Origin of the sequence: Panacibacter ginsenosidivorans (assembly GCF_007971225.1) — a bacterium.
Taxonomy (GTDB): domain Bacteria; phylum Bacteroidota; class Bacteroidia; order Chitinophagales; family Chitinophagaceae; genus Panacibacter; species Panacibacter ginsenosidivorans.
In genome coordinates this window covers 4099704-4330389 of record NZ_CP042435.1, presented here as the reverse complement: position 1 = coordinate 4330389, position 230686 = coordinate 4099704, and the positions used below count along the sequence as shown (strand labels likewise).

The 230686-nt window shown below is 38.4% G+C and carries 216 protein-coding genes (2 of these 216 only partly in view); 79 read left to right on the top strand and 137 right to left on the bottom strand.

Annotated features, from left to right (window positions below):
• Positions 1 to 1233, top strand: partial view of a hypothetical protein gene (locus FRZ67_RS18215; protein WP_147191918.1) — the 3' portion only. 525 nt of this gene lie to the left of the window's left edge; 1233 of the gene's 1758 nt are visible here — the last part of the coding sequence; the start codon falls outside the window, past its left edge; the stop codon is at positions 1231 to 1233.
• A 514-nt stretch (positions 1234 to 1747) separates the two neighbouring features.
• Here the strand turns inward: FRZ67_RS18215 and FRZ67_RS18210 are convergent.
• From FRZ67_RS18210 to FRZ67_RS23810, 3 genes are all read right to left on the bottom strand, one after another.
• Positions 1748 to 2233, bottom strand: a complete 486-nt coding sequence (locus tag FRZ67_RS18210; RefSeq protein WP_147191916.1) for a YcxB family protein — start codon at positions 2231 to 2233, stop codon at positions 1748 to 1750.
• Positions 2234 to 2391: 158 nt separating this feature from the next.
• Positions 2392 to 2544, bottom strand: a complete 153-nt coding sequence (locus FRZ67_RS23455) for a hypothetical protein (RefSeq protein ID WP_158638404.1) — start codon at positions 2542 to 2544, stop codon at positions 2392 to 2394.
• A 27-nt stretch (positions 2545 to 2571) separates the two neighbouring features.
• Positions 2572 to 2694: a helix-turn-helix domain-containing protein gene (locus FRZ67_RS23810; protein WP_147191914.1), complete on the bottom strand. Its 123-nt coding sequence runs from the start codon at positions 2692 to 2694 to the stop codon at positions 2572 to 2574.
• Between the two features lie 329 nt (positions 2695 to 3023).
• On the opposite strand from FRZ67_RS23810, the gene tkt reads away from it, so the two are divergent.
• The gene (tkt, locus tag FRZ67_RS18200) at positions 3024 to 5021 is read left to right on the top strand and encodes a transketolase (RefSeq protein ID WP_147191912.1); all 1998 of its coding nucleotides are present in this window, start codon (positions 3024 to 3026) and stop codon (positions 5019 to 5021) included.
• A 693-nt stretch (positions 5022 to 5714) separates the two neighbouring features.
• Here tkt and FRZ67_RS18195 read toward each other — a convergent pair.
• The 4 genes from FRZ67_RS18195 to FRZ67_RS18180 are packed head-to-tail and all read right to left on the bottom strand — an operon-like array spanning position 5715 to position 8736.
• A complete protein-coding gene (locus tag FRZ67_RS18195; RefSeq protein WP_147191910.1) occupies positions 5715 to 6251 on the bottom strand; it encodes a DUF488 domain-containing protein in 537 nt (178 codons plus the stop codon).
• Positions 6248 to 6652 (bottom strand): cupin domain-containing protein, encoded by a 405-nt coding sequence (locus tag FRZ67_RS18190; RefSeq protein ID WP_147191908.1) that lies wholly within the window; start codon positions 6650 to 6652, stop codon positions 6248 to 6250. The genes FRZ67_RS18195 and FRZ67_RS18190 overlap by 4 nt, the downstream gene beginning before the upstream one ends.
• Before the next feature lie 60 nt (positions 6653 to 6712).
• On the bottom strand, positions 6713 to 8383 hold the full coding sequence (locus tag FRZ67_RS18185; RefSeq protein ID WP_147191906.1) for a molybdopterin-dependent oxidoreductase: 1671 nt from the start codon (positions 8381 to 8383) through the stop codon (positions 6713 to 6715).
• A gap of 56 nt (positions 8384 to 8439) precedes the next feature.
• A complete protein-coding gene (locus FRZ67_RS18180) occupies positions 8440 to 8736 on the bottom strand; it encodes a hypothetical protein (RefSeq protein ID WP_192903882.1) in 297 nt (98 codons plus the stop codon).
• A 211-nt stretch (positions 8737 to 8947) separates the two neighbouring features.
• Here FRZ67_RS18180 and FRZ67_RS18175 point away from each other — a divergent pair, with 211 nt between their 5' ends.
• Genes FRZ67_RS18175 through FRZ67_RS23945 form a run of 3 tightly spaced genes read left to right on the top strand, consistent with a single transcriptional unit; the run spans position 8948 to position 10205 of the window.
• On the top strand, positions 8948 to 9136 hold the full coding sequence (locus tag FRZ67_RS18175) for a hypothetical protein (RefSeq protein ID WP_147191904.1): 189 nt from the start codon (positions 8948 to 8950) through the stop codon (positions 9134 to 9136).
• Between the two features lie 8 nt (positions 9137 to 9144).
• A complete protein-coding gene (locus FRZ67_RS18170; RefSeq protein WP_262713648.1) occupies positions 9145 to 9783 on the top strand; it encodes a transposase in 639 nt (212 codons plus the stop codon).
• Complete coding sequence (locus FRZ67_RS23945) at positions 9732 to 10205, top strand: transposase (protein WP_147193263.1); 474 nt, start codon at positions 9732 to 9734, stop codon at positions 10203 to 10205. Before FRZ67_RS18170 ends, FRZ67_RS23945 begins: the two co-directional genes overlap by 52 nt.
• Before the next feature lie 274 nt (positions 10206 to 10479).
• Here FRZ67_RS23945 and FRZ67_RS18160 read toward each other — a convergent pair whose 3' ends face one another.
• The 5 genes from FRZ67_RS18160 to ppsA all read right to left on the bottom strand — a co-directional run bounded on the left by FRZ67_RS18160 (position 10480) and on the right by ppsA (position 16726).
• Positions 10480 to 10836: a bleomycin resistance protein gene (locus FRZ67_RS18160; protein ID WP_147191901.1), complete on the bottom strand. Its 357-nt coding sequence runs from the start codon at positions 10834 to 10836 to the stop codon at positions 10480 to 10482.
• A 64-nt stretch (positions 10837 to 10900) separates the two neighbouring features.
• A complete protein-coding gene (locus FRZ67_RS18155) occupies positions 10901 to 11449 on the bottom strand; it encodes a Crp/Fnr family transcriptional regulator (protein WP_147191899.1) in 549 nt (182 codons plus the stop codon).
• A gap of 257 nt (positions 11450 to 11706) precedes the next feature.
• Entirely contained in the window at positions 11707 to 12114 is a 408-nt protein-coding gene (locus FRZ67_RS18150; RefSeq protein ID WP_147191897.1) for a hypothetical protein, read from the bottom strand.
• A gap of 487 nt (positions 12115 to 12601) precedes the next feature.
• Positions 12602 to 13381, bottom strand: a complete 780-nt coding sequence (locus FRZ67_RS18145) for a hypothetical protein (RefSeq protein ID WP_147191895.1) — start codon at positions 13379 to 13381, stop codon at positions 12602 to 12604.
• Positions 13382 to 14119: 738 nt separating this feature from the next.
• Positions 14120 to 16726 (bottom strand): phosphoenolpyruvate synthase, encoded by a 2607-nt coding sequence (gene ppsA, locus FRZ67_RS18140; protein WP_147191893.1) that lies wholly within the window; start codon positions 16724 to 16726, stop codon positions 14120 to 14122.
• Between the two features lie 366 nt (positions 16727 to 17092).
• Between ppsA and FRZ67_RS18135 the strand changes: the two genes are divergently transcribed.
• Together FRZ67_RS18135 and FRZ67_RS18130 are read left to right on the top strand one after the other, a co-directional pair.
• Positions 17093 to 17374 carry a PH domain-containing protein gene (locus FRZ67_RS18135; RefSeq protein ID WP_158638403.1) on the top strand — a complete coding sequence of 94 codons (282 nt, stop codon included), beginning with the start codon at positions 17093 to 17095 and terminating at the stop codon, positions 17372 to 17374.
• Between the two features lie 134 nt (positions 17375 to 17508).
• Complete coding sequence (locus tag FRZ67_RS18130) at positions 17509 to 19059, top strand: serine hydrolase domain-containing protein (protein WP_147191889.1); 1551 nt, start codon at positions 17509 to 17511, stop codon at positions 19057 to 19059.
• A 362-nt stretch (positions 19060 to 19421) separates the two neighbouring features.
• Here the strand turns inward: FRZ67_RS18130 and FRZ67_RS18125 are convergent, their stop codons facing one another.
• The 4 genes from FRZ67_RS18125 to FRZ67_RS18110 all read right to left on the bottom strand — a co-directional run bounded on the left by FRZ67_RS18125 (position 19422) and on the right by FRZ67_RS18110 (position 23911).
• Positions 19422 to 20030, bottom strand: coding sequence for a pseudouridine synthase (locus tag FRZ67_RS18125; protein ID WP_147191887.1), 609 nt, complete (start codon positions 20028 to 20030; stop codon positions 19422 to 19424).
• A gap of 124 nt (positions 20031 to 20154) precedes the next feature.
• On the bottom strand, positions 20155 to 22050 hold the full coding sequence (locus FRZ67_RS18120; RefSeq protein WP_158638402.1) for a prolipoprotein diacylglyceryl transferase family protein: 1896 nt from the start codon (positions 22048 to 22050) through the stop codon (positions 20155 to 20157).
• Positions 22051 to 22224: 174 nt separating this feature from the next.
• The gene (locus FRZ67_RS18115) at positions 22225 to 23049 is read right to left on the bottom strand and encodes a hypothetical protein (protein ID WP_147191883.1); all 825 of its coding nucleotides are present in this window, start codon (positions 23047 to 23049) and stop codon (positions 22225 to 22227) included.
• A complete protein-coding gene (locus FRZ67_RS18110) occupies positions 23033 to 23911 on the bottom strand; it encodes a hypothetical protein (protein ID WP_147191881.1) in 879 nt (292 codons plus the stop codon). The genes FRZ67_RS18115 and FRZ67_RS18110 overlap by 17 nt, the downstream gene beginning before the upstream one ends.
• Before the next feature lie 209 nt (positions 23912 to 24120).
• Here FRZ67_RS18110 and FRZ67_RS18105 point away from each other — a divergent pair, with 209 nt between their 5' ends.
• Positions 24121 to 25533, top strand: coding sequence for a C45 family autoproteolytic acyltransferase/hydrolase (locus FRZ67_RS18105; protein WP_147191879.1), 1413 nt, complete (start codon positions 24121 to 24123; stop codon positions 25531 to 25533).
• Positions 25534 to 25668: 135 nt separating this feature from the next.
• Here the strand turns inward: FRZ67_RS18105 and FRZ67_RS18100 are convergent, their stop codons facing one another.
• The 3 genes from FRZ67_RS18100 to FRZ67_RS18090 form a co-directional block, all read right to left on the bottom strand.
• On the bottom strand, positions 25669 to 26295 hold the full coding sequence (locus tag FRZ67_RS18100) for a hypothetical protein (RefSeq protein ID WP_147191877.1): 627 nt from the start codon (positions 26293 to 26295) through the stop codon (positions 25669 to 25671).
• 171 nt (positions 26296 to 26466) lie between these two features.
• Positions 26467 to 27123: an NAD-dependent epimerase/dehydratase family protein gene (locus FRZ67_RS18095; RefSeq protein ID WP_147191875.1), complete on the bottom strand. Its 657-nt coding sequence runs from the start codon at positions 27121 to 27123 to the stop codon at positions 26467 to 26469.
• Positions 27124 to 27256: 133 nt separating this feature from the next.
• A complete protein-coding gene (locus FRZ67_RS18090) occupies positions 27257 to 27703 on the bottom strand; it encodes a DUF1569 domain-containing protein (RefSeq protein ID WP_147191873.1) in 447 nt (148 codons plus the stop codon).
• 116 nt (positions 27704 to 27819) lie between these two features.
• Here FRZ67_RS18090 and FRZ67_RS18085 point away from each other — a divergent pair, with 116 nt between their 5' ends.
• Positions 27820 to 28818, top strand: a complete 999-nt coding sequence (locus FRZ67_RS18085) for a YncE family protein (protein ID WP_225975388.1) — start codon at positions 27820 to 27822, stop codon at positions 28816 to 28818.
• A 116-nt stretch (positions 28819 to 28934) separates the two neighbouring features.
• Here FRZ67_RS18085 and FRZ67_RS18080 read toward each other — a convergent pair whose 3' ends face one another.
• Both FRZ67_RS18080 and FRZ67_RS18075 read right to left on the bottom strand, forming a co-directional pair.
• Positions 28935 to 29600, bottom strand: coding sequence for a DedA family protein (locus tag FRZ67_RS18080; protein WP_147191871.1), 666 nt, complete (start codon positions 29598 to 29600; stop codon positions 28935 to 28937).
• 158 nt (positions 29601 to 29758) lie between these two features.
• Positions 29759 to 30277, bottom strand: a complete 519-nt coding sequence (locus FRZ67_RS18075) for a DinB family protein (RefSeq protein ID WP_147191869.1) — start codon at positions 30275 to 30277, stop codon at positions 29759 to 29761.
• A 196-nt stretch (positions 30278 to 30473) separates the two neighbouring features.
• Between FRZ67_RS18075 and FRZ67_RS18070 the strand changes: the two genes are divergently transcribed.
• Positions 30474 to 31214, top strand: a complete 741-nt coding sequence (locus FRZ67_RS18070; protein ID WP_147191867.1) for a sulfotransferase family protein — start codon at positions 30474 to 30476, stop codon at positions 31212 to 31214.
• A gap of 117 nt (positions 31215 to 31331) precedes the next feature.
• On the opposite strand, the gene FRZ67_RS18065 is transcribed toward FRZ67_RS18070, so the two are convergent.
• Both FRZ67_RS18065 and FRZ67_RS18060 read right to left on the bottom strand, forming a co-directional pair.
• A complete protein-coding gene (locus FRZ67_RS18065) occupies positions 31332 to 32204 on the bottom strand; it encodes a glycoside hydrolase family 16 protein (RefSeq protein ID WP_147191865.1) in 873 nt (290 codons plus the stop codon).
• 146 nt (positions 32205 to 32350) lie between these two features.
• A complete protein-coding gene (locus FRZ67_RS18060; protein WP_147191863.1) occupies positions 32351 to 33583 on the bottom strand; it encodes a PQQ-dependent sugar dehydrogenase in 1233 nt (410 codons plus the stop codon).
• 241 nt (positions 33584 to 33824) lie between these two features.
• On the opposite strand from FRZ67_RS18060, the gene FRZ67_RS18055 reads away from it, so the two are divergent.
• Positions 33825 to 34367, top strand: a complete 543-nt coding sequence (locus tag FRZ67_RS18055) for a nuclear transport factor 2 family protein (protein ID WP_147191861.1) — start codon at positions 33825 to 33827, stop codon at positions 34365 to 34367.
• Positions 34368 to 34644: 277 nt separating this feature from the next.
• On the opposite strand, the gene FRZ67_RS18050 is transcribed toward FRZ67_RS18055, so the two are convergent.
• Complete coding sequence (locus FRZ67_RS18050; RefSeq protein WP_147191859.1) at positions 34645 to 35898, bottom strand: LVIVD repeat-containing protein; 1254 nt, start codon at positions 35896 to 35898, stop codon at positions 34645 to 34647.
• A gap of 157 nt (positions 35899 to 36055) precedes the next feature.
• On the bottom strand, positions 36056 to 37780 hold the full coding sequence (locus FRZ67_RS18045; RefSeq protein ID WP_147191857.1) for a GMC oxidoreductase: 1725 nt from the start codon (positions 37778 to 37780) through the stop codon (positions 36056 to 36058).
• 63 nt (positions 37781 to 37843) lie between these two features.
• On the opposite strand from FRZ67_RS18045, the gene FRZ67_RS23800 reads away from it, so the two are divergent.
• The 5 genes from FRZ67_RS23800 (at position 37844) to FRZ67_RS18025 (ending at position 43186) form a co-directional block, all read left to right on the top strand.
• Positions 37844 to 37978: a hypothetical protein gene (locus FRZ67_RS23800; protein ID WP_262713646.1), complete on the top strand. Its 135-nt coding sequence runs from the start codon at positions 37844 to 37846 to the stop codon at positions 37976 to 37978.
• A 97-nt stretch (positions 37979 to 38075) separates the two neighbouring features.
• Positions 38076 to 38864, top strand: coding sequence for a PIG-L deacetylase family protein (locus tag FRZ67_RS18040; RefSeq protein WP_147191855.1), 789 nt, complete (start codon positions 38076 to 38078; stop codon positions 38862 to 38864).
• Positions 38865 to 38975: 111 nt separating this feature from the next.
• Entirely contained in the window at positions 38976 to 39905 is a 930-nt protein-coding gene (locus tag FRZ67_RS18035) for a sugar phosphate isomerase family (RefSeq protein WP_147191853.1), read from the top strand.
• 42 nt (positions 39906 to 39947) lie between these two features.
• On the top strand, positions 39948 to 41861 hold the full coding sequence (locus FRZ67_RS18030; RefSeq protein WP_147191851.1) for a beta-N-acetylhexosaminidase: 1914 nt from the start codon (positions 39948 to 39950) through the stop codon (positions 41859 to 41861).
• 29 nt (positions 41862 to 41890) lie between these two features.
• Complete coding sequence (locus FRZ67_RS18025) at positions 41891 to 43186, top strand: sugar MFS transporter (protein WP_147191849.1); 1296 nt, start codon at positions 41891 to 41893, stop codon at positions 43184 to 43186.
• Between the two features lie 177 nt (positions 43187 to 43363).
• Here FRZ67_RS18025 and FRZ67_RS18020 read toward each other — a convergent pair whose 3' ends face one another.
• Positions 43364 to 45226: an ABC transporter ATP-binding protein gene (locus FRZ67_RS18020; RefSeq protein ID WP_147191847.1), complete on the bottom strand. Its 1863-nt coding sequence runs from the start codon at positions 45224 to 45226 to the stop codon at positions 43364 to 43366.
• 280 nt (positions 45227 to 45506) lie between these two features.
• On the opposite strand from FRZ67_RS18020, the gene FRZ67_RS18015 reads away from it, so the two are divergent.
• Positions 45507 to 46115, top strand: coding sequence for a DinB family protein (locus tag FRZ67_RS18015; protein WP_147191845.1), 609 nt, complete (start codon positions 45507 to 45509; stop codon positions 46113 to 46115).
• Positions 46116 to 46185: 70 nt separating this feature from the next.
• Here the strand turns inward: FRZ67_RS18015 and FRZ67_RS18010 are convergent, their stop codons facing one another.
• The 3 genes from FRZ67_RS18010 to FRZ67_RS18000 all read right to left on the bottom strand — a co-directional run bounded on the left by FRZ67_RS18010 (position 46186) and on the right by FRZ67_RS18000 (position 49215).
• A complete protein-coding gene (locus FRZ67_RS18010; RefSeq protein WP_147191843.1) occupies positions 46186 to 47175 on the bottom strand; it encodes a type I glyceraldehyde-3-phosphate dehydrogenase in 990 nt (329 codons plus the stop codon).
• A gap of 196 nt (positions 47176 to 47371) precedes the next feature.
• Positions 47372 to 48457, bottom strand: coding sequence for a redoxin family protein (locus FRZ67_RS18005; protein WP_225975387.1), 1086 nt, complete (start codon positions 48455 to 48457; stop codon positions 47372 to 47374).
• A 167-nt stretch (positions 48458 to 48624) separates the two neighbouring features.
• Positions 48625 to 49215 carry a nucleotidyltransferase family protein gene (locus FRZ67_RS18000; RefSeq protein WP_147191839.1) on the bottom strand — a complete coding sequence of 197 codons (591 nt, stop codon included), beginning with the start codon at positions 49213 to 49215 and terminating at the stop codon, positions 48625 to 48627.
• Between the two features lie 128 nt (positions 49216 to 49343).
• Between FRZ67_RS18000 and moaD the strand changes: the two genes are divergently transcribed.
• Together moaD and FRZ67_RS17990 are read left to right on the top strand one after the other, a co-directional pair.
• On the top strand, positions 49344 to 49583 hold the full coding sequence (gene moaD, locus FRZ67_RS17995) for a molybdopterin converting factor subunit 1 (RefSeq protein ID WP_147193261.1): 240 nt from the start codon (positions 49344 to 49346) through the stop codon (positions 49581 to 49583).
• Between the two features lie 30 nt (positions 49584 to 49613).
• Complete coding sequence (locus FRZ67_RS17990) at positions 49614 to 50033, top strand: molybdenum cofactor biosynthesis protein MoaE (protein ID WP_147191837.1); 420 nt, start codon at positions 49614 to 49616, stop codon at positions 50031 to 50033.
• Between the two features lie 29 nt (positions 50034 to 50062).
• Here FRZ67_RS17990 and FRZ67_RS17985 read toward each other — a convergent pair whose 3' ends face one another.
• On the bottom strand, positions 50063 to 50497 hold the full coding sequence (locus FRZ67_RS17985; RefSeq protein WP_147191835.1) for a type I restriction enzyme HsdR N-terminal domain-containing protein: 435 nt from the start codon (positions 50495 to 50497) through the stop codon (positions 50063 to 50065).
• Between the two features lie 149 nt (positions 50498 to 50646).
• Here FRZ67_RS17985 and FRZ67_RS17980 point away from each other — a divergent pair, with 149 nt between their 5' ends.
• Positions 50647 to 51417, top strand: coding sequence for an AMP nucleosidase (locus FRZ67_RS17980; RefSeq protein WP_147191834.1), 771 nt, complete (start codon positions 50647 to 50649; stop codon positions 51415 to 51417).
• Between the two features lie 119 nt (positions 51418 to 51536).
• Positions 51537 to 53288 carry an ABC transporter ATP-binding protein gene (locus tag FRZ67_RS17975; RefSeq protein ID WP_147191832.1) on the top strand — a complete coding sequence of 584 codons (1752 nt, stop codon included), beginning with the start codon at positions 51537 to 51539 and terminating at the stop codon, positions 53286 to 53288.
• A gap of 35 nt (positions 53289 to 53323) precedes the next feature.
• Here FRZ67_RS17975 and FRZ67_RS17970 read toward each other — a convergent pair whose 3' ends face one another.
• The 50 genes from FRZ67_RS17970 to FRZ67_RS17725 form a co-directional block, all read right to left on the bottom strand.
• Complete coding sequence (locus tag FRZ67_RS17970; protein ID WP_147191830.1) at positions 53324 to 54139, bottom strand: FkbM family methyltransferase; 816 nt, start codon at positions 54137 to 54139, stop codon at positions 53324 to 53326.
• A 38-nt stretch (positions 54140 to 54177) separates the two neighbouring features.
• Positions 54178 to 56085 carry a hypothetical protein gene (locus FRZ67_RS17965; RefSeq protein WP_147191828.1) on the bottom strand — a complete coding sequence of 636 codons (1908 nt, stop codon included), beginning with the start codon at positions 56083 to 56085 and terminating at the stop codon, positions 54178 to 54180.
• Complete coding sequence (locus FRZ67_RS17960) at positions 56075 to 56581, bottom strand: hypothetical protein (protein WP_147191826.1); 507 nt, start codon at positions 56579 to 56581, stop codon at positions 56075 to 56077. The genes FRZ67_RS17965 and FRZ67_RS17960 overlap by 11 nt, the downstream gene beginning before the upstream one ends.
• Positions 56582 to 56595: 14 nt before the next feature.
• Positions 56596 to 57642, bottom strand: a complete 1047-nt coding sequence (locus FRZ67_RS17955; RefSeq protein WP_147191824.1) for a GNAT family N-acetyltransferase — start codon at positions 57640 to 57642, stop codon at positions 56596 to 56598.
• Positions 57643 to 57919: 277 nt separating this feature from the next.
• Complete coding sequence (locus tag FRZ67_RS17950; RefSeq protein ID WP_147191822.1) at positions 57920 to 58663, bottom strand: tyrosine-protein phosphatase; 744 nt, start codon at positions 58661 to 58663, stop codon at positions 57920 to 57922.
• 20 nt (positions 58664 to 58683) lie between these two features.
• The gene (locus tag FRZ67_RS17945) at positions 58684 to 60681 is read right to left on the bottom strand and encodes a polysaccharide biosynthesis protein (RefSeq protein ID WP_147191820.1); all 1998 of its coding nucleotides are present in this window, start codon (positions 60679 to 60681) and stop codon (positions 58684 to 58686) included.
• 41 nt (positions 60682 to 60722) lie between these two features.
• The gene (locus FRZ67_RS17940; RefSeq protein WP_147191818.1) at positions 60723 to 61319 is read right to left on the bottom strand and encodes a sugar transferase; all 597 of its coding nucleotides are present in this window, start codon (positions 61317 to 61319) and stop codon (positions 60723 to 60725) included.
• A gap of 120 nt (positions 61320 to 61439) precedes the next feature.
• Entirely contained in the window at positions 61440 to 62654 is a 1215-nt protein-coding gene (locus FRZ67_RS17935; RefSeq protein ID WP_147191816.1) for a DegT/DnrJ/EryC1/StrS family aminotransferase, read from the bottom strand.
• 167 nt (positions 62655 to 62821) lie between these two features.
• Positions 62822 to 63868 (bottom strand): glycosyltransferase family 4 protein, encoded by a 1047-nt coding sequence (locus FRZ67_RS17930; protein WP_147191814.1) that lies wholly within the window; start codon positions 63866 to 63868, stop codon positions 62822 to 62824.
• Positions 63865 to 64506: a GNAT family N-acetyltransferase gene (locus FRZ67_RS17925; RefSeq protein ID WP_147191813.1), complete on the bottom strand. Its 642-nt coding sequence runs from the start codon at positions 64504 to 64506 to the stop codon at positions 63865 to 63867. The genes FRZ67_RS17930 and FRZ67_RS17925 overlap by 4 nt, the downstream gene beginning before the upstream one ends.
• Complete coding sequence (locus FRZ67_RS17920; protein WP_147191811.1) at positions 64469 to 65794, bottom strand: O-antigen ligase family protein; 1326 nt, start codon at positions 65792 to 65794, stop codon at positions 64469 to 64471. Before FRZ67_RS17920 ends, FRZ67_RS17925 begins: the two co-directional genes overlap by 38 nt.
• 5 nt (positions 65795 to 65799) lie before the next feature.
• Positions 65800 to 66969, bottom strand: a complete 1170-nt coding sequence (locus FRZ67_RS17915; protein WP_147191809.1) for a glycosyltransferase — start codon at positions 66967 to 66969, stop codon at positions 65800 to 65802.
• A 111-nt stretch (positions 66970 to 67080) separates the two neighbouring features.
• Entirely contained in the window at positions 67081 to 68373 is a 1293-nt protein-coding gene (locus FRZ67_RS17910; protein ID WP_147191807.1) for a glycosyltransferase family 2 protein, read from the bottom strand.
• 166 nt (positions 68374 to 68539) lie between these two features.
• Complete coding sequence (locus tag FRZ67_RS17905) at positions 68540 to 70975, bottom strand: glycosyltransferase family 4 protein (RefSeq protein ID WP_147191805.1); 2436 nt, start codon at positions 70973 to 70975, stop codon at positions 68540 to 68542.
• Positions 70972 to 72825 carry an asparagine synthase (glutamine-hydrolyzing) gene (gene asnB, locus FRZ67_RS17900; protein WP_147191803.1) on the bottom strand — a complete coding sequence of 618 codons (1854 nt, stop codon included), beginning with the start codon at positions 72823 to 72825 and terminating at the stop codon, positions 70972 to 70974. Before asnB ends, FRZ67_RS17905 begins: the two co-directional genes overlap by 4 nt.
• Before the next feature lie 231 nt (positions 72826 to 73056).
• On the bottom strand, positions 73057 to 73674 hold the full coding sequence (locus FRZ67_RS17895) for a methyltransferase domain-containing protein (RefSeq protein ID WP_147191801.1): 618 nt from the start codon (positions 73672 to 73674) through the stop codon (positions 73057 to 73059).
• 3 nt (positions 73675 to 73677) lie between these two features.
• Positions 73678 to 74910, bottom strand: a complete 1233-nt coding sequence (locus FRZ67_RS17890) for a glycosyltransferase family 4 protein (protein WP_147191799.1) — start codon at positions 74908 to 74910, stop codon at positions 73678 to 73680.
• A 5-nt stretch (positions 74911 to 74915) separates the two neighbouring features.
• On the bottom strand, positions 74916 to 76184 hold the full coding sequence (locus FRZ67_RS17885) for a glycosyltransferase family 4 protein (RefSeq protein ID WP_147191797.1): 1269 nt from the start codon (positions 76182 to 76184) through the stop codon (positions 74916 to 74918).
• 20 nt (positions 76185 to 76204) lie between these two features.
• The gene (locus FRZ67_RS17880; RefSeq protein ID WP_147191795.1) at positions 76205 to 77293 is read right to left on the bottom strand and encodes an acyltransferase family protein; all 1089 of its coding nucleotides are present in this window, start codon (positions 77291 to 77293) and stop codon (positions 76205 to 76207) included.
• 37 nt (positions 77294 to 77330) lie between these two features.
• Complete coding sequence (locus FRZ67_RS17875) at positions 77331 to 78431, bottom strand: DegT/DnrJ/EryC1/StrS family aminotransferase (protein WP_147191793.1); 1101 nt, start codon at positions 78429 to 78431, stop codon at positions 77331 to 77333.
• A 241-nt stretch (positions 78432 to 78672) separates the two neighbouring features.
• Positions 78673 to 79221: an acyltransferase gene (locus FRZ67_RS23870; RefSeq protein ID WP_147191791.1), complete on the bottom strand. Its 549-nt coding sequence runs from the start codon at positions 79219 to 79221 to the stop codon at positions 78673 to 78675.
• A complete protein-coding gene (locus FRZ67_RS17865) occupies positions 79218 to 79634 on the bottom strand; it encodes a sugar 3,4-ketoisomerase (protein WP_147191789.1) in 417 nt (138 codons plus the stop codon). The genes FRZ67_RS23870 and FRZ67_RS17865 overlap by 4 nt, the downstream gene beginning before the upstream one ends.
• Positions 79635 to 79907: 273 nt before the next feature.
• Positions 79908 to 80300, bottom strand: a complete 393-nt coding sequence (locus FRZ67_RS17860; protein WP_147191787.1) for a sugar 3,4-ketoisomerase — start codon at positions 80298 to 80300, stop codon at positions 79908 to 79910.
• Positions 80301 to 80362: 62 nt separating this feature from the next.
• Positions 80363 to 81373 (bottom strand): acyltransferase family protein, encoded by a 1011-nt coding sequence (locus tag FRZ67_RS17855; RefSeq protein ID WP_158638401.1) that lies wholly within the window; start codon positions 81371 to 81373, stop codon positions 80363 to 80365.
• 61 nt (positions 81374 to 81434) lie between these two features.
• Positions 81435 to 82331 carry a glycosyltransferase family 2 protein gene (locus FRZ67_RS17850; protein ID WP_147191782.1) on the bottom strand — a complete coding sequence of 299 codons (897 nt, stop codon included), beginning with the start codon at positions 82329 to 82331 and terminating at the stop codon, positions 81435 to 81437.
• 36 nt (positions 82332 to 82367) lie between these two features.
• The gene (locus FRZ67_RS17845) at positions 82368 to 83249 is read right to left on the bottom strand and encodes an FkbM family methyltransferase (protein WP_147191780.1); all 882 of its coding nucleotides are present in this window, start codon (positions 83247 to 83249) and stop codon (positions 82368 to 82370) included.
• Positions 83250 to 83255: 6 nt separating this feature from the next.
• Positions 83256 to 84362 (bottom strand): glycosyltransferase, encoded by a 1107-nt coding sequence (locus FRZ67_RS17840; RefSeq protein WP_147191778.1) that lies wholly within the window; start codon positions 84360 to 84362, stop codon positions 83256 to 83258.
• The gene (locus FRZ67_RS17835; protein ID WP_158638400.1) at positions 84352 to 85413 is read right to left on the bottom strand and encodes a glycosyltransferase; all 1062 of its coding nucleotides are present in this window, start codon (positions 85411 to 85413) and stop codon (positions 84352 to 84354) included. Before FRZ67_RS17835 ends, FRZ67_RS17840 begins: the two co-directional genes overlap by 11 nt.
• Before the next feature lie 44 nt (positions 85414 to 85457).
• The gene (locus tag FRZ67_RS17830; protein WP_147191774.1) at positions 85458 to 86180 is read right to left on the bottom strand and encodes a sulfotransferase family 2 domain-containing protein; all 723 of its coding nucleotides are present in this window, start codon (positions 86178 to 86180) and stop codon (positions 85458 to 85460) included.
• Between the two features lie 22 nt (positions 86181 to 86202).
• The gene (locus FRZ67_RS17825; protein WP_147191772.1) at positions 86203 to 86892 is read right to left on the bottom strand and encodes a sulfotransferase family 2 domain-containing protein; all 690 of its coding nucleotides are present in this window, start codon (positions 86890 to 86892) and stop codon (positions 86203 to 86205) included.
• Between the two features lie 6 nt (positions 86893 to 86898).
• The gene (locus tag FRZ67_RS17820; protein ID WP_510184715.1) at positions 86899 to 87837 is read right to left on the bottom strand and encodes a glycosyltransferase family 2 protein; all 939 of its coding nucleotides are present in this window, start codon (positions 87835 to 87837) and stop codon (positions 86899 to 86901) included.
• 139 nt (positions 87838 to 87976) lie between these two features.
• Positions 87977 to 89092: a glycosyltransferase WbsX family protein gene (locus FRZ67_RS17815; RefSeq protein WP_147191768.1), complete on the bottom strand. Its 1116-nt coding sequence runs from the start codon at positions 89090 to 89092 to the stop codon at positions 87977 to 87979.
• 202 nt (positions 89093 to 89294) lie between these two features.
• On the bottom strand, positions 89295 to 90500 hold the full coding sequence (locus FRZ67_RS17810) for a glycosyltransferase WbsX family protein (protein WP_225975386.1): 1206 nt from the start codon (positions 90498 to 90500) through the stop codon (positions 89295 to 89297).
• Positions 90497 to 91393 carry an alpha-1,2-fucosyltransferase gene (locus FRZ67_RS17805; RefSeq protein ID WP_147191766.1) on the bottom strand — a complete coding sequence of 299 codons (897 nt, stop codon included), beginning with the start codon at positions 91391 to 91393 and terminating at the stop codon, positions 90497 to 90499. Before FRZ67_RS17805 ends, FRZ67_RS17810 begins: the two co-directional genes overlap by 4 nt.
• Before the next feature lie 16 nt (positions 91394 to 91409).
• Entirely contained in the window at positions 91410 to 92585 is a 1176-nt protein-coding gene (locus tag FRZ67_RS17800) for a glycosyltransferase family 4 protein (RefSeq protein WP_147191764.1), read from the bottom strand.
• 14 nt (positions 92586 to 92599) lie between these two features.
• Positions 92600 to 93415, bottom strand: a complete 816-nt coding sequence (locus tag FRZ67_RS17795) for a glycosyltransferase family 2 protein (RefSeq protein WP_147191762.1) — start codon at positions 93413 to 93415, stop codon at positions 92600 to 92602.
• Between the two features lie 30 nt (positions 93416 to 93445).
• On the bottom strand, positions 93446 to 94048 hold the full coding sequence (locus FRZ67_RS17790) for a class I SAM-dependent methyltransferase (protein ID WP_147191760.1): 603 nt from the start codon (positions 94046 to 94048) through the stop codon (positions 93446 to 93448).
• 4 nt (positions 94049 to 94052) lie between these two features.
• Positions 94053 to 95327 carry an ABC transporter ATP-binding protein gene (locus FRZ67_RS17785; protein ID WP_147191758.1) on the bottom strand — a complete coding sequence of 425 codons (1275 nt, stop codon included), beginning with the start codon at positions 95325 to 95327 and terminating at the stop codon, positions 94053 to 94055.
• A 138-nt stretch (positions 95328 to 95465) separates the two neighbouring features.
• Complete coding sequence (locus FRZ67_RS17780; protein WP_147191756.1) at positions 95466 to 96458, bottom strand: acyltransferase family protein; 993 nt, start codon at positions 96456 to 96458, stop codon at positions 95466 to 95468.
• 35 nt (positions 96459 to 96493) lie between these two features.
• Positions 96494 to 97378 carry an ABC transporter permease gene (locus FRZ67_RS17775; protein WP_147191754.1) on the bottom strand — a complete coding sequence of 295 codons (885 nt, stop codon included), beginning with the start codon at positions 97376 to 97378 and terminating at the stop codon, positions 96494 to 96496.
• Positions 97379 to 97395: 17 nt separating this feature from the next.
• A complete protein-coding gene (locus FRZ67_RS17770; RefSeq protein WP_147191752.1) occupies positions 97396 to 98358 on the bottom strand; it encodes an alpha-1,2-fucosyltransferase in 963 nt (320 codons plus the stop codon).
• Positions 98355 to 99773 (bottom strand): CDP-glycerol glycerophosphotransferase family protein, encoded by a 1419-nt coding sequence (locus FRZ67_RS17765; protein WP_158638399.1) that lies wholly within the window; start codon positions 99771 to 99773, stop codon positions 98355 to 98357. Before FRZ67_RS17765 ends, FRZ67_RS17770 begins: the two co-directional genes overlap by 4 nt.
• A gap of 310 nt (positions 99774 to 100083) precedes the next feature.
• The gene (locus FRZ67_RS17760; protein ID WP_147191748.1) at positions 100084 to 100581 is read right to left on the bottom strand and encodes a 3-deoxy-D-glycero-D-galacto-nonulopyranosonate 9-phosphatase; all 498 of its coding nucleotides are present in this window, start codon (positions 100579 to 100581) and stop codon (positions 100084 to 100086) included.
• A complete protein-coding gene (locus tag FRZ67_RS17755) occupies positions 100575 to 101399 on the bottom strand; it encodes an SDR family oxidoreductase (protein ID WP_147191746.1) in 825 nt (274 codons plus the stop codon). Before FRZ67_RS17755 ends, FRZ67_RS17760 begins: the two co-directional genes overlap by 7 nt.
• Positions 101389 to 102360 (bottom strand): Gfo/Idh/MocA family protein, encoded by a 972-nt coding sequence (locus FRZ67_RS17750; RefSeq protein WP_147191744.1) that lies wholly within the window; start codon positions 102358 to 102360, stop codon positions 101389 to 101391. The genes FRZ67_RS17755 and FRZ67_RS17750 overlap by 11 nt, the downstream gene beginning before the upstream one ends.
• Positions 102350 to 103078, bottom strand: coding sequence for an acylneuraminate cytidylyltransferase family protein (locus FRZ67_RS17745; RefSeq protein WP_158638398.1), 729 nt, complete (start codon positions 103076 to 103078; stop codon positions 102350 to 102352). Before FRZ67_RS17745 ends, FRZ67_RS17750 begins: the two co-directional genes overlap by 11 nt.
• A gap of 8 nt (positions 103079 to 103086) precedes the next feature.
• Positions 103087 to 103965, bottom strand: coding sequence for an N-acetylneuraminate synthase family protein (locus tag FRZ67_RS17740; protein WP_147191740.1), 879 nt, complete (start codon positions 103963 to 103965; stop codon positions 103087 to 103089).
• Between the two features lie 204 nt (positions 103966 to 104169).
• Positions 104170 to 104688: a UpxY family transcription antiterminator gene (locus FRZ67_RS17735; protein WP_147191738.1), complete on the bottom strand. Its 519-nt coding sequence runs from the start codon at positions 104686 to 104688 to the stop codon at positions 104170 to 104172.
• A gap of 69 nt (positions 104689 to 104757) precedes the next feature.
• On the bottom strand, positions 104758 to 107181 hold the full coding sequence (locus tag FRZ67_RS17730) for a GumC family protein (RefSeq protein ID WP_147191736.1): 2424 nt from the start codon (positions 107179 to 107181) through the stop codon (positions 104758 to 104760).
• A gap of 1 nt (position 107182) precedes the next feature.
• A complete protein-coding gene (locus FRZ67_RS17725) occupies positions 107183 to 107947 on the bottom strand; it encodes a polysaccharide biosynthesis/export family protein (RefSeq protein ID WP_147191734.1) in 765 nt (254 codons plus the stop codon).
• Positions 107948 to 108425: 478 nt separating this feature from the next.
• Here FRZ67_RS17725 and FRZ67_RS17720 point away from each other — a divergent pair, with 478 nt between their 5' ends.
• Positions 108426 to 108668 (top strand): hypothetical protein, encoded by a 243-nt coding sequence (locus FRZ67_RS17720; protein ID WP_147191732.1) that lies wholly within the window; start codon positions 108426 to 108428, stop codon positions 108666 to 108668.
• Between the two features lie 183 nt (positions 108669 to 108851).
• On the opposite strand, the gene metK is transcribed toward FRZ67_RS17720, so the two are convergent.
• A complete protein-coding gene (gene metK / locus FRZ67_RS17715; protein ID WP_147191731.1) occupies positions 108852 to 110105 on the bottom strand; it encodes a methionine adenosyltransferase in 1254 nt (417 codons plus the stop codon).
• Between the two features lie 279 nt (positions 110106 to 110384).
• Here metK and FRZ67_RS17710 point away from each other — a divergent pair, with 279 nt between their 5' ends.
• The 3 genes from FRZ67_RS17710 (at position 110385) to FRZ67_RS17700 (ending at position 115563) form a co-directional block, all read left to right on the top strand.
• A complete protein-coding gene (locus FRZ67_RS17710; protein WP_147191729.1) occupies positions 110385 to 112607 on the top strand; it encodes an FUSC family protein in 2223 nt (740 codons plus the stop codon).
• A gap of 290 nt (positions 112608 to 112897) precedes the next feature.
• A complete protein-coding gene (locus FRZ67_RS17705) occupies positions 112898 to 114286 on the top strand; it encodes a tetratricopeptide repeat-containing protein (protein WP_147191727.1) in 1389 nt (462 codons plus the stop codon).
• 260 nt (positions 114287 to 114546) lie between these two features.
• Positions 114547 to 115563: a hypothetical protein gene (locus tag FRZ67_RS17700; protein WP_147191725.1), complete on the top strand. Its 1017-nt coding sequence runs from the start codon at positions 114547 to 114549 to the stop codon at positions 115561 to 115563.
• Between the two features lie 300 nt (positions 115564 to 115863).
• Here FRZ67_RS17700 and queG read toward each other — a convergent pair whose 3' ends face one another.
• Positions 115864 to 116793 (bottom strand): tRNA epoxyqueuosine(34) reductase QueG, encoded by a 930-nt coding sequence (gene queG / locus FRZ67_RS17695; RefSeq protein ID WP_147191722.1) that lies wholly within the window; start codon positions 116791 to 116793, stop codon positions 115864 to 115866.
• A gap of 80 nt (positions 116794 to 116873) precedes the next feature.
• Here queG and FRZ67_RS17690 point away from each other — a divergent pair, with 80 nt between their 5' ends.
• The 5 genes from FRZ67_RS17690 to rbp all read left to right on the top strand — a co-directional run bounded on the left by FRZ67_RS17690 (position 116874) and on the right by rbp (position 123582).
• The gene (locus tag FRZ67_RS17690) at positions 116874 to 118880 is read left to right on the top strand and encodes a transglutaminase family protein (protein WP_147191720.1); all 2007 of its coding nucleotides are present in this window, start codon (positions 116874 to 116876) and stop codon (positions 118878 to 118880) included.
• Positions 118881 to 118888: 8 nt separating this feature from the next.
• The gene (locus FRZ67_RS17685; protein ID WP_147191718.1) at positions 118889 to 120790 is read left to right on the top strand and encodes a DUF3858 domain-containing protein; all 1902 of its coding nucleotides are present in this window, start codon (positions 118889 to 118891) and stop codon (positions 120788 to 120790) included.
• Between the two features lie 211 nt (positions 120791 to 121001).
• Positions 121002 to 121880, top strand: coding sequence for a carbon-nitrogen hydrolase (locus FRZ67_RS17680; RefSeq protein ID WP_147191716.1), 879 nt, complete (start codon positions 121002 to 121004; stop codon positions 121878 to 121880).
• A 23-nt stretch (positions 121881 to 121903) separates the two neighbouring features.
• The gene (locus FRZ67_RS17675) at positions 121904 to 122944 is read left to right on the top strand and encodes an agmatine deiminase family protein (protein WP_147191714.1); all 1041 of its coding nucleotides are present in this window, start codon (positions 121904 to 121906) and stop codon (positions 122942 to 122944) included.
• Positions 122945 to 123291: 347 nt separating this feature from the next.
• Positions 123292 to 123582, top strand: coding sequence for an RNA-binding regulator (rbp, locus tag FRZ67_RS17670; protein ID WP_147191712.1), 291 nt, complete (start codon positions 123292 to 123294; stop codon positions 123580 to 123582).
• A 139-nt stretch (positions 123583 to 123721) separates the two neighbouring features.
• Here the strand turns inward: rbp and FRZ67_RS17665 are convergent, their stop codons facing one another.
• The gene (locus FRZ67_RS17665) at positions 123722 to 125113 is read right to left on the bottom strand and encodes a serine hydrolase domain-containing protein (protein WP_147191709.1); all 1392 of its coding nucleotides are present in this window, start codon (positions 125111 to 125113) and stop codon (positions 123722 to 123724) included.
• Positions 125114 to 125356: 243 nt separating this feature from the next.
• Between FRZ67_RS17665 and FRZ67_RS17660 the strand changes: the two genes are divergently transcribed.
• Complete coding sequence (locus FRZ67_RS17660) at positions 125357 to 125791, top strand: DoxX family protein (RefSeq protein WP_147191707.1); 435 nt, start codon at positions 125357 to 125359, stop codon at positions 125789 to 125791.
• A 141-nt stretch (positions 125792 to 125932) separates the two neighbouring features.
• On the opposite strand, the gene FRZ67_RS17655 is transcribed toward FRZ67_RS17660, so the two are convergent.
• The 4 genes from FRZ67_RS17655 to FRZ67_RS17640 all read right to left on the bottom strand — a co-directional run bounded on the left by FRZ67_RS17655 (position 125933) and on the right by FRZ67_RS17640 (position 130739).
• On the bottom strand, positions 125933 to 126433 hold the full coding sequence (locus FRZ67_RS17655) for a hypothetical protein (protein ID WP_147191705.1): 501 nt from the start codon (positions 126431 to 126433) through the stop codon (positions 125933 to 125935).
• Between the two features lie 232 nt (positions 126434 to 126665).
• The gene (locus FRZ67_RS17650) at positions 126666 to 127616 is read right to left on the bottom strand and encodes an isoaspartyl peptidase/L-asparaginase family protein (protein ID WP_147191703.1); all 951 of its coding nucleotides are present in this window, start codon (positions 127614 to 127616) and stop codon (positions 126666 to 126668) included.
• Positions 127617 to 127763: 147 nt separating this feature from the next.
• On the bottom strand, positions 127764 to 128237 hold the full coding sequence (locus FRZ67_RS17645; protein WP_147191701.1) for a DUF4920 domain-containing protein: 474 nt from the start codon (positions 128235 to 128237) through the stop codon (positions 127764 to 127766).
• A gap of 108 nt (positions 128238 to 128345) precedes the next feature.
• Entirely contained in the window at positions 128346 to 130739 is a 2394-nt protein-coding gene (locus tag FRZ67_RS17640) for an alpha-ketoacid dehydrogenase subunit alpha/beta (protein WP_147191699.1), read from the bottom strand.
• Positions 130740 to 130932: 193 nt separating this feature from the next.
• Between FRZ67_RS17640 and FRZ67_RS17635 the strand changes: the two genes are divergently transcribed.
• Together FRZ67_RS17635 and FRZ67_RS17630 are read left to right on the top strand one after the other, a co-directional pair.
• On the top strand, positions 130933 to 131385 hold the full coding sequence (locus tag FRZ67_RS17635; protein WP_147191697.1) for a DUF1573 domain-containing protein: 453 nt from the start codon (positions 130933 to 130935) through the stop codon (positions 131383 to 131385).
• A 21-nt stretch (positions 131386 to 131406) separates the two neighbouring features.
• Positions 131407 to 131781: a DUF1573 domain-containing protein gene (locus tag FRZ67_RS17630; protein ID WP_147191695.1), complete on the top strand. Its 375-nt coding sequence runs from the start codon at positions 131407 to 131409 to the stop codon at positions 131779 to 131781.
• Between the two features lie 124 nt (positions 131782 to 131905).
• On the opposite strand, the gene FRZ67_RS17625 is transcribed toward FRZ67_RS17630, so the two are convergent.
• The 5 genes from FRZ67_RS17625 to FRZ67_RS17605 form a co-directional block, all read right to left on the bottom strand.
• Positions 131906 to 132379 carry a nucleoside deaminase gene (locus FRZ67_RS17625; RefSeq protein WP_147191693.1) on the bottom strand — a complete coding sequence of 158 codons (474 nt, stop codon included), beginning with the start codon at positions 132377 to 132379 and terminating at the stop codon, positions 131906 to 131908.
• 174 nt (positions 132380 to 132553) lie between these two features.
• Positions 132554 to 135742 (bottom strand): efflux RND transporter permease subunit, encoded by a 3189-nt coding sequence (locus tag FRZ67_RS17620; protein ID WP_147191691.1) that lies wholly within the window; start codon positions 135740 to 135742, stop codon positions 132554 to 132556.
• Positions 135743 to 136036: 294 nt separating this feature from the next.
• Positions 136037 to 137164 (bottom strand): efflux RND transporter periplasmic adaptor subunit, encoded by a 1128-nt coding sequence (locus tag FRZ67_RS17615; RefSeq protein WP_225975385.1) that lies wholly within the window; start codon positions 137162 to 137164, stop codon positions 136037 to 136039.
• 17 nt (positions 137165 to 137181) lie between these two features.
• Positions 137182 to 138486: a TolC family protein gene (locus FRZ67_RS17610; protein ID WP_147191687.1), complete on the bottom strand. Its 1305-nt coding sequence runs from the start codon at positions 138484 to 138486 to the stop codon at positions 137182 to 137184.
• Between the two features lie 295 nt (positions 138487 to 138781).
• The gene (locus FRZ67_RS17605; RefSeq protein ID WP_147191685.1) at positions 138782 to 139723 is read right to left on the bottom strand and encodes a DUF6263 family protein; all 942 of its coding nucleotides are present in this window, start codon (positions 139721 to 139723) and stop codon (positions 138782 to 138784) included.
• A gap of 228 nt (positions 139724 to 139951) precedes the next feature.
• Between FRZ67_RS17605 and dnaG the strand changes: the two genes are divergently transcribed.
• A complete protein-coding gene (gene dnaG / locus FRZ67_RS17600; protein ID WP_147191683.1) occupies positions 139952 to 141874 on the top strand; it encodes a DNA primase in 1923 nt (640 codons plus the stop codon).
• A gap of 28 nt (positions 141875 to 141902) precedes the next feature.
• On the opposite strand, the gene FRZ67_RS17595 is transcribed toward dnaG, so the two are convergent.
• Complete coding sequence (locus tag FRZ67_RS17595; RefSeq protein ID WP_158638397.1) at positions 141903 to 143084, bottom strand: DUF3810 domain-containing protein; 1182 nt, start codon at positions 143082 to 143084, stop codon at positions 141903 to 141905.
• Between the two features lie 206 nt (positions 143085 to 143290).
• Here FRZ67_RS17595 and FRZ67_RS17590 point away from each other — a divergent pair, with 206 nt between their 5' ends.
• The 5 genes from FRZ67_RS17590 to FRZ67_RS17570 all read left to right on the top strand — a co-directional run bounded on the left by FRZ67_RS17590 (position 143291) and on the right by FRZ67_RS17570 (position 147281).
• Positions 143291 to 143848, top strand: a complete 558-nt coding sequence (locus tag FRZ67_RS17590; RefSeq protein WP_147191679.1) for a YceD family protein — start codon at positions 143291 to 143293, stop codon at positions 143846 to 143848.
• Positions 143849 to 143964: 116 nt separating this feature from the next.
• Positions 143965 to 144159 carry a 50S ribosomal protein L32 gene (rpmF, locus tag FRZ67_RS17585; RefSeq protein ID WP_147191677.1) on the top strand — a complete coding sequence of 65 codons (195 nt, stop codon included), beginning with the start codon at positions 143965 to 143967 and terminating at the stop codon, positions 144157 to 144159.
• Positions 144160 to 144190: 31 nt separating this feature from the next.
• The gene (gene plsX, locus FRZ67_RS17580) at positions 144191 to 145135 is read left to right on the top strand and encodes a phosphate acyltransferase PlsX (protein WP_147191675.1); all 945 of its coding nucleotides are present in this window, start codon (positions 144191 to 144193) and stop codon (positions 145133 to 145135) included.
• Positions 145136 to 145264: 129 nt separating this feature from the next.
• The gene (locus tag FRZ67_RS17575; protein WP_147191673.1) at positions 145265 to 146071 is read left to right on the top strand and encodes a class I SAM-dependent methyltransferase; all 807 of its coding nucleotides are present in this window, start codon (positions 145265 to 145267) and stop codon (positions 146069 to 146071) included.
• 82 nt (positions 146072 to 146153) lie between these two features.
• Positions 146154 to 147281 (top strand): saccharopine dehydrogenase family protein, encoded by a 1128-nt coding sequence (locus tag FRZ67_RS17570; protein WP_147191671.1) that lies wholly within the window; start codon positions 146154 to 146156, stop codon positions 147279 to 147281.
• Between the two features lie 67 nt (positions 147282 to 147348).
• Here FRZ67_RS17570 and rimM read toward each other — a convergent pair whose 3' ends face one another.
• Positions 147349 to 147870 carry a ribosome maturation factor RimM gene (rimM, locus tag FRZ67_RS17565; RefSeq protein ID WP_147191669.1) on the bottom strand — a complete coding sequence of 174 codons (522 nt, stop codon included), beginning with the start codon at positions 147868 to 147870 and terminating at the stop codon, positions 147349 to 147351.
• Positions 147871 to 147998: 128 nt separating this feature from the next.
• On the opposite strand from rimM, the gene FRZ67_RS17560 reads away from it, so the two are divergent.
• Positions 147999 to 148280 carry a DciA family protein gene (locus FRZ67_RS17560; protein ID WP_147191667.1) on the top strand — a complete coding sequence of 94 codons (282 nt, stop codon included), beginning with the start codon at positions 147999 to 148001 and terminating at the stop codon, positions 148278 to 148280.
• Here the strand turns inward: FRZ67_RS17560 and FRZ67_RS17555 are convergent, their stop codons facing one another.
• From FRZ67_RS17555 to FRZ67_RS17540, 4 genes are all read right to left on the bottom strand, one after another.
• Positions 148281 to 148730 (bottom strand): CBS domain-containing protein, encoded by a 450-nt coding sequence (locus tag FRZ67_RS17555; RefSeq protein WP_147191664.1) that lies wholly within the window; start codon positions 148728 to 148730, stop codon positions 148281 to 148283. It lies immediately after the preceding gene.
• A gap of 99 nt (positions 148731 to 148829) precedes the next feature.
• Positions 148830 to 149876 carry an ABC transporter permease gene (locus FRZ67_RS17550; protein WP_147191662.1) on the bottom strand — a complete coding sequence of 349 codons (1047 nt, stop codon included), beginning with the start codon at positions 149874 to 149876 and terminating at the stop codon, positions 148830 to 148832.
• Positions 149877 to 149899: 23 nt separating this feature from the next.
• Positions 149900 to 151030: a BT_3928 family protein gene (locus FRZ67_RS17545; protein ID WP_147191660.1), complete on the bottom strand. Its 1131-nt coding sequence runs from the start codon at positions 151028 to 151030 to the stop codon at positions 149900 to 149902.
• 118 nt (positions 151031 to 151148) lie between these two features.
• Positions 151149 to 151694, bottom strand: coding sequence for a DUF1599 domain-containing protein (locus FRZ67_RS17540; RefSeq protein WP_147191659.1), 546 nt, complete (start codon positions 151692 to 151694; stop codon positions 151149 to 151151).
• Between the two features lie 135 nt (positions 151695 to 151829).
• Between FRZ67_RS17540 and folP the strand changes: the two genes are divergently transcribed.
• Both folP and rocD read left to right on the top strand, forming a co-directional pair.
• On the top strand, positions 151830 to 152657 hold the full coding sequence (gene folP, locus FRZ67_RS17535) for a dihydropteroate synthase (protein WP_147191657.1): 828 nt from the start codon (positions 151830 to 151832) through the stop codon (positions 152655 to 152657).
• Positions 152658 to 152816: 159 nt separating this feature from the next.
• On the top strand, positions 152817 to 154052 hold the full coding sequence (rocD, locus tag FRZ67_RS17530; RefSeq protein ID WP_147191655.1) for an ornithine--oxo-acid transaminase: 1236 nt from the start codon (positions 152817 to 152819) through the stop codon (positions 154050 to 154052).
• A gap of 258 nt (positions 154053 to 154310) precedes the next feature.
• Here rocD and FRZ67_RS17525 read toward each other — a convergent pair whose 3' ends face one another.
• The gene (locus FRZ67_RS17525) at positions 154311 to 156461 is read right to left on the bottom strand and encodes an OmpA family protein (protein ID WP_147191653.1); all 2151 of its coding nucleotides are present in this window, start codon (positions 156459 to 156461) and stop codon (positions 154311 to 154313) included.
• A gap of 28 nt (positions 156462 to 156489) precedes the next feature.
• On the bottom strand, positions 156490 to 157563 hold the full coding sequence (locus FRZ67_RS17520; RefSeq protein ID WP_147191651.1) for a tetratricopeptide repeat protein: 1074 nt from the start codon (positions 157561 to 157563) through the stop codon (positions 156490 to 156492).
• Positions 157564 to 157929: 366 nt separating this feature from the next.
• On the opposite strand from FRZ67_RS17520, the gene FRZ67_RS17515 reads away from it, so the two are divergent.
• Positions 157930 to 158634 (top strand): VIT1/CCC1 transporter family protein, encoded by a 705-nt coding sequence (locus FRZ67_RS17515; RefSeq protein WP_147191649.1) that lies wholly within the window; start codon positions 157930 to 157932, stop codon positions 158632 to 158634.
• A gap of 23 nt (positions 158635 to 158657) precedes the next feature.
• Here the strand turns inward: FRZ67_RS17515 and FRZ67_RS17510 are convergent, their stop codons facing one another.
• Positions 158658 to 160766 (bottom strand): endonuclease MutS2, encoded by a 2109-nt coding sequence (locus FRZ67_RS17510; protein WP_147191647.1) that lies wholly within the window; start codon positions 160764 to 160766, stop codon positions 158658 to 158660.
• Positions 160767 to 161072: 306 nt separating this feature from the next.
• On the opposite strand from FRZ67_RS17510, the gene FRZ67_RS17505 reads away from it, so the two are divergent.
• The 4 genes from FRZ67_RS17505 to FRZ67_RS17490 all read left to right on the top strand — a co-directional run bounded on the left by FRZ67_RS17505 (position 161073) and on the right by FRZ67_RS17490 (position 164293).
• Positions 161073 to 161381: a phosphoribosylpyrophosphate synthetase gene (locus tag FRZ67_RS17505; protein ID WP_147191645.1), complete on the top strand. Its 309-nt coding sequence runs from the start codon at positions 161073 to 161075 to the stop codon at positions 161379 to 161381.
• A 104-nt stretch (positions 161382 to 161485) separates the two neighbouring features.
• Complete coding sequence (locus tag FRZ67_RS17500) at positions 161486 to 162511, top strand: glycosylasparaginase (protein ID WP_147191643.1); 1026 nt, start codon at positions 161486 to 161488, stop codon at positions 162509 to 162511.
• Positions 162512 to 162622: 111 nt separating this feature from the next.
• On the top strand, positions 162623 to 163375 hold the full coding sequence (locus FRZ67_RS17495) for a copper homeostasis protein CutC (protein ID WP_147191641.1): 753 nt from the start codon (positions 162623 to 162625) through the stop codon (positions 163373 to 163375).
• Between the two features lie 339 nt (positions 163376 to 163714).
• Positions 163715 to 164293 carry a septal ring lytic transglycosylase RlpA family protein gene (locus FRZ67_RS17490; protein WP_147191639.1) on the top strand — a complete coding sequence of 193 codons (579 nt, stop codon included), beginning with the start codon at positions 163715 to 163717 and terminating at the stop codon, positions 164291 to 164293.
• Positions 164294 to 164295: 2 nt separating this feature from the next.
• Here FRZ67_RS17490 and FRZ67_RS17485 read toward each other — a convergent pair whose 3' ends face one another.
• The 19 genes from FRZ67_RS17485 to FRZ67_RS17395 all read right to left on the bottom strand — a co-directional run bounded on the left by FRZ67_RS17485 (position 164296) and on the right by FRZ67_RS17395 (position 183682).
• On the bottom strand, positions 164296 to 165564 hold the full coding sequence (locus FRZ67_RS17485) for an ABC transporter permease (RefSeq protein ID WP_147191637.1): 1269 nt from the start codon (positions 165562 to 165564) through the stop codon (positions 164296 to 164298).
• Between the two features lie 284 nt (positions 165565 to 165848).
• Positions 165849 to 167243: an NADH-quinone oxidoreductase subunit N gene (locus FRZ67_RS17480; protein ID WP_147191635.1), complete on the bottom strand. Its 1395-nt coding sequence runs from the start codon at positions 167241 to 167243 to the stop codon at positions 165849 to 165851.
• A gap of 26 nt (positions 167244 to 167269) precedes the next feature.
• Positions 167270 to 168709: a complex I subunit 4 family protein gene (locus FRZ67_RS17475; RefSeq protein ID WP_147191633.1), complete on the bottom strand. Its 1440-nt coding sequence runs from the start codon at positions 168707 to 168709 to the stop codon at positions 167270 to 167272.
• Positions 168710 to 168885: 176 nt separating this feature from the next.
• On the bottom strand, positions 168886 to 170790 hold the full coding sequence (gene nuoL / locus FRZ67_RS17470) for an NADH-quinone oxidoreductase subunit L (RefSeq protein ID WP_147191631.1): 1905 nt from the start codon (positions 170788 to 170790) through the stop codon (positions 168886 to 168888).
• Positions 170791 to 170869: 79 nt separating this feature from the next.
• Complete coding sequence (gene nuoK / locus FRZ67_RS17465; RefSeq protein ID WP_147191629.1) at positions 170870 to 171205, bottom strand: NADH-quinone oxidoreductase subunit NuoK; 336 nt, start codon at positions 171203 to 171205, stop codon at positions 170870 to 170872.
• A 26-nt stretch (positions 171206 to 171231) separates the two neighbouring features.
• Entirely contained in the window at positions 171232 to 171735 is a 504-nt protein-coding gene (locus FRZ67_RS17460) for an NADH-quinone oxidoreductase subunit J family protein (RefSeq protein ID WP_147191627.1), read from the bottom strand.
• Positions 171736 to 171823: 88 nt separating this feature from the next.
• Positions 171824 to 172360 carry an NADH-quinone oxidoreductase subunit NuoI gene (gene nuoI, locus FRZ67_RS17455; protein ID WP_147191625.1) on the bottom strand — a complete coding sequence of 179 codons (537 nt, stop codon included), beginning with the start codon at positions 172358 to 172360 and terminating at the stop codon, positions 171824 to 171826.
• Between the two features lie 310 nt (positions 172361 to 172670).
• A complete protein-coding gene (gene nuoH / locus FRZ67_RS17450; protein WP_192903881.1) occupies positions 172671 to 173714 on the bottom strand; it encodes an NADH-quinone oxidoreductase subunit NuoH in 1044 nt (347 codons plus the stop codon).
• A 6-nt stretch (positions 173715 to 173720) separates the two neighbouring features.
• Entirely contained in the window at positions 173721 to 174836 is a 1116-nt protein-coding gene (locus tag FRZ67_RS17445) for an NADH-quinone oxidoreductase subunit G (RefSeq protein WP_147191623.1), read from the bottom strand.
• A 102-nt stretch (positions 174837 to 174938) separates the two neighbouring features.
• A complete protein-coding gene (gene nuoF / locus FRZ67_RS17440; RefSeq protein WP_147191621.1) occupies positions 174939 to 176285 on the bottom strand; it encodes an NADH-quinone oxidoreductase subunit NuoF in 1347 nt (448 codons plus the stop codon).
• Positions 176286 to 176384: 99 nt separating this feature from the next.
• Positions 176385 to 176789 (bottom strand): VOC family protein, encoded by a 405-nt coding sequence (locus FRZ67_RS17435; RefSeq protein WP_147191619.1) that lies wholly within the window; start codon positions 176787 to 176789, stop codon positions 176385 to 176387.
• Between the two features lie 90 nt (positions 176790 to 176879).
• The gene (locus FRZ67_RS17430) at positions 176880 to 177380 is read right to left on the bottom strand and encodes an NADH-quinone oxidoreductase subunit NuoE family protein (RefSeq protein WP_147191616.1); all 501 of its coding nucleotides are present in this window, start codon (positions 177378 to 177380) and stop codon (positions 176880 to 176882) included.
• A 68-nt stretch (positions 177381 to 177448) separates the two neighbouring features.
• Positions 177449 to 178684, bottom strand: coding sequence for an NADH-quinone oxidoreductase subunit D (locus FRZ67_RS17425; protein ID WP_147191614.1), 1236 nt, complete (start codon positions 178682 to 178684; stop codon positions 177449 to 177451).
• Positions 178685 to 178793: 109 nt separating this feature from the next.
• Positions 178794 to 179387 (bottom strand): NADH-quinone oxidoreductase subunit C, encoded by a 594-nt coding sequence (locus FRZ67_RS17420; RefSeq protein WP_147191612.1) that lies wholly within the window; start codon positions 179385 to 179387, stop codon positions 178794 to 178796.
• Positions 179388 to 179578: 191 nt separating this feature from the next.
• A complete protein-coding gene (locus FRZ67_RS17415) occupies positions 179579 to 180169 on the bottom strand; it encodes an NADH-quinone oxidoreductase subunit B (protein ID WP_147191610.1) in 591 nt (196 codons plus the stop codon).
• A 121-nt stretch (positions 180170 to 180290) separates the two neighbouring features.
• Positions 180291 to 180692: an NADH-quinone oxidoreductase subunit A gene (locus tag FRZ67_RS17410; protein WP_147191608.1), complete on the bottom strand. Its 402-nt coding sequence runs from the start codon at positions 180690 to 180692 to the stop codon at positions 180291 to 180293.
• A gap of 92 nt (positions 180693 to 180784) precedes the next feature.
• A complete protein-coding gene (locus FRZ67_RS17405; protein ID WP_147191605.1) occupies positions 180785 to 182494 on the bottom strand; it encodes a tetratricopeptide repeat protein in 1710 nt (569 codons plus the stop codon).
• 29 nt (positions 182495 to 182523) lie between these two features.
• On the bottom strand, positions 182524 to 183447 hold the full coding sequence (locus FRZ67_RS17400; protein ID WP_147191603.1) for a PstS family phosphate ABC transporter substrate-binding protein: 924 nt from the start codon (positions 183445 to 183447) through the stop codon (positions 182524 to 182526).
• A gap of 1 nt (position 183448) precedes the next feature.
• Positions 183449 to 183682, bottom strand: coding sequence for a hypothetical protein (locus tag FRZ67_RS17395; protein WP_147191601.1), 234 nt, complete (start codon positions 183680 to 183682; stop codon positions 183449 to 183451).
• Positions 183683 to 184245: 563 nt separating this feature from the next.
• Between FRZ67_RS17395 and FRZ67_RS17390 the strand changes: the two genes are divergently transcribed.
• Entirely contained in the window at positions 184246 to 185442 is a 1197-nt protein-coding gene (locus FRZ67_RS17390) for a thiolase family protein (RefSeq protein ID WP_147191599.1), read from the top strand.
• Positions 185443 to 185501: 59 nt separating this feature from the next.
• Here the strand turns inward: FRZ67_RS17390 and hisS are convergent, their stop codons facing one another.
• The 3 genes from hisS to FRZ67_RS17375 all read right to left on the bottom strand — a co-directional run bounded on the left by hisS (position 185502) and on the right by FRZ67_RS17375 (position 190314).
• Entirely contained in the window at positions 185502 to 186866 is a 1365-nt protein-coding gene (gene hisS, locus FRZ67_RS17385; RefSeq protein WP_147191597.1) for a histidine--tRNA ligase, read from the bottom strand.
• 39 nt (positions 186867 to 186905) lie between these two features.
• Positions 186906 to 187391 carry a low molecular weight protein-tyrosine-phosphatase gene (locus FRZ67_RS17380; protein ID WP_225975384.1) on the bottom strand — a complete coding sequence of 162 codons (486 nt, stop codon included), beginning with the start codon at positions 187389 to 187391 and terminating at the stop codon, positions 186906 to 186908.
• Between the two features lie 271 nt (positions 187392 to 187662).
• Positions 187663 to 190314 (bottom strand): putative LPS assembly protein LptD, encoded by a 2652-nt coding sequence (locus FRZ67_RS17375; RefSeq protein WP_147191594.1) that lies wholly within the window; start codon positions 190312 to 190314, stop codon positions 187663 to 187665.
• A gap of 125 nt (positions 190315 to 190439) precedes the next feature.
• Between FRZ67_RS17375 and FRZ67_RS17370 the strand changes: the two genes are divergently transcribed.
• The 3 genes from FRZ67_RS17370 to FRZ67_RS17360 all read left to right on the top strand — a co-directional run bounded on the left by FRZ67_RS17370 (position 190440) and on the right by FRZ67_RS17360 (position 194721).
• On the top strand, positions 190440 to 191360 hold the full coding sequence (locus FRZ67_RS17370) for an N-acetylmuramoyl-L-alanine amidase family protein (RefSeq protein ID WP_147191592.1): 921 nt from the start codon (positions 190440 to 190442) through the stop codon (positions 191358 to 191360).
• 371 nt (positions 191361 to 191731) lie between these two features.
• Entirely contained in the window at positions 191732 to 192745 is a 1014-nt protein-coding gene (locus FRZ67_RS17365; RefSeq protein ID WP_147191590.1) for an MlaD family protein, read from the top strand.
• 62 nt (positions 192746 to 192807) lie between these two features.
• Entirely contained in the window at positions 192808 to 194721 is a 1914-nt protein-coding gene (locus FRZ67_RS17360) for an OstA-like protein (protein WP_158638396.1), read from the top strand.
• Between the two features lie 100 nt (positions 194722 to 194821).
• Here the strand turns inward: FRZ67_RS17360 and FRZ67_RS17355 are convergent, their stop codons facing one another.
• A complete protein-coding gene (locus FRZ67_RS17355) occupies positions 194822 to 195391 on the bottom strand; it encodes an L-threonylcarbamoyladenylate synthase (protein ID WP_147191586.1) in 570 nt (189 codons plus the stop codon).
• A gap of 186 nt (positions 195392 to 195577) precedes the next feature.
• Here FRZ67_RS17355 and FRZ67_RS17350 point away from each other — a divergent pair, with 186 nt between their 5' ends.
• The 7 genes from FRZ67_RS17350 (at position 195578) to FRZ67_RS17320 (ending at position 201290) form a co-directional block, all read left to right on the top strand.
• A complete protein-coding gene (locus tag FRZ67_RS17350) occupies positions 195578 to 196390 on the top strand; it encodes a 2,3,4,5-tetrahydropyridine-2,6-dicarboxylate N-succinyltransferase (RefSeq protein WP_147191584.1) in 813 nt (270 codons plus the stop codon).
• A 55-nt stretch (positions 196391 to 196445) separates the two neighbouring features.
• Positions 196446 to 197384 (top strand): DMT family transporter, encoded by a 939-nt coding sequence (locus FRZ67_RS17345; protein ID WP_225975383.1) that lies wholly within the window; start codon positions 196446 to 196448, stop codon positions 197382 to 197384.
• 123 nt (positions 197385 to 197507) lie between these two features.
• Positions 197508 to 198296 carry a LiaF transmembrane domain-containing protein gene (locus FRZ67_RS17340; RefSeq protein ID WP_158638395.1) on the top strand — a complete coding sequence of 263 codons (789 nt, stop codon included), beginning with the start codon at positions 197508 to 197510 and terminating at the stop codon, positions 198294 to 198296.
• A gap of 124 nt (positions 198297 to 198420) precedes the next feature.
• Complete coding sequence (locus tag FRZ67_RS17335) at positions 198421 to 198912, top strand: SgcJ/EcaC family oxidoreductase (RefSeq protein ID WP_147191580.1); 492 nt, start codon at positions 198421 to 198423, stop codon at positions 198910 to 198912.
• A 225-nt stretch (positions 198913 to 199137) separates the two neighbouring features.
• A complete protein-coding gene (locus tag FRZ67_RS17330; protein ID WP_147191578.1) occupies positions 199138 to 199497 on the top strand; it encodes a DUF4288 domain-containing protein in 360 nt (119 codons plus the stop codon).
• Positions 199479 to 200543, top strand: coding sequence for a sensor histidine kinase (locus FRZ67_RS17325; RefSeq protein ID WP_147191575.1), 1065 nt, complete (start codon positions 199479 to 199481; stop codon positions 200541 to 200543). Before FRZ67_RS17330 ends, FRZ67_RS17325 begins: the two co-directional genes overlap by 19 nt.
• 12 nt (positions 200544 to 200555) lie before the next feature.
• Positions 200556 to 201290: a LytR/AlgR family response regulator transcription factor gene (locus FRZ67_RS17320; RefSeq protein WP_147191573.1), complete on the top strand. Its 735-nt coding sequence runs from the start codon at positions 200556 to 200558 to the stop codon at positions 201288 to 201290.
• 191 nt (positions 201291 to 201481) lie between these two features.
• Here FRZ67_RS17320 and corA read toward each other — a convergent pair whose 3' ends face one another.
• Positions 201482 to 202456, bottom strand: coding sequence for a magnesium/cobalt transporter CorA (gene corA, locus FRZ67_RS17315; protein WP_147191571.1), 975 nt, complete (start codon positions 202454 to 202456; stop codon positions 201482 to 201484).
• A gap of 255 nt (positions 202457 to 202711) precedes the next feature.
• Between corA and FRZ67_RS23660 the strand changes: the two genes are divergently transcribed.
• A complete protein-coding gene (locus FRZ67_RS23660; protein WP_225975382.1) occupies positions 202712 to 202891 on the top strand; it encodes a hypothetical protein in 180 nt (59 codons plus the stop codon).
• A 497-nt stretch (positions 202892 to 203388) separates the two neighbouring features.
• Positions 203389 to 203859 (top strand): hypothetical protein, encoded by a 471-nt coding sequence (locus FRZ67_RS17305; protein WP_147191569.1) that lies wholly within the window; start codon positions 203389 to 203391, stop codon positions 203857 to 203859.
• Positions 203860 to 203904: 45 nt separating this feature from the next.
• On the opposite strand, the gene FRZ67_RS23795 is transcribed toward FRZ67_RS17305, so the two are convergent.
• Genes FRZ67_RS23795 through FRZ67_RS17295 form a run of 3 tightly spaced genes read right to left on the bottom strand, consistent with a single transcriptional unit; the run spans position 203905 to position 204631 of the window.
• Positions 203905 to 204039, bottom strand: a complete 135-nt coding sequence (locus FRZ67_RS23795; RefSeq protein ID WP_262713645.1) for a hypothetical protein — start codon at positions 204037 to 204039, stop codon at positions 203905 to 203907.
• The gene (locus FRZ67_RS17300; RefSeq protein WP_147191567.1) at positions 204033 to 204344 is read right to left on the bottom strand and encodes a hypothetical protein; all 312 of its coding nucleotides are present in this window, start codon (positions 204342 to 204344) and stop codon (positions 204033 to 204035) included. Before FRZ67_RS17300 ends, FRZ67_RS23795 begins: the two co-directional genes overlap by 7 nt.
• Positions 204320 to 204631: a hypothetical protein gene (locus tag FRZ67_RS17295; protein WP_147191565.1), complete on the bottom strand. Its 312-nt coding sequence runs from the start codon at positions 204629 to 204631 to the stop codon at positions 204320 to 204322. The genes FRZ67_RS17300 and FRZ67_RS17295 overlap by 25 nt, the downstream gene beginning before the upstream one ends.
• Before the next feature lie 285 nt (positions 204632 to 204916).
• Between FRZ67_RS17295 and FRZ67_RS23790 the strand changes: the two genes are divergently transcribed.
• The 5 genes from FRZ67_RS23790 (at position 204917) to FRZ67_RS17270 (ending at position 208719) form a co-directional block, all read left to right on the top strand.
• Entirely contained in the window at positions 204917 to 205204 is a 288-nt protein-coding gene (locus FRZ67_RS23790; RefSeq protein WP_317131443.1) for a tyrosine-type recombinase/integrase, read from the top strand.
• A 120-nt stretch (positions 205205 to 205324) separates the two neighbouring features.
• On the top strand, positions 205325 to 206428 hold the full coding sequence (locus FRZ67_RS17285; protein WP_147191561.1) for a TlpA disulfide reductase family protein: 1104 nt from the start codon (positions 205325 to 205327) through the stop codon (positions 206426 to 206428).
• 151 nt (positions 206429 to 206579) lie between these two features.
• Complete coding sequence (locus tag FRZ67_RS17280; RefSeq protein ID WP_147191559.1) at positions 206580 to 207215, top strand: hypothetical protein; 636 nt, start codon at positions 206580 to 206582, stop codon at positions 207213 to 207215.
• A 227-nt stretch (positions 207216 to 207442) separates the two neighbouring features.
• Positions 207443 to 207895, top strand: a complete 453-nt coding sequence (locus tag FRZ67_RS17275; RefSeq protein ID WP_147191557.1) for a hypothetical protein — start codon at positions 207443 to 207445, stop codon at positions 207893 to 207895.
• Positions 207896 to 208263: 368 nt separating this feature from the next.
• Positions 208264 to 208719, top strand: a complete 456-nt coding sequence (locus FRZ67_RS17270; RefSeq protein ID WP_158638394.1) for a DMP19 family protein — start codon at positions 208264 to 208266, stop codon at positions 208717 to 208719.
• Between the two features lie 93 nt (positions 208720 to 208812).
• On the opposite strand, the gene FRZ67_RS17265 is transcribed toward FRZ67_RS17270, so the two are convergent.
• Entirely contained in the window at positions 208813 to 210357 is a 1545-nt protein-coding gene (locus FRZ67_RS17265) for an IS1182 family transposase (RefSeq protein ID WP_225975381.1), read from the bottom strand.
• A gap of 359 nt (positions 210358 to 210716) precedes the next feature.
• Here FRZ67_RS17265 and FRZ67_RS17260 point away from each other — a divergent pair, with 359 nt between their 5' ends.
• The 3 genes from FRZ67_RS17260 to FRZ67_RS17250 all read left to right on the top strand — a co-directional run bounded on the left by FRZ67_RS17260 (position 210717) and on the right by FRZ67_RS17250 (position 213298).
• A complete protein-coding gene (locus FRZ67_RS17260; RefSeq protein WP_147191553.1) occupies positions 210717 to 211283 on the top strand; it encodes a Crp/Fnr family transcriptional regulator in 567 nt (188 codons plus the stop codon).
• Positions 211284 to 211340: 57 nt separating this feature from the next.
• Positions 211341 to 212522, top strand: coding sequence for a glycosyltransferase (locus FRZ67_RS17255; RefSeq protein WP_147191551.1), 1182 nt, complete (start codon positions 211341 to 211343; stop codon positions 212520 to 212522).
• A 248-nt stretch (positions 212523 to 212770) separates the two neighbouring features.
• Positions 212771 to 213298: a GNAT family N-acetyltransferase gene (locus tag FRZ67_RS17250; protein ID WP_147191549.1), complete on the top strand. Its 528-nt coding sequence runs from the start codon at positions 212771 to 212773 to the stop codon at positions 213296 to 213298.
• Between the two features lie 93 nt (positions 213299 to 213391).
• On the opposite strand, the gene FRZ67_RS17245 is transcribed toward FRZ67_RS17250, so the two are convergent.
• Both FRZ67_RS17245 and FRZ67_RS17240 read right to left on the bottom strand, forming a co-directional pair.
• Positions 213392 to 214060 (bottom strand): transposase, encoded by a 669-nt coding sequence (locus FRZ67_RS17245; protein WP_147191547.1) that lies wholly within the window; start codon positions 214058 to 214060, stop codon positions 213392 to 213394.
• Positions 213963 to 214967, bottom strand: coding sequence for a transposase (locus FRZ67_RS17240; protein ID WP_158638393.1), 1005 nt, complete (start codon positions 214965 to 214967; stop codon positions 213963 to 213965). The genes FRZ67_RS17245 and FRZ67_RS17240 overlap by 98 nt, the downstream gene beginning before the upstream one ends.
• Before the next feature lie 433 nt (positions 214968 to 215400).
• Between FRZ67_RS17240 and FRZ67_RS17235 the strand changes: the two genes are divergently transcribed.
• Together FRZ67_RS17235 and FRZ67_RS17230 are read left to right on the top strand one after the other, a co-directional pair.
• Entirely contained in the window at positions 215401 to 216060 is a 660-nt protein-coding gene (locus FRZ67_RS17235; protein WP_147191543.1) for a Crp/Fnr family transcriptional regulator, read from the top strand.
• Positions 216061 to 216157: 97 nt separating this feature from the next.
• On the top strand, positions 216158 to 217423 hold the full coding sequence (locus FRZ67_RS17230; RefSeq protein WP_147191541.1) for an SMP-30/gluconolactonase/LRE family protein: 1266 nt from the start codon (positions 216158 to 216160) through the stop codon (positions 217421 to 217423).
• 499 nt (positions 217424 to 217922) lie between these two features.
• On the opposite strand, the gene FRZ67_RS17225 is transcribed toward FRZ67_RS17230, so the two are convergent.
• The gene (locus FRZ67_RS17225; RefSeq protein ID WP_147191539.1) at positions 217923 to 218411 is read right to left on the bottom strand and encodes a transposase; all 489 of its coding nucleotides are present in this window, start codon (positions 218409 to 218411) and stop codon (positions 217923 to 217925) included.
• Positions 218412 to 218685: 274 nt separating this feature from the next.
• Here FRZ67_RS17225 and FRZ67_RS17220 point away from each other — a divergent pair, with 274 nt between their 5' ends.
• Positions 218686 to 219432: a hypothetical protein gene (locus FRZ67_RS17220; protein ID WP_147191537.1), complete on the top strand. Its 747-nt coding sequence runs from the start codon at positions 218686 to 218688 to the stop codon at positions 219430 to 219432.
• Here FRZ67_RS17220 and FRZ67_RS17215 read toward each other — a convergent pair.
• Positions 219395 to 219634, bottom strand: coding sequence for a hypothetical protein (locus tag FRZ67_RS17215; protein WP_147191535.1), 240 nt, complete (start codon positions 219632 to 219634; stop codon positions 219395 to 219397). The genes FRZ67_RS17220 and FRZ67_RS17215 overlap by 38 nt on opposite strands.
• A gap of 239 nt (positions 219635 to 219873) precedes the next feature.
• On the opposite strand from FRZ67_RS17215, the gene FRZ67_RS17210 reads away from it, so the two are divergent.
• The 4 genes from FRZ67_RS17210 to FRZ67_RS17190 all read left to right on the top strand — a co-directional run bounded on the left by FRZ67_RS17210 (position 219874) and on the right by FRZ67_RS17190 (position 221850).
• Complete coding sequence (locus FRZ67_RS17210; protein WP_147191533.1) at positions 219874 to 220194, top strand: ArsR/SmtB family transcription factor; 321 nt, start codon at positions 219874 to 219876, stop codon at positions 220192 to 220194.
• Positions 220191 to 220691 carry an SRPBCC family protein gene (locus tag FRZ67_RS17205; RefSeq protein ID WP_147191531.1) on the top strand — a complete coding sequence of 167 codons (501 nt, stop codon included), beginning with the start codon at positions 220191 to 220193 and terminating at the stop codon, positions 220689 to 220691. The genes FRZ67_RS17210 and FRZ67_RS17205 overlap by 4 nt, the downstream gene beginning before the upstream one ends.
• A gap of 226 nt (positions 220692 to 220917) precedes the next feature.
• Positions 220918 to 221352, top strand: a complete 435-nt coding sequence (locus FRZ67_RS17195; protein WP_147191527.1) for a DUF1801 domain-containing protein — start codon at positions 220918 to 220920, stop codon at positions 221350 to 221352.
• A gap of 57 nt (positions 221353 to 221409) precedes the next feature.
• Complete coding sequence (locus FRZ67_RS17190; RefSeq protein WP_147191525.1) at positions 221410 to 221850, top strand: VOC family protein; 441 nt, start codon at positions 221410 to 221412, stop codon at positions 221848 to 221850.
• A 334-nt stretch (positions 221851 to 222184) separates the two neighbouring features.
• On the opposite strand, the gene FRZ67_RS17185 is transcribed toward FRZ67_RS17190, so the two are convergent.
• A complete protein-coding gene (locus FRZ67_RS17185; RefSeq protein ID WP_147191523.1) occupies positions 222185 to 222904 on the bottom strand; it encodes a TrmH family RNA methyltransferase in 720 nt (239 codons plus the stop codon).
• On the opposite strand from FRZ67_RS17185, the gene FRZ67_RS17180 reads away from it, so the two are divergent.
• Positions 222882 to 225305 carry a BamA/TamA family outer membrane protein gene (locus FRZ67_RS17180; RefSeq protein WP_147191521.1) on the top strand — a complete coding sequence of 808 codons (2424 nt, stop codon included), beginning with the start codon at positions 222882 to 222884 and terminating at the stop codon, positions 225303 to 225305. The genes FRZ67_RS17185 and FRZ67_RS17180 overlap by 23 nt on opposite strands.
• Here the strand turns inward: FRZ67_RS17180 and truB are convergent.
• Positions 225282 to 226007, bottom strand: a complete 726-nt coding sequence (truB, locus tag FRZ67_RS17175) for a tRNA pseudouridine(55) synthase TruB (protein WP_225975380.1) — start codon at positions 226005 to 226007, stop codon at positions 225282 to 225284. The two genes, FRZ67_RS17180 and truB, sit on opposite strands and share 24 nt — an antisense overlap.
• Before the next feature lie 212 nt (positions 226008 to 226219).
• On the opposite strand from truB, the gene FRZ67_RS17170 reads away from it, so the two are divergent.
• The 3 genes from FRZ67_RS17170 to FRZ67_RS17160 all read left to right on the top strand — a co-directional run bounded on the left by FRZ67_RS17170 (position 226220) and on the right by FRZ67_RS17160 (position 228352).
• On the top strand, positions 226220 to 226612 hold the full coding sequence (locus FRZ67_RS17170; RefSeq protein ID WP_147191518.1) for a DUF7793 family protein: 393 nt from the start codon (positions 226220 to 226222) through the stop codon (positions 226610 to 226612).
• 97 nt (positions 226613 to 226709) lie between these two features.
• The gene (locus FRZ67_RS17165) at positions 226710 to 227063 is read left to right on the top strand and encodes a YciI family protein (RefSeq protein WP_147191516.1); all 354 of its coding nucleotides are present in this window, start codon (positions 226710 to 226712) and stop codon (positions 227061 to 227063) included.
• 53 nt (positions 227064 to 227116) lie between these two features.
• Entirely contained in the window at positions 227117 to 228352 is a 1236-nt protein-coding gene (locus FRZ67_RS17160; RefSeq protein WP_147191513.1) for an RNA polymerase sigma factor, read from the top strand.
• 127 nt (positions 228353 to 228479) lie between these two features.
• Here the strand turns inward: FRZ67_RS17160 and FRZ67_RS17155 are convergent, their stop codons facing one another.
• Together FRZ67_RS17155 and recN are read right to left on the bottom strand one after the other, a co-directional pair.
• The gene (locus tag FRZ67_RS17155) at positions 228480 to 229292 is read right to left on the bottom strand and encodes an enoyl-ACP reductase FabI (protein WP_147191511.1); all 813 of its coding nucleotides are present in this window, start codon (positions 229290 to 229292) and stop codon (positions 228480 to 228482) included.
• A gap of 381 nt (positions 229293 to 229673) precedes the next feature.
• Positions 229674 to 230686, bottom strand: partial view of a DNA repair protein RecN gene (recN, locus tag FRZ67_RS17150; protein ID WP_147191508.1) — the 3' portion only. 643 nt of this gene lie beyond the right edge of the window; the window shows 1013 of its 1656 coding nt (coding positions 644-1656); the start codon falls outside the window, past its right edge; the stop codon is at positions 229674 to 229676.

The window sequence follows — 230686 nt, the reverse complement described above, 5'->3', positions numbered from 1 at the left end:
GGAATAGTTACTACCGCAACATTAGTTGCTGTAATTATTGGAGGAATAATTGGATCATCATCTTCAGGTGGTTATAATGGTGGTAGTGACACCACATCATGCGGTTGCCCGCAAGTATATGTGGAACAAAAAGGCAACTTTGATTATCAGAATGGTATTTTCAGTGGTGCTGTTTATGCAAATCTTGAACGGATGGACTATCTTCCACTTGGTAACATAGAGCCTGAAAATTCAGCCATCCGTTTACGCATATCTGGCCACGAAGACGAGATCCAATATCTCAATTCTGCCCAACTCATCGGCGTTTACCACAAGGAAGGTTCCACGATACTGGCTGACAGGTATGGAAAGTTTTATTCAATAAGCAATCCTTCACTTCCGGAAATAGCAATGGGTTCAGATAAGAAGGATTTAAAAGAAGTATTAAGTAAAGCAGATGGAACTTCATTTTCATTTAATACATATGATTCTCAGGAAACTTACTCAAAAGCATACCTCAATTTCAAAAAGCCATTGGAAAATCGAAAAGCGAAATTAGTTGTTCGTGTAAAAAATAGTAATTGGGCAGCCCTATTAAACCAGGAGTATACTTTATTATTTGGCGAGGACTATTCCCGTTATAGGGATTACTGGGAAAACACAAGTCCAGCTAAAATGGAAGCCTTTATATTAAACCAGGGGCTTCCAATAAAAGTTTACGTAAAGAATGGAGAAAAATGGGAATATGCAGGCTATTTTCCTTTAAGTGGAACAGAAAACTACCGGGATATGGTTATGGAAATCAAACTGCCTGAAAATACGAGTAAAGATTTGCGTATCAAGCTCGAAACAGTTTATCGGTTTTGGGATCTTGATTATGCAGCCATAGATTATGATGAAGGAGACTCATTACAAACTTTTACTATCGATCCTGTTTCAGCCAAAAATATGCTGAAAGAAGACCAAAAAGATCAACTGGTCAAAACAGATAAAATATATTCTCTGCTGAATAAAGATGAAAGTATAGACCTTGAGTTTCATGTTCCGGAGAAAAATAGAACTAATACTGTTTCCTATTTCCTTGCGTCAGGCGGATATTACCATATTCAAAACACTTATCCTGTAAAAGCAAATGTTTCAAGGCTAAAACAGTTTAAAAAACCAGGCGAATTTGACCGGTTTTCAAGAGAAAAATATTTGGAAATGGAACAATTGCAATCATTAGCAAATCAGGTGCGCCATTCTTCAAATTGAAATGGTTTCATCGAATAAATTGTATTTCATTAAATACATGCCTTTGCATACATTTTCTTGTGCAACTAAGAACCTTTTTGTATAGTTGAAAAAGAAAAGTTGATATAGTTCGGGTTAAATATTTTTCATACGGCTAACCAACAATTTAAATTTATTATTACAGATTCTATATAGTAGACCAGGTTGCCATCTTTACATTAATAATCTACCTATGTTATCAGTTTTTATTGAAGGATAAATGCCACTTTTTTCTGTTCCGAAAAAAGTGGCATGCAAAATAAAAATATAACCCAGGAAAAAATATTTTCGTAAATATAACAAGACCGCTTCATTTGATTGAACTGTAGTTTTCGAATAGAGCGAAACATAGAGAAGATGTGTACACACGGCAACTCTTGTACGGCTGGTTACTATAGCAACAATTAAAAGGTACACTGTGCAAAAGAAACTATCACCAATATCCTGCGCCTTGTTGCTGTGCCAGCTATGTTTTATATACTTATGCCCTCGTAGTTCACAGGTTATTTTTTATACCATGCTGCACAAGAATGTTTTTTAAATAGCCCAACTGTTCATCGCTGATATTTCTTCCGGGTACCATGTTTGCAATCTGGCGTGACTGCCATATCAGTATCCAGTTTTTTGTTTTACTTACTTTATACAATTTATCCCATGTAAGTGTTGAAGTAAACGATTCACCTTTTATAGAAAGGCCACTGTTTTCTATGGTATATTCTATCGGTTCACTTATCCTGTTATTGGTAGTGTAATTTTTTCTTGATGTAAAATAAGTAAGCAGGGGAATCCACGCCATTATAAAAAAAGCAACAAGGATAGTAGAACCTGAACCATATTTCAGATCAGCGAAAAGCGTAAGCAACGAACCTAAAAACATAAAAATACCAATACCGGTAATTAGTTTCATATTCCATTTGCTATACAGTAAAACAAGATTGGCTTTAATATAGTCCTGTTGGGAAAGATGGGTTTTGATGGTCATTTTAAAAATTCAGGGAGTAATATAAGATTTGTTTACCGGCCAAATATACATAGATCTGTTTAGCAGGTTAATGTCAAAATAGTGTACCGGTTATTCTTAATCATTTTTTATAGATCTGGAAATAAACAACGAAAAGTATTACGCAAAAAAACTAATTACTACCCGGCTTTATATACTTTATCATCTTCGTTATCCAGCTTCTTCCAGTGGAAGAAGGTCTCACTTGTACGTTCTGTTATTATAGCAACAGTTGTAAACCTGCTTGCGTTTGAAAAGGCGCTGAAAGCGAACATATATTTCCTACGCCTCATTCCTGCCAACACAGTTTTATATACTTGCTATCGGGGAATCAGCACCCATTTGCAGATGGTTGTTCTGCTGATGCCATACTTCGCTGCTAACTTCCTGAAGCCGCAGCCTTGCGTTAAATACTCCGCAATGATCTGTTCTTTTAAGTCCATAAAATAGTTGATTTTTAGTTAACCTATTTCTGTACAACATTTATCTAATTTATTAATAGTGAAGTTCTTTCAAAAAGTTGCAAGATATTCCGGATCGCTATTAATCTTTGTCAAACCCAATGTCTTCAATATTTCTGATTACGTATTGGCTTGATTCCATTAGGTCACCTTTTGAAATAAATGATATTTTTATGCCTATATTATCCGGTTCATGCATTTGTCGCCTGTTTCATTTTCTATGTAATCATTACACTATTCAGACACTACCGGATATGATGTAGCTTTTCATGAACTTTACCGTAGTATAAACAATTTAAAAATAAATTAAAATGAAGCCAATTGAACAGTCCGGAATTAATACAGTTCGCCTGTTGTCGGTCGATGCGGTACAAAAAGCTAACTCGGGTCATCCTGGAACTCCAATGGCTCTTGCGCCAACAGGGCATGTGCTTTGGACAAAATTTATGAATTACAACCCGCGGAATCCTGAATGGCCTAATCGCGACCGCTTCATTTTATCATGCGGTCATGCGTGCATGTTGCAATATAGTTATCTGTATATGTGCGGTTATGATATCAGCATGGATGACATAAAAAACTTCAGGCAATTGCACAGTAAAACCGCCGGGCATCCTGAATATGGTTTATTAGATGGCATTGAAGTAACGACAGGTCCCCTGGGACAGGGTTTTGCAAATGGAGTGGGCATGGGTATCGCACAACAATATCTTGCCTCACGTTATAATAAGCCTGGTTTTAAATTATTTGACTACATAATTTATGCCATCTGCAGTGATGGAGATATTATGGAAGGAGTTGCTGCCGAAGCAGCTTCGCTTGCAGGTCATTTGAAATTGGGGAATCTTGTTTATTTATACGATGATAACCACATTACTATTGAAGGAGAAACTTCACTCGCATTTAGCGAAGATGTAACAGAGCGTTTCCAGGGTTATGGATGGCATATTCAATCTGTAGCGGATGGTAACGATACAGATGCGATTGCGGTTGCTATAGAAAATGCAAAAAAAGAAACCAGGCGACCTTCGCTCATTAAGATCCGCACTCACATTGGATTTGGCAGTCCTAACAAAGCTGATACAGCGGCTGCCCATGGTTCTCCTTTAGGCAAAGATGAAGTAAGATTGGTGAAAGCAAATTTTGGATTTGACCCTGATGAAAGCTTTGTCGTTGCAGATGATGTTTTGAATTACTATCGTGAAAAAGGCAAAGCCGGAATAAAAAAAGAAGAAGAATGGAATGAATTGTATAAAAGATATAAAGAAACATATCCCTATGAAGCAACGGAATATGAACTTTTCAAAACAGGAAGATTACCTGAAGGATGGGAAGATAATTTACCCATATTTAAACCTGATGCAAAAGGTATCGCTACAAGGAAAGCCTCAGGAAAAACGTTGAATGCAATTGCACAGAAATTACCCTTGTTAATTGGCGGCTCTGCCGACCTGGCCCCGTCTACCGATACCAATTTGAATGATTTTGAATCATTCACAGATGAGAATCATAGTGGAAGAAATTTTCATTTTGGCATTCGTGAACACGCTATGGGTGCAATTTTAAATGGAATGGCGCTTACCAAGGGAATTATTCCTTATGGTGCTACATTTCTTATTTTTTCTGATTATATGCGGCCACCCATCCGCCTCGCTGCTATCATGAAAATACGAACAGTGATGGTTTACACGCATGATAGTATTGGGCTGGGCGAAGATGGAACCACTCATCAACCGATAGAACAACTGATTGGTTTAAGGTCTGTTCCCAATTTGATTGTCATTCGTCCCGCGGATGCCAATGAAACAGCACAGGCATGGCGGATAGCGCTTGAACATTCTGGAGGACCCGTTGCATTAATTCTTACACGCCAGGAACTGCCGGTTATTGATCAGGATAAATATGCAAAAGCATCAGGACTTGAGCAAGGAGCTTATATTTTATCTGATTGCAATGGCGTACCACAACTGATTTTGATAGGAACCGGAAGTGAAGTGCACCTGTTACTGGAAGCGCAGGAAAAACTTAAAACAGAATCTATTGAGGCACGTGTAGTAAGCTTTCCATGCTGGGAATTGTTTGACGAGCAAAGCGAAGAATATAAACTAAAAATTTTTCCAAAAAGTATCCGCAAAAGATTAGCGGTTGAAGCAGGTTCACCGATTGGCTGGTGCAAATATGTAACAGACGAAGGAGATGTAATTGGTATTACAAAATTTGGAGAATCAGCTCCAGGCGATCAAGTAATGAAAGAATATGGCTTTTCTGTAAAAAATATAATTGAAAGAGCAAAAGCATTATTGAAATAAAAGCAATTGATTTAAAAAATGAAACGGGTTGCTTTTAGTTTAATTGTTCGCAATGAAAAATCAACCAATAATATACAAATGAAAAAGTATTCATTGCATTAGATTATGATCCCTCTGTTCAAAAAATGCGGAACACAGTTATGCGTAAATTGTCTTTTTTGATCCTATACACTACTTAAAAAAATCTCTCCTAAAGCGATTCTTCAGGATAGTACGGGTCTTTACCATAGCTAGTTGAAACGGGTGTTGGTTCGTGTTTAATATAATGATGCCACACATATTTGATCACACAAAAATGAGTTACCGATGTGATGAAGAGGTATGCCATTAGAGGCGCTGTACAAATAATTAAACGATGATCAATAAAAAACATACATCGGTAATCCTAACGTGATGCCAAACCTGATCATAGCGTTTTTAAAATCCACGTTCAATACAATGTCATTTTCAGGCATTCTTTTTTAGTATGAAGAGAATTATCCTTTATACCTGCCGGATACTCAAGTCCCCGTCTAACCGCCGGAATAGCTGGTTCAATTGCGTTCATGATTTTTAAAAATTAGTTACAGAATAATCACTGTTGAAGGTAAGTTGGCGCTAAACAAGAAATGTTACACAATTCTATAAATTATTTGCAACATTTCATGTATCATCTTTTTCAAAGCGGCAACAAAGCGAATTTTCATTACTGAACTATTCATTATTATAGAAAAGATGATTTCCAACAATTCGTGCAGGCCTTGTGTAGGGATGTTCTTCACTTTTTCCGATACCCATAATATGTATTACTTTCCATTTGTAAACCTTGAGATAATCTGAAACAAGCGACCGATGACAACGCCACCAAACGGCTTCAGAACACATGTAGGCAGTTCGTTCTTTTAAGGCAATGGCTTCAAGTTCTTTTATGGCTATTTTAAAAGCATCAGTCTCCATATAGTCTGCATATCCTCTGAATGCAGCAACACGCCAACCCGTATTAACGGAATCAGGTCGTACTTTCCTTCGTCCTCCGAGTTCTCTTAGATGAATATATTTTATGTTGTTTTCGGGTAATGAAACTTCAAGTGCTTCTTTATTAAAATGGGGATACCGTCTTGAGCCGGGAAAACTTCTTATATCTGCGAGCAATTCAATCTGGAAAGATTTTAGCATAGCAATAAATTCATCAAGGGTACGGGTAGAATGGCCGATTGTCCAAATCGTTTTATTTTGTTTTGACCTTATCATTCCTTTCCTGCTAATGCTGTTGTGAGTGTTAATAAAAACACGGTTTCTTTTATGGCAAGTACACTATGAGGAATACGTTCATGAAGTGCCAGCATTTGCCCTTTACTTAATTCAACAGATCTGACATCGGTAGTAAATTTTAATTGCCCTTCAAGTACCTGTACGCTAATATGACCGTTGGCTGTATGTTTTGCCATTTCAGCACCTGCATGAAGACCGATAAGCACAATACGCATCCCATCTGTTTTAAAAACAGCTATACTGTTCCGATCGCTTTCTTTCCAGGTTGACTCTTGTTTTAATTGCTCTGTAAAAGCCAGAAGGTTTATTGAGACTAATGGTGCATCTAAAAGATGATCCTGTGAACGTTGCGAAGTTGCTTCATTAAATTTTTCTTCCATTTTTAATTTGATTTTATTTTTAATGAAATAGTATTCCGTGGATGTATGATTATTTTATAATTATGTATTGGCCAACAAATCGAAATATTCATCGTCTTCATTTTTTCCTCCAAAACCTTTTCCTATAATTTTATGTGTTTCCAAAAATTCTATAGAACTTATCCATTTCACCATTTTATAACCCAGTTGATTTTCTACCCGAAGCCTTAATGGAGCACCGTGTTCAAGTGGCAATGTTTCATAATTCATTTCCCATGCCAGTATGGACTGAGGCTTCAAGCAGTTATCAAACGTGTTTGTATCATAATAATATCCTCCGTAAAGCCCTTCCCCAAAAGAATAAAAAGCTACGGTTGTTACAGTTGCATGTGGCTTAACTAATTCAATAATTTTACTAATAGGCAGTCCTCCCCATTCGGCGATGCCAGACCAGCCCTGTATGCAATGATGCATAGTAATAGTTTGCTTCATTCCTAAATTTTTAAGCTCCTGCAATGATAATTCTACAGGGTTACCTACCAGCCCTCCTATTTTTAATTTGTAATCTTTAAAATTATTCTCTGCAAGTTTTCGCCATGTTTCCGAAGTAGGCATTTTTCCATTAGCCCAGAAGTAAGGAGATATATCATTTTTGTGATAATAAGCTTTTGGCTTAAAACGATTCAAAGTAACCCGCCATAAATTTTCATTGATAACGGCATTTAGCTGTTGCAGCAACCGTGGTTTGCGCCAGGAAAACCAATGCGCAATAAAACCAAAGCCTACAGTAATAAAAATAATTGCAATACCAATGTACAAGCCTGATAAATTGCCCGTGTCATCAGTTCCCCAAATAATATGATTCATGTTTCTAACCAACCCTGTTGCGGCTATCATAGAAACATGTATCATTATAAAGATGACATAAGCTATCATTATCAAAAAATGAATAGAACGTGCACTCTGGCGATTGCCAAATAATTTTGGATACCAGTGAAACCGGTTTTCAATAGCTGGTGACATAGCCATGCCCGTAAACATTGCCAAAGGTGCAAGGATAAAAACCACAGCAAAATAAGATAGTTGCTGTAATGCATTAAAATGATAATATCCATTAGGCTCAACAGGCAGATTAAATGTTGCATAATGAACAAAAACATTCCATGAATCAGGAATAATTTTCCATGAGGTTGGGATAAGCCGCAGCCATTGATTAGTTGTAAACAGAAGGATAATAAAAACAACTCCGTTCAATATAAAAAAAGGCACTGTAATAAAATGCCAGACTCTTGCTATGCCGATGGTATGCCGGTAGCCGGGCAAACCCAATACGGGACTAATATAACGGGCATCTTCTTTAGCGGTCCACGATTTGTCTTTTGGTTTTTTTAATGGTGTAAAGCGTATCCAGTCTGTTCCCGGTTTGCAACCATTATTCCAGTACAGGCGGGGATGATCCACTAAAATGGAGAGACCGCTTCTGATGATCAGAACTAGAAAAAAGAAGTTGACCCAATGGCTAAGATTTACCCAAATTGGAAACCCATTAGGTTCAGCAGGTGTTATTGAAGTAAAAATAAGCCCGGGATCTGCCGGCAATCCTGCTATCAAATATTGCAGCCATGCAGCTACAACCGGAAGAAGTATAACGATTGCAAATATTACCAGCATATAAGGTTTAACGGCAATAAACGTACGTCTATCTGCGGGATAATGTATTGCTTTTTCCTCTTTTGTAAAACTGGTAAACATTAATGAAATGATATTTTAAGTTATAGCAGTTTTAAATCCACTTACTTTGAAAAGGATTATTTATGGATTTTATCCACCAACTTCATAAAGCTTGTAACCAGCACATCGTTGTACATGCCATAAGCATCAACTATTGTTCCTTTTTCTCCGTCATTAGTTTCAATTGCATAAAGAATTGCATTATCGGAGGGGTTTGATTCGCCTTCAAAACGGTAAAAGTGCAGTATCTCAACTTCGGCAGGCTCAAAAGTTTTTTGTGTTGTCATTGAAACTAAACCTTCTTTAGTCATTTTGAATTGTGTGATAAATTCAGATAAAGTCAGAGAGCTAAGAACGGAAACCAATGATTCCATGTTTACTTTTTCCGTTGATTCTTTATTTTTCGTTTCGGGTTATAACAGTTATCCGTGTAATTATCATTGTACGTTGTGTTATTTCATTAAATTATTGAACGGGGTGCTGCATTGCACACAACGTCAGTTTGTGAAAAATCTTCAGTTGTTACTCAAATATACACACAATGTGAATAGGCTAAAGCATGTATGATTTTTGTAATTATCAGGTATGCAATTCATACAAGGCAGTAGCCGCAATCAAACCTGTTTTGCTACAATGGAAGACCATGTAGCAGCAGATGATCCTGTAAGGCTGATGGATGCTTTTGTAGATAAACTGGATTTACAAAAATTAGATTTTAGCAATACGATACATAAAGTGAAGGTCGTCCGCCCTATGCCCCTGCTGTACTTTTAAAATTGTACTTGTATGGATATCTTAATAAAATACGCAGCAGCCGTAAATTAGAAAGAGAATGTATCCGTAATATAGAATTGCAATGGTTGTTGCAAAATCTGCAGCCTAACTATCATACCATTGCCGACTTCCGTAAACTGCATGGGGTGGCCTTACAATCAATGTTCAGGTTATACATTCAGTTTCTCGGTGATGCAGGTTTGCTGGGTAAAACAACGATAGCAGTAGACGGCAGCAAGTTTAAAGCGGTGAACAGGAAAAAGAATAATTACAATCAAAAAAAGATAGACAAACACCGTCAGTTTATAGAAGACAAGACCACTAAATATTTAGAGGAGCCCGATGAACTGGATAAGCAGGAAGATACCATAGCCAGTGATGAACTTCGAATAAAAAAAGGAAAGATAGCACAGGGCCTTGCCAAACTAAAAGAGCGCAGCATCAGATACGATACACTTCAGGAGCAGTTAAACAATACGGATGATAAACAAATAAGCACTACGGACCCTGAGAGCCGTAGTATTATTATTGTAAAAAATATTGTAGAAGTAGCCTATAATACACAGAATGCAGCAGCGGAGAAAATTATCAGTACCTGGAACAACAAAACATCACAGCGTATATACCATTACTGGATGGAGCATTAAGCGGCAGTGAAGGATTTATATATGATGAAGAGAATGACTGGTATATCTGCGAAAACAATAAGATATTAAAAGGAAGTGGCAGAGTAGTAGACGATGGGAGAGGTCACCTGGTAAAGAAATATTTTTCATTACAAAGTGATTGTAATTGTCCATTAAGAAAGACCTGCATCAGTGATAAAGCCAAAACAAAAAAAGTACAGCACAGTATATACAAAGCAGAACTGGAAAGAGCAAAGGCAAGACAACAGACCGTAAAAGCAAGGGTGATGAAGAGAAAGCGCAGCAGTACGACAGAACCGGTATGGGGCACACTGATCAATTTTACCGGCATGAAGCGTTTAAATGCAAGAGGAATAAAAGCAGCCAACAAAATGCTATTGCTTGCAGCCACGGTATATAATCTGAAGAAGTGGCTGAAATAAACAGCGCCCAAAACAGCAGTCAAAGCGATGGCACTTATAAAAGCAAACAAGGCAGCAGGTTTTGACTTTTTAAAAATCATTGTACAGCAACTTGTTTTAAGCCCAATAGCGGCATTAAAATTTTCTGTCTGTAAAATGTGTTTTACAGGAAAGTAAAAATAGCTTCTCTCTAATAGCTTTTAAATGCCTGTGAAGAGGAGTTATAACTAATCATTTTTTGAAATTATGGTTGTGCAACAGTGACCAATGTTGGCTGTAGCCGTTCTTTGTCGCACTATAAACTTTGCCCAAATGTAAGTAAGTTATTGTCTGGGTCAAGCATTGCAAATTCTTTTTGTCCCCAAGGTTTTGCTTCTAAATGTCCTGCTGGATGAATATTATTATTGTTGTCTAGCATAGATTGATAAAGAGTTTCAATGTCATTACAGCGAATATAAACTTGTCCATAGTTTTCTTTTGGGTCAAGTCCTTTGAACTCAAAAAAATGTATTTCCACATTGTCTTTTTTAGCTAACAAATAGCCATCAAAGTCTGCACTTCCAATGTCAGTAAAGCCTAGTTGTGATAAGTAAAAATCTCTTGTCGCAACTTTGTTACGCATAGGTAGTTTTGGAATAATCGTTGTCAGCATAATAATATTTTTGGCAAAGATTACTGTTAGTCTCCAAAAGTCCACTTGATTGTAATCAGTAAATTCAATAAGAAGCTCTTACTCTGCTTAAAGTTTCAGGTGCAATTTTTAAATAAGATGCAATCATTTTAATTGGGAACACTTTTGTTAATTCAGGTTTAGCTTTGTTGATGTAGCTATATTTTTCGTTTGGTTTAAGTGAATTGTCAAATAGGAAAACTCTTTTTAGTGATTGATTAAGAATTTTTCCAAATTGCAGAAAGGATTGTGATTTTGAACAAAGGCAATGAAAGCTATTTAAACTCAACTCAATGATTTCTGATTTTGAAAATGCTTTGATTGTCGTACTTGAAGGTGTTTGTTCTGTTAGGCTTTGTTGGTTAAACATCCATTCGTTTTGTAAATGCAAATCAATGATTACTTCGTCTATGTCGTGAGTTTGAAATTGTGAAAATGAACCTGATAGAATAAAGTAAAATGATTTGCAAACTTCTCCTTCGTTTAATAGCACTTCGTTCTTGTTAAGTTTTCTCCTTGCAGAATGTTTTTCAAAAAGTTCTGCGTCAAATTTTGAGAATTGTCCTAAACTGTTTAAAATCTCTTGCGTTGCCATTTTATTTTGTCAATAGACTTTGATGTTAAGGGTGCTTCAATACGGTTACAGCCAACGTTCAAGCATTTGTGCTGTTGGGGACTTCATTTATTCGTCGCCCCCAGCGACGGCTGCCGAATGAAGTACTAAAGTACAAAACATATTCTGTTGCTTAATAGTAAAAGTCAAGCTGGGATAAAAAGCTGAGCAGCGAACGGGACGATGAAAGACGCTATTCGTTAGCCCCAATAGCACAAATGCGCCTGTTGTAGGCAGTTTTAGTTAAAGGTTTTGTCTACAACCTTAAATGAAATTGCAGATTCAAGTTTTTGCCCGCTATTATCTATTTGATATAGTAATGTTGTTGCAGTTGCATCATCTTCTGGTGTTCCGAAAAGAGCTTTTAAAATATTCTGCTTTTTTGTTGAGTCAAAACTTGGGTTTTTTGTAATCAATAGTTTGTCACTTGTTATGAGTTCAGAATATCGAGGATTGTCTAAATAAATAATACTGTCCCTGATTGTAAACCGACCACGATAATATTCCGCCGACATAAAATGATGTCTGCCTAATTTATAAGTATTGTTTTCTCTAAAGTCAATTGTTATTTGACCTAATCCAGAAGTGTTCCTTACTCCATATAAAATTGTGTTTGTATGGTCTTGCTTTTTTAAAAGATATGTCATTAATAAAAGTCTAGATAGGCAGATAAAAGTTACGGTAGATGCTGCAAACGATGTTATCCGCTTTCCAGTTTTGTAATTATTCAAGTCCGAATAAAAGACAATTGTCGAAATTATACTTGCAACAACTATAAGGGAAGTATGAATAATGCTGTCAAACAGATATTCTCGGTCGAAGTCAATATAAATCTTGTAAATACAGATTAGCCAAATGGTCAGAGTCAGCAATGTTTTAACGTATGAATTGAATTTAAGTTTCATTATGTGAGGGTCTAAAAGAATTGCCTACAACGGTCAGGGCTTGCTGCTGTGGCGGCATTCATTGCTCGTCCAGCCTGGAACCGCTGCCCGGTTTTATTTTATTGTCGAATGTAAGAACTAAAAGCCTGGCTTTATTCGTCGCGTTTGAACTGTTGCTGATACTTGCAAATAGCTGAAAGTCCCAACTGTCGCTCCGCCATAGCAGCAAACCCCATGTAAGGTGCAGCAGTCATTCGTATGCTATTTGGTATGTTGTCGTATGTGGCGTTTTACTTATTGAACTCTCCCATGTGTCGCTTATCAACAGACCCTTGTCATTGTACTCGTATAATGTTGTGGATGACACACCATTTGAGGATTTCTCAAATAGTTTGGTAAGCTTGCCTGTTTCATTATAGGAATATGTCAAAGTAATAGTCGTGTTGAAATAATAGGCCTTTGTCTTTTTTTCTATTATTTGTCGGTTGACGTTGTATTTATAATTAACTCGTTCCTCTTTGCCAATCGTATTATTTGATTTGTCTTCTTGAACTAGAAAACCTTTGTCGTCATACTTGTACTTTGTCAATGTATTGCCCATTGTTCCTGATGTCTGTATCTCTGAAATTTTATTGCCCTTATCGTCATACTCAAATGTCCATGTGGCAGAGACCTCACCAAACTGGATGTATTCCCGTTTAGAAAGTTGATTTTTGGCGTTGTAGTAATACTTTGAAGTTGCGTTAACGTCGCCGTTGCTTGTGTATGTCCGTTCTTCAATAAGCTGCGAAGAGTCGTTATAAAAAAGCTCTCTGTCAGTCTGAAGTTGCTTACTGTCATTTAGTGAGGTTTGTTTAATGAAGTCTCCCTTGCCGTTATAGAACTCGGTGTACTTAGTTTTTCCGTCACCGTCAATTGTTGTAATTGATTTGACTTTAAATCTTACAATGTCGCTCTTGCTAATTTCCTGTCCAATAGTAGCCTTAACAAGAATGAAGGAAAGCAGAAGCAAAAAGAGTTTCGAGTTCATGGGTTGTCAATTTATTGCACCTTACGTTTGTATTGACGCTATAAATCTATAAAAAATTGTTGATTATCAATACAAACTTATTGCGCAAATACAACTGTTACTTTCATTTTTAAACGTTTATAAACGCTTAAAAACGTTTAAATATATTTTCGCGTTTTTTGATAAGAAAAAAAAATCAGCAGTAATTGGATTTAAGATTATAAGCAATCAGCACATCTCATCAGGTACACAAATCAAACACTTTATTCCGTACCAGCCAATGTGGTTTTTGTAAAGTTTTTACCGGATAAGACACATGTAACTCCATATCCTCTCCTTCGTCTTTCATTCGTCTCTTCTTCGTATCATGTTCGTTTCAGCTTCGCTACGAACACTGCAACGTTTTAAGACCTGTTTTAGCAGTCTTTTACCCATCCGCGGCGGCACCCGAAGATGGTACAAAACAAATACGAAGCAGGTACAGACCAATAAGCGCTGTATTATAAAGCTGCTTTACAAACAGAACGTACAAGAGTGCGACGCAACAAAAGCCTTATAATAATTCTTTTGCCGGGCCCATAAAAAATATATGGGCTGTCTTCCCGGCATTACCTGTAAGCAACTCTGTGATGCATTAACTTTTCACAGCTCTCCGGGAATAACAGTGGAGACAATGTGATGCGGAACATGATTATGATTACTGCATAGTTTTTGGAAAATAGCAGGGTTGTATTTACCGGTTTATATTGCTTCTGCTGTTTATAATATTTCTACATAGCCTTCTGTTCCATGCACACGAATGCGTTGCCCATCTTTGATCAGTTGGGTAGCATGCTCCACTCCTACAACTGCCGGTAAACCATATTCACGTGCTATAACCGCGCCATGGGTCATTAGTCCGCCCACTTCGGTTACCAGGCCTTTGATGGATACAAACAAGGGTGTCCAGCTGGGGTCAGTAAATGCCGTGACCAATATATCTCCATCGCCAAGGTCTGCATCTTCCATGTGTAAGATAACACGTGCCCGCCCTTCTATAACGCCGGAAGAAACAGCCAGGCCTGCAATAGCATTGGCCGGAAGATCTTCCCGTTTGTATGCACCGGTGATGATCTCACCATCTGACGTAATAACACGCGGGGGACTTAATTTTTCAAATAATTTGTATTCTTCTTTTCTTTTGCTGATGAGCTGGTAATCGGCTTTATTGGTACGTACTACTTCCTGCAGTTCTTCAAAACTGAGATAGAATATATCTGCTGTTTCATGAATAATGCTGGCCTGTACAAGTTGAACAGCTTCTTTCAGCAGCGCCTGCTTATAAACGAAGTAGCGGCTAACGATGCCGTATTTTGGATACTCACGATAACCGGCTAAATTCCGAACCAGGCTGATCATTCGTTTAGTCTCGTTGACTTTTTGTTCGCCATCGGGTAGTGGCTTCAACCGGTCCAATAACTCCTGTTCTTTGTTCAATGCTTCCTGTAACCCCTGCTCAAATTTCCGCCTGCTTTCGCCATGCGCAAAGTTTTTGATATGACTAAGGATCATGGGAATAAGTGTGGTTGGTTTTTCACTCCAGCGGGGCCTCGTAATATCTATCTCACCTGCACATCGCATTCCGTATCTGTTGAGAAAAGCATTGATAGCATTCAAGGCTTCCTGTCCGCCGTTCAGCTTCACCAGCTTGTCTAAAAAGTTATCGTCTTTTACCTGTTTTAAATATTCAATTACTTCGGGGTAAGAGCGAATTACATCTGCCACCTCTAATAACGCAAGGCCCATTTCTGAAGTGATATTGTTGGGTACAGATTGCGAAAGCGTGTCTGCTACATTCTTTTCGCCTAACCATTCATTCATTTTTTCATTGATCCATGATGCAGCATTCATTGCAGTCATGATCACACCAAAACTTTGCGGGTCAGACATGGTCTTCTTTAATTGCCGGATATCTTCCATGATAAAATCAAACAGGTGCGACCCTGATTTCGTTTGGATGTTTTGTTTTAACACTGCTATTTCTGTTTCACTATGTTTGATCAACTCATCAACGATTGCCGGATCGTAGTCATATAGTGTTTGATAATTCGCAGGCTGTACACCTTTATCATTTTTGCCGGGATTATCATCCGGTAATGACTGTATAAAATCTCCCCGCTCTATGATGGTTGTAAGGGCGTCTTTTATGAGCGGATCGGATTTTCCGAGGGTGACATTTACCAGAGTTTCTCTGCCTGCTGGTGAGGCCAGCATAGGTGTAATATCAACAAATAATCTTCCACCAGCTTTATGCATAGGTGCACGGGTCGTTAACAGGAAAAAAGACAATCCCAGTGGTTTCATGGCATCGGTCATCATTTGATTATGACCCACAGATACATAGACATGATTCTCCTGGTCAGTCGTTTCGGGAATAGGGTATAAAGTAGTGACTGGCCTGCTTTGAACAATATAAAATGTATCATCAGCCAAACACCATTCTATATCTTGTGGTTTGCCGAAATGTGCTTCTATTTTTCTGCCTATGTGTTCAAGTTGTACAATCTGGTCATCAGTTAGCGCTTGCTTTTGCTGTCTTTCGTGTTCAATATCCTGCTGCATCGTACCGCCGTCTTTTAAAGCATAGACAGCAAGTTTCTTGGCAGATATTTTCTTATCTGTAATCTTACCGTTGCGCACTTTATAGTTATCGGCATTTACCTGGCCGGAGACTATGGCCTCACCCAGTCCGAAGCTGGCATCAATGGATAACACTTTTCGATTGCCGGTAATGGGATCAGCAGTAAACATAATTCCTGCAGTTTTCGGAAAAACCATCTCCTGAATTACTACAGCCAGTTGAACTTTACGATGGTCAAAACCATTTTGAATACGATAGATGATTGCCCGTTCAGTAAACAATGATGCCCAGCACCTGCTGATATGTTTAAGGATTGCTTCTTTTCCAATAATGTTTAAATATGTATCCTGCTGGCCGGCAAAAGAAGCAGCAGGCAGATCCTCTGCAGTTGCGCTGGAACGTATGGCATACGCATTTGTTTCTCCAAACTCTGTAAGATAAACTGCAATCTCTTCAACCAGGTCATGAGGAATGGCTATCCCTTCGATAACCCTGCGGATATCACTGCTCAATTCACTGATCTTATGTCGGTCTTCCAGCTTTAGCAGCGATAACTGTTTCAACATTTCGTTGACCGCAGGCGTTTCACCAATGATCTTTTTAAAAGCTTCCGTAGAAATACAAAAGCCATCCGGTACATGAATCCCTTCAATGCGGGTAAGCTCCCCAAGGTTGGCGCCTTTACCCCCAACAACAGGGAGTTTGGTTTTGTCAATAGCTTTAAAAACAAACACAAATGAACTCATGACCTGATTGATTTTTAAGTTGGACAAACATCTAATGTATCAACTTGCGGCTGCTCAATATCATTTTTATAACTATATTTTTTTTAGGCAATAATTACCATAAGAGGGCTCGTTATTCATGCAACTCTTTAATGCTTTCAATAAAGATTTGCACGTTGGTATCTTCATCAACTACTTTCAAATTTTTCAGGAAGTAAAAAGCCGAATTACCAGGGGTTATTTGTTTTTGGCTACCTGCACTCCATATATTTTTCGTCACCCGATTGCTGCTGATTCAACTGTACAAGTGTGCGACGCAACGGAAGCCTCATAATAATTCTTTTGCCGGGCTCATAAAAAATATGATATTGCTGTTAAACCATGCATATGAAAACATATACGGCCTCACATTTATCGGAAGGAAACAAACTCTTTGCCTGCAAAATTACCATAGACGATAAAGGTGTGACATTGAAAGTGCCGGGCTTCCTGAGCGGCAAAGAATCAACCGTACTGTATAATCATATATCTGCGGTAGATATAGAAAGCCCGATGATCGGCTACTCCACTATTTATATTGAAACAACCGGTGATGGAAAGATTACGGCGCATGGTTTTACGAAAGCGGAAGTAACAGAAATGAAAGAGATGATCCTGTCGCGGATGTGATACCATACTGCTGCCTGCTGTAACACATGCATACTGCACAATTACTTTGCAGGTAGCTGAAAAACGATGTATAGAAATACTATATTTATACATACTTATCACTGCACATTCATTAAACTTATAATTTGCTTAGCATGATGCACAAACTAAAATTTTATGCCACATCATTGTTCTTACTGTTATGCATGGTACAGGTTACTGCACAAAAAAGCAGTGAACTGCCTGTAAGTGTTCCGGAGAAAGAAGGCGTGTCTTCTGCAGGCATCATTAACTTTTTAGATGCTACTGCAAAAAGCAAAACAGAGTTTCACAGTTTCATGATGCTTAGGCATGGAAAGATAATTGCAGAAGGCTGGTGGAACCCTTACCGTGCAGACCTGAAGCACACCATGTATTCCTGCAGTAAAAGTTTTACAGCAACAGCTATTGGTTTTGCAGTGAATGAGAAGTTGCTCACCGTTAATGATAAAGTCATTTCTTTTTTTCCAAATGATCTGCCTGATACGGTAAGCACATACTTGTCTGAGCTTACAGTAAAAGATGTATTAAGCATGAGTGATGGTATGGAACCTGACCCCACCTTTACTGTTGCCAGCAGGGACAGTAATTGGGTAAAAGGATTTTTAGCAACACCTATTTTACATAAACCCGGCACTACGTTTTTATACAATTCACTGGGCACTTATATGCTCTCAGCCATTGTGCAAAAGGTAACGGGACAAAGAGTAATTGATTATTTAAAACCAAGATTATTTGATCCGCTGGGTATAACCGGCATGGATTGGGAAGTGGACCCCAAAGGCATCAATACCGGGGGCTGGGGACTAAGAATAAAAACTGAAGACATGGCAAAATTTGGTCAGTTGTTCCTGCAAAAAGGCATGTGGAACGGCAAACATATCTTACCTGCTGCATGGGTGGAAGAAGCATCCACCGTAAAGATCATACAGCATCCGGATATGCCACAAAGCAAAAGAGATTCCAGTGAATGGGAACAGGGATATTGTTACCAGATGTGGCGCTGCAGGCATAATGCATACAGGGGCGATGGGGCATTTGGACAGTACATTATTGTAATGCCGGACCAGGATGCAGTGATAGCCATTACTGCTGAAACACCCAACATGCAGGAAGAAATAAATCTTGTATGGCAATATCTTTTACCTGCCATGCAGGATAATAAATTACCCGATGATAAAGACAACCAGGCAAAGCTCACCAAAAAATTAGCGTCGCTGGCATTGCCTGTGCCTGCTGCAAATAATGCTGACATGGCAAGAACTATTTCGGGCAACAGTTTTCAAATGGAGCCGAATGCAGCCAACATACAAAGTATGTCTTTCAGTTTTTTCCGCGACAACAGTTGCATACTGCAGGTAGCCACTGATACTGCCGTTTACCGCATACACTTTGCTGCAGGAAAATGGGAGGAAGACGAAACTCTCATGCACGGGCCATCACTGGTGGCAGGTGCCAAAGCAAGTTTTGCAGGCCTGCCCGCTTTAAAAACTGATGGCGCCTGCACCTGGAAAGATGAACATACATTAGAGCTTACACTACGTTATATTGAAAGTCCGCATACAGAAAAAATAACCTGTCATTTCGATGGCGAAACTGTTACGGTTGATATGGAAAACAGTTTTGATTATGGCAGCAAGAAAACAACATTGAAAGGAAGATTATAACAAAGAATTTTTATGTAGTCATCAGTTGTGCTGCTATCATCTTCGTTGCGTCGCACACTTGTACTGTTAAATAAAAGTCAGCAATGACAGAAGGTTGAAAACGCATGTGGCATCAGAAAAAAGACGTTAAGAAATTAACGAAGAATTTCCAGCGAAGCAAGAAATACTAAAAGCGAAAACTATTTAAAGCAATAGATCGATCTTCTACGGTGTTACACCAGCTCATGCGTTAGGCGCCTTCTGCGGTTCGGTCACACCGCAGGTGTGATTGCTGCAATGGCGCAGCCTTATTGCAGCAAAGAAGCGCAGGCAGCGCCGTTGCATGAGCGAAGCCCAGCGGCTTGAGCGCAAAAAATATATCCTCACTGCCAGTTATCAATCTTCAGCAATTCAAAAAAATCTTTCTCTTCAATTTCTTTTACGCAACCCGGTTCAAGATCACCCAATACAAGATCTTCAATAGAAACACGGATCAGTCTTTTGCATTTATGATGTATCGCTTTTACCATTTTCCTTACCTGCCTGAATTTGCCTTCCGTTAATATAATGAGTAGCCAGGTAACAGGAATGTATTCAGGTAATGCATGCGCCTGCTTTGCTAATAATTCAGGGCTTTCAACAATGCTCACTTCGCAGACAGGTGTTATATAATCTTCCCCACCTTTTATGCGTATGGTAACACCTGTTCTTAGTTTGTTCAAACTTTCCTCACTTACTTTATTTACCACCTGTACCAGGTAAACTCTTTTATGTGGCACTGCACCCTGGAATAATAATTTAGTAACTTTTTTATTGGTGGTTAGTATCAGTAACCCTTCAGAGTTACCATCCAGCCTGCCGATTGCATGTATGCCTTCAGGGAAATCAAAATCAAGATCGCCTAATAAACCAACATTGTGCGAACTGATAAACTGCGAGACCATGTTGGCAGGCTTGTTAATTATAAAATACCGGTGACCAGTTTCCTGCATGTAAAAGTTTTATTCAGCAGCTATAAAATAAATATTTAGTATAAAGCAAAATGCAATTAAACCAATATACACGGATAGAAAAAATGAAAAGTATTAAGCTTAGCAATTTCTGCAGCATGATTAATTAAACCAATCTTGAAAATCTTGCATTGGAGCGGGGGAAATCAACACCCATTGCAAAGAAAGTAAAGAATCCTCCCACAAGTGCAACCAGCCATATTTCCCAGCCGTATGCAGGCTGAAGTGTTACTACAGGAATATCGATAGTAGTAAAAATGATGCCTGCAAGTACAGACGCTATGGCCGCCCATTGATATAAACGCAAACCACTCCAAACAGGTGTTTGCACTTCGCCACGGTAGGCCTCTTCCACAAAACGCCCTGTGCTGGTAAGAATAAGATACATCCCAAAAATAAAAGAGTAAGAAAAACTATGCAGCCACAATGCCAGCAATAAAAAACCCGTAAAGAACAACCACAAAATAGAATAAACCTGTGTCGGATGCAGGTACTTTCCTTTCAATCCTGATATATTACAAACACGGGAACGGTAATGATAAAAACGGATACCAAGAATGCTGTTATCAGTAGGTTTGCCATGACAGCAGCCATTAACCAAACAACGCAACCGACCTGCTGCCTGCACCCATGGCATCACCACAGAAATGATCCCGATAAGCACCCATTCATTATAACCCATTATCCAAAGAAGAGTACCGGCAAATAAAATGCCCACCAATGCACCATAATAGCCAAAAGGTCTTTTTAATTTTTCTGATCCTTCAATTATCTGGGCCCACAATGCAGCAAACACGATCACTACAAAAGCAAATAATAAAATGGCCCATGCATAAGCTTTGCCTACTAATAATCCGCAAAAAAGAATACCTCCAAAACTTCCTACACCAACATAAATACCATGATTGATAATTCTTACAGGCCCCCACTCCCATTCTTTCCATGAGTTGGCAATCTTCTCTGCTGTGTTACGTATCAGCATCCATATTGTTTTATAATTAGCTGTAACAAATAAAATAAAAACAGATACGGTTAAGTTAAGCAGAATTGATCTTGTATTGGCTAGTTGAGCTAAACTAATAATGATTGCTAATGGCAAAATGAACAACACTCCTTTTTTAAATTGCTTTACGTATGCAATTGCTGAAAGTCCGCAAAGAAAAACAGGTGCGCCTAATATAGCAGTGAGTTCTTTGTTTTTTATTATATCAGTGCTTATATAAAAATATTGCGCGCCAACTTCAGGCCATAACAAAGCTATATAAGTTGATAATATAATGCCTGCTATAACAGAGATCGTCCACCAATGCAGAATGCTGTTGCTTTTTATGATCAATGGAACAACCAGTATATAGGCAATGGTAAAGAACTGAACACTATTTAGTTCATTAAAAAAAGGAAGGGTCAATGAATCATTCCAAAAGGGCGTTGTATTATGCGTCAAGAACCAAACAATATAATTAGCACATAACAATAACATGATGATCCAAAAAAGTGTAGCAAGTCTCTGCGCTAAAACAGGTACTCCCTCTGTTGCGGAAGGAATGTCAAGCAAAACTGATTGATCAGTGTCTTTAAATCTTTTTTTCAGATCAATTGCTTCGTAGCCCATCACCAAAGCTATCATTGCCAGTATGCTTATTGGTGTTACTATCCAGAGCCCGCTGGCAGAACCGGTAAAAATAAATACACCCACCATCAAAAAACCATAACCCCAGTAAATAGGATGTCGCAAAAAACGGTACGGCCCTTGCTTTACATAAAAATGAGGAGGATAAGCATTCATCGGCAAACCCTTACCAAATTTCTTAAGTGAAAACATCCCCCACGCCATTACCAATATGCCGGCAACTCCGGCAACAGCACCAATATTGCGGGATGCAACAGGTGGAAACCGTACTGTATTCTCAAGCGATAAAGCCCACCACCATTGCACTAATGGAACAATCAAAAGAAATACTATTGCATAAAGAATTTTACCCGCATGTTGTATTGTTTTCATCTTACTAAACATAAAAGTTTATAGTATGTGAAATCGGCTTCTTTCGCAAATAGTTTTTTTGTGTACTAAGCTTTACTGCATGCATTAAACGCCTGTTGCGTCGCACACTGCTACTGCAACAATATCTTCAGCAAAGCGCTAATTTTTGTACAACAACAGAGACTTGATCCAATTTTAAAAATTGATTCTTTCATGAATTGCCCATCCTTCACTTTTCAAAGATTCAGCATTGTATAAAAAACCTTTACTCACCCATTTGTATTCATCTGCCATCAAAAAATTCAATGGTATGGCCCTTTTAAAACCAGGAATAAATCTTAGCAATTTTGTTACTACCTGGTTGATCTTTTTTTCAGATTCTATAATGCTGCTATTATCAAGTTTCAGAATGATGTTCTCTAACGGCAATACAATTTCGTCATCTGTTATTACAGCATTATGCATGAACACTCCATTATACCACACCCATTGTTTTGTGCTATCATTTTTTATTTCAATCCATACCAGGTAATCATTTGCCGAAATAAATCTTCCCCATCTTAATACATCCATCGGAATTTTCCATGGCTCTACTGTCAGTATTAATTGTTCTGCATACCCAAAGCCGCTTACTAATTTATTACCGACCTTTACTTTTACAAAAGAAGAAGGATGATGACAATTCCATTGCAGGCCATCCTCCTCAGAACCGAACAACGTTGCACTCAATTGCCCCGTGTTTGTATGCCAGCTGCCTTCTACTTTAAGGTGCGGGTCTTTCCAAACAATTGTATTACCTTCCTGCACAGGAAACTGTACACTACGAAATCCTGCCATATAACCTTTGCCGGTACCAGGCGAATAACTTAACCTGCTTTTATAGGAAACAATTACACAACGCCATTGCATTTTTGCAGCATAAAAAATAAAAGCTTCTCCTTCATCGCTTACAACATCCATGAACCACTTTTCCAGGTAAAAAGGCTGGCACTTCCCATGCATACTACGCATTGAATTCATACACTATTTTTTGAACTGGCTTTTTATGCCCCGCAAGTATTCTTTCAAATAATCTTTTTGCGGGCAATTCATACACAAGTGGAAATGTACCTCTTGCCAGTAATGAGAATTTACCCTGCGGTAATAAACGATGATGCTCTTCCAGCAACTCCATCCCTTTCTGCGCATGATGTGCAAACCATGCTCTTACAGCATCAGAGTTTTTATTATGCAATTCATCTGCTCCTATACCAAACAGGGAACAGTCTTCAGCTGAAATATTTACGTAGCCTGCTTTTATATCATCTTCAAAATCATCCAGGTCATATTCATAACGGGATGCAGTACCCAGTGGTTCGAGTAACGGATATTTTGCGGGATCTTCTTTAAAAATTTTCAACGTTGCTTTTATAGTGCCACGGATATCGAGTATATGAAAATGCATACTAAGCTCCTTTTCGGGGAAGATCATGAGTTTACCTCTTCGCCTGGCATCAAAAAGAAGAGAGTTAAGAATGTCTGTGGTTTCTTCATGAAAGGTTTCACCAAAACCCTCTGCCACATTAAAACAATACAACATCAGGTAATCCACTTCATCAACAGGGTTCACCGGGTTCCTGGAAAATTTTATTTTATCAACCATGTAATCTGCACCGTTATTGTAACCATCAGGCAATGGTGCATCTCCGTCAACAATATCATCCAGGTAGCGCATTAAGGTGTAATAAGATTCTAAAAAATCTCCCCTGCGCCAGGTAAAAGAAATATATTTAAAGAACCGGAGATAACGCAAAAAAGACCTGTATTTGCTACCTCTTGTTTCAAGCATATGCCTGTATACTTTTAACCGCATTTCCTTTGCGTGTATACCAAGATTCTTCATAAAAACTATGTATAAATATTATTTGTTTATAAACATCGGTAAATTATTGCAGCTTTTTACTGATCTGCGTCATAGCAGCTTTTTGATCTGTAGTAATTGCTGCGTAAAGTTGCAAAGTACAAGTGAGTGACACAACAGGCGATGCCATTAGCATAAATGCCTGAACCAAAAAAAATTCTTCATATATTCATACGCATAAACCAAAACGCATGAGACTGCAACTATTCCTTGCTGCATTACTGGTACTTTTTATTTGCTCCTGCAACAACACAAAGCCTGCGGAAGAAAAAAAAGACCCGCTTGCAAAAGCATCCCGTGAAAATAAAAATGGTTGGGTGTATGTGCATCTCGAAGGCTCGCCAACAGATATAGGTTACCAGCATGGCTATTTATTAGCGAATGAAATTGATACCAACATACAAACCATTGCTTATTACCTGCAGCATGAAACGCATAGGGAATGGCAGTTTTACCGTAATTGTGCAAAGAATTTTTTATGGGATAAACTGGACCGTGAATACAAAGATGAGATCAATGGCATTGCAGCAGGATTGAATGCAAAAAATATAAAGTATGACAGCCTTGATATTACTGCATTGAACGCATTGGAAGAACTTGCATTCTATTATGTGCCCATGCTTGACAACATAGCAAAGCCCGGCAGCGGTGATAACAAAGCACCGGGCAATTGCAGTGCATTCATCGCAACAGGCAGTTATACAAAAGATGGCAAGATCGTTATTGGCCATAACAACTGGACGGAATATATCATCGGCCAGCACTGGAATGTAATTGCAGATATTGTTCCGGAGAAAGGCAATCACATGATGATGGATTGCATGCCTGGCTTTATTCATAGCGGCGATGATTTTGTAATAACAGCAAATGGCATTCTTATAACTGAAACAACTATCACACAATTCAAAGGTTTTGATAGTACAGGCATTCCTGAATTTATGCGTGCACGCAAAGCGGCGCAATACGCCAACAGTATAGATGACGTAATAAATATTTTTCAGCAAGGCAACAATGGTGGTTATGCAAATGACTGGCTGATCGGTGATACCAAAACAAATGAAGTGGCTAAACTGGAACTGGGTTTAAAAGTTAGCCGTGTATGGCGCAGTAAAGACACGGCTATGATCGGTAGCAACTTTGCAAGTGATTCAACGCTCATTGCACAGGAAACAACTTTTAATGTAAATGATAAAACCACTTCGCCCAATGCAAGAAAGAAACGCATGGAACAATTGGTGATCGTTGACATGAAAGGTAAACTGGATGCAGAGTCAGGCAAAACGATTGAAGCCGATCATGAAAATGCATTACAAAATAAAACTGCCAATAACCGTTGTGTAATATGCGGCCATATTGATGAAGACAATAAGGGTTGTGCAGAGTGGGATCTTCCGGCTTATTATCCCATGGGTGCCGTGCAGGGAAAAGTAACGACCGCTGATCTCGCAAAGAACATGCAGTTCTGGGCACACATGGGTCATCCGTGCGGACAGGATTTTATCGGAGAAAAATTTTACAAGGCACATCCTGAATACGCATGGCAATCGAAGTATTTAAACAATATGCTTGCTTATCCATGGACATTGTTTAGTGCTAAGCAATAATTTTTTTGTACTAAACTTTAGTAATGCTATTAAGCTTTACTTGCGTCGCACACTTGTACGGCTTTTATTTGATGGAGCAGAAAGAAAACATACATTCAACTGCATCTATATTTATTTCTTAAAAGCTCTGGAAAATTACTCCCCTATTACCGTTTCTTTAATCATATTGCTTATGATAAGTCTTCCATACTCATGTGCCAGTGATGCTGAATTATCAGGGTTAAATGATTTTGTTTGCACTGAATAGATCAATTGTTTGGATGTAGCATCATAAAGATTACTCTCCCAGAAATACTCTGTACTGGTTGTATAATAACCCGGTGAATATACGCGACTATATATGGTATTATAATAGCCCCAAAAACGGTTGTAATACATTGCATAAGGAGTATAGATAATACGGCCTCTTATATATTCATGCTCCTTTGATTTATTAAGTAATACAATTGTCAGGATTGCATCTACACCTGTATTTTGAATCTTTGCTATTGCTGCCTTTTCATCAAGCTGATCAAATGCTTTGGGTCCATATTGCTGATACGCAGAAATAGCATCTACCCCATGCGACTTAAGATCATCTACAAGATGCCCTTCCATATTTTCTTTCAGGCTGTTATCTGGTTGAGATAATGCAATAACCAAAATTTTTTTGTAGGTAACAGGCGTCAAGTCAACCGCTTTCCATGAAGAAGTGATGCTGGTAGTTTTGCATGACATAGCAGCTATTACAATAAATAAGAAAAGCAGGCAATTCTTTTTCATATACTTTTTTTAATAAAAATTTCCATTACAAAAGAACTGCTTGTTTTATACTGCAGCAATGATAGGTATCATTGGCAATTATGATGTGCCTCATTATAAAGCTTTCGAATAGCTTCGAAAGAGGTGACTGGAATATTATTGAAAACCTGCCACGAAAGAAAATAAGATATACTATGCCTTTGCCAGTTGCTTAATATCTGGTATCTCCAATATATTTTTAGCGTAACCAATAGTTACTGCATTGATCATTGCCTTGCCGACTTCCTCCATGGTCAATACATGCTTAGGAGCGACAGCTTTAAATATTTTGGCGATCACTTTATAAATGCTCTTCCAGTTTTTCTGACCATCAAAAGGCAGCATAACCCCCGGCCTGAAATTATATTCTGCTTTAAAGGGCAACTTCTTCAGATCATTTTCTGTTTTACCTTTTACACGTGCCCACATCAGTCTGCCTTTTTCACTGCTGTCTGTTTGGCTGCCGGACACATAAGTAAAAACCATATTGCTATTCACTTCCAGCAGTGATTTTGCAAACGCCAATGTAGTATCGTAAGTAATGTGCGTGAATTTATCTTCTTTCATACCCACAGAGCTAATACCTGCGCAAAAAAAACAGGCATCATAACCTTTTATGTCTGTTGCAAACTTGCTTAGCTGAAAAAAATCAGGAACGATCAATTCTTTTAACCTGGGATGCTGCAGGTCGTAATGCCTGCGGTTGATAATAAGCACTTCACTTACTGTTGGGTTTTGCAAGCACTCAAACAAAACACCTTCGCCAACCATACCTGTTGCACCTGTGATAATTACTCTAATACTGCTCATTACAATTTGTATTTATTAAACGAAGGTCGGTAGAAAAATAATAAGCAGCTTTGTTGAAAAGTTCGGTATTTGAATAGCAGTTATGTAATAAAGTACGAAACAGTTAATGGCTTATAAATTAGTTTGCTGTTATCTAACTATTAAATTGTCTCAGGTGATGATCGGTATGTTTATACACAAAATAACCAACTTGCTCTTTTGTCATTTTGCCAAAGAACCAGTGTACCAAACCATCGTTTGAATAGCTTGCATATTCCTCCATTAATGACATCCATTTCTCTTTCTCAGCATTTACATCTCCGCTCACTTCCTTTATTTTAAATGCATCCCTGGTAGGTGCATTTCGTTGCAGCGGAGTTTCATCTTTCATTAAATTCCTCAAACCCATTCTACCAAACAAACGGCCAATGAATGCACGTTTATATTTTGTCTTCCCCAGGTACATCTCTTCGCATAATACACAATGTTTCAGCATTTGATAAATATTCATCTTACCCCATTGGGGAGTACTCTTTTCATTAAGTGTACTGATCCTGCTGATCAGTTCATCTCTCGTGGCTTTGTCAAATATTGTTTTCATATCGTATATTATGCATTTATACAAACATATTACCTTGCTTTAATATTCATGTAGTGCGAAAACGACAAAAAAAGGGGCCGGTACGACAAATTCTAACAGTATTAAAAACTATACACATGAAACAGCATATTTTATACCTTATTTTCTTTCCTGGTTGTATAAGCTGCAACGGGCAAAAACCCATGGGTACAGAACTTATGAAATTGGAAAAAGTAATTGAAATGCCGGGATTGGATGGACGAATCGATCACATGGCAATTAATATAAAAGACAACATTATTTATGTGGCGGCTTTGGGCAATAATACTGTCGAGGTCGTCGACCTCAATAAAGGTGTTTTGATACATAGTATTAAAGGAATTGAAGAACCGCAGGGAATTGCTTACATACCAGAACAAAATGAAATTGCTGTTGCAGGCGGTGATAATGGTGATTGTGTTTTTATTAATGCCGCCACATTTAAAACGGTTGCAACAATTCGTCTTAACAGTGATGCTGATAATATAAGGTATGATGCTGATGAAAGGAAAATATATGTTGGTTATGGGAATGGCGGAATAGCATTGCTTGACCCCGCATCTCATAAGCAAACAGGAAATGTAAAGTTGAGTGCCCATCCTGAAAGTTTCCAGCTGGATAAAAAGAATAACAGGATGTATGTAAACCTTCCTGATGCTAATAGTATTGCCATTATAGACTTAAAAAATTTTACACTTGTACATACATGGAATACAAATAAATACAAGGCTAATTTCCCAATGACATTAGACACTTCACATAATCTTGTTTTTATAGGATACAGGCATCCTGCTATGCTGGTAGGTTACAACAGTAATGACGGAAGAGAAATATACACAAATGAACTGGCAGGCGATGCAGATGATATCTTTTATGATGAGGCAAAGCAGGAAATATTTGCAACCGGCGGCGATGGTTCAATCAATATTTTTAAGAAAATAAATGATAGCAGTTACAAAAAGATTGCAGACATACCTACAAGGCAAGGTGCAAGAACTTCATTGCTTATACCTTCGCTACAAACATTTGTGGTGGCAGAAAGAGCTGCAAATGGAAAGAGCGCTGCTTTGGCAGTTTACAGGATAAATGCAGAATGAGTTAATGTTCCATAATGTATAAGACGTACAAGAGTGCGACGCAACAAAAGTTTAATAGCTGCACTTAAGCCCGGCCCATAAAATTCCTGCATTATTTTTTAGCACTACGGGTTCTGTCAGTTAATGCCTGTTTCATTATTGTGCTGGCTATCTTTCGCAGCTTTTCTGAATTCTTTGATGATACGTGTAACTGCGGGTATGGTTACTATAAGAATAATGGCAGCCATAATATAATAGAGATATTCTTTTATAGCCGGGATGCTGCCCATTAAATAACCTGCTATTATAAACACAGGTATCCACAATGCAGAGCCAATAAATACAAATAAAATAAAACGGCTGAAATTCATTCTAACTATTCCCGCGACAATAGGTGCAAAGGTCCTGGTAATAGGAAATAACATACCCAACGTTACTGCAAATTGCCCATATTTTTTATAGAAAGCGTCAGCAGCATTTAGATATTTGCGTCGATAAAACCTTGAGTCTTTTCGCTTATACAATAAAGGCCCTGTTTTATAACCAAACCAATAACCGGCGCAACCTCCGGCAACGGATGCAAGCACTGCGCAAACACAAACAGTAACCACTGCATGATGCAGTTGCCCGGTTGCTACAAACATACCGCCTACAAAAAGAAAAATACCACTCGGCACAAAAAAACAAAAGAACAATCCTGTTTGTGCAAACACGGCAAGGCATATGATCAGCAGCCCTCCGCCTCGCACCATTGTTTCTGCGTCGAAGAAGGAGAAAAGAATTGTGCTGACTATTGGGATCATTGTATCCGCTTATATTTTTTTAGCGTGTGGTTAGATGCTGGAATATCAGAATATAAAATTACACTTGTCTTTCTACTGTAGGGCACGTATAAAAAAAATACCTGCAGGATTTACTATCCCTGCAGGTATTTATAGTCAATAAATAATTAAAAAATTATTTATTGACGTTCCCAAAAATGCGGTGGTTCAATTCCCAGTGTACGTAAATAAACATATCCCTGCGCTCTGTGGTGAATTTCATTATCTATCCAATATAAAATAAAAAAATAAACCGGGCCTTCCCATTGTCCAAATGCAAGATCATGTTCCTGGAAACGATGCGCCGGTATCTGCGGCCACAATGCATTGATCTTTGCAGTTACCTCATCCCACACTTTAAGCAATTCTTTTTTAGTTGATGGTTTTGTTTTACCTGAATGATGCGGAAGCTCATACGCATCTTCCCATTTACCTGTAATAACACCATTTAAACCGGGTACAGCCATGCCTATCATTTCAATTGCCATCTCTGCAAATGGGCGCATACCACCTGCAGAATAAGAAAATAATTTGTCTTCGGGAAAAGCTTCAATTACACGGCGGGTAAGATTGCGGTGATCCTGCCAGTGCGCTAATAGCTCTGCAGGTGTAATTACTAAGTTCGTTTGTTGCAACGGCTCCATGATAATGTTTTCCATATTTGTTTGTTTTGTTACACAAAGAAAATATACACTTGTGACAGCCCTATGTCAGCAGCAAACGATATTGTTGAAATATTTAAGACAGCATAAACTTTTAATTATCATTATATTTGAAAACAGGCTTTTTATCCCTGCCTTATGCTTCCTTCCAGGATAACACCACAAATTTTATTTATAAACTAAAACCAACAGTATGGGCCTTAAAGTAATTGGTGCAGGCTTTGGAAGAACCGGCACTATGTCAACCTACAAAGCTTTACCAGAATTAGGGTTTCCCTGTTATCATATGATGGAGATCATTGGCAACAAAGAAAACAAATCTCATATCGACTTCTGGAATAAGGTAGCTAATGAACCTGAAGGCAAGCAACATAACTGGGAAGAAGTATTCAGCAATTACACTGCAGCGGTAGACAATCCTGCCTGCTGTGTGTGGAAAGAATTAATGGTAGCGTACCCGGATGCAAAAGTGTTGCTAACAGTTCATCCAAAAGGTGCGGAGGCCTGGTATAAAAGCACCATGGAAACGATTTATTTCACAGAGATACTTTGGCAGTTTAAAGTATTGAAAGCCGTCGTTCCTTTTATGCGCAAGTTTGGTGATGTTTCTACAAAGCTTATCTGGCAAAGATCTCACAAAGGAACCATGGAAAATAAAGAAGCCGCCATTGCCCATTACAAACAGCACATTGAAGACGTAAAAGCAACTGTTCCGGCTGATAAATTACTCATTTTTTCAGTTGACCAGGGATGGGGGCCTTTATGCAAATTTCTTGGTGTGGAGGTGCCTGCCACTCCTTTCCCGAATGTAAATGACAAAGCGCAGGTAAAAAAGACGATCGCAGATTTTACCAAAGGCGCTTATATAATTCTGGGTCTTGGTGTAGTTATTCTTATTGCCATACTATTTGCGTTGTTTAAAATTTTTAGCTGATCAAATTTTGATCTCCGGTTATTCTTTATGCCCAAAATTTTAACAGCAAATATTTTGTACCAGGCTGAAACGCTTTGTGCATCGGCTGTTGCGTCGCACACTTGTACGGCATAACCATTATTGCACTTTTTGATACACACGTACATAATCCACTTCATAAGTTATGGGTTGTTGCATGGCAGAAGGATCTCCGCCATTACCGCCCATTGCAAGATTCAATAAAATATATTGGGGCTGAAGAAAAGGGTTACTGCCATCAACATTAATGGTTTTATCTAAACTGGTGATGTTTAATAATTCATCATCAAGAAAAAGTTTTATGGATTCTTTATCCCACTCCATTTTCCATACATGAAATTTTTTTACCCATGCAGCATCTTTTGCAGTAAAATATGTGAGTGGTTTTATTTCTGTATGCCAGTTGGCTACGTAGCGTTTACCAGTGCCCCATGCAGTGTTGGCAAGCATTACAGGCTCTTGTTTGATCCTGTAAAACTCCATGATATCCGTCTCCCCGTTTGCAGGCCATTTACCATTAACACCCAATGTCCATATTGCAGGCCACGCTCCTTTTGCTGTATCAATTCTGGCACGTATTTCAAAACACCCATATTGCCATTGATGCAATCCTCTTGTTTGAATACTGGCCGACGTATATTCTGCGTATGCTCTTTTTAACCGCCAGTCAGCGGATGCTGCATTATAGTTTTTGTTCTTTATTTTTTCTTTTCTTCCTTCTATTAATAAAACACCATTTTTACAATTTGCATTTGCTTCACTATACCATTGCAGTTCTTCATTTCTTACAAACCCATGTTCATATATCCAGTTGGTTGTATCAGGTTTACCGGTATTATTAAACTCGTCATGCCATACCAATGTGAAACCCGCTTTATTTGGAGGTGCACTAAAATCAGGTTGAAACGGGTCGTAAGATTGTGCAATAGCGCTTACTGCAATGAATGTAAAACAGAAAAATGCAAGTTTCATTTTTATGCACATAAACGAAGATCATTAGAGTGTTGAACAAAAATAATCTTCAGCACTTATTAGTGCCGGATTAAGAGCGTAAGTACAAGTGTGCGACGCAACCAAAGCTTAATGCCTGTACTGCAGCCCGGCTTATTATTGTATTATCAGTTTTTGACGAGCTTATATATTACACCCTTAAATCCTTCTTTTGTATTAAGCACACCTGACAGGTACAGCTCATTGTTCTCATCTTCATCGCAACTTATGATAAGCAAAGGATCTGAAGGTTTATTACTGATCTTTACCTGTTGCCTGCTCCATGTACCGGTCTCATTTTTAGTAAGTGCATACAGGGTGCCGTTATAATCTGCAAACACATATTTGTCTTTTAAGAAAGGAATATTTTTTCCATAATAAAATTTACCGCCAATAACACATATACCATCTTTGTGCGTGTAGGTATCAATGGGTGCAACAAAATTTGCTGTATCTGCACTACTATTGTGCACAACTATTGTATCTCCTTCTGCAACAGGCCAGCCATAATTACCACCTTTTACAATGATGTCTGTTTCTTCACGTTCCTTATCTCCTACTTCTCCGCCAATCAACACATGTGTTTGTGGATCGAAAGAAAAACGCCAGAACCTTCTTAAACCATAGGCCCATATTTCTGGTCTTGCATCTTTAACACCTGCAAAGGGATTATCTGCAGGAATACCATAAGGCGTTTTATTTACATCAATACGTAATACTTTGCCAAGTAAAGAGCTGAGTATTTGTCCTTTGCGTTCATTTAAAGGCGTGTGGTTATCACCGATAGAAATATACAGATACCCGTCAGGGCCAAATGCCATATCACACGCATCGTGATCTACACCAGACCCCTGCACTTCTAAAATACGCCGCTCGCTTGAAAGGCTTGCACTGTCAGGATTTGAAGCACTTACGGTAAATTCTGAGATGACCAGCTTGCAACTATTTGAATCTATATTGGTGGGCGCATTATACGCAACGTAAAACTTTCTGTTTCCGGAAAATTGCGGATGAAATGTAAATCCAAACATGCCTTTTACTTCAGGTGTTGAATCTTTTGTTTCCAGCTTGCTGCGCAGATCAAGAAAAGGTTGCGGCAATACATTGCCATTTTTTAGTACCATGATCTCCCCGCCAAGGTCACTAACAAACAGCCGGTGACTATTATCAGGCGCTGCAGCCATTTCAACGGGAAAATTAATGGCATTGGTAACAACTTCTAATTTTACAGATGTGGAAGTATCAGCAGTTATTTTTTCAGTTCCGGTATCTTTTGTACTGTCGGAGTTACAGGAAACCACACAAACGAAAAATAATAAAACAACAAAATTGATAAGGCAAACCTGGGTAAAGCATTTCATTTTAAATAAAAATTTAAGAAAGGCAGGGGAAATAATTTATTGGCCGTTAAATATATTGTTTTATTCCCTGATATTTTCCACTATTCCGGAACTGTATAGCTATAAGCAATCCGGCGCGCCATATTATTTTTGCTATTTATTCATATTATAATTAGATTTATTTATTCTAACGACTGATTACACCTCTTTTGAAGAACCTGCAACTTCGTCACCCGATTTAATAAAACATAAAACTTGCAACATGAAAAAAATCATTCTTGTGGCTATGTGTTCTTCATTGCTGTTTGCCTGCAACGAACAAAAACCTGCAGAAGAAAAAACAGCAACACCTGCTGTGGAAACCACCCAGCAACCTGCTGAATTTGCTGATGCGAAATATACTGATATTGGCAAAAAGGGACTAGCCTCATTATCAGGCGGCGACGTTGATAGCTGGATGGCAGACTTTTCTGACAATGCAAAATATTTCTGGAATGGCGGAGACAGTCTTATTGGAAAAGCCGCTATCGCTGCTTACTGGAAAAAGAGAAGAACAGAAGTTATAGATTCAATCAGTTTCATGAATGATATATGGCTTCCGGTAAAAGTAAATACTCCTCAGCAGCAAGTGCAATCGCCGGGTGTATGGCTATTAAGCTGGTACCAGGTTTCAACAAAATATAAGAATGGAAAACATATGAGGCAATGGATACATACAGACATGCATTTTGATGCCAGCGATAAAATAGACCAGGTAGTTCAATACTTAGACAGAGCACCTATTAATGCTGCTTTAGCAAAATAAACCAACCTGTACTTTAAATAGCAATGCTGTATCAAATTGATACAGCATTTTTTTATGTTACCAACAGCACCTCATTACTCGTCGTTCGTTGTGTCACTCACTTGTACGTTCGGAACATTATTGAACAAGTTTATGCGTTTACATGTTACTTGTGACTTATCGAACTTGTGAACGTATAAACCTGTAAACTGCTGAAACTATTTTTTCAGCACAAGCGTGCGACGCAACGAAGTTCATAGCAGCATTAATGCCTGGCTCAAAAAAATTTTGAGCAATATTATTTTTTAGCAGCAATAAAACTCAATAAACGTACATTGTTCATATTGCTGTAATCGTATTGATAAAGACCATCGGCATCAACTATCAACGCTTTTTTATTTGCTGCGATAATATCATAAGGTTCATTGCTCTTTATTTGATGAACCAGCATTAAATTTAAAGGATTGATTGCATTATAGATCTTTACGCCGGTGCCATCGCACACAAAAAGATAATTCCCATCTTTACAAAGGCCCGTTGGTTTTGTAAGTGCATAAGTTTTTACCAATTTGCTGTTTACAAGATCCTGTATGTTTATTACATCCAGTTCGTTTTGATCGCCTCCACAACCATCTCCTGCATGCAATGTTACGTATGCGTAATTACCATCAGAGATAACAGGATCGCATGCACGGCCATGTTCAAACTGACCAATGGAAACAGGATGCTGCGGATCGCTTACATCATACATGAACATACCAATGGCAGAGCCAAGGAATAATTTATCTTCAAAAGGATAAACGGTTTGCAGGTCGAATCCTGCAAAAAAAGATGAATCAAGTATTGGAGATGAAGGATTGGTAATATCAACAATGCTTAAGCTATGCATTTCGCTGATGCTGTATAAATAATCATTCATGATAACCATGCCCGCCATTGAACCGGCAACGCCAGATGATGATTTTATGGTGCTGCTTGCTAAGTCGAAAAAGCAGCCATTACATTCAGCGGTAGGGTAATTATTTTGCACAAATACCGCAGTGTCTTTTTCAGTCCAGTCAACTGCTATTTTATCATCCATAAAAGATGGTGCACCATTTACATAACCACGGCTAGTAAAAAAATTATTCAATGTGTTTTTTATGGTAACATGATGTGGGTCTGTGATATCAAGTGCAAGCAGGTCTGTAAACATATCTGCATAAAGAATATTTCCTTTGATGGCAATATCAAGATTACCGGGTATCGAAAGAAAAGCAATTTGTGTTGGCTGAGATGGATTGCTGTTATCAATGATGTGGATGCCTTTATTAAGTTCATTAAGATAAATGAAATTATCTTTTATATAGAGTTTACCTGCATGTTCAATGTTAGTCGTCGAAACGCCGTTAATGGAAGCCAGCACTTCACTCTTAGCTTTATACACCGGGGTATAGATCGTATAAGTTTGCATCTTCCCTTTGTTATTATCTTTTGAACAGGCTGAAATAAATAACAACGTACAGGTTATTGCAATTACATGCAGCGGCAAAAGCTGAAGATTCTTTTTCATACATTAAGTTTTGCATGCTGACAATGTATGCAGCAATACCGTTGCGTTGATGATAAGAAAAATTAAAACTATTATTGAGCGGGTGGTTGAATAAGTATTCGGCTTTGGTTGTTTGCTCCTTCTGGTGGAAGAAGGTCTCACTTATACGTTCTCTTGCTTATAAATTCCCTTTCTTCAATTCATCGGCAGCATAATTTGCAGCACGTGCCGTAAGAGCCATAAATGTAAGCGATGGGTTTTGGTTGCCTGAAGAAGTCATACACGAGCCATCTGTTACAAAAACATTCTTACACGCATGTAACTGATTCCATTTATTCAATAATGAAGTCTTAGGATCGTGGCCCATTCTAATGCCGCCCATTTCATGTATATCAAGTCCTGGAGTCTGTTTGCTGTCATTTGGAATAATATTTTTACAACCTGCTATTCGCAATATTTCGGCGCCCTGTATTAAAAAATCTTGTAGCATTTTTTCATCATTATCATCATATTCTACTGCTGTTATAAGTTGCGGAATGCCCCATTCATCTTTTAAATCTTTACTCAACCTTACGTGATTATCAAACTTTGGAATCACTTCTCCCTGCATAGACATATACACACCCCAATTACCTGCTTCACACATTGCATCTTTAAATGATGCGCCAATATTTTCATTATTGTTCGCATTCCCTGTATTTCTATAAGCTCCCCAAAACACGAGATAACCACCCATAAAATCCATTTCCTTCTTATGAACATTTCTGAAACTGGGCATAAGCGGAGATACGGGCCTTCTGCCATAATAATATTCGTCTTCAAAACCATCAATATCTGCGTTAAGAGAACCACGATAATTTTGAAAAGTCATATACCTTCCTAGAAGATCATTATCATTACCTAAACCATTTGGGAAACGATTTGAGATGGAATTCAGCAAAACAAGATTGCTGTTGAGGCAGGCTGCATTTAAAAAAATTATTTTGGCAAAATATTCCGTTGCCTCTTTTGTAATGGCATCAATTACCCTTACACCAATTGCTTTTCCTTTTTGTTCATCATAAATAATGGAGTGCACAACAGACTCTGGCCTAAGTGTGAGGTTGCCTGTATTGGCAGCCCATGGCAATGTTGAAGAATTGGAACTGAAATAACCACCATAAGGGCAACCACGGTGACAAAGATTGCGGGCCTGGCAAGGACCTCTTCCCTGTTTTAACTGAAGCTCACCAGCCTTTGTAAGATTGGTACAACGACCCATCAACATGCGGCGATCTTTGTAATAGGCATTCACTTTTTGTTGCATACTTTTCTCCACGCAATTAAATTCCCATGGCGGCAGAAACTCACCATCGGGTAAATTTTCTATGCCATCCATATTGCCACTGATGCCAACAAATCTTTCTACATGCGTATACCATGGCGCAAGATCATTATAACGTATGGGCCAGTCAACAGCATAACCATCACGTGCAGGTGCTTCAAACTCAAACCGGCTCCAGCGTTGCGTTTCACGTGCCCACATTAACGACTTACCACCTACCTGGTACCCACGGATCCAGTCGAAAGGCTTTTCCTGTATGTAAGGATGCTCTTTATCTTTTACAAAAAAATGTTGTGCACCTTCATCAAATGCATAACACTTACTTACTATAGGGTTTTCTTTTTGCAATGCTGCAGTGATAGCGCCTCTGTGCCGAAACTCCCATGGGTGCTTCGTTGCTGTAGGGTAATCTTTAATGTGTGTTACATTGCGTCCTCTCTCCAGCACCAACGTTTTGATGCCACGGTCACACAACTCTTTTGCAGCCCAGCCGCCACTGATACCAGAACCAATCACAATAGCATCAAAGGTATTTTTCTCAACGGCTTTTGTGTTGACATATAAACTATCTGCAGGCATAACAATCGCTTGATTTCTGCAAAAGATAAAATATTTTATAAGAAAGCAAATAAATGTTTTTTTATGGATGAGCTGAACATTGGTGCTGCTATTAAGCTTTCGTTGTGTCACTCACTTGTACGTTCCGCCGTAAATTCATCTTTTATCATCAAAACAAAGAATGCCGGTCGCGGAAAAATGTTATCAATAAAAACATAGAATTGATTATTCGGATGTCTTTTACCCGGAATACTTAACTTGTACAAATATTTTTATTGTGCATAATCCATCTTAGAACAACCAAAGATTTTTATAAATGAAAACTGCGATTGCTATTGCTGCTCATCCTGATGATATTGAAATGATGATGGCCGGAACTTTACTGTTGTTAAAAAAAGCAGGATATGAAATTCATTACCTGAATCTTTCCCGTGGCGATTGCGGCAGTGTTGAATATGCTGCTGCAGAAATTAAAAAGATTCGTCTTGCAGAAGCTAAAAACGCAGCTCATTTACTTGGCGCACATTTTCATCCGCCATTGTGCGATGATCTCCAAATATTTTATGGTGAGAATTTGCTCCGGAAGGTTGCTGCTGTTATTCGTGAAGTAAAGCCAACTGTTGTGTTAACACATTCCCCCGAAGATTATATGGAAGACCATGTAAATACCGGCAGGCTTGCAGTAACGGCAGCTTTTGCAAGGGGCATGCGCAATTTTACAACAGATCCTCAGCTTCCTTTTGACAATTATGATTGCACGGTTTATCATTCCCTGCCACACACATTAAGAGACAATTTCCGCAGGCGCATTATACCCGGGGCATTTGTAAATACAGGTGCCGTACACGAAACAAAACTGGAAGCATTGAGGGCGCATCAAAGCCAGCAAAGCTGGCTCGATGTAAGTCAAAATATGAACTCATATTTACAGGCGATGGAAGACGTTTCGCTGGAAGTAGGAGAAATGTCAAAAATTTTTACACATGCAGAAGGCTGGCGCAGGCATTCACATGTTGGTTTTTGTGAAGCTGGAGCCGATCCGTTGAAAGAACTGGGTAATGATTATCTCGTGAATGAAGCATATGAGAAGCATCTTGAATTGTGAGCGCTGCAAGTAGTGCAAACGCACAAGAGTGCGACGCAACAGAAGCTCAATGCTTAATCAAAAGCCTGGTACAAAATGATTTTCTTTTTCCTGATTCTAAAATAAAATAATATGGCCCGCAAATTAAGTTCTATTGCTCCCGGCTGGTGGGATTACACAACACTTGACACCGACCTTATTGAAGAAGTTGCACTGCTTACACCCGAAAAAATGCTTCAGCTTTCGAGGCCCGGTTTTAAAGTAGTAATGTACGACACGCTCGAAGATTTTTACCTGGCCGAAGCGCTGGAATATGTGAATGCATGGAAGCAGTCAACCGCCGATAATCCCGTTGGCATCTGCGGACCTATTGGCCCAACAGAGCAATTGCCGCTGGTTGCACGCATCATAAACGAATTAAATATTTCTGTTAAGTCTGCACATTTCTGGGGCATGGATGAATGGGTGATGGGAGATAAAGAAGTATCGCCTGACCATCCCTTATCATTCGAAAAGGCAGACCGTGAACTTTGTTTTAACCGCATAAAAAAAGAACTGGTAATGCCGGATGAAAATCTGCATTTTCCAAAAGCAGATACCGCTGTATACCGCAAGAGTTGGGAAGGTGTTCGTTGCGCCGTGATGCAGGGCGGGCAGGGCGATATCAAGCATTGGGCATTTAATGATCCTCCAAAAAGAGAAGCAGAATACATCGACAATCCGCCACCGCCAGAGGTATATCGTAAACTTACCGCACGTGTTGTTGACCTGCACCCGATAACCATTGCACAAAATGCACGCACATCGGGCGGGGGGAATATTACCCTGGTTCCCACAAAGGCCATTACGGTAGGGCCCGTTGAAACATGGATGGCCGAAAAGGTTTCTATCTGGCATGCGGGCATGCATGATAATCCTTTTGGTCAAAGGCTCACCACTTATATGATCTCAAAAAATATGGTGGACACATCAGTACCCATGTCATTGCTGGCAGATCATCCGAATGTACAGTTCAATTTTTATCGTGGTGGTATTGGCGACTGCTCTGTTGTGATGCATTAATTGACTATTTAACGATTGCTTTTTTATTTTAAAAGATGTGCCATGAAGAAATTATTGATTGCTGCGATTGTTGTGCTGATGTGTATGAACGCATTCAGCCAGGGTAATGGAAGTATTGTTTCCTTAATTCCAATACCCGTGTCGATGCAAATGGGCCAGGGAAATTTTACGCTGAAGAATAATACGTCGATTGAACTTGCAACGACCGACCCTGATGCAAAAAGAGTCGCAGGATTTCTTGCTGAAAAATTATCGGTAACAACTGGATTTAAAATTCCTGTGAAGCCTGTGAATAAAGCCTCGAATGCGAACGGCAATATTGCTCTTGCAATAGTGCAGGATGCAACATTCGGAAATGAAGGATATAAATTAAATGTTACGCCCAATTCAATTTCACTTAGTGCAAACAAAGCTGCGGGTTTGTTTTATGCGATGCAAACCTTACTGCAGTTACTGCCAAAGGAAATTGAAAGTAGTAAAGTAGTAAACAATATTGAATGGAATGTACCCGGTGTAACCATTACTGATTATCCGCGTTTTGGCTGGCGTGCTTTGATGTTTGACGTAAGCCGGCATTTCTTTACAAAGCAGGATGTGAAGACGTTTATAGATAATATGATTCGGTATAAGTATAATCTTTTGCACCTGCATCTTACAGACGACCAAGGCTGGCGAATAGAAATAAAATCTTTGCCTGAACTTACAAAGGTTGGTGCATGGCGACCAGAGCGGAAAGGTGCATGGGCCAATGCTAAACCGGTTACCGCAGATGAGCCAAAAACCTATGGCGGATTTTATACACAGGATGATATCAGAGAAATTGTTCAATATGCGAAAGAGCGCTTTGTAACGATATTACCCGAAGTTGATATACCCGGTCACAGCATGGCAGCAGTGGCAACATATCCGCAGTTATCCTGCACACCCGGTACTTATTTTGTAAATGCCGGAGAGGAAACACAGGTATGGGAAAAGAATGGTAACCGTGCGCTGATCGATAACACGCTATGCCCGGCTAATGAAAACGTGTACGAATTTTTAGATAAGGTTTTTACGGAGGTTGCACAGTTATTCCCTTTTGAATATATACATGTTGGTGGTGATGAAGCCGCGAAAAATTTCTGGGAACAAAGCGAAGCGGTAAAAGCGCTTATGCAAAGAGAAGGCTTGAAGAATATGGAAGAAGTGCAGAGTTATTTTATAAAGCGAGTTGAAAAAATTGTTCAGTCAAAAGGCAAAAAGATGATCGGGTGGGACGAGATATTGCAGGGTGGCCTTGCGCCTGAAGCTACTGTTATGAGTTGGCGTGGAATGAAAGGAGGAATAGAGGCTGCAAAGCAGGGTCACCATGTGGTGATGGCACCGAAAGATTATACTTATGTGGAGTTGATGCAGGGCGATCCGTATGTAGAGCCACCTGAGTTTGATATTTTACTACTCGATCAGTCTTATAAATTTGAGCCGGTACCCGATGGAGTTGATCCAAAACTTATACTCGGTGGCGAAGCCTGTTTGTGGAGCGAACATGTGACCAATATGCGTGCAGCGGGATACGAGTTGTGGCCAAGGGCCTGGGCGGTAGCTGAGTCTGTATGGTCACCAAAAGAAAACAAGAACTGGCCCGATTTTGTAACCCGTACAGAGAACCAGTTTCAAAGGCTTGATATTGCGAAGATCAAATACTCCCGCAGCATGTACGATCCGCTTTTTATTGCATCGTTTGATAACAAGGGGCAATTGAAAGTTGAACTGCACTTACAGGTTCCCGGCCTTGTTGCTTATTATTCTTTCGATGAAACAAATCCCGATGAATTTTATCCCGCATACAAAGAACCGCTCATCGTTCCCGAAGACGCACTGCATGTAAAAGTACTCACTTACAGGGATGGCAAGCCAATCGGTAAGCAGATCAATATGCCGGTTGAGGAGTTGGTGAAAAGAGCTAAAAAAGAGTAAGTAATATTATAAAAACTAAATACAATTGAATGGAAAAAACAATTAAGAATAGCTCTTCAAAAAGTTATGGCCCCATGATCATTATTGGTTCGTTATTCTTTGTTTTTGGCTTTGTAACATGGGTAAATTCTTTATTGATCCCTTATTTTAAATTAACCTGTGCCTTAACTGTAAAGGAAGCCATGCTGGTGGCCTTTGCATTTTACATCAGCTATTTTGTAATGGCTATTCCATCTTCATTTATTCTTAAAAAAACGGGTTATAAAAATGGAATGATGTTAGGGTTATTTGTTATGGCCGCCGGAGCCATGGTTTTTGTTCCCGCTGCCACCACCAGAGCTTATAGTGTTTTCCTGCTTGGCTTATTTATTGAAGCAGCGGGCCTGACGCTTTTGCAAACTGCGGCAAATCCTTATATAACCATACTTGGTCCTATAGAAAGTGCAGCGTCCCGCATAAGTATCATGGGCGTTTGTAATAAAGTGGCCGGTGCAATAGCACCATTAATATTAGTGGGTGCTTTAATTAAAAATCCTGATGAAATCGACCAGGTGAAAGCACAACTATTAACGATAGCACCTGCTCAGCAAACCGTAGTATTAGATGATTTGTCTTCACGTCTTATCATGCCCTATATTGTAATAAGTATTGTATTGGTGGGCCTTGGGCTATTGATCAAACTCTCTCATCTCCCGGATATTAATGATGAAACCTCTGACACCGTTTCATCATCAGCAGCGGAACAACATAATAAAAGCCTGTTTCAACACAAGCATCTGTTATTAGGTGCTGTTGCCATATTTTGCGCGGTAAGTATAGAAGTGCTGGCAATAGATTCTATCATTAATTATGCGCAATACAAAGGCTTATCCTTTAGGGATGCAAAATATTTTGCAACCTATACACTCCTCATAATGGTTATAAGTTATTGCATCGGCATTTTCACCATACCCAAAATAATAAAACAAAGAAAAGCTTTAATGCTATCTGCAATTATTGGGATTTTCTTTACTATCATAGCGTTATTGATAAAAGGACCCTCCTCGGTTTGGTTTATTTCTTTGTTGGGTTTGGGCAATGCTTTACTATGGCCCACTATCTGGCCACTTTCACTGGAAGGGCTTGGTAAATCAACCAGCAAAGGTTCTGCTTTATTAATCATGGGCGTAGTTGGGGGAGGTGTTTCACCCCTTATCTATGGCGCCATCAGCGATGCAGCAAACCCACAAGTTGCTTATAGCATACTTATCCCTTTATATTTATTTATCTTTTACTTCGCTGTATCAGGTTATAAAGCAGGAAAAGTAAATCTGTCCTCACAATGAAGCCTGAGATTACGATCACAGGCTTCATTGTTTAACATACTTAAATTAATTTTTATGTACCCGGCTTTAGTACTGCCATAATCTTCTCTTGCGTCGCACTCTTGTACATTTGTCTAACTTCACAAGTGTGTGACGCAACCGTTGCTCAATAGTACTGCTACAGCTAAGTACAAAAATTTATCTATACCCTTTCGCCTGCAAATGAAATAACTCAGCATATCTCCCACCCAATGCAAGCAGTTCTTCATGGCTGCCTATTTCGAGTTGCTGGCCTTTATCCAACACAAGAATACGGTCTGCCATGCGCACGGTGGAGAACCGATGTGAGATCAACACAGCAGTTTTGCCTTTGGTAAGATCAGCAAAACGCTGAAACACTTCATACTCGGCACGTGCATCAAGCGCACTGGTGGGTTCATCGAGAATGAGCAACTGCGCATCTTTCATATAGGCACGGGCAAGCGCTACCTTTTGCCATTCTCCACCACTTAGTTCAACACCGTTGTTGAAACGGCGGCCCAATGCCTGGTCATATTGATTGGGTAATTTTTTTGCAAGCAGGCTTGCCAAACTTTTTTCTGCACTTTGTTCTATCAATGCACGGTTATTCATTTCATCAATATTGCCCACCGCAATGTTTTGTGCAAAGCTCATTTGATAACGCAGGTAATCCTGGAAGATGATGCCGATGTTATGACGCAGTTGCAACAGATCATAATCACGCAGATCAATACCATCAAGCAATATGCGGCCTTCAACAGGATCATACAAACGTGCGAGCAATTTTACCAGCGTTGTTTTACCTGCACCATTTTCACCAACGAGTGCAAGCTTCTCTCCTGCATGCAACGTAAAACTGAGATGACGGTTTGCCCACTTATCAGAGTTGTGATATTTGAAGCCAACATTCTCAAACGTAAAGCCCTGTTTGATCTGCGCAGGAAAAGGAACAGGCTTAACGGGCATAAATATTTTTGGTTGTATTTCAAAGAACTCAAAGAAGTCACGCAGGTAAATGGCGCCTTGTGATACCGCTGTAAAACGTGTTAATATATTTTCAAGCGTACTTCTTAACTGCCTGAAAGATCCTGCCAAAAATGTAAGTGTACCGATCGTTAATGCACCTTCAATAGTTTTCATGATCATTACAACATAGGCTGTGTAATAACCTGCGCTTCCAAGCAATGCAAAGAATGTTCCCCATGATGCACGTTTGATGGAAAGTTTTTTATTGTCATCATAAAATTTATTGCTGAGTGTTTTAAAACGATCAATTAAAAAACCGGAGAGGTTAAAAAGTTTTACTTCTTTCGCAGTTTCATCACTGGCACCAATGTAACGTATGTAATCCAATTCACGACGCTCAGGTGTTTGTCCGCGTGTTAGGGCATAGCTGCGGTCGTTGAAATATGATTCTCCCAAAAATGCGGGCACTATTGCGATCAGCAATAATAAGATCAGCCATGGATTGAACGCCATTAATCCTGCAGCGAGAAATGCCATAGTAATTAAGTCCTGCACCTGCGTTAATACCTGCGACAATAATATAGTGCGGCCAATGGTCTGTTGTCTTGCACGTTCCAGCTTGTCATAAAATTCAGAGTCTTCAAACTGGTCAAGATCCAGTGTGGCTGCATGTTCCATGATCTTAACAGAAGTGTGGTTACTGAAAAGATCGCCGAGTAAACTATCCACCAATGCAGTTGCTCTTGCCAATGCATCTGATAAAATGGCCAATGCAAATTCTGCAGCAACGAGTTGCCATAACAATTGATGATCTGTTGCATGGCCCTTGCTGAGTGTTACTACTTCGTCGATGATCAGTTTGCCTACGTATAAAATTGCTACAGGTATAGCAGAGCGTAATAATCTTAGCAAGCCATTGAGTAACGTATACCATTTATGTGTTTCCCAAACCAGTTTAAAGAAACGTGGCAGGTTACCAAGTGCTGCAAATTTTTCTTTGAGTGTTGGGTTGGCTATAACATTTTGTCTGTTGGGTCCTCTTTCACGTGCCATTCTTTCTTTACTCTTGCTCATTTTGTAAAATTAGGGAAAGGCAATTTATGTACCCGGCAATTGAATAAGCAGCGGGCTTTTGTTGCGTCGCACTCTTGTACGGCAACAATTATATGCAGCATTTCACGTTCACCCATCAATTCAAAACAAAGGTTTATACAAATCAATCTCTTTAAACCGGCATCAACAGCTAAATTAATTATAGGAGCAAAACAATAATTTTTTTAACTTTCGCATGATTTTTGTCCTTTCTATTTCTTCGAAAACGTCTTATAATATTAAATACTAAAACAAACTTTTTATGAAAAAGTTATCCATGCTTGTCACCGGGTTGCTGTTGTTTGCTTTCAACACAAAACCGGTTTCCCTATCCGACCAGGAAAGAAAAACTGCTGCTGATCTTTTATCTCAGACTGAGCAAGGTGTGATTAATGCCGTTGCAGGATTAAGTGATGCACAACTAAATTTCAAACCCGCTCCTGATAAATGGAGTGTGCTGGACTGTGTAAAACATATTGCTGTTACTGAAGCCAGCCTTTGGCAAATGACCAACGGCGCCATACAGGCGCAGGCCAATCCTGAAAAAAGGGCTGATATAAAAGCCACTGATGAGCAGGTTATACAGATGATCGAAAGCCGTGAACATAAAGTAAAAACTGCCCCACCGATGGAGCCTCAGAATACGTCATATAAATCATTGGAAGAAGCTTTAACTTCATTTAAAAATGATCGTGCAAAATTGATTGACTATGTAAAAACAACTGATGCCGATCTTCGCAATCATGTAGTTACAATGCCTATGGCTTCTTTTGATGCTTACCAGATGATACTGTTTATAGGTGCACACAGTAACCGTCACACGCAACAGATAGAAGAAGTAAAAGCTGATCCTAATTTTCCAAAACAATAAAAATTTTTCAAAATAAAAAATCCCTGTTTATGCAGGGATTTTTTATTTGTATTTCTACAGTAAAGATGTTTTAGCTCATTAATTTCTTCCAGTATAAAAGCCAGTCGATGATACGGCTGGTATAGCCATATTCATTATCGAACCACGCAATAATTTTTACCTGCTTTACTGCTACCGATGTTAATGTGCCATCTATAATACAGGAATGTGTATCACCTTTTATATCTGCTGATACCAAAGGGTCTTCACTGTAAGCAATAATGTTTTTATATTCGTTTTCTGCGGCTTTTTTAAAAAGAAGGTTGATCTCTTCTTTTGCTGCTGGCTCTTTTAGTTGCACCGTAAAATCCGCCATTGCTCCATTTGTTACAGGAACCCTTACAGAAACAGCAGCTATTTTATCCTGTAATGGCAGCAATCTTTCCAGTGATTGCGCTAAATCAATTTCAACAGGAATAATAGATTCGGCAGCGGCTCTTCCTCTTCTGAATTGCTTATGCGCTGTATCCACAAGTTCTTGTCTTGATGTATAAGAGTGCAGTATGTTTATCTGTGCTGATTCAATACCAATTGAATTTAAAATATAAAGGATATGCGTGGAGCAATTGGTCATGCAACCACCGGGAGAAACAATTTCAATAGTATTATCCAGACGGTGGTGATTGAAACCGTAGATCATTAAAGGAATATCCGGTGAGCCTGTTGTTGACAATAATACTTTTTTTGCACCTGCCTTTAAATGTTCAGAGGCCCCGGCTTTGTTGGTGAATTTGCCGGAGCATTCGAGTACAATATCTATATCCAGGTCTTTCCACGAAAGCTGCGATGGATATTCATGCTGCAAAACAATAACCTTCTTATCGCCTGCAACAATTGCATTATCGCTTAATGATATATCTCCCTGGAATTTTCCATACAACGAATCATACTTTAGTAAATAAAGCAGGTTCTCTGTTTCCATAATATCATTTACTGCCACCAATGTAAATGCAGGATCATTGATCAGCCGGCGAAATAATAATCTTCCGATTCGTCCCATTCCATTAATTGCAATCCGCATATCAAATTATATTTTGAAAAATTGAGTGGCAAATATCCGAAAGAATAAGTTATCAATTTGTTTGAAATGAAAAGAACAGCAATGATGCATAATGCTTTTGTTGTTCAGCAGATAACAGAACGTACAAGTGTGCGACGCAACCAAAGCTTCATAGTAGAATGACCGACCGGTTCATAAATATTTGCTGAAAGAATGATCAATAATACCTGCCGATAAATTTATCATCTACGATCATGCGTTTCATTTCTTGCGGGTCTATCTGCCCCTGCTTTGCATACACGATCTTACCACCAGGCTCAACAAGAATGGTATAAGGCAATGCGCCCTGCCAGTTGGGATCAATGGCTTCAATAAGTTTATATTTATCATCGCCGCTAAAAATATAATTGGTGGCAGATGCCTGTTTCTTCTGCAAAAATTTCATCACCTTATCTTTATTCTCGGGCTCATCTGCACTAACACTAATGAATTCGAAATCGCGGTTGCGGTACATCCTGTTCATCGTAATGAATTCAGAAAATTCTGCAACACAGGGGCCGCACCAGGTGGCCCACACATTGATCAGGCGTAGTTTATCAGAATTATTTTTTACAAGATCTTTTATCCCCTGCACATCAATCGTATCAATTGCTACAGGTTCCTTTGCCCAATCTTCATTTGCTTTCTGTAGCCAGCTTTCTTTCTCTGCCCACTTAATGGAACACCCAAAAACTTTAGTTGTTTGCACAGCTAATTCTTTACCTGCAAGCAATGCATCAATAGCATTGCGTGTATCAAAATTGTGCGGCGTTTTGGAAGGTTTCTCTACATCATCTATGCGGCCCTGATAGCGTAGCTTTCTTGTTTTATCAAAAATAAAAACATGCGGTGTTGCAGCAGGTCCATATGCTTGGGCAACAGACTGTGTCTCGCCATCGTACAGGTAAGGAAAATTATATTGTTTTTGTTTGGCACGTAGTTTCATCTCTTCAAATGAATCACTCATATCTGTATAGCCGAGTTCATCAAGCCTTATTGCTTTGGGGTCATTAGGCATAATAGCCACCACAGCTACTTTCTTTGCGGCATAATCTTTTGTAAGTTGTATGAGCCTGTCTTCATAAGCCTGTGCGGTGGGGCAATGATTGCAGGTAAAAACGATCACTAAAATATCTGCTTTACTAAAAGAAGACAGCGTATAAATTTTATCATCAGTGCCTGTTAATTTAAAATCCGGTGCGTTTGAGCCAATGGCCAGTGTTGGATGATCTCCTGCGGCTATAGCTGTATTACAAAAAACCAATAAACAAAAAAAAGTAACAGGCAGGCAATGTTCTTACATTTCATAGCAGAAGATTTTTGAAAAGTTAGCATTTTAAATGAGTATGCAGGTTGATACAAATAAGAAAAATTTTGTACCCAACAGAAGTTCTTTTGGCACCGTTCCTTGCGTCGCACACTTGTGCTTTTTTATTCCATACTGATCTTTTTATAATCATCCGGGTAATCCAGGTCTTCAAGAATATGCGGGGTTTGCATATCGATCCGGTGTATATGTGTTTTGTTTTGTTCTACAATTTTTTTACAACCTTCCATCTCTTTGTGCTGCAAAATATCTGCTCTGTATGCTGCTGAAAATATTACAGGATTTCCCTTTTCATTTTTGTAACGCGGTACACAAATACATTTTTCATCATTCTGCAATTGCGTTTCAAAAGCCGTTATTATTGATATATATTCTAAGGCAGTTATGGAAAACATATCTGCCAGGCAGATCATATAACCGCTGCCGGCAGCCACTTCCACGCCTTTTTGTATTGAAGTAGTCATTCCTTTTTCATACAATGGGTTATAAATAATGATAACGGGTAAATGCCGAATAGTCGTTGATACCAACTGCGCTTCATGACCAGTGACTACAATTATTTCTTCTATACCTGCATCCAGCAAATGCTGTAAGGTGGTTTCTATAATGGTTTTACCATTATAAGGCAGCAGTAGTTTATTTTCATTTCCCATTCTTTTTGATAACCCTGCTGCTAAAACAATTGCACTCACCATAATAAGAGACTTGTGGTATAAGTAGTATATGATTCACTAAATTTAACGGAAATTATTACTGTTTTACTGAACGATCCATATTTTGCTTTATAGTAAGTTCACTTAAGATTTTAATACCTTTGTTAAAGATGATTATACAGGTGCTTGCATTTGGTATTGTAAAAGAAATATTTGGCCAGTCAGTTATAAAAATTGACCTGGCTGGTAATAATGTGGCTGCTTTAAAAGATGTGCTGGAAGAAAAATATCCACGCTTAAAGCAATTGGCTTCTTATATGGTAGCGGTAAATAATCAATATGCACAACCCGATCGCTTAATAGATCATACAGATGAGATTGCTATTATACCACCGGTAAGCGGCGGATAATAACTTATATAGCTAACCCAAAGAAAAAAAATGGAGCTTGATATTCAGATAAAAGAAATTGCATTGGATATACCAGCATGTATTGACTGGGCAATGTCCCCGCAATGCGGTGGTATTGATGTATTCATTGGTACGGTGCGCAACGTTACAAAAGGTAAGCGTGTTATAAAGCTGGAATTTGAAGCCTATGCATCTATGGCATTGAATGAAATGCAAAAGATTGCAGCAGACGCGTTTCAAAAATGGCCCGTGCAAAAAATATTGATCCATCATAGAACAGGAACACTTATAACTGGAGATGTGCCTGTTGTAATTGCTGTAGCTGCTGCACACCGCGCCGCAGCTTTCGACGCATGCAGGTATATTATTGATACACTAAAAGAGACAGTACCAATCTGGAAAAAGGAAGTTTTTGAAGATGGAGAAGTATGGGTAGCGGCGCATCCGTAAATACATAATGTTTTATATTGATCACTTTATCATTCCCATTCAGGCAACATATCCGTTTCTGCCACGCCGTCTTTATTTAAATTAAATGCATAAGAAACTGAACCATTGGTAACAACAATTATTGCTGATTGCAATGTTATATTATATCTAAGTATTTGCTGCAATACAACATCGTTTAAAATAACATCCTGTTCCTTGCACTCAATGATCATCCACGGCAGATGAGATTTATACACAACAATATCGCAGCGCTTTTTAAGATCACCAAGTCTGATTTCTTTTTCAACGGCAATAATCGAAGAAGGATATTTTTTTACCTGCAACAGATATTGAATAAAATTTTGACGCACCCACTCTTCCGGCGTAAGCCTTACCCATTTTTTTCTTATCTCATCAAAAATAAATTCTTTGCCCTGCTCTTCTTTAAACCTGAATGAAAAAGCCGGGTATTCTATCTGAAGCATAAGCAAATGTAATAATCAGCAAAGCTGATTTTGTATATTTACAAAATTTAGTTTGTAACATGCTACTGCTGAAGGAAGAAGAAAAGTTGCAGTGTGCGACGCAACAAAAGTTTAATAGCGGCAGCACTGCCGGGTAAATAAAAAAAGTCATGAAAACAAAAGAAGATATTGTAAGCAACTGGCTGCCGCGATACACAGGAGAGTCGCTGAAAAATTTTGGTAAGTATATTCTGCTTACCAATTTCAGTAACTATGTGGATATGTTTGCAGCATGGCATAAAGTAAAAGTGGCAGGCAAAGACAAACCCTTTCAATGCGCCACTGCAGATAATATTACGATCATCAATTTCGGTATGGGTAGCCCCGGTGCAGCTACAGTGATGGACCTCTTGCATGCCATAGATCCTGAAGCTGCTTTATTCCTGGGTAAATGTGGCGGGTTGAAAAAAAGAAACAAGATAGGAGATCTGATTTTGCCCATTGCTGCAATAAGAGGCGAAGGAACATCGAACGATTACTTTCCGCCTGAAGTGCCCGCCATGCCTGCGTTTGCGCTCCAGAAAGCCATTTCAACAACCATAAGAGATTACAAAGTTGATTACTGGACAGGTACCGTGTACACCACCAACAGGCGAGTATGGGAGCATGATGATGCATTTAAAACTTACCTGCAAAAAATAAGAGCTTATGCAATTGATATGGAAACGGCAACTATTTTCACCGTTGGCTTTTATAATAAAATTCCCACAGGTGCACTGCTCTTGGTAAGTGATCAGCCAATGATACCGGAAGGTGTGAAGACAGAAAAAAGTGATAACAGTGTAACGGCACAATTTGTAGAAAAACATTTAAAGATTGGTATTGATTCTCTTAAACAGCTTATCAATAATGGTTTAACAGTAAGACACCTTAGATTTTAAATATTTTATCAGCAGTATTGCTACTATTGATCTTTCGTTGTCTAGCTTCTTCCAGTGGAAGAAGGTCTCACTTGTACGTTCTCATCATACGCAGCAATAGATGATCTTCCTGATTATTCATGACCACCTTACTTAATATAGAAAACCTTTCGATAGATTTTGTAAGCGGTGATGCGACAACATCAGCGTTACAAAATATTTCACTCACCATCAATAAGGGAGAAATTGTTGCTATCGTTGGTGAATCAGGTTCAGGTAAATCTGTAACAGCTTTGGCTGTTTTACAATTATTATCAACACCCCCCGCTATTTATAAAGCAGGAGTTATCAATTATAGAAATAATGATAAGCAAATTAATTTACTGGAGTGTAGTTCAATAGAAATACAGCAATTGCGTGGCAATAAGATTGCCATGATCTTCCAGGAACCGATGACATCATTGAATCCTGTAAAAAACTGTGGCGTACAGGTAGCAGAAGCAATAGTACTGCACAAAAAAATAAGCAACGTATTAGCAAAGCAGCAAACAATACAACTATTTAAAAAAGTACAACTACCAGATCCTGAAAAAATATTTTATAAATACCCACATGAAATAAGTGGTGGCCAGAAGCAACGGGTAATGATTGCTATGGCGATGAGTTGCGGCCCCGACCTGCTTATTTGTGATGAACCTACTACTGCACTTGATGTAAGTGTCCAGAAAAATATATTATTACTGATAAAGCAATTACAACAGCAAACAAATATGGGCGTGATCTTTATAAGTCATGACCTTGGAGTGGTAAGTGAAATTGCAGATCGTGTAATAGTGATGTATAAAGGAAAAATCGTAGAGGAAGGAAATACAAACGAAGTACTTACCGCGCCAAAACATCCTTATACAAAAGCTTTGCTGGCATGCAGACCGGTATTATATAAAAAGGGAGAAAGATTACCGGTGGTAAGTGATTATTTACAAACAGAAGATAATATTAAGCACCAAGAAGATAAGGCACAGGTAAACGATAGAGTAGAAATCAATTTACCAAATCCAATACTCAATACACAGTATTCAATTATTGACCAGCCTAAGGATTTGGTGTCTGTTGAACATTTAAAAGTTTGGTACCCTGCTGGAAAAAATTTCTTAGGTAAGGTAACGGCTTATAAGAAAGCGGTGGATGATGTAAGTTTTGAGATATACAAAGGTGAGACGCTTGGTTTAGTAGGAGAATCCGGCTGTGGCAAAACAACATTGGGCAGAGCATTGTTGGGTTTACTGCCAGCAACAGAGGGGAAAATTATTTTCAACGGTAAAGCCCTGTCGGATGCAACAGCAAAGGAAATGCGGTTGCTGAGAAAAGAGATGCAGATCATTTTCCAGGATCCATATTCATCGCTCAATCCACGCAAAAAGATCGGCGAAGCCATAGCTGAACCAATGTTGGTGCACCGGCTTTTTAAAAAAGGAAAAGAAACAAAAGAAAAGGTGATGGAGTTGCTGAAGAAAGTAAATCTAAATGCAGCGCATTACGACCGTTACCCGCATGAATTTAGCGGCGGTCAGCGGCAAAGGATTGTAATTGCAAGAGCATTGGCGTTGGAGCCATCTTTCGTAGTATGCGATGAAAGTGTTTCTGCACTTGACGTAAGTGTGCAGGCGCAGGTATTGAATTTATTGAATGATCTTAAAAAAGAGTTCGGCTTTACAGCATTATTCATTTCACATGATCTTTCGGTGATTCGTTATATCAGCGATAGAATAATGGTAATGAAGGAAGGATGCATCGAAGAATGCGGCAACGCTGAAGATATTTATAATAATCCGCAACAAGAGTACACAAGGCAACTGATTGATGCGATACCGGGAAAGAAATTAATATTATAAATCTTTATAGAAAGTAAAATAGGCTTCAGGAAAAGCTATTGCATTCTTTTTAAACCCTCCTGATCTGATACATGAATGCAAAATACATTCCCATAGTTAATACTTTCGAGCTTGTTTTTCTCTACGTCAAAAATCAGGTATTCATAACTTTTAAGGATTGAAAAAATCTCTTTCTGGTCTCTTGATATTTCAAACATAATTCTTGGCTTATGTTCACGAAGTATATTTATCATTCCTTTTAAAGCAAGCAATTCTGCAGATTCAATATCAATTTTTATAAAGCCTGTTTTGTGGATTTCTTCCTTTAAGATAAAATCATCAAGACTTATTGTTTCTATTTCCACAACAACTTTTTTCCGTTCATCCTTTATATTCTTGTGTGAATTTGGTCCTATATGATCATTAACAAGTGAGTTATTTTGTCCAGTAATATTTTCAATATAAAATGTTGCGATGCCTGCTGCATCCGAAACAGCCTTTTCAATAAGAATAATATTTTTAAACTTGCTGATCTCTATATTTTTTCTAAGAAAGACTAAATTATTATCTGCCGGCTCAAAAACATACACCTTACCTCCTTCTCCTGTAAGAGAGGAAAAGTATTGTGTCATAAATCCAATATGCCCGCCAACTTCTATCACTGTTGAACCTGGCTCAATTAAAAGCCTGAACAAGTCCATTGTATCCTTTTCTACATCTTTACCCCTGAACCAATATCCTTTATGCATATAGGCATCCAATACTAATTTTCCGCCTGTAAACGGATGCTTAACCCTGATAGTACCAGGATTAAATACGCGTAATACCCATAAGACTATATGCCGTAAACGCTTATTCTTTGAAAGTTTCATGTTTTGGATGAAAATTAATAAATGACGGTATTTATATATCAGTTAGAGGATAAATACTCAAACTCAGATATCCCGGGCTGCACGTCAAAAACAAAAAAATGATAATTATTATCCGTAGATATGGCTTCAGCAAGGAGACCGTTTAAATAGCCTGAAGGCTTATAAACCGCAGGAATAATGATTGTATAACCTTCGATGGCCTCGCTATTACCATTCTGAATACTTACTTTATTATGGGCAACATAAGTGATACAGACATTTTGTAACTCTTTAATATGAGCCACATACTCTCCCATATTTGGATTCCATAATAATTTATTGTTCACATAATCAGAGAGTAATGCTGTAAATTTTATCCATTTTTCAGAGAGTTTCATTTGATCGCTCTTACCAGAGAAAATATGGTTTAAGTAGGGCAGATCATTAAGAATATAAGTATGCCCAATGTGAGTGCCATATTCTTTAATAAGATTATCAAGTGCTTTTTGGTTATATATATCAAGCAAATGGGTGGTCTCAAAAGTCGAGAACATTAGCATATCACCGGGCTTACTTTCCGGAAAAGGCATTCTGTTTTCGCAATATAGGGGTGGTGCATATTGTAGCAGGTCTTTATTATCATAAGGAACAGGTATGTTATTTCTATATGAATTAAATCTCCCCATCGCAGAAAAGAAGATTTTTAGCGATTTAAAAAGATTCCTGTTACCCTTTTTCCACTCAATAAAAATACCTTTGGTAGAGGCCATCGCATACATAAGAAAATCAGTAACAATATTTTTCTTATACCCCCGGTGAAGTAAGGAGCGCAAATAATGTGCAGCGATAAGCCATTTGCCGGTAAAAAAATTCCTGAATATTTTCATAATTATTTTCCGGGGGCCAAATCTCCTGGCTGAAAAAATATTGAGCGTATCTATAGCATCTGTATTTACATCATGGTATGACCAAAGATTATTAAATCCGCCCTGTTTTAAGCTGTTAACAAGCATGTAATCAGGATTTTCTTTTGCCCCCTGACTATAGCAATACTTCAAATAACTGCCATGATCGATCCATGTTTGGGGCCGGTATAATTTTGTAAGTATGGCAAGAGCTTTATGAAATGATGTTGAACTAAGCTGCCCTTTACTCTTTAAAGCATGCGGCACTATCTCGCTGCCGTCTTTATGGAGTGCCTCAATTAATTTAGCATATGGTTGATCTTCCAAAGAATCATTCTTACGTTCTTCGCCGGGTAACGGTGCAAGCGTAAATACGCCTTTTGTTATCTTCAATCCTCTTCCTGCCCAACCATCATTATTATTACCATAAAGAAATATTTTAAGTTTTTGTGCATTATCAAAATCACAATGGTCAGTAAGTATAAAAGCAGCCTTCAGGGCAAAAGGATAGATCCACTGCTGCACCGGAACAAATGATTGACTGAGTGAAAAATAATAAATAGAATAGTTGAATTGATAAATAGTTCCTGATGGTTGAACTGCTGCTGCTGAAGAGATACGCTGTCCTTTTGAAAGGTCCCAGGATGGATGAAGAAAAGCTGCATCGATAATAGCATTAACAGATAAACTATTGATGTCATTCTGCCTGACTAAAAAAGGATGCGGCCTTTCAGACTGAATAATTATTTTTCTTTGGTTGGTGATAATACAATATAAAGTTGCAGATAATGACTTATGATCAAAATGCTCAAAAGGTTTATAGATTTTCTCTATTTTTTCTGCAGTTTCAAAAAAAATCAGTTCATCATATCGCAGATCAGGTGCATATGCTGCAGTCAACAATATTTCAATTGTGGTTTTTTCACACAACTCATTTTTTTGATTTTTATAATTACATTCAAAATATTCAGATGATTTAAATGCTGCATCAATCACTATCGTTGAAAAAGAAAGATCACTGGTTGCCTTCCAGGAAATAACCGCTTTGCGCTCAATCTTCATATTTCTTAAGGTATATCTTTAAGCCAAACACTCTGATTAATTTGAATTGATACCATTTTTCAAGCCCCGCTTTAATTAACCCCTTAATGGAGACTTCATTTAAAGGATCAACAAAACCCAAAAACCGCTTGTCGGGATGATCCCTCATCATTGAATTGAGAATTACAGAAAAAATACCTCTGCCCCGGTAAGCAGGATCGGTATAAGATCCCATCGTATAATAATTGCGACCATATCCAAGTTGGCGTAGCAAAAGATTATTCTTATACACCCAGCTTATGTGTGCTAAATGATCATTTTCAAAAACGGCATAACAGGTATTATCAGCATTCTTATGACGGTCGATAATATTTATGCCGGTAAGCGCATTATCATCAAATATTTTGAGCGTAAAAGTTTCCGGTAATTTTAATATTGGTAGCTTTTCAAAATCTTTTCCCCCATACACATAATTTTTTATGACCGTAGGCTTTATTTTTTTCAATAGTTTTTTCATTTACACTTTACAAATTATTTATTAAATAATTTTATTATGCTACGCAGTTTTGTTCTTATAGCCGAAATACTTTTCCCCTGCAACGAAAATATACGCTCTGCTATTTTCCTGTTAATAACATAGGTATAGAATCCTGGCTTACAAATCTCTTCAGGCCTGAAAGATGTTTTAAACATGTAAACTCCGGACTCCCGTGGAGAATAACTTAAATTATAAATTTTTCTGTCTTCCTTATAAAAGCAGTCCTGCATTATAAGATAATGCAAATTATTGGCGGGACTGTATTTTGCAGGAATGTTCTGCAATTCAAGTGCACCGGAAAAATAAGTGAACGACTGACTGTCTTTCACTATAAAGGCTGCACATATTATTCTGCCATCAAGCGATGCAGTATATACAGAACATAGTTCATGTTTAATACCTTCCTTAAAAATTTTAGTGTAACTTTTCAATGGCCTGTAACTAAATTTTTTTTTACTGCCTAACCCAACAAACAGATCATACACTTTTTCCAGATCTGTTGAAGTCTTTACTTTCTCGAACAGGTAATTTTTTTCATTTGCAAAGCGGATCTTATTTCGGCAATCTGTTCTGAAGCTTTTGAGTAACTCATCAAATGGCTTATAATAAATGTTCAGGTCTATTCCCTGCGATCCTTTATAAGAAGGAAAATAGTCTTTATGCTCAAACTCACTGTCAGTATTTAATAACTCTTCTATAGCGGGTTCATTTGCATTTACACGCAGGAAAGTATACCGTTCTTTAACAGCAAACTTTTTTAACGCAATAAGAGATGACCTGTGATCAACATTTGTTTTAAAAAAAACGGGACCTCTTATAATAAGCCCGGCTTTGAATGGGAAAGCTCCCACATTTAAAATACAGCTATAGCCTAATTCTTGCTGTTGATCGTTAACTAGTTTTATATAAAGCGGCTTTGAGAATAAGAAAAAAGTATAACCTGAAGCATAATAGGGATACTGAAAAAAGGAAGCATGTGTTGCTTTTAGTTTTTCATTCCATTCATTTATCTCAGCTTTTTTTATTTTTACCCACTTCATATTTCTTCAAAAATATTTTGCGACAGCAGCATTTATTGCATATATCCTTTTACCGGTTTTATAAGATAATGAATATGCAGGTTACTATTTTATGGACCGGGCTTACAATTTAATTTTCAGCTCCTGTTGCGTCGCACAATTGTACTTTAAGTATGAATGCAACAGGAAATTCTGAATTGATACTTTTAAAATTTTGCTCTTGCACAGCAATATTCAAACGATGAAGTGAGTGACACAACAGGCGATGCTGCGAGGATCAGGAGCCGGCAACAAAAAATTACATAAGCAATTTGCGGTTCTGGATTTCCATTCCGTTAAACTGCGCATAAAACTCTTTTTTTGTGGCCAGGTCCTTTAATGCTGCAAGATGTTTTTCATGATGCATGTCTGTTCCAAGTAAGTCAACCATGCCATGCTTTACCAGTCTGTCCGCTATAGCTTTAGTTGGTTTACCATAATAACCAAGCAGTGATAAAAGATTTACCTGTAATAAGCAACCAAGATCCAGGTAATGTGTATATTTTTCAAAATCGTTGTGATAGTATGCATAACGTTCAGGATGCGCTAATACGGGCCGTAAGCCTTTTAACCGTAACTGAAAAATAACCTGCTCAATATTCGCTGATGGTGCCACAAAAGACATCTCAAGAAGTATAAGATCTTTGCCAAAAGTAAGCAGCGGTTTGTTTTCTGTTACAAGCTTTTCCATGTCCATATCTACCATATATTCTGCTGCTGCCTCAATAACAATATCTATACCTTTCTTTTTGATAGCATCTTTTACTAATTCAAGTTTAGGCATAATTGTTTCCGGGCTATTAGGATAAATATCGGCAATGATATGTGGGGTGCATATAAGTTTTCGGTAACCCAGGTTGTATAATTCACCAATAAATGCAACAGATTCTTCAAGTGTCTTAAGGCCATCATCAATACCTGGCAGTAAATGTGAGTGCATATCTGCTCCAAGAAAAGAAAGGTCAGCTTCTGTGCGTACAGATTTTTTAAAGAAAGAAAGCATGTGCAAATATAAACAACTGCCTATACCGAAGATGCAAGATTAGTTTGCGGTGTAAATTTGTTATCGTACAACTGGTAAACAGAATTATTACTGATATATTCAGGCAGAATAAATTTCATTTGCTTTACAACATCATCATCCCTGCACTCATTGGCCAGGTCTATAAGCTTCATAATTTGGTCCATTATTTCCTCTTTGTTGTCATCCTGCACTTTTGCGATCAATATTTTCTTATGATGCGTAGGAATCACTTCTTCTTTATCATTGAGTAACTCTTCATATAATTTTTCGCCTGGCCTTAATCCGGTGAAGTCTATTCTTATATCTTTACCTGGTTCATAACCAGCCAGCTTGATCATTTTGGTTGCGAGATCAAGTATCTTAACAGGCTCACCCATATCAAAAAGGAATATTTCGCCACCATTACCCATTGTTACAGCTTCTAATACAAGTGAACAGGCTTCCGGTATGGTCATAAAATACCTGATGATTTCAGGATCTGTAACAGTAACGGGGCCACCTTTGGCAATTTGTTCTCTAAATCTGGGTATAACTGATCCGTTTGAAGCCAGTACATTTCCGAATCTTGTGGTAATAAATTTTGTTTTACCCAGCACAGCATCCATTCTATAAACAAGCGGGTCAACTGCAGGGATATCTTTACTGCTATGATGCAGGGAATGACAATAAATTTCTGCCAGCCTTTTTGAAGCACCCATTATATTGGTCGGGTTAATGGCTTTATCAGTAGAAATAAACAGGAAACGCTCTACACCATAAAACTCTGAAAGATCTGCCAGTACCTTTGTTCCCAGCACATTATTACGAATAGCCTCAGACGGGTGGCTTTCCATAACAGGAACATGTTTATAGGCAGCTGCGTGAAAAACTATATCTGGCCTGTAAACGCTAAAGAGTTGATCCATGGCTGCAATGTCCTTCACATCACCCAGGTAAAATTTCAACTTGGCACCCAGGCCAAAATGCTGTTGTAATTCATATTCAAGATCATGCAAACCAGTTTCTACCTGGTCGCATAGAATAAGAGAAGCCGGGTGCATGGCAGCCACCTGCCTGGCCAGCTCGCTGCCGATAGAACCAGCAGCGCCTGTAATAAGAATATTCCTGTTCGATATGAAATTGGCCACATTCTCATTACACAATTCAATTGCTGGTCTGCCAAGTAATTCTTCGATCTGCACATCGCTGATCTGCTTAAAATTCAAATGCCCGTGTACCCAACGGTCTGCCGGTGGAATGTTCATCAGCTTGACATTATGCACAAGGCATTCATCCGCAATTTTATTTTTTACACTGGCGTCAATATCTGGTTTTGAAAAGAATAAATACTTTATACGTAATGGTTTTAATAAAGACTGAAGCTGGTCAGGCGAATAAATTCTGATGCTATCAATTGTCTTGCCAGCCAGCATTTCATTGTCATCAATAAAAGCCACAACTTTAAATTGCTTATTAGAAATACTAACAATTGTCTTCTGTAATAAAGAACCTTTTATTTCAGCGCCGTATATGATAACATTAGCCGCATTTATATCCAGCTCATCATCCTGGTACAATGTCTTTACCAGTATACGATAGCCGCATATAACAAACGATGCACAAAAAAAGTAACCAAATAAAACAGAATTCGGAATATATAAAGTAGCATGGCTCAATACAAGTATGCCATTAAACAGCAACATAATAAGGAATGAACAAAAAACAGCACTGAGCGCTCTTATTGTTTCATGTATCTCTGAAAACCTGATGATACCTTCATAAGTTTTAAAGATAAAAAAGCTTACGGAAGAAGCTACACATACGGTCATAACACCTTCGGACAGGGTTTCATAATTAAGCGATAAAATTTTAAAATCCGTAAGCAGGTAATTAGCATAAATAAAAGTCCCTATGCAGATAAGTAAGTCTAGAAGAAAAATGACCCATTTAGGAGTAATTCGGTTTTTCAGTAAAAATTTTCTAAACTCTTTCAATGCAGTGTCAGTTTTTGGTTGCACCTGAACAGTGGTTTTTGACAGGATAACATTCAGGTAATTGGTTATTTAAATACTGATAACAATGTGTTAAAGATAATAACAAAATAGACCCGTAAATCTCTTTTAAACGCGTATTGCTTATTTAATTGTATTTTAAGTGGCAGTATTTCTTTGATATAAAAAGCTTCCGGGTCTTTTTGCGTTGCAAGTAATTCACTTTCATGCCTGAAATGTATAGATGCATAGTCTGTTATACCGGGCTTCAGAAGTAGGATTTCCTTTTGTTCAGCAGTGTATAATGTTACATATTTTCTTAGTTCAGGCCGGGGTCCAACAATACTCATATCATTCTTTAAAACGTTATACAACTGGGGTAACTCATCCATTTTATATTTACGTAAAAAATAGCCTGCACGGGTTACCCTGCTGTCTTTGTTGCCAATAGTAATGGAGCTTTTGTGCCCGGTATCAACATACATCGTTCTGAATTTGTACAAAGTAAAATCAATATCATTTTTACCAACCCTGCGCTGTTGAAAGATCACCGGCCCTTTTGAGGATATTTTAATTACCAACCCAATTATCAAAAATAACGGAGAGAGTAAAACGAGTAGTAAACAGGCGATAAGTATATCAAAAAAACGGGTTGCATCTAACATCTCGAATAGAAAGATTTTTATTTTTATGTCCCGGCAATAATTTTTTAAATCATCGTCCCTTGCGTCGCACGCTTGTACGCTTGTGCATTCTTCAACTTAACAGGATATTACTTTAGCTTTTTATTTTAACGCGACAGCATCAACAGCTTTACAAACAGCATCCGCCACTATTTTACAGGTATCATTGTTAAGCTGAGGATAAACGGGTAAGGAGATTTCATTACAGTACATTTTATAAGCTGCAGGATAATCAGCCATACGATAACCTGCCTCTTTAAAAATAGTAAGCATGGGTAATGGCTTAAAATGCACATTTACTGCAACTCCTTTTGCTGCTATCCTTTCAATAACAGCATTTCTTTTTTCTTCATTGATATCTTTTATGCGCAAAGGATAAAGATGGTAAGAAGAACCGGAGCCCGTCTTTTTAAAAGGTGGAAGTATTGCCCACTCATGTAATGCAAAAGCTTCATTATAAAAATCAAACACACGTTTTCTTTCTGCCAATAAATTTTTTTTGTAAGCCCTGAACTGTGCAAGACCCATTGCGGCAAGCACATCAGGCATATTCATTTTAAAACCGGGGTAAACAATATCATACTCCCACCCTCCTGCTGCTGATTTTGTGAATGCATCTTTGGTTTGGCCATTAAGACTCCACAAACGCATTGTACTGTAAATTGCTTCATTACTAAAGGGTGCCGGCATATTGAAGGCAATAACGCCACCTTCTGCAGATGTAACATTCTTTACAGCATGTAAAGAGAAAATAGTGATATCTGCACATTTACCAACAGGCAGGTTATTGTATACAGCACCAAGTGCATGCGCAGCATCCGACATAATCATGATGCGGCCAAGTTGTTGTTGCTTTTCATTGGACGCAGTGAATTTTGATTTAACATCAGCACTCTTTAGAAGCGCATATATTTTTTCATAGTCGCATGGCCAGCCACCAAAGTCAACCGTAATAATGGCTTTTGTTTTAGCAGTGATAGCTGCTTTTATTTTTTCAGGATCAATATTAAAGTCATCGCCAACATCCACCATTACAGGCTTTGCTCCGATATGCATAGCGGCAAGCGCAGTTGCACAATAAGTATATGCAGGAACGATTACTTCATCGCCGCGTGTTATACCAAACCAATGCAACACCAGCATCATGGCAGAAGTGGCTGAATTTACAGCAAGTGCTTTTTCTACTGTGCAATAGGCAGCTATTTCTTCTTCCAGCAGTTTTGTTTTAGGACCTGTGGTTATCCAGCCACTTTGCAAAGTATCAGCAACTTCTTTTATAATATCATCATCTATATATGGTGGTGAAAAGGGGATCATGTTATTTTATTAAGGTAAAACCCGGAGACGGGAAGACGATAGCGTTTATTTTTAATTACTGATTTATGATAGCTATTGTTTTGCTCAATGAAGTTAGTCGGTACAAGAGTGCGACGCAAGAGAAGCTTAATGCATATTCAAATGCCTGGCTCAAAAAATATTTACAATTATCCGTTACTAAGTTCATTTAAAACCTTGCTCCATTTCTTTACCACATTTGTGTCATTATATTGTTGTGCATTGCGGTAAGCATTTGCAATGATCGTTTGTGCCAATGCCTGATTTTGTATTAGCATATTTATTTTTTCAAACATGCTTTTGTCGTCATCTGCATCTACAAGTAAACCGTTTACGCCATCTTCTATCATGTACGGAATACCACCTGTATTTACAGAAACAATGGGTAATCCAAACTGCATAAACTCTGTTAATGAAACAGGAGTGTTGTCAATCTTATTGGTGCAGATATAAATATCGTATGATGCAGCATAAGCTTGCTTTTGCTGCATATTGATATAACCGGGAAATAATATTTTATCTTTTAATCCAAACCGTTCTGCCATGATTTTTGTTGCATTATATAGCGGACCTTCTTTGCCTGCCATGACCATTTCAAAATCATTGTATTTTTCTGCAAGCCTTTTTGCAACACGCACAGCCATCAGTGGATTATAGATATCAGTAAAAGCACGCATCCATATGATACGTGGCCTTATTTTTTCTTTTGCACAAAATTTATAGTTAGCAAGGTCAACAGGGTTTTCTATTACCTCTACATCAAATCCTTTATCTGTAAACATAGAACTGAAATAAGCAGAGGGTGCAAATAATATGTCCGCCCTTTTCATTGCTGTATAAAATCTTTGAGCCCCTTTATCAATTCTTTCAGGAATAGATCCTCCGTGAATACCCAGTACAATTTTTTTATTGAGCTGTTTCAATATCCTGGTAACTATTTCCTGCCACAAAAAACTTGGCCATGTACCAAACAATGGCACGATTGCTATATCATACTCCTGCCGGCGGGTGATAAGTGTTGAAACTGTATCGATAAAACGTTTTGTTTTTCCGGCTGCAGCAGAACTGGTAATGACAGGTATATTATTGTTGCGAAACATAGCGGCTATCCTGTCTTCAGCCGAACGGATATTTTGTTTTGTTGAAGATGCATCTATAAACAAGCCAAGTATAAGCACCGCTTTTTGATGTTTCATGCGGGAAGCATTTTGTACATCTCTGCAGCCACTTCTGTTTGAATGCCTGTTTGCCAGCCAGTTTTTTTGTAAGCTGCAATGGCCCGTGCATTGGATGTTCTTACACTCAATGTCATTTTAGAGGCGTGCCGTTTGATGCATTCTATCTCAAAATGCTGCATTAATAATTCAAAGCAACCTTTGCCCCTGTAGTCGGGATGCACACCAATCACAACGAGGCCAATATGAGATGGAGTATTATTGGTAGCAACAGGATGTATAACTGGATTTTTTTTTATCCCCGTTATTTTCCTGGAAATATTTTTTAAGATCAACGGATAAAAGCGGATAACATCTTTATGAAAAAAAAGCCACGGTTTTTTCAGCATGCCCATAGCAGCTTCTTTCATAGCATATTGCATCATGCCACTGGTCGAGCCGTCACCAATACCTTTAGACTGAAAGCCCCCGCAATAGCCAATTACTTTATCATGATCAGTTACATGAAAAAGAAACCTGTTCTCACCTGCAAGAAACCATTCCATCGAACGTATGGCAAAAGCATAACCCAGTTTTGTACCAAAAGAACCGGGAAAGCTTATCAGGTGGCAACGTGCCACCTCAGGCAGTTGGTGCAGGGATGTATTGCTTAAATTCAATTTGTTTCTTTTTAGTGCGCCTGATAAGGGTAGGCGTTGCTATGGCGATAGTAAGTATATAAGGTTGGGCCGCGATTTTTAAGCCATTATGTACAATGATAAGTGAAAATAATAACAGGAGATAGAAGGCCATATCCCTTTGCTGTTTTTTCCTTTGCATGAACTCAAATATAAGAATGGCATAAAATCCCCAGTAAAAAATGATACCCAATATACCATGCTCAGCAGCAGCCCGTACAAATTCATTGTGCGCACCGGATTCTACACCATAAAGATTTCTGTTTAAAATCTCACTTCCATAATTACCTGTACCAACACCAGCCAGCGGTTCATCTAAAAATAAGGTAAACCCTGCCTCTACCAACTCTGTTCTTCCTGAATCACCCTTTTCAACATAACGCTGTTCCAGCTTACCATCAGTGGCATTCATAGCATAATAATATATAATATATCCAATAGGTACTAAAAAAAGAAGAATAGCAAAACGTCCAACTTCTTTACGGTTAAATAAAGCATACAATGCTATTACTCCTGCAAGGAAATATATGCCCCCACGTGAAAACGTAAGCACCATTAAGGTGACTATTACAGTAAAAGCAAATAAGTGCACTATAAAAGCCTGCTTATACTTTTCATTCATAATATATAGAAAGATCATACTGCTGCCAATGCCAAGATAACCGCTTATTTGAACAGGCGCCATTCGATTAGTAGACTCGCTGCTCGAAACAAGCATATACGTGATCTCATGTGTAAAATGGGCCACTAATATGTTTCCCGACAAATAAACTGCAGCAAGGGCAAGATGCTTGATAATATGAGCAGTTAATCTGGGACTAAGTGTATTAGCAGATGCCCACATAGCCATAGCAGTTAATACTATGGTATTTGTTACCATACTTCTTGCATAGGTAATATCATGGGCTCTGATCATGTCCAGTATTTCCACGATAGCGTATAAAAATATGGGCAATGCACATCGCGAATGCAATTTAAGTGAGCCGCCTTTGCTAAGGAGCATAATAACAAACACACCTATTAACAGGTATTCAACAAAAAGATAAGGAACATAGGTTACACCTGCTCCATTTCTTATAAATACTTCAGTAAACACCACATAGGGTAAAACAGTAAATAACCTGAAATGATCGTTTCTGAAAGCAAAATAAATACAGGCACCACCCGCTGCCATATAGAATAAACCAAGAGAAGCACCCAGCAAACGAAGGCCTACAAGAAATCCGATACCCGCGGTAATTAAATATTCTGTGGCTGTTATCTGTTTCACTTAATTTACTTAAAGTAACTGTTAATATTATTTATGATACAAGCTGACCAGCTTTGGATAGTCTGGCTCTTAACGTATTCCCTTCCATTAGTTATTATATCATTGAATCTGTCGCGTGCTGTCATAGCTCTTTTAATCACCTGCTCAAGACTATGCTCATCTGATGTATCAAAGATAAAGCCCCTGTTACCATCCCCTGTCATTTCTTCCGCCATAGCTGTTTTACTAAGTAATGGTATTACTCCATGAAACATTCCTTCTATCGGTGCTTTGCCAAATCCTTCTACATATGTAGCCTGAACGAGAAAATTTGCTTTGCGGTATAAATCCCTCAATTCAGTATACGTTTTTTTACCTGCAAGACAAACATGGTGCTGCAATACATTTTCCTCTATAAATGTTGCATAGTTTTCTTTCAGGTAACCGTCACCAACAATATACCAGTAAAAAGAAAAACCATTATCACGTAAGCGTTTACAGGTTTCGAGAATATATTGTTGATTTTTATTGGGTACCAATGCGCCAACCGTAATAAAAACAGGCCGTTCAATTTCTGTATGTTCATATTCTGCTATACGCTTTGCAACCTGCTCAGTTTCTTCCATCCATTCTGCCTCACTATACGAAGGGCTGTAACCTTTTAATAAATGATGATCTGCAGGCTTCTTATTTACATAGATCCATACAGGCCCTTCAAAAAATTTTTTTAGCAACCATTTCTGAAACCGGTAAGTTAGGGGTTCGTTTGTATAATTATCCCAGGTGCCGGTATATACGGCAAATGTTTTGGCACGTTTGAACTTAAAATAAAAAAAACCTGGAATACTCAGGTTATTGGGCATACGTAGAAAAATAATATCAGAAACACGCTTCGCCTTTTTAAAAGCGCTTATCCATGTTGGTATGGTCCTGATCAATTTCCATTTATCACTTATTGTATTACCCCCTGCATTGGGCAATTCAATAAAATCAATGAAGGGTAAAGTATAAACAGATGTTACACTTTCATTTGTAAATGCCACAAAAGGGCAAACAATAACGGTGTGTTCAAAATGTTTTGACAGTTCCTGTATCTGCCTGCAATAAATATGATTCTCCGTAACTGCCATACCATCTTCATTTCGCATATGCACGCAATCCGAAATAATGGCCAGTCTTTTAAATTTATTCTCCATGCATAAATACTGTTACAATTTTTTTGTACCAGGCATTTGTATCGCCAGTTAGCTTTCGTTGCGTCGCACACTTCAGCGTATTATTCAATATTGAACAGGTAAGGCAAGTCATTATTCATTCAGTAATTCAGGTTGGTAATTGTTATGCAGCATTTGTTTCGCAATATGCAAAGAGCGCCTGTATTGCATATAAAGCAAAGGTGATTTTATAACAGTAAGCACCACACTAAGCATTAACATGTTACTGCTTCTCTTTTGCTTATAAGAAACATTCGATAACATGATGCCCAATAACACAGCATTCTTATAAAAAGACTGGCTGAAATATTTTTTTAACAGGTACAACACACTTGGTACAGGCTTGGGTGCAAACCATTTGGTTGGTCTGAATCCATCCCAGCTGCCCATTTCACGCAAACCACCTTCTTTTACTTTCAGGTGCACACGTGGTGCTTTATGATTAGAGATACTGTTGAAACCATGATTATAAGCACGGTAGCCAAACTCCGCGTCGCCCATACGCATACCATTGAACTGTTCATCAAATAAGCCTGTCGTTGCAAATACAGAACGTTTTACCATTGCATTTCCTGAATCAAATTGTGTGGCCCAGCGGAAATAATTATAACTGTCAGAGATCTTTTGCCCTGTTACAGCCAGCGACACTCCGGCAGAAATTTCTGCGTTAAAAAAATCGATGCATTTTACATGTTCGGTTATCCAGTCAGGCTCCACTCTTGAATCGTCATCAAAAAATAAAAGCAGTGCTGCCTTTGTGTGTTTAATCGCATTATTCCGCGCTGTCCATAATTTTTTTTCCTGTTGCCGAATTAATTGTATGCGCAATGAAAATTGCTGGTAAAATTTTTCATCAAAATTGTCTGACTGGTCAACAACAATCACTTCAAAATTTTTGTAGTGCTGCTTTTCCAGGTCGTGCAATACATCTTTCAGGTATTGATACCGGTTAAGCGTTGGTATAATGACTGCTATCAGTGGCTGTTCTGTTATAAGTTTTGAGTCGAAGCTTTCATATAAAGGATAATTAACAGGATCAGCAAATAGATTCACTTTCTTTATATGTTTTGTAGCAAAGAATGCGCTGCTTTCTTTGAACCAGTTATGAAAAGATAAAATGCGCAATAAAAAAGCATACATGGCCCATGCTGTTCCCCAATATTTTCTGATGAAAACATACTCATCTTTCAAACTGATCGGCGGTAAAGACAATACTTTTGCTACATCCTCTTTTGTTGAACTGATCAGTGTCCCTCTGTTACAAAGCCTGAAGCCTGCATCTGTAAGCTTTGCCTGTAATGTTTCATAAGCTTTATCTTCCAGTTCGGGTGTTAGCTCTTCCGGCGCTATATAACAGGCTGCAAAACCTGTTGCATGTTTTGGCAACAGGTTAAACAGTAAAGTGGGCTGTGTGTATTTTATAAAACTAAACAGGAAGTAATATTTTTTGCTATGGTCAGGGTTAACAAAATGCTCAGTAATGTGCTAAACGTACAAGTGAGTGACACAACCAAAGCTTAATAGTGTTGCTGCACCCGGGTTCAAAAAAATATTAATGCAGCAATTTATAATATTCATCTTCGAATACATCAATATAACGGCTGATGTCAAATTTTTCTTCAGCCGTTTTTCTGGCAGCTTCGCCAAGTTTTTTTCTAAGTACGTCATCCTTACACAATTCAAGCAATTGCGCCGCCATCGCTGCATGGTCATAATTGCTGACAAGTTTGCCATCTGCATTGTGTGTGATCGCTTCCTGCATACCCCCCACATCAGACGATACAACTGCCAGGCTCATAGACATTGCTTCGAGTACCGCATTGGCGAGCCCCTCGCTTACACTGGGCAAAAAATAGATGTCGGCTTCTTCATACAATTCTTTTATTTCATTCCTGTCTTTTTTGCCTAGCAATACAATATTTTCCATCAGGCCGAGTGAGTGAATATGCGTCATCAGTTCCTCCATTTTGGGTCCGTCTCCCGCAATTTTCCATACAAAATTTCCAAACTGCTCTTTTAGTTTTTGTATGGCCAGTAAACCGATCATAAAGCCCTTTTGAAAAACCAGTCTTCCTACAGATAGAATAATAATTTTATCATTGTGGTGCACCTGGTTTTGTCTGGAGAAAAAAGTGGTATCTATTGCCGGGCGGTTAATGAATATCTTATCAACAGGCGCCCCATAGCTTTGTACAGTATTGGACATGCTTGCAGACACACAGTGGATCTTATCCACTTTTTCAAATAATATTTTCAGTTTTTTTATGCGCTCTTTTTCTGATATAAGTTTTACATTTTCTGCGGTTCCCCTGCAACTGATCACTGTTTTGCCTTTAAGTGAATCAAACAGCGATAAATAAAAAATTGCAATACCGGAATAACCAAAATGATAAATGTCACAATTATATTTGTTGGTATAAGCCTTACATAAATTAACATAAAGCTTTCTGCGAAACACCTGCAGATCTGTATGAAAACTTTTAAAGAAGGCAGATGGAAATAGAAAGAATATTTTACCAAGGTGAAGTAAAGAGCTTTTGAAATCAAGATCGGCGATCACAAGGTTCTTATAATTATCAAGGCGATACAATCTGGCTACAGAATTATCTATAGGTTTCCTTCCCCCGAAAACTGTAACCCTGTGTCCGCGGTTGCAGAGGCCAATTACTTTATTAATAAAAAAAGTTTCGCTTACAGTTGGAAATTCAGGAAGGATGATGCCTATATGTAACTGCTTTTTATAAGGAGTTGACGGGATGGCCGAAACAGTTACTTTATCTGCAGGTGCATTAAGTTGCTCAATTGTATCCTGTGCAGGTTGTATGCAGGTAATGCCCGCAAGCTTTGAATAAACGGCAATATATTTTTCTGTTTGTATATCCAGCGTGAATCTTTGTTCTATTGTTTTCCTTGCGTTGCTGCCAAGCTGTTTACGCAGGCCCGCATCTTTTAATAACAACAATAAATGATCTGCTAATCCAATGTGGTCATAAACATCTGCGAGCAAGCCATTCTCTGCAGGCACAATTACTTCTTCCATACCACCGCTTCTGGTGGCCACTACGGGCAGTTCCATACTCATGGCTTCCAGGGCTACATTGGCAATACCTTCATATACACTGGGCAAAAAATAAATATCGGCCTGCACCATCAGGTCCTTTACTTCGGCAGAAGATCTGGCGCCTAATAATTGCACATGATCCTGTAACTTAAAATGATGTACCTGGTATAAGATCTGTTCATATTCCGGCCCGCTGCCCACGATCATCCACTTAAAATCAACGCCGGATTCCTTTAGTAAATGAATGGCCTGCAATCCTGTTCCAAAGCCTTTTTGGAAAGTAAACCTGCCCACACTTAGTATAGTTACAATGTCAGTTTTCTTTTGAGACAGATGTTGTTTACTGAAAAATGCAGTGTTGATACTTGGATAATTGATAAATATCTTCTCCGGTTTATTGCAGTAAGGAAGTATGGTCCTGCGCATATCCTCAGACACACAATGCACTGCATCTACTTCATCAAGCAATGCACGAAAATTTTCTTTACGGTCTTTATGTATCAGCAATTTTACTTTCTCTGCAGATCCGCGGCAGCTGACAACTTTTTTACAGGTAACCTTTCTTATTTCATAGAGATAGTCAACACCAATTCCGGAAAATTCAAAGTGTATTATATCGGGTTTATACTGATTGATCTTAGCCAACCTGAACCGCCTGAATAAACGCTGCCTTAAAGATGTTGGTTTAAACAAAAAGCGTGTTACCAAAAATGGATGCGACAACAGGAAAGGCACCATCGTGCTTTTCCGCAACAATACCACTTCAACATTTTTATTATTGCCAAATAATTCATGCAGCAGATCATTATTCCTTTTAACGCAAAAAACAAAAACATTGCATCCTTTCTCAGCAAGATATCTCACCTTGTTGGAAATAAACGTTTCACTCAGGGAGGGAAAAGTATCTACAAATAAAATGATCCTCATGCGGCAATTTTATTTTTGTGCATTGCATCCCATTGTACCAGGCAATATAACGCCCACACCAGCCAGCCGGCAGCTGTCTGTCCATGCATATACTGTTGCAGCAATTGCTGTAATTGTTTCCTGTTAAATAGGGGGGCAATATGTGCAGGCATGTCCATTATCTTCTCTGTCACCTCTTTATTCAAAACATTCCGCAACCAGTCGTCCAGCGGAATAGTAAAACCCTTTTTGGGCGCAAACGCAAGTTCATTACCCGCTTTGGCGGCAAGTAATTTTTTCAGGTTCATTTTACCTTGTGCATCTGCAATACAATCTTTATAATTGTAAGATTCACTAAGATCAAGCATACTATTGCTTAATAAAGGCACCCGTACTTCAAGACTGTGAAACATGCTTGCCCTGTCTACTTTCAGTAATATGCGTTGCAGGTGAATATCTACTTCCATTTTACGAACAAGCTCCATTACAGAAGTAACATTGCTTAGGTCCTGTTGTTCGCCCTTCTTTAGCATAGTATAATGATAAGCAGGTAAGGGTTCAGTTTCCAGTATTTTGGGTAACCAGTATTCAGCGCCTGTTATATGCAATGCACTATAATAGTAACCCGCAAAATCAGTTTTGTTCCAGTGCTTTGAAATATCGGTATGTGCAGGCTTTTTGGCTTTTGACCATAATAGCTTCATGCGCCTTGTCCATATATTTTTTTCATAGAAAGGAACCAGTGCCGGCACTTTCCTGTTTCGGGGATAACCCCAGAATAATTCATCGCCACCATCACCACTTAATGCAACGGTTACCTTTTCTTTTGCAAAAGCACTCAGCAATAAAGTGGGTATGGAAGAATAATCCGCAAATGGCTCACTGAATGCTTTGAAATGATCCTGTATCAATGGAAGGAAAACCTGCTCATCAATATAACGGCAATCATGTTTGGTATTGAAGATAGCTGCAAATTGCGCTGCTGCATCAGCTTCGTTCATATCCTTGTTATTTACACCGATTGTAAACGATTGTATTGCTTGTTTTTTGTTGGCGCAGTAAGTAACCAATGTACTGTCTACACCGCCAGACATAAATGTGCCCACAGGTACATCTGACACCAGCTGGCTCTGCGTGGCGCCGCAAATAATTTCTTCCAGCTTATGTTTATCTGCGTGTTTTGTGGCACTTCCATAGTTGTAATAACAATGTGTTGTAACCTTACCTTCCTCAACTATATAATAGTGGCCATGTAATAATAGTTTTGTTTTTTCAATGATACCTGCATCTTCAGGAATATAACCCAGTTGCAGGTAACTGCCCATAGATCCTCCGTTAAGATTATTATCCCTGCAATAAGGATGATTGATGATATGATCATACTGCGAACTATACACAACGCCATTTTCATGCATACCTATATACAATGGCTTTACCCCTACCCTGTCTCTTGCAAGTATAAGCCGGTTGCGTTGCAGGTCATAAAATGCAATAGCAAAAATACCATCTGTAATATGCATTGCTTTTTCAATGCCAAGGTGCATGATTGCATACAGTAACACTTCCGTATCTGCGGAAGAATGATAAGTGATACCAAAAGATTGCAGTAGATTTTTCAACGTATCTGTGTTGTATATCTCACCATTAAAAGTGATACAGTAGTTGCCACAGGATGAAAACATCGGCTGTCTTCCGTTAATGCTAAGATCACGTATAGAAAGTCTTACAAATCCCGCAATATAATTTTCATTATTGTGCCAGAGTTGCTGATCATCGGGGCCGCGGCGATGCATGCCCGTAAGACATTTTGAAAAATAATTTTCGTATAAATTACCTCTCTTAAAATTATACATCCCCGCTATTCCGCACATTCAGTGTTATCTTTTATTTTTTTATGAACCAATCTTTCTGTTCATATGGCATCAACTGTTGCGTCGCACACTTGTACTGAAGAATAGCTATGAGCTTTTAGCTGCGGGCCTTGAGCTATTACGTTATATGTATTTGCTCGAAGCTCATAGCTCGTAGCTTGCAGCTTCTTGTTCCAAACGCACAAGTGTGCGACGCAAGGAACGATGCTACACGCACTACTGCCGGGCTCATTATTTTTTTACCTGTAACAATACACCCGAAACTTTAAAACGGATACCCAAATAATATCCTGCAATTTCCCTGTAACCCCACAACGGATAATGCGATCTTTTCTTTTTATAATAACTACGCTCTGTAATAGTAATGATCTGCGCTGCTATCTGTTGTACCTGGCCGGGTTTGAATAAGGCGGTGATCTCTTCCGGTGTTGGCCTGAACATATTATCGATCGGGTCAAGATGTTTTTTATATTTATAAGGAACCGTGATAAGCAGGTAACCATTGTTGCGGCATGCTGTATATAAATTCTGCACAACAGCATTGATATCTTCCACGTGCTCCAGCATATTGGTGCAGATAACAATATCAAAAGCATTGGTATGTTGCGTTGCAAATGTTGGTTGTGTAATATCAGCAACCATATCAACGCCATTATCTTCTTTTACATCCACATGATAAATAGGATAACCTTTTTGTTGCAAAGGCTTAAAGATGTGTTCGTGTATATGCGGCTGCAGCGCCTCCCTGAACAAAGCAGTGGATGAACCAATGTTCGCTATCACCGGTTTGCGAATAGTATCAATATTCTTCAGCAAATCGCCCACCCATTTTGCTTCCTGCCTGAACATGCTTTAATTTTTCTGTTGATGAAATGTTTCGATCGCCTGGATATACGCGGCCCTGAATGTTGCAGTGATCTTGTCCCATGTATAATGTTGCTGCACTTTTTCAAAACCGGCAGCACCCATTTGTTGAGCCTTGTTGTTGTCTGAGATCATGCGTTTTATCTGCATGGCAAGTTCTGAAACGTTGCCCGGTTCAAAAAGATAGCCATCTTTATTTTCTTCTATCAAAGAAGCAATAGCACCGATGCGTGTTCCTATAACAGGTTTTTTAAAACTCCACGCTTCAAGAAATACCACACCAAAAGATTCTTCTTTGGAAGGCAGCACGACTATCGCTGCGGCTTGCAGAAGCATACATTTTGTGTGCTGGGGAATATCAGTAAGCACAAACAGGTTTTGGATATTTTTTGCAGCTTCCTGTAATGCGCTGCTGTAAGTACCTTTTGCACCTGCTATAACCAGGCAACTATTTTTTTCTTCCTGCTGCAGCTGACTAAAGGCATCTATTAAAACCGGCAGCCCTTTGAAAGCTTCCTGCCGGCTGATACAGAGGATGATCTTTTTATCAGCATTTATACCTGATGCTTTTCGCACATCTTCATCGTAGTGTATTTCTTGTTCCAGTATATCTGTAGCAGCACCCGCAACAGTTATTTTTGCAGCTTGCATTCCCTGCTTTATTAAAAACTCTTTTTCATACAATGTATTGGCGATATAATGATCTGCAGCTTTGATCCTTTGTATATACTTTGCAGGCACCTGCCCGGTTTCAAGGTGCAAAGCACCGTACAAAACAAATGGTTTAGGGTTAGGTATATTTTTACGGTATAACCCATAATCGGCAAAACGATAATGCACCGAAGAAGCGCAGATAATATCTGCATCGGTGGTTTCAATTGCTTTTTTCATAGATGCAGAAAAAGGCCCCATCGATAATGTGGCAACTGATTCAGGCAATCCTTTGCCACTCATTTTTACAGATGCTTTTGAAACCAGTTTAAGTAAAGGTTTATGTGCCCTGAAAAATCCAAAACGTTTTACATGCACACCATTGATGAATGTTTCTTTCTCTTCTATTTTTTTAAAAGTTGCATTATTGGGGCCATAAAGAGAATTCGTAGTGATCACCGTTACTTTGTCATTATACTGCGCATGTAAACATTCTGATATTTTTTTCATAGTGTGCTGCGTGCCACCAAGCGAAGGATAATAATTCTGTGTTACATGCAGCACTTTCATAAATATCAGCTGTTTGAAAATGCAGTTTTATTTTGCTGCAGCTTTTTAAAATTTTCAATACCCAGCAAATAAGCATCCCTGTATTTTTTAGTGATGACCGGCCAGGTAAATTGCTGTATGATTTTCGCGTAGCCATTATTACCAAATCGTTTGCGTTTTGCTTCATCCTGCATTAATGCGATGATAGCCGATGATAATTCCTGTATATTATCTGCTGCAAACAAAAGACCATCCCTGCCATCACGCACCAGTGAAGCTACAGCGCCCATAGCTACACCGATAACTGGCTTTTTACAGGCCCAAGCTTCCAGGAAAACAACGCCAAACGATTCGCCTTTTGAAGCAAGCACGAAAACATCTATGGCATTAAATAATAAAGGCTTCAATGCACTGTCAAAATCTTCCAAAAGAATTACAGGTAAATCATGTGCCTGTATCTTTTGCTTTAGTGCTGTAGTAAAATCTGTAGCAGTACCTGCCAGCAACAGCTTTACGTGTTTGTGTTGTTTATATACTTCTGCAAATGCATCCAATAAAATACCTGCTCCTTTACCGGCAGACAATCTGCCGATATGGCCAACCAGTACCTCATTTTCCTGTATACCATATTTTTCACGAAAGGCTTTTACTTCATTTTCATTACATACATAATCTGCTGCTGTTATACCTGTTCCTGTGGTAACTATTTTATCAGCTTCCACACCATATTCTATCATTTTATTTTTTTCAAAATCTGTATTGGCAATATAACAATCGCATACCCTTGCTCTTTTTATTACCGGCGCATCAGAGGGCCAGTTGATATGCAAATGCAATGCACCATACAATACAAATGGCTTGGGGCTCTTTGTGCGAAAGCGCCAAAAGGGATAATCGCAAAACATATAGTTACTGGTGGTGGCCATGATCACATCTGCATCTGCATCTTCCATCATCCTGTCAATACCTTTGCAATCCAGTTCCCAGCGGTATTTATATAACCGGTGCGGCAATGTTTGCTTGAATATTTTTTTGTAACCACGACCTGCATAAGTAAGCAATGGATAATGCCACCTGTTGAAGGCAAACCTGTGCACATCCACACCATTTATATTTTCATTCGCCGGCTCTATAGTTTTGAACAAAGGCATTTCAGGACCATATAAAGAATTGGAAGTGGCAACAGCTACTTCATCATGATAATACTCCACAAAGTTTTCCGACAAATGCTTCATGGTATATTGCGGGCCGCCATGCGCAGGATAATAATTAGAACAAACGTGCAGGATCTTCATTAATTTGTAATATTATACTTTCAATCTGCAGCTACCGAAACTCTGACGGGTAAACGATACCTTAAATCCATCATTGGTTTTTCAACCAGCCTGAATAATATATATGCACCACCAATGGTCCATATTATAAAAGCTATAAATTCAAAAATATTATAGGGAACAATCCCAAAGTAAAATACATGCAGCTTTGAGCGTATTATTTTATCAAAGGGTGTAAAATTCAACAAATACATAGAGTATGAAATTCTACTTATAAAAGTAAAACTCTTGTATAGTACACCCTTACCGGCTTTTATATTACTCAATTTCGGAAGCAATAATAATGAACCTATTGATTGGGCAGTTAATGAAATATACATCACATACCAACCAAAGCTTGATAGTAAACTGATCAACTTCGTGCCTATACAAATAAGCAGGCCGATAATGAATAAGCCATTTTTATTCTTCCAAATACGATACTTATAAAAATTTAAGTACGCACCAAGTATGCCAAACATTATACTATCGATACGGACGCTTACCGGCTCCCTTACAAATTCCATCCAGCCATCGTGCGTAGGGTGTTGTGCAGCCACAATTGATCTAAATATTATTTCTATAACAATAATAAATACGATCCAGAAGAATACCAGCTTCTTAATTTCAATTTTGAAGAACCTGAAAGAAAGGTATAATAAAAGCGGAACTAAAAGGTAGAACCATTCTTCAATACATAAACTCCATGATTCATGGAACAAATCTGCTCCTCCCCTAAAAATTGATTGAATAAAAATGTAATACTGTGCGTAGTCGAAGAAATATTGGTTTTCCCTTGTAGCTACCTGGTATATTATTAAGGTGGTTAGTACAACAAAATAAGCGGGCAATGTCCGTAACCAGCGTCTCATCCAGAATTGACGAATATCTGCAAAACTTACAGAAGGCTTGTTCAAAGTTTTCAAAAGAATTGTTCCGATCAAATAACCACTTAGTACAAAAAATATTTCCACCCCATCACAATGAGGAATAAGGTTACCCAAAAACTGGAAGCTGTGCCCATAAATAACCAGCAATATGGCTATTGCTCTTAAAATATCTAATCCGTAAATTCTACTTTCCTGTTTCATGTACAAATATTTTCCTACAATTACGAATGATATACTCTTAAATAAACTCTTTTATAGAATCACAAACAAATGCAATCTCTTCTTCTTCAATGCCCGGATAGATTGGCAGGCTCAAACAACTTTCTGCAATTGCTTCAGCTATTGGAAAAGCTCCTTTCGAATATCCAAGATGCTTATAGGCATTCTGCAAATGTGGTGGCACAGGATAATGGATCATCGTACCGATACCTTTACTATTCAGGTATTGCTGCAATGCGTCCCGTTGTTTTGTCCGGATGACATACAGGTGAAATACATGCGTGCAATGTTTGGCGGTGACCGGCAATTTTATCTCATCTGCATTTTGTAACAAGGCATGATACCTGTCTGCTGCCTGGCAACGCAATGCAGTGAATGATTCCAGGTGTTTCAACTTTACACTAAGAAATGCTGCCTGCAGTTCATCAAGCCGCATATTATATCCTTCCACTTCATTATAATACTTTTTTGCGGAGCCATAATTGCGCAGCATATTTATTTGTGCTGCAATCGCCGCATCATTGGTCGTTACAGCACCTGCATCGCCCAATGCACCAAGATTTTTTCCGGGATAAAAACTGCTGGCATTGGCATGTCCCCATGATCCTGTTGGCTGGTTATGACAGAGTGCCCCATGTGCCTGCGCATTATCTTCTATAACTTTCAAATTATATTTTGCTGCCAGTTGCATGATCGTTTGCATATCACAGGACTGACCATATAAATGCACCGGCATAATTGCTTTTGTTGCGGTTGTAATGTGCGGTTCAATTCCTTCGGCGGTAATATTGTAAGTGCTTTCATCTGGTTCTGCAAATATGGGTGTGGCGCCTGCATGTGTAATGGCTAATACAGTTGCTATATAGGTATTCGAAGGAACGATCACTTCATCTCCTTTGCCAACACCACATGCTTTCAACGAAAGTATCAATGCATCTAATCCATTACTTACACCGACACAATATTGTGTATTGCAAAAAGTAGCATAATCTTTTTCAAATACTGCTACTTCTTTACCCAGCACATACCATTTGCTGTTAAATACAGTTGTAAATGCCTGCTGCATTTCATCAGCTATTATTTTATTGGTATAATCGAAGGAGAGAAAGGGAATGTTCATGATTTTATTTCTTTTACTTTTTGGCTTGATCCAAAAAGTAACAAAAAGATCAAGGACAACACGAAGGCTCCGCCCGTTTGTCCTTGCCAGTACCACACATTTGGAACGTTTGAATAATCAAACTTAAAATTTTATTGATGGGTATTAATAATGATTGCAATGACTGTACTCTGCCGAATTTATTTCTAAACGTACAAGAGTGCGACGCAACGAAAGTCTAATGCATGCACTGTACCATGGCTCATAATTTTTCCATGCCGTTTTCTGTAAGCCTATATTTATTTCCATTAGCAGAATACCATGCATCATCTTCCTGTTTTATTAATGCATTGCCCTGTTCATCAACCCAACCCATAATGCGTGCAGGGTTGCCATACACCAATGCATGCGCAGGAATATTTTTTGTAACAACTGCCCCCATGCCGATCATGGCATAAGCGCCAATCTCAATGCCACCGCCAATTACAGCGGCTGCACCAAGCGATGCACCGCGATGAATAATGGTATCCGGCGTTTGCACATGTTGTTTGCTGCGTGGCCTTTTATTGTTTACAAACGTAACGTTGGGGCCAATAAAAACATCATCTGCTATGCGTGTGCCGTTCCACAAATACACACCACATTTAAGCGTAACGTTATTGCCTACTACCACATCATTTTCAATAAAACAATGTGCATTGATATTGCAGTTGCTGCCAATGACCGCATCTTTCAGCACCACACAATACTGCCATATCGATGTATTGTCACCGATATTTTTTGTCTGCACATCTGATAACGGATGTATCATGTTGTTTTGCGTAACTGTAAAAATTCGTTGTAGTCGCGTATATAGTCTGATGCATCATACAGGCCCGATGCAAGCACCAGCACAATGGCGCCTGAAGAAAAATTACTCATATAGTCCCATATCAACGGCTTTATATGCAGGCCCATATATGGCCTGTTTAGCTGAATGGTTTTTTTGCTATGGCCATCATCGATCGTAATATCAAAACTGCCGCTCGCTGCAATAATAAATTGCTGCAGGCTGCGGTGTGCATGTGCACCGCGTGTTTCACCACCGGGAATATCATAGAGATAAAATACACGTTGTATATCGAAAGGAATTTCAATACTATTCTGCACAGGCGTTATACTTCCTGCTTCATTATAAATTTTTGGAAGGTGTATAATATTGCAATCAAAAACAGTGGCTGGCATGAGTTGTGTCTTTTTTATTTTATGAACCCGGCTATTGAACCGCTATTAAACATTTGTTGCGTCGCACACTTGTACGAAACCAACGCTACCCGTCATTGCGAAGCTTTACTCAAAAGTTTGTGGTTGGCAAAGCTGCGGCAATCTTATAATACTTTACCTTAATTCAACAGATTGCCACATCCCGATAGCTTACACACAAGGCCTGTACATCGTGATTCGCAATGACAGTGAATACCCGGTCAGACGGCTTTGAGCCGTCAGACCGATAACTCCTTAAATTCCTTTCATTGCTTTAAACGCATCAAAATCCCTGATGTATTCATCTTCTTTATAAAGATCATCCGTTAATATCAATGCAAGTGAATTGGTGGAAAAATTTTCAATATGCCGCCACATCATCTTTGGCACATACAAACCATAATAGGAACGGTTGAGATGATAGCGGTATTCTTTTTCTCCGTCATGCAGCACCACATCATAACTGCCGCTTAGTGCAATGATGACCTCATTTAAATTTTTATAGGCATGACCGCCACGCATTTCACCACCGGGCACATCGTAGATCCAGTACACCCGTTTTATCTCAAAAGGCACTTCTTTATTGCTTTGCAAGAAAGAAAGGTTGCCGCGCTGATCCAGTATTTTAGGAAAATGAAGTAATTCCATACAATTTGTCTTCATAATGTGGTCATTATTATTTTAAAAATTATCTACACTAAATGGTTTTCCTATTTAGCAATAACTTTTAAATTGAATTTATTAGAATATAAGTTTCTAAAAAATCTAATAGATGGTTGTTCAATAAATTTATGAACAAGAAAGGCGATAAATATCATTGTCATAGCGGTTGTTCCAATAAATATGAATGGATAATTGCCTAAATAAGGTTTAGTATTATTCATAATAACATATCCAATATTTTGATGAAGAAGATATAAAGGATATGATATTTTTCCTAGAAATAATAAAGGTTTTGCATGCAGGTTTATTAAACCATAACTGAATAAATAAAATAAAACAAAAAAGCAAGAAGCAATTGCTTTTGCCGGCCATGGCCCAATGACAATAAGCGATGTAATTAAGCAGCTAGCAATAAGTAGATGAATTTTCCAATCAATCCTGTCTTGCGAAAACTTGATTTTATAAAAAAGAATACCAGCAAAAAAGAAACAATTATATTTTACATTTAGTATGATTGATAATTTATCAGGTATGGTATAAAAGAATGCATTGACCCATGTCATTGCTAAAAAGAATACTCCCCAGAAAAGAATATTTTTTATCTGTTTACAAAATAGCAACAGTGCCATAAATAAATAAAAAAAAATCTCAATTTCCAGTGTCCAGTAAACACCATCAACGGGCTTGAATCCAAAAATATTGGTAGCAATTAAAACATTTCCTGCCGCCTGATATAAGCTTCGTTCTCTCATCGGTAATCCAAAAAGAAAAACAATCGTAAACGTAGTTACAAGACAAAAAAGAAAGGTCGGGTAAATCCTGCTAAAACGCTTATACAAAAAGTCAATGCTATTTTTTGAGTGAATTAAAGTGAGAAATATAACAAATCCGCTTATCATAAAGAAAAGTTCAACTCCGAGATAGCCATATACAAAGTCATAATCTTGGTTGAAACTATGCTTATAATGAGCTCTATACCCAGATGTATAATGAAGGAGCAAAACAGAAAAGGCGGCAATACCCCTTAGGGCGTCTAAAGTATCTATTCTTTTTTTCAAGATTGCAATAAATGACTACTTGTTTCTATGCCTAGTTGTGTTTTATGTACTTCCTGAAACTTTATTTTATCCCGGTGAACATAAATGGAATACTTGCAATTGTATATTTCAACAATCGTGTGTCACCTGTTTTTAATAATGCTTTTGAAAACAACCCAAATGCATTTTTATATTTAAGGCTGTACAGGTTCTTGATGCAGAACAATAACCGGTCGTTGAATTGCTGCCGGTATTGCTTTCTCGTGTCGTAATTAGAATAGAGAACTGTAAACAGGTTCCTGAAATATTTTACAGGATACACATTATGGTTACTCAATGAACTTTCCAGTACACGGTATTTTACGGTAATTGTTGGTTCATAAATAAATGAATAATGTTTTGCGGCACGTAGAAAATAATCATAATCTTCATAGTCAAGTTTCTCATTATAATAACCGGTTTTTTCCAGTACTCCTTTTTTTATAAGTACCGTTGGTGCCGCAGGAATAATGCGGTTAATAAGGCTTTCATAATGATCGCCGCTGAAAGGTTGCTTATATGCATGCTTTTGAAAATAGGTAAGTGGAAGATCATGTCCTTCTTTATCTATTAATTGCATATCACTGTACACGATACCGGCATCTTTATTTGCCTGCAGCAAGGCCACTTGTCTTTCAATTTTATCCGGCAGCATAATATCATCACAGCCGAATACCTGGAAATAATCTCCTTTTATATAGGGTAATGCACTGTTGATATTTTTGGTAAGCCCCAGGTTCTTTTGATGATCGATAAATATGGCTGAGGGATCATTTTGAGCGATCCAGTTTTTGATCACTTCTTTAGAACCATCTTCTGAACCATCATCCGCAACAATAAGTTGGATGTTGGGGTATGTCTGCGCTTTAATACTGTTCAATGTATCCGCTACATAAGCAGCCTGGTTATAACATACAGCTATGATGGAAACAATCTGCACTTCGTTGTTAAGATTACTACAGTCAGACCGGGACGGTCAGACTGTTTTATTAAGCACATTTTTCAGCATCTTTAAGGTAGACGGATGCCCTGACCTTCTTCTTGTTAAGTAATAACGTGCAGGCTGGTACAACAATGAAGGGCTGTAAATGGTAAATAAATTTGCATATTCATTCCTGATAAAAAAAGCATTGTTACCACCCATATCACAGCTAAGCAATGTATATCCATGCTGACCGAAAAGCTGCAGCCATGCAGCTAAAGCAACGCCCATATAATCATCCGCAGCCCACACAAAGCCTGCATCATAACTTACTTTTACATTGGCATGCTTTCCCCATTTGGCATTGTATTCTACACAGATCATTTTTGGTTGTACACCATATTCAAGTACTGATTGCATGACATGATAATCGTTGCCATCAATATCAAGTGAAAAGAAATCAACTTCATTTACTTTATAGTAAGCATACACATCATCAAAAAGCTTGCGCACATTTTCTTTGTCAACAAACAATTGCCGCACCATAAGTTTTGCTAAATTCTCACCGCCAAGAAAAGAACTAATTGATTTGATAAAGGCCGGGTTACCATCCACCCACATACCCTGCCAGCCATTAAGCAAAAGGAAATGAGAATTGTTTTCAAGACCACGTTCACAACCGATCTCTAAAAAAGTTTTGCTGCCCGCTGTAATTTTTTCGAATATGGCTTCTATCATACCGTCCTCTTCCCCGGCACTGTAGCATTTATAACCTTTCAATACAATATTATCAGGCATGGTAAGCGCAATATTGCGTTTGATCTCATCGGCCCGGCTGTCTAAAATACTGTCATGGTTGCTGGTGAATTTAAGCAATACAGGTTCATAAAAGAACCTGCGGAGACTGCCCAGCATCTTATATATTCTTTGCTTCATGCCTTATTATTGCTGTTGTATGATTTGTTGTTTATCCTGCTCCATTGGTAATGCTTTTACCTGCTGCATACGCTTTGCCAATGCAAGTATTTTTTCAAAATCTGCGGCCAATTGCTTTTTGTTCTTTTGCATGTACCGCAGTTTATTAATGGCTGTTTTAATCCTTATCTCTTTATCATTCCCGGGCTTACTAAAGAGCAAAGCAGCAACTGAACTAAAAAAATTCCCTGCACCACTGATCTCATTCAGCAATATGCGTTTTTGTTTGCGCATGTTCCAGCGGTATAAATTTTCGAAATCAGCAGCTTCATTCTTATTGACCGCATTAAAACAATAATCGTAAATGGCATAGTATATCTGCGGAGACGCAAAACCTTTGGTAATCATTTCAACACAATAGGACCATTTTAAACGACCGGGACTTATGTAGTGAGTAAATTGCAGGCCTTCATCATAATAAAGATCATAACCCAGTTGCATGGCAAGTAAACATATTTCAGAGTCGCCGCCGGAAGAAAGTTCGTTTCCTTTTCTGCAGGTAAGAAACATCTCATGATTTAAAGCAGCAACAGTTGTATAAATTTCTTTTCTGATAACCATACCTGCACCAAATAAATAATTTCTTTTGTTGGCAATTCCAGTTTGTGGCATCTGTCTGCCGATTGCAAAAACATTTTCATATTTATCAAACCAAAGAGGTTTTGCCGAATCGAGATAAGGTTCTGCAAAACTTCCTAATATCCCAACTGTGCGATTTTTCTGTAAAAAATCATAAGCATACTGCACGTAATTCTCCTGTAACCAATTATCATCATCACAGATGATTAGTATATCATAATTAGATTTTGAAACACCCGTTTCCAGCGCAAAACTTTTGCCGGGCCTTGGTTCCTTGAAAATATAAAAAGGGATTTTGCATGATAACTGCTGCCATATATTTTTAGAAATTTCAGATGTATTGTCATTGGAGTTATTATCTATAAGAATTATCTCCCACTTCAAACTATCGACTGTTACCTGGGCAGCAAGATGTGCAAGCGTTTTACCCAAACGATTTGCCCCATTATAAGTACAAATCAAAACAGAAATACCATTACTCTGTTTAAGATACATTTTGCTGTTTAATTTTTTGCATTAAACTGGTAATAGCATAAAAATTTTTTTCTAAATCCGATTTATTAAATAACAGATATCTTAATTTATGTATATCGGATTTAAACTGGATTTCCTTTTCTGAACCTTCAGTAGAAATAAAAAGTGATCTTACAGCATTTAAAATTGATTTCAGGTTGGGATTATGTTTACGCAAATAATTCAAATGCCTTCTCATCAAAGTTTTATAAGTAATATCAAAGCTAACTTCCCTATTATTGAAAATATTGTTATGCAGGTAATGATAAAGGGAAAAATAAATACGAGGAATAGAGTGCCCATATGCGATCATCGAAACGCAATATTTCCAGTTAAGTCGTTGCTTAGGCATAAAATGAACAAAGCGTAGTCTTTCATCATAGTATAAGTTAAATCCCAAAAACATAGCTAACCAACAAAGTTCCGTGTCTTCACCTGAAGTCAAACGCTTTCCAATTCGTCCAGTAAGAAGAAGCGAGTATGATAAAAAATTTAATTTCTGGTAAATAGCTTTTCTTACCACCACAGCAGCACCTGCAAGATAGGTTCGGGAATTTGCTATGCCAGTTTCATACATCTGCTTCCCAACTGCATAGGACTCCATGAATGCATCAAACCAAAATGGTTTCCCAACTTCAAAGTAACCGCTGGAAACACCGCCTAATATTCCAATACTCTCGTTGCTTTGCATAATTTCAAAAGCATATCTGATATAGTCATCCCTTAACCAGTTATCATCATCACAAAAAATCAATATGTCATAGTTCGCATTTTCAAACCCTTTGCTCCGCGCAAAGCTTAGACCTTGTATTTCCTGGTGTACTACTTTAAATGGTATATTATTATTATACCTTCTCCATTCCGACATCGCCACATCGGAAGTGTTATCTGTAGAATTATTGTCAACAACAATAATCTCCCATCCAATTTGCTCCGGAACTTTTTGATTATAAATATGTCGCAATGTCTCGGGCAACCGAAGTGCGCTATTATAGCAACAAATAATTACAGAAACACCTTCCCTATTTTCCACTTCAAACCAATTAAATATGTACAATTCCTATTATAGAATCAATTTTAAAAAGCATATCCAAACATTTGTATATCCATGGCATAAAGCACAGCCACCTTTTTTTTCATATCTTCTGTGTAAAGTGTCTTGTATTTTATTTTAGAAGCTTCGGTAGAATTGATATCTAAAAGTAACTTCTCGGTATGAAATATAGAGTTGCATATTCTTCTGAAATCATCTTGCAGGTTTTCATATTTTCCAACAAAATCAACCATAATTCTTTCTGCATTATTTGAAGTGATATACTTGTATTGCGGAATAATATGATAATATAAATCGAGGTTATCTTCAGAAAGCCAATCGTTCACAAATGATTCAAAATTATTTACAGAGGAAAGATATTTTTTTGCAAAAGCCGCATCCGCTGAATTCATTCCTCCTTTCTTTAAAAAGAAATATGCAGAAGCAAGTCTCTCCCATGGATTTCGAACAAAAGTAAATTTGAAGTAATTATCAACCGTCGCTTTTCCAAACTTTTTTACATATGAATCATAGCTAAGATGTCCACCTGCATAATTCCCAAACAAAGATTTTGAAACAGATAATCCTGCTGTTTTTGGTATGTGTATGAAGATACACTTGTAATAGTCAAAGCAATTTGTCGAATAATAATTACCAGGCCGCAAGGCTTCATGCTCGCGGTAATAAGCTGCCGCAATTTTTCTGCGCCTGTTTTCTTTGATATACCGTTTGGCTTTTTGAATATTTGATGTAAGTATCCCTTTCATAATTAACTAAAGGTTAATGGGGCTAAAATTCATACTCTAATATTTCAAGATCTTTCCGGTAATAGTGTTCCAGTTTTGCACGCATACCCGGGTTTATCAAATCCCTGTAATCTTTCTTCTTCGCTTCTGAAACATTCAATGCCGGCAAACTGTTATGGACAGGCAACTGTAATTTGTTACAGATATAGCTAAAATCTGTTTGTATGTTTTCGAGCCTGCCAATATAGTCAACGATCACTTTTTCGTCTTCATCCAATATCCACTGCACCTGCGGCTTCCAGTGGTTCCACGCTTTATCATGTATCAGCTTTCCTTCCAGTAACAGGTCCACCGCTTCTTCCAGAGAAGCATCTTTTAAAATATCATAGTCAAGGTGTTTACCAAATTTTGTTTTGGAAGGATCTATGGAAGAATGATAATAACTCTCTTCAAGCCTTGCATAATTATAAGTGGATATAAACCTGTCGAAAGGGTTTCTTACAAAACAAAAAGAAAAGAAATCCTCATAGGATTTCCCCAACATTTGTTTGTACTGTTTTGCTTCCGCATGTGTTGAGTTGGAAAAAGACAACGCTTTATATACAGAAGTGCCCGCATTTTTTGGGATGTGAATGAAAATATAATGATGATCGTAATTGATATTACCGGCAACATAAGCCTTGCGGGGCGGTGAACCCTTTACTAACCTCTTTATATTTTTTATCAATGACATGTATAATTATCCCTGCACAGAAACATTTTTTGTAAATAATAAAATTATTCTACCCGCAACTGAAGCACCCAGTATGTTATTGATTATTGAAAGAAAAAATTTTACCGGGGGTGACGGAATGAGCGAAATTATTTTTTTCATATCCGCTTTTTCTATCGCAGGTGTACATCTTTTAATGATCTTTCTTGTCCACAATGTCATCGCAAGATTTTTCTGCTGCTGTAGTGATTCATCATGAACAGAAACTTTTTTCAAAGTGTTCACCACATTGATCAGTGTTTTTTTCCTGGCTGTTGTTTTCTTTGTATCAAAGCTGTAACAGGCAAGTTTCTCAGAAGAAGAAGCAAACCTGGCCCCGCTTTGCAACATACGTAACCAGAGATCATAATCTTCTACATACTGCATATCCCTGTCTTCATCAAAACCATTTACTTTCAATACTGCTTCTTTTTTTACCAGTACACTCAGCAGCGGCGCTTTATTTTCCTGCATGAAGGCAAGTAAACCTTCATCACCTGAATAAGTAGCATCTGTCACGTTCCAGGAATCCAGGTAAGGATCACCTTTTTCATCTATGGCCGTTACATCTGCAAAAACAAGATCCGCATTGGTTAGATTAATAAACTCAATTTGCTTTTCCAGTTTGTTATGCATCCACACATCATCTGCATCAATAAAAGCAATGAAGGCACCGGCCGCTTCTTTTATTCCTTTGTTTCTTGCTTTGCCCTGTTTGCTATTTTGCTGGTAAAAATATTTTATGCGTTTATCCGTATGGGCAATGGATTGTATGATTGCTGCTGTATCATCGGTTGAACCATCATCAACAATGATGAGTTCCCAGTTGGAATAAGTTTGTTCCTGCAAACTCTTTATACCTGATGCAACAGATGCTGCTGCATTGTAGGCCGGCATAATAACTGATATAAGTGGTGCTGTATGCAAACTGTTTTTGTTATACCGGTCAGACGGCCCAAAGCCGTCAGACCGTTTTTCTGCTCACATCAATAACCAGCCGTACAAGTGTGCGACGCAAGAGAAGCTTAATAGTTTTACAAAAGCCGGACTCATAAAAATTTTCTGATTAAGCAATTGCCTGCAACTGTTGTTTTATTTCCTCCAGGTAACCATAACCAAATTGCTGATCGGGTTCCAGGTAATTGCCTTCTGCCCATTCGTTCCACGATTTAATAAAAACAAATTGTCTTTCAGCTGGCAAATGCGAAACTTTCTGCAAGGCATGTTGCAAATGTTTTCCAAAAAGCTGGGGTGTAGAATGGTGAAACACCAAACCATCTGCGCCTGCTCTGGGTGTATTGTCCCAGTTAGGCACTGCGCATGGATAATAATCAAAAGAAAAAGTCTTGTCTGTTATAAGCTGGTCAATAATATTTTCATACGCAGTAACCAATGGAATTTTGTTAGGCGCAAACATCTTTTTTTTTGCAAGCTGCTGTGTATGCGACTGAATTTTTTTTACCAGGTATATTTTTTTCTTACTGAAATAAGAACGTTGCTTAATGCGAAGGTTTGCCATTTCTGAACCAATAACCCCGGAAAACCCATACTGGCAAGGGTTCCAGTCGATAGGGCAACGGCTGCCAATTAAATACATGCCGCTAAATCCTTCTTTTATGGCAAGTTCATGAAACGTGTTGGCAAATTCATGTATATCCGGAAGATTCAAAGGCATATATACATTGAACACCGGTTTGTTATCCACTTTTATATAACGCTCATCGTTGAACGCATCCAGCAAATAATAAAAGTGTTTTTCATAATCGCTTTTACCGGGATATGTTTGTTCAATCAACGTTTTACCCGTTGATACGCCGTGCCACACACCTTTCCAGCTTTCATTGGCCCAGCATAAACAAAAAGGGAAATTATTTTTTTTTGCCCGCAACATTTGCTGCATGGGTCGTTCAAGCAACACACGTCCATTACCAAACCAGTAATGATAATACATAAAACCTTCTATGCCGTATTGCCTGGCCATTGCCTCCTGTTGCTCTCTTACTTCAGGCACACGCAGGTCATAATAGCCAAGATCAGCAGGAAAATGTGGCTGGTAATGACCATTAAATAAGGGCTTTGCTTTTGCAACATTTGTCCACTCTGTAAAACCGGTTCCCCACCATGCATCATTCTCTGGTATCGGATGATATTGCGGAAGGTAATATGCAATAAGCCTGGGCATTTTATAAAACAGGAATTATTTTTTGTGTGCTATGCAGCAGCAAAAGCATTAAGCTTTCGTTGCGTCGCACACTTGTACTTTCTTTTCTTTATGCGGCAATACCGTTTCCGGTTTTAGCATCGTCTCTTAAAGAGGACGATGCGCAAAATGATCATAATATTTTTCAACTTGCGTTTTCATGGTTTCAGTTTAGCATCGTCTCTCAGAGAGGACGATGCGCAAAATGATCATAATATTTTTCAGCTTGCGTTTTGATGGTTTCCAGCGCATCTTTTGTGGCCTGCAAATATTGCCTTCCCCATTTTGCGCAAGGCTCCAGGTGATTGCCTTCTGCCCATTCGTTCCAGGCATTGATAAAGACAAAGTTTTCATCTTTACTGTACGGTTTGAATTTTTTTAGAACCGATTCAAGCCATGACTTGTAAGCTTCAGGGCTTGAGTTATAAAAAATAATAGGATCTTTTTTTCTCCTGGCACTGTTATCCCACATCGGGCTTACACAGGGATAAAAAGTATAGTTTGGCAAAGGAACGTTCGCCGCAAAAGCAGCATAATCTGCATAATCGATCATGTTTGGTTTTAAAACTTCCCGGTAATATTTTTTATATAAAGCAGGAGAAGTTCTTTGTATCACTTTTTTGTAGAAACGGTCTTTCCACCGGAAATAAAATTGTTTTCGCTTTTGTGTCAGTCGCCAGTTCTTATACTGGCGCAGGTTATTGCCCAGTGGTTCAAAATCAATGGCTGCATCAAAACCATCTTCCATACAGGCAGCACCATGAAAGTCAAAACTTTCAAAGCGGCAGATATACAATTCCATTCCTTCTTTTGCTGCTTCTTTACGCCACAACAGCAGCGTATTTTTTATATCGGGTAACAAGGCTGATCTATAAATAGCCAGTACAGGTTTGCCATTTACTTTTATGTATCGCTTGTCCTTAAAATAGGGCAATAATGTTTGTATATGTTTTATATCATCTGCTGCTGAATGCTCCTGCTGCATCAGTATTTCCTTATCCCCGCCATCCCAAACCCTTGTCCAGTTTTCATTGGCCCAGCAAAGCATAAAAGGGAAATCGGGTCTGCCACTTTCAAATACTTCTTTAAAGGGTCTTTCCAGTAATTGTTTACCATTGAACCAGTAATGATAATAACAGAAACCATATATGCCATGTGCCGCGGCTAGTTTTGCCTGTGCTTCTCTTACTGCTGCAATGCGCAGATCGTAGAACCCAAGATCAGCAGGCAGATGTGGCTGGTAATGCCCTTCGAACAGAGGTTTTGCTTTGGTAACATTTGTCCACTCGGTAAAACCTTTTCCCCACCAGGCATCATTCTCCGGTATAGGATGAAACTGTGGCAAATAAATAGCAATGGCTCTGATATCTATGTTGGTGAATGTGCTCAAAAGAATGCTTCTATCCCGTTAGCGATCTTAAAATTTTCGACTGCTGGTATAGTGTCTTTATTTTTTAAAATAAGTAAGGGAACGCTGCCATAAAAAGAGGCCCACATCGTAAACGTACTTGGTGGCCCGACAAGATAATCGCATGCAGCCATGCTGTAGAGATCTGTGATTGCCGGTCGTTGGCCCGTTAAAATATTCAACCCGGCAAAACTTGTTGCATCAATAATTTCGTTTGAAAACAAAATAAATACACAGGTCTTTTTTTGTGCTGCAAATGTATTTTGTAAAGCCTGCATTTTTTGTGCATAAACAGTGTCATCATAAAACCAGCGTCCTTCAAAAAAGTTTTCATAATCGCCTTTCCTTAAATGTACCCCGATACGCACATCATAATTTTTTGTTGCTGCAACAACATTTTTCACCTGGTTCATAAATATGTCGCATGGTGTAAAAATTTTTCGGACAGTATCTGCGTGTTTAATTAATGCTGCTGTATCCCTGTAGTGCCAACCTTTTGCAAATAATATTTTCCGTTTTGCTTTTTTTACAAAAGAAGCATCAGACATATCAAACACTTTATGCTGTTGGTCGTACTGTTGCCTGATATTATGAAATTCAAAAAAAAAGAGCTTGCTGTTATTTTTTGATGCTGGTCTTCTAAGCCTGTTAATGAGCTGTGTAAGTTTTTTATTGATAAATAAGTTACGCGAAAAGGCAAGCTGTATATTACCTGTGTCAAAATTGCTCTTGCTGGTTGTTTCAAACAGGTCCCTGTATTCTTCGAAACAGGGATTGATAAGTTTATAATCGTGTTCAAGTGAATGTGCAATAAAGTAAGAGAACTGGAACAACCTGTTGGCAAGTTGCCCGGCCTTATGATCAATAACCACCATTACACACTGATAGTTTTCACTGTTGCATTACAGGTTCGTTAAGCATTTCTTCATACAAAGCCGTATACGAATCCACGCATTGCTTCATGTCAAATTTTTGTGCCGCCTGTAAAGCAATCACTGAATGTTGTGCAACCAGTTCCGGGTTCTCAAGATATACCTGTATGGCATCGGCAATATCCTGCACAGCAACTTTTTCATGTACAAGACCGATCAGGATGCCCGCTCTTTCATGGTTATAGCTGATCATTTCTTCCACAGCGCCTATGCTTGTTGCAATCACGGGCTTGCCGCAAAAAAGATATTCAATAATGGAGTTTGGTAAACTCTCTGCTTTATAGTATGAAGGCAATACAGCAATATGTGCATCTTCAATAAACGGCAGTACATCCTCAATATAACCGTAAAAATGAATAGCAGTGTGATTATAAAGCGATCGTAATTCATCTATGAAAACACCATCTCCTAATAATGTAAGCTGTAGTTTGCCGGGAAATTTTTTTAAGAGCAGCAGGCAGGCATCAATAGTTTCTTTCCATCCTTTTTCGGGAATGCCTCTGGCAGCCATGACAATTTTCAATGGCTCATCCGGTGTATAAACCGTGCATGCCTTTGCAATATCTCCCGGAATACCATAATATATTTTATTTCTTTTTTTGTTTGGCACTTTCAAATTATCAAGCGTTTCATTTTGCTGTTGTGTAACCCAAACATACTTATCCGTTCTTTCCTGCATGTGGTTACTTTCAAACAAACCCAACAACTTTTCTTTTTGTTCCAGCTCATAATGTCCATGCAGGGTTGTGGCCAGTTTAAAAGAATATTTTGATTTAAGCCTGGTAAAATAAATATCAGTTTGCAGGCAATGGCTGTGCACCACTTGTATATTATATTCTTTAAGCACCTTGCCAAAAGTTTGCTCAACCGAGGCATTATAATAATGCTTCAATCTTTGCCGCACCCTTCCTTTTCTAAGATATTTATGTAAAAGGAAACCAGGAACATTTTTTCCCAACTGTATCACTTTCACTGCCGGAGATAAAAGTTTGCGCTGGCTTTTCTTGTCTGTTTCATAAGGTTGGAGTTCCACAAAAACAACCTGCCTGCTTTCACTTAATGCATTGGCAAGCCTTATAGCAAATATTTCAGCGCCGCCATCATAAAAACTGCCTATAGCAATCAGCACATTCATGGTTTATCCGATCGCTAAATAATACTGCCCTTTAGCAATAATTTTAGAGTTGCTTTTATTGTTTGCTTTTCTGCGTTTTTATATTTCAACAATTGCCTGCTATATGCTTCCGCATCATTTTTTCTTTTTAAAAGCACTTCAATGATCTGTTGATGATACTTTTTATAGAGGTACTGCCTGATCACCTGCTTATTAGGTTCTGTAATATTTTGCAGCATGGATTGTGAGGTTACCCGGTAATAAAAAGCTACTTCGGGTAAGTAATAAAAATTGGAGCCGTTAAAGTATAAGTTTAACCACAGGTCCCAATCCTCGCAGCCAAATACCATGTTGGTATCATAACCGTCAACTCTGTCAAAAGCTGATTTACGAAAAATGGCACAGGCATCAATCTTATTCCATTCGATCATATTGCAGATATCAAAATCACCCGTTTCATGCGTTCTTTGCCCGGTGCCAAAAACAGTAAAGTCACCATACACAACATCAATGTTATCATGCTGCTCCAGTATATCAATTGCCTTTGTAAAATATACATCGTTCAGTTTATTATCAGCGTCTAATGGAATAATGTATTTGCCCTTCGCCATTGATATACCAATGTTTCTTGTTGTTGCAAGGCCTTTGTTTTCCTGGTGAATAATGTTGGTACCACTTTCTTCAAGTTCCTTAAATTTCTGAAGGGAGAAACTATCAGTAGAGCCATCATCAATAATAATATGCTCTATGTCAAAATTTACTTTTTCATAAGGAATGCTTTGTATAGCATCTTCTACATATTGCCCCTGATTATAGCAGGGCGTTATTACAGATATTAGTGGATGATGCATGTGCTCATTTTGAATACTGTCAGGTAACGATCAGCGCCTTTCATAAATGGTCATGGAATCAACCTCGCCGATTTTACGGAAACTATTTATATCTATCTCCGACATAAGCTGTTTAATTCCTTCCATATGGCTATCATGAAAAATGAGGATACCATTCTTTTTAACATGGACTGAGAATTGGTAAAAATCAGTGGACACTCCTGTATAGGAATGATCACCATCTATCCATAAAAGATCTATAGGTTTTGACCAGATCTTACCCACCTCAAATGAACTTAAGCAAACCGGGAAGATGATATCTCCAAGATCAAATTGCTGTATGTTGGCAATTTTATCTTTCAGATCCACAGGGCCAAACACACCGCCGGCCACACCTACATAATCATCATGTGGATCTATGCAGTACACCCTTGCCCCGGACTGCCGCGCTGCCAGTCCTAATGCTATAGATGATTTACCCCGGTAAGAACCTATTTCAACCACCACAGCACCTTTACTCAACTGAAGGGCATGCCTGTACAGTGTAAATAATTCTGCATGGCTTATTTGACCGGTAACCCTGGCAAGTGCTGTTGCCAGGCCAGCCTGGTCGTATTGAATATGCTTCTTTTGTTTTTGTAAAAATGATAGCATGTTACTATTGCTTTTTAATGACCCAGCTAAACGGGCTGTAAAATTTGGGGCCACCCATTATATTGGGTAGAATATCTTTTTCTTTTGGTTCTTCCGATATTTCAAAACCGGCTACTTTGTTGTAGATAAATTCATTGGTATGTGGTCTTATATAAGAGCCTGCAGATATATAATAAGTACCCGGCGCAAATGTATTTACAATGTCCAGGGCAATATAATAAGAACCGCTTTCTTCCATACTGGTAATGTACTTGTCATAAAGTGTATTAAATCCGCACATCAGTTCATCTGCAGTGTTGTAGATCCTCAGAGAAATAACCCTGCTTTTCAGTGAATCAATAAAATGCCAATGCATATTAATTTGTATTGCCTCGCCAAAAAGAAACGTAGCTGTGTCATAACTTTTACTTTTGCATACAAGCTCAAGCAAACCCGGGCCTTCTAACATTACATGTCCCGTTAATGCTTCGTTACTGATAATGCTCTGCGTATTCTGCTGGTACTGCCTGATAGCTTCTTCTGCCGTTGCATTTACCGACAGCAAACCATTTTCCAGCAGTAAACCCTGCGTACACAATGTTTTTACCGCAGCGATATTATGGCTTACAAATAAAACGGTTCTGCCATCTTTCTCGCTTACATCTTTCATTTTACCCAAACATTTTTTTTGAAACTCTGCATCACCAACAGCAAGCACCTCATCAACAATGAGTATCTCAGGTTCAAGATGGGCTGCTACTGCAAATGCAAGACGCACATACATGCCGCTGCTATAACGTTTCACAGGCGTATCGATGTATCTTTCCACACCTGCAAAATCAACGATCTCGTCAAATTTTGCAGTGATCTCTTTTTTGGTCATACCCAGGATCGCACCGTTAAGAAAAATATTATCACGGCCTGAGAGATCAGGATGAAAGCCTGTACCAACTTCTAGCAAAGAGGCAATGCGCCCTTTTATTTTCACATTGCCCGTGGTGGGTGCCGTAACCTTTGATAATATTTTTAAAAGCGTTGATTTACCTGCACCATTGCGGCCGATGATGCCGAGTACTTCCCCCTGCTGCACAGCAAAGTTGATATCCTGTAATGCCCATACGTATTCAGTGCTGCCTTTTTTGCTGCGGTCGTTTTCTTCCCCGATCTTTAAATACGGATCTTCCTTTCCGCGGATACCATACCACCAGCGGTTGATATCGTGTGAAAGGCTTTTACGGCCAACCTGTCCAAGACGGTATTGTTTGGAAAGGGATTCTACTTTAATAACAGTGTTACTCATGGTACCAGTTGGCGTTTTTGACTGTCAATGTATTAATGTTGATTAATTTTTACTGTACAAGTGTGCGACGCAAGGAACGATGCCATTTTGATAAAAGCTAAAATATAACAAGGAAAAAATGCTTGATTCTACCCTTCTTCAACTAAAAAGTAAGACCAGGTATTTATTGCCACGGAGGTACCTGTTGGTGGGCACTTCAATAAAACGATGAACCAGCCATGCCAGCAGGATAACTACTATAACGGGAATACAGATAAAAATGAACGGGCTGAAAGTAAAATAGTTTTTTATGGCATTCATGATGATATAACCGATACTCATGTGCAGTAAATAAAGCGGGTAAGATATAGAGCCTAAAAAAACAAATGGCTTCCATTGCACCCAATCTAGTATACCAAAACAGAATAAATAAAAAACAGTAAAAAAAATAAATACAGCAATCCTTTCAGCAGCCGAATGCAATGTGATGCAGGATGTAAAGTAACAAAGCATAAGTAAGAGATGCACGCTCCATCTTCTTTTATTATCAGCATTTTTTAATTTATAAAAAAGAATACCAGCAAAAAAAAGCATGCCCCAGTTGAGGTTTGCTGCCATGCAAAACCGGTCGCTGAATGCATATATAAATACATTGATCCATACCAGGCTTAATTGCAAAATGCCCCACCATACTATGTTGTCAATTTGCTTAAAAAATAGCAACAAAGCAATTTGCATATAAAAGAAAAATTCGTAAAGCAATGTCCAGTAAACTCCTTCGGTAGGCTTACATCCAAAGAAAGAAGAGATCATGGTGGCGGTCCACTTTAGCTGGTAATTTTTAACAGTGCCCGGTAAAAAAATAATGACGAGGAAAAAAGAAACAAGCATACAAAACCAGAACGTTGGATAGATTCGGGAAAAGCGCCTGAATATAAAATCGCCTGCATTGTTTACTTTGGCAATCGAGGAAAATATCACGAACCCACTAATCATAAAAAATAATTCAACACCCAGGTTACCATAAATAAAATCATACTTGGGATCTAAAATATGTCCGTAGTATTCGCGGTAGCCATACGTGTAATGAAATAATAAAACCGCCATGGCTGCAATACCTCTTAATACATCCAATGTAAGATTTCTTTCCATTTTTTAGTTCAACTCACGTCTGACAATCTCACCTCTCACACCGTATCCATAAAGGTCTTCTCCACTTTGCCAAAAATGATCATGCCAAAAAATAATATTACCACCATAAACAAACAGCTATAACCAAACAGCATCGGGTCAAAAGTGCCTTTGCCCAATACCGCATAGCGGAAGGTTTCTATAAGTGAGGAAAGCGGGTTAAGCAGTATGAGTGTTTTATACGATGACTTCTCTACATAAGATAAAGGGTAGGCAACCGGTGTGGCATACATTAATAAGCCCACACCAAAATTTACCAGTACCGTAAGATCGCGGTACTTGGTAGTAAGGGATGATATGATGATGCCGAGGCCAAGGCCAAGGCCCGCCATTGCAAACAATACGGCAGGTATCAGTAATGTATGCATCCCTATATCAATTTTCATATCGCCGGTATAAGCATAATACAGCATGGCTGCTACCAGTAATCCAAACTGTATGGAAAATTTGATAAGATTAGAAGTAATGATCGACAACGGTGTGATCAGCCTGGGAAAATATACTTTACCAAAGATGCCTGCATTGGAAATAAAAGTATTCGAAGTGCCTGTTAAGCAGGTGGAAAAATAGCTCCACATAGCAATGCCGCTCATATAAAACACTACGGCAGGTATGCCATCAGTAGGTATATGTGCGATCTTATTGAACACCACCAGGAACATAATGGTGGTAAGTACCGGCTGCACAATATGCCACAAAGGGCCAAGTACCGTTTGTTTATACTGTGCGGCAAGATCGCGTTTTACAAATAATCCCAGCAGGTCGCGGTAATGCCATACTTCTTTTAAACGCAGATCAAAAAGTTTGTTACGTGGCGTAATTATCTCTGTCCACTGTTCTGTTTCCTGCTGTAGCTGTTGTTCTGTAAATGAGTTATGCATAAAAGCGTTGATGCTGCTTATATGTTATTTTCTATAGTGATCCATGATGGCGGACAAATGTCTTTATCATTATGGCTCTTTTTGATGAACCATTTTTTTGGTGCAATGATCATCTTCTCCTTGTTTGGATTAAGATAGGCTGCCCACCAGCCGAATGTACTGTGCGTAATGATATTGTGCCTGCATTGTTGCATCAGGTAAAAATCTTCAATAGCTGAATTGCTGATACTATTATCTATGTAATGCACCATTCGATCCTGCATGGGAAAATTTTCTTTCACCCATTCTATATCATCTGAGAACATATAATACACGGGGTTATTTATTTTGGCTTCAATAATGTCTATGGCGTTTTTGTAAAAACCCATAGTGGTCTGTCCTTTCAACGCTATAACTGCTGCGCTGGTATAATCGGTGCGGCGTATATGTATGCTTACACTGTTCTGTGCGTGAATGTCATCAACAATGTTTTCAAGGTGCGCTACAACGGGTTTATGTATTGTAAAAATTTTCCTGATCGTCTCATCATATTTTTCAAAATAGCGCCAGCTCATCCAGTAACCCTGCAGATAGATATCATCGTTTGCTTTAAAAAAATGCGCATCAAAATTTAAATGCGGTTCTATATAAGTGGTGCGCTTATGTGGTGGTAACAGAAGATCATGTGCCTGCAGCAATTTCTTTTGCAGCGGCGGCTCATCATAACGCAAACCCAGTACACGCATTTTTCTGGATGGAAATAAATTGTTCCAAACCCTTTTAACGGGGTGTGGATAATAATAGTGTTGAATTTCTGTTGGCGTGGCTACAGGCGTATTAATATCAAAACTTTTTTCAAGCTCATAATTCCTGAGCTTATAACCGCCATAAGAGGCGATATCAACTTTAAGGGGAACATTTTTTTCCAGCGACAATGCCTTGCCTGCTGCGTACTGAAATAGCTGGTTACCCAGGCCCATTGAAATTCTTACGATGATCATGCGTTATAAAACCGTTTCAATGCGGCTATTACCCTGCCGGTTGTTTGACCGTCTTTATAAGTGATCATAGTGTCTAAACAATCATCACAGTGTTGCGTGTATCTGGCAGGATTTTGTAATGCCTCACTGACCATTTGAATAAATGCCTCTTTTGATGCAGGCATATTGATAGCGCCGCTTTTGGTGATGGGCAGGTAATGCTCCTGCATATACATCATGCGGGTGAGTTTTTCTTTGCGTGCCTTATCAAGCTCTGTATAATAAGGACCGATCTGCGGCCGGTAAAACACACTGCCGTCAATGGTCATGGTAGAAGTGAAATTGATCTGTACATCTGCATGCTTTACAGTAGACATTAATTTGCGGATATCTTCTTCCGTAACATTGGTGTGATCAAATTTCTCTTTGCCTGATTGTGCCGCATCATAAATGATATAGGGTGAATCTCCTACCAATGCATGCCATCTTTCTTTCTTATCCAACGGGTGACTGCGAAAAAGGATAACCGCTTCCGATGCATCTATTTTACCTGCTTTAAATGCTTCATTAAGATGCGCTAAATATTGTGGTTCATCTTTGAACAATGAAACCGGGCCGCCTGCATAAAGGATAATTTTTTTATCCGCAGGTAATCCAAGCTTTGCAAGCCATTCTTCGCGGCTCCAGGTAAAGTTTGGTTTGTAATGAAAATCAAACTGCGCTGCACCGCAAATGGTGATAGCATTATTCGTTTTTAGTTGAGGGTTAATGCGTTCCAGTTCTGCTTTATTGATATTGTTCCAGACGAGGTAATGATCAAAAAAGAAAGCGGGCCATTGCCGCGTGGTGATATTATCAAAGGAATGAATAGATGCCATTACTTTTTTACCCTGCTCTTTTAAAATGCGTGCCACCAATTCTACTTCCTGCAAAAAGGGTGTAATGGTAAAAATACTATCCGCCTGTAAAGACCTTACCCATGTATAATAAGCGTCGTAACAGGGTTGTTGCTTTATTAAAACTCCTTCCTGCTTAATAAGTCTTTTTATATAAGGCGGCCATGTTGCAAACAGGAATTCAGGCAATGCATTTTTCAGTTTTCTTTTCCATACTTTTTTTGCAGGCAGGTAAAGATCAAGATAACTGCGCAGGATGATGCGCGTGGGAGATTTCAATACATACTTGCTGTACCACAATGTGATCTTTGCCCTTAATGCATAGTATGCTGCGGTTACATTATAAGTGGGCATTAATGTTACTTCATAACCTTTTGCTTTTAATTCTTCTATAAGATCAGGTTGCTCCCAAAGCATGGCAACGACCGGTGTTACAAATTCACTCATCCTGTCCAGCATGCCTGTACGTATCACATGTATAACAGAGCCCTGCCCTACTATGGGAATGATAACACGTGGTTTGGTTTTATTTTCAGACATTGGCTTTAAAAGAAAATTTTGTTTGCGTGCTGTGGGAGCTTTTGGCATCGTCTGTTGTGTCACTCACTTGTACATTCTGTTCTTTTATCGTCATTGCGAGGCCCATGCAAGGTTTTGTGTGTAAGCTATGGGCTATGGCAATCTCATTATAGCTAACCGTTATTTCAAAAGATAGCCACGTCGCCCTAATCCCCAAGCCCATGCTGCACTCCTCGCTATGACGATCCATTTATTGCAGTACAAGAGTGCGACGCAACGGAAGCCTAATAATATTACTATAGCCTGGTTCATAATGCATCCATCATTAATTTTATTCTGCATTTATATTAAACCATTCTTTATCAAAAAGCATTTCTATAAATTCCCGTACTGCACCATCGCCGCCTTTTTTTTCCAGTTGAATGATACCTTTTATGTTTTTTATTTTGGGCAGAGCATTGGCTGGACAAGCCGCGACACCAACTGCTTGAAGCAAAGAAATGCAATTGATATCATCACCGATGTATGCCACTTCGCTGATGCTGATATTTTCCTTCGCGCATATATCCAGCGCAGCGGAAAGTTTATCGCCAAACTCTTTGCCCTGGTATAGATAATCCACTTTTAGTTTAGCGGCGCGGCGCTCAACGATCTTTGTATTCTCTGATGTGATCATGCCTGTTTTAATTCCCGCTTTACGCAGCAATGTAAAACCCATGCCATCATGCGTATTAAATTTTTTAAATTCATCGCCGCTCTCTGTGTAATACATACCCGCATCGGTTAACACTCCATCAACATCAGATAAAAAAAGTTTGATCTTTACCATGCTGTCCATCCTCCGTCAACCATCATTACAGAACCCGTCATATAGCTGCTCGCTTTTGATGCCAAAAAAATAAAAGGTCCTTCCAGTTCTTCACGGTTGCACATTCTGCCCATTGGCGACATTTTAGAAAAATTATCCAGGAATTTTTGATCATGATTATTGTACACGCCATGCGGCACGATTGCGTTACAGCGAATATTATTGACTGCGTAAAATGTGGCAATATACCGGGTGAAGTTTGGTATAAATGACTTTGATGCGATATAATCGATAGGTTTAAAATTTTCAATACCATTTCCAAAATCATATAGGTTTTGATTCGGCGCCACCACAGAATAGGTTGATGCTACATTGATGATATTGCCGAAACCCTGTGTCAGCATTTGTTTGCAGGCAGCCTGTGTCATAATTACGGTGCCGGTCAGGTTTACATCAACTGATCTGCGCAACAGATCAACAGGATAATTTTCAAAGCGGCTTTGATTTACTTTACTCATACCATCTTTATCAAACTTTGCATCAATGGCCGCGTTGTTGATGAGTACATCAAGCTTTCCGAATTTATCTGCCGTTTGCTGTACTACTGACGCTGCACTTTGCTCATCAGTAATATCAAGTTGCGTTACAAGGAAATTATCTGTTGAAAATAATTCAGCAAACTCATCTTGTATTGCATTTAATGCATTTACATTTATATCAGCCAACACAACTTTAGCACCGTTCTGTAAAAAGGCTTTGCTGATCTGTTTACCGATCAAACCAAATGCACCGGTAACCAATATTACTTCATCCTGTATATTAACAGGGTTATTGTTCATGCTGGCAAATTTTTATAATACTGTAAGATTGTTCCACCTGCTGCTTTGAAAAGCCAGTAAAGTTTCCTGTTTCAATTCTTTTAAAAAAATCTTCCAATTCATCAATAAACAGTTCGTTTCTGGCAAAGTTGCTGAGTTGCTCCTCATGAATATTTTCCTTGGTTGAAATTTTCATAGAAGCCTGATAATAATCTATATCGATCACCGCTTCGTCAAAAACTATTTTATACCAGCGTTGGGGAACTTTCTGGCAAAAGTTTACATGCACATGAGCAGTTGCTCTGTTTGCGTAAGATAATAATGCATCAAACGCACTGTCAGTATTTACTTTAAGTGTTGAAGCGTAGTTGTGCATTACTTTGTGTTCTTTCGGTAATGCATTCATAAACCAGTTCACCAGGTCAACATCATGGCTTAAGGTAAGTGCAGCACCGCCGCCATGTTCTTTATTGGCGGCATAAGATGTTCTATAATCTTCCCATGGATGCCAGTCTGGCAAATATTCTCCCCAGTAAGTTTGAATATTAATAACATTACCAAAAGTTTTTGCTTCAATAAAAGATTTCACTTTTTGTAGCAAAGGATGATAATGCAACATATAACCAACCTGCAGTAAGAGTTTTTTTTCTCCTAAGAGAGTGATGAGTTGTTCCTTATCAAACAATTGATGTGATAAAGGCTTTTCTACCAATACATGCATATTGGCGTCAAGACATTGTTGCGTTTGTTGCAGATGCTGTGCAGTTGGTGTGCAGATAATGGCTGCAAATGGCCGTTGAGTAACTACTTCATTCCATTCCAAAATTAACTTTACCCGTGCTTCACCAATATCTCTGAATGGAAGATTACGTTGACGGTAAACGATAATATTATTATAGCCAAGTTGCCATAGATTACGGATATGCCGCTCACCTATAGAGCCTGCACCAATAACAAGAATGGCTTGATTATTAGTTCTCAAACTTTATACAATCGTATTGAGCAATGACCTCTGCTGCTTGCTCAAAACTTTTTAGATCATCAATATCAACAGCGAGATAAGAGGGAACGATATGTGGTAATATCATTTTGCCCGACATCATTTTCATTTCTGTAATAACATTCGTCTTTATAATATCCAGCGTTCCTGTTTGCCAGTAAACTTTTGGTAAATTTTGTCTGGGCATATTATAAGATTCTGTTACACCATCAAGTGTTAACAACGGTCTCATTGCTGTATCATTATCTGCTGCAAGCCACATTTTATAGGGCGTTACCGGCGCTTCAGTTATAATGCGTAAAGAGTCTGCTTCTGGATGCTGCAACATTTTATTGATACACTGATCTATCATCCCATTCAACCGCACAGGAGATGTAGGTCTTAACTGCACGATATAATCAGGAATATAATTTTCATTTTCCTGTAACCATTCTAATGCATGCGTGAATACTTCAAAGTCGGTACTCAGATCTTGCGCAATTGCTGATGGCCTTATAAAAGGAAGTTCTGCGCCATATTGCTTTGAAACTGCAGCAATATTTTCATCATCAGTAGAAACAATGGTTCTTGTAATATATTTTGATTGTTGGGCAGCCAATATGCTGTATGCAATTAAAGGATGACCGGTTAGTAAACGAATATTTTTCCCCGGCAAACCTTTGCTGCCGCCCCTTGCAGGTATGATGGCTAAAATTTCCAAAACTTTATTTACCTGCTTCTGTATTTTAATTTCTCACGCTGCACCTTTTCAATGGCAAGAATCTCTTCCTGCTTATAACCAAGCGCCTCATAAGTATGATAAAGGTCTCTTATTAATTTTTGCATACCTGGTAATTCAAGCGATGCTGCATGATCAGTGCCTTTCCAGGTGCGGTCTTTGGTAAAATGTCTTTCGATCCACACAGCACCCAATGTATAAGCAGCCACATCTATCGCAATGCCGAGATGATGACCCGAAAAACCAATAGACTGAACCCTTTCTCCGAATTTATTTTTGAGTCTTACAATTTCCATCAGGCACACATCATTGAATGGAACAGGATACCCCGAAGTACAACTATACAATACCAATCTTTTACCTGCATCCTTTTCCTCAAAAAAATTCACTACAATTTCTTCCTCATCTTTTGTTGTCATACCAAAGGATATATGCACATCACCATTATAATTATCACGAAGTAATCCAAGCATTTCAAAATTATTATTGCAGGCAGAAGGTACTTTTATAAAGTCAGGCTCTAATGCAATGATCTCATTGGCTGATGTTATGTCCCATACAGAAGTGGCATAACCAATATCAATAGATTCAGCATAGATCTTTAGCGACCGGTGCTGTGCTGCACTAAGTTCAAGAAATTCCCTGTGTTGCCCGTACGTTGAACCATAAGCATTATAGGCAACCGGATGCGGTGTATTATACTGCTCTTCTGTAAGCAATTCTTTTGGATGTCGCTTTTGAAATTTTGCATAATCCGCGCCGCACGCTTTGGCAAGTTTCACCAGGTCTTTGGCAATTTCAAAATCGCCCATATGGTTGCAGCCGATCTCTGCAATTACTTTTGGTTTGTTATAATGGGGGGCTATCATAGAACTTACTTTTTATATTGACAAGCATGAAATAATTTGTTGACGGGCTATAGTGCTGACATTGAGCATTGTTGTGTCACTCACTTGTACTTTCGGTAAAGCCATCGGCATTTACAGCCAACTGTCAAGAAAAGTACAAACCGTACAATAGTGCGACGCAAGGAACGATGCTATAAAACACAAAAGCCGGGTTCATAAAAAATACTAATGAAGGGGGAAATAATGTCCGGCATAGTTCGCAGGAAATTCTACTATCATTACCTGGTCCAGGCTTTCAAGCCGCACATAGATCTTTTTAGCAGCAGTCCTGATAACAGTTCCCGTATTATCCATAAAAATACCGTGTTTAATGACCACTTTATCATCCTCTTTGAAACCCTGCAATGATTGTATATTGATCTTTGCATCTTTTTCAAGCAGGAATGATTTGATGGTTTCTATTTCCTCATCTTTTATGACTGCGGGTTTGCCAAGAAAATGAACAAAGTTGAGTATGCCCTCTGTTTGCAAAACGGTAAGCTTTTCGTCATCGTTTATTTTTACAAAAACATACGATTTAAAAAGCGGGTCTTCAATGATCTTTTTCCGGTCGCTCCATTGTCTTTCAGTTTTCTGTACAGGACACCAGCTGGCTACTCCTTTTAACAGCAGAATACTGTTTACTTTTTTTTCCCACCGGGGTTTGGTATAAACAGCAAACCATTTTTTTTCACTTGCATTCATACTTTTATACAGCTCCGCCAAGTCACTCACAGTAATGAGCTATCAGTTATATATTTGTTGCACTTTAATTTACTTTTTGCCTTTACGTGAAAAAAATCTTTTCAATCCACGTGCAGGCTTTTCATCTTCAGGGTAATAACCGGAACCATACTTATAACCATAGCCGTAACCATATCCATATCCATAGCCATAGCCGTAACCATACCCATAGCCATAAGTATATCCTACGCCTCGCTGCTCTTTTATACCGTTTACCACTATGTTCAGGTTATTCAGTTTCTTTTCTGCATACAAACGGTCCGCGTAACCGAGTGTTGTTTTATGCGAATACCGGTGACGCAGTATAAAAAGTGTAACATCGGCAAATTTCCCTGTAAGAAACGCATCAGCCACAAGCCCTACAGGAGAAGAGTCAATAACAATATATTGATAACGCTGCCTGGCGTACTCGAATAAGGTTTCCAGCCGGGGGAGCATTAATAACTCGCTGGGGTTGGGGGGCACCGGCCCGCTGGTGATGATATCCACATTATTAAAATCCTCGATTTTGGTAATCACCTGCTCCAGTGGCTGGGCATTTACAAGATAATCGGTAAGTCCGTATTTCGGTTGCAACTCAAGATATTTGGAAAGCTTGGGCTTGCGAAGATCAAGTTCTATTAAAAGCACCCTGGCATTGCCGGTTGACAGGCTGCCGGAGAGGTTGGTCGAAACAAAGCTCTTACCTTCCCCGCTCATAAAAGAAGTGACAAGGATAACCTTGGATGTTTTGTCGGGGGCAATATACCGGAGATTCGTGCCGATAAGCCTGAATTGTTCAGCCATGCTCGACCGGCTTTTGGAATGGATCACTTTGTTTTTTACCCCACTGTTAAAGGAAAGTTCTCCAATGATAGGTACATTAGTGGCAGCTTCTATTTCTTTACGGTCAGCAATTTTATTGTCAAAAAAATCAAGCAGCAGCATGATGATAATCGGTACAATAACACCAACCAGGAGAGCGAACATGACCACCTGATCGCTTTTGGGTGAAACAATTCCCTGGTCAAAAGCAGAGTCAACGATCCTGGTATTGTTGATGGTTGAATTAAGCGATAATTCAATCTCTTCCTTTTTTTGTAAAAGGTATAAGTACAATTGCTCTTTTACACCGATCTGCCTTTTTAATTTTAGATATTCCCTTTCCTTTTCAGGCAGGTTATATAACAAGGCATCAAAACCATTTTTACGGGTACTGATCTCTTTATAAGTAACATCGTAACCCTGCCTGATACTGGCAATATTTTTCAGGATGTTTTGCTTGTCATCATTGATCTTGTTTTTGATCCGCCCGATAAGCGGGTCTTTTTCCGTACTGATCTTTATTTGTTCCTGGTAGTTTACAACATCCTGGTTATGCGCCCTTATAAGATCAGCCAATGTACCGTCTCCTATCCCGTTATCAGAAGGTATAATATCAGAATAGTTTTTAGAACTGTTGATAAACTGCTCAAGCGACTCAAGCAGTTTAAATTTGCCGGACTGTTCAGCCATCTTTTCATCATAGTTCATAGCTTCACTCAGGTATTGCCCGCCAATGGTGCTTACGTCGTTGATTTTGTTTTCCTTTTTAAAATTCTCTCCCTGTTTTTCAAGTGCATCCAGTTCAGCAGCTACACTGTCTACCCGGTCATTCAAAAAACGGCGTGTTTTGAACCCCACAATATTTTTATCCGTTACCCCGGCTGTATTATACGTTTCAATTAGCTTATTGATAATATCGATGGCCCGGGCCGCAGATTGATCAAGCAACGCTATTTCCACGATGCCCCCGGGGTCATGGGATTTGGTTATGGTTATACCTGCACGCAATCCCACAGACATCGAATGTTTATCCTGCAATACAAGGTTATAGCCATTATCATCGGCTTTAACGGCATGGTTTCGAACAAACCAAACTTTTTTACCCGACAACAGAAACGTATCATTGTAACGGTGGGCCTGACGGGTATTATTACTGATAAATACTACACTGTCACTTTCCAGGTATAATTGAAAAGAGGAGGGTGTAAAATCTATTTTATCACTTTTATCAACATGGATAAAAACCGGTGATCTGTTGCCATAAATGGGCAGGGAAGAGATACGGCCAACGGTATTTAACTTTACCTGCAGGTTTAATGAATCTACCACATCTTCAGACAATTCATAAGACTGCAGGATATCGATCTGGTTCTGGATTTCCTTGCTGCTGGTGATAACCCCAAGCTCCCTGAGTACATTATAATCGGGCGAAGATTCTTCATTATCTTTTATAAGCAGGAATGCAGCTACACGGTGCAACTGGGGAGTATAACGCAAATAAAGTTTTGCCACGGTATAAGATATCAGCACAGAAATAATGATCCATGGCAAAAAGCCGATTAGCTTGTAAATAAATTTCTTTATATCGAACTGGACACTGGATTGTGTTACCAACTCACCATTTTCATTATCCGATACGTGTTGACTCATGTTAATTTCTGGTGATTAAAACAATAATTGCTAGCAATCCCGATATAATACTGATATAGGGCGTAAAACGTTGAATATTTTCATTAACCTGTTTAATATTCTTGGGCTCTACATATATGATATCATATCGTTGTATATAATAATCCGGCGAATTAAGGATTGCTTTATCCAGCATATTAAGCGTAATGACTTCCCTTTCACCGTTTACGTCCCTGATAATCTTAATATTCTCTCTCTCAGCGTAAGGGGTAAGATCCCCTGCCTTACCTATTGCTTCAAACAGTGTTATTTTCTCTGCTTCAACATCAAATATGCCTGGAGCCTTCACTTCTCCTAAAATGGTATAATGAAAGCTGCTGAGTTTTACCTGCACTATCGGATCTATAAGATACTCCTTGTAAGCATTTGTAATGGCATCTTTTGCTGCCTCTTGCAATAAGCCGGCTACATGAATTTTTCCAACTTTTGGCAATTCAATATTTCCTGCAATATCCACGGTTGCTTTTAAAACGGGTTGTCCGGTAATATAAGTTTGTATGTAATGAACAGTTGTTTCATTTTCACCGCCTATGGTTATTTCAAGTACATCATTCACTTGTACGGTTTTGTCCGGAACGGGCAATTTATCCAGCTGGATCTTTAAAGAATCAGGCAGGTTGTTGAAATAAACTACATTTTTAGTATTGATACAGGAAGCCGTGAGGAATACAATAAACAAATAAATTACATAACATGGCATTGTTATGCTGATTCGGTTTTTTCTCATAATAAGTGACCCTTAAATTACGCAGAACACACAAATTTATTATCCCTGCACAAAAAAATTATACGATTTGCTGATGATTCATTTTGTCAAAATACCGTACAGGGATCTTTGGTACATTTAACCATGTTTACCCGCAAACCGTTCATACAGATCACCGGCAACGACCGGTGTTTTTCAAAAACGAAAAGTACATGCAAATTATTAGACAACAATTGGTTTGTACAAAATTAGTTTGAACTTTTATACAAAAAATCCTTTTTAATCAACAATTAATAAGCTTTGGGATAGCATGGCATAAATATTGGCGGGAGTAGAAGTTTTTACGATAATCACCCCTGCCATTTATTTATAAGCTTCCAATCCTTCAAAACCCCGTTTGCTAACAGGTATAAGTTGAGTGTTTTGTACAATTTTTAGCAATATTTATAATAAACAGCGTTATTACTGTTTATAATTTTACAGATTGAAATAAGGAAAAATGGAAAGAGAGTTATTATTAGCGGTAAAGGATAAACATTATTCCCGGCAAAGAGTGGAAAATGAGATAGAAGTAGTAAAAAAAATACTGCCTTATATTGAATCCTGTAATACGTTCTGCAAAAACAATGAGGTGTTCGACAGCCGCAACCACAGGCTGGTCAAAAACAGCAACAAACTAAGAGAGGTTTTTGATTCAGGTACAGATAAAAGCACCCGCTACTATATCATTTGCAAAAATTAAATGCATAATTTTTTAAGCCCGGCAGCAACAAAAGCATTTGGCTTTTGTTGCGTCGCACACTTATACTTTCTTTTCTTTACCGCAAGTATAAATTGGTAATGCATTTAAGCAATCATGTACGATCCTGTTTATATATAAAAAAATCCCGCTTCACCAGCAGGATTTTTACGTATGATTTCGAATCTATTTGATGCCAAATTCCTTCTTCACTTTAGAAACATAATCAAGCTTTTCCCAGGTAAACAGTTCTACTTTCTTCTTCACTACTTTACCTTCAGGGGAGCGGAATTCTTTATTTACAAACTCAGGTTTACGTCCCATATGGCCGTAAGCAGCAGTTTCGCTATAGATTGGGTTACGCAGTTTCAAGCGCTGCTCAATAAAGTAAGGTCGCATGTCAAAAATACTTTCCACCTTCCTGGCTATCTCTCCGTCTGTAAGACCAACTTTTGACGTGCCATAGGTATTGATATAAATACCCATTGGCTGGGCCACACCAATAGCATAAGAAACCTGTACCAAAACTTCATCGCAAACACCCGCTGCTACAAGATTTTTGGCAATATGTCGTGTCGCATAGGCAGCGCTCCTGTCAACTTTGGAAGGATCTTTACCGCTAAAAGCGCCGCCACCATGAGCTCCCTTACCACCATAGGTATCTACAATGATCTTGCGTCCGGTTAAACCGGTATCTCCATGCGGTCCGCCAATAACAAACTTGCCGGTTGGGTTGATATGATACTTGATCTTGGTATTGAACAGGTGCGCATATTTTTTATACCTGGCCTGTACCCTCGGTATAAGAATATTTACAATGTCTTTATTGATCTTCTTCAGCATCTTTTCTTCTGTATCAAAATCATCATGCTGGGTAGATACAACAATAGCATCTATACGCAATGGTTTGTTATTATCATCATATTCCAGCGTAACCTGGCTTTTTGCATCTGGGCGCAGGTATTTGATGTCTTTATTTTCTCTCCTTAAAGCAGCAAGCTCCTGCAACAATTTATGTGCAATATCCAGCGCCATCGGCATATAATCGGCTGTCTCATTGGTGGCGTAGCCAAACATCATACCCTGGTCGCCGGCACCCTGCTCTTCTTTTTTCTGACGGTCAACACCCTGGTTAATATCAGCTGATTGCTCATGGATAGCAGATAGGATACCACAACTATTGGCTTCAAACATATATTCACTTTTGGTGTAACCGATCTTGCGGATAACACCACGGGCAATTTCCTGCACATCAAGATAGGCCTTGCTTTTTACTTCGCCGGCCAATACTACCTGGCCTGTGGTAACTAATGTTTCGCAGGCTACTTTACTATTAGGATCAAACGCAAGGAAATTATCTATCAACGCATCAGATATCTGGTCGGCCACTTTATCCGGATGGCCTTCTGAAACACTCTCAGAGGTAAATAAATAAGGCATAGTATTTTTTTACAGGCTGCAAAGATAGGGGTATGAAATGTTTTTATTACCATTTAACAAGCTGTGGATTTCTTGTGGTTTAGAGATTCTTTCCCGGTAGTTATGCATTAAAAAATACTTGCGACCGCTGTCTTTGCTGATGCAACTAAAGAGCCCTGAAGAGTGCGACGCAACAGGTGATGCCCTGTTATCTGACTGTTGGGCTCAAAAAAATATTCTTTGTTTCTTACCTCTGTTTCAACAAGGTATCTTTATGTTTCAAACAGGCAGGCATTAGCTATGGACTATATTAAGGAGTACAAAAGTTTTGTAAACAGTCATTACCTGAGTGAAGGTATACGCATTACTGCGGGCATTGTTTTACCCGCGCTGGTACTAAATCATTTCGGCCTGCTTTCGGTTGGTGTGGTAGTATCGCTTGGCGCTATGAGCGTAAGCATTACGGATAATCCGGGTCCTATTCATCACCGCAAAAATGGAATGGTGGCATGCATTATTATCAATACCATCATTTCGCTGCTTACGGGTTTCGCCGCACCACATCCTTTTCTGCTTGGCCTGCTGATAGTAGCAGCCTGCTTCACTTTTTCAATGATTGCTGTGTACGGGAACAGGGCTAACTCCATTGGTGTTTCTGCACTGCTGGTAATGGTACTGAATATTGACAGGTCTAATGAAGGATGGGATGTAGTACTCAATGCTGCTTATGTTTTTGCCGGTGGCGTATGGTATATGTTGCTGAGCCTCTTGCTCTATAGTTTTCGGCCATACAAGCTGGTGCAACAGGCATTGGGTGATTGTATAATGGCTACGGCAGATTACCTGCGCACAAGAGCAGCCTTTTATGAGAAAGAAGTAGACTATGAAAAGACTTACCAGGCCATGCTGCAACAACAGGTGGTGGTACACGAAAAACAAAACCTCGTAAGAGAATTATTATTTAAGAGCAGGGATATTGTAAAAGAATCTACCAACACAGGCAGAACATTGCTGATGATATTTACCGACATAGTTGATCTTTTTGAAAGAACTATGACCTCTTACCAGGATTACAAAGCCCTGCACGAGGCATTTAATGAAGAGGATATTCTGGAGCATTACCGGCAATTGATCCTGGAGCTTAGTAATGAACTGGATGAAATAGGTATTGCTGTAAAAAGCGGTAATCCATCTGAAGAAACAGGATTGCTTTCTACTCATATTAAAAAAACAAAGACATTCTTTGAAACATTCAGGGATAATAAACGCACAGCAGAAAATGTTGATGATTTTATAAGCCTGCGGCATATACTCAACAGCATTGAAGACATAGCAGGCCGCATACACACTTTGCATCTCTACACTACTTATGACAGGCAATTAACAAAGAACATGACCCGCTCGGCAGACTATGATAAATTTGTTACACATCAGCGGGTTGACCTGAAATTACTAAAAGACAATCTATCACCTGAATCAAATAATTTTCGCCATGCAGTAAGAATAAGCACTGCTACGCTTGTTGGTTTTATTATATCAATGTTATTTCCGGTTGGTCATAGTTACTGGATCTTGCTCACCATCATTGTGATCTTAAAACCCGCTTACAGCTTAACAAGAAAAAGAAATTATGAAAGACTGATCGGAACTATTTGCGGTGCAGCAATTGGCCTCGGCATTTTGTACTTTATAAAAGACAACAATATACTTTTCCCGATCATGTTATTACTGATGGTTGGAACATATAGTTTGCTGAGGACACATTATATGATCAGCGTGATTTTCATGACACCATATATACTGCTGCTCTTTCATTTACTAAGCAATATCAATTTCGAAACCATCATTATTGACCGTGTTACAGATACCGCTATTGGTTCTGCCATCGCCTTTTTCGCAAACCTGATACTGCTGCCGGCATGGGAGCATGAGCAGATCAACAACTATATGTCAGAAGCTGTTAAAAGCAACAAAAATTATTTCGCCGATATAGCAGTTGCATTCATTGGCAAACCCGTAACCATCACTACTTACAAGGTTAGCCGCAAAAATGCATTTGTGGCGCTCGCAAATCTTTCAGATGCGTTTACCCGCATGTTGGCAGAACCTGAAAGCAAACAAAAAAATATAAAGCCATTGCATCAGTTTGTAGTGCTCAATCATATGCTTACATCGCATATTGCCACGCTTTCTTATTATGTAAAACCACTTTCAGAAAAATATGCATCGTCAGATTTTACACCGCTGATCAGCAATACGGTTGGCAAGCTGGAAGATGCAGTGAAGATCATCAACGAAATACCGGCTGAGAATACTGTTGTTGATACAGTGCCGCAAAATGCTGTTCAGCAGCGGGTGGAAAATTTACTCGAAAAGCGGCGTACGGAACTACAGCAGGGCATTACAGAAAGTGAAACAAAAAAAATACTCTCCGAAATAAAACCTGTTGCAGACCAGTTCAATTTTATTGCCAACATTGCTACAGATATCAGAAAGATAAGTCTTCAGTTGATGGAAGTATAATTGTATGTACCAGGCTTTTGAAATGCTGTTCAAATGCTGTTGCGTCGCACACTTGTACTTAAAGTGAATAAATCAGCATTGCAGCATAACTAAATAAAGCGAACATTTTGACATTTGTCTTAAAAACAGAACCCTGAAGTGTGCGACGCAACAGAAGCATCACAGCATTACTGCGGGTACATAAAAATACTGCACGCTAAAATGAGGTTGCATTTTAAAATCTATTTGGATAATTTTATACAGCATTCACACTGTAACCGAATTTTCTTCTAACCTGGAAACCGCATACTATGGCTGACGATCAACAAAAAAGATGTTTTGTAGTAATGGGCTTTGGCACAAAAACAGACTTTGCTACGGGCCGTAAACTTGACCTTAATAAATCTTACCGCCTGCTGATAAAACCCGTAGTAGAAGCAAAAGGATTGGCCTGTGTGCGTGCAGATGAAATTGTATATACAGGTTCAATAGACGTGCAGATGTATATGGAACTGCTGAATGCCGACGTGGTAATCGCTGATATTTCTACCGCTAACCCCAATGCATTATACGAGCTGGGTGTGCGTCATGCACTACGGCCACGCACCACTATTGTGATCTCTGAAAATAAAATGCCCTACCCTTTTGACCTGAACCATATAAAAATAACCAGCTATGCGCACCTTGGTGATGCGATAGATTATGAAGAAGTGGAACGCTTTCGTAAAGTACTTACAGAAACGCTGGATGATGTTTTGCATATTGACGAACCGGATAGTCCGGTTTACACTTTTCTGCAATTAGACCCGCCATCTCTGAGGGAACAGATTGCGCATGCTGTGGAAGAAAAAAAGAGAGCGATTGAAGCCGCTGATGAATCTTACATCAACCCAAAAACATTAGCAGTGATAACAGAAGATGCAGAAGAAGCACTTGCCAAAAATGATTTTATTACGGCAAAGGCTTTGTTTAATTCTGCATTACTAATAGGTAAGACGGAAGATGATCAAAATAAAATGGGTGTTAACAGGTATCTCGTTCATCGTTTGGCGCTGGCCACCTATAAAGCTAAACTACCCGATGAAGTAACGGCGTTATATGATGCACTGAAATTATTACTGGATATAGATCTTAGCCACACCAATGATACAGAAACTGTGGCACTGGCAGGTGCTATTGAAAAAAGATTGTACGAAAACAAACAGGGCGAAGAACATTTGAGCGCCGGTATTTTATATTATCAGCGTGGTTACTATTTATTAAACAACCGCTACCATGGAATCAATCTTGCATTTATGCTGGATTACCGTGCACAGTCTTCCTTATGCACCACAAAAGATGAACGCATCGCAGATCTTGTAAATGCGAAACGCATACGCAAAGAAGTATTGCTTATGTGTGATAAAGATTGGGAACAAATAAAGGCAAGACAGGAAAGCGCAGCCATGAAAGACGGGCTGCAAAGAAATGATGCGTATTCTTTAAGTCAAAACAAAGCCGATAAAGAACAATTATTCTGGATACTTATAAACAGGGCCGAAGCTAATTTTGGTTTGGGTGATATGGACGCCTATCAAAAAGCAGTGGATGATGCAGGAAAAATGGAGCATGATGAATGGATGATGGATTCATTGCAGGAGCAAATTGAAAAGCTGAAAAAGATGATACAGAACCAGCAATTAATAGAAGAAGAACATTAAAATAATTTGAACGGCTTTGATATAATTTCATTCTGCATTTCATTAAAATGTTGCTTACCACTTTTGTATTCTTATGAAAAAGTGTTGCATATGTAAGCTTTATACTCACATAAGACTTACTTTTTCCTTTTAACAATTTTATTTTCATCTCTACTTCAATTGGAGCGGTTTTTGTTTTCAAAATGCATCTAAAAAATAGTGCTGCAGGCTACTTTTTTAGTGCAAAAGAAAAACTATTAGTGTAATTAAACCCCCGTGTGATGAGTATCCAATTATCCGGAAACGGAGCTGGCATCCTTATGCCAAAAAAGTTAATTCTTCCTGTATTTACTGTTTTCTTCATTAGTTTATTTGCCAGTTGTAAAAAAGAGATAGCCCCTTCACAAAGTACTGATGCCCTTAGCAATAGTTTAACTGCACAGGAAAGCAGTATGGCCATTACTACCTCGTCTACAAATTTTGGTGCACTTATTTCAGGCAGTACTACTATAAATGACGAGATAACCATTTGCCAGAAGCTTGGCGTAAAATATGTACGCTATGCGATCATACTAAAGGATTTTACAGGCGTAGATAAGGGTTATGAAAAATGGGTGAACGCCGGATACAAAGTATTGCTGAATCTTAACTATGATAATGTAACCAGCAATACCGGTAAAAGAAGCCCGGTGCCTTTCCCTACAGACATGGTTCAGTACAGAAGTTTATTAACAAAAGTGCTTGACAAATACCAACCCGAAATAGCAGTGATAGAAAATGAACCCTGCACAGATCAATTTCACAGCGGGCCTATTGAAGATTATATTACTGAATTAAAAACAGCGGTTGATGTTTGTAACAAGCGCGGTATTGCGGTAGCTGACGGTGGTCTTCATGTAGATTATGTAGAACTTGTAATGAGTGGATGGGCCAGCAAAACAGCAAATTCATTGGAAACACAGAAGCTGATTGCTGCTTACAAAACAATGAACCTTACGTATGTAAATACGCATGTTGCTTCACCGTTTAACAGTAACCAAAATGTGTATCCTGTTGGCACATTAGAAAACGATGCAGATTATCTTAGAACACAAACAGGTAAACCTGTTATTTGCAATGAATACAACCAGAACAGCACTTCAACAACGCTTATGACAGGCACTGTTGGCGGGTTTAAGGCTGGTAATTACAAATATGTTATTACACGCTCGGGCAGTGGCACAGATGGTGGCGCTTCTTTAAATCAAGGCACCTCTCTAACGTCACTGGGTAAAGCCTACAGAGATGCCATACAATAATTTCACTTTGTTTCTTTTTGGACGTTAAACATCATAATTTCAAAAGCCACTGCATATGCAGTGGCTTTTCTTTGCAAAAAATATTTTGGCTGCAGGCTGCAGTATTTTATAGCATCGGCGGTTGTGTCACTCACTTGTGCCTTTGGAACTATGTTCCTCAAAGTAAAAATTCAAAAGTAAAAAAGCAGCTGGTTCATTTTTTTGACTTTTGATTTTTCCTTTTGGCCTGTGTTGAATAGTACAAGTGTGCGACGCAACAGCAGCAGCATGTATTTACAAAAGCCGGGCTAATAAAAAAATTTACATATCATTTTTTATAAACTTAAGGTTGCGTTGTATGCCTTTGTATTTGGCACGTTTCAAAGGAGAGTGTTTGAATACCTGCTTAAAAGTTTCTTCACTCATCTGTTCCCAGTCTTTTGAACTTAAATTTAAAATTTCGGGAATGGGTGTAAATTCAATTTCAGTGGTTGGTTTACTAAAGCGGTTCCAGGGACAAACATCCTGGCAAATATCGCAGCCAAACATCCAGTCCTGAAATTTGTCTTTCATCTCATCTGGAATGAGCATGTCTTTTAACTCAATGGTAAAATAACTGATGCAACGGCTGCCATCAATTACTTTATTATCATTGATCGCTTCAGTGGGGCAGGTATCTACGCATTTACTGCAGGTGCCGCAATAATCTTTTGCAAAAGCATCATCGTACTCAAGCTCAATATCAACAATAAGTGTAGCGATAAAAAAGAAAGAGCCTGACTGGCGCGTAATTAAATTGCCATTTTTGCCAATCCATCCCAGACCGCTGCGCTGGGCCCAGCTTCTCTCCAGCACCGGTGCAGAATCTACAAAGCCACGTCCATTTATGGTACCAATTTCCGTGTTTAATACATGCAGTAAATGATTAAGTTTATTTTTTATCACTTCATGATAATCCATTCCGTAAGCATATTTTGCAATTAATGGTGCTGCATTATTTTGCTGTTGTTGTGGAAAGTAATTAAGCAATAATGTGATTACACTCTTTGCTCCAGGTACCAATAGTGATGGATCAATGCGCATATCAAAATATTTTTCCATATACTGCATACTGCCCTGCATGCCTTTGTTGAGCCAGGATTCAAGACGGCGTGCATCATCTTCCAGCTTAACAGCTTTGGCAATTCCGCAAAAATCGAAGCCGAGGTGCCTGGCCGTATCTTTTATTATTACTGTATTATTTAACCGCAATGGAAAATTTTTTTTGTCAGTTTACCCGTATTTCTTTACTTGCAGTACAACACTAAAATTAACCTTTAAAAGCTAATGCCATGCGTTTGCCCTTATTAGCCCTTTTGATTTTGCTAAGCTTTACTTCGCTTTATGCAAATGTTGTTCAGCCAAAGATCAAGTATGGAGATGTAACTGCCAAAGACTTTGAACCAACTGCCTATGCCGTAGATTCTGCTGCTGATGCTGTTTATTTATATGATGTTGGAAATTCTTACTATGAAGGAAATACTTCCGGCGACTTCAACGTGATCTACCACAAGCATACACGTATAAGGCTAATGAAAAAAAACAGCTTTGATGATGTAGCGACCATTGAGATACGACTTTATAAAGAAGGTACTTTTGAGGAAAAACTCGAAGACCTTGATGCGGCTACCTATAACATAGAAAATGGAAAAGTAATTGTAACTAAAGTAGATAAAAGTTCCGTCTTCAAAGACAAGATTGAAAACTATATTATTTTGAAATTCACTTTTCCCAACCTAAAAGAAGGTTCTATTATTGAGTACGATTATAAAGTAAGTTCTCCCACTCACCGTGACATTGAACCATGGTATTTCCAGGGAGATTATCCAAGGCTATGGTCTGAGTATTCTGTGGTTGTGCCAGCCTTTTATGACTTTGTTACCCTTGGGCAGGGTTATATCAAGTACGTTATTGATTCTTCTGATGTTTTCAGAAAAAGTTACAATATTGTTGATGTAGGAACTTCGGCAAGTGACAGAACTGAATCATACAGTTTCCAGAGTGGCACCTTGTATCACAGGTGGGCCGCAGAGAATGTTCCTGCACTTAAAGAAGAAGAGTTTACTACCACCCTACGCAATCATGTAGCTAAAATAGAATTTCAATTATCTACCATTCGCTATCCTGATCAACCTGTACGGCCTGTAATGCAAAACTGGTATGACGTGACTGCAGATCTTATGAAAAATGAATATTTTGGAGAATCACTAAACCATGAAAATAACTGGCTGGATGATGATGTAAAGAACGCAACCGGTAATGCTGCAAGTGATACAGAAAAAGCAAAAAAAATATTTGAATATGTAAGGGACAATTTTACCTGCATAGATGATAATGCACGCTACCTTTCTCAATCACTCAAAAAAACATACCAGGCAAAAAAAGGAAATGTAGTTGATATAAATATGCTGCTCGCTGCTATGCTTAAAAATGCAGGTTTTGAAGTGCACCCTGTATTATTAAGTACAAGAGATCATGGCAAAGCTTTGGAAACCTATCCCATCATGAGCAAATTCAATTATGTAATAACACAGGTTAAAAAAGGAGACCAAACTTTTTTACTTGATGCTTCCGATCCGGACAATGGTTTCAACCATTTGCCCCTGCAATGTTATAATGGAACAGCAAGAATTGTTGCAGATATGCCATCGCTGATCAATCTATCTGCAGATTCTCTGCAGGAATCAAAGATTACAACTGTCTTTATGATGAATGACGAAAAAGGAATCACTGCATCTTTTTCCAGTAAGTTGGGTAATGAAGAATCGCAGGCAATAAGGAGGAAATTAAAGAAGACATCCGTAGAAAGTCTTTTCAGTGAAATGAAAAAGTCTTATTCTATGGAAGTAAATTTATCAAACACTTCTATCGACTCTCTAAAACAAATGGAGCAGCCTCTCTCCATAAAATACGAAATGAGTTTTAATACAGGAGATGAAGATATCTTTTATTTCAGCCCAATGCTGGCTGAAGCATATAAAGAAAATCCTTTTAAATCTGCAGAACGTCTGTACCCTGTGGAGATGGGTGCCTGTATGAATGAAACATATATTCTTAACATGGAAATACCCAAAGGATACACAGTAGAAGAATTACCAAAATCTACAAGGGTTAAACTAAATGAAGATGAAGGCATGTTTGAATATATCATTGGTTTAAGTGGCGATCATATTCAGTTGAGATGCCGTACTATACTTAGTAAAGCAACCTTCTTACCTGAGGATTATACCACACTCAGGGATTTTTTTACATACATAGTAAAAAAAGAAGCAGAACAAATTGTATTTAAAAAACAATAATTATTTCAGTGAAAACTTTATTCATCCATATATTTTTATTTACTGTGGTATCAGCAAGCGCCCAATCTTATAACAGCTTATTGATACCCGATACACTTTCAAAAAATGCAAACGTTGTCTGCCGTTATAATGAGTTACGCATAGAAATAAAAGAGCCTGGAAAGGCAAAAATTTATAGAAAAAATGTCAATACAATTCTTAATGAGGCGGGAGATCGTTATTCATTTTTCTTCACACAGTATGACAAGTTTAACGACATTAATGATATTGACGGTACTTTATATGATGCTATGGGTAAACAATTAAAGAATGTAAAGAAAAAAGATATTGAGGACCTCAGTGGTAACGACGATATAAGCCTGATGGTTGATACACGGTTTAAAGCACACAGCTTTTATTATCGCTCTTACCCATATACAGTAGAATATGAAGAAGAAAAAATATTGAATGGTGTTTTCGATCTTCCTGATTGGTATCCCCAGCAATCAAATACGATGGGTGTTCAATACTGCAAGCTTGTTGTTGTTACCCCAAAAGATCTTGACATACGCTACAAGCAATTTAATTACCCCGGCACTCCTGTAATTACAGAAGAAAAAGATCAGAAAGTATATACCTGGGAATTGAAAAATTTACCGGCAAAAGTTTCAGAACAATATCAGCCATCCTGGCGCGAAATATTACCAAGCGTAATAGTTGCACCCACAAGTTTTGAAATACAAGGCTATAAGGGGGAAATGTCTTCATGGGAAAACTTCGGTATGTTCATCAACAGTCTTTTAAAAGGAAGAGACATCATGCCCGATGCAATAAAACAGAAAGTGCATGAACTAACAGATGGCATTACAGATAAAAAAGAAAAAGTAAAAGTGCTTTATAATTTCTTACAGCAAAATACCAGGTATATAAGCGTTCAGCTTGGAATTGGCGGATGGCAACCATTCGACGCCAATTATGTTTATACAAAACGTTATGGAGATTGTAAAGCTTTATCTAACTATATGGTTGCATTACTTAAAGAAGCTGGAATAAATGCAAACTATGTTTTAATAAAAGCCGGCGATGATGCAGAAGATATCATTACAGATTTTCCTTCCAATCAATTCAATCATGCTACTGTTTGTGTACCTATAAATAAAGACACCATGTGGCTTGAATGTACCAGCCAAACTGTTTCCGCCGGTTACCAGGGAAATTTTACCGGAAACAGGCATGCGCTACTGATTGACGATAAAGGCGGTCACATTATAAGCACCACTGTTTATAAAGCATCAGATAATACGCAGATACGCCGCATAACTTCAGCAATAGATGAAACAGGTAAATTAACCGCAGCTATTGATACACATTATACATGCCTTCAGCAAGATGAATTACATGGTAAAATAAATCATCTTTCAAAAGATAAGCTATTAGAATCTTTAAAGAAAGACATAGACCTTCCTGATTATGATGTAACAAGTTTTAATTATGATGAAAAAAAATCGGAAAAGCCTGCCATAGATGAACAACTTCAGTTGATAGCAAATAATTACGCATCGGTATCAGGTAAACGAATTTTTGTAACGCCCGACATCTTAAACAGAAATACAATAAAGCTTAAAACAGAAGACCAACGCAAATATGATATAGATTATCCTTCATCATTCACGGATAAGGATACCGTTTCTATCAAAATTCCTGACGGCTATAACATAGAATCAATGCCAAAAGATGTTATAATTAACAACAAGTTTGGCGATTATGAAATTCATTTTAAAGTTGATGCAGATAATATTAACTGCACACGCCTTTACCGTCGTAGCGAAGGTCGTTTCCCCCCTTCCGATTACACAGAACTTGCAAAATTTTATGATAGCATGTACAAAGCAGATCGCAGCCGTATTGTATTTATAAAAAAAGAAGGATAATTTTTTTGTAGTCAACAGTAGTTTTTTATAGCATCGCCTGTTGTGTCACTCACTTCGTCGTTCAGAACAGTAATGAACAGAAAGTACAAGAGTGCGACGCCACAGGTGATGCCACTTATAAAACAGATGGGTCCGTAATAATTTTACACGTTTTCATATTTACCACATTTCCATATTAATTAAATATTTTTGCGGCTCATAATTTTATACCATGAGTAAAGTAAAAGTGGGACTTGTGCAAATGAGTTGCTCTGCAGATAAAGCAGCTAACCTTGAAAAAGCAATTGCAAAAGTATGGGAAGCAGCAAAAGCAGGCGCGCAGATAGTTTGCCTGCAGGAATTATTTACATCACTCTATTTCTGCGATGTGGAAGACTACGATAATTTCAAATTGGCAGAGCCAATTCCCGGCCCTTCTACAGATGCATTGAGTAAAGTAGCAGCAGAACTTGGCATTGTCATCATTGCTTCATTGTTTGAGAAAAGAACACAAGGCATCTATCACAATACAACAGCAGTACTGGATGCAGATGGAAGTTATCTCGGCAAGTATCGTAAAATGCATATACCCGATGACCCTGCATACTACGAGAAATTTTATTTTACACCCGGTGATCTTGGCTATAAAATTTTCAAAACAAAATTTGCAACATTTGGTGTGTTGATCTGTTGGGATCAGTGGTATCCTGAAGCTGCAAGAATCACTTCATTGATGGGTGCTGAAATTTTATTTTATCCAACGGCCATTGGCTGGGCCACCTCACAGGATGAAGAAACAAACACAGAACAATACAATGCGTGGCAAACTATACAGCGCAGTCATGCAGTTGCTAATGGTGTGCATGTAGTAAGTGTAAACCGTGTTGGTTTTGAACAAAATGGTGCCATGAAATTCTGGGGCGGTTCATTTGTAAGCAACCCATTTGGAAGTATTATCTACAAAGCGTCTCATGAAAATGAAGAAGTGCATGTAGAGGAAATAGACCTTGCTAAAACAGACCGTTACAGAACCCATTGGCCATTCTTAAGAGACCGAAGAATTGATTCTTATCAACCGATTACAAAACGATTTATTGACGAAGAGATCTAATATATTATAACAGACGATAAACAATGAGTGCAACTCCGAAAGAACTAGGATATCATTTTCCTGCAGAATTTACAAAGCATGAAGCAACATGGTTATCATGGCCTCATAAAGAAGCATCATGGCCTGAAAAGATTCATACTATATTTCCTTATTATAGCCAGTTTATAAAAGAGCTTACTAAAAGTGAGATCGTTCGTATTAATGTTGCTGATGAAAAAATGAAAGCATTTGCATTGGAACATATTCAAAATGCAGGCGCCGATATTTCCAAAATAGAATTCTTTATGCATCCTACAAACGATGCATGGTGCAGGGATCATGGCCCTGCATTTTTGATTAATAAAAAAGAAAAAAAGAAAGCCATTGTTGACTGGGGTTATAATGCATGGGGTGGTAAATATCCACCGTATGATCTGGATGATGTAATTCCAACATTAATTGGTAACCACTTTGGTTTGCAGGTTTTTTATCCCGGAATAATTATGGAAGGCGGTTCTGTTGAATTTAATGGCGCAGGAACGGTAATGACTTCTACTGCATGCCTGTTGAATCCTAATCGCAATCCGCATCTTACGCAATCGCAGATAGAAGAATACCTCTGTAATTATTATGGTATGGAGCAAGTGCTTTGGGTGAATGAAGGTATTGTTGGTGATGATACAGATGGCCACATTGATGACACCGTCCGATTTACAAATGAAGACACGGTAATAACAGTTATTGAACAAAATAAAAATGACGAGAATTATGAATTGCTTCAGCACAATTTGAAACAGTTAAAGCAAATGCGTTTGCTGAATGGCAAACAACTAAACATTGTTGAACTACCAATGCCCGATGAATTGGTTTATAATGATCAGCGCCTGCCATGCTCTTATGCAAATTTTTATATTGCTAATCATGCCGTGATTGTTCCTACATTCCGTTGCTCAAAAGATGATAAGGCTTTACAGATTATTCAAAGTTGTTTTCCTGGTCGTGAAGTGATAGGTATAGATTCAACAGAAATTATCTGGGGCCTGGGAAGTTTTCATTGTTTAAGCCAACAGGAGCCTGCTATCTAATGTGGAAATGTGCGAAGATGCAAATGTGAAGATGAAAGAAATTATGAGCCAAGCTCTGTATCTTCTACTATACTTTTCTTGCGTCGCACACTTGTACATTCTGTTCTTTATTCGGCCCAATTCCGTCATACTAGACTTTCTCAAACATTACAATTCGTTAACAACACAAATAAAAATAAAAACCGTACAAACAGAATTTTAGACGTACATTTGCGCTGTCAATTTGAGTTCTACAGCATTTGGTAAGTGAACGATTTTTTCTGCTAAGCATTTTTGTCAGCAAATAGTTAGTCTTCTTTACGTCTGCTTTTTTCTCAAGTATTTTTTTAATTTATATTATTTTAAGCATGAACATTTATGTTTCAAATTTAAGCTTCGCTGTACAGGACGAAGACTTAAGGGGTTTCTTTGAAGAATACGGCGAAGTTTCTTCAGCAAAAGTTATTATGGACAAATTTACAAACCGCAGCCGTGGCTTTGGTTTCGTAGAAATGCCCAGCAATGAATCAGCTCAGAAAGCTATCAAAGAACTGGATGGCGCTACTGTTGATGGTCGCGCAATCAGGGTTAACGAAGCAAAACCAAGAGAAGACAGACCAAAAAAGTCTTTTTCTAACTCAGGTAGCAATCGTTGGTAGTTCAACTATAAGCTAGTTTAAAAAAGCGTTCAGTACTGAACGCTTTTTTTATGCTGTTAATTTGTCGCTATGAAAAACAGAACGCACAAGTGAGTGACACAACAACCGATGCCATAAAAAACAAATGCCCGCAAAAAAATTATTTTACAGATGCAACAACATCTGCAACAAATTTATCTGCATCAAAATTATCGTGCTGGGTTAAACCCAAACGCACGATAACAAGATTCTTTGAGGGAATAATAAAAACGAATTGACCTTCGTAGCCATCGCAGCAATACATATCCGCGGGGCAATGCGGGTAAGAGCGATTTGCAGGATCATTCTTTGCCCCGGCATTCAACCAGAAATGGTAACCATACTCTCCTTTCTTTGCAGCATCTGAAGGTGTGGCTGTTTGCTTTACCCAGCCATCGGGCAATAAACGCTCTCCATTATAAACACCATCATTCAAATACAATAAGCCAAAGCGTGCCCAGTCTCTTGCCACACCGTAAGAATAAGAAGAGCCCACAAAAGTGCCAGACGCATCTGGTTCCATGATAGTGTTGTACATACCAAGTTTATAGAACAATTGTTCATAAGGAAAAGCATGGTAATCATTCTCGCCAACTGTTTCTCTTATAATGCGCGATAATAAGTTTGTGTTGCCGCTTGAATAATAAAATACAGTGCCAGGTTTATCTTTTGCCTCATGCGATGCTGTGTAGGTGCCCATTGCTGCTTTTTGAAACAACATTTTTGTAGCATCGCTGCTCTTTGTATAATCTTCAAGAAAATCGAGACCGGTAGTTTGCTGCAAAATATTTTTTAAAGTTATCTGGTGGCGCGGGTCATTTGCATCTTTCCATTCAGCAACAGGTGCAGGTGCATCAACCTGCAATTTCCCCTGCTTTACAAGTATGCCTGTTAATGCGCTGGTAATACTTTTGGTCATACTCCAGCCAATAAGCTTTGTATCTTTTGTAAACCCATTAGCATATTGTTCTGCAACAATATTTCCATCATGCAATACCACAACAGCTCTTGTGCGAATAGGATTTGCAGTATCTTTTTCTACAAAAATATTTTCCACTGCATCATTCAGTTTTAGCATATCTATAGATGAATCTATTACGGCATTAATTTTATCACCCATTGGCCAGGCAATTGTATCTGTATTTATAAAAGGTTTTACAGCCAATCTGAATTTTTGATTACGCACTTCATTTTCAGATAATTCATTGATGAGTGTAGCACCCAAACCCGTTCTGTAAATTGCTTTGCGTTTGGCAAATCCAAACACAGAGCCTGTTACAGAAGAATCTTTATAATCAACGGTAAATGTTCCCAACGTCATGGGCGAAAACCCAAGCTCCTGTTCGCGTTCCTGTTGCTCACTGCGGCCCGCAAGAAAAACAGCACTGCACATATTCTTGGCACCATACCCACTAACGATAGGAAAAGAAACAGAACAATAATAAATTCCATAGGAAAGTGCAGCAATTATTATTACAAGTAAACTACTCAGTATAATTTTTTTAATCTTCATAAAATTGAAAAAGTTTATAAAGTATAAAATGTATGTACAGTAAATATAACATGTAAAGCAGAAGAATTACAAAGCCACTTAATACTTATAGTGTTTGACCTAATATTTATTTCAAAACAATTGCTATATGATTCAAATTTTAGTGTAAAAGAACTTTAATTATCTAAAAAATGCTTAATCTGGTTTATTCTTTGTTGTAACTTTAGTGTTGCTCTTTTCTTTTTCACTTCAAAAAAAGATGTTATGAACTTACTGCATCAAATAGATGGCTGGAGTGTAAAACATCACCCCAAATGGCTGGTAGCCATACGTGCCGCTCTTGGCTTTATTCTTTTTATTAAAGGGATTTCTTTTATTAAAAACAGCACATTGCTTCCGCAATTGCTCCAAAAAAGTGCTATTCCTCAAAGTGCAGTCTGGCTTTCAGATTTTATTCCATGGGCACATTTATTTGGCGGCTGTCCCATCATCATCGGCCTGTTTACACGTCTCGCCGTACTATTACAAATCCCTATACTTATTGGTGCGGTATTTTTTATCAACTCAAACAGAAATGTATTTGCAGGAGATTCAGAACTGTTATTTTCTGCAATTATTTTAATGTTGCTGGTCTTTTTTCTTGTAGAAGGTAGCGGACCTTTTTCTTTTGATAATTATTTCAGGAAGAAAAAAATATAAGGGCATTGCGTTTTCATTCGAAAAAAATTATGAGCCCGGCTTTATAGCTTTGGGCATCTTCGTTGCGTCGCACACTTCAGGCGCTTATTATATTCTGAGCAGCAATATGCATCAAAATATTTCTTTCAATTTAGAGATATATTATGCAATGATAAACATCATTTCTTTTTGCAAAGATTTTTCCTGCTCATTTTTATTCATCAATGAAGTAATATCAACCTGCCCTATAATTTTTTCTTCCAGCATATTTGCAAATGTTTCAAAATAAACGATCACATCTTCCTTAATGTTGCGCTTTAACCAGCGAAAGCCGCCAGGCAAGTTTTTCAATACTTCTCTGTCTTCCAGGTATTCGAGATTATGAATATCTGTTGTGGTTAAACCAAGTTGCTCAAGTTTGTGTATCAATAGACTAACAGGTGCATCAGTAATGCCGCAATATTCTTCGGCAAGCTCGGTCCATTCTCCGGTACCGGTTTGTGCATAACGTATAATTTCTTCCTTGCTCAATTTTGTTACTACCTGCAACAGGTTACCGCAATTACAGGAACCATGATTACCCCATGCGTAGTGCGCACCTTTTTTCAAACGAGCTGCAGTTTCTTTCAATGCGTTTATCAATTCAATATTTGGATGTGCCATTGCTCTAAATTTTTGAATACTAATTTTCTTAAACAACTTTCATTTTATAACAGTTAATATACCATTTTCGTTTACTTAAAATTTACTTTTATTACGAAATTATAAACCACTAACTGCAAAAATTTTTTGTTACTAACATTTAGGTATTTTTTGTTAAACAAAAGTAATACAGCACAAGTGTGCGACGCAACAAAAACTTAATTGAAATATAATAGCCGGTTACATAAAAATATTATTCTTCATAAATAGCAATTGCTTCGGAACCATCGTTTTTTGCAGCACGGTACATGCCTGCACTATTAAACAACATAGCAATATTTCCTTGTGCATCCACGCCGATCATACCGCCTTCTCCACCGATCTTTACCAGTTTTTCCTGCACTACAATTTGCATCGCATCATGAAGAGAAAGCCCTTTGTATTCCATTAAACAACTTACATCGTAAGCAGCTACGGCACGTATAAACAACTCTCCATGACCGGTGCAACTAATTGCGCATGTATTATTATTGGCGTAAGTACCCGAACCAATAATGGGCGTATCGCCAACGCGGCCATACTTTTTGTTCGTCATACCACCGGTAGAAGTTGCCGCAGCAATATTGCCAAACATATCGCAGGCAACAGCGCCAACAGTACCAAATTTTTTGTCTTTCATAAAACGCTCTCCCTCATCATTGGAATGATCGAGGGCATAGGCATCAGAATCACGAATAGCTATCCATTGATCATACCGGAATTGCGAGAAGAAATATTCATCCGGTTCTAATTTGATACCTTGTTGTGCAGCAAAATCATTGGCGCCTTCTCCACTCAAAAAAACATGATCACTATTGCGCATTACTGCTGTTGCAAGTGTAATTGGGTTACGCACATTACGTACACCTGTAACAGCACCTGCACTTAAATATTCGCCCTCCATAATGGCTGCATCCATTTCGTGCAAGCCTTTTTTTGTAAATACAGCACCACGGCCTGCATTGAATAAAATATTGTCTTCAAGCAATATAACCGCTGCACTCACTGCATCTATAGAAGAACCCCCTTGCTGCAATACAGCATAACCTCCATGCAGCGCCTCTCTCAAACCCTGTGTGTATGCGGTTTCCAGTGCAGGCGTCATTTCTGCTTTAAGAATCGTTCCGGCGCCACCATGTATTGCCAATGCAAATTTTTTATCCATTTTTTTGAGAAATTTTTTATGCCCTGCTTTTGCCCAAACATTAAACTTTTGTTGCGTCGCACACTTGTACTGTTGAATGTTATTGAGCAAAATAAAAGCGAATCACTTTGCAAGCAACCCGCTTTTAATACATTTTACAGTTCACTATTATAACACCAATACTCCTTTTGCAGTTATGGTTAATTCCATTTTTGGCGCTTTAATAGCATCAACTTCTTCTTTGCTTTTGCCGGCATCTTTTGCGTAATCTTTTAACTCTTCAACGGAAGTTTCTTTTGCTTCAGCAATGCCGTCTACAACTACTTCTTTTCCATTCAATGCCAGCGGAACAAAAAATGAATGGTCTTTCATTTTTACCATCATATCTCCATCTGCTGATCTTATTTTTATCCAGCAGCCCATAGATTCACATACAGATGTTACAGTTCCTTTCAATTTAACTTCTGTTTTTTTGCCTTCCCTGCTTTTCATAACAGAAGCAAGTTGATCTACAGTTATGGCATCTTCCGGGGTTGTTTTGGCACCGAAGGTCGCTCCTTTATCTGCAGGAACATTTGGCGGCTGAGCATGCACAGCAGCAGTAATAAGTAATAAAATGATGAATGAATAAAGTGCTTTCATAACAAATGGTTTAATGAGATTGATTTATTCTGATGCATAAAGTTTGACAAGTACAAGTGTGCGACGCAACAGTTGATGCCATGAAAATATTTGGCCTGGCTCAAAAAATTATTCATTCATCATTTCCATAATAGTTTCAAAGATATCTTCTGCGTTGGGCTTGCTGAAATAATCTCCATCGCTGCCATAAGCAGGCCTGTGTGGCTTTGCAGTAATAGTTCTGGGGGCAACATCCAGCCAACGGTAACCACCCTGTTCTTCCATAACTTTATTGAACATATACGCTGCGGCGCCACCAGGAACATCTTCATCCACAAACACAATACGATTAGTTTTCTTCAGTGATTCAAGAATACTGTGGTGAATATCGAACGGTAACAAAGTTTGTACATCTATGATTTCGCAACTGATTTGGTGTTGTTCTAATCTATTTGCTGCATCCTGAATGATGCGTAATGTAGAACCATAAGAAACAATGGTTATGTCATCACCTTCTTTTAATATTTCAGGCACACCGAGTGCAACGGTTATTTCCAAAAGATTGGAAGGCAATTTTTCTTTTAACCTGTAGCCATTAAGGCATTCAATGATAATAGCTGGGTCATTGCTTTTGAGTATAGTGTTATACATTGCAGCAGCCTGTACCATATTTCTTGGCACACATACATGCATACCACGCAAAGAATTTATGATCATGCCCATTGGCGAACCGCTATGCCAGATACCTTCTAACCGGTGACCTCTTGAACGAACGATGAGCGGGCAATGTTGCACTCCTTTTGTCCGGTATTGCAGTGTAGCTACATCGTCAGTTAAAGGTTGCAAGCCATATACCAGATAATCGAGATATTGAATTTCTGCGATAGGTCTCAGGCCCCTTAGTGCAAGACCTATGCCCTGCCCCATAATAGTTAATTCACGGATGCCGGTATCGAAAACACGGTATTCACCATGTTTTTCCTGCAGACCAGCGAAACCCTGGTTTACATCACCAATAAAACCTACGTCTTCTCCAAAAGCCACCACTTGTTTATTGTGCGCAAACAACTGATCGAAATACCGGTTAATAATTTCATAACCATTTATAGCAGGTGCATCATTAGCAAAAACAGGTTCTGTTGCTTCTACACGCATGGCACTGCTTGCGCCCTGGTTATACAAATAAGAATTATAAACAGATTTGTAATATTTTTTTTGTTCGTTGTAATAATTAATAAGATCATCTGCAAACGCAGCTTTGCCAGCGGCATGTATTGCCAGGGACAAGGCATGCATGATATCCCTTCGCAAAACATCCCTGTTCATTTCAAGGCCTTTGGCTATTTTCTGTAATTCATTGTACCGTTCAATGTCGTTTACAATAGTTGATCTTATAACATCTACAGCTTTCGAAACCTCTTCTTTTATAGGATTGACATATTCTTCCCATGCGCGGCTGCGGCTTTGCTTTACGATTTCTTTTGCCCCTTCTTCAATCACTTCAAGTTCATCTTCTGTTGCAATATTATTTTCAAGAATCCACTCCTTCATTTTTTTGATACAGTCCCAATCACGCTCCCACTGCAGTCGTTCAGCATCCTTGTAACGTTCATGACTACCTGAAGTAGAATGCCCTTGCGGTTGCGTTATTTCTTCAACATGAAAAACTGCAGGAATATGTGTTTGCCTGATCTTATCGAGACCCGCTTCAAACACTTCACACATACCTGCATAATCCCAACCTTTTACGGTATAAATATCAATGCCATTGGTATCATTTCTTTTTTGAAAGCCTTTTAAAGCCGCAGAGATAGACCCTTTTGTTGTCTGGTATTTTTTTGGTACCGAAATACCATAACCATCATCCCAGATAAATATGGCAAGTGGTACCTGCAACACACCTGCTGCATTTACTGTTTCCCAAAAATGCCCTTCTGATGTAGAAGCATCTCCAATAGTGCAAAAACACACTTCATTACCATTATCGGAAAGATCAGTCTGATCTTTCAAAACAGGGGAGTTCCTGAATAATTTTGAAGCCAATGCCAGTCCAAGGCTCCTCGGCATTTGGGCTGCTGTAGGGGCCATATCTGTTGCCACATTTTTCTGTTGTATTAGGGGAAGTGTTTTGCCCCGTGTGTCAAAGTTGGGAGAAGTAAAATGGCTGCTCATTTGTCTTCCTGAACTGAATGGCTCATGGTTGGAATCCGGATCAGCATATAATTGCGCAAAAAATTGTTGTACAGTAGCAATTCCAGACGCAAAGATGAAAGTCTGATCACGATAATACCCTGAGCGCCAATCTCCCGGTCTGAAAAATTTGGCCATAGCAACCTGCGCCATCTCTTTGCCGTCGCCAAAAATGCCAAACTTGGCTTTACCAGTAAGCACTTCGCGTCGGCCAAGTAAACTGGTTTCCCTGCTTTCAAGCATTACACGGTAATCTTTCAACACTTCATTTCTGAAATCCTCATAAGAAAGCATACCCTCTTGCTGGTGGATTGTAGCTGAACTGTTTTCCATGCGACAAATGTATAGTTTACGTTGTTTAAGCAAAAATTAACAGGCAAAATAAAATGCACATCTTCAGCCCATTTACAAAATAAACCGGGTACGTTTTAAGTTTTATTAAAGATAACTTTTAAAGAACAATTATCATTTTAAAGATTTTCCAAAAAGACAATTGTCTAATTTTACAGAGTAAACCATAAAAACAATGAAAAAAGTTTTATTCCTAATTCCCGCTTTTTTTGCTGTAACGCTTTTAAAAGCACAAACTACAGACCAACAAACACAGCAGCCTGATATTTCCAAAGTTGTTGAGTTTAAAGAAATCGATCATGATTTTGGTAAGATACCTTTTGGCAAACCTGCTGAATTTGAATTGGAAATGAAAAATATTTCCAATGACACTCTTAGGATAGAAAACGTTCAGGTTGGTTGCGGATGCACTACTCCTAAATGGCAGCCTGGCCCTTATAAGGCCGGCGAAACTTTCAAGATAGGTATTGGCTTTAACGGGAATACTGATGGTCAGTTTCAAAAAGTAGTTACCATATTCTTCAAAGGCGGTTATAGCCAGGTGATAAGATTCCACGGACAAACTTATAAAACACCGGACAATGCTGCACCGGGCAACCCCGCATTGGAAAAAATAAAACCAAATTAATAAACGCCAAAATACTTTACTATGAAAAAAATATTAGCTGCTTTAGCATTTGTAATAGCCATTCCTGTTTTTGCGCAAACAACTGCCCCCGCAGAATTTAAAGAAACCAAACATTCTTTTGGTAAAATTCCTCAAAACAAACCTGTAACAACAGAGTTCTCTTTTACCAACAATACAGATAAACCTATCGTTATAGAAAGCGCTGTTGCCGGTTGTGGTTGCACAAAACCAGAATATCCGGAAACACCCATAATGAAAGGTAAGAAAGGAGTAATAAAAGTTACTTACAATGCAGCTAACCCAGGTGCTTTTACCAAAAATGTTACCGTGAAATTTGCCGGTGTTGCAGAGCCTGTTGTACTTACCATTGATGGAGAAGTTATAAAACCGGAATAAAATAAATTCATCTCAATAAATAAAAAAGCTCGCCTGGTGTGAGCTTTTTTTTATGAACCAAACATTTGTACTTATAGCATCGTTCCTTGCGTCGCACTCTTGTACTATACGTCTTTTATAAGCTTTAATACAACGTTTTGTTGTTCATCTTTTTCCACTCTTCAAACATCTTTATAGCTTCTGCATGATGTAAATATTCCATGCTCATTTTTCGCTCATTTATTGGTAAACCAAACTCTTCATAAATAAATGAATCATCAAAGCCAATAGCAGCAGCATCAGCTTTTGAATTTGCATAATATATTTTCTTCGGCCTTGCCCAATATAAAGCACCCATACACATGGGGCAAGGTTCGCATGTTGTATATACTTCGCAATCTTCTAACTGAAATGAACCAAGTGTTTTACATGCTTCCCGTATAGCAACAACTTCTGCATGCGCTGTAGGATCGTTAGATGCAATTACGCTGTTGCAACCTTTACCAATTATCTTATTATCTTTTACAATTACACATCCAAAAGGACCGCCAACATTATTACGCATGCCCTCTAACCCAATATTAATTGCCTGTTGCATGAATTGCTCTTCCCTTGTCATGACTTATAAAATTTTCGAACATATAAAATTACAAAAGCTCATTTATTTTTATGATGCATATTGAGTTGCTGTAAAAGTGTGCGACGCAAGGAACGATGCTATAGAAATTTACAGCCGGGTACAAAAAAAATCCCGCTGTGTTTACAGCGGGATCTTTTTCTATTTTTAAATTATCTAAGTGTTTAACATTGAGCGATCCATTTCTTCTTCCAGTCTTTGTTGTTCCTGCAGTTTCTTTAGCTTTTTACCGTAAGCAATTTTCGTAATTAATACAAACAATACAGGCACTACAAATATGGCCAGTGTTGTTGCTGCGATCATACCCCCAAATACAGTCCAGCCAATGGTTTTACGGCTTTCTGCCGCCGCACCCGTAGCGAATGCCAGTGGTAATACACCAAGAATAAATGCAAGGGAGGTCATTACGATAGGTCGCAAACGCAGCTGCACTGCCTGCAATGTTGCATGCACTATATCAATGCCACGGTCTACGCGTTCTTTTGCATATTCAACAATAAGAATAGCGTTCTTCGCTGCAAGCCCGATCAATGTGATCAAACCAATTTGCGCATAAATATTATTGGTAAGGTTGGGTAAAAGAGTAAGCGTAAGAATTGAACCAAATGCTCCAATAGGCACTGCAAATAATACGGAGAATGGAATTGACCAACTTTCGTATAATGCCGCAAGGAAAAGAAATACAAATACAATAGAAATTGCAAAGATGGTTCCGGTGCTGTTTCCTGCTGCAATTTCTTCACGACTCATACCTGAGAACTCATAACTATAACCTGCCGGTAATGTTTGCGCAGCAACTTCTTTTAATGCCTCAATAGCCTGACCACTGCTAAACCCTGGCTTTGGTGTTCCGTTTATTTCTACCGAGCGATAAATATTATAGTGAGAAATTAATGCAGGATTCTCTACCAGTTTTGTTGTGATCAATGAACCTAATGGTATCATATTGCCTTGTTCATTTCTTACATAATATTGCTGAAGGTTATCTAATGATGTACGATACGTGCTGTCGGCCTGGGCCATCACACGGAAATTTCTTCCATACAAATTGAAATCATTCACGTAAGAACTGCCCAATAATGTTGAGAGTGTGCCGTAAACGCTTGCAATGTTTACGCCGAGTTTCTTTGCTTTATCCCTGTCAACATCTACCTGGTAACTTGGTGTTCTTGTTGTAAAGAAAGTATAAGCCATCCCTATTTCAGGTCTTTGATTTAGCGCACCAAGAAACTTGCGTGCTACCTGTTCAAACTGTTGAATATTATCCGTGCTTGTTGTTTGCTGCAATTCAAATGTAAAGCCAGATGTTTGGCCAAGCCCCGGAATCGCAGGTGGAGAAATAGGTAAGATTCTTGCTTCTTTTATATCAGCAGTTCGCTTTTGCACATTTGCTATAACACTTTTTATTTGCAAGCCCGCATCTTCCCTGTCAGCCCAGGGTTTTAAGTTCACGAACATGGTTCCTACATTCGACTTGTTTGAGAAGCTGATAATATTAAGCCCAGCCAGACCACCAACCACTTTCACTGCAGGCATAGATTGCACACGGTCCATGATCTCCTTTAACATTTCTACGCTTCTTGTGGTGGATGTACCTTCAGGCATTTCATAAGTTACATACAATCTTCCTTCATCTTCTGTCGGAATAAATCCCGTTGGTTTTGCTTTGAATAAGAAGAATAAACCAACAAACAGGCAAACCATCATTATTAAAACATATGGTGTGCCCCTTATCCATTTGCCAACACCTCTTGTATAAGAGTTGGCCATTCTTCCAAACCCTCTGTTAAATGAAGCAAAGAATTTTTCCAGTAAATTTTTCTTTGCGTCTTCTTCTTTTGACGGCCTAAGCATTATAGAACATAATGCAGGTGTTAAAGACAACGCAACAAACGCAGAAATAATAACAGATGTAGCAATGGTAATTGCAAACTGCTGATACAACCTTCCCACAATGCCCGGTATAAAACCAACAGGTATAAATACCGCAGCTAATATTAATGCAATGGCAACTACAGGACCGGAAATATCTTTCATAGCCCTTTGAGTTGCTTCTTTAGGCGACATCTTTTCACTGTCTATATAATGTTGTACCGCCTCGACCACAACAATCGCATCATCCACCACTATTCCAATTGCAAGTACAAATGCAAAAAGTGTAAGTGTGTTGATCGTAAAATCAAATGGTATAAAAAATATGAATGTTCCTATAAGAGATACAGGAATTGCAAGCAATGGAATCAATGTAGCACGCCAGTTTTGCAGGAAGAGAAACACAACAATTACCACAAGCAACAATGCTTCCCCAAGTGTGTGTACTACCTCATTTATAGAAGTTTCTACTACAGTGGCGGTTTCTAAAGGAACCAGGTAATCTACATCTTTCGGAAATGATTTTTTCAAATTTTCCAATGCTCCATTAACGCCTTTGTAAGTATCCAAAGCGTTTGCACCGGGCGCCTGGTATATGATAACAAATGCAGCAGGTTTGCCATTTACAAAAGCGTTGATGCTATAATCAAATTTTCCTAATTCAATTCTTGCTACATCTTTTAAATACACAAGGCTTCCATTTGCAGGAGTTGTTCTTACAACAATATTTTCGAATTGCTCTTTTGTATTAAGACGGCTATTTGTAAGCACACTGTATTCAAATGCCTGTGCATCTTTTTGAGGATTACCACCAATCGTTCCTGCTGCTACCTGAAGGTTTTGTTCTGAAAGCGCATTGGTTATATCAACCGGAGTAAGTTTTAAGTTTGCGAGTTTCTGCGGATCTAACCAAATACGCATGCCAAAATCATCTGCTCTTGTAAATATATCACCCACGCCTTTTACACGAAGCAATGCATCTTTCAAATAAATATTTGCATAGTTTCCTAAGAAAGTTGCATCATGAGAGCCATTGGGCGAATACAATGCAAGCGCCATCATAATACTTGGGTTACGTTTACGCACTGTAAGACCCAAACGTTTAACCGCATCCGGCAGTGAAGGTTGTGCAACACTTACGCGATTCTGCACATCAAGTGTTGCAATATTTATGTCTGTTCCTACTTCAAAATTTACTGTTATGGAGCTTTGTCCGCTACTTGTGCTGGTACTATTCATGTAGGTCATTCCAGGCGTACCATTAACCTGTGATTCAATGGCTGTAGTGGTGGTTTGCTCAACCGTTTGCGCATCTGCTCCTGTAAAATTACCCGCAATAGAAACTGTTGGTGGTGTAATATCAGGGTATTGCGCAACAGGCAATGTTTGCATTGAAATCAATCCAACGAGTACAATTACCACCGAAATAACTATCGCTGTAACCGGTCGTTTAATAAAAGTATCTGCTATCATATTCGTGAATGGTGAATCGTGAATGATGAATATGTTCTGCTACATTATCATGCACGATTAATGATCTAATGTTTCTTTTATAGCCAAACTATATTGCTACTATTAGCTTTTGTTGCGTCGCACTCTTGTACGTTCAGTCCGGAAGTCAGCAGGACCCAAAGTCCGAAAGAAGCTTACATTTTGTGACGGTCTTTCTGACTTACCGAATTTCCGACTTTGCTGACTTGTATTCAAGAGTACAAGTGAGTGACACAACAGACGATGCCATAAAAACCCAAAGCCTGCCAACAAAAATTATTTTTTTTGTGCTGTTGTATCAAGCTTAATAGAAGAACCTTCTTTAAGATTCTGTACGCCCTGTACTGCAATTTTATCTCCATCCGTTAAACCGCTTTTTACAATAACATTGGTGCCTATCTGTTTACCCAATATAATTTTTTGCTGAGAAACTTTGTTACTGTCCTTAACAATAAATACAAAGAACTCTCCTAGCTGTTCTGTTACAGCTTTGTAAGGAATAAGTAAAGATTTCTGCATGTTGTTGTTTAGTACACGTATAGTGCCCGTCATGCCTGCTTTTAATTCGCTTTTAGGATTAGGGAATTCGAGACGCATTTTGATAGTTCCTGTTTGCGGATCAACTGCGCGGTCTATTAAACTTATCTTACCAGGATATTCATAAATGCTGTCTCCGAATGCAAGTGTAAAAGTGCTGTCTTTAGATTGTATTTTTTGCTCTGCTAATTTAGTAAAGCGAAATATTTCTTTCTGATCAACTGCAATATCTGCAGCGATAGGATTATCTGATGAAACAGTATTTAAAATTGTTTGACCTGCAGAAACCGGTGCACCAACCTTTACCTGTGATATGCCAATGGTTCCATCGAAAGGTGCAAAAATAGTTGTGTATTTAACACCTGTTTGAACCGCACGTACATTGGCTTCTGCTGCTTCCACCTGTTTCTTTGATGCTTCCAATGCTGCATCAGCATAGTCTACCTGTTGCTTGGCAATGGCATCCTGTTTATCAAGTTCATGATAACGGTCTGCATCTTTTTGGGCTTTCAACATATTAGTTTTCTGCACTTCTACATTAGCAATGGCCTGTTGATAGTTTGCTTCATACTGCTGCTGATCTATGGAATATAACTTCTGCCCTTTTTTAACACGATCCCCATCTTTAAAATAAATGCCCGTAACAAAACCGGTAACCTGCGGCCGAAGTTGTATTTCATTAAATGCTGTAACAGTTGCAGGATATTCATCGTAGTAGATAGCCTGTGTAGATACAACATCAGCTACAGTAACGGCTACAGCAGGTGGCGGGCCTTGCATTTGCCCCTGTTGTGTTTTACTGCCGCAGGATGCGGTGATGAATAAACTGCTTAATACCGCTATATTTTTCATTTGCTTCAATAACATATACTATAGTTGTTTTATCAATAATTAATTTGCCCCAATGCTTTTTGCACATCTGTTTTATTTGCCAATACCTGGTACAAAGCATTGTAATAATTTATCTCTGCACTACGCAGATCCGTTTCTGCTGTTATTACTTCGAGGTATGTTTTTACACCGGCTTTGTACTGCAGCTGGATAACATCATACACTTCTTTTGCCAGGTCAACGTTTTCTTTTAACGCCTGATAGTTTGTAAGGCTTGCTTTGTATGATGCAAGTGCCTGTGCATATTCTGCACTTATATTTTTTTGAAGATTGATGATATCCCAATCAACTCTTGTTATCTCCAGCTGAGCCTGCTTTATGTTAGCAGTACGTTTAAAACCCTGGAAGATGGGGAAACCTAAACTAAGCCCAGCATAAGAATTAGGAAAAGAAGTATTATATAATTTGCCAAAGGAATTATTCTGATAATTGAGATTATAAGCTCCATACGCTGACAACGTTGGGATATAGCTCCATTTGTTGTATTTTAAATTTGCTTCCTGTAATTTCTTTTGCGTAGTTAACTGCAGGTATTCTATACGCTTAGTATAATCAACAGATTGCAATGTATCTGTATAAATTTCTTTTTCCATAGCCAGGCTGTCGTAAACAATGTTCAGATCACTCCCGGTTGGATAACCAATAACCGTTTTTAAATATTCTAGCTTAGCTTTCAACAAGTTTTCATTAGCTGATTTAGAAGCTCTGGCATTATTCAATGCAATAGTTGCACGTTTATAGTCTGTTTTATCTGCTACACCTACACTATATTGTGCAGTAGCATCTTTTAAGCTTCTTTCTAATCTTATTATCGTTTCTGCAGCAACTTTTATTTGCTGCGTAGTTGCCAGTACATCATAAAATGCTTTAATAGTATATACAGCTATATCTATCCTGGTATTGGTTGTATTTTGTTTGATTGCCTTACGCACATCATCCGCAGTGCGGCTTGCCAGTAATACATCTCTGTTAAAAAGATTTTGTGTAGCAGTAAACTGTAATGCAGAAGTATTATTTACACCAATTTGCACAGTGTTTCCTGCAAAGACGGTTTTTTGCAATTCAAAATTATGCTGGTAGTTGTATGCAAAATTTACCTGCGGGTACCAGTCGGATAATTTGCTTTTGATCTGCTGCTCTGTTATCTGCTCATCAATTGCTGATTGCTTTAGCAATGGCTGGTGCTGCAATGCATACTGCACTACATTATCCAATGTTGCCTGCTGCAACAAATCATTTTGAGCAGAAGATTTTATAACGACAAATGTAATTACAACTATACCAATAAGTCTTTTCATACTCGGTCTTATAAACTTTTCAAACTTTAAATGTACAAGTTACTAAGCAGAAGTTAATCTGCAATGGCAGGCAAAAAATGTTGGCGCTAATACTTTTAAGTCGTCAGCAACTAACGGAGCGCAAAAATAGGAATTTGCTTTACATTAATCAAACGTTTGTTTAAATGACAAAAAAATTACAATTCATTCAACAAGAAAAAATAAACGCCGCAAAATTGCACCATGCTCCACAGAGAACATAAGTACAAGTGTGCGACGCAAGTAAAGCCAAATACTTTTACAGCAGCCGGGACAATTATAATTTCTTTCCTTCGAAAAGCATTTTCATATCCATGTCCATCGGTACTTCCATTCCCTGGCCCGTCATCTTCATGTTCATTTTCATATCCATATTACCCTTTTCCGGCATCCCTGTTGGCAGGTTGTAATGCATATCGCCATCGAGAGTGCCACTCATATCCATTTTCATACCCATTGTTCCTGTAGTATCTCCGCCGGATGAAATTTTGGAAACAACCTTAACCAAAGCATCATCGCCTGTTACGGATTGCAGCGTATATGTGTTCTCCATCTTCATATCCATACCACTGTTTTTCATGGTCATTGTTTTGTTCCAACTTTCACCAGTCTTTACAGGCTTACCGGGGTACACGTTGAAAGACTGCTGCATGTTTTGTTTAAAATTTTCTTCATCAAAAGATTTACTGATAGATTGCATCATTGTTTCAGCATTTGGCAGGTTTGCTTTTGATACCATATTCTGCATCATTTCCTGCAGGCCAAATACAGATCCAACTTCTCCATTTTCATTAATAGTAAAACCAAACTGTCCGCCTTTCATAGCGCCCATTACTTTACCAACCATAGCCATAGGATTCTGCTCAGAAATTGTTGCAGTATCAGGTTCATTCGTATCAAAGTGAACGGTCATGCCTGCTGCGTTCATATCCATTGCAACTCTTGAAATAGTTGCAGCAACTTTTTTCCAGCCTGCACTATCACCGTTAACTTCGAATGTATAACCCATCAGCATTTTATTTTTCACATCCATATCTTTCCCCATCACATTTTGCTTCATTGACATATCCATTGTTATGGAGTATTCGAATTTTGTACCCTTGGCCATATTGAATTTAAGTACATAACCATCGGCAGTTTTTGTTTCACTACCGCTTCCGCAACCAGCAATAATTACTGACATTGCAATTGCAGCAACAGTTAAAAATTTTTTGAGCATAATTTTATTTTTAAAGGCGGCAAGGTAGGGTTTATCTTTTATTTTATAGCAGCGTTTTATGGGCCATGGTGCAGTAATATTATGAGGCTTTTGTTGCGTCGCACTCTTGTACGTTGAGCTCAATATTTAACGGGAAGTATAAGTGAGTGACACAACAACAGATGCCACAAGAACAAAAGCCTGTACCCAAAAAATTATTCATAAGTTCGCAGTTCGCTTTTACTGAACATGATCTCGCCGCAAACCATACAACAAATTACCAGCCGCATTGATATTATTGATGTGATCGGGGAATTTATTAAGCTGAAAAAACGTGGTGCAAATTATCTTGGGCTTTGCCCTTTTCATGGAGAGAAAACGCCATCGTTTACCGTGTCTCCCGCAAAAGAAATTTATAAATGTTTTGGTTGTGGAAGAAGTGGCAACACCATTACATTTTTAATGGAACACGAGAAATTCAGTTATGTGGAAGCATTGCGCTGGCTGGCTGCACGTTATAATGTGGAGATTGAAGAAACCCAGGTAAGCGATGAAGTAAAACAACAACAACAGGCTGCAGAAAGTTTATACATCCTCAACAGTTTTGCGCAAAAGTTTTTCGCAACACAATTATTCGATACAGAAGAAGGGCAAAATATTGCATTAAGCTATTTGGAAGAAAGAGGTTTTACAAATGAGACTTTACAAAAATTCCAGGTAGGTTATAACCCGCAGGCAAGAGATGCATTTGCAAAAGCTGCAATGCAAAATCAATTCAGTGCCGAAGTATTGCAGCGATCGGGTTTGGTAGTAAATCGTAATGATGAACTGATTGATAATTATCGTGGCAGGATCATTTTTCCGGTGCATAATAATTCCGGTAAGATCATTGGATTTGGTGCACGTGTAATTGGCAAAGCAGATAAAGCACCGAAGTATATTAATACGCCGGAAAATGAATTATATATAAAGAGTAAAATTCTGTATGGTTTATACTTTGCAAGATTAGCCATTGATAAGAATGACGAATGCCTTCTCGTGGAAGGTTACACTGATGTGATTTCATTATCGCAGGCAGGTGTTGAAAATGTTGTGGCAAGTGGTGGCACTTCGCTTACAACCGATCAGCTTCGTTTAATAAAAAAATATACCAACAATCTTACGATCGTTTATGATGGCGATTCTGCAGGCGTTAAAGCTGCATTACGAGGACTTGATATGGCGCTTGAAGAAAGCCTGAATGTGCATCTTGTATTGATACCGGATAATGAGGACCCGGATAGTTATGTAAGACTGGTTGGTGCACAGGGTTTCAAAGATTTTGTTGCACAAAATAAAAAAGATTTTATTCTTTTTCAGCTGGATATAATGCTGAAAGATGCTGGCAATGATGTAAACAAGAAGAATGAAGTCGTTAATCATATTGCTGAGACCATCAGTAAGATCAATAAAGCAGAAGACTTTAGCAAGCAAGAAGAGTATATAAGACAGAGCGCAACATTGTTAAGAATTGATGAAGGTGGGCTTACAAATCTTGTAAATAAATTCATCCGGGAAAAAATTTCCAAAGACGAGAAGAAATCTCCTGCCAGCGAAGCAAAATATATTGCATCACAACAGACAGAACAGGCAGCAGATGATGCAGCAAATCTTTTTCTTGAAGATGAATTCCAGGAACGTGAAATTGTAAAACGTTTAATAGAATATGGCAATCAACTGCTGAATGAAGATAAATATGTTGCCGATGCTATCTATGAAGTGTTGCAGGAGTTTCATCTAAAAAATGATAAACTGGATAAAATCGTAGATGCTTATTTTAATATGCTGCATACAAACGGACATATTGATACCAAAACATTTTTATACAGCAGCGATACAGAGATGAATGCATTTGTTGCAGGCCTCTTACATTTTCCTTACGAAGTGCATGATTGGGGCAGGCGCATGGAAGGCTATTCTGTAAAACTTGATAATGATATAACCAATGTTATCAATTCTGCACTTAATATCTACAAGTTGCGTAAAATAAAACGCATGTACCTCGAACTGGAAGATGAATTGAGCCACGAAAAAAATGAAGAAAAATATACAGGGCTTATTGTTATTTATAAACAGTTAAAAGAAATTGAAAGAACACTTACGAGCGAAATGCATACGGTGTATTTGAAATAATACTTGTTTATAAGCTGCATTGCTACTATTAAGTTTTGGTTGTGTCACTCACTTGTACGTTCGTAACACTATTGAACACTATCAACACAACTTCTTTATTTTTCACTCCCTTTAGGAGTTGGGGCTTACAATTCTCCATATTTTTTTTATAAGCAATTAACCAACCCACCACTTCATCATAAGTATCTAAACCGTTTGGCTGATTGTTGGCTACTAAATACTTGCCGTAAACTTTATCAATCAAAGGCTCTATGGGATTCTTGTGATCAATGATAAATTTTTTATACGTCTGTATATCTTTTTTAACCAGTGTGTCTAACAATTTATAATTAGCTCTTGCAGCAAATGAGTCTCTTATAAATAATTCACGATTGGCATAATTGAATAGATCAAAATAAGCAGAGTAATGAAAGCGCTCATCAGTTGAAGACATGGCAGCAAGATAACCGGAGAAGTTTGCTTCATCTTCAGAGCCGTAACCTAATTGATGACCGATCTCATGACAAACTGTAAATGGAATTACAAAACGAGGAACAGTTGTATTAACCTGGGCTTCGGCAGAGAAAGGATTATAATAACCAAGAAAGCCTGTATAATTTCCTAACCAGCCCCACATGGAACTTTTTATAGAAGCAACCTTGTAATGCAGAAAAGGTAAATTTTGTTCGGCTCTGTTGTAAGCAGATGTCGCTATAGAGAACATTTCTTTATTGGAAGGATATGTTACTGAATCTCCCAATTCAAGTCGGGAAGCATTTACTTTAGTGATGAGTGAGGCAGTTAATATTTTCAGATCATTAGTCGAATAGTCAACTGGCTCAAGCTTTAGCTGGTAGGATATCCCAAGCCTGCTATAATTCAATCCCCAAAAACTGTAAAAAATTATATAGATCCAAAGTATTACAGCCACTGTTCTGCGAAGCGATCGCAGGAAACTTTCTTTTGAAACACGTTTTTTTAAAACAGCTTTACCTGTTTTATAAAACCTTACAATGAGCCAGATTGCAGCAGATAGGTAAAGCAAGTCTCCAATACTGAATGGCAGCCACCCAAAAAGAAAACGCATTGTTGTGCTGATAACAGGATAAACATATCCTGTATAATATTTTTCAATTAAAGCCGGGAAACCGGAAATGAGGCTCATGCTAACAGCTATTGCCAGGGGAATAATGAGTTTCAGCCACGCTCTTTTACCTTTGTTTTTATCCATGCTTTGATTGTTATGCAGCAATGCGGCTGCTAAAATCTGTAATTTTAGCTTTCCAAAGTCAGATGCCATGAAAACCTGTCGTTAAATATCTTTCACCGTTGATAATTATAGTGTTAGGTAACAACGGGAATGTTTTTCAGCAGATGCAGATTCCTTTGGAGGTAAATAGTTTTTCCGTTACCTTTGCCACCCCAAAAAAAGTGGATATGAACCACCGGAGAGCGTACGAAATTGCATTTGTGGGACTAAAACCCGGTATTCATCACTTTGATTACCAGGTAGATGATAAGTTCTTTAAACACTATGGTGAACAGGATTTTTCCCATTGTACAGCTAAAATAAAGCTGGAACTGGAAAAAAATAATTCGTTCATGATGCTGAAGTTTGACGTGGATGGAAGTGCAGATGTCAGCTGTGACCGTTGTGGCAATGATCTTACCATGCAGCTTTGGGATGAATTCAGGATTACTGTAAAACTGGTAGATGAACCTGATACAATGAATGAACAGGAAGAAGATCCCGACGTTTATTATATCAGCAAAACGGAAAGTCATATTTATGTTGGCGACTGGATCTATGAGTTCATAAACCTGAGCATACCAATGCAGAAAATGTGTGCGGAAGATGAAGTTGGCGGACCACAGTGCAATAAAGAGGTATTGGAGAAGTTGAAACAGATGCAGACGGAAGCGGAGAAAGAAACAAAGAGTAATACAAGTGTTTGGAAAGGATTGGAAAAGTTTAAGAACCTGGAAGAAGAATAGTTGAATAGAGATAAGAACGTACAAGTGAGTGACACAACAGAAGCTTAATAGTAGTAATGAAGTTTGCTCACAAAAGAAACTGATATAAATTTTTTAGAAGTATAAAAATCTGAGTTATGCCAAATCCAAAGCGCAGACATTCACAACAGCGCAGTGCAAAGAGAAGAACGCATTATGTTGCCCAGGAAGTAACATTAAGCAAAGACAGCGCTACAGGCGAAACACATGTACGCCACCGTGCACATGTAAGCGAAGGAAAATTATTTTACAAGGGTAAGTTGGTGTCTGAAAAAGCACCGTTGAAAGCTTAATCTTTAAAATATATTCCATAGCTTGCCTTGCATGAATATTGCATTTGACATGATGGGTGGCGACTTCGCTCCGCTTGAAGCGGTTAAAGGTTTGCAGATTTATCTGTCGGCTTCTTCGCGTCCGGCTACTATATTTTGTTTAGGTGATGAGGCTGTATTACAGCCTCTTTTGCATGAATATAATATCGATAGTGAAAAGATAAAAGTTATTCATGCACCTGAAATAGTGGGATACCACGAACCTCCTACAAAAGCTCTGAAAGAAAAGCCAAACTCTTCTATCTCCATTGGTTTTGGTTTGCTTGCAAAAGGCAAAGTTGATGCATTCATTAGTGCCGGTAACACCGGTGCCATGCTTGTAGGCACGATGTATACCATCAAAACAATTGAAGGTGTTTTAAGACCAACCATTCCAACGATTGTTCCGAAGCTAAATGGGGCTACGGGTTTGCTGCTTGATGTAGGTTTGAATGTTGATTGTAAACCAGAGCACTTAAATCATTTCGCAATTCTTGGCAGCCAATATGCACAACATATTTTGAACATTAATAATCCACGTGTTGGTTTGTTGAATGTAGGTGAAGAAGAAGGCAAAGGCAACCAGCTTTGTAAAGAAACTTACCCGTTGCTGAAAGAAAACAACAAGATCAATTTTGTTGGTAACATTGAAGGCAGAGATATTTTCCAGGACAAGGCTGATGTTGTTGTCTGCGATGGTTTTACAGGTAACGTAATTTTAAAACTTGCCGAATCTGTGTACGATGTGGCGCTCAATCGCCAGGTGCACGATGATGAATATTTTAACCGTTTTCACTACGAACAATACGGCGGCACACCAGTGCTTGGTGTAGCAAGACCAGTTGTTATTGGTCATGGTATCAGTAATGATAAAGCTTTCATGAACATGATTTCTACCGCAGAAAAAATGATCAATACTGATCTCTGTAATAAAATACAGGAAAGTTTTTCTGCATAATCTCACTTCATTTTTTATTTTATTTTTTGAGCCCGGCTGTTGTACTGTGTAGCATCGCCTGTTGCGTCGCACGCTTGTACGTTCAGTTCATTACTCAACTCACTCAACTGAAATGTTTAATTTCAACCGATGAAAAAATTAAGCAAGACATTAAAGGCAATTGCGGCAATAATAAAAAATCCCTGGCTCTTAAATAATGTGCTTGCAGATGATGCAGTGTGGCAGCAATACATTGAAAAAAGCTACCAGATAAAAAACGGTTTGCCTGTTGTAGACATTAATGAAATTTCACCGAACTTCTCCGAAACGCTTGACTGTGTTGCTTTTTTAGACGGCAGCTCTCTACCTACAGATTTTGCTTTATTAAAATCATTGACCAAAAGATTTAAAGATTGCAGTTATTTTGAAATTGGTACCTGGCGTGGCGAAAGTGCAATTAATGTCGCAGAGAACTGCAAGGAATGCTACACGTTGAATCTCTCAAAAGAAGAAATCATATCATTAGGCTTGGGTGAAAAATATGCTGACCTGCATGGCTTCTTTTCAAAAGGCAAAGAAAATATCAAACACATAACAGGCAATTCTTTGACTTATGATTTTAAAAGTGTACACAAAAAATTTGATTTAATTTTTATCGATGGAGATCACCGCAACGAATATGTAAAAAATGATACACAAAAAATATTTGAGCATCTTATCCATGAAAAATCAATTGTCGTTTGGCATGACTATGCATACAATCCTGAAAAGTACAGACCAGAAGTTTTAGCAGGTATACTCGATGGAATTCCTGTTGCATTTCGAAAAAATCTTTATCATGTATCCAATACAATGTGTGCAATTTTTATAAGAGAACAATTTCCAGCTTCTGTTTTACAAAGTCCGGTAACCCCCGATAAAACATTTAAAATAAAGATAGAAAGCAGAAGTATTTGAACTATCGGTGGTTCTTGTTTTCTCAATCCTGTTTCTTGTTCCTTTCTTTTCTTAGCTTTGCCGCCTCTTAAAATAATTCCATATGAAAATAGCAGTATTAGGAAGTGGTATGGTTGGACGTACCATGGCTATTGATCTCGCACAAAAGCATGATGTAACTTCTTTTGATGCAAGCGAACATGCACTTGACATCCTGAAATCGAAATCATCCAATACAAAAACCGTAAAGACAGATTTAAAAGCTTATAGCAACTATTCAAATCTTTTACAGGATTTCGATTTAATAATAACTGCAGTTCCCGGCTTTATGGGTTTCAATACATTGAAGGCTGTAATTGAAGCAGGCAAGAATGTCGTAGATATTTCTTTCTTTCCGGAAGATGCGTTGGTATTAGATGCTTTAGCAAAACAAAAAAATGTCACTGCTATTACAGATTGCGGTGTTGCACCTGGCGTAAGTAATTTGGTTATCGGTTACTACAACACAATTATGGATATAAATAGCTTTGAATGTTATGTTGGTGGTTTACCAAAGACAAGAAAGAAACCTTTTGAATACAAAGCGCCCTTCTCTCCCATTGATGTTATTGAAGAATATACACGTCCTGCTCGTTTAAAAGAAAACGGGCAGATCGTTGTAAAGCCCGCAATGACTGAAGTTGAGCTAATGGATTTTGATGAAGTTGGCACGCTCGAATGTTTTAATACAGATGGTTTGCGTTCTATTTTATACACGATGCCACATGTTCCAAATCTCAAAGAAAAAACATTGCGTTACCCCGGTCATGCAGAATTGATCGTTGCGTTGCAAAGAAGTGGTTTCTTTTCTGAAGAGATAATTAACTATAAGGGCAAGGAAATAAAACCATTGGAATATACTTCAGCTATTTTATTAAATGAATGGAAACTTGGGCAGGAAGAAGAAGAGTTTACTATAATGAAAGTTGTTGTAAAAGGGAAAATGAGTGGTGCAGATAAAACTATAGAATACTCAATGCTTGACAGGTTTGATAATGCAAGCAAAACTTCATCTATGTCACGCACCACAGGTTATACCTGCACCGCTGCTGCAAATGCTTTTGCAGAAGGCTTAATTACAAAAAAAGGTGTGTTTCCTCCGGAATTAATTGGTGATGATAAAAAAGTATTTGATTATGTTATCAATTACCTGAAAGAAAGAAATGTGAATTGGATAAAGAAAGAATATTAATTTTTTTTAGTCAACAGTAGTAATACCTTCAGCTACTGTTGCGTCGCACACTTGTACTGCAGTAATATTACTCTAAATAAATTTCTAATAAACCATCAGGAAGGGTTACATGCACTTCCTTTTTTTTGCGATCAATATTATCAAGTGTTTCTTCATGCAATGGAATCAACGCTTCTTTACCATTGATCTTTATAGTCAATAAAACCTGGTGCGGTTGCTCTATTACTTCATCAATGATGCCAAGCTTTTCACCTTCGTTGAGGAGTGTAAAACCAATTAATGCAATTGGTGAATTCTTTGCAGCATATTTCGCAAAATCTTCTTCGGTAAGCCAAACTTGTTTCTTAATAAACTTCAGTGCTTTTTCTCTTGAATCTATATCATCAAATTGCAAAATCGTTTCCTCCTCTGTTTTGGCTTTTGATGAAGTAACAAAATGTGGCAGGTAAGCCCCTTTTACCTGTTCAACAAAAATTACATCTCCTTCTTTGAAAATTGTTTTCTTGCCAAGCGCATGTTTAATGATCACTTCACCATTTAATGCATGTACACTTACAATCTTACCAATATTAATGTAGTTGTTATCCATTGCTGCGCAAAGCTACAATGTACAAGAGTGCGACGCAACAAAAGTTAAATAGCGATATGCAGCCGGGTACATAAAAATTAGCAAACAAAAAAGTAATTCTGATTTTGCTTTGTGTTTACATTTACAATATGGCACAACTTCAAATTGGTGATGCATTGAAACAATTCATTGAGAAAAGCAAACTCAAGAATGGCATTCGTGCGGTGCAGATTGAAAGTGTGTGGGAAGAAGTGATGGGCAAAACGATTGCCAAATACACAGATAAGATTGAGATCATCAACCATACCTTATTTATAAATACTGCAGTAGGCCCTCTTAAGAATGAGTTGCTTTACCAAAAAGAGAAAATCATTGAACGCATCAATGAAGCAATGGGTGAATCTTACATAAGAAATGTTGTTATCCGCTAACTATATCCAGTAATCTCTCATCAGTTTTTCATGATGTTCTGTAGGAACTGCGCCCGGCTTTTCGCTTGCAGCAATTGCTTCACGCATCAGGTCGTGAATAGTAATTACACCTTTGAATTCAAAACCCTCAAATACAGGCAAATAGCGGCTTTTGGAAGAATTCATAAGCATCATACATTCCTCTGTGGTATCACTTAAACCAACTACCGGAAGGTCTGTACTCATGATCTCTTTTACAAGTGTTGTATCTGAATGTTTATTAAGCAATATAACTTTATGCGTGTAATCTCTTTCGCAAATAATACCCAAATAATTTCCATTCTCTCTTACAATAAGATAGCTGATATTCTCTGCTTTCATTAAACTAACCGCTTCGAGCACAGTTCTGGTTGGAGCAATATAATTGAATTGCGGGCCTTTTGTTTTCAATATTTCACTTACAGTGCGCATGGAAGTTGGTTTATAAATGATGTAATCAATAACCGTTCAAAAATATTAATTAATCCGGCACTAATTTATGATTTTGGTCAGCGATGCATTTGCGTCTTATCAGTGAAGCCGCACTCTTGGGTCTATGACACCGTAAAGAATATCTGCGAGTATATTCACCATTATAAAAAATGTTGCGGTTAATAATACACTTCCCATTACAACCGGGAAATCTAACTTCTCCAAAGCATCAACGGTTACTTTTCCAATACCTTTCCAACCGAAAATATATTCTACAAAAAAAGCACCGGCAAGCAATTCTGCAAACCAGCCTGTAATGGCTGTTACAACAGGATTTAATGCATTGCGTAATGCATGTTTAAATACAACGGCTTTCCTGCTTAAACCTTTTGCATAAGCAGTGCGTATATAATCCATACTCAGCACATCAAGCATGGCACTGCGTGTAAGTTGTGTAATGATGGCCAGTGGACGAATACCCAATGTTATTGCAGGCAGTATAAGATTTTGTAACTGTAATTGTTTTCCTTCAAAAACATCATACTCATATAAACTGCCCGTCATGTGCAAACCAGTATAGTCACTTAGCATAAATCCAAATAAGTAGGCAAGTATGATACCCATAAAAAAAGATGGTGCAGAAATGCCGAGCACACTGGCAAAAACGGCAGAAGTATCCATCCACGTATTTTGTTTTACGGCGGCAAGCACTCCCAACAGAATACCTAATACAGTCGCAATGAACATTGCTGTAAAGGCAAGCACTAATGTTCCCGGCAACGCTTCCATTAGTATAGATGAAACTTCTTTACGTGTTTGGTAAGAACGCCTGAGATAAGGAAATTTAATAGCAAGCTTTGTATCGGTCCCGATAAAAATTCCTTTTAATTCACGGGTGGCAATATCTTCTTTTGAATAAACACTAATGGGGGAAATATCGTTGAGGTATAAAACAAATTGTTTCCATTTTGGCTGATCAAGTGCCAATTCTTTACGAATGTTGTTAATGGTTGCACTATCACCTGTTTGACCAATCACCAATCTTGCAGGATCTCCAAAACCCTGGAATAGAAAGAACACAAGAATTACTACCCCTAATAAAACAAGCATACCATAGACTAATTTCCTTGTAATAAAACGAAGCATTAATTTGTATTGTCATTTATGTATTAATCAGCAGGCCTAGTGTTTAGTGGAGCATCTTTTGCCATCTTTATCACTTCATCCATATCTGCATAACTATACTTTCCTTTTATGTTTGCCATCTGCATAATAAAATAAGTAGGATTTACCCTTGCTGCTGTTTTTATTACCGTTCCATCGCAAATAAGTACGGTAATGTTTTCCTTGCCGCTGAATAATTTTTCCGCTTCTTCTTTTTGAGAGGTTACAACAAACAATGGCAAACGTTTAGCTGCAAGAACATTTACCAGTGTATCAAAATCCTTATTGTGCCAACTTCCATAATCAGTAAAATCATTTACAAAGACCATTACATAATAATTTCCCTGGTTAAGTATAGAGATAGTTGTATCATTTCCATTTAAATCCTGCAAAGCAAAATCAACAATTTGAGGTTCATTACCTTTTTTAACCAGCTTTTGATAACGGTCAACAAACTCATAGGTTGAATCAAGATCAGCCGGCAGGCTATCTGCAGCAAATTCCATTTCCTTACCGTTCTTTTTGTATTTAAAAGTTAGTTTAAAAATATCGCCATGGCCGGGCAACACTTTCATGTTCTCAACAATGTTGGCGCCTTTTTTAAAAGGAAGACAATCTTTTACCGGCAAATAAGTCATTACATAATTCTGAAAAAACGCTACAGCAATAATACACAAACCCAATAGCAGTATTGCTCTTGGCGCAGACAATGCAGAATCTACCTTTCGTCTGTTTACAAAAAGTATCAATATTAATAACAGTAGTATGAGATCTTTTATAAAGGAAGTCGTAGGTGTTAGCGGAAGGCAATCCCCAAAGCAGCCACATGTTTTTATTTTACCGGATAATGCAGCATAGCCTGTTAAGAATGTAAAGAAAATGATCAGCAACAATATTAACCAGGTAAACAGTTTCATACGCCAGCCAATAATAATCGCTACACCGGCCAGCACTTCAAAGATGTTCATTACCAATGAAAGCGCCAGTGTATAATCATTCAGGCTGCTTAACCCCCACACTTCAAAAAACTCCTGCATCTTGTAACTCAAACCCAGCGGATCATTTGCTTTTACCAATCCTGAAAAGATAAACAGCAGGCCAACGATCCAGCGTATAACGATCAATAATTTTTTCATCCCGTGAAGAAGTTTAAAAGTTTATTAATGCTTATGCAGGTATTTCTTATGATGAATAAAGTTCTGAATGTACAAGTGAGTGACACAAGCGGCGATGCCACAAAGACTTAAAGCTTGCTCAATGCATCCCCTCTGCAATTAAAATTAACGCAAACACAGCATAGTTAAGTATGTCAATATAATTTGCATCAATGCCTTCGCTTATCAATGTCTGTCCGTCGTTTTGCAGAATTTGTTTTATGCGCAACAGCTTCACCAAAATAAGATCAGCAAAACTTTCCTGGCTCATTTCGCGCCATGCTTCACCGTAATCATGATTCTTATCCTGCATTGTCTTTTTTGCAACAGCAACCTGCTCATCATACCAAACGCTTGCCTGCTCTGCATTTACATCTTCCACAGCAGGTTTACCCAATTGCAATTGTATCATGCCTATCACTGCATAATTAATAATGCCTTTGAATTCACTGGCAATATCATCGCCAACTTTTTGCTCCTGCTTTTCCTGTATCGTACGTATACGCAATGCTTTAATAAAGATCTGGTCAACCACACTAATAGTGCGCAACACACGCCACGATGTACCATAATCTTTCGTCTTTTTTATAAAAATATCTTTACAACTTTTTACAACCTCATCAAATTGTGTATTCGTATTGCTCATTTGTTTTTTAAATTTTTGTACCCAACTTTTATTATTCTCTTCGGCTTCTGTTGCGTCGCACTCTTGTACATTCTTATCTTTACGCAGCTTTGAGAACAACAGGTTATTACGTTCAAAAATAAAGGAAAGCCAACAATGTTTACACTTAACTGCCGTGGAAGATTACTAACAATTAACCAACCCATTGTAATGGGCATTATCAATGCCACGCCTGATTCATTCTTCACTGGCAGCAGGCAGCAAACAATTGATGTAGCTCTGGAACAGGCCGAAAAGATGATAAGGGAAGGCGCAACCATTTTAGATATCGGCGGACAAAGCACAAGACCCGGCAGCGAAAAGATAAATGCTGCAGAAGAATTACACCGTGTGCTACCAATAATTGCAGCCATTCATAAAGCTTTCCCCAAAACAATTACTTCTGTTGATACCTACTATGCATCTGTTGCAAAAGAAGCAGTGGAAGCAGGCGCTGATATCATTAATGATATCAGCGGCGGATTGATGGATGAACAAATGCTATCAACAGTTGCTGCGCTCAAAACACCGTTTGTTTGTATGCATATGAAAGGCAACCCGCAGAACATGCAGGCGCAGGCTCAATATGAAAACATTACCAAAGAAATGCTCGAATATTTTATTGAAAGAACAGAAGCCTGCAAGCTGGCCGGCATTACTGACGTGATCGTGGATCCCGGTTTTGGTTTCAGTAAAACCATTGCGCATAATTTTGAGCTGTTGCGTAATTTATCTGCATTTAAAATGCTAGAAAAGCCAATCCTGTTGGGCCTTTCAAGAAAGGGGACTATTTACAAAACATTGGGCATTACTGCCGAAGAAGCATTAAATGGCACCACGGTTTTAAATACAATTGGTTTATTAAACGGTGCTACCATACTGCGGGTACACGATGTAAAAGAAGCCATGGAAACCATTAAATTACTGAATGCTTATTGGCATTAAAACCTTATGTTTGCACCCGAATTACAAAACATGCATTTTCTTAGTTTAAATTTAGATTTCCTCAATCACCGAACTGTATAAATCCAGTTAAGGCGACAATTCCTGTTGCCTGATTTCTTATTTGTAATTCATTCAATCAACATTTAAAATATTACGGTTATGCTTACGCATACATCATTATCAGAGCGCTCTGCGCATTTCCTGCATTTGGAAGAAGATTACAGTGCGCACAATTATCATCCCATTCCTGTTGTTTTAGAAAAAGGTTCCGGTGTTTTTGTGTGGGATGTTGACGGCAAACGTTATTACGATTTTCTAAGCGGTTACTCTGCTGTAAACCAGGGACATTGTCATCCACGCATTATTAACAAATTAATTGAGCAGTCACAAAAACTTACCCTCTGTTCAAGAGCATTTCACAACAATTTGTTTGGCGAGTATGCACAATTCATCACCAGTTATTTTGGTTTTGATAAAGTGTTGCCGATGAATACCGGTGTTGAAGCAGTAGAAACAGCCATCAAACTTGCACGCCGTTGGGGCTACGTGGTAAAAGGTATTGAGGATAATAAAGCGAAGATCATTGTGTGCGCACAGAACTTTCATGGCCGCACAAGTTCCGTTATTTCTTTCAGCAGTGATCCTTCTGCTTACACAAGATTTGGTCCTTTAATGCCCGGCTTTGAGATCATTGCTTATGATGATCTCGCCGCTTTGGAAAAAGCATTCCAGGACAAGAATGTAGCTGCATTTCTTTTTGAACCTATACAAGGCGAAGCTGGTGTAAAAGTTCCTTCTGATGGCTATATAAAAGGCATCCGTGACCTCTGCACAGAATACAATGTGCTGATGCTGGCGGATGAGATACAAACAGGTCTTGCACGTACCGGTAAAATGCTGGCCTGCGATCATGAAAATGTAAAAGCGGATATATTGATCCTTGGCAAAGCATTGAGTGGCGGCACGATGCCTGTGTCCGCAGTGTTGGCCAATGATAATATTATGCTGAACCTAAAAGCCGGTGAACATGGTTCTACTTATGGTGGCAATCCATTGGCCTGTGCTGTAGCAATCGAATCTTTAAAAGTATTGAAAGAGGAACACATGACAGAGAACGCCGCTGCTATGGGTGAACTCTTCCGCAGTGAATTACAAAAACTCAACTCACCATTTATTACTACCATTCGTGGTAAGGGTTTGTTGAATGCAATTGTTGTTTCACACAGCAATCCCGAAGCTGCGTGGGATCTTTGCCTCGAGTTAAAAGAAAATGATTTGCTTGCCAAACCTACACATGGCGATAAGATCCGTTTTGCACCACCACTGCTCATTACAAAAGAGCAGATACTGGAATGTGTAGGTATCATTGATAAGTCGCTGAAGATTTTGGAATAAATAAAAATCCCGCTGATGAAGCGGGATTTTTATTTTGTGTACTTAGCTGAAGAATAAAAATTAAGCTTTGGTTGCGTCGCACTCTTCAACTTTTGATTAATATTCCTCCATTGATGCATTTCTTGTTGCAGTACAAGTGTGCGACGCAACAACCGATGCCATAAAATACTTAAGCATGGCTCATAAATAAATTCAATAAAAATCCCACCTCTTCAGCGGGACTTTTATTGGGTTAGTAGAGTAAAAAGTATACAAAGTTTATTTACTCAAAATTTCAAACTCTGTTCTCCTGTTCATTTGCCTGCCTTCGTCCGTTTCGTTGGTATCTATCGGCACTTTTTCACCATAGCCATGTGCTGTCAACCTTTCTTTGGCAATGCCATGATCTATCAAATACTTCACTACACTTTCGCAGCGTGATTGGGAGAGCTTAATGTTGTACTCATCAGAACCTTTCCAGTCTGTATGTCCGCCAATTTCAATTTTTACTGTTGGTTCGTTGTTGAGGAATTTAATGAGACGCTCCAGTTCATTTACAGACTCAGGGCGTAAAGTTGATTTATCAAAATCAAAGAAGATATTTTTCAAAATGATCTTAGTGCCCACTACCACTTTCTTGAGTTGCACATCTTTGATCACTTCCTGGTAACCATTCGTTGGTGGTATGTCAAAATTCTCCGAATGGAACAAATAAGGATCACGTGTTACAGCAATTCCATAATTCCTGCCATCGGGTATTGTAACCAAATACTTGCCTGTAGCACTGTTTGATTTAAATGTGGCAATGAGTTCATTTTTGGTATTGTCAATTAATTCAATGGTTGCTTCTAATGGTTCCTGTGTTACAGCGTCTGTAATAGTTCCTTTAAGAATGGTAAGTGATGGTGTCTTTATTTCAACTGGTGGTGCAGGTTGTATCGTCTTAACAGGTGCAGTAACGCTGGCAATCAAATTATCTTCATTACTTAAAAGAAAAGGTTTTTCTTCACCAAGAAATGTAATAGCATAAATATCCTTATCACCATAGCCACCTTCTCTTGCCGATGAATAATAACCCCTGCGGCCATTGCCTGATACTACAAAGAATACATCATCATCAGGACCATTGATTGGCCAGCCAAGGTTTACAGGCTCGCTCCATTTTCCATCTACCAAATTGGATTTAAAAATATCATACCCACCCATAGTGCCGTGTCCCTGGCTGCTGAAATACATGGTAACACCATCGGGATGCAGGAACACGCCTTCTTCTGCATATTTTGTGTTGATAGTTGGACCTATATTAGTAGTGCCTGTCCAGTTTCCTTTTCCATCTTTTTTACAGAAATAAATATCCCTGTCGCCAAGACCATTTTCTTTATCGCTTACAAAATAGATCAGCTTATCATCAAAAGATTCTGATATGGTTGATTCATGAAATTTTGTGTTAACGTATTTATTCATGTGCTCCGGCTTTTGCCAGGCAGTGCCTTTCAACTGGCTCTCATAAAGATCACCTCCATCACTTTTATTATCCTGGTAAATATAGAGTGTGTTGCCATCGTTGGACAAGCCAGCCGTTGCATCATGACCTTCTGAATTGATTGGCTGACCAAGATTTTGAGCTGTACCCCATGCACCGTGATCTTTATGACTCACATACAGGTCTTCAAAGTAACTACCGGATCCCGGATCAATTTTTTTACCGGTAGAATTATCTCGGCGGGAAGTAAAGAAGAGTTCAGATTCATCTGCCGTAATAAAAGCACTATAGTCCGGGGAAGAAGAGTTAACACCGGCTCCTAAATTCTCTACAAACACACGTTGTGGTTTTGCCATTAATACTTTACCATTTTCGCACTCACTTATTTTTTTATTTACATCTTCTAATTTATGGGCAGGCGCTTTTGATTGTGTTTTTAAATAAGCAAGGTATAAGTTGTAATACTTTATCGCATTATCCCATTTAGCCTGCAAATGATAGGCCCAGCCGGCGAAATAAGTAAGATCAGGAAACACATTCGGGTCAAGTTTGTATGCTTTCTCAAAATATTGAAGCGATTCATCACTTGCACTGTTAATATGAAACTTAGAGAACGCGATCATCCAATTGAGATCAGCATTGTTTGGATTGAATTTATTAGCAGGCTCCAGTAATTTCAAAGCTTCCTTAAAAGCTATCTCTCCTGCATGATGATAATCATTATGACTAACCGGCATATAATCGTGTGTGCTCAAAAAGAAATCACGTTCTGCAAGAAACATTTTAAAGCCGGTTTGAAATATTTCTTTACCTTCTTCATAATTATGTTTCGCTTCTTTGAATGCATCTTTCTGATCAGGAAAATTAATTTTATCAAATGCTGTATTCACCTGTGCATTTGTAACAAGGCCGGCAAACAGAAAAATATATAAAAAGAAAGTCTTCATAGTATGGGGAATTATACAAGGGTAAAAATTATTCGCATACAACTGCTTTATATTTCTTTGCTACATCAATACCTAATGATGCAGCTTTTGTAAAGTCGTCGCAGGAGCCTTTAAAATCTTTCATCATTTCTTTTGCGATACCGCGATTTAAATATGCTTCTCCATATGCAGGGTTTAAACCAATAGCCGTGGTGCAATCATTTATGCATGCATCATAATTCTTCTTTTTGTATTGTACCGATGAGCGGTTGTTATAAGCAAATGCATAATCTTTTTTCACTTCTATAGCTTTATTAAAATCGGCTGCAGCGCCATCCAGGTCAAGGTCTTCAAGCTTTGCAGTACCACGGTTATTATAGGCAATGTAATAATCTGCTTTCAAGGTGATCGCTTTATCATAGTACAACACTGCTGTTTTATAATCTTTCTTTTTCCGATAAGCGGTACCAAGATTATTATAAGTAAAGGCAAGAGATTTATCTATCGTTAATGCTTTTTCATAATCTTCAATGGCAGCGTCAATACTGTCTATTCCAAGTTTTGCGCTACCACGATCATTTAAGGCATAAGCATAATCTGGTTTTGCATCAATAGCTTTTGTGTAATCAGCAATAGCAGCTTTGTAATCTTTATCCTGTAATTCAATTACAGCTTTATTGTAACATGCTTCTGCATTTTTTGGATTTAGTTCAATGGTCTTTGCAAGATCGGCCAATGCTTTTTCTTTTTCATTGGTATTGATATAAACCTGTGCACGCAATGCATAACTATAATCTGCCTGTGGATTCAATTCTATTGATTTGGTAAGATCAGCAACAGCCTCGTTTGATTTGTTTAATTCAGATAAAGCAAGTCCGCGGTTGTAGTATGCTTTTTCCATTTCAGGCTTAAGATCAATAGCTTTGGTAAATGCAGTAATGGCATTATCGTAAGTTTTGCTTTGCAAAAAACTGATGCCTTCGTTGTAGTTCTTTTCAGCCTCCTGCGCATCAACAACAACCAGTTTTACGGTGTCGGTCTGTGCAAGTTTTATAGTATCGGTTTGTGCGAAAAGCCTGGTGTGTACAAGCACTATGAATATTAAGAAATTGGTTATTCGCATGGATACTTTTTTGCATTAACGAAAGCCCATAGAAAATATTGCTAATATGAACTGGGTTTTAAGTGGATATTAAACCAATAGTTCTCTTTTTGTACCAAGCATAAGAACATGTATTTAGCTTTGGTTGCGTCGCACTCTTGTACTTTTCGGGCTATACGCAACAAGCTGTAAGGTATAAGCAAATAATAAACCAGTAATGCTTTCTGCTCGCAGCTAAAGACTCGTAGCTTTTTTTCAGTACAAGAGTGCGACGCAACAATTGACGCCATGAAACCCAAATGCCGGGCTCATAAAAATTTCCACATTGTAACAGCAGTCGGCTTTTTTGCAATTTGCAATGATTATATTGCCACTCTAATTCAGCGTATGCAGGATACACATTTACACCACGAAGAACATTTGCAAAGCTCTGATCTTTTAACCGATATTGTTATTGGCATGAGCGATGGACTTACTGTACCATTCGCACTGGCAGCGGGTTTGAGCGGTGCGGTGGACAGTACGGCTGTAATAATACTGGCTGGTATTGCCGAAATTGCTGCGGGTTCTATTGCAATGGGGCTTGGTGGTTTTCTTGCGGGCAAAACAGAGCAGGATCATTACAACAGCGAACTGAAAAGAGAATATTGGGAAGTGGATCACCTGCCGGAAAAAGAAAGGGAAGAAGTACGGGAATTTTTTGAATCGCTTGGCCTGAGCAGGGAAGTGCAGGATAAAGCAACAGATGAACTGGTAAAAGATAAAGACCGCTGGGTGGAATTTATGATGAAACACGAACTTGGTTTGGATAAGCCTGACCCCAAACGTGCACGCAAAAGTGCATTTAATATCGGGCTTTCTTATGTAGTGGGAGGATTGGTTCCACTAAGTCCATATTTCTTTGTAAATGATTCAGTGGAAGCATTAAAAATATCTGTTGTCATTACACTCATTTGCCTGTTTATTTTCGGCTTTTTCAAAAGTAAAATCACCGGTGTAAACCAATGGACAGGTGGATTGAAAGTAATGATGATTGGTGCTGCCGCTGCAGGTGCCGCATTTGGTATTGCAAAGTTGATAGAAGGAATGTAACCTATTAGAGAAGTAAATCAAAGCTATTTTACTTCTGCTTGTTTTTCTTCCACCACTACCAGATCATTTAACTCAACACTCATAGGTAATAACCCTATTTGTACCACAGCACGTTTACCTCGTATCTCTTTTACTTCACCAACCTGATGATTCTTTTTCATTTTTACTTTTGCACCAACAGCTATCTCGGCTTTTACTTCTTTGTATTTTGCTTCTATCTTCTTTGCCAGTTTATTTACAACAGCATGCTCTTTCTTTTTAAATAAAAGGTTCTGTACCTGCTTCATTACTTCTTCCTTGTTTTCTGTTCTGCGCCATTCCAGCATGATCTGTTTTAACTTGCGTTCTGTTTCTTTCATTTCTGCAATGCGCTCTTCCGTTATTTGATTCTGGTGCCGCAATACTTCCACCTGCTGACGATGCTTTTCACGGTTCATAACCGCTTCCATTTCTTTGCGCAGCTTTTCATTCTCGTGTAATAACTTATTCAGCTCTTTTTTGTCTTTGTCTAATTGCTGCTGGTCCTGCTCTGTTCTGTTCAATAGTTTATCCAAACGAAAATGATCTTCATCTACCAGTTGTCTTGCACGGCTGATCAAATGTTTGGGCAAACCAATTCTTTCAGCAATCGAAAATGTATAAGAGCTGCCGGGTTTGCCAACCATTAGTTTATACATAGGCTGCAGGTTTACTTCATCAAAAGCCATAGCACCATTAATGATGCCAATAGTACGGTTGGCCATCACTTTTAAATTAAGATAGTGCGTGGTAACAATTCCAAAAGCATGCCTGCGCGAAAGCTCTTCCATGATCACTTCTGCGAACGCACCACCAAGATTAGGATCACTGCCACTGCCTAATTCATCAATAAAGAATAATGTTTTACCGTTTGCATTTTCAATAAAATATTTCATGTGCAAAAGGTGGGATGAATAAGTACTCAGTTCAAATTCTATACTTTGTGTGTCGCCGATATGAATAAAAAGTTGTTTAAAGATTCCCATTACAGAATTAGGATGAACAGGAACCAGCAAACCACTCTGCATCATCATTTGATTAAGCCCAATGGTTTTCATGGTAACTGTTTTACCACCTGCGTTAGGACCGCTTATAACAAGTATCCTTTTTTTATCATCAAGTGTAAGTGTAACAGGAATTGTTTTTCTTGTTGTTTTTTTATTGTATAAATAAAGTAACGGATGATACGCATCTGTTAATTCAATATGTGCCTTATCAACTATATTTGGATAATTGCCATTTACATCAATAGCCAGTTTTGCCTTACCTTTTATAAAATCATATTCACCAATTACAGCATAATAATTCTGCAGCAAGCCGCTATATGAACTTAATTGTGCCGTTAATGCTCTTAGTATACGTAACACTTCTTTACGTTCATCATTCTCTAATGCAAAAACATCATTGTTTAATTCTATGGTTTCTTCCGGCTCTATGTAGGCCGTCTTTTTACTGTCGCTTTCGCCGTGAAGAATCCCTTTTACCTGTCTTTTATGTTCAGAGAATACTGCTACTACCCTTCTTCCATTGCTGAAACTTTCATCTATATCTGCAGCATACCCGGATTTATTTAAACGCGCTACAACCTTTTCAAACATTCTTCTTAATTCATTTCTTTTGCGGTAAAGACTCATGCGTATCCGTTGCAGATCTGCGCTGGCATTGTCTTTTACATTGCCATATTCATCCATCACATCGTCTATCAGTTCAGCAATTATTTTTTCATAATAAGTATCTTCAATTACTTTGCTTAGCGCAGGATAAGCAATACGTCTTTCGTTATCAAACCAGCGGAATATTTTTTCTATGCTCTCTGCCAGTTTTCGTATCAGCATAAATTCCTCACCACTTAATGTACTGCCGGGTATCCCCAATAGCTTTATTTCCCGTGCAATATTCAGCACATGATCATTGGGAAAGTATTGCGCGTGCTGTAGCAGTAATTTAAATTCATTGCTTTGCTGTAGCTCCAGTTCTATGAATTCTTTTTTGGTATGTATACGTAACTGCTCTGCTTTCTGTTTGCCATACTCACTGTTGCAATGTTCAGTTAATAAAGATTTGATCTTATCAAACTCCAGTTGCACCGCCGCCGATTCAGGATATAACTTCATTCGCCCGCTTTATTTTTTTTGTGTGGGCAAAGTTACAATTACTGTTTATACACAAAGAATAGGCGAATATTTTTTATGAACCAGGCAATAGAATAAGTATAATGCTTTTTTTGCGTCGCACTCGTGTACTGAAAAATAGGTTTCAGCAATCAGCAGTCAGATTTCAGTTAAATACGCTTTGCTTTCTGAATACTGATACCTGATAGCTCATACCTGCTCAGAACGCACAAGTGAGTGACACAACAGGCGATGCCATAAATTACAGGTGCTGGCAACAAAATAATTATCTTTAATAAAACTTATTTTATGCAGACTTATGATACACTTGTTGATGCACTGAATGATCTTAAACAACGCGGCTACAATATAGATTTCAATCTTGCATTTGATCATGTAAAATGCCAGGAAACGGGCTTTTGTCTTACACCTTCGCAATTTGAGATAACCAATTTTTACAGGTTCGAAGGCATGACAAACCCGGATGATTCATCTATAATTTATGTAATAGAAGCAAAGGATGGCAGCATGAAAGGAACGCTGGTAAGTGCATACGGCGTTTACAGCGATCCGGTGAATGATGAAATGCTGCAAAAACTGAAAGTGCATCATAATTAGTTTTACAATTGCAAACATTGTTGGAATATTGGGATTTATTTTCCGCATTTGTTTCAATTGCTGTTGCTACCTTGCCACCAATCAACTTAAAACAGCAAAAGCACATGTTACATCGTCGCCGTTTTTTACAAATGGGCTCATTAGGAGCCGGGACATTTTTATCAGGAAAATTATTTGCATCTGGTAAAACGTTTAATGGCAAAATGCCACTGGTTATTTCTACATGGGATGCTGGTATTAATGCCAATAAGGGGGCTTGGGAAGTGTTGCGCAATGGCGGCCGTGCATTAGATGCTGTAGAAAAAGGTGTAATGGTTACAGAATCTGAGTTAAGTTGTTGTGTAGGCCTTGGCGCTAATCCTGATCGCGATGGTCATGTAACACTGGATGCGAGTATTATGGATGAACATGGAAATGCAGGGAGCGTAGCATTTATTGAACGTATAAAACATCCTATCTCAGTTGCACGACGCATAATGGAAAAAACACCGCATGTAATGTTGGTGGGCACTGGTGCACAACAATTCGCCGTAAGTGAAGGCTTTCCGCTGGAAGAAGATAAGCTTTCTCCGGATGCACAAAAAGCTTACGAAGAATGGTTAAAAAAATCTGATTATAAACCGCAGATCAATATAGAAAACACTAAAGGCTCCGGCTCATTTGCGCCCAATAAACTTGCAAATGGTGCATGGAATCATGATACCATTGGTATGCTAGCAATAGATGCGAAAGGTAATCTCAGCGGCAGTTGTACCACAAGCGGTATGGGTTTCAAAATGCGTGGGCGTGTTGGTGATTCCCCAATCATCGGTGCAGGTCTTTATGTTGATAATGAAGTAGGTGCGGCGGTATCTACAGGTCTTGGTGAAGAAGTAATTAAAACATGCGGCACACATCTCGTGGTTGAATTAATGAGGCAAGGTAATACACCGGAGAATGCATGCAAACTTGCAATTGAAAGAATCATAAAACGCAATGGAGACAAAGCAAAAGATTTCCAGGTTGCATTTATTGCCATCAATAACAAGGGAGAATATGGCGCTTATTGTATACAGAAGGGCTTCAATTTTGCAGTTTGCTATGCAGATAGTGGCAGCCAGTTGATAGATGGAAAACATATTTTGCCATAAATCCCTAAAGAGATTTTGAAGAAGAATAATGTACTAAGCTGTATGACTATAATCAGGCTTTAGTTGCGTCGCACACTTCAACACTTGAAACATTAATCAACAAAGAATAGAATGAGTGATATTTCTAATCCCTCCTTTAGGGGGGCAGGGGGCATTTTAGAGATTGCTGTTTTCAATATTAATTCTGCAATCATAGCTGCCAATGCCGGTGCAGACCGGATTGAATTATGCGAAAACCCTTTTGATGGTGGTACAACTCCTTCTTATGGTACATTGAAAACAGTTAGGGAAAAAATTAGTATCCCGGTTTTCCCAATTATTCGTCCTCGTGGCGGAGATTTCCTTTACAGCGATGATGAATATGAGGTGATGAAAAAAGATATTCTTTTATGCAAAGATTTGGGATTTGAAGGCGTTGTTACCGGCATCCTTCTGCCGGATGGGAGCATAGATATTAAACGAACAGCTAAACTTGTTAAACTTGCCTACCCTTTGGAAGTTACCTTTCATCGAGCATTCGACAGGGCAAAAGAGCCTCTAAAATCTCTTGGAGATGTAATAAAATGTGGTTGCCAGCGCATCCTCACAAGTGGGCAGGTTCCAAATGCTTTTGACGGAAAAGAATTGATAAGGCTATTGGTAGAGCAATCTGCCGAGAGAATTATTATTATGCCCGGAAGTGGAGTAAGAGGTAATAATATCAAAGAAATAGCGGGTTATACGGGAGCCACAGAACTACATTCATCTGCCCGAAAGAATATAACCTCTGCTATGGAGTTTAAACAGCCTTTAATGCATGAAACCCTTGAAAATATTTCTGTTGATCCATCAGAAATAAAGCTCATGAAAACTAACATTTGTTAATTTTTCCTTGTCGCCTTACTACTTTTCTGTATTTTGCAACCCTAACCATACTTGGGTTGCTTGTTGTCGCCAGGCCAATGTTCAGTGAATTAACATTAATACCAGCCCCAATTAGAAATACAGATTTGCATTTTCCACTGATTTGCAAATTTTTAATAATAAAAAGAATAATTGTTTTTCAACGAGTTATCAAAAAGCTAATTTATCGGGCATAATTGTTGCCTATGGGCAAGAGACTTTTAGAAAGGATAAATTCCCTGTAGAAACAAAGAGAAAGAAGACAGGCTTTGAAATTTTGTAACCTGGGTTTCCATTTTGGTAATCCGCAAAACAGTTGCAATGAAAGCTTTTTATTCATTATTACTGATTGTGATTTTTTTAATGCAGGTAGACGCACAACCTGCCATTTATATAGCTCCAAAAGCTATTATAAAAGATACTGCCGATTCCACAATTTCTATTCCTCCGGTTGCTGCAGATTCTATTTTATTAGCTAAACCGGACAGCATTTCACTTGTTGCAGAGGAGGAACTACCTGCTGCTGTAAAACCAAAAACAATAAACGGAATTGCCAGTTTTTATAGTAAAAATCTTGAAGGCACAGAAACAGCGACAGGCGAAACTTTTAAACATGCTAAATATACCGGAGCAAGCAATAACCTTCCATTAAATACCTGGGTAAGGGTAACTAACATAAACAATGGCAAGTCCGTGGTTGTACGCATTAATGACAGAATGCATCCCAGAATGGCTAAAAAAGGAAGAGTAATAGATCTTACCATTGCAGCAGCAAAGAAGATAGGACTTACAAGCAAAATTGGCCTTACAAAAGTTTCATTGGAAGTAATTGATAAAAATGAAGAAAATAGAGATCCAAAGGAAGCTAAGAGCAACAATAATATTGCGGTTGCAAAATAAGGTCATTCGTATCGCAATGCGGTAATAGGATTAAGTTTTGAAGCTTTAATGGCAGGCCATAAACCTGCCAGCAAACCTACACCGCTACAAATAAGAACACCTGTAATAACCCAACCCCAAGGCACAACAAACCCTGATTTAAATATTAGTGAAGCTACATTGCCCAATAAAACGCCAAACACTATTCCAAAAAAGGCACCCAGCAAACTAATAATTGTTGATTCAAAAAGGAACTGCTGACGAATATTTCGTCTTTTCCCACCCAACGCTTTTATCAAACCCACTTCTCTTGTTCTTTCATTTACCGCAACGAGCATGATATTCATTAAGCCAATAGCAGCCCCGATAAGTGTAATAAGGCCAATAGCCCCGGCTGCACCCTGTATGCTGCCCAGAAGACTTATAAAAGTTTCAGCAAGCTTATCACTTTTTTCAGCAACAAAGTTTTCGTCTTCCCCAGGTGTTAGCCTTCTTATGCCGCGAAATACAGAGGTTGCTTCACTAACTGCACCATTAAGCAGTTGCACATCATTTGCCATAATACCCAGCGTAAAAGAAGGCGATGAGTTACCCATTCTCCTCACGTTATTATAACTTGTAATGATCACATTATCTGCCCGCAGCAAAGCACTTGAACCTTTACTTTTTAATACACCAATAACGCGGTACGGAACCCCTGCCACATTAATAACCTTATCTACTGCCCGCGCTTTATTTGTTTCACTAAAAAGTTTTGTTGCCACATCGCTGCCCAGTAAGCAAACATTACGGCCTGTTTGCACATCAAGCCTGTTAAGGTTTCTGCCTGCTTCTACAGAGAAACCGTTTACCTGCAAATAATTTTCATCACCGCCACTTACCCGCACGTTTGGATTGGTTTTTTTGCTTTTATAACGTATCTCTGTTCCGCCTGGACCACCAAGTGCTATGCTTACCAAAGCAGGATAGTTAAATGTTGATTTAAATAACTCGGCTTCTGATAATTGTATTGGCTTATCAAGATTTGACTTCTTTTGCTTTTTATTCTTTTCAACTTTTTCTGTTTGGTTATCATTGCCAAACCTGAAGCGCTCTTTATAAGATATAGTAAATCCATTAGCGCCCATGGTGGAAAAACTATCGCGCAAACTACCGTTCATAGCATCAATAGCTGTAATGATCCCAATCAGCGCCATAATACCAAATGCAATAATTGCAACGGTGATACCTGTCCGAAGTTTATTACTGCGGATAGTACGGTATGCCAATGAAAAAGAATCTAATAGCGTCATGGTTTACGTAATTGTTGTGGGCCAGGCATTCGAATATCTATGAAGCTTCTGTTGCGTCGCACTCTTGTACTAAAGAACAGGTTTCAGCAATCAGCAGGCAGGTTTCAGTTAATACGTTTTGATTACTGAATGCTGATACCTGATAGCTCATAACTGCTCCAAACGCACAAGTGAGTGACACAACCGGTGATGCCAAAAGCACTTTAGCCTGAAACATAAAGATAAACCCATTACTACTTTAATGCGAAAAAATAAGACAGGTGGAAAAGAGATAATTTGAATGGTTAGAAATATAACCAGTTAAGAATAGAAGTAGGAAAAATACCCAGCAAAATAACAATAGCTGCTATAAAGATCAGCCCCCATTTAAAGGAATGAGTAATGATTTCAGTTTCAGGGTTACCTTCTTTGAAATACATTGCCTGTATTACTCTGAAGTAGTAATATACACTTACTGCTGCAAACAAAACGCCTACTACAACCAGCCATAAATAAGTACCTGTTTTAATAAGCGCTGCCAGCATAAGATATTTTGCAAAAAAGCCTGCGGTGAGCGGAATACCTGCCAATGACAATAGAAATATTGTATTGGTTGCCGCAAGTACGGGTTGTGTTTTTGCAAGACCGTTATATCCTTCAAAAGTGTAGTCTTTCATTTTTACCAGTACAGCAAAAATGCCAATAGTTGCAATACTATAAGCTGCTGCGTAAAAAATAATACCCTCATGTGCAGTATCGTTAAGGCTCATTAATGAAAACAACATAAAGCCTGCCTGCGCAATACTTGAATACGCCAGCATACGTTTAACACTTTGCTGAAATACAGCTGTAACATTACCTACTAATAAAGTAGCAACAATAATGATAGACATTAGCAGGTTCCAGTCAATTGCTTTTTCGGTAGCCTGCATACGCACATCAAATAATTTTATCAATGCTATAAAGCCCGCAGCCTTTACAATAGTAGACATAAAGGATGTAAACACACTAGGCGCTCCATCATACACATCAGGTGTCCAGAAATGAAAAGGCGCTGCAGAAACTTTGAACGCCATTGAAACCATCAAAAACAATAACCCGAAAATTTCCAAAAAGGAAGCGACATTTAAATAAACCGGCATAACACCACCACGCGTTACTTCAAGACTAAATGTACCGGTACCGCCATAAGTGAGTGCAATACCCATCAGCATTAAGCCTGTTGAAAAAGAACCCATCAGGAAATATTTCAATGCAGCTTCGTTGCTCTTCATGTTACGCTTATCACTGCCTGTAAGGATATACAGTGGAATAGACATGATCTCTATACCCAGAAATAAAGTAAGCAGGTTATTGTAAGAAGACAACATTGATATACCACACAATACAAAGAATATAAGTGTGAAATATTCAGCGGTGTATCTTCCGTATTTCTCAATCTCTTTACCGGTTATCAATACATAAATCAATGTAGATCCGATAGCAATTGAGTTAAACAAATAACCAAACCTGCTAAACGCCAGCATACCATAAGTGTTTATAATAAACAACGTATGTGTATAGCTGTCTGCAATATTTGCAATCAGTAAAATCAACAATCCAACAGATGCAATATGCCGCAGGCTTCCCCTGTTCCTTACAAGGAAACTGCAGAACATCATAATCATTCCAAATACAGCCGAGAGTATTAATGCGTTCATATTGTAAATCTGCTATTCGTAAACTATTATTTAACTGTTGCTAATGCTGTCTGCACGGCATCATTGGTTAATTGCAGCATTGGTTCCGGGTATACGCCTAATATGATCACCACGACCACCAGGATCACCAGCATTATTTTTGTACCGGTTGAAATTTCCATAGCGCCATCTGTAACGATAGATGTATTACCGTAGAAAGTTTTCTGTATCATATTCAAAGTGTATACTGCTGCAAGTATAATACTGATACCACCTATAACAGCCACCCAGATGTTATACCTGAACAATCCGTTAAACATCATAAATTCCCCGACAAATGCATTCGTTAATGGCAATGCAATATTTGCCAGAGCCATTACCACCAGCAGTATGGCAAGTGCTGGTGCTTTTTGAGCAAGTCCACCAAGCTCACTGAATTTACGGGTGCCTAATTGTGTTTCTATTGCATCTGCAACTATCCACAATCCGATTACGTTTATACCATGGTTGAACATTTGTATCATCACACCCTGCATACCTATCTGCTGATTGGAAAAAATAGCGGCACACATTAACCCGATATGCGCAATAGATGAATATGCTATCAAACGTTTCAGATCATCCTGCCTTATTGCGATTAACGATGCATACAACATTCCTATAACGCTTAATATTATGATCAATTGGCTGAAATGCGCGGTAGCATTAGGCATTACGGGCAGCACCCAACGAATTACACCAAACAAACCCATCTTTACCATTACACCACTTAAGATCATGGTAACTGCAGTTGGTGCCTGTTCATATGTATCCGGCTGCCAGGTATGAAAGGGAAAGACCGGCATTTTAATAGCAAATGCTATAAAGAATAAACAGAATACAAAGTTTTCATCTGTTGCTGAGAGCCTGATATGATAAAAAGATTGAAGTGCAAATGAATGCTCAGGATTTTTAAAGTACATGTATAAAATGCCCACCAGCATCAACAGTGAACCAACAAATGTGTAAACAAAAAATTTAAACGTAACAGTAATTCTTTTTTCGCCACCCCAGATAGAGCAAAGAAAATAAGCAGGTATCAACACTATTTCCCAGAAGAAATAAAATAACAAACAATCTGTTGCCAAAAACACTCCCATTAAACCTGCCTGCATCAACAACATCAATGCATAGAAACTGTTTGACTTCTTATAAGTATTTCCATAAACAGCACCAAATACGATTGGAAAAGCAATACCCGTAAGCAGGCAAAGCATTTTAGACATACCATCTAAACCTATACTAAATCTTGCTCCTATAAAAGACAACCATGTGGTATCATATGCATTTTGTGCAGCGCCAAACAAACTATATACACCTGCAAAAGAAACAGCCAGCGTAAGTATAGATGCAAAAAGCGATAAGCTTTTTGCGTCGCGTTCACTTTTTGTAAAAAAAGTAATCAACCCGCTGATCAATGGAATTAATATCAATAATAATGCGATCATATTCTTTTGCTTTATCCTTCCACCATTTTTTATTTAATGAACCGGGCATTTGTTTTTTTGGTCATCGCCTGTTGCGTCGCACTCTTCAACATCCTTATCATTGCTGAACAATGTTCCAGCCGTACAAGTGAGTGACACAACCAAAGCGTTATAGAACTACAAAAGCCTGTAACACGCTAAAATATCGTTTGCATGAAATGTATAATTTTATCCTGCTGCCAGAAAACTATAAATAACACCACAATAGATAATACCATAAATAAAATGTAATTGCCCACCTGGCCGCTTTGTATCAATCTCAATTGTCTTGACGAATAATTTATAAACCTGCCAACGCCATTCACTATACCATCGATAGTTTTTTCCACAACAGATTTTAATATACCTGCCAAAGCATTCAATGGCCTTACTATAACGGCATCATATAACTCGTCTATATACCATTTGTCTGCCATTACTTTCTTTATGCCGGTATAAACACCTTCGAATGAAGTCTTTGCAAACATTTTACGTGTAACTGCAAATACAATTATTAATGCAACAACAGTTCCACCGAATAAGCCCCACTCAACATTACTGATATTTGGGATCTCATGCACTTCTGCAGGTACCACCGGCGAAAGAAAATCGTTAAAAAAAGGGTGCCCGCCAAACATTTCAGGAAACTGTACCAAACCACCAATGGCAGATAATACTGCTAGAATGATCAAAGGAATGGTCATTGCAGAAGGCGATTCATGCAAATGATGTTCCTGATCATGTGTGCCACGAAACCCTCCAAAGAATACCAGCATCATCAAACGGAACATATAGATCATGGTTAGCAATGCTGCAAAACATGCCAGCCAGAATAAGATAGGGCTGTGTGCATATGTTGCCATCAATATTTCATCCTTTGAGGCAAAACCTGAGGTAAAGGGAAAGCCTGTTATAGCCAATACACCAATTACAAATGTCCATGTTGTTACCGGCAGTTTTTTACTTAAGCCACCCATTTTGGTGATATCCTGTTCACCACCCATTGCATGTATTACAGAGCCGGCACCAAGGAACATAAGCGCTTTAAAAAACGCATGTGTCATTACATGAAACACACCGCTTGTATAAGCGCCTACGCCCAATGCAAGAAACATAAAACCAAGCTGGCTCACGGTAGAATAAGCAAGAACTTTTTTAATATCATTTTGGTATAGCGCAATTGTTGCAGAAAGAATAGCGGTGGCTAACCCAACAACAGCAACCACATCTTCAGTCATGGGACTCAAAGAATACAAAATGTTGCTTCTTGCTATCATATAAATACCCGCAGTAACCATTGTTGCAGCATGGATCAATGCAGATACAGGCGTTGGACCAGCCATTGCATCGGGCAACCATGTATATAATGGTATTTGTGCACTCTTGCCTACTGCACCTACAAACAATAACATAGTAATAGCAGTAACATCACCTGGAGACAATGTATCAGCAAGATCAAAAACTTCACTGTAAGTAGCGGTGCCAAGCTTATTCAACATCCAGAATACTGCAAGCAGAAAACCAAGATCGCCAATACGGTTCATTATAAAAGCTTTCTTAGCCGCATAGTTATAATTATTGTTCTTAAACCAGAAACCAATCAATAAATAAGAGCATAGACCCACGCCTTCCCAACCAATGAACATTATTACATAGTTAGCACCAAGCACTAACAATAACATAGAGAAAACGAAAAGATTGAGATAGGAAAAATACCTGCCAAAATGTTCTGCAGGTTCATCATGCATGTATGAAGTAGAATAAAGATGTATAAGAAACCCAATACCGGTAATGATCAGCAGGAACAAAGAAGATAACGCATCTACCTGGAAAGCAAATGGAACCTGAAAATCTGTAACATTAATAAAATTAAATAAAGTACTTACTGTACCGCCATTTGCTTTTACCTGTGTAAATAAAACAATGCTTACAATAAAAGAAAGCAGAATTGAAGAACATCCTATAACACTAATTGCACTTTTTGATAAAGACTTCCTGAAAAGCCCGTTTATCAAAAAACCAAGCAATGGAAATAATGGTACCAGGTAAACTAAATTATCCATAAGCCCCTATCTCCTAAAGGAGAATATTTTAAGATTAATTATTTATGATAAAAGCCTTACCCCTTTTTAGAGGATGGGCTTAATTCTTTAACCTGTTCAAAAAATTAATATCGACAGAATGTATATTCCTGTACATCATTACAATGATTGCCAAACCCACACTTACTTCCGCCGCAGCAACCACCATAATAAAAAACACAAATAACTGGGCATCTGTGCCTGCACCTGCAACAACAGCTTTATTAAGACCAGCGCTTATGTTCATTTTCGAAAAAGCAACCAGTAATAAGTTCACAGCATTAAGCATAAGCTCTATACACATGAAAATAATAATGGCATTACGGCGTGTTAAAACTCCCGTAACTCCAATACAGAATAAACATGCTGCTAAGGCTATATAATATTGAATCGGCATAATGCTATTTTGAATATGTACTGATTCTAATCCTTTTTACCAATTACCACCGCACCAACCATGGCGCTTAAGAACAACACACTGCTTATTTCAAATGGCAAAGCGTATTCAGAAAATAAAACTTTACCAAGGTTTTGAATAAGACCGATATCTCCTGTATTTGTTTCAACAGTTTTACCTATCATTTCGCCTGCAGATCTGGAAGCAGATATAAATATCCACAACAACATACCACCTGATATTACGCCCAGGAATTTCATCCAGATATTACGTTGCGGTTCTGTTTCTTTATTCAGGTTCATCAACATTACCACAAACAGGAACAGCACCATAATAGCACCGGCGTATACAATGATATTTACAATTGCAAGAAATTGTGCATTCAATAAAAGATAGTGACCAGAGATTGCAAAGAAAACAACAATAAGCCACAATACACTATGGATGGGGTTTTTGCTCACAAGCACCATAATAGCGCTGAACAAGGCAAGAACACTTAAAAACCAGAATAATATTTCAGTAGTACTCATGTATAATTCATCAATTTGAAAATTTGAAAATTTGAAAATTGTAGTTGGTTTTGGTCATTTTCAAATTATCAAATTATCCATTTTCAAATTACTTCTTCTCTCCTCTCGCTTTCGCAAACTCCTCAGGTTGTGTTTTTGGGTCAGGTATCAACAAATCTTTTTTGCCATAAATAAAGTTTTTACGTGCATAATCAGACGGTGTAAAAGTTTCACTTAAATAGATCGCATCTTTCGGGCAAGCCTCTTCACACAAACCACAGAATATACAACGCAGCATATTGATCTCATACTTAGCTGCATATTTTTCTTCACGGTATAAATTTTCTTCACCTGGTTTGCGTTCTGCAGCTTCCATGGTTATTGCTTCTGCAGGGCATGCAACAGCACACAATCCACATGCAGTACAACGCTCTCTTCCTTCTTCATCACGATTAAGTACATGTAATCCACGAAATACAGGGCTGAATTGCCGCGTTTGTTCAGGATAATTAATAGTAGGCCTTTTCTTAAACATGTGCTTAAAAGTTATAGACATGCCTTTCAGCACTGCAGGCAAATAAATTTTTTCGCCCAGCGTCATCGGCTTTCTGTCTACTTCTTTTACTCTGTTTGTTAACGGTTGCATTATGTTTCGGCTTTCAGCTTTCAGTATAATACTTACAGCTTAAGGTTTGCAAAAATATTTTTCTAAACTATAGCTACCAATTTTATCTGGTTATAGCTATTTGCTTACAAGCTTTCTGTTTCTTTGGTCATCGCCTGTTGTGTCACTCACTTGTACATTCTAAACAGCTATGAGCTATCAGGTATCAGCATTCAAAAAACAAAGCGTATTAACTGAAACCTGACTGCTGATTGCCGAAACTTATTCTTTAGTACAAGAGTGCGACGCAACAAAAGCACAATGCTTATTCAACAGTTGGGATCACAATATGCTAATTATTCAACCAAAGAACTACTGCACCAGTAATAACCATATTCACTAAAGCCAGTGGTATCAAGCCTTTCCAGCCAAGATTCATTAACTGATCATAACGGAAGCGCGGCAATGTCCAGCGTATCCACATAAACACAAATATGAAAATAAATATCTTTCCAAGAAATGCGACGATACCAATTATGCCCGCAACATTTGGTGAAAGTGTACTTTCATTCAGGAATGGTACATCGTACCCACCAAAAAATAAGGTGGCCATAATCGCACTGCTGATAAACATGTTAATGTATTCGGCAAATAAATAGAACCCAAGTTTCATGGATGAATATTCCTGGTGATAACCCATGTTTAATTCGTTCTCTGCTTCGGGCAGATCAAATGGCGCACGATTACACTCTGCCATAGCGCACACAAAGAATATTAAAAAACCAAGTGGCTGATACAAAATATTCCAATGACCGGTTATCTGTTTATCAACCATTTCTCTTAAACTAAGAGAACCCGTTATCATTAACAGTGCAATCAATGCAAGACCCATTGGCAATTCATAACTGATAACCTGGCTGGCACCCCGCATGGCAGCCATGAGCGAGAATTTATTATTGGATGCCCAGCCACCGATCATGATACCATACACGCCAAGACTTACTACAGCGAATACAAATAATATTGCAACATTTACGTCTGCGATCTGCAGGTTTATTTTCCTGTCGAATAATTCCAAGTGTCCGCCCCATGGCACAACAGCGCAGGTCATCATGGCTGTGAGCATAGCCAGTGAAGGGCCGAGAATAAATAAAAATTTGCTGGAGCTGGTAGGAATAATTTCTTCTTTGAAAAATAATTTCATACCATCTGCAAGTGGTTGTAATATTCCGAAAGGCCCGGCACGGTTGGGTCCGCGGCGATCCTGCATCCACGCTGCTACTTTACGCTCACCATATGTTGCATACATTGCAATTACCAATGATGCTGTAATAATAATAGCGATCAACACTAATTTTTCAATTATCAAAGCCCAGTCAATAGTAAGCAGTATCATTAGTAATTAATCTTTTTTAGTTCCGTTAAAGGTGTCACTGGTAGCTGGCCCATCTATCAAACTCAATTCTATATTTGGTTTGTTTACTTCACTTACATCATGAATATCCAAGAATAATCTTGGTTTTCGGCCACCCATCACATCTATCAATACTTCTTTGGGTTTTTCAATACCAACATAATGCCCCTGTGAAATAACTGAATGCCGGCTGATTGCTGAAGGGCCTTCAATCACCCAATCATTGATATGCTTTTTATCAAAGCGGCAATCATTGCAGATCCAGCCTGGTTTACCTGATGTAGTGTCTTTTACTTCGCCCCACTCATCTTTACGAGCTGTAACACGAAACACTTCATCACCACGCATCCATAGCTGAACTTCACCTGAACATTTAGGGCAATCCCTATGCGCATCAACAGGTTTTGTAAACCAAACACGATTTTTGAAACGAAATGTTTTATCTGTTAATGCACCAACAGGGCAAACATCAATAACATTCCCTATAAATTCATTGTGAAGATTCTTTTCAATATATGTGGCTATCTGTGCATGATCTCCGCGATCTAAAATCCCATGTTCTCTTTTATTGGTCAATTGATCTGCAACAAATACACAACGATAGCAGAGAATACAACGCGTCATGTGCAACTGGATCTTATCCCCCAGATCAACCTTATGAAAAGTTCTTCTTTGAAATTCGTAACGGGTACCCGCTTTGCCATGCTCGTAACTAAGATCCTGCAAATGACATTCACCAGCCTGATCACATATTGGGCAATCTAAAGGATGATTGATCAATAAAAATTCTACTACACCTGCTCTTGCATCTATTACTTTTGGAGAAGTAATATTCTTTACTTCCATACCATCCATAACAGTTGTTCTGCAACTTGCAACAAGCTTTGGCATTGGTCGCGGATCTTTATCACTGCCTTTTGATACTTCTACCAAACAGGTTCTGCATTTACCGCCGCTGCCCTGCAACTTAGAGTAGTAGCACATTGCAGGCGGCGCCACATCGCCACCGATCTTACGGGCAGCGTTGAGAATAGTAGTACCCGGTGGAACTTCCACCGTTATATTGTCAATAGTAACTTTAAATAATTGTTGTTGATCAGCCATATAAATTCTTTGCTCTGATTATAGTGAATAAAGAACTATCAATACAAGTGTGCGACGCAACAGAAGCTTAATAATTATTCTGTTGCTAAGTACATAAAAAATCTACACCGCAACAGCACGCTCATCTGCATAGTGCGCAATTCCATAATTCCTTTTCTGACTTTCTTCAGGATTTAAAATATGCCATTCAAACTCATCTCTGAAATGCCGGATTGCCGCTGCAACGGGCCACGCTGCGGCATCACCCAATGGACAAATGGTATTGCCTTCTATTTTTCTTTGAATATCCCAAAGTAAATCTACATCCGTCATCTTGCCTTTGCCATATTCAATATTGTGCAGAATCTTTTCCATCCAACCAGTACCCTCGCGGCAAGGAGAACATTGTCCGCAACTTTCATGACGATAAAATCTTGCAAGCGTTAATGTATGACGCACCACACACTGGTCTTCATCCAGCACAATAAAACCGCCGGAACCCATCATACTACCTGTTGCAAAACCGCCGTCACTTAAGCTTTCATAGTTCATCATGCGTTGTTCACCTTTTGCAGTTTTGAGCAAAAGATTGGCAGGAAGAATTGGAACGGATGATCCACCAGGAATACAAGCTTTCAGCTTCTTGCCATTTGGAATACCACCACAATATTTATCAGAATAAATAAATTCTTCTACAGAAATGGTCATGTCAATTTCATAGACGCCGGGCTTGTTTAAATTACCACATGCAGAGATAAGCTTTGTGCCAGTTGATTTGCCAACACCGATCTTCGCATATTCTTCACCGCCCATGTTAATGATTGGAACAACTGCAGCAAGTGTCTCAACATTGTTCACCACAGTTGGTCTGTCCCACACACCTTTGATAGCCGGAAACGGCGGTTTAATTCTTGGGTTACCACGTTTACCTTCCAAAGATTCTATCAACGCAGTTTCTTCTCCGCAGATATAAGCGCCTGCACCACGCTGCACATAAATCTCACAATCGAAACCTGTACCTAAAATATTTTTACCAAGCCATCCATTATTCTTTGCTTCTGTGATTGCCTGTTCAAGTATATCAACAATCCATGCGTATTCGCCACGGATATAAATATATGTTGCATTGCTGCCCAGCGCAAAAGAGGAAACAATCAAACCTTCAATCAGCAAATGCGGAATGAATTCCATCAAATACCTGTCTTTAAAAGTACCCGGCTCGCTTTCATCCGCATTACAAACAAGGTGACGAGGAACACCTTCAGGTTTTGCGATAAAACTCCATTTCATACCTGTTGGAAAACCAGCACCACCACGACCACGCAAACCGCTCTTCTTCACTTCTTCCACAATGGCTTCAGGGCTCATTGTTTTCAAAGCTTTTTCCACGCTGCGATAACCACCTTCGCGGCGGTAAGTATCGTAGTAACGAATGCCTTCTACATGATCCTTCTCTAATAATAATTTCATAAGCCCTAACTCCTAAAAAGAATTTTATCAGCCAACTTATAATCTTTACTCATCGTTCCTTGTGTCACTCACTTGTACTGTAACAACTTTATTCATCTTTTATCCAAGCGAATAGTTGAACATCCAATCAACACCGAACTTATCTGTCAACATTCCAAAATGAGCACCCCAGAATTGTTTTGCCACAGGCATTTTTACATTTCCACCCTCACTCATTTTATTAAACACTTCATGTAACTGTTCCTCACTATCCATTTCCACACTCAGTTGTATATTTCCCTTGCCCTCTGTTTTATAACCCTTGAAACCATCGGAGATCATCAACAGATTATCACCAAATTGCAATCTCGAATGTATGATCTTATGCTTCCACTCTTCATCAGTTTTTTCAGGACTATCTCCATAACGACTCAACATCAATATTACTCCACCCAATGCATCTTTATAAAAATTCAATACTTCTTCAGCATTGCCTTCAAAAATTAAATAAGGATTCATTTTCATAATAGCAAGTTTGAAATATGTTGAACAAAGAACTAAACGTACAAGAGTGCGACGCAACAAAAGCTACATAGCAGCAATGCTGCCCGGCTCCTAATTATTTGCCGCTGCATTTCTTCTGCACTCTTCTATAATTGAATCTACTTTTTCTTTTGTAAGATGCTCACGATAATTTTTCCCAAGCTGCATCATGGGCGCATAACCGCATGCACCAAGGCATTCCACCGTTTTCAATGTAAACATTCCATCGGTAGTTGTCTCACCAGGTTTAATGCCCAGCGTTTGACCGATGTATCCAATAATATCATCGCTTCCACGCAACATGCAAGGACCAGTCTGGCAAACTTCGAACATATATTTACCAACAGGTTTTAAATTGTACATGCTGTAAAATGTAGCCACCTCGTAAACTTCAATCGGCTCGATCTTTAAAAGTTCAGCTACATAGTCCATAGTTTCTGAACTTAGCCAGCCACCAAAACTTTCCTGCGCCAAATGCAACACCGGAAGCAACGCACTTTTTTGCTTGCCTTCAGGATAACGGGCAACAAGCCTGTTAAATTCTGTCATCTGCGTTTCTGAAAACTGTGCCATATAAGTAAAAGTCAAAAGTAAAAAGTCAAAAAAAGTGTTTTGAATTTTTACTTTTTAATTTAGAATTTTTATGCGTCCATCTCTCCTGCTATCAAATTCAGACTACTCATAGTTAAGATAGCATCACTAAGCATGCTTCCCTTTGTCATTTCAGAAAATGCCTGGTAATAAATAAAGCATGGTCTTCTGAAATGCAGTCTGTATGGAGCTCTGCCACCATCACTAATTAAATAAAAACCGAGCTCTCCGTTTGCACCTTCAACACTATGGTATACTTCTCCCGGTGGAATTTCTGTCTCACCCATGATGATCTTGAAATGATAGATCAAAGCTTCCATTTTTGTGTACACGTCTTTCTTATCGGGCAAATAATATTCAGGAATATCTGCATGGTACACTTCTGCTTCAGCACCTTTAAACTCCTGTATCTTTTGATAAGCCTGTGTAATGATCTTCATGCTTTCCCACATCTCCAGGTTACGTACTAAAAAACGATCATACGTATCGCCGGTTTTGCCAACTGGAATATCGAAAGTAAAATCTTCATAACTGCTGTAAGGACTATGTACACGAACATCATAATCAACACCGGCAGCTCTTAAGTTTGGACCAGTAAAACCATAATTCAATGCACGTTCTGCACTGATAGGACCCGCACCAATTGTGCGATCCATAAAGACGCGGTTGCGTGTTAAAAGGTTTTCAAACTCTTTCAACACCTTTGGATATTCGTCTAAGAACTTTTCCAGTTTTGTAAATGCAGTGTTGGTAAAATTTCTTTCAAACCCACCAATACGCCCAATGTTTGTTGTAAGACGGGAGCCGCAGACTTCTTCATATATCTCATAGATCAGTTCGCGGTACTGCATAACATAAAGGAATACAGACAAAGCACCTGCATCCACACCAACAATCGAATTACAAATCAAATGATCTGCAACACGTGCCAACTCCATAATTAATACACGCAAGTAGTCTACACGTTTCGGTGTTTTAACCTTCAGTAGTTTTTCGCAGGTTAAATGCCAGCCCATATTATTGATCGGCGAACTGCAATAATTCAAACGATCTGTCAATGGTGTGATCTGGTATAAAGGCCTGCGCTCAGCAATTTTTTCAAACGCACGATGTATATAGCCCACTGTTTGTTCTGCAGAAACAATGCGCTCACCATCTACCTCAATAATATTCTGGAAAACTCCGTGTGTAGCAGGATGTGTTGGTCCAAGATTCAGCGTGGTTGTCTGTTTCTCGATGGAACCATCGGGGAGTTTTACGTGATGTGCTGTAAGTTGATCAGACATTACTGTCTTATATTTTTATTTTTATGTACTTAACTTTTGAATTACTATTTGACTTCTGTTGTGTCACTCACTTGTACGCTTTATTCTTTGCGCAAAAATAAATAGCACATTACACTATTTTATCGCCAACATTACCTTTATCTTCTTCTGCCATTGTTTCACCTGTTTTATTCCTTTCCGTTCCAAATCCAAATGTTCCACCGCGACCAAACATTTCATCATCTTTATCAATTCTCGTTTGATCTTCTAATGGGTATTCTTTGCGCATAGGAAAGTAATCCATTTCATCCACATTCAAAATTCTTTTCAGGTTGGGATGACCAACAAAATTAATTCCATAGAAATCATATGTTTCTCTTTCCATCCAGTTTGCTGATGAATATAATTTGGTTGCCGTAAAAATATCGGGCTTATTGATATCTGTAAATACCTTCAAACGCAAACGAATATTATCTACAAGATTGTGCAGGTGATAAACAACTGCCAATTCCCTTCCTTTTTGATTTGGATAATGTACCGCTGTAAGATCAGTTAAAAATTGAAAGCGAAGTGTTTCATCATCAAACAGGAACTGCATTACTTTAAGGTTCATTTCCTTTGGCGCTTCGAAAGTAAGCATGCCATAAGGTTCTTCAAAGTTGGTTAGTTGGTCGCCAAACTTTTCTATTAGTTTCTCTTTGATAATGTCGTTTGTTAAGCTCATACCCCAAACCCCTAAAGGGGCTTTATATTATTTGTATAGATGATATTTTCAAAACATTTTTATTTTTCAACTAAAGCTTAATATTTAATCTTCAGTTGAAAGGATTGCGACGCAACGAAGATGCCATATATTCTGTTGCCGGTATTAAACCTATCATTTGTACATCAGCACATTTGCAAATTCGCACATTACTATTGTATTCCGTAACTATTCAATAAAGCTTTGTAATGCTCGCTGTTTCTGCGGCGCAAACTTTCATTATGCACTAATTCCTGTATGCGTATAAAACCATCGAGAATTGCTTCAGGTCTTGGAGGGCAACCGGGCACATACACATCTACAGGAATAACCTGGTCAATACCCTGCAGCACACTATAAGAATCAAAAATACCACCGGAAGATGCACACGCACCAACCGCTAAAACCCAACGTGGCTCTGCCATCTGAAGGTAAACCTGTCTTAAAACCGGCGCCATTTTTTTTGCGATGGTACCCATTACCATCAGCAAATCGCACTGGCGTGGTGTAAAACCCAAACGTTCTGAACCAAAGCGGGAAAGATCATAATGTGAACCCATAGTTGCCATGAATTCGATACCACAGCAGGAAGTTGCAAAAGGTAAAGGCCATAGAGAATTTTTTCTTGCCAAACCTACCACGCTTTCAAATTTGGTTGCAAAGAAACCCTCGCCCTGGTGGCCTTCGGGCATATCTGCGATAGCGACTGTATCGTTGAGATTGGCTTCTTTTGGATGTATATTAAACCTTACAGGACGTGACATAAATACAATTTGAAAAGTTGAAAAATTACATAATTTGAAAATGCCTTATTTCTTTAACAATCAACAACACTTTATGTTTTCTATTCACGCATTTTCAAATTTGAGCATTAAACCTTTGATATTAGTCTTCCCATTTAAGCGCTCCTCTTTTGATTATATATATAAAGCCAACCAGGAAAAATGCTAAAAATAAAAGTATCTCTGTAAAACCTGTCCAACCCAAACCTCTGAAGTTAACTGCATAAGGATAAAAGAAAATCACTTCCACATCGAATAGTACAAATAAAATAGCAACGAGAAAATATTTGATAGCCATGGGTTGACGTGCATCTCCATGAGTAGAAATACCACTCGCAAAGGTTGCCAGTTTGTCTGTTGTTTTACGCTTAGGGCCAAAAAAATGCGTAAGAAACATCATAGTAGCCACAAAGCCTGCTGCAAATATCAGTTGGATTGCGATGGGTAAGTAGTCGTAAGTTGTTCCTGTAGCCTGTGCATCTAATAAAATGTGGGGAATACTCATAATATTGAATTGCTCCGCAAAAATAAGGGCAAGGGTTGGCAAAAAAAAACTCCACTTTGAAAAGTGGAGTTTTTATAAAAGATATTTTAGATTTATTTTTTACCGCTACCGGTTTTTGATTTTGTTTTATCGGCAGGTTCTTTATCATTCGCCGTGCCGGATTTCTTTTGTTTTGATTTTTGTAAAATATCAATATACTTGGCAGCATCCGGATTTGTTGGATCATAAACAAGTATTTGCTGCAAGTAATATATTGCAGAATCAACATCTTTCTTTGTATTGGCATAATAACCTGCAAGAACACCGTTAACCTGAACAAGAGTTGGCTTATATTTTACTGTATCCGTCTTTAAAAAATTAATGTAATTAATTGCCGGAGCTACAATAAGTCCATTAGTCATAGATGTATCGCAGGCTTGCGCCGTTTTATATTGCCACAACGGGCCATAAATCTGATCAGGGAATTTTTGTTGATATAATTTAAATAATGAATCTGCAAGCTGGCAATCCTGCGCAAAGTATGCTGCTTCGCCATAATCATAGATATCTCTGTTTGTAGGATTGGCGCTCATTGCATAGCTTTTTGCCACCCATTCCAATCTCTTGGGGTAATTCTTCGCTCTTTTATAAACTGCAGAAATACTATCTACATACATTTGTTTATTTGCCCGAACCGTATCAGTTTCATAAGCCTTCTGAAGTAATGCAACTGCAGAATCGCGCATTAAACTATCTTTTGAATAAATTGTTGCGCCAATAACATAATCGGAAGGATCAATTTTACCAGGGTTTGGATTACTGAAAAATTTCTTTATAGCTTCTTCAGCGGAAGCGTTGTCTCCTAGTTTATTATAATTATATGCATAAATGATATTAATCCTGGCATAATCTTTACAAGCGCCATTTTCCATTTCTTTTGCCTTGGCTATTGACTCCTGGTTCTTACCGGCACGGTATAAATAGTCAGCAACAAAATATTCAGTAGCACAATCTTTATCTGCATTTGCCACATATTTATCCAAATATTCTTTTGCAGCATTAACATCTCTTTCTTTGTAGTAATTAAAATAAGCAAGATAAACAGGAGCATAAGTTGGATCAGCAGCAATTGCTTTACCATACCATTCATTCATGTATTCTAAATTATTCTGGCTTTGGTAAACTCTTCCAATACGAAAATAAGCTGCTGCATACTGGGGATTACGGACAGTAGCATCCGTAAATGCTTCTACTGCCTGGCCACCCCCTTCACTGCCCTTTTTCAGATAACTCTTACCAAGATTTATATCAATGTCAGGATCAGTAGTGTTTAACGCTTGCGCCTGTTTCAATTTTTCTATACCGTACGCAATATCTCCCTGTTGGCTGCTTCCATCTGCGTTTGCACGCCCAACTGCATTTAAAATATCGGGATCAGGATTGCCTTTATTCTTTCCTTTAGTTGGTGTTACAGCAGTAATAGCCTGGTCAAAACGTTGACGGGCAGCATTTTTATCCCCGCCTTCCAGCAATTCTACATGTCCCATACCCACCCATATCCAGGGGTCATTAACACCATCAGTCAATGCTTTTTGGTAAAGTGCTTTTGCCTTGGCAATATCATCTGCGGCAAGATATGCCTGACCAAGCCAATATATACTTTTGGGATCTTTTGAATTTGAAGCGACTACCTTTTCTAAAGTTTCTGTTGCGCTTTTCGTGCGCTCATAGTAAAGAAACTTTATGCCTTCATCCAAACTTTGTGCAATCGTAAATGATGTTGCAAGAACAACCGAGAATAGTGTTAAAGTTGCTTTCTTCATTTTCTACGTTTTATACTGGTGTTATATGTTTACTCTACATTACTTTTTCTTAAACCAAAATACATTTTAGCCGGTACAAGAAAACTTCTTCTAAAAACTAACTGGCCTCTCTCCAGGTTTAAGTAATTTGTAAATCCTGTTCCCAATCCTGTTGAATTTTCTTTTAGTATATAATACAAAGGACGTACCAAAGGGTATTGTCCATATGTTATAGTAGCCTGCGATGGCTTTGCAAAACTTCCGCTGTCACAGTTTCTTCTACACTCAAGCAAAGCAAATCTTATTTTATCTCTGTAGGCCAGCTGCTCAGGATCCTGGTCGTTGGTAACCCAACTGGAGCCAACGAAACCAATAGCATCAGCATTCTTAGAAACATAATCCACTACTGATTTACTACCGTTTGCAGCCATTACTTTACTGCTAAAACTTTTCCCACGTAACACAGAATCAAGCAAAAATCTAACTGTACTCGTGGCATTATTTCCATCCACTACCACATTTTTAGAGCTATCTTTTCCACTAAGCATGTCCTGCAACTGCTGCAGGGTAAATACACTGTCCTTCGCATCTTTATTAATGATAACACTTACGGCATCATAAGCAAGAATATCAAAGTTTGGTGCGTAAGAAAGTTTATCTGTAAAAAGCTGCTTTTCTTCTTTTGTTAACCCCTTTGCCACAATGATCATCCTGGTACTGTCTTTCCCTAAATCTCTGAAACAATCAGCTTCCGATTTATAAGATGCAATGATTTTTGTTTCCGGATAAGAAGACTCATACACTTTTATCTGTTCACTGATTACCGGCTCAAAACTCTCATCAACACTTATATTGATGGTTCCCTGCTTTGGTGTATCGTAAGCTGATTTTTTATTATCATCACCACAACCTGCTGTTATTATGAGCAGTGCAAAGAAAAGCATGCAGCCAATAACTTTATTATTTTTTTTCATACTATTCTTCCTTCTTTAGCCCCCTGTACAATCTGAAACCGCCATATAAAAGACATAAACCACCAAAAGCATAGATCATCATTTTATCATACTGCTCAAAAAGATCAAGCCCTACTTTATCATTGAAAAACATCAGCAAACCAATACCGATAATAAATATGCCAACCGTTATATTATACACAGTACGCATGGTACTGTAATTTCTTCTTTGCCTATCCCTGAATTCATTCTCCATTGAATAGTAATTTGTCCGGGGTTGGCAATATAGTAATTTTTATTATTACCAATCTCCGAATGTTATCAATTGCAGAAAATAAAAATCATTTTTATTTTAACATCTTGTATACTTATGATTAGTAGTTTTTTACCGGGCTGCAATACTACTATCAAGCTTTCGTTGCGTCGCACACTTCGGGGTTTTCCTTTTCATCGGCATAAAGCTATCTTGCCCTGTTTAAGCAGCCGCATTGTTTACATTCATTTATACTTTTGTCATTAAAAACATATACAATCATTAAGCAGGAAACGTACGGAAATAAACATCGTTTTAATAAGTAAAAGATACTGCATTTCTCCTTAGATGCAATGGCCAATTAAATCCATAAAGGAAATCAAGGTTTTGGATATTAATTATTATAAAAGTCTTACAAGTAACTTTTATTACCTGCTTAATAGTGTACAGAAAGATGAACGTACTGCGACGCAACAAAAGCATCATGCTTATTTTGCAGACCGGAACAAAAAAAATATTAAACATAGAACCGCTAACAATTAACTTGCGCAGCGAAAGAAAAATATATGAGACCAGTTTATGTAATTGATGCTGTAAGAACACCTATTGGCCGCTATGGCGGAAAGCTAAGTTCTATAAGACCAGATGATCTGCTGGCGCATGCTATAAAAGCATTGATGAACCGCAACGATACGATAGACATAAATGCCATTGAAGATGTTATTGCCGGAGATGCCAACCAGGCCGGCGAAGATAACCGCAATGTTGCACGTATGGCCGCGTTGCTGGCTGGTTTGCCTGTAAGCGTTGCGGGTAATACAGTAAACCGTTTGTGTGCAAGTGGACTGCAGGCCGTGATGGATGCATCAAGAGCGATCATGTGCGGAGAAGGTATGCTATACATTGCCGGTGGTGTGGAAAGTATGACAAGAGCACCATTTGTAACAGCAAAAAGTGATGGTGCATGGAGCCGCAAAAATGAAACATTCGATACTACTATTGGCTGGCGTTTTATCAATAAACATTTGGCAGAAATGTATCACCCGTTTTCCATGGGTGAAACAGCAGAGAATGTAGCAAAGAAATGGAATATAAGCCGTGAAGCGCAGGATGCATTTGCATTTCAAAGTCAGCAGAAATATGTTGCTGCGCTCAATGAAAAAAAATGGGAAGATGAAATTGTTCCTGTTGAGATGATCAACGACAGGCTCATAACCTGGTTTGCGCAGGACGAACACCCAAGAGAAACTTCTCTTGAAAAGCTTGCTGGTTTAAAACCTGCATTTGCAAAAGACGGAACAGTAACAGCCGGTAATTCAAGTGGTATCAATGATGGTGCTGCAGCCATGTTATTAGCAAGTGAAGAAGCAGTAAAACAATTTGGATTGCAGCCCATAGCAAGAGTAATAAGTATGGGTGTTGCAGGAGTTGACCCGGCGATCATGGGCATAGGGCCTGTGCCTGCTTCACGGAAAGCCTTGCAGCGTGCAGGTTTAAAAGCAGGCGATCTTGACCTTATTGAATTGAATGAAGCATTTGCATCACAGTCGATTGCCTGTGTAAAAGAACTCGACCTTGATGCTGCTAAAGTAAATGTGAATGGCGGTGCTATTGCATTGGGACATCCATTAGGATGCAGTGGTGTAAGAATATCTGCTACACTTATTCACGAAATGTACAGATCAAAAAGTAAATATGGTTTGGCAACGATGTGCGTTGGTGTTGGGCAGGGTGCTGCGGTTGTATATGAAGGGCTGGAATAATTAATTCAATACATACCAAATGAAAGATGCCGCTTTTAAGAAGCGGCATCTTTCATTTATTAAAATTCAAATTGTTCAATCATCTCTTGTTTAATGATCTGCTGCTCTCCTTTCTTCAGATCTTTTATAACACAGGTATTTTCTTCCAGTTCTTTGCTACCAATAATTACAGCGTATTGAATATTTTTCTTTTCTGCGTATTTGAATTGCTTATCAAATTTTGATTGCTCATGGTATATTTCACATTTGATGCCTTTGCTTCTTAATTGTTGTATCAGCCCAAATGCTTTTTTACATTCTGCTTCACCAAGGTTAAAGAATAAAACCTGTGTGCCTGTTTGCACTTCTGCAGGAAACAATTTTAATTCTTCCATTACGTCATAGATCCTGTCAACCCCAAAGCTGATACCAACACCAGGTAAATTGGGCACGTCGAATAAGCCGGTAAGATCATCGTACCTGCCACCACCACCAATGCTGCCCATCTGTACATTCAATGCTTTTATTTCGAAGATGGTTCCTGTGTAATAGTTAAGACCACGGGCTAAAGTAAAATCAAATTGCAGGTTGGTGATTGATTGTTGTTGATTACAGAAGTTGTAAATAAACTCCAGCTCTTCTATTCCTTTTTGGCCTATTGCATTTTCAGTAATTAACGTTTTTAACTGAAGCAATTTTTCATCATTGCTTCCATCAATAGATAAGTACTTTTCAATAATACTAACCTGTTTATCATTCAATCCTCTTTGTAATAATTCTTCTTTTACTTTATCCAAACCAATTTTATCAAGCTTGTCTATTGCAACAGTTATGTCCGTTAGCTTATCTGCACCGCCACATATTTCTGCAAGTGCAGCGAGTATCTTTCTATTGTTAATTCTTATTTCAATATCAATACCGAGTTGTTTGAAAACAGTTGCATAAATATTTGCAAGCTCTACTTCATTTAGTAAAGAATTGCTTCCAACTACATCCGCATCACACTGATAGAATTCCCTGTAACGTCCTTTCTGTGGCCTGTCTGCACGCCAAACAGGCTGCATCTGGTAACGCTTAAATGGAAAACTAAGCTGCCCATGATTCATCGCAACATACCGTGCAAATGGAATGGTAAGATCATAACGCAATGCTCTTTCTGTAATGCCTTTTACGTTTTTGCCTTCCATTACTTTTTCGAAATCTACTTTTGCCTGCTCATGTTTGGAAGGATTATCAAGACCGTTGTTTAAAATTTTAAAAATTAATTTATCGCCTTCTTCTCCATACTTGCCCATTAATGTTTCCAGGTTTTCCATGGCTGGTGTTTCCAGCGGTTGAAACCCATATAGTTCAAAAACATTTTTTATAGTATTGAAAATATAATTGCGTTTGCGAACCGTTTCTGCGCCAAAATCTCTTGTGCCTTGTGGTAATGATGGTTTCATATTGTACCTATTCTCTGATAAATTTTGGTTGATGTTTAATTAATGTTGCCCATTTCCTTTAGTAACAGAAGCGCCATATTTTTGAATGATCACCTCACATGCATCACTGATCATTTTATAAACTTTGTGATAGCCTTCTTCTGTACCGTACCATGGATCAGGCACACTCATATTCCTGCCGGGATGTAATTCATTTAGTAACAACTCAACTTTGTTTTCGTCCCAAAGCTCACGGCTGATATGTTTTACATTGATGTAATTCTCACTGTCCATCACATAAATTTTTTCAAATGCAAGCATGTCTTCTTTTTTGAATTGCCTGCATTGCTGCGATGAAATATCAACGCCATTCATCTTTGCTACTTTTTGTGAAAGCATGTGCGGCGCCTCACCAATATGATAATGGGCAGTACCCGCACTATCCACTTTCCAGTCAAGCCCGGCCTTATCTGCTTTGTGTTGCAAAATTCCTTCTGCCAAAGGGCTGCGACAAATATTGCCCAGGCATACCATTAAAATCTTCATGATCCTGATTTACGGCCGCAAAGATAAAGCACGGCTGGTAGTTTATGTGTTGAGTTATTTTTATGTAGCCGGCTTTTGTAATGCTATGATGCTTTGCTTGCGTCGCACTCTTGTACTGATGAATAGGTTTCAATAATCAGCACAGCCAGGTTTCAGTTAAATACGCTTTGTTTTACTGAATGCTGATGCCTGATACCTTATACCTGTTCTGAACGCACAAGTGAGTGACACAACCGGCGATGCCACAAGTGCAATTGCTTGTCAACAAAAATTATTGGCTGTAAAAAAATCTTGAGCGATTGATGCGAAGATCTCTCAGTATACCTGATTTGGGATTGAGCGTAATGTTGAATGACCGGTATAAACCAACAGGTGTAACGTTTATAGCCAATTGCCAGCAATGCATTTCTCTTGTAATGAACATGGAAAGCTGCTGTATCTTTGCTGTTTTAAAATCGAAATAAGTATTGCCCCCGATCTTCCATTTAGGTGTTAAACTAAAGTCTCCATTAACACTTAAATTACTGCTGATAGAAGTAACATAATCTTTTAAGTTAGGTGAAAGTGTTCTGTAAAAACTTAACGAAAAGGAGAGTGACACATTCCATGGAATATCAAAATCCACAAACTCTGAAGGGTTATTGCGCACATATTCTAACTGCTGCAATTGCTCATCGGGTGTAAGTGTCTCATCAACAGGAATGCGCTCCTTATCTGTCTTTCCGTCTTTTGATTTACTTTTTAGCGAAGTGGAAATAGCAAGGCTTCCATTTGTAAGGCGCCCTATCTTTCCTTCTTTCCATAATAAACGATTTACACGGCGGCCAAAAGTATCAACGCCGTAAGGGTCCATTGATGCACTGCCGGTAATATTTATTTTATCAAACAATGTACTGCGCAGGCTAAAACTAAAAGGGCTCCAGTTCAGTGAATCTGCAATGAGATTATAGCCCCCTGTAACGCCCAATCCATCTATAAGCCTTATCTTTTTTGTAGCGCTTGCAGATGTATCTTTTTTGTCTTTTACTTTCATCTCAAGCAGGTTATCAATACCAAAACTTAAACCTCCAAACTTGCCCTGACTGTAGGTGCCCAGCACACCGCCCTGCAGCACCGAATATGTACTAAAGTTTTCACCACTGGAATCAATCTGAACCGTTTTATAATATTGGCTTACCAGGTCTGGCTTGTAGCTCATAGAAATGAAAGGCTTTACTTCGTGGCGTATAGCTTTTATTCCTTTAGACTTGGGAAAGTTGAATGTTCCAAAGATCCTTGTGTTTGCAGAAATGCCGAAACTCACTTCTCTTGCTGTATAAAAGCCGCGCTGTATTGTTGTAATTAATGAATCTGTTTTATCATCCCATCGTTTATTCAAGATTTGCCCATACCATCTTTCTGAATAGGAAATACTTGGGCTTACTGTAAAGGGCCCTAAAGGAGGTAGCGTTAGCGAGATCGGGATCCTGTGCTCCACGCCCCATTGTGCGGTATCTAAGAGTTTATTAAAACTAAAAGCCGAATCATAAAACGACATTTGATTAAGCACCGTACCAGTGTAAGAAACACCAAGTTTCTGGTACCATTTAGGTATGCCCACAAAATCTTTAGGCTGTAATGGATATAAAGTGGTAGCACTAAAGTTTACGGTAGGTATGCGCAGGTTTACAAGACCAAGATTATTATTCTGATCGTGGTTGGCTGAAACACTCAAATTATATTTTCCCTGGCTCCAGTTTTTTGACCATGTGATAGATGAACTTAACTGGTTCTGAAAATTAGTATAACTATTATTGGTTACATACTGATTATACTTGGTACTGCCCGCCCTTACGCTGGCACTAAAAGAAGTTCCCGGTCTTGCTTTAGGGTCCCGGGAATGCGTCCACGTTATAAAAAAACTGTTTGATGTGGTAAACTCTTCTTTGGAAGAAGGAGAACTATTTAAAATTTTGGTCTTTTGTATAGCAAGATTCAGGTTGCCTTTATATTTATAGCGCTTATAATAATCCGGGGTTATGTTCACACTCCAGCCACCATAAGAATAAATATTGCCACGTATGGTAACATCATAATTATCGCTAAGTACTTTGTAGTAACCAAGTCCTTCAAGGCCCAAGCCAAAATCCTGACTTGATGCGAACTGTGGTGGCAGCAGGCCTGAATGCCTTCCCCTGTTTAATGGGAAAATACCAAAAGGAATAGCTATGGGCATGGGCACACCTTCAAACTCAGGATAGGCTGGTCCCGAAACAGCAATTTTATTATTGATGATCTTTATTTTCTTTGCCCTGAAATCGAAGTGTGGTGTATCAAGATTGCAGGTAGTAAAAGTAGTACGGTAACCAAAACCTTCATCCTTGCTTATTTTCTTAAACCGTTGTGCCGCCACAAACATTTCGCCTTCTTTGAGGTAGGTGTTTTTTGTAAGACCGCGTTGGTTCTTCATGTTGAAAGCAATGGTATCACTCGTCGATTCAGTTTCACCCTGTACAAGTTTGGGTTTATTTAAAGCGCCAAGTGAAGTATCTGTTCCGCCATAAGCTGTTATTACCTGTGTGGCCTGGTCGTAAATAATGGTATTTGCATCAAGGGCAATATCAGCATGTTTTGCTTTGGCCTTGCCATACAACATAAATTTTTTGTCTTTAATAATAAGCACACCGGAATCTTCTGCACTATAATCTATTGGAGCATCAATGGAATCTTTTGAATAGTTAAGTGTATCAACTGTTATTATTGTACCGGAAGTATCTTTTAGTGTCGCACTGTCGCCTGTATTGTGTATACTTGTATCTTTCGCAGTCTTTATAACAGTATCATTTTTTATAGTTGTATCAGTACAGGCTGTTAATAATTTGAAAAAAGGTTCGGGAGATTTGTACTTAGCATCTGTAATAAACGTTATTGCAGTTAGCAGCAAAGCTGTTATAAAGAATAAAAAGTATTTTATATTAGTTTTGCAACGTTTCAACATAAGAGTCGGACAAAAATAGGGCTTTAAACTATAAATGATTTGTGAAGAAACAAGTTTAACGAACAGTAACTATGCTCAATAAAAAAAATCTTTTTGTAATCCTTATCGGTTGTACATTTTTATTATCATCTTTTAAGATCAGCAGCGGTAGTACCAGCCATTTACAAAAGCCGGGTTTAAGAACCATCGTGGTAGATGCGGGGCATGGTGGCGAAGACGGTGGTGCCGATGGCAGTTATTCAAAAGAAAAAGATCTTACTTTAAAGATAGCGCTTAAACTGCAGCAAACACTACAGCTTGCAATGCCGGATGTAAATGTTGTAATGACAAGGACCACCGACGTTTTCGATAACCCAAGAATAAAGGCAGACAAAGCGAATAATGCCAATGGAGATCTTTTCATATCTATTCACTGCGATGCAGCGGATCCTATAAGACATAGCGAGATCACCGGTTACAAAACGCAAACCTATTATACCGGCAAAGGCAAGAGCCGCAAAAAAAGAACACGCAAAGTTCCTACCTATCATTACTGGTCCACACCTAACCCTGCAAAAGGCGCATCTACTTATATATGGGCCGTGCATAAAAATGATGATAAAGAACTTGCCATGCGTGAAAACGAATCATTGTATATCGATAGTACACTTGGCTCACAGATCGGCGACTTCGATCCTGATTCTCCTGAGAAAAGAATTTTATATACACTTAAAACCCAGCAATATTTTGAACGCAGTGCCAGTCTTGCATTAACGGTGGAAGAAGAATTCGAAAATATCGGCCGCGCCGTACGTGGTGCATTGCAGCGCCAGGTGGGCATTTGGGTATTACAGGCAGTTGCCATGCCAAGCATTTTGGTAGAAACAGGTTATATAACCAATCCTGAAGAAGAAGATTACCTCAACAGCGATAAAGGCCAGCAGGAAACTGCAGATGCCATAACCCAGGCAGTACAACGTTATCGTTATACACTTGAAAATCCTAACAAATAGTTTAACATAGTAAACCTGATTTTTACAAATCTTTTTTACGTCTCTGCCACATAACTATTAGTTTTGCCGCTATAATTATTGCACTTAATTTTATTGTTAGCTGTAATAATTTTTATTTGTCCGGCAGTAGTTCTTTGTGGCATCGGCTGTTGTGTCACTCACTTGTACGTTCGAAACAGGTATGAGCTATCAGGTATCAGTATTCAGTAACACAAAGCGTCTTTAACTGAAACCTGACTGCTGATTGCTGCAAACTATTCAACAGTACAGGAGTGCGACGCAACGAAAGCTTCATAAGCATTCAGACAGCCGGGTACACAAGAAATAAAAAACACATTCAAAAAGAACAGTTGAAAAAAAATTACTAATAAGTGAAAATATCCAACGAAACAAAGATCGGCGCACTAACTGCAATAGCCATCACATTTTTAATATTGGGCTTCAATTTTCTGAAAGGAAAAAGCCTTTTTAAAACAGGTACTTACCTGTATGCAAAATATACCGATACAAAAGAATTAAAGGTTTCCAATGCTGTGTACATTAATGGATTTCAGATAGGCTCTGTTGCCGGCATTGATGCTGCAGATGATAACCTTACCGCTGTGGTGGTTGAAATAAAATTAAACGGTGATTATAATATACCTGATAATTCTATTGCAGAGATCAATGCATCATTACTTGGGTCACCGGCTGTTATCATTAAATCCGGCAGCAGCACCAGTTATTTAAAACCCAATGATACGCTTATGACACGTGAATCTGCAGGATTGCTGGGAGACATTTCTAATAAATTATCACCGGTTGCAGACCAGTTACAACTTACTTTAAAGTCACTCGATTCATTGTTGCAGAATTTCAACACTATGCTTGATCCTAATACAAAAGGCAACCTGCAGAGTGTAATGGCAAACCTTAATAAAGCAACCGCAAGTATTGCTATTTCTGCTGTTTCACTGCAGAGTTTACTCAACAATCAATCCGGTGCATTAAGCCATTCATTAAACAACCTTGACAGCTTTACAAAAAATCTTGCGGGCAATAACGAAAAGATCAGCAGTATGTTGAGCAATATTGATAAGACCACAGAAAATCTTTCTAAGGCAGATATTGATGGGGCTATCAATAGTCTTAAAGGCGCCGTTGAAAAATTAAACAATGTAATGGCTAAAGTTAATTCTACAGACGGAACGATTGGCGCACTTGTAAACAGCAAAGACATGTACAATAATCTTAACAGTACAGTGCGCAGTCTTAATATATTAATGGATGATCTTCGTGCGCATCCCAAACGTTATGTAAATATTTCTGTATTCGGTAAAAAAGACAAAGGCGATTATCTTACAGAGCCTTTAAAAGACAGCACATCATCACCTGAAAAGAAATGAGAGGGCTTGCAAGATTGAAAAAAATATTACTTCTTTTTATTTTACTCGTCACAGTAAAATACATGCATGCACAGCAGCCCGGAATAACAGATACTACTGCAAAAAAGCAGATCAACATATTACATGCAGATAAGATCAGCTATAAAAAAGTTGATTCACTGAACGAATACCAGATATTGGTGGGCCATGTTGCTGTTCAGCAGGAGAAAACATTGTTCTATTGCGACAGCGCCTCCATCAACACCAAATCCAATATACTGGAGGCTTTTGGCAAAGTGCATATCAATGATAACGACAGCCTGCATATTTATTCCGATTATCTTAAATACCTGGGCAAAGAAAAAAAAGCAACCCTTACCGGCAAAGTAAGTTTAACCGATGGTAAAGGAACACTTACTACTTCCAAACTTGACTATGATCTTAACACACATATTGGTAATTATTACGACGGCGGCAAAGTGGTGAATGGCAAAACTGTATTAACAAGCAAAGAAGGCTTTTATTATGAAGATACAAGAGATGTTTATTTTAAAAAAGATGTAGTGCTGACAGATCCTGAATACACTATAAAAACAGATACCCTTCTATACAACACTTATACTGGTATTTCAACTTTCGTTGTTCCTACTGTTATAACAAGCGACAGCGGCCGCAAAGTGGTGAAAACAAAAGATGGTTACTACGATACCAAAAATAAAAAGACATATTTTGGCCAGCGCACAGAGATACAGGACGGGGCAACATTTATTGTTGCAGATGAAATGGCCAGCGATGACTCAACAGGTTTTGGTGAAGCAAGAGGAAAAGTTATCTATAGAGACACTGCACAAAAAGTAACCATCTTTGCTAACCATCTTAATAGCAACCGTAAAAACAGTTCATTTCTTGCCACAGAAAAGCCGGTAATGATACTGGAGCAGGAAGAGGGAGATTCCCTTTTTATTGCAGCCGATACTATGTATTCTGCCCGCCTCTCAGATCTGAAGAAATACAGGAATGTTCCGGTGATCATTGAATCAAAAGCGCAACAGGCAAGTGATACAGCAATAAGCACCATCAAAGACACCGCATCATCCGATGAAGATAATACTGATGTAATTACTAAAAGTATAGCGCAAAAAAAGGATACTGTATCTGCACTGCCGGCAATTGTACAGCGAAAAAGACCTGGAAGAAAAGAACTGGCTGTAAAAATAACCGATACAATAAATACCGTAAACGATACCGCAATCATTGCTGCAAATACATTTACAAAAAAGGATACAACTGTAACTGTAAAATCTGTTGATTCAACAATTGCTCCGCCGATGGATTCTGCGGCGCTTGTAAAAATGGCATTTCTAAAAAAAGATATGGCACTGCAAAACAAGTTATCGCCAAAAGATACTGCTGCAAACAAAAACGATAGTACCAACCGTTTTTTTGAAGCGTATTATCATGTGCGCATCTTCTCAGATTCCCTGCAGGCTGCAGGTGATAGCTTATTTTACTCCGGTGAAGATTCTGCGTTTCGCCTGTTCAAACAACCTATTGTGTGGGCAAGAGAAAGCCAGGTAACCGGTGATACGATCTATCTCTTCACACAAAACAAAAAGCCATCGCGCCTGTATGTTTTTGAAAATGCATTCACGGTAAACAAAGTGGGTACAGGTTATTATAATCAAATAAGAGGGCGCACCATCAATGGCTATTTTAAAAATGGCAACATGGATTATATGCGTGCAAAAGGCAATTCAGAAAGTATTTATTATGCCCAGGATGAAGACAACAAGTTTATTGGTGTAAACAAAGCAACAGCAGATATCATTGATATGTATTTTGAAGAGCGGAAGCCGCAAAAAGTTGTTTTCCGCAGCAATCTTGTTGGCACTACTTATCCCATGCGCCAGGTAAATCATGATGAATTAAGATTGCGTGGTTTTAAGTGGCTCGATGACCTGAGGCCAAAAACAAAATATGAATTGTTTGCTAATTAATAATACCAGCTGCATTGCTGCTATTGAGCATCGTTGTGTCACTCACTTGTACTGTTTTTACAGGTTGCAGCAAAAACAGTTCAGCCATATATGAATTATATTATTCCCTTATCACTACCACTTTACCATTTTCCCATTTAATGATTGAAGAAGCTTTTGCTGCTGAAAGATCATCCTGTTTGTATTTTACCACATAATCTGCACCATGCACAAGCATTTTATTTATTGCTGCAAAATTTTCAGGCGAAGGTTCGCCACTGATGTTTGCAGAAGTACTAACTATTGGCTTACGAAATCTTTTGATAAGGTGTTTACAAAATTCGTCATTGCATATTCTTATGGCAACTGAACCATCATTTGCTAAAACGTTTTCTGCAAGCCCCAGTGCATGTTCATAAATAACAGTAGTAGGTTTTGTTGTTGATTGCAGGTAATCAAATACTGCAAGATCCGGTGCTGCGGTATATTGAAGCACATCTTTTTCTGCTGCAACCAACACAACAAAACTCTTAACAGCAGGCCGCTGTTTTAATGTAATAATTTTATCTACCGCTATTGCATTTGTAGCATCGCAGCCAATGCCCCAAATAGTATCTGTAGGATATAAAATAATACCGCCTTTCTGTAATACTTTAAGACATTGCTCTATGTCATTTGAGAAATCTGTCATTATGCAAATGTGCTGATTTTAGAAATGTGAACATAAAAACTATTGTTTCATTAATAAACATACGATGAACGAAATGCGACGCAACGAAGATGCCATGCATGCTTCAGCCGGTATCATTACATAATTTCCATATTTCAAAGCCATCACATTTCTACATTTACCTAAGTTTGCAGAAAATATCAGACCATGGAAGTAAAAGGACTTATAAAAGAAGCATGGGGCGACAGGGAATTGCTGAAAGAAAATAAATACCATGATGCAGTAAGATGCGTGATTGAAGAAGTGGATAAAGGAAGACTGCGTGTAGCATCTCCTTCTGAAAACGGATGGGTAGTAAATGAATGGGTAAAACAGGCTATTTTAATGTATTTCAGCACTCAGCAAATGCAAACCTGGGAGCTTCCCCCATTTGAGTTCTATGATAAAATGACATTGAAAAGTAATTACAAAGAACTGGGTGTTCGTGCAGTGCCGCATGCGGTGGCACGTTATGGGGCTTACCTTGCAAGGAATGTGGTGCTGATGCCCAGTTATGTAAATATCGGTGCGTATGTTGATGAAGGAACGATGATTGATACATGGGCAACGGTTGGTTCCTGCGCACAAATAGGCAAGGGTGTACACCTGAGTGGTGGCGTAGGTATTGGCGGGGTATTAGAGCCATTACAGGCCAGCCCGGTAATTATAGAAGATGGTTGTTTTATTGGCAGCCGTTGCATAGTAGTTGAAGGTGTGCTTGTTGAAAAAGAAGCAGTTCTTGGCGCCAATGTAGTACTTACGCAATCAACAAAGATCATTGATGTAAGTGGTGCCTCGCCTGTTGAATACAAAGGGCGGGTTCCTGCACGCAGTGTTGTTATTCCCGGTACTTATAATAAAGATTTTCCTGCCGGTTCTTTTGGGGTTAACTGTGCACTGATCATTGGTAAGCGTAAACCAAGCACTGACCTTAAAACAAGTTTGAATGATGTATTGAGAGATTTCAACGTAAGCGTTTAAGACCCCTCCAGACCTCCCCGGTGGGGAGGCTTTTTTAAAGACAGCTTTTAATTAATTGATAAAACAATCTGCAAAAAACTCCGGCAATTTTACAGGCTTAATAGTAGCCTTTTTTGGTGCAGTTCTGTTTTCTACAAAAGCCATCATGGTAAAGAAAGCATTTGCAGATACAGGCGTACCTGCATTAACACTGCTTATGCTGCGGATGGTTTTTTCTTTGCCTTTCTATATCGTGGCTGCTTTCTTTGCAAGCAGGCAACAGGAGAATGTAAAATTCACCACCAAAGAGTGGTTGCTTATTGCCTTTCTCGGCATTCTTGGTTATTACCTAAGTAGTCTTTTCGATTTTATGGGGTTGCAATATGTATCTGCAGGAATAGAGCGGTTGATACTTTTCCTGTATCCAACATTTGTGGTGCTTATTAACTCAATTATCTTTAAGCAACTTGTAACACGCAATCAAAAAATTGCTTTACTGCTTACTTATGCCGGTATTGGTATTGCCTATTTTGGAGAGATACAATTAACTGAATCAAATCCGAATTTTATCTGGGGCAGCATACTTATTTTTATTTGCTCACTTACTTATGCATCTTATCTTGTTGGCAGTGGCCGACTGATACCCAAAATGGGCGCCTCAAAATTCACCGCTTATGTTATGCTGGCAGCGACAGTTGGTGTGTTGCTGCATTTTTTTGTTGCAGGTGATTACAGCCATGTGCAGCTTTCTGCATCACTAACTGTTTATGGATTACTGCTCGCTGTGTTTGCTACAGTCATACCTTCTTTTCTTATTGCATATGGCATGAAAAAGATTGGTGCCAATAACACGGCGATCGTTACCAGTATTGGGCCGGTATCTACCATTCTGCAGGCGCACTGGATACTGGGTGAACATATATTTATTGCACAGATCATTGGTACATTGCTGGTAATTGCAGGCGTTTTGCTTATTGGCTGGAAACAAAGTACACCGGAAATAGCACCTTCTTAAAAGCGGCAAAAATTTTCACCGACCTTTTTCTTTCGTTTACCTACTATTTGCAGCGTGCTGCCTATTCACACTTTTATACTGCCCATGGCCTTATTAGTTTTGTTCTATCAAAATCAAAAGATCATGACAGAGCAGGATCAAAATCAAAACGAATACAGGCACAGGGATGGAAAAGTTGTAACAGGCGTATTTTTCCTCATAGTAGGTGCATTATTACTGGCCAATAAAATGGGTGCAGGCATACCTGACTGGCTTTTTAGCTGGCCCTGTATACTTATTCTTGTTGGTATTTATACTGGTGTAAAACATAGATTCCAGCACTTCGGATGGGTGATAATGGTGGGCGTGGGTACACTGTTTCTTATAAACAATGAGTTTGTAAACCTTAACCTGCACGATTACATTGCGCCAATCATTTTTATAGGATTAGGCCTTATGTTTATTACAAGACCAAGACACAGATGGCGCGGGCCTGATCATTGGAAGAACAAAGAACAATGGAAAAAAAAATGGGATGACAAATGGAAAGATTATGCAAACACCAGCCAGCCCGACTCAATAAATACCAGCGATGGTGAATTCATAGAAGTAAATTCGGTATTCGGCAGTGCCAAGAAACTTATTTTCTCCAAAAATTTTAAAGGCGGTGAGATCAATTGTTTTATGGGTGGTGCAGAGATCGATCTTACACAGGCAGACATACAAGGGCCGGTTATCATTGAAGCAAACCAGGTATTTGGGGGCACCAAACTCGTTATCCCCCCGCATTGGGATGTAAAGATGGAAGTAACCAGCGTCTTTGCCGGTATGGAAGATAAACGTCCACCTGTTGCAACAAAAGTAGATCCCAATAAAGTGCTTATACTAAAAGGTACGAGTGTATTTGCTGGTATTGAAATAAAAAGTTACTAATCTGTAAAAACAATATTTATGTGCCCTTCATTGGTAATACTTATCAACGCCTGTTGCGTCGCACTCTTGTACTGCATATGTTGATGCAGCAACAAAAAGCACCAAACAAATAAAAACTTAGTTTATGAATCTTGCACTAACACAAACACTCAGCAAATATTCACCATACGCTATTACGGTAGATGAGTTTGTACAATCAGCAGATGAAAAGAAAATTAAAGCAGTTTTCGAAACCATGCAAGCAGCCTGGGAAAATAATGATGCCAAAACATTTACTGCATGCTTTACAGAAGACAGCGATTTTGTAAACTTTCGCGGAGATCATTTTAAAGGAAGAGAAAATAATATCACAAAACATGTCCAGTTTAAAGACACCCGGCTTTATATAAACATAAAAAGCATCAGGTTCTTAAACGATGAAATGGCAGTGGTGCATGCAGAAGGCGCAGTATTGGAAGAATGGCAGCAGGTTAGTAACTGTAAGCTTTCTTATAACACAAACATTCTTATAAAAGAAAATGGTCAATGGAAAATAACTTCTTTTCACAATAGCCGTAAAGAGAAGCAAGGAATTATTACAAGAATAATGAAATGGTTTAGGGGAAAGGAAAAGTGAAAGGTTCGAAATATTTTGACTTTTCACTTTTTGTTCCCCATAGTTCAGAACGTACAAGAGTGCGACGCAACGAAGGCTTCATTCTTACGCTGTTGCCGGGCTCAAAAAAAAATAAACACTGTTGACATAGGGTTGTCGCTGCACAACATTCTCTTTGTAACAACAATAAAAGCTGACCAACAAAAAAATTAACCAATCCTGCACTGCAGGCAAAATGTACAAATCATGAAATGGTACCTTGCTAAATTAGTTTACCAGATTGTTTGCGGAGATGGCGCACATACGCCACAGTTTGATGAACAATTGCGTCTTATAATGGCGGAAGATGAATTGCATGCATTTCAGAAAGCAAGAAGCATTGGCGAAAAGGAACAGGATAATTTTTTAAACAATTTTAATAAACCGGTACGCTGGAAATTCATTGACGTGCCTGAACTGCACGCAATGAACGCGTTGATAGACGGCGCTGAAATGTATTCAAGAATACGCGAAGAAGATAATGCCGATATTTATATTCGTGTTACACAATTAAAAGCTGCACATTTATTGGAGAATAGTGTGCACCAATGTATACGATTAAATTAGCATCATTGAGTACAACTGCATCGCCACAAAAAAAATTACGCAATATTAATGGCGCATGGTGGACCGCCATCAGCATTGCACAGGCCTTTGGGTTAACGGGTTTTGCATTGACCAACACACAGGTTATTACCGACAGCCTTATAAGTAATTTATTACTTGCGGGCAGTTGTATACTGATCTTTAATAATATGCGTTATTACCTGCCACGCCAGGAAAAATATTGGTATGTGCTTGTGATCAGTATTATTATAAGCAGCATCTGGCTATTTATCGTGAACCTGGTTTTAAAAATGATCTTTAAAAATGATGATCACTATTTATTATTCTTAAAACAATCGCTTCCGGTAAGGTTTATATTTTCTTTATTAATGGTGGGTTGCATGAGCATGATAAGCCTGCTTTGGTACACACAGGAAGAACAGCAGGAAATGGAAACAAGAAAAACAGAGGCAGAAAGATTAACGAAGGAAGCGGAGTTATTTAAACTGCGGCAGCAACTGCAGCCGCATTTTTTATTCAACAGTTTAAATTCAATCAGCGCTTTAACCGGCAGCCAGCCGGAAAAAGCCAGGCACATGATTCAACAGCTGAGTGATTTTTTGAGGGGTACATTAAGAAGAGACGAACAGCAATGGAGCACCTTGAAAGAAGAACTGGAATACCTGCAGTTGTATCTTGATATTGAGAAAGTAAGATTTGGTTACAGGTTGCAAACCACGATTAATTGTGAAGAAGCAACCTTACAAATGAAGTTGCCATCACTGCTGCTGCAGCCAGTAGTAGAAAATGCTATAAAATTCGGGTTGTATGATACGGTTGGAGAAGTGATGATAAGCATCAGCGCAGTAAAGAAAAATGAATTACTGGAAGTAAAAGTAGAAAACCCGTTTGATGCAGAAACTGCACAACCATTACAGGGAACAGGTTTTGGGCTTGCCTCTATAAAAAGAAGGTTGTTTCTGTTATTTGCAAGGCATGATCTTTTAGAAACCACATCGGGCAACGATCTGTTTATTACAACGATAACAATACCACCATTGCAATAAAAATGTAAAAGGATGAAAGTTATAATCATTGATGATGAGCCACTGGCAAGAAGTATTGTAAAAGAATATTTACTACAGTATCCTGCCATTGAACTGGTGCAGGAATGCAACGATGGTTTTGAAGGTGTAAAAGCTATTAATCAGCACCAGCCAGATCTTATTTTTCTTGACATACAAATGCCCAAGATCAATGGTTTTGAAATGCTGGAACTGATCGATAGCCCGCCACAGGTAATTTTTACAACAGCTTTTGAAGAGTATGCCATTAAAGCATTTGAAACACATGCTGTGGATTATTTATTAAAGCCTTTCAGCAAAGACCGTTTTGATAAAGCCATGCAAAAATTATTTGCACAGCAAAAAAATAATACGGAGAAAACAAAAGAAGTGCTGGAGGAAGTGGCAAAATCTCCTGCACAAAGCAACCGTGTTGTTTTAAAAGATGGTGGTAAAATAAAGATCATTCCCGTAACACAGATACAATACCTGGAAGCGGCGGATGACTATGTAAAGATCCACACTGCTGAAGGTGGTTTTTTAAAAAAGAAAACGATGCAATTTTTTGAAGACAGTCTTACTGCATTTCAGTTTGTTCGTGTGCACCGTTCTTATATCATCAACACACAATTGATAACGCGGATAGATGTACACGAAAAAGACAGTCATCTTGTATTGCTGAGTACGGGCATAAGAATTCCGGTAAGCAAACAAGGCTATGCAAAGTTGAAAGAAGTGCTGGGGTTGTAGTGCGCATCGTTCCTTGCAGCAGACGATGCTAAACATTCAGCCATTTAATTTCAGTTTATAAATTGCAGAGCAGCTTAAAAGATCCCATTATTACAACAGATGAAGTGCTTGCGACGCAACGAAGATGCCATGAAACGATATAGCCGGTATCAAAAAAAAATGTAGTTTCCAGGAAATAAATATTATACAATTTATAACCATCCCGCTTTTCTGAAAAATAAATAAACAATAATACAGGAGCTGATCGTAAGCGTTACCACAAAAGGATAGCCATATTGCCATTCCAGCTCTGGCATAAACCTGAAATTCATACCATAGAAACCTGCCACCAATGTAGGCACGGCAATAATTGCGGCCCAGCCCGCCATTTTTTTTGATACTTCGCTTTGCGAAATAGAGATAAGTGAGAAGTTAGCATCCAATGCAGTATTGAGTAACTCACGTGCATTGTCCACCATTTCATTGATGCGGATAGCATGATCATATATGTCGCGAAAATAAGCCTGTGTTTCTTCTGCTATCAGTTTTTTATCAAAACGCATCAGCCGGTTACAAATATCTATTAACGGAGATACGGCACGTTTTACTTCCAGCAATTCACGTTTCAATTCATAGATCTGTTCGGTTGTTTGCCGGCTTGGTTTTTCGCTGAATATTTTTTCTTCTATGGCAGTAAGTTCTGTTTCCAGCGCGTCTACCACCGGAAAGTACTGATCAACGATTGAGTCCATCACTGCATATAAGGCAAAGCCTTGTCCTTTGCCTAATAATTGCGGTGTGCTTTCGCAACGGTTACGAACTTCAGTATAAGCAAGAGAAGAACCATGCCGTACCGTAACCAAAAAATTAGCGCCCACAAAAAAATGCGTTTCCCCAAAATCTATATGATGCTTTTCATTCATCTGCGCAGTACGCAATACAATAAAAATAGTTTCTCCGTATGTTTCAATTTTAGGGCGCTGGTGCGCATTGTGTGCATCCTCTATTGCAAGATCGTGCAGGCAGAATTGTTGCTGCACTTCATTCAACATTTCTTCGCTTGGTTCATGTAAACCTATCCATACAAAATGATCATCCTGTTGCAGCACATGTTTAATATCTTTCAATTCCACGTTTGCAACACGAAGGCCTTTGGAGTAAGCAGCGCAATTAATTACTTCATTCATGGCAAACAATTATGAGGTGAGAAAAACACTAAGCAATCAGCCGGTATAAACAATTCCGGTAAGGCTCTTACAAATGTAATTTTTTACAATTGTGTTTCGCTTTTTGTTTACGCAGATTTTTTGGGTATGGGCTTCAGGCACTTTGGGCATCGCCTGTTGTGTCACTCACTTGTGCATTCTGTTCATTGTTCAGCAAAGAAGAATATTTGTTCGTTTAAATAGCTACTGCATTGTACATTAGTAAGATCAATAATCTTGCAGCATCAAAAGACAATTCTTAATACATTTATTATTGCCACAGCATTTATTTCCGGTTTTGCCTTCAAGGCAATGCTTGTACAAAACAATAATGAAGCGCAGGATGCAAGAAAGATTACCGGTATTGGCGGTATATTCTTTAAGTGCAAAGACTCCCCAATATGGAGCCGTGTTTGAATGGCGGCAAGGGGCAGACACCAAAAAGAAAGGTTTACACAATGGAGCCCGTTTAAAGAAACAACAAAATACTTTGAGCCATCTGCTAAAGGTTTTATGATCAATTACCGTGTCGAGAACCATACAGTACTTGTTAATGAATTATAGAAAAATGGCGTAACAGTTTTGGATACCATTGAAACATACGAGTATGGAAAATTTGTACATATTCTCGACATAGAACAAAACAAAATAGAAATATGGGAGCCCAATGATCTTGTAAAATAAGAAATAGGCAAACAGAAAAGTGCTGCAACTACGATAAATGGATTTACGCTTTTAATAGCCCTACAGTACCGATTAAGTGGGAAGAAGCCGTTAATGTAACGAGACTGCAACCTTAAGCTATGGATATTAAACCGGACCCCGATTCATTGTTCATGAAAAAAACGTAGGTGTACGCTTTTTTTACGTACTGCTACGATTTTTTGTGCACCAGCTCCTTCTTAATTTTAAGTATGGCAAAGCAGATAAGGCTACATTTTATTACAGGTACTTATGACAACCTCTGTTTTTATAAAATGGATGGTAAATATTATGTGCGTTGCAAAAGCACCCTTTCGGGTAAACGTGTGAAGTGCGATCCGGCTTTTAAAAACACAATGTACTATGCAGCGCTGATGGGTAACGCTTCAAAAGTTGCTTCTGAAATTTACAGGCAGATACCGGCAACAAAGAAAGTAAAAGGTTTATACCGCAGTATTACGGGTGCAGCGATGCAACAACTGAAAGCGGGAGAAAGTACAGAACAGGTTTTAAAAAACCTAAGATCTTTTTATTTAAAAAAGCCCATTGAAAAGAAAATCGTAAAAATCATTTCAACACCTGACCTGTTATTTGCAGAATTGCTATTAGCATACTTATTTACGGACTGCATGGTAGCAACAGGAAATTATTCTTCTATCGATTTTGTTCCTGATCCTCCATAATAACAAATGTGATCAGCTTTTATAACGGCACCATACACTGATTTTTTACAGGATACAATGATCTTTTAGCACACCGGGAAAGGCTGTAACAATGTTACCTGCCGCATCGGTTATAACAGTAAATTCATTAACGGTGGTTCCGCTATAGTCGTGTCCGATGGGTGAAGTAACTTTTAGCACGCGATAAAAATTAAGGCTCCCGGAATTGCCTGCGGCTGTATGTCGGCGGCGAGTTTGATATGATTAACAATGTCTGCAACAGGTATGGTAAATTTACCAGATTGCGGATGACGACTGACAGCATTATAATGTTTTTCGATAATATGTGCCAGCGCACCAATAGAGAGATAATATGTTTTTCTTTGAAGTTTGCTTTTGTCTTTTACAGGTAGCGGCATCAATGCATCCCTGGATAATTTATCTACCCATAACTGTGTATCTGCGAGCAGGAAAATGAGTCTTATGAATTCAGGTTCGTTGTACATGGTTTTGATAACCGTTTGTTGGTTGTTTTAATCTTTCTTTTTAATGCATTGGCAAGCTGCCTGATCTTTTTATTTTTTGCATTAAGCATGAGTTGTGCAGCATTGATAAACTGCAATTGCATGCTGTAATCTTTGAGATAATAAGGTTCCACCCCGAGCAGCGTGCCCAGTAGCTCTGCCTCCTGTTCATCTATGATTGCACCTGATTCCATATTGCTGTATTCATATTCCGGAATTGCGGTTTGCTGACAAACCATGCGAATACTAAAACCGGATGTTAGCGGCAAGGCTGGAAAAGTTGCTGAAAAGATAAATTACAAAAATTAATTCTGTATGACCGCTTTTATAAGCGGTCTTTTTATGCAATAGAGTCAACAAAGAAATTTTATGTAATAAATATATTTTAGTATTATTGAAAAACAAAGCCCTTACCCTGCAACCCTGTGAGTAAGAAAGCGAAGCATTTTCATCAAAGGGAAAAAAAGACAGATATGTAACCCTGAGTCCGGTGTTACTTGACTTACTTAGAAGTTATATCAAGAACTACCAACCAAGACCGGTTACTTATTTATTTGAAAGCGAACAAACAGGTAACGCATACCCGCCCAGAACAGTACAAAATCTTTTACAATGCGAAACTGAAAGCGGGAATCAGAAAAGAAGTTGGCATTCATAGTTTACGCCACAGTTTTGCAACCCATTTGCTTGATAAGGGAACAGATATTAAATATATAAAGGAGTTACCGGGACATTTCGATATTAAAACAACAGAAAGATATTTACACGTAAGTAAACAAAAACTTGTAAATATTATAAGCAAATTAGATGATCTATTGAAGAATGAAAATATAGAATGGTAGGGTGGATTGTCCTAACGACAATATAAAATGTATAACGGCTAAATGGTTGGTTTTCAATAACACAAAAAATATTACATTGCGTATAATAACGCCAATACACACGTTGTAAGCCATACTATCATGACACACCAAACTAAATTAGCCATCCTAATTTTATTGATTTTTTCTTTGCACACCTATGGACAAAACTCAACAGGATTCGAAATAGCAGGAGAAATTGAAAACGCTGATGGCAAAAAAATCTATGTAGCTCCAACGGCACAAGCAAATGCAATTGACTCTGCAATTGTAAAAAGTGGAAAGTTTACTTTAAAAGGCAAAGTAAAAGAGACCGATTATTACTCTTTATTGGTAGAAGGGCAACCGGCTTACTTCCCTTTTATTTTAAGCAATGACAAGTTAAAATTTAAAGGTAATGCTGACTCATTACGACAGGCTAGTATCAGTGGTTCTAAAGAATTAAAATCTGCCCAAAAACTAAGGGCTATTATTAAACCCTTTTTTGCATCTCAATCAGCATCCTTTGACAGTGTCTTTGCTGCATATAACCGTGGCGACTCTGCAACAGGTAAAAAGTTTGAAAAACTAAATGTTGCGATTACTAAAAGAATAAACGACTCTATTGCCCGCTTTATTAAAGCACATCCATCATCTTACATTAGCCTTGCTCAACTCAATGAACTTCAAAAAAGCTATGGAATACAAAGAGCAAAAAAGCTTTTCATGTCGTTGTCGCCTATCTTGAAAAATCATAGTGTTGGCAAGCAGTTGAAGTATCAAATATTTGAAGCGGAGCAGCTCACGGCACTTAACAAAAAAGCAATTACTTTTCAACAAGCTGACACAGCTAATAATATTGTTCGTTTATCAGACTTTATTGGAAAATATGTTTTAATTGACTTTTGGGCAAGTTGGTGTGGACCCTGCCGTGCTGAAAATCCCCATCTAAAAAAAGCTTATTTAAAATATTTTCCTAAAGGCTTTGACATATTAGGTGTATCACTTGACAATAACAAAGCAGCTTGGATAAAGGCTATTACCAAAGATGAACTTCCATGGAAAAACGTATCTGATTTAAATGGCTTTAAAAATTCAGTTGCAAAAAGTTATGCAGTAACAGAACTACCAACCAATTATTTGCTTGACCCACAAGGAAAGATTATTGCGAAGAATTTAAAAGGTGACAGTCTAATTGAAAAGCTAAAGTCTCTATTTGGAGAGTGAGAAGTACGGCTTACAACATTGGTATTGCCAATAGTGCGGCTGGACATTGAAACAATTAGCAGCAATAATTTTGTTGTACTGCGGTTCGGGGCTCGACGAATAATGCCCAGCTTTAGTTCTTAATATTTAACTTTATCAAAAAGCCAGGCAGTTGTTCCCGGCGGACGAAATTCTATTTCCCCACCATCGGCAATACCTGCCCGTTAGCGGTTATTTTATGGTGACACTTCGCAATTTCATATCGGCATCTTTAGGGCTGTTTCTTTTGGCACAGTGCAACACTAAACAAGACAGGAATAGTGCGACACAGGTTTTATCGTCATCAACCAAGACACAAACTCAAAATTCACTGACTGGTGCGTGGAAATATAGTAACACCATTTGGTACTCTTCTGAGTTGACACTGCAAGACAATGGAACTTTTAAATTTCATGACCAAGGTTGTTATGGACAAAAAATCTCACAAGGGCAATGGACTAATGACAATGGAACAATTATCCTGACCAGTTTTGACACCTTTAAACAAAAAGAACAGACGGACACAATCAAATCAACAGAAGTCGCAGAGCCTAAAAAAGCAAAACGAAAACTAAAAAAAGGAGAAGTTGAATATACGTTCGTAGGTTTCAAAGATGCTCCGTCACCTGTTTTGCCGGGGCCTAATGACACCGTTCGTATTTACTTAGACAAAATTCAACTGCAATTAAAAAACGACACTTTGTTTTGTGTAGGTTCTGACAAGTTACCCGAAGGAGCAAAGTTCTATCGGACTAAAAACAACCGCTAACATTGGGTTTTATGCAAGTTGGGCACGACAAACAAACATCAGCAAATTGCAAATCCAAGCTGTAGTTCGAGCTGGACAAACAACTTTCAACTTTAGTTCTTAAATTCAACTTTATATTTTCAATCAGCAGCGGTTGTCGGCAGACGGAATGCTATTTCCCAACCTGCATAAAGCCCTGCTCGTTGGCTGTAATTGTAGACCGACTTCAACCATAAATTGACCTTGACATGGTAGCAACATCATCAATTAAGCCTTATAAAATGATAGTTTTACTAATTGTATTATTTAGTTTGAACACTAAGATGAATTTTTCTCAAGTGCAAACAAATACAGGAAGTATAACTATAGCCAAGGGACAATTATTGGATTCAATTTTCCCAATAGACAATATTGTAACTATAAAAGTTAAAAATTACAGCGGTATACATACTTTGACGACAAAGGAATTTACGATTTTAAAAGAGCAACTTAAGAAAGCAAAGTTTGCTGGCGGACTTTTAATTAAGCCAGGACATATTATACTTGAAGTTAAACTTAAAGACAACACTTTTCTATCATCAGGACTGGTTTATGCTTCAACTGGTGCAATACATTTTGACGATGCTACCGACAAGAATAAAAACAAATTTAGTGGGACATTTTATTTGCCAACTAAATTGAATTTTGACAATTACAAATAACCTGGGGACAAAACAACTACAGCCAACCTTGCATTGGCAAAAGCACGGCGGACGAATAACGCATCGGCTATAATTTCACGGAGGAACGGTTGTTTCGGCGACAGTGGTGCTACTGAAAATTGGTAATATTCAATCAGCTATTTATAAACAATCAGCTTTGGTACCAGGCGGCATAGAATAAATGCCGTGCCTTCGCCAATGCATGTGCGTTGTGTGCCATGTAACCGACCATTCTACTAATGCGGTATTTATTTGTAGTCATATTATTTTCCGTTTTGACTTCTGCTGACAACAAAGTATTCAGCAGAGTAAACTCAATTGATACTAGCCATTTTTATTCAATAGTTGACAAGGGACAATTTGACACATTGAAGGGCTCAGACTTTACTTGGATTATTTTTCAACCAATCAATGACACATTATCCGGTGACCCTGAAAGGAGAGCTGTATCAGCGGGAATACTTACCGACAAACAAAAGGCTTTGTTTTATATATGGGAACTTGAAAGGGCGGTTATTGGCGGCGAATTAGGCTTTGCAAACTTTTACTACAATTACAAGTCTTATTACTCGGAAACGGTCAAAGCATTAAAGCTTATCAATGATACAAGTATGCTAAAAGTTGTTGAGGGTGTGAACAGAGTTTATTTGGCAAATAAAGCTTCTATCACGCAAAAGTTTAAAACTTGGGACTGGAAGTATATCCAGAGAAAGTTCAAGCCCTATGACAAAGCTTTTATTGCTCAACATGAAAAGACAATGAAGCTGCTGGAAACCTTTGTCAGATTACACGCAGATGAATTTGTAAGATTTAAGAACCGATAAACACGGGCACACAACAGGTGGTGACTGATGCACAACTACCTCAAAAAAATTAATCGATTACTATCTGGCTGTTATTAAATCAGTTTATTGTTGTTATACCTGATTTTGTTTTTTTACGAGGTGTAAATGATAGGTGTCTCTATACATACTGACAAAGCTTAAAACAAATAAAAAAGTGTTTTGCAGATTTATCTGCAAAGCTTTTGTATCAATCTGTACTTTTCTTGTTGTAAACCTCATCAGTTTTTTAATATTATAAGCAATAGCTGCCATCAGCATACATTTATTAGCCTGTCTTATACCCCTTGTGTTTACCCGCCGCATGTTTAAGAAGTTGACCAGTGTGCCAAGTACAGGTTCAACTGTTGCACTCCTTATCTTTTTCATCCGTTTGGCTTTATTAGTTTGTAGTCTTGCATGCATACGATCATATAAAGGTTTATCAACAGAATCATCTATCTTTTTAAAGTCACTCTTGCCGATGCATTTGCTTCTTAATGGGCAGTGACCACAGTCTTTACTACTGCTCCGGTATACTTTCATCTGGTAACCAAGACTTGTTGTTGTAAGTTTTTTAAAAGGCAGATGCACACCTCTTGAACAGGTGTAACGATCATTTTCTTTATCATAAGTAAACCCGTCCCTTGATGGTTTGTACTGACCAAAGTTGGGTATATATCCTTCAATATTATTATCTTCCAATGCCTGCAATGCTGTGCCGCTGCTATAACCTGCATCTGCCAGTACTTCGTCTATTTCAAGATCGTGCTGCTGTAAATTATCAATAGTATTCTTTAATAAGGAGGATAAACACTGAGAGTCTTTTTTATTGGCATGATCTGCCTGTATCTGTGTAATGACATGATGCGCTGTATCTACTGATACCTGTGCATGATAATTTAATTGCCTGGGCTTACCCGGCTTTACAGATATTCTTGCATCTGCATCCGTAGTGCTGTAATGCGTGTGATTGCTTACAAATTTTGATGCTGCCTGCTGTTCTTTGCTCCCTTTGGGCATATCCTTATACGCCTTGGCTTTCCACCCATGATGAAGATCAACAGATCTTTTTCTTGCTGATGATACAGTTTTGTTTTGTTTATCGCCGTCATCCGTATCATTGAGCTCATCTGTATAATCATCCCCGTCATCGAGTACTGCTTTTTCTGCAAGCCTGCTCATGCTTGCATTAGCTTTTACGGCAACACTATCCATAGCTTGTCTTCTGCCTGCTACCATGCCTTTATCAATACATTGCTTTAATACCTGCCTGAACAGATCCTTAAATACAGACTCTCCATACAACTGTCTTGTTCTGCTTAAAGTACTGTGCCATGGTAAGGCTTCGTCTATATCATAACCAATGAAAAAAAGCATATCCAAACGCATGCTAACTGTGTTAATGATGCGTCTGTCGCTACCCAGGTTCTCTAAATAACCAATAAGAATTAGTTTGAAAAAAACAACAGGGTCAATGCTCTGTTGACCTTCTGTACCATAATACTTTTTTGTAGTGGTATATAGCCATCTAAGATCAAGCAGCTCTTTAAGTCTGCGGTAAAAGTTATCCTCCGGTACACGATCTGATAACTGAAATGATTTAAAGAGTTGTTCGTTGTATTGTTTTTTCCCTTGCATAAAAAATATCAGCAAAAATTATTCTGCTTCTTCATTCATTCACATAGTGTGAGTATCTTAGTTGTGCAACACGCACATTGGGTTTTATGCAAGTTGGGCTCGACATTGTAACATCAGCTAATTGCAAATCCAGGCTGTCGTTCGGGCTCGACGAATAAATCTCAACATTAGTTCTTAAATTCAACTTTATTGCATCTATCGTCAGCAGTCCGGGCCAGACTTTCATCGTTCAGCATTTGTACATATCTTCATCTACAGGTTCGCTGTTGGGCTAACTTTCCAGGCTGAAGGAAGTCGATTTCCAGCACAGCAGCAAGCCCTACCGTTAGCCACCAGTTTAAAAAGACACTGCATCTAAAATGTTAGAATTATTAAATTATATAAATAAATTTCAAAAACTTGATAATGAGACAGCACAGGCTGTACAGAATCTATTTGTAGAAGAAGTATACAAGAAAGATGAATTACTTGTGGAAGCAGGAAAAATTTGCACTAAGGTATTCTTTATAAAATCGGGCTTTGTACGCAGGTTTTTCATATACAACGAAGAGGAAGTAACTATTTGGTTTTATGGCAGCAATCAAATGACTACTTCTATGCCCAGTTTTTTTGAACAAAAACCTGCATATGAATATTTACAGGCATGTGAGGATACTGTGATTTATTCCATCTCTTTTAATGACGAACAAAAACTCTTGGATAAATATCCATTGTTTACTAAATTTCATACAAAGCAGTTAAGATACTTTCTTGCCGGTATTGATGAAGTTAACTATAGATTTAAGTTAATGACAGCGAAAGAAAAATATAATGCCATGCTAGCTTTTGCTCCCGAAATCATGCAAAAGGCAAAGTTGAAACATGTCGCCTCATTTTTGGACATTACCCAAGAAACTTTGAGCCGCATCAGAGCTTCAATTATTTGACCTAATGTCAAATAATAATCTCCCTTTTTAGTTCATATTTGGCTCTAAATTCTTGTTATGAAAATTTCAATAGTAGTATATGATACAAGGGGGGGAGTTCAACCAATGCTTGCATTAGCAGATGGATTGATAAAAAGGGGACATGAAGTATTGTTTTGCGCTAATCCGGAGAATGAGAAGTTAGTAACAAGTTACAATTGTCCTTTCAGACCTTTCGGTCCAAATGTGAGAGAACAAATGAAAATAAATGCCGCCGCTAAAAAATCGCCGGATAGTTTTTCGTCTGCTAAAGGACTAAAAAAGGAGATCGAAAAACAGATAGAGTTTCTTCCGAAAATTATTCAGGGGTCAGATTTAGTGTTAGCTTCCGGAATTGTTTTTGGCGTAAGGTCTGCTGCTGAAATTGCCAAAGTCCCTTTTCGATTAGTAATTTTTTACCCTTCGGCATTAGGCCCAGGAAACACCGGTTCTTTTCTGGAACGTTTGAAATTTAATATGGGCATGTCAATGCTAAATAAACTACTAAAAGGCACAATAAATAAAAAAAGAAAAGAAGGAGGGATATCACCTATTAATAATGTAGTTAAATATTTTGGAGGTGATAACATAATTGTTGCTTCTGATGTTGTTCTAAATAAAGTACGAGATGGTGTTAAGGCAACATACACCCAAACGGGTTATATGTTTTTATCTCCATTGCAAGAATTATCCAAGGATGTTGAAGACTTTATCACAGCCGGGAAACCTCCTGTATTTATTAGCTTTGGCAGTAACCCAATATCAAATCCTGGTAAGTTAACTGATATATTTGAAGAGGTATCAAAGAAAACAAACCAACGATTAATAATATCAAAGGGATGGGCAGAACTGGCAACAATTAATTCTTCACCCAACGTCTTGTATGTTGATGATGTTCCGTTTGATTTGTTATTTCCTAAAATGACTGCAATCATACATCATGGTGGAAGCGGTACGATGGCGTATGCAGCAAAAGCAGGTGTTGCCCAAGCTGCATTTCCCTATATGTTTGACCAGTTTGAGAACCGTAAGACAATTGTCAAATTAGGATTGGGTCCACATTCTTGTGATTTTAAAAAGATATCAGTTTCTGCTTTAATAGCCGCAATCAATGATTGTGTAAACAATAAGAGGTATAAAGAAAACGCATTAGAGATAGCACAGAAACTACAAGACTCAAAAGGTTTGGAAAAGACGATCGCATTAATTGAAAAGATTTGAATAATAAACCGGTGGCTAACAAGTGCATTTGTAAAAGCATGGCTTGACCAGCCGCAATGAGCAGCAGTAATTCTTATCATCTTTTGTTATCAGCCGACATTACGCTATTGAACATTTGTAATTATCTTCAACCTTAGTTTTTCAACTAAACATTTGTATCAGGCTGACGGAACGAGAAATTCCATGCCTTCACAAATGCTTTAACGTTAGCGGAAACCCTGGGGTGACAGTCAAAAGAATTACAAATTATGCATGAAATATTCTATCGGTTATTGGGGCCAGACGATCTTGGCGAATATCGTAGGATTAGAATCAATTGCCTCGAACAATATCCAAATAATTTCGGAACAACTTCCCAAGAAGAGAGAAATTCTGAAGTTTTGAAATTAGATAATTCAATTTCCCAACCTGACAGTTATAATTTTACAATCGGCGCATTTAATACAGATAAAACATTAATTGGCATATGCGGTTTCCTCGCTGAAACAAGGCAAAAAACAAAACATCGTGGCGAGGTAGTTCAAATGTTTGTTGACCCTAACTATAAAGGACAAGGTGTAGGGCAAATCTTATTACAAAAAACCATTGATAAGGCATTTAGTAGCGAGTTGATTGAGCAAATAATTTTGAGTGCTGTTTTCGAAAATGAAAAGGCAGTGAAACTTTATAAAAGGGCAGGTTTTGTTGAATATGGCCGGCTTCAAAATTATTTCAAGTCTGCCACAGTATATACAACTCAATCATTTTTTGTCTTAAATAAGCCGGGCATCCGCTAACATGGGGTCACTGTTGCACAACCATAATTTCAAAAAGTTACATTTATTCTCCATTTCAAAAAGCATTTAGAAGCTATTAGAGAGAAGCTATTTTTACTTTCCTGTAAAACACATTTTACAGACAGAAAATTTTAATGCCGCTATTGGGCTTAAAACAAGTCGCTGTACAATGATTTTTAAAAAGTCAAAACCTGCTGCCTTGTTTGCTTTTATAAGTGCCATTGCTTTGATTGCTGTCTTAGGTGCATTATACCGCAACCATTTCTTAAGGTTATATACTGTAGCCGCCAGTAACAGCATTTTGTTGGCTGCTTTTATTCCTCTTGCATTTAAACGCTTCATGCCGGTAAAATTGATCAGTGTGCCCCATACCGGTTCTACCGTACTACTGCCCTTTCTCTTCATCACCCTTGCTTTTACGGTCTGTTGTCTTGCCTTTGCTCTTTCCAGTTCTGCTTTGTATATACTGTGCTGTACTTTTTTTGTTTTGGCTTTATCACTGATGCAGGTCTTTCTTAATGGACAATTTTTACAATCACTTTGTAATGAAAAATATTTCTTTACCAGGTGACCTCTTCCATCGTCTACTACTCTGCCACTTCCTTTTAATATCTTATTGTTTTGACAGATATACCAATCATTCTGTTCATCATACATAAATCCTTCACTGCCGCTTAATGCTCCACCCAGTAATGGTATATACGCTGTGATGTTTTGTTGTTCCAGGTACTGATAATTTTTCTCCGCTGCTATAGGCTGCATCTGCAAGTAGTTTTTCTATCTCCATCCCATGATGCTGTAGTCTTGCCTGCAGTTGTCTTGTTACCGTTATTAAATCCCTACAGTCTTTAACATCTGCTGTAAAACTCTGTGCATGGGTAATTACATGATGTGCTGTATCTACTGCTATCTGACCATTGTAATACAATTCTCCTGGTTTACCTGGCTTTACGGCTATTCGTGCATCCGGATCGGTGGGACTGTAATGTGTTTTGTTGCTTAAAAACTTACCCCTGCTTTCACTGCCCGGCATCTCTTCATAATTTTTCTCCTGCCGCTGATACCTCGTATCTAATTCTTTTAATTCTCTCGCCTGCTGTTCATCATCGCCATCCATATGTTGCTGATCTTCATCTGCCCTGTTTATTTTTGCTGGTCTGCGTGCTGTAGTATTTGCTTTTATGTTTTCCAGTAAATATTCATCCACACTTTTATTTACCTGCTTTATTTCCAGACTATCCTTGCTTGCATTGGCTTTTAAAAATGCCCCATCTACTGCCTGTGTGGGGCCTGCTATCATGCCACTCTCCATGCATCTTTCAAATACCTGCTCAAAGAGTTGTTTAAATACTTCTTCTCCATACAACTGTCTTGTCCTGCTTATTGTACTGTGCCATGGCAATGCTTCATCTATATCATAACCTAAAAACAATCTTATCCCTAAACTGTCTGAACAAAATTCTATCAGCTTACGATCACTGGTTATGTTGTTGATATAACCTATTAAACACATCCTGAAAAACACTACAGGATCTATGCTTTTCTGACCTTCACTGCCATAATACTTTGTGGTGGCTTTATACAGCCAATCCATTGCTATTACTTTTTTTAACCGCCGGTAGAAATTATCCTGCGGCACCAATTGCTCCAGCGTAATCGTATAGAGCATTTTTGGTTCTATTTGCTTTTTGCCTTGCATGAATTATTCTCAACAAAAATTATTCTGTTTCTTGCTTCATTCACATCATGTGGGTATCTTAGTTGTGCAACAGGTACATTGCATTTGTGTTATGTCGGCGGACTGATAACGCCGTTTCAACTGTGTGCTACTATCAGCTTCTGCCCCAGCCCGATGTTATACATTGAGCAATAGAATTAACAATGAACTTTTGTATTTTACATCATCATTTGTACCAGGCTGACAGATTTAAAATTCCGCCACAAACACAAATGCTTCAACGTTAGCGACCATTCTGCTTTCCGACAATTATCAAAATGACCTGGGTTGAGGATATCAGAGAATGTCATCTGTGTCTACATTTGTTCGCAAAAGAAATAAATAGTTTAACAAAATAATACTATATACATCAGCCGATGTAAAATTGCATTACAGAAAGATTGAATTATTTGTTTATTTACGTAAAGGCGAAGAATTGGAAAGAGCCATTTTGTTACCCGTATACAGGGAGAAAATTAAAAGTTACATTACATTCACCGATAAGGAATGGGAAGTATTTGCTGACTTTTTAGAAATTAAAAAACGAAACAAGAATGAGTGTTTTGCAACAACCGGTGAAATTTGTGAAGATTTGGGTTATATTTTTAAGGGCTCAGTGCGTTACTGCAGTATAGTTGATGGATTAGAAATAACAGGATATTTTGCTTTTGAAAACAACTTTGTTACTGCTTTAAAAAGCTTTCTTACAGGCTATCCCTCTCTATATGATATCATAACACTGGAAAAAACAATTTTTATAATCATTTCAAAAAAGAACATGCAGGTTTTATTAGAACATCCTTTGCTGTCTTTTAAAATGGAAAGATTGGGGAGGTTAATATCAGAACGGTTTAATATACTTTTTGAAGACCGCATAAAATCATTTATTGTAAAAACGCCTGAAGAAAGATACCTTGATTTATTAGAATCGGGGCAAGACATTGTAAAACGTATACCGTTGCAATACATTGCACAGTTTATAGGCATTACGCCAGTGTCACTTTCACGTATCAGAAAGAGAATTCACCAGTATCATCACAGCTGAGTACATTCATTTTAAATAATGTTGACTGCATTATTTCTTATCTTTTGTTTAGTGATGTTGATTTGCCTTTCTCGAATTTTGAAAAAAATTAAAAGGCATGCAAATAATTATTATTTCATTTCAGTTGTTTCTTTGTTTGGCATTACTCATCGCTGCTTCTATTGTTACCCTCCGGCCGCAAATGTTTAAGCAATTAGAAAACATCATCCCAAAAACGCGCTGGGGGCGCATCATACAGGCTTCGTTTTTGTGGATTGCTTTTATTACAAATGTGGCTGGTATTCCAGTACCCTTTCTTGTTTTTTTTGCATGTTGCATTGCCTTTGCCACTACCATTCCTTTGGTATGCAGAGCAGCCCATTTAAACGTTGCCAAATTGTGGGTGTTGCCTGCTTTGTTAATGATTTTATCGGTGCTGGTTGGTATAGCTAAGCCGCTTGGCCTTAAAGTGATTGCCCTGCCAAAAGCAGACGAACTGCCTTTAAATATATGTTCGGCTCGTATTATTAAAACCTACGACGAAGGCCTCTGGTTTGAAGGAATTGCTGCAGGAGAAGATGGCACGCTTTATTTATCAGGAAACCGGGATATCGATTTTTCAAGAGACGATTATTATCACGTTGCACAGGGAGAGTTGATTGAACGAAAACCAGATGGCTCAGAGCATATCTTGTTCAAGGCCCCAAAAGGAAATACATCTGGCGTTCCTTTTTTAGCGCCCGATAAATCAATCTATCTCACCAGCCACGGAGAAACCTCTTATATATGGCGCATCAATAACGGCAACAAGCCAGTGCAAATAGTTCAGTTTCCGAAAAATGCCTGGCCCAATGGTTTAGATGAAGGGCCAGATGGTATGCTGTATTCGGCAGACAGCCAGCTCGGTGTAATATGGCGAATCGACCCCAATACCGGCCGTTTCGAAGAAGCAATGCGTGACCCTTTATTACTGGCCCGGCCGTTTATTTCACTGGCGCCAGGAGCCAATGGATTACATTTCAAAGGGCGTGATCTGCTTGTAACAGTATCTGACCGTACCACACTGCTTAAATACGCTGTGGATGAGAAAGGCAAGTTTGGTAAGTCAACGGTAATTGCCACGGGTATCCCTGGTGATGACTTTGCTATAGGTCAGGATGGTTCTTTATTTGTAACTACCCATCCTTATAATACAGTTGTTAAAATATCACCTGCGGGCGAGCGAACAATTATCGCAAAAATGGAACAGCATATCAATGGACCAACTGATGCCATTTTTGGTAAATCAGCACAGGATATTCATACCCTTTATGTAGTAACGGATGGTGGAGCTTTTACTGGCGGCCCCAAGACCAGGGGACAACTTATTGCCCTGGAGCCATAGCGTAGGAAATAATTTCACCTGGAAAGTTACAAATAGGACAATTGCCTTTGTCCGTTTTATTGCAGGCAGGGCAAACATTTTATAATTCAATTGTAAAGCATACCTAATAATTGAACGTTTATAAAAATGAACTAAAAAAAACGAGCCGCTAACATCAGGCTCCTAAAGCGTTATGAGAGGTTCAATATATTTATTAATGGTACTACATAGTTATAGTTGTACACTGTGGATTTGGATGATTGTGTGTTCAGTTGTTGATTATTGATACACCAGTTGCTGTTCAATCATTCAAAGACACAGTGGTATTTTTTATAGTCAGCTCCGCATCCTATTTGTAGTCTATCCTTTCAGAGAGCTACCTGCATCAGTTTTAGTTTAAGTAAAAACAGCTGCCTGCTTTGCGATGTGATCCTTCACTTTTTATTGTAATGCCACTCCTCATGTTGTGCAGTCGGCTTTGGTTTATGCTTTAATGATGAGCTTGATTATAGTTGTATAATTATTTTACAACTCCGCTTTGATATGGTATTCCGCTATTGATCACTGCACGTATACGGCTTAGTAATTTGTGCGCTACTTTAATGATTGACTTATTAGGTTCTTTATGCGCATGTTGACGGTAATATTGTTGCAGGGCCATATCTGTTCTTACTGCTACCCAACTGGCTTCTATCAATAAGCTTCTTAATTGATGGTTGCTTCTTTTGGTTAACCCCAAATTGATCTTGTTCTCACTGCTCTGGTAAATACCCGGTACTAATCCTACAATGGCTGCCAGTTCATCTAAACGGTTAAATCTCCTGATATCTCCCACTTCGTGACCCGCAAAATTCTTTTCAACGTAGTTTATCAGAACAAAGTGATCTGATGGCATTGTTACAGTTTTATTATCAAATAAATCTGTTTTAAAATGTACTGTCCAGCTTTTTTTGTGAACGTCCATACCAATAAATAACTTTGGTACAGCGGTAGTTTGAGTGTAATTCATTTTCTTGAATTTTAGGACTCTCAAATTATCGCTTTTACATAGATGCTTGGCAATAGCATGGCTGGACAATGTAACATTAGCTATGCGCAAGCATCAGCATCGGTTCGGGCTCGATGTTCAATTTTCAGCTTTAGTTCATAACTTCAACAACATATTTCCAATTGGCATTTGTACCGGGGCTGGACAATCAACGAATCCCCTGCCTTCGCAAATACTAGAACGTTAGTGGCCATTTTATGCAACCACCCTAATTACTGCATCTTTCAATAAAAACATGACACGCCTTTTTCTTCTCATCATCCTTTTTATCGGACAGACCTCTTTTGGGCAATCAGATACAAGTTTTGGCAAACCAATCTTTTGGTATCGTGTTAGCGACCCGTGGGCTATGTTTATGGGAGCAGAGGGCCCGCCCTTCATTTTGTATGACAATGGCAAAGTTCTATTTTGGAAAGGTGGTGGTTATAATGTGACACACCTTGACGAAAGCGAAAAACAGGAACTCATTGATGAACTAAATTTAAGAGATACACTTTTTCAAAAAAGCAGGTTTTATAATGCAACCAATCCTGACCCTGATGGTGAAATAATGGCAACAGACAATCCTTCTTATAGCGTTTTCGTAAGGCTTGACACCATGGTTCGGGTATCAGTTTACGGATATATTTCATCAAGAGATTATCGGAAAAGATTTCCATCGCAGGTTTTAAAAATTCATGACTTCGTTTTAAACTTTGACGCTGATAGATACACAAAGTGGATACCCGACAAAATTGAAGTAATGTTGTCTGACTATAGCCATTCACCAGACACACCAATTCAATGGCCTACAGATTGGCCTAACCTCAATAGCCCAGACACAAGAAAGCAAGAAGGCTATGTAACAAGCATATTCTTAGACAAAAAACATTTTAGCCAGTTGACAAAGCTCATAAAGAAAAGACGGGAAAAGCAAGCGTTTGAAATAAACGGTAAGAAGTATTTTATCGGTTATAGATTTCCAATACCAGGACTTTATTAAAAACGGCCACTAACATTGCATTGGCAATATGGCGGGGCGACGAATAGTTCTTAGCTTTTAGTTTATTGCTAAAACCTAATTTTTGTAAATCCAGTTTATCTACAAAAGCATCCATCAGCCTTACAGGATTATCTGCTGCTACATGGTCTTCCATTGTAGCAAAACAGGTTTGATTGCGGCTACTGCCTTGTATGAATTGCATACCTGATAATTACAAAAATCATACATGCTTTAGCCTGTTCACATTGTGTGTATATTTGAGTAACAACTGAAGTTTTTTCACAAACTGACGTTACCAGTAATTGCACAACAACACTCTGCTGCTTCAAACTTCCCCACATTTTTTCTTTGAAAAAATATTTTCAAAAATAAATTTGCGAAACCGAATAGTTGCGCATATATTTGCAACCGATTAGCTGCGCAAGTAAAAATTTAAACACAATGAGACGAGACATTTTCCAGGCAATAGCCGACCCGACAAGACGGGCAATTATTACCCTGATTGCATTGCAGGCAATGACACCAAACGCCATTGCTGACAACTTTCACACTACCCGGCAATCTGTTTCCAAACACCTGCGCATACTTACAGAATGCGAACTGGTAAAACAGGAACAACAAGGCAGGGAAATTTACTACTCACTTGAAATAGATAAAATGAAAGAAATAGACATATGGCTTGAGCAGTTTCGTAAAATCTGGGAAACCCGTTTCAACCAACTGGACAATTTATTATCAACAATTAAAAAAAAGAAAAAATGACAAACGAATTGCTATTTGATTTTACCGTTGACAAAACGAAAAAAACGGTATACATAACCAGAGAATTTGATGCTGAACTTTCACTGGTATGGGATGCTTTTACAAAAAAAGAATTACTTGACCAATGGCTGGCGCCTAAACCGATGGTATCTAAAACGAAATACCAGGATTTTAAAGTGGGTGGCAAAAGATTTTATGCAATGATAAGCCCCGACGGGCAAGAGCGTTGGGCGCTACAGGAATACACTTCCATTACTCCAAAGACCAATTTTAAAATGTATAATGCTTTTGCAGATAAAGATGAAAATCCTGAATTACCGGGTTCTGAATGGGATCATACTTTCAGCGAACAAGACGAAAAAACTACAGTTAGCATTACTATTTATAACGAATCGCTGGAAAGGTTAGAGAGAATACTTGAGGGCTTTACGCAAGGAATGAAAATGTCATTGAGCAACCTGGAAAATCTGTTGGCAACATTATCGAAAAAGCAGTAATAATTGTAATTGAAATGATTTATGTGTTTAAAACTTCTGTTAAGAACAAAAAACATATCAGGCAACTAAGTCCGCTTTTAAATAGTTTGTTACAACAGTCAAAATGGAATTTTGACCTTGAAGACTGCGACAAAATTTTGCGTATTGACTGTGATGAAAATGTAGTTTTTAAAATAATCGACCTGCTAAATATTCACAAATTTTACTGCGAAAAATTGGAGTAAGCATGAACATACAACAACAAATCAAAGCGTATATTTCCAGCCAGCCTGAACCAAAGCGTGGTGAGATGCAGGAGTTGCACCAACGCATACTTCAATTGCTGCCAAACTGTAAATTATGGTTCTTAGATGGCAAGGACAGTAAAGGAAAAATTGTTTCTAATCCTAATATAGGATATGGATCTTATAGCATAACATATACTGACGGAACGGCCAGGGAGTTTTACCAAATTGGTTTGAGCGCAAACGCAACCGGGATCTCTGCCTATATCATGGGTATTAAAGATAAAACATACTTAGCTCATACATATGGAAAAAAACTAGGCAAAGCAAGTGTGACCGGTTATTGCATTAAGTTCAAAACTTTGAAAGACATCAATATTGATATTCTCCAAGGGGCAATACTATATGGGGTTGCAGCAACGAATGAAAAAGGGTAACCTGATGAAATAGACTACCTGGAATAAGAAATAAAAACAATTTAAAAAAATAAAATTATGGCTCTTATCAATCCTCACATTAATTTCAACGGAAATGCAGAAGAAGCATTTACATTTTACAAATCAGTATTTGGTGGAGAGTTCGCAAAGATTGTTCGTTTCAAAGATCTGGCGAGTTCCGGATTTCCCGTTGCGGAAAAGGAAGAAAATAAAATTATGCATATTGTTTTGCCAATTGGTAAATATAGTATGTTGATGGCAAATGATGTTCCTGAAGCGATGGGAAGAACAAACGAAAATGAGAACAGAAGTAAAATTGTAATAACTGCGGAAAGTAAAGAAGAAGCAGACAAATTATTTAATGGGCTTTCAGCAGGAGGGCAAATAGAAGGTCCTATTGGCGATAGCCCCTGGGGTTCATATTTTGGTTGCTTTAGAGACAAATACGGTATTGAATGGATGGTAGACTTTGATCCAAAAAATAACGAACAAAAATAACCAAAGAAAAACAACGAACCGCTTACGTGGCTCTTGCTACAATGCTGGCAGGCGAATATATCTTTTCGTTGGTCAATTAACTATATTGCCAACAACTTTATAACACAACTTTTTCTGCTGCGATGGCTGCAAAAAAATGGCTGTGTAAATTGACCAGCCCCACGATTTGATGCACCAGCGAAAATGAAATCTTTTATTAAGCCGGTATTTTGTATCACAGGTAAATTATCATTGCTGCTCATATGCATCTTACAAATACTGCTGTACAAGTGTGCGACGCAACGAAGATGCCACCTGGTTTACAGCCGGCTCATAAAATAAATACCTGTTAAAATTATTGCAGTAAATGAGAGAGTATAATACCCGTTGCCACTGCGGCATTCAAAGATTCTGCGTGCCCGCTGCCGGGTATGGTTATAGCGTGTTTGATAAACGGCAATATATTACTGCGAATACCTTTTGATTCGTTGCCGATGACAAGTATGCCTTCTTTTATTTTTGTTGTTTTGTATATACTCTGACCATTAAGCAACGCCCCAAACACCGGAACTGATGCAGTGGACAGCCATTGCTCAATGTCTTTGTACCAAACATTAACCCTTATAATGCTTCCCATGGTTGACTGTACTACCTTGGAGTTGTAAACATCGGCTGTGTCTGTATTTGCAATGATTTGGGTTATGCCAAACCAGTCTGCTGTGCGTATAATGGTTCCGAGATTTCCGGGGTCTTGTATCCCATCCAGGACAAGTGTGATCTTATTTTTTTCAATTGGCTGGTGGGTTAATTTTTTTTGCTCTACGATAGCCAATACCTGGTTAGGCGTGGAGAGATTGCTGATCTTGTCGAGCTCATGCTGTTCGGTAATAATAGTAGCGGGGAAAGCTGCAGTGCCAGCCCATTCTTTTGTAGCATATATCTTTCTTATTACAAAAGGGCTGTTTAATAATTCATCTACCAGCTTTATACCTTCGGCAATAAAGAGTTCTGCTTCGTCACGCACTTTTTTGTGGTATAAACTTTGAATATATTTGATCTCATTCTTACTGATCATCTTTATGCGTTTTACCTGGAAACTGAGTAATAGTTTATTTTACCTGATACTTTTGAGTGGTTTTATAAGTTCCTGTACCGTTGTGAAAAACGCTCCTGCCGGTAAGCCATTTGTTTTTGACAATCAAATAAATATTACCGGTAATTTAAATAAAGATGAGAAAAAAAAGTTAACCAATGAACTGGGCAATTACTGGGATGATAGTTTGTTTGCACGAAAAGTGCAGCAGCTTGGCGTAAGATTCGTATTAAGAAACCCACCTGTGTTTGATACGCTGAATCTTATACGCACAGAAACTTTAATGAAAGGTTATCTTAACTCGCAGGGCTATTATAATGCAACATTTACAAATATTGATTCTTCTTACAGTTTTGATACTGTAGAAAACGAAATAAGAACAAAGATCAGTCTGAATATAGATCCCGGTAAAAGCCTTGTTATAGATTCGCTTTATTATGACCTGCAGGATAGTTCGCTTAATAAGATATCCACCAACAATGCCAGGAAGAGTTTTATTAAACAAGGTAAAACACCTTTCTCAAAGCAGGTGATCGCTACAGAGCTTGACCGCGAAGTAGCGCTTTTCCGCCAGCGTGGTTATTTTTTGTTAACCCGTGATAATCTTTTCGCAGAAGTAGATACCACAGACCTCTCCTTACTTGCTGTGACGCTGGATCCTTTTGAGCAGGCACAAAGAATTGCGGCTGCTGCGCAACGCAGATCCCAAAATCCTACCTGTATTGTGGCGATTAAAAAAAGAGAATCCAGAGATACGCTTCCTATATCAGAAGAATTACCTGTTTTTAAAAAATATTATATCGGCAATATTTATTATTATCCGGAAACAGGCCGTTACGACCAACCCGATAGCCTTATTACTGATACGGGTTCTATGAAAAGAATACATGTGAATTTTCATACGGAATTCTTTAAAAGCCCAACGCCGTATGTTCGTTTCAGGCCACTGAAGGAACACACCTATCAGCGTAAAGGCATTGTTTATAACGAAGAGAATTTTTACAAGACGCTCAATAATTTTAACCAGATTGGCGCATGGGAAAGGGTTGACTACAGAACTTTCATACGCGAAGACACTGTTGACTTTCACTATTTTCTTACTCCTGCAAAAAAACAAACCCTTGGTTTTTATATTGAGGCAAGCCGTAATACCGGAGACCTGCTGACCTCCGGAACGCTTATAGGTCTTGCGCTTAATACCAACTATATAAACCGCAACGTGTGGCATTCTGCTATACAATCAAATACCACATTTAGTAATGGTGTTGAGTTTAGCTTCCTGCAAAATAATTCGCTGCTGCAAACCTTTCAGTCAACGATCAATCACAGTTATACTTTTCCAAGGTTTATTCTTGTACCGCATTTTCTTGTTCCAAATCCTTATAAACTGGACGGCATAAAAACAAAGCTTGGCTTGAGTGCGTCTTATGTAGACAGAAAAGATTTTTACCGCTTACGTTCATTTGTTGCCAACTGGGGTTATGAATGGAAAAAGAAAAATATTTTATTTGCTGTAAAGATCCCCAATATTGAATTGTATTCTTTAGACACCCTGAAGTTGTTGGACAGTGCATTTAATGTGAACCCATTTCTCCGAACATCTTTTAATACAGGTACTGTAGTAGGTATGCAGGGAAGTATGATAATTTCTTATGCCGGTAAATCAACCAGGGTTAATAACCTGGCAAGATTTGCAGTAGAGGAGTCAGGCGCTGTTTTGGGAAGGATATCATCCTTTCATGATAAAATATATCAATACATAAAATTCGAAGCAGAATACCGAAAACTCATTACTTACCGTAAAACAGCCCTTGCATTCCGTGCCTTTGGTGGCGTTGGTTATAATTATGGCAAAGATGAACGATTTGGTAAAACACTGCCCTTCTTTAAACAATTTGTCGGAGGTGGGCCAAACAGCATGCGTGCATGGGGGCTGCGCCTGATTGGTTTAGGCTCCTCTATATCCAGTGATACAGCAGCATCGTTTCGCGACCGCTATGGCGATATGCAACTGGAAGCAAATACCGAATATCGTTTCAATATTGCAGAATTCAGCGCAGTAAAAGTGGGCAGTGCATTATTTGTGGATGCTGGTAATGTATGGAATCTTCATGCTAATGATGCATCTCAAAACAGCGAGTTTAGTTTCAACCGTCTTGGAAAAGATATTGCCATTGGTGTAGGCACAGGGCTTCGTTTTGATTTTGGTTATTTTATGATACGTGTTGATATGGGTATAAAACTAAAAGACCCTGCCCGTTATGAAAATAATGGATGGCTCAGCATTAAAGATTTTACCTGGAAGAACTATGAATATACCGATAAGGGTGCCCCCTCACGTAATAATTATGCCGTTCAGTTAGGTATTGGCCTGCCCTTCTGATGATCGTTTCAAATATTGTATATACTGTTCAAATGTTTCCAGTGTGTAAGCATCCCCTACACTAAAGTCACCAATCTTTGTTCTGCATAAACTGCTTAAATAGCCGCCGCAACCAAGTGTTGCGCCAAAGTCATTGGCAAGGCTTCTTATATAAGTACCCGTAGAACAAACCACCCTGAAATAAACTACCGGCATTTCAATTTTAGTAAGCTCAAAAACTGAAATAGTAACAGGTCTTGGTTCAGCAATTACTTCTTTCCCTTTGCGTGCAAGCTCATATAATTTTTTACCGTCTTTTTTTATCGCTGAATGTATCGGTGGTACCTGCATGATATTACCGGTAAATTTTTCCGCAGTGATCAGCAACTTTTCTGCTGTTATATTTTCTGTTGACTGAATATTCTCCGGCTCGCTTTCCAAATCAAATGTTGGCGTGCATGCACCAAGTGTAATGCTGCCGGTATATTCTTTTTCCATGCCCATATACCCGTTTATCTTCTTGGTAAACTTACCTGTGCAAATAATAAGTAACCCTGTAGCAAGCGGATCAAGCGTACCTGCATGGCCCACTTTTGAAACACCGGTAAGAATGCGTACTTTTTTTACAGCATCAAAAGATGTCCAGCGCAATGGCTTATTGATCAATATTACTTGTCCCTCCAAAAAAGGCTGCATAGCAGTATGCACAGGCTTTTGCTTCATTACAATTATATAAGGTGCGCAAAGGTGCAGTAAATTTTTCGAAGAAATATTTTTATGGGCCGGACTTGAGAATAAGCATCAAGCTTTCGTTGCGTCGCACTCTTGTACCCGTATCTATATATCATCAACCACACTAAATTCATTGCTCACAAACGATAGGTATATTAGTATAACATTTACTTACATTGCAATTGCAAATAAACATCAGTAAAATGTCTGCAATTATACCACCCGGCGTAAAAACTGTTGAAGGAGAAATAGCCACCTACTGGTTTAACGAAGGTATCCTGGTCTCACTTTCTAAAAGTACAAAACGAACAGTGGAAAATATTAAAAATAATGTTGCCCTGGTAAAACAAATAACCCATAACAAAAGAACTCCATTATTAATTTATCTTTCTAATTCTCCCGTGCCAGATAAAGAAACAAGAAAATTTTCAACAGAGCAATTACCTGTTATTTATTCAGCCATGGCAATGGTTTCAAAACCTGGTCTTTCAAAACTAATTATGAATATGTTGTTTAAATTTAAGCCACCACCTATTCCAGTAAAAAGTTTTACAGATGATAAAGAAGCAAAAGAGTGGCTGAAACAATACCTGTAATTAGCAAAAAAAAATTTATCACCTGTCCAATTGATCAAAACTCATTTGTTATAACTGTATAAAACAAAATATTCAATAACATTAAATTTTAAAAACAATGGACGAGTACGCATTAATCATGAGACATGAAGATGGCGGCAAAATAGCATCGCCTGAACAAATGCAGATATGGATGAAACAAACCATGGACTGGATCGGTGGCATTGCTGCACAAAATAAATTCAGCGGAGGCACTGGTTTACCTTTCGAAAATTCAAAAGTTGTATGGCACAATAATGTTGTTACCAACGGACCTTTTGGCGATATAAAAGAAACAATCGGTGGGTTCATTACCGTTAAAGCAGATTCTGTGGAAGAAGCAGTGGAGTTTGCAAAAGGCTGCCCTGTTTTACAGGGAGAGGGCAATAGCGTAGAGGTAAGAAAGATCGCCAAAAGAGATGGTGTTCACTAAAAACTGTAAAAGCCCTTGTAGATATTTTATTTTTACAGGGCTTTTTTATTTCTATGAATCAACAGGAATTAATACCGCATTTATTCAGAACAGAATTCAGGAAAATAACCGCTGTACTCTGTAAGCTTTTCGGTATTGAACATATTGAAATTGCAGAAGACCTTGCCAGTGAAACTTTTTTAACAGCCCTTGAAACATGGACCTATAAAGGAATTCCACAAAACCCAACAGCATGGCTTTATTCGGTTGCAAAAAACAAGGCAAGGAATTACATTACCCGCAATAATATTTTTGAAGGAAAGATTGCAAAGCAAATAAGATCATCCCCTTTAGAAACAGAGGAGATTGAAATTGATCTTTCTGAACAAAATATTACAGACAGCCAATTGCAAATGTTGTTTGCTATTTGTCACCCGGCTATTCCAACAGAAGCACAAATAGGTTTGGCATTGCGTATTCTTTGCGGATTTGGTATTGATGAAATTGCCAATGCTTTTTTAACTAATAAAGAAAACATCAATAAAAGATTATTCAGGGCAAGAGAAAAATTAAGAACCGAAAAAGTGGAGATCGGATTTCCTTCCAAAACTGAAATAAATAAACGGTTAGAAGCGGTACTTACAACATTGTACCTACTCTTCAGTGAAGGTTACTATTCTGAAAGCAATGATACCGTGCTGCGTGAAGATCTTTGCCAGGAGGCCATGCGATTGATTTCCCTGCTTATTGAAAATGAACAAACCAATTTGCCGAACGTAAATGCTTTGTATTCTCTAATGTGTTTTCATGCTTCGCGGTTTGAAGCAAGAAAAAATGAAAACGGCGAAATAATTTTATACCAGGACCAGGACGAAACACTTTGGAACAAAGAATTAATTACAAAAGGTATTTATCACCTGAATCTTTCATCACATGGAAATAAAATTTCAAAATATCATTTGGAAGCCAGCATTGCTTACTGGCATACTATTAAAGCAGATACAAAAGAAAAGTGGGAAGCGATACTTCAATTATACAATCAATTATTGCAGATAGAATATTCACCTGTTGCAGCGCTTAACAGAACCTTTGTACTTTCAAAAGCAAACAGTAAAAAAGAAGCGATCATTGAAGCAGAAAAATTAAACTTAACAAGCAATCATTTCTATTTTGTCTTGCTTGGTGAATTATACACCGGCGTTGATAATGTAAAAGCAAAGCAAAATTTTCAGCAGGCACTTGTACTTGCAAAAACGAACACTGATAAGCAAACCATCCAAAAGAAAATTGATAACCTTTTGCATCACTAAAAGTTGCATTAAGCACAACAGTACAAGAGTGCGACGCAAGAAAAGCTTAATAGATATTCTTTTGTTGGGTACATAAAAAAACACCACGCTTTTCAGCATGGTGCTATATAAAATAAACATGGAAACTTTATTTACCCATCTGTGCAATAACTTCTGGTGTAACACCTGTAAAACTGAAACCACCATCATGGAAAAGATTCTGCATGGTAACCATACGTGTAAGGTCGCTGAAAAGCGAGACACAATAATCAGCACATTGATCACCGGTCGCATTACCCATTGGACTCATTTTTTGTGCGTAATCTATAAATCCATCAAAACCTTTAACGCCACTGCCTGCGGTAGTTGCGGTAGGTGACTGCGACACAGTATTAACACGCACTTTTTTTCTTACGCCATAATGATAGCCGAAACTTCGTGCAACACTTTCGAGCAATGCTTTTGCATCAGCCATTTCGCTGTAATCAGGAAACACACGCTGTGCAGCAATATAAGTAAGCGCCACAACGCTGCCCCATTCGTTAATAGCATCCATGTCCCATGCCGTGCGCAATACGCGGTGCAGACTCATAGAAGAGATATCAAGTGTCTTTTGATTAAAACCATAATCGAGCTCTGTATAACTTTTGCCCTTGCGCACATTCAGGCTCATACCAATAGAATGCAATACAAAATCAACACCACCATTAAAATGTTTGGTAGCTTCTTCAAATAATTTTTTGAGATCATCCATGCTGGTAGCATCGGCGCCAACAACAGGCGCTTCTACTTTTTCAGCCAGTTTGTTGATCTCGCCCATGCGCATGGCCACAGGTGCATTGCTTAAGACGATCTGTGCGCCTTCTTCGTGACAGCGTAAAGCAGTTTTCCACGCAATGGAGCGTTCATCAAGTGCACCGAATATTATTCCTTTCTTTCCTTTTAGTAAGTTGTATGACATATCAACGGGTTTGCATTAGATAATGTGGTAAAAATAATACTATGCTCGTAGTGAAAAAAATTTAAAAAATGTGAGCATACAAATGAAGAACCAGCCAAACGAAACACACAGCACTGCAAGTGCCCACAAGATGAACAATGAAAAACTTTTGCGTGGGTTGATTTTCTTCCCGAAATATTTTGCAATAAAATAAATGGGCAGCGAAAAGAGTAATGCAGGCGTTATAGTATGTATCAATGAATCCAGGTTCATGTCACATAAATAAATCAAATGGTTGAATTATTTTGATACCAGCAGCAATTTTTTATGGCATCACCCCTTGCGTCGCAATCCTTTCATCTGCAATGCAGGTATTATACTTTTACAATTGCAGTATAAAATTTAATTCATCAGCATTTCCCTTGCATTCGCTAATGCAGCAGCAGTAGGCTTTTCACCGCTTAGCATTTGTGCAATGGTGGTAATACGTTCATCTTTTGTAAGCAACCTGATGTTCGTTTTAATAGCATCGCCTTTTATTTCCTTATACACAAAAAAATGCGCATCTGCTTTGCCTGCAATCTGCGGCTGGTGCGTTATTGCTATTACCTGCCTGCTTGATGCAAGCTGCTTCATAATAACACCAACCTGCTTGGCTGCTTCACCGGAAATGCCTGTATCTATTTCATCGAAGATCAGCGTAGGTAAGTCAATTGATTCTGCTACCAAAGATTTAATACACAGCATCAGTCTGCTTAGTTCACCACCGCTGGCAACTTTTCGCAGCGGCTCAAAACGGTTGCTTTTATTGGCGTCAAAAAGAAATTCTATATCGTCTTTTCCATATTCGTACAGCGCTGTTTCTTTCACTTCTATTTTCAATCTTGCATTGGGCATGCCTACCTGCGTAAGTAATGTGTTTACCTTTTTGCAAAGCGGTTCAGCTTGTGATGATCTTGCTTTTGAAATCTTAGCAGCCAAGTTTTCTGCCTCTTTATGCAGTTGTGCGTTTTGCTTTTCTTTTGTGGCAATATCGTTATCAATATTTAATACGGCCTGTAATTTTTCTTCCAGCGATTGTTGTATCTGCAATAATTCATTAGTAGTCTGAACCCCGTGTTTCTTCAGTAATTTATACCCGGCAGATAATTTTTCATTGATGTGGCCAATGCGTTTTTCATCATAGCTTACTGAGTTATCAATATGCTCAGCATCAGAAGCAATATCCTGTAATTCTATCTGTGTGCTTTTTAATCGCTCTATCAATGCAGCTATTTCATGATTGTATCCTGCAAATGGTTGCAACTGGTTAATGAGCTGCTTGATCAATTGTGCCACAGGTATTTCACTTTCTTTTAATTCATAATAAACTTTTGATAAAGCGCTTTTGATGGCTTCTGCATTGCTAAGCACCT

Excerpts from the sequence above, each read along its gene's own strand:
- FRZ67_RS18210 (WP_147191916.1), bottom strand. The coding sequence starts at position 2,233 with ATGACCATCAAAACCCATCTTTCCCAACAGGACTATATTAAAGCCAAT.
- FRZ67_RS23455 (WP_158638404.1), bottom strand. The coding sequence starts at position 2,544 with ATGAGGCGTAGGAAATATATGTTCGCTTTCAGCGCCTTTTCAAACGCA.
- FRZ67_RS23810 (WP_147191914.1), bottom strand. The coding sequence starts at position 2,694 with ATGGACTTAAAAGAACAGATCATTGCGGAGTATTTAACGCAAGGCTGC.
- tkt (WP_147191912.1), top strand. The coding sequence starts at position 3,024 with ATGAAGCCAATTGAACAGTCCGGAATTAATACAGTTCGCCTGTTGTCG.
- FRZ67_RS18195 (WP_147191910.1), bottom strand. The coding sequence starts at position 6,251 with ATGATAAGGTCAAAACAAAATAAAACGATTTGGACAATCGGCCATTCT.
- FRZ67_RS18190 (WP_147191908.1), bottom strand. The coding sequence starts at position 6,652 with ATGGAAGAAAAATTTAATGAAGCAACTTCGCAACGTTCACAGGATCAT.
- FRZ67_RS18185 (WP_147191906.1), bottom strand. The coding sequence starts at position 8,383 with ATGTTTACCAGTTTTACAAAAGAGGAAAAAGCAATACATTATCCCGCA.
- FRZ67_RS18180 (WP_192903882.1), bottom strand. The coding sequence starts at position 8,736 with ATGGAATCATTGGTTTCCGTTCTTAGCTCTCTGACTTTATCTGAATTT.
- FRZ67_RS18175 (WP_147191904.1), top strand. The coding sequence starts at position 8,948 with ATGCAATTCATACAAGGCAGTAGCCGCAATCAAACCTGTTTTGCTACA.
- FRZ67_RS18160 (WP_147191901.1), bottom strand. The coding sequence starts at position 10,836 with ATGCTGACAACGATTATTCCAAAACTACCTATGCGTAACAAAGTTGCG.
- FRZ67_RS18155 (WP_147191899.1), bottom strand. The coding sequence starts at position 11,449 with ATGGCAACGCAAGAGATTTTAAACAGTTTAGGACAATTCTCAAAATTT.
- FRZ67_RS18150 (WP_147191897.1), bottom strand. The coding sequence starts at position 12,114 with ATGACATATCTTTTAAAAAAGCAAGACCATACAAACACAATTTTATAT.
- FRZ67_RS18145 (WP_147191895.1), bottom strand. The coding sequence starts at position 13,381 with ATGAACTCGAAACTCTTTTTGCTTCTGCTTTCCTTCATTCTTGTTAAG.
- ppsA (WP_147191893.1), bottom strand. The coding sequence starts at position 16,726 with ATGAGTTCATTTGTGTTTGTTTTTAAAGCTATTGACAAAACCAAACTC.
- FRZ67_RS18135 (WP_158638403.1), top strand. The coding sequence starts at position 17,093 with ATGAAAACATATACGGCCTCACATTTATCGGAAGGAAACAAACTCTTT.
- FRZ67_RS18130 (WP_147191889.1), top strand. The coding sequence starts at position 17,509 with ATGATGCACAAACTAAAATTTTATGCCACATCATTGTTCTTACTGTTA.
- FRZ67_RS18125 (WP_147191887.1), bottom strand. The coding sequence starts at position 20,030 with ATGCAGGAAACTGGTCACCGGTATTTTATAATTAACAAGCCTGCCAAC.
- FRZ67_RS18120 (WP_158638402.1), bottom strand. The coding sequence starts at position 22,050 with ATGAAAACAATACAACATGCGGGTAAAATTCTTTATGCAATAGTATTT.
- FRZ67_RS18115 (WP_147191883.1), bottom strand. The coding sequence starts at position 23,049 with ATGAATTCAATGCGTAGTATGCATGGGAAGTGCCAGCCTTTTTACCTG.
- FRZ67_RS18110 (WP_147191881.1), bottom strand. The coding sequence starts at position 23,911 with ATGAAGAATCTTGGTATACACGCAAAGGAAATGCGGTTAAAAGTATAC.
- FRZ67_RS18105 (WP_147191879.1), top strand. The coding sequence starts at position 24,121 with ATGAGACTGCAACTATTCCTTGCTGCATTACTGGTACTTTTTATTTGC.
- FRZ67_RS18100 (WP_147191877.1), bottom strand. The coding sequence starts at position 26,295 with ATGAAAAAGAATTGCCTGCTTTTCTTATTTATTGTAATAGCTGCTATG.
- FRZ67_RS18095 (WP_147191875.1), bottom strand. The coding sequence starts at position 27,123 with ATGAGCAGTATTAGAGTAATTATCACAGGTGCAACAGGTATGGTTGGC.
- FRZ67_RS18090 (WP_147191873.1), bottom strand. The coding sequence starts at position 27,703 with ATGAAAACAATATTTGACAAAGCCACGAGAGATGAACTGATCAGCAGG.
- FRZ67_RS18085 (WP_225975388.1), top strand. The coding sequence starts at position 27,820 with ATGAAACAGCATATTTTATACCTTATTTTCTTTCCTGGTTGTATAAGC.
- FRZ67_RS18080 (WP_147191871.1), bottom strand. The coding sequence starts at position 29,600 with ATGATCCCAATAGTCAGCACAATTCTTTTCTCCTTCTTCGACGCAGAA.
- FRZ67_RS18075 (WP_147191869.1), bottom strand. The coding sequence starts at position 30,277 with ATGGAAAACATTATCATGGAGCCGTTGCAACAAACGAACTTAGTAATT.
- FRZ67_RS18070 (WP_147191867.1), top strand. The coding sequence starts at position 30,474 with ATGGGCCTTAAAGTAATTGGTGCAGGCTTTGGAAGAACCGGCACTATG.
- FRZ67_RS18065 (WP_147191865.1), bottom strand. The coding sequence starts at position 32,204 with ATGAAACTTGCATTTTTCTGTTTTACATTCATTGCAGTAAGCGCTATT.
- FRZ67_RS18060 (WP_147191863.1), bottom strand. The coding sequence starts at position 33,583 with ATGAAATGCTTTACCCAGGTTTGCCTTATCAATTTTGTTGTTTTATTA.
- FRZ67_RS18055 (WP_147191861.1), top strand. The coding sequence starts at position 33,825 with ATGAAAAAAATCATTCTTGTGGCTATGTGTTCTTCATTGCTGTTTGCC.
- FRZ67_RS18050 (WP_147191859.1), bottom strand. The coding sequence starts at position 35,898 with ATGAAAAAGAATCTTCAGCTTTTGCCGCTGCATGTAATTGCAATAACC.
- FRZ67_RS18045 (WP_147191857.1), bottom strand. The coding sequence starts at position 37,780 with ATGCCTGCAGATAGTTTATATGTCAACACAAAAGCCGTTGAGAAAAAT.
- FRZ67_RS23800 (WP_262713646.1), top strand. The coding sequence starts at position 37,844 with ATGGATGAGCTGAACATTGGTGCTGCTATTAAGCTTTCGTTGTGTCAC.
- FRZ67_RS18040 (WP_147191855.1), top strand. The coding sequence starts at position 38,076 with ATGAAAACTGCGATTGCTATTGCTGCTCATCCTGATGATATTGAAATG.
- FRZ67_RS18035 (WP_147191853.1), top strand. The coding sequence starts at position 38,976 with ATGGCCCGCAAATTAAGTTCTATTGCTCCCGGCTGGTGGGATTACACA.
- FRZ67_RS18030 (WP_147191851.1), top strand. The coding sequence starts at position 39,948 with ATGAAGAAATTATTGATTGCTGCGATTGTTGTGCTGATGTGTATGAAC.
- FRZ67_RS18025 (WP_147191849.1), top strand. The coding sequence starts at position 41,891 with ATGGAAAAAACAATTAAGAATAGCTCTTCAAAAAGTTATGGCCCCATG.
- FRZ67_RS18020 (WP_147191847.1), bottom strand. The coding sequence starts at position 45,226 with ATGAGCAAGAGTAAAGAAAGAATGGCACGTGAAAGAGGACCCAACAGA.
- FRZ67_RS18015 (WP_147191845.1), top strand. The coding sequence starts at position 45,507 with ATGAAAAAGTTATCCATGCTTGTCACCGGGTTGCTGTTGTTTGCTTTC.
- FRZ67_RS18010 (WP_147191843.1), bottom strand. The coding sequence starts at position 47,175 with ATGCGGATTGCAATTAATGGAATGGGACGAATCGGAAGATTATTATTT.
- FRZ67_RS18000 (WP_147191839.1), bottom strand. The coding sequence starts at position 49,215 with ATGGTGAGTGCAATTGTTTTAGCAGCAGGGTTATCAAAAAGAATGGGA.
- moaD (WP_147193261.1), top strand. The coding sequence starts at position 49,344 with ATGATTATACAGGTGCTTGCATTTGGTATTGTAAAAGAAATATTTGGC.
- FRZ67_RS17990 (WP_147191837.1), top strand. The coding sequence starts at position 49,614 with ATGGAGCTTGATATTCAGATAAAAGAAATTGCATTGGATATACCAGCA.
- FRZ67_RS17985 (WP_147191835.1), bottom strand. The coding sequence starts at position 50,497 with ATGCTTCAGATAGAATACCCGGCTTTTTCATTCAGGTTTAAAGAAGAG.
- FRZ67_RS17980 (WP_147191834.1), top strand. The coding sequence starts at position 50,647 with ATGAAAACAAAAGAAGATATTGTAAGCAACTGGCTGCCGCGATACACA.
- FRZ67_RS17975 (WP_147191832.1), top strand. The coding sequence starts at position 51,537 with ATGACCACCTTACTTAATATAGAAAACCTTTCGATAGATTTTGTAAGC.
- FRZ67_RS17970 (WP_147191830.1), bottom strand. The coding sequence starts at position 54,139 with ATGAAACTTTCAAAGAATAAGCGTTTACGGCATATAGTCTTATGGGTA.
- FRZ67_RS17965 (WP_147191828.1), bottom strand. The coding sequence starts at position 56,085 with ATGAAGATTGAGCGCAAAGCGGTTATTTCCTGGAAGGCAACCAGTGAT.
- FRZ67_RS17960 (WP_147191826.1), bottom strand. The coding sequence starts at position 56,581 with ATGAAAAAACTATTGAAAAAAATAAAGCCTACGGTCATAAAAAATTAT.
- FRZ67_RS17955 (WP_147191824.1), bottom strand. The coding sequence starts at position 57,642 with ATGAAGTGGGTAAAAATAAAAAAAGCTGAGATAAATGAATGGAATGAA.
- FRZ67_RS17950 (WP_147191822.1), bottom strand. The coding sequence starts at position 58,663 with ATGCTTTCTTTCTTTAAAAAATCTGTACGCACAGAAGCTGACCTTTCT.
- FRZ67_RS17940 (WP_147191818.1), bottom strand. The coding sequence starts at position 61,319 with ATGTTAGATGCAACCCGTTTTTTTGATATACTTATCGCCTGTTTACTA.
- FRZ67_RS17935 (WP_147191816.1), bottom strand. The coding sequence starts at position 62,654 with ATGATCCCCTTTTCACCACCATATATAGATGATGATATTATAAAAGAA.
- FRZ67_RS17930 (WP_147191814.1), bottom strand. The coding sequence starts at position 63,868 with ATGAAACATCAAAAAGCGGTGCTTATACTTGGCTTGTTTATAGATGCA.
- FRZ67_RS17915 (WP_147191809.1), bottom strand. The coding sequence starts at position 66,969 with ATGGAGAATAAATTTAAAAGACTGGCCATTATTTCGGATTGCGTGCAT.
- FRZ67_RS17905 (WP_147191805.1), bottom strand. The coding sequence starts at position 70,975 with ATGAGGATCATTTTATTTGTAGATACTTTTCCCTCCCTGAGTGAAACG.
- asnB (WP_147191803.1), bottom strand. The coding sequence starts at position 72,825 with ATGTGCGGAATAGCGGGGATGTATAATTTTAAGAGAGGTAATTTATAC.
- FRZ67_RS17895 (WP_147191801.1), bottom strand. The coding sequence starts at position 73,674 with ATGTTCAGGCAGGAAGCAAAATGGGTGGGCGATTTGCTGAAGAATATT.
- FRZ67_RS17890 (WP_147191799.1), bottom strand. The coding sequence starts at position 74,910 with ATGAAAGTGCTGCATGTAACACAGAATTATTATCCTTCGCTTGGTGGC.
- FRZ67_RS17885 (WP_147191797.1), bottom strand. The coding sequence starts at position 76,184 with ATGAAGATCCTGCACGTTTGTTCTAATTATTATCCTGCGCATGGCGGC.
- FRZ67_RS17880 (WP_147191795.1), bottom strand. The coding sequence starts at position 77,293 with ATGAAACAGGAAAGTAGAATTTACGGATTAGATATTTTAAGAGCAATA.
- FRZ67_RS17875 (WP_147191793.1), bottom strand. The coding sequence starts at position 78,431 with ATGAACATTCCCTTTCTCTCCTTCGATTATACCAATAAAATAATAGCT.
- FRZ67_RS23870 (WP_147191791.1), bottom strand. The coding sequence starts at position 79,221 with ATGATACATCCGTTATCAGATGTGCAGACAAAAAATATCGGTGACAAT.
- FRZ67_RS17865 (WP_147191789.1), bottom strand. The coding sequence starts at position 79,634 with ATGCCAGCCACTGTTTTTGATTGCAATATTATACACCTTCCAAAAATT.
- FRZ67_RS17860 (WP_147191787.1), bottom strand. The coding sequence starts at position 80,300 with ATGGAATTACTTCATTTTCCTAAAATACTGGATCAGCGCGGCAACCTT.
- FRZ67_RS17845 (WP_147191780.1), bottom strand. The coding sequence starts at position 83,249 with ATGAAGCAAAGAATATATAAGATGCTGGGCAGTCTCCGCAGGTTCTTT.
- FRZ67_RS17840 (WP_147191778.1), bottom strand. The coding sequence starts at position 84,362 with ATGTATCTTAAACAGAGTAATGGTATTTCTGTTTTGATTTGTACTTAT.
- FRZ67_RS17830 (WP_147191774.1), bottom strand. The coding sequence starts at position 86,180 with ATGAAAGGGATACTTACATCAAATATTCAAAAAGCCAAACGGTATATC.
- FRZ67_RS17825 (WP_147191772.1), bottom strand. The coding sequence starts at position 86,892 with ATGTCATTGATAAAAAATATAAAGAGGTTAGTAAAGGGTTCACCGCCC.
- FRZ67_RS17815 (WP_147191768.1), bottom strand. The coding sequence starts at position 89,092 with ATGCCCAGGCTTATTGCATATTACCTTCCGCAATATCATCCGATACCA.
- FRZ67_RS17805 (WP_147191766.1), bottom strand. The coding sequence starts at position 91,393 with ATGGTGGTTATTGATCATAAGGCCGGGCAACTTGCCAACAGGTTGTTC.
- FRZ67_RS17800 (WP_147191764.1), bottom strand. The coding sequence starts at position 92,585 with ATGAATGTGCTGATTGCTATAGGCAGTTTTTATGATGGCGGCGCTGAA.
- FRZ67_RS17795 (WP_147191762.1), bottom strand. The coding sequence starts at position 93,415 with ATGCATCATCCACTAATATCTGTAATAACGCCCTGCTATAATCAGGGG.
- FRZ67_RS17790 (WP_147191760.1), bottom strand. The coding sequence starts at position 94,048 with ATGCTATCATTTTTACAAAAACAAAAGAAGCATATTCAATACGACCAG.
- FRZ67_RS17785 (WP_147191758.1), bottom strand. The coding sequence starts at position 95,327 with ATGAGTAACACTGTTATTAAAGTAGAATCCCTTTCCAAACAATACCGT.
- FRZ67_RS17780 (WP_147191756.1), bottom strand. The coding sequence starts at position 96,458 with ATGGAAAGAAATCTTACATTGGATGTATTAAGAGGTATTGCAGCCATG.
- FRZ67_RS17775 (WP_147191754.1), bottom strand. The coding sequence starts at position 97,378 with ATGCATAACTCATTTACAGAACAACAGCTACAGCAGGAAACAGAACAG.
- FRZ67_RS17770 (WP_147191752.1), bottom strand. The coding sequence starts at position 98,358 with ATGATCATCGTAAGAATTTCAATGGGCCTGGGTAACCAGCTATTTCAG.
- FRZ67_RS17765 (WP_158638399.1), bottom strand. The coding sequence starts at position 99,773 with ATGTCTGAAAATAAAACCAAACCACGTGTTATCATTCCCATAGTAGGG.
- FRZ67_RS17760 (WP_147191748.1), bottom strand. The coding sequence starts at position 100,581 with ATGGTAAAGATCAAACTTTTTTTATCTGATGTTGATGGAGTGTTAACC.
- FRZ67_RS17755 (WP_147191746.1), bottom strand. The coding sequence starts at position 101,399 with ATGAACAATAACCCTGTTAATATACAGGATGAAGTAATATTGGTTACC.
- FRZ67_RS17740 (WP_147191740.1), bottom strand. The coding sequence starts at position 103,965 with ATGATAGCCCCCCATTATAACAAACCAAAAGTAATTGCAGAGATCGGC.
- FRZ67_RS17735 (WP_147191738.1), bottom strand. The coding sequence starts at position 104,688 with ATGAATGCAAGTGAAAAAAAATGGTTTGCTGTTTATACCAAACCCCGG.
- FRZ67_RS17730 (WP_147191736.1), bottom strand. The coding sequence starts at position 107,181 with ATGAGTCAACACGTATCGGATAATGAAAATGGTGAGTTGGTAACACAA.
- FRZ67_RS17725 (WP_147191734.1), bottom strand. The coding sequence starts at position 107,947 with ATGAGAAAAAACCGAATCAGCATAACAATGCCATGTTATGTAATTTAT.
- FRZ67_RS17720 (WP_147191732.1), top strand. The coding sequence starts at position 108,426 with ATGGAAAGAGAGTTATTATTAGCGGTAAAGGATAAACATTATTCCCGG.
- metK (WP_147191731.1), bottom strand. The coding sequence starts at position 110,105 with ATGCCTTATTTATTTACCTCTGAGAGTGTTTCAGAAGGCCATCCGGAT.
- FRZ67_RS17710 (WP_147191729.1), top strand. The coding sequence starts at position 110,385 with ATGGACTATATTAAGGAGTACAAAAGTTTTGTAAACAGTCATTACCTG.
- FRZ67_RS17705 (WP_147191727.1), top strand. The coding sequence starts at position 112,898 with ATGGCTGACGATCAACAAAAAAGATGTTTTGTAGTAATGGGCTTTGGC.
- FRZ67_RS17700 (WP_147191725.1), top strand. The coding sequence starts at position 114,547 with ATGAGTATCCAATTATCCGGAAACGGAGCTGGCATCCTTATGCCAAAA.
- FRZ67_RS17690 (WP_147191720.1), top strand. The coding sequence starts at position 116,874 with ATGCGTTTGCCCTTATTAGCCCTTTTGATTTTGCTAAGCTTTACTTCG.
- FRZ67_RS17680 (WP_147191716.1), top strand. The coding sequence starts at position 121,002 with ATGAGTAAAGTAAAAGTGGGACTTGTGCAAATGAGTTGCTCTGCAGAT.
- FRZ67_RS17675 (WP_147191714.1), top strand. The coding sequence starts at position 121,904 with ATGAGTGCAACTCCGAAAGAACTAGGATATCATTTTCCTGCAGAATTT.
- rbp (WP_147191712.1), top strand. The coding sequence starts at position 123,292 with ATGAACATTTATGTTTCAAATTTAAGCTTCGCTGTACAGGACGAAGAC.
- FRZ67_RS17665 (WP_147191709.1), bottom strand. The coding sequence starts at position 125,113 with ATGAAGATTAAAAAAATTATACTGAGTAGTTTACTTGTAATAATAATT.
- FRZ67_RS17660 (WP_147191707.1), top strand. The coding sequence starts at position 125,357 with ATGAACTTACTGCATCAAATAGATGGCTGGAGTGTAAAACATCACCCC.
- FRZ67_RS17655 (WP_147191705.1), bottom strand. The coding sequence starts at position 126,433 with ATGGCACATCCAAATATTGAATTGATAAACGCATTGAAAGAAACTGCA.
- FRZ67_RS17650 (WP_147191703.1), bottom strand. The coding sequence starts at position 127,616 with ATGGATAAAAAATTTGCATTGGCAATACATGGTGGCGCCGGAACGATT.
- FRZ67_RS17645 (WP_147191701.1), bottom strand. The coding sequence starts at position 128,237 with ATGAAAGCACTTTATTCATTCATCATTTTATTACTTATTACTGCTGCT.
- FRZ67_RS17640 (WP_147191699.1), bottom strand. The coding sequence starts at position 130,739 with ATGGAAAACAGTTCAGCTACAATCCACCAGCAAGAGGGTATGCTTTCT.
- FRZ67_RS17635 (WP_147191697.1), top strand. The coding sequence starts at position 130,933 with ATGAAAAAAGTTTTATTCCTAATTCCCGCTTTTTTTGCTGTAACGCTT.
- FRZ67_RS17630 (WP_147191695.1), top strand. The coding sequence starts at position 131,407 with ATGAAAAAAATATTAGCTGCTTTAGCATTTGTAATAGCCATTCCTGTT.
- FRZ67_RS17625 (WP_147191693.1), bottom strand. The coding sequence starts at position 132,379 with ATGACAAGGGAAGAGCAATTCATGCAACAGGCAATTAATATTGGGTTA.
- FRZ67_RS17620 (WP_147191691.1), bottom strand. The coding sequence starts at position 135,742 with ATGATAGCAGATACTTTTATTAAACGACCGGTTACAGCGATAGTTATT.
- FRZ67_RS17615 (WP_225975385.1), bottom strand. The coding sequence starts at position 137,164 with ATGTTATTGAAGCAAATGAAAAATATAGCGGTATTAAGCAGTTTATTC.
- FRZ67_RS17610 (WP_147191687.1), bottom strand. The coding sequence starts at position 138,486 with ATGAAAAGACTTATTGGTATAGTTGTAATTACATTTGTCGTTATAAAA.
- FRZ67_RS17605 (WP_147191685.1), bottom strand. The coding sequence starts at position 139,723 with ATGCTCAAAAAATTTTTAACTGTTGCTGCAATTGCAATGTCAGTAATT.
- dnaG (WP_147191683.1), top strand. The coding sequence starts at position 139,952 with ATGATCTCGCCGCAAACCATACAACAAATTACCAGCCGCATTGATATT.
- FRZ67_RS17595 (WP_158638397.1), bottom strand. The coding sequence starts at position 143,084 with ATGGATAAAAACAAAGGTAAAAGAGCGTGGCTGAAACTCATTATTCCC.
- FRZ67_RS17590 (WP_147191679.1), top strand. The coding sequence starts at position 143,291 with ATGAACCACCGGAGAGCGTACGAAATTGCATTTGTGGGACTAAAACCC.
- rpmF (WP_147191677.1), top strand. The coding sequence starts at position 143,965 with ATGCCAAATCCAAAGCGCAGACATTCACAACAGCGCAGTGCAAAGAGA.
- plsX (WP_147191675.1), top strand. The coding sequence starts at position 144,191 with ATGAATATTGCATTTGACATGATGGGTGGCGACTTCGCTCCGCTTGAA.
- FRZ67_RS17575 (WP_147191673.1), top strand. The coding sequence starts at position 145,265 with ATGAAAAAATTAAGCAAGACATTAAAGGCAATTGCGGCAATAATAAAA.
- FRZ67_RS17570 (WP_147191671.1), top strand. The coding sequence starts at position 146,154 with ATGAAAATAGCAGTATTAGGAAGTGGTATGGTTGGACGTACCATGGCT.
- rimM (WP_147191669.1), bottom strand. The coding sequence starts at position 147,870 with ATGGATAACAACTACATTAATATTGGTAAGATTGTAAGTGTACATGCA.
- FRZ67_RS17560 (WP_147191667.1), top strand. The coding sequence starts at position 147,999 with ATGGCACAACTTCAAATTGGTGATGCATTGAAACAATTCATTGAGAAA.
- FRZ67_RS17555 (WP_147191664.1), bottom strand. The coding sequence starts at position 148,730 with ATGCGCACTGTAAGTGAAATATTGAAAACAAAAGGCCCGCAATTCAAT.
- FRZ67_RS17550 (WP_147191662.1), bottom strand. The coding sequence starts at position 149,876 with ATGCTTCGTTTTATTACAAGGAAATTAGTCTATGGTATGCTTGTTTTA.
- FRZ67_RS17545 (WP_147191660.1), bottom strand. The coding sequence starts at position 151,030 with ATGAAAAAATTATTGATCGTTATACGCTGGATCGTTGGCCTGCTGTTT.
- FRZ67_RS17540 (WP_147191659.1), bottom strand. The coding sequence starts at position 151,694 with ATGAGCAATACGAATACACAATTTGATGAGGTTGTAAAAAGTTGTAAA.
- folP (WP_147191657.1), top strand. The coding sequence starts at position 151,830 with ATGTTTACACTTAACTGCCGTGGAAGATTACTAACAATTAACCAACCC.
- rocD (WP_147191655.1), top strand. The coding sequence starts at position 152,817 with ATGCTTACGCATACATCATTATCAGAGCGCTCTGCGCATTTCCTGCAT.
- FRZ67_RS17525 (WP_147191653.1), bottom strand. The coding sequence starts at position 156,461 with ATGAAGACTTTCTTTTTATATATTTTTCTGTTTGCCGGCCTTGTTACA.
- FRZ67_RS17520 (WP_147191651.1), bottom strand. The coding sequence starts at position 157,563 with ATGCGAATAACCAATTTCTTAATATTCATAGTGCTTGTACACACCAGG.
- FRZ67_RS17515 (WP_147191649.1), top strand. The coding sequence starts at position 157,930 with ATGCAGGATACACATTTACACCACGAAGAACATTTGCAAAGCTCTGAT.
- FRZ67_RS17510 (WP_147191647.1), bottom strand. The coding sequence starts at position 160,766 with ATGAAGTTATATCCTGAATCGGCGGCGGTGCAACTGGAGTTTGATAAG.
- FRZ67_RS17505 (WP_147191645.1), top strand. The coding sequence starts at position 161,073 with ATGCAGACTTATGATACACTTGTTGATGCACTGAATGATCTTAAACAA.
- FRZ67_RS17500 (WP_147191643.1), top strand. The coding sequence starts at position 161,486 with ATGTTACATCGTCGCCGTTTTTTACAAATGGGCTCATTAGGAGCCGGG.
- FRZ67_RS17495 (WP_147191641.1), top strand. The coding sequence starts at position 162,623 with ATGAGTGATATTTCTAATCCCTCCTTTAGGGGGGCAGGGGGCATTTTA.
- FRZ67_RS17490 (WP_147191639.1), top strand. The coding sequence starts at position 163,715 with ATGAAAGCTTTTTATTCATTATTACTGATTGTGATTTTTTTAATGCAG.
- FRZ67_RS17485 (WP_147191637.1), bottom strand. The coding sequence starts at position 165,564 with ATGACGCTATTAGATTCTTTTTCATTGGCATACCGTACTATCCGCAGT.
- FRZ67_RS17480 (WP_147191635.1), bottom strand. The coding sequence starts at position 167,243 with ATGAACGCATTAATACTCTCGGCTGTATTTGGAATGATTATGATGTTC.
- FRZ67_RS17475 (WP_147191633.1), bottom strand. The coding sequence starts at position 168,709 with ATGATCGCATTATTATTGATATTAATTCCATTGATCAGCGGGTTGATT.
- nuoL (WP_147191631.1), bottom strand. The coding sequence starts at position 170,790 with ATGGATAATTTAGTTTACCTGGTACCATTATTTCCATTGCTTGGTTTT.
- nuoK (WP_147191629.1), bottom strand. The coding sequence starts at position 171,205 with ATGCCGATTCAATATTATATAGCCTTAGCAGCATGTTTATTCTGTATT.
- FRZ67_RS17460 (WP_147191627.1), bottom strand. The coding sequence starts at position 171,735 with ATGAGTACTACTGAAATATTATTCTGGTTTTTAAGTGTTCTTGCCTTG.
- nuoI (WP_147191625.1), bottom strand. The coding sequence starts at position 172,360 with ATGCAACCGTTAACAAACAGAGTAAAAGAAGTAGACAGAAAGCCGATG.
- nuoH (WP_192903881.1), bottom strand. The coding sequence starts at position 173,714 with ATGATACTGCTTACTATTGACTGGGCTTTGATAATTGAAAAATTAGTG.
- FRZ67_RS17445 (WP_147191623.1), bottom strand. The coding sequence starts at position 174,836 with ATGGCTGATCAACAACAATTATTTAAAGTTACTATTGACAATATAACG.
- nuoF (WP_147191621.1), bottom strand. The coding sequence starts at position 176,285 with ATGAAATTATTATTAGAGAAGGATCATGTAGAAGGCATTCGTTACTAC.
- FRZ67_RS17435 (WP_147191619.1), bottom strand. The coding sequence starts at position 176,789 with ATGAAAATGAATCCTTATTTAATTTTTGAAGGCAATGCTGAAGAAGTA.
- FRZ67_RS17430 (WP_147191616.1), bottom strand. The coding sequence starts at position 177,380 with ATGGCACAGTTTTCAGAAACGCAGATGACAGAATTTAACAGGCTTGTT.
- FRZ67_RS17425 (WP_147191614.1), bottom strand. The coding sequence starts at position 178,684 with ATGTCTGATCAACTTACAGCACATCACGTAAAACTCCCCGATGGTTCC.
- FRZ67_RS17420 (WP_147191612.1), bottom strand. The coding sequence starts at position 179,387 with ATGAGCTTAACAAACGACATTATCAAAGAGAAACTAATAGAAAAGTTT.
- FRZ67_RS17415 (WP_147191610.1), bottom strand. The coding sequence starts at position 180,169 with ATGTCACGTCCTGTAAGGTTTAATATACATCCAAAAGAAGCCAATCTC.
- FRZ67_RS17410 (WP_147191608.1), bottom strand. The coding sequence starts at position 180,692 with ATGAGTATTCCCCACATTTTATTAGATGCACAGGCTACAGGAACAACT.
- FRZ67_RS17405 (WP_147191605.1), bottom strand. The coding sequence starts at position 182,494 with ATGAAGAAAGCAACTTTAACACTATTCTCGGTTGTTCTTGCAACATCA.
- FRZ67_RS17400 (WP_147191603.1), bottom strand. The coding sequence starts at position 183,447 with ATGAAAAAAAATAATAAAGTTATTGGCTGCATGCTTTTCTTTGCACTG.
- FRZ67_RS17395 (WP_147191601.1), bottom strand. The coding sequence starts at position 183,682 with ATGGAGAATGAATTCAGGGATAGGCAAAGAAGAAATTACAGTACCATG.
- FRZ67_RS17390 (WP_147191599.1), top strand. The coding sequence starts at position 184,246 with ATGAGACCAGTTTATGTAATTGATGCTGTAAGAACACCTATTGGCCGC.
- hisS (WP_147191597.1), bottom strand. The coding sequence starts at position 186,866 with ATGAAACCATCATTACCACAAGGCACAAGAGATTTTGGCGCAGAAACG.
- FRZ67_RS17380 (WP_225975384.1), bottom strand. The coding sequence starts at position 187,391 with ATGAAGATTTTAATGGTATGCCTGGGCAATATTTGTCGCAGCCCTTTG.
- FRZ67_RS17370 (WP_147191592.1), top strand. The coding sequence starts at position 190,440 with ATGCTCAATAAAAAAAATCTTTTTGTAATCCTTATCGGTTGTACATTT.
- FRZ67_RS17360 (WP_158638396.1), top strand. The coding sequence starts at position 192,808 with ATGCATGCACAGCAGCCCGGAATAACAGATACTACTGCAAAAAAGCAG.
- FRZ67_RS17355 (WP_147191586.1), bottom strand. The coding sequence starts at position 195,391 with ATGACAGATTTCTCAAATGACATAGAGCAATGTCTTAAAGTATTACAG.
- FRZ67_RS17350 (WP_147191584.1), top strand. The coding sequence starts at position 195,578 with ATGGAAGTAAAAGGACTTATAAAAGAAGCATGGGGCGACAGGGAATTG.
- FRZ67_RS17340 (WP_158638395.1), top strand. The coding sequence starts at position 197,508 with ATGACAGAGCAGGATCAAAATCAAAACGAATACAGGCACAGGGATGGA.
- FRZ67_RS17335 (WP_147191580.1), top strand. The coding sequence starts at position 198,421 with ATGAATCTTGCACTAACACAAACACTCAGCAAATATTCACCATACGCT.
- FRZ67_RS17330 (WP_147191578.1), top strand. The coding sequence starts at position 199,138 with ATGAAATGGTACCTTGCTAAATTAGTTTACCAGATTGTTTGCGGAGAT.
- FRZ67_RS17325 (WP_147191575.1), top strand. The coding sequence starts at position 199,479 with ATGTATACGATTAAATTAGCATCATTGAGTACAACTGCATCGCCACAA.
- FRZ67_RS17320 (WP_147191573.1), top strand. The coding sequence starts at position 200,556 with ATGAAAGTTATAATCATTGATGATGAGCCACTGGCAAGAAGTATTGTA.
- corA (WP_147191571.1), bottom strand. The coding sequence starts at position 202,456 with ATGAATGAAGTAATTAATTGCGCTGCTTACTCCAAAGGCCTTCGTGTT.
- FRZ67_RS17305 (WP_147191569.1), top strand. The coding sequence starts at position 203,389 with ATGGCAAAGCAGATAAGGCTACATTTTATTACAGGTACTTATGACAAC.
- FRZ67_RS17300 (WP_147191567.1), bottom strand. The coding sequence starts at position 204,344 with ATGTACAACGAACCTGAATTCATAAGACTCATTTTCCTGCTCGCAGAT.
- FRZ67_RS17285 (WP_147191561.1), top strand. The coding sequence starts at position 205,325 with ATGACACACCAAACTAAATTAGCCATCCTAATTTTATTGATTTTTTCT.
- FRZ67_RS17275 (WP_147191557.1), top strand. The coding sequence starts at position 207,443 with ATGGTAGCAACATCATCAATTAAGCCTTATAAAATGATAGTTTTACTA.
- FRZ67_RS17265 (WP_225975381.1), bottom strand. The coding sequence starts at position 210,357 with ATGCAAGGGAAAAAACAATACAACGAACAACTCTTTAAATCATTTCAG.
- FRZ67_RS17260 (WP_147191553.1), top strand. The coding sequence starts at position 210,717 with ATGTTAGAATTATTAAATTATATAAATAAATTTCAAAAACTTGATAAT.
- FRZ67_RS17255 (WP_147191551.1), top strand. The coding sequence starts at position 211,341 with ATGAAAATTTCAATAGTAGTATATGATACAAGGGGGGGAGTTCAACCA.
- FRZ67_RS17250 (WP_147191549.1), top strand. The coding sequence starts at position 212,771 with ATGCATGAAATATTCTATCGGTTATTGGGGCCAGACGATCTTGGCGAA.
- FRZ67_RS17245 (WP_147191547.1), bottom strand. The coding sequence starts at position 214,060 with ATGCAGCCTATAGCAGCGGAGAAAAATTATCAGTACCTGGAACAACAA.
- FRZ67_RS17240 (WP_158638393.1), bottom strand. The coding sequence starts at position 214,967 with ATGCTCTATACGATTACGCTGGAGCAATTGGTGCCGCAGGATAATTTC.
- FRZ67_RS17230 (WP_147191541.1), top strand. The coding sequence starts at position 216,158 with ATGCAAATAATTATTATTTCATTTCAGTTGTTTCTTTGTTTGGCATTA.
- FRZ67_RS17225 (WP_147191539.1), bottom strand. The coding sequence starts at position 218,411 with ATGAATTACACTCAAACTACCGCTGTACCAAAGTTATTTATTGGTATG.
- FRZ67_RS17220 (WP_147191537.1), top strand. The coding sequence starts at position 218,686 with ATGACACGCCTTTTTCTTCTCATCATCCTTTTTATCGGACAGACCTCT.
- FRZ67_RS17215 (WP_147191535.1), bottom strand. The coding sequence starts at position 219,634 with ATGCAATTCATACAAGGCAGTAGCCGCAATCAAACCTGTTTTGCTACA.
- FRZ67_RS17210 (WP_147191533.1), top strand. The coding sequence starts at position 219,874 with ATGAGACGAGACATTTTCCAGGCAATAGCCGACCCGACAAGACGGGCA.
- FRZ67_RS17205 (WP_147191531.1), top strand. The coding sequence starts at position 220,191 with ATGACAAACGAATTGCTATTTGATTTTACCGTTGACAAAACGAAAAAA.
- FRZ67_RS17195 (WP_147191527.1), top strand. The coding sequence starts at position 220,918 with ATGAACATACAACAACAAATCAAAGCGTATATTTCCAGCCAGCCTGAA.
- FRZ67_RS17190 (WP_147191525.1), top strand. The coding sequence starts at position 221,410 with ATGGCTCTTATCAATCCTCACATTAATTTCAACGGAAATGCAGAAGAA.
- FRZ67_RS17185 (WP_147191523.1), bottom strand. The coding sequence starts at position 222,904 with ATGATCAGTAAGAATGAGATCAAATATATTCAAAGTTTATACCACAAA.
- truB (WP_225975380.1), bottom strand. The coding sequence starts at position 226,007 with ATGAAGCAAAAGCCTGTGCATACTGCTATGCAGCCTTTTTTGGAGGGA.
- FRZ67_RS17170 (WP_147191518.1), top strand. The coding sequence starts at position 226,220 with ATGTCTGCAATTATACCACCCGGCGTAAAAACTGTTGAAGGAGAAATA.
- FRZ67_RS17165 (WP_147191516.1), top strand. The coding sequence starts at position 226,710 with ATGGACGAGTACGCATTAATCATGAGACATGAAGATGGCGGCAAAATA.
- FRZ67_RS17160 (WP_147191513.1), top strand. The coding sequence starts at position 227,117 with ATGAATCAACAGGAATTAATACCGCATTTATTCAGAACAGAATTCAGG.
- FRZ67_RS17155 (WP_147191511.1), bottom strand. The coding sequence starts at position 229,292 with ATGTCATACAACTTACTAAAAGGAAAGAAAGGAATAATATTCGGTGCA.